We start from the raw sequence: 222,340 nt of genomic DNA, 5'->3' as shown, positions 1-222,340 counted from the left end.
GCGCACAATTCTCGAACACAGCCTCGGCTGTTTCCTCGATCACCCGAGCCTCAGAGGGCTGGTGGTCAGTCTCGCTGTCGATGATCCTTACTGGCCGAACCTGGCATGCGTCAACGATCCGCGTATTCAGCGCGTTGACGGCGGTGCCGAGCGTTCCGGTTCGGTGCTCAATGCCTTGCTGCATCTGCACGCGCAAGGTGCGGACGATGAGGACTGGGTGCTGGTGCACGATGCGGCACGGCCCAATCTGAGTCGCGATGATCTCGACAAATTACTCGATGCGCTGGCGGATGACCCTGTGGGTGGTTTGCTGGCGGTTCCTGCGCGCGACACCCTGAAGCGGATCGACAAGCACGGTCGTGTGGTTGAAACAGTTGACCGCAGTGTGATCTGGCAGGCTTATACGCCGCAGATGTTCCGCCTCGGTGCACTGCATCGCGCGTTGGCGGACAGCCTGGTGGCAGATGCGGTGATTACCGATGAGGCATCGGCGATGGAGTGGGCGGGGCAGGCACCCCGTCTGATCGAAGGGCGTGCGGATAACCTCAAGGTGACCCGACCGGAAGATCTGGAGTGGTTGCGTCAGCGTTGGGCTAACCGCCGCTAAAAGATCGCAGCCTGCGGCACTCCTACAGTGTTTTTTGTCGCGGCAAATCCCCCTGTAGGAGCTGCCGCAGGCTGCGATCTTTTGATCTTAAATCCGATACTCCGGCCGCTCGGCCAACCCCTCTTTAAGAAAGTCCACCAACTTGCGCACCTTCGGCGACAAATGCCGCTGCTGCGGATACAGCGCCCACACCGCGGTATTCGGCGGCTGATGCGCCTCCAGCAACGAAATCAATGCGCCGCTGTGCAAATGCTCCAGCACGTAATAGTCCGGCAACTGACACAACCCGACCCCTTGCAAAGCAGCATCCAGTACCGCTTGCCCACTGTTGCAACGCCAGTTTCCTTGCACTCTCTGGGAAAATTCCCTCCCGTTTTGCTCAAGCTGCCAGATGTCTGTGCTGCCGATCAGGCAATTATGCCGGCTCAGTTCCGACAAGCTGTGTGGGCGGCCGTACCTTTCCACGTAGGAAGGGGACGCGCAAAGATACATACGCCGTGGCGCCAGGCGCGTCGCGACCAGTCGTGAGTCTTGCAAGCGTCCCAGTCGAATCGCCAGATCCAGCCCCTCATGCACCAGATCGAGTTGCCGATTGCTCAGCTCTATATCGATGCGCAGTTGCGGGTAGAGCCCCATGAACCGTGTCACCAGCGGCACGATAAATCGCTCGCCATAGGCAACAGCGCACGTCATGCGCAGCATGCCTTTGGGTTCGCTGGTCAGATCGCCCACCGCGCGCAGGGCTTCTTCGCGTCCGTCCTGCAAGCGCTGGCAGTGTTGCAGGAATGTCTGCCCGGCTTCGGTCAGCGTCACCCTGCGGGTACTGCGATAGAGCAGGCGTGTTTGCAAACGCTCTTCCAGTCGTACGATTTGTCGACTGATATGCGAGGAAGAAACCCCAAGACGTTCGGCTGCAGCGGTGAATTGGCTGCATTCGGCTACGGCGACAAACTCGTCGATGCCTTCCCAGCGGTTTTCGGACATCAGGATTATCCCTGTATGGCAATAATGTTTTGCTTTTGGCCTGATTATTCATCGTCAGGCCATGTATTACACTCCTTATCTGCTTTTTTTATTTAATGGATTCACTGGAGAGTCAGCATGATCAAGTCGCGCGCAGCCGTTGCCTTCGAGGCCAAGAAGCCGCTGGAAATCGTAGAAGTTGATGTCGCCATGCCCAAGGCCGGTGAAGTGCTGTTGCGCGTAGTCGCTTCCGGTGTTTGCCATACCGACGCCTACACCTTGTCCGGCGCTGACCCGGAAGGGATTTTCCCTTCGATCCTCGGCCACGAAGGCGGCGCCATCGTTGAGGCGATCGGCGAAGGCGTGACTTCGGTTGCTGTAGGCGATCATGTCATCCCGCTCTACACCCCGGAGTGTGGCCAGTGCAAATTCTGTAAGTCGGGCAAGACCAACCTTTGTCAGGCCATTCGTGCGACCCAGGGCAAAGGCTTGATGCCGGATGGCACTTCGCGTTTTTCCTACAAGGGCGAAACGATTTTCCACTACATGGGTACTTCGACCTTCTCGGAATACACCGTGTTGCCGGAAATCTCCGTGGCCAAAATCGCTAAAGACGCACCGCTGGAAAAGGTCTGCCTGCTCGGTTGCGGCGTCACCACCGGTATCGGTGCAGTGCTCAACACCGCCAAGGTCAAACCGGGCGACACGGTGGCCATTTTTGGTTTGGGCGGCATCGGTCTGTCGGCAGTCATCGGTGCAGTGAAGGCCAAGGCCGCGCGCATCATCGCCATCGACATCAACCCGGCCAAGTTCGAAATCGCCAAGCAGCTGGGTGCGACTGATTGCGTAAACCCTAAAGACTTCGACCGTCCGATTCAGGAAGTCATCGTCGACATGACCGATGGCGGCGTCGACTTTTCCTTCGAGTGCATCGGCAACGTGCAACTGATGCGCGCCGCCCTCGAGTGCTGCCACAAAGGCTGGGGCGAGTCGGTCATCATCGGCGTTGCCGGTGCCGGTCAGGAAATCGCTACCCGCCCGTTCCAGTTGGTCACCGGTCGCGTCTGGCGTGGTTCGGCATTCGGCGGCGTACGTGGCCGCAGCGAATTGCCAAGCTACGTCGACATGGCCCAGAGCGGTGAAATCCCGCTGGATACTTTCATCACCCACACCATGGGTCTGGAAGATATCAACAAGGCGTTCGACCTGATGCACGAAGGCAAGAGCATTCGTACCGTCATCCATTTCTGATCAATCGTGATGTCATGGCTACGAGTCTTGAAGGCTTGTGGCTGTGACCGCGTAGGAGTTTTTACATGAGCCTGGAAAACATCTCCTGTCAGAAGAGTTTTGGCGGTTGGCACAAGCGCTATCGTCACCGTTCCGACGTGCTGGGCTGCGACATGGTGTTTGCCGTGTACCTGCCGCCGCAGGCGGAGCAGGGCGGCAAGCTGCCGGTGTTGTACTGGCTGTCGGGGCTGACCTGTACCGACGAGAACTTCATGCACAAGGCCGGCGCGTTGCGCATGGCGGCTGAACTCGGTCTGATCATCGTCGCGCCGGACACCAGCCCGCGCGGCCCCGATGTGCCGGGCGATCCGGATGGCGCGTGGGACTTTGGTCTCGGTGCCGGGTTTTATCTGAATGCCACGCAGGAACCTTGGTCGCGGCACTATCGGATGCATGACTATGTCGTGCAGGAATTGCCTTCACTGGTTGAAGCGCATTTCCCTGCGTCCGATAAGCGCAGCATCAGCGGCCACTCCATGGGTGGCCACGGTGCGTTGGTGTGCGCCTTGCGCAATCCGGGGCGTTATCAATCGGTGTCGGCCTTTTCTCCGATCAACAACCCGATGGATTGCCCGTGGGGGCAGAAGGCATTCTCGCGTTATCTGGGTGAAGACCGTTCGAAGTGGAAAGAGTGGGATGCCTGCGCGCTGATCGCCGAGGCTGACGAGAAGCTCCCGCTGCTGGTCGATCAAGGTGATCGCGATGATTTCCTCGCGACTCAGCTCAAACCCGAAGCCTTGCAACAAGCGGCAAAACAAGCGGGTCATCCGCTGACGGTGCGCTTGCAACCGGGCTACGACCACAGCTATTTCTTCATCTCAAGCTTTATAGACGACCACTTGCAGCATCACGCACAAGCCCTTCGGGGCTAATGCAGGTAGAATCACGCCCTGACAAAAATCGGGGCGTTTTTTTTATGCGTATTGGCCACGGCTATGATGTGCACCGTTTCGCTGAAGGCGATTTCATTACTCTGGGCGGCGTGCGCATTGCACACAGCTTCGGGCTGCTCGCTCATTCCGACGGTGACGTCCTGCTGCACGCCTTGAGCGATGCCTTGCTCGGCGCGGCTGCGCTGGGTGATATCGGCAAACACTTCCCGGATACCGACCCACAATTCAAGGGCGCCGACAGCCGTGCGTTGTTGCGTCATGTGGTCGGTCTGATCCACGCCAAGGGCTGGAAAGTCGGCAACGTCGATAACACCATCGTTGCCCAGGCGCCGAAAATGGCCCCGCATATCGAATCGATGCGCGCACTGATCGCCGCGGATCTTCAAGTTGAGTTGGATCAAGTGAACGTGAAAGCTACCACCACCGAAAAGCTTGGCTTTGTCGGTCGCGAAGAAGGCATCGCCGTGCACTCCGTTGCCTTGTTGCTGCGCGCATGAATGAACTGCAATTGCTCGGCCCGCGCGCCTACGGCGAACCCCTCGGCACCGCGGTACTGAAAGCCATCGCTGAAGATTTTCAGGTGGATGAAGTGCTGGATATTCCGTTCAGCGGCGACGGCGAACACCTGTGGATCTGGGTGGAAAAACGTGGCCTGAACACCGAAGAAGCCGCACGGCGTATCGCCAAGGCTGCCGGTGTGCCGCTGCGCACTGTCAGCTACGCCGGTCTCAAGGATCGTCAGGCGCTGACCCGCCAGTGGTTCAGCGTGCAACTGCCGGGCAAGGCAGATCCTGATCTGTCGGCGGCGGAAAACGACACGTTGAAAATCCTCAAAACCACTCGCCACAAGCGCAAGCTGCAACGCGGCGCGCATTCGGCGAATGGTTTCACGTTGCGCCTGACGCAATTCGCCGGCGACAAAGCCGCGATTGAAGAGCGCCTGCAACTGATCGTCAAACAAGGTATTCCCAATTATTTCGGCGCCCAGCGTTTCGGCCATGACGGCGGCAACGTCGTCGACGCCCGTTCGTGGGCGGCGCGCAAGGCCCTGCCGGAGCAGCGCAATGTGCGCTCACGCCTGCTGTCGACGGCGCGCAGTTTTCTGTTTAACCAGGTGTTGGCTGCACGTGTGGCGGATGGCACCTGGCAACGTGCGCTGGTTGGCGATCTGCTGGCTTTCACCGATAGCCGTAGCTTCTTCCCGGCCGGTGAAGCTGAATTGAGCGACCCGCGTCTGGCGATTCTCGATCTGCACCCGACCGGCCCGCAGTGGGGTGAAGGTGACTCCCCGGCCGCTGGCGCTGTCCATGATCTGGAGCAGGGGATTGCCGCTCGTGAAGCGGATCTGCGCGATTGGTTGATCAACGCCGGCATGAGTCACGAACGTCGCATCCTGCGGCTGCCCATTGGCGGGTTGACGTGGCATTATCCCCAGCCTGACATTCTGCAACTGGAATTCGTCCTCCCGGCCGGATGCTTCGCCACTGTATTAGTGCGCGAGCTCGTTGATCTGGTGCCGGTGGGGCAGACGGACAGCCCATGCGTATTCTGATTTCTAACGATGATGGGGTAACCGCACCCGGTCTTGCCGCGCTTTATGCTGCGCTGGCGGATTACACCGAGTGCGTGGTTATCGCCCCTGAGCAGGACAAAAGCGGCGCCAGCAGTTCGCTGACGCTCGACCGTCCGTTGCACCCGCAATACCTGGCCAACGGCTTTATCAGCCTCAACGGCACGCCAACCGACTGCGTACATCTGGGCCTGAATGGCTTGCTGGAACGCCAGCCGGACATGGTGGTTTCCGGGATCAACCTCGGCGCCAACCTTGGCGATGACGTGTTGTATTCCGGTACGGTGGCGGCGGCCCTTGAAGGACGTTTCCTCGAGCGACCGTCGTTCGCCTTCTCGCTGGTCTCACGCCAGGTCGATAATCTTCCTACGGCAGCCTACTTTGCGCGCAAACTGGTCGAAGCCCACGCCGGGCTCGATCTGCCGCCGCGCACGGTGCTCAACGTGAACATTCCCAATCTGCCGATCGACCACATTCGCGGCATCCAGCTGACCCGACTGGGGCACCGTGCCCGGGCGGCGGCGCCGATGAAAGTGGTCGACCCGCGTGGCAAGGCCGGTTACTGGATTGCGGCCGCCGGCGATGCCGAAGATGGCGGCCCGGGCACCGACTTTCATGCGGTGATGCAGGGCTATGTTTCGATCACGCCGCTGCAACTCGATCGCACCTTCAACGATGCCTTCAGAAGTCTCGATGGCTGGCTGGAGGGACTGCGCTGATGGCTCGCGAACACGAAGACAGAATGCGTAGCGGCATCGGCATGACGTCCCAGCGCACGCGGGAACGTTTGATCCAGCGTCTGTATGAAGAAGGTCTGTCCAACGCCAAGGTGTTGGAGGTCATCCGACGCACGCCGCGTCACCTGTTCGTCGACGAAGCGTTGGCGCACCGCGCTTATGAAGATACAGCGCTGCCGATCGGCCATAACCAGACCATCTCCCAGCCTTATATGGTGGCGCGCATGAGCGAGCTGCTGTTGGAGGCCGGTCCGTTGGACAAGGTGCTGGAGATCGGCACCGGTTCCGGTTACCAGACTGCCGTGTTGTCGCAACTGGTTGAGCGGGTGTTCTCGGTCGAGCGCATCAAGGTCTTGCAGGATCGGGCCAAGGAACGTCTGGTCGAACTCAATCTGCGCAACGTGGTGTTTCGTTGGGGCGACGGTTGGGAAGGCTGGCCGGCGCTGGCGCCGTACAACGGCATTATTGTCACCGCCGTGGCCACCGATGTGCCGCAAGCGTTGCTTGATCAACTGGCACCGGGCGGGCGCCTGGTGATCCCGGTCGGTTCCGGAGAAGTGCAGCAATTGATGCTGATCGTGCGTGAAGAAAATGGCTTTTCTCGACACGTTTTAGGCGCCGTGCGTTTTGTGCCTTTGCTTAATGGCCCACTGGCCTGAGCATTTATTCAACGGCGCTGAATTCCTTTCGTTGGCCTTGGTCTTACACCGGCAGCGATCGTTTAAACGCAGCAGATTGTCAGCTTGCAAACGTGTGCGTGAAGCGATTTCGCTTCATTAAAGGTAAAGCCGATTCGGCCCGTTATACTTGCGACACCTCATGCCGGAGTTCGGCATTCGAATTTTTCAGCCACCACAAAGGGAGCGGCGGGTGAGTCTCACTGTCATTGCGCAGCGTATGGGTAACACGAGCTTTCAGCGCCTGGTGACTGGCCTTGTCTTGAGCACCTTGCTGGTGGGTTGCTCCAGCACCAAATCGAGCAATGTCCGGGTGGTCGATCGCAACGGCGCGGTCGCACAGCGTCCTACCGTGACGACCGGCCAATATGTAGTCCGTCCGGGCGATACGATGTTTTCCATCGCGTTTCGCTACGGCTGGGACTACAAAGCCCTCGCGGCACGGAACAATATTCCTACGCCGTATACGATCCATCCGGGTCAGACAATTCGCTTCGACGGGCGTACCGGTTCTACGCCGACTGCCGTAGTGAGCAGCGCCAGTTCTTCGCCATCATCGTCCAGCAAAACCACCGTAATCCGGCGCCAGGCAAATGGCACGACGACCACCACAACCCGCGGTTCTACGAGCGCTGTACCGTCCGTCGCCAACAAGCAAACCCCGGCTCCAATGCCTCCAGCCGGTCCGGCCCCGACCGGCTGGGGATGGCCATCTAATGGCATTCTGATTGGTAAATTCTCTTCAAACGGTAGTTTGAATAAAGGAATTGATATCGCCGGAGATTTGGGACAGCCTGTTTTAGCTGCGTCTGATGGGACGGTGGTTTACGCCGGGAGTGGCTTAAGGGGCTACGGCGAATTAGTCATCATCAAACACAGCGAAACCTACGTCAGTGCTTACGGACATAACCGCAGGCTGTTGGTTCGGGAGGGACAGCAGGTCAAAGTCGGACAGACAATTGCCGAAATGGGGTCAACGGGTACAGACCGGGTGAAACTGCATTTTGAGATTCGCCGACAAGGTAAACCAGTAGATCCGCTGCAGTTCCTGCCAAGGCGTTGATTTGCAATCCAGCCTGTTCCGTCGCGTAGAGGGGACAGGCTCCAGCGTTGCCAAGGATAGAGGCGTCGCTTGAGCTTGGGGTCGAACTCACCAAAGGACTATAACAATGGCTCTCAGTAAAGAAGTGCCGGAGTTTGACATCGACGATGAGGTTCTCCTTATGGAGACCGGCATCGATTCGGAATCTTCGATGTCGAATGATGAAGGGGCTGCTCCACCTTCCGTTCGTTCCAAATCCAAACAATCCGCCACACTTAAACAACATAAATACATCGATTACACTCGGGCACTTGATGCCACGCAGCTGTATCTCAACGAAATCGGCTTTTCCCCGTTGCTCTCCCCCGAGGAAGAAGTTCATTTTGCGCGCTTGTCGCAAAGTGGCGATCCGGCGGGGCGCAAGCGCATGATTGAAAGTAACCTGCGGCTGGTGGTGAAAATCGCTCGGCGTTACGTCAATCGGGGGCTGTCGCTGCTGGATCTGATCGAAGAGGGCAACCTTGGCTTGATCCGCGCGGTAGAAAAGTTCGACCCCGAGCGCGGCTTCCGCTTCTCGACCTACGCGACCTGGTGGATTCGTCAAACCATCGAGCGCGCGATCATGAATCAGACCCGGACCATCCGGTTGCCGATCCATGTGGTCAAGGAGCTCAATGTGTACCTGCGGGCTGCACGGGAGCTGACGCAGAAACTCGACCACGAACCTTCACCCGAAGAAATCGCCAACCTGCTGGAAAAACCGGTGGGCGAGGTCAAGCGCATGCTGGGCCTGAACGAGCGTGTTTCTTCGGTCGACGTCTCGCTGGGTCCGGATTCGGATAAAACCCTGCTGGACACACTTACCGATGATCGTCCGACCGATCCGTGCGAACTGCTGCAGGACGATGACCTGTCGCAGAGCATCGATCAGTGGCTGTCGGAGCTGACCGACAAGCAGCGCGAGGTGGTCATCCGCCGCTTCGGCCTGCGCGGCCACGAGAGCAGTACGCTGGAAGATGTAGGCCTGGAGATCGGCCTGACCCGGGAACGGGTAAGACAGATCCAGGTAGAAGGGCTCAAGCGCCTTCGCGAAATCCTTGAAAAGAATGGCCTGTCGAGCGAGTCGCTGTTCCAGTAAGCGCTTCAAACGACCGCCCGCAAAATGCCCCGACTGGTTCGGGGTTTTTTGTTGCCTGAAATCCACGTCGAATCGCGACGTTGTGTGTAGGAGCCTTCGGCAGCTCCTGCAAAAGATATCGGGCGAGATTTGTAGTCTCACTCTGTAAGCCTTTGCTTACTGTTTCGTAAGTGTTCGTTATTTTTACACGGCAGTAGACGTCGATATTTCCAATGGTCTGTTTTTAACTTATTGATTCGTATAATTATTTTCTAATATGAAACGCTTGTGACAGACCGTTTAAGCGTCCAGGACCTGTTGCTCTTACCTAAGAATTCTCTAGTATCCGGGTTGTGTCGACGGACAGACACGCCCTTCAAGGAAGAGGGGAAAGGACATCGCAGGATGCGATTCATCAGGACGATGAAAGGGAACACAGGGAATAGGGAAAAAATGTGGGCGGGTCAAACCGCCCCTTTTTTTGTCTGCAAAAAAGTAAAAACCGCAAAAGCAAAAAGGCCCGCGAGGGGCCTTTTTATCGAGCGCGTGACAGATCAGCGTTCGAGGTCTTTGATCTTACCTTTGACGCCATCCCACTCTTCGGCATCCGGCAGCGATTCTTTCTTCTCGGTGATGTTCGGCCAGATTTCCGCCAACTCAACGTTCAGCTGGATGAATTCCTGCATCTCTTCCGGAACTTCGTCCTCGGAGAAAATGGCTACGGCCGGGCATTCTGGTTCGCACAGGGCACAGTCGATGCACTCATCCGGGTGAATCACCAGGAAGTTCGGGCCTTCGTAAAAGCAGTCCACCGGACAGACTTCTACGCAGTCGGTGTACTTGCACTTGATGCAGTTGTCGGTGACGACGAAGGTCATTTCTAGTTCTCTCCTCAGGCGGCGGCAGCGTTGCCCCTTCACGGTTGGGGTCGCCAGGTTCGGGAGCGATGTCTGCTGGCCAGGCTATTAGCTAGCAGCATCCCAAACCGCGCGAGATTCTAACAGCTTGAAGCCGTTTGCGTTATATCCGCTTCTTCAGTGCTTATATCCGGTTCTTCAGCGCATAGAGCATTTCCAGAGCACGACGAGGAGTCATGTCGTCGATATCCAGTTTAGCCAGCTCATCCAGTACCGGGTGCGGCAGACTGGCGAACATATCGCTCTGCTGCGGCGCTGCGGGTTTTCCCTTGACCGGTTTCGGCGCTTCATGGGGCAGCGCGGTCTCTTCCAGTCGACTGAGATGTTCCCGCGCCCGCACGATGACTTCGCTCGGTACGCCCGCCAGTTGCGCGACCGCCAGGCCGTAGCTCTGACTTGCAGGCCCTGGCAGCACATGGTGCAGGAACACAATGCGCTCGTTATGTTCGGTAGCGTTGAGGTGGACGTTGGCCACCAACGGCTCGGCTTCCGGCAACACGGTCAGTTCGAAATAGTGCGTGGCGAACAGCGTGTAGGCACGCAGATGCGCCAAGCGCTCGGCCGCAGCCCAGGCCAGCGACAGGCCATCGAAGGTGCTCGTGCCGCGTCCGACTTCGTCCATCAGCACCAGACTGCGTTCGGTGGCGTTGTGCAGGATGTTGGCGGTTTCGCTCATTTCCACCATGAAGGTCGAGCGGCCACCGGCCAGGTCATCACTGGAACCGATCCGGGTGAAGATCCGATCAACCAACGACAGTTCGCAACTGGCCGCCGGCACGAAGCTGCCGATGTGTGCGAGCAGCACGATCAAAGCGGTTTGCCGCATGTAGGTGGATTTACCGCCCATGTTCGGGCCGGTGATCACCAGCATTCGCGTGTTGTCATCCAGACTCAGGTCATTGGCCACGAACGGCGTGGTCAGGACTTGCTCGACCACCGGGTGACGACCCTGGGTGATGCGCATGCACGGCTCGCTGACGAAACGCGGGCAGTTCAGATCCAGATTCAGTGCGCGTTCGGCGAGGTTGCTCAGCACGTCCAGTTCAGCCAATGCGCCGGCGGTATCCTGCAATGGCGGCAACTGGCTGATCAGATCTTCCAGCAGCGCCTCATAGAGCATCTTTTCACGAGCAAGGGCGCGGCTCTTGGCCGACAGCGCCTTGTCTTCGAACTCTTTCAGTTCTGGCGTGATAAAACGCTCGGCACCTTTCAAGGTCTGGCGACGGATGTAATCCGCCGGTGCCGATTCGGCTTGCTTGCTCGGCAGCTCGATGAAGTAGCCGTGAATACGGTTGTAGCCGACTTTCAGGTGGGACAGCCCCGTGCGAGCCTTTTCCCGGGCTTCCAGATCGATCAGGAACTGGCCGGCGTTTTCACTCAGCGATTGCAACTCGTCGAGTTCGCTGTCGTAACCGGTCTTCAACACGCCGCCGTCACGGATCACCGCAGGCGGGTTGTCGATAATGGCTTTTTCCAGCAGTGCCGCCAGTTCCGGGTAGGTGCTGGTGGTTGTCGCCAGACTTTGCAGGTGCGGCGCTTCCAGATCGGTCATCGCTACTTGCAGTTCCGGCAGCGCGCCAAGGGCATCGCGCAGGCGCGCAAGGTCACGCGGACGCGCATTGCGCAGGCCGATTCGCGCCAGGATTCGCTCGATGTCGCCGATTTCCTTGAGCTGCGGCTGCAGTTTTTCAAAACGATAGCGGTCGAGCAGGCAAGTGATCGATGTCTGACGCGCCAGCAGCACGGTCAGATCACGCAGCGGGCGGTTCAGCCAACGGGTCAGCAGACGGCTGCCCATGGCGGTCTGGCAGCGATCGACCACCGATTGCAGCGTGTTGTCGCGGCCCCCGGCCAGGTTGGTGTCGAGCTCCAGATTGCGCCGGCTCGCGCCGTCGAGCACAACCGTGTCATCTAGACGTTCGTGGCGCAGGCTGCGCAGGTGGGGCAGGGCGGTGCGCTGGGTTTCCTTGGCGTAGGCCAGCAGGCAACCGGCAGCGCCGATGGCCAGGGTCAGGTTTTCGCAACCGAAGCCCTTCAGGTCCTGGGTGGAAAACTGCTGACAGAGACTTTTCAGCGCCGAATCACGCTCGAAATCCCACGGCGCACGACGCCGCACGCCACGGCGTTTTTCCGCCGGCAGATCCCGCGGCCAGTCATCCGGGATCATCAGTTCCACCGGGTTGACCCGCTCAAGCTCTGCCAGCAGGTTTTCCCAGCCCTTGATTTCCAGCACGGTGAAGTTGCCGCTGGTGATGTCCAGCACCGCCAGACCAAACAGGCGCTCGTCGCCCAGCACGGCGGCGATCAGGTTGTCGCGGCGCTCATCGAGCAGCGCCTCGTCGCTGACAGTGCCCGGTGTGATGATCCGCACCACCTGACGATCAACCGGCCCTTTACTGGTGGCCGGATCGCCGACCTGCTCGCAGATCACCACCGACTCGCCAAGCTTGACCAGTTTCGCCAGGTAACCTTCTGCCGCGTGGTAAGGAATCCCACACATCGGAATCGCCTGTCCCGCCGATTGCCCGCGCGCAGTCAGCGTGATGTCGAGCAGCTTGGCGGCCTTCTTCGCGTCTTCATAGAAGATCTCGTAGAAGTCACCCATGCGGTAGAACATCAGCTGATCCGGGTGCTGATTCTTCAGGCGCCAGTATTGCTGCATCATCGGGGTGTGGGAGGACAGATCGGAGACGGCTTTATTCATCGGATTGTCAGGCAACTCGTTAAAAGATGTAGGGCAAAAGCGGGGACAACGGCCGGGCTTTTCCGCGATGGGCGCAAGGTTACCATGGGGAGTCTGCTCGACGCAGGCATCGCGGGTCGCTGTGCATTTGCTTCGTCGAAAAGACGCTATATGCATCGATTATGCAAATCAGCATTTGTCTTCACGAAAAACTTCAAGCACTATGCGCGTTATGCAAAAACGCAACGTATCCTCCGTCTTAAGAGCACTGCTCGATCAGCACGGGATCTCCCCCACGGAGCTCCACCGTCGCACCGGCGTGCCTCAATCCACTCTCTCGCGGATTCTCAGCGGGAAGATCGTCGATCCTTCGGATAAACATATTTCGAAGATCGCCGAGTACTTCGCCGTGAGCACCGATCAGTTGCGCGGGCGCGCGGATGTCGCGCCGTCGGCGGGTGCCGGGCGCGGTGAAGTACACGCAGAACTCAAGGACATAATGCTGTGGGACGACGACACACCTGTCGATGACGACGAGGTGTCGGTGCCGTTTCTTCGCGAGGTTGAATTGGCAGCAGGATCAGGAAGATTCGTCATCGAAGAGAGCGAGCGCTCTAGCCTGCGCTTCGGCAAGCGCAGCCTGCGCCATAACGGTGTGCAGTTCGACCAGGCCAAATGCGTGACCGTGCGTGGCAACAGCATGTTGCCGGTGTTGCGTGACGGCGCCACCGTGGGTGTCAACGCGGGCAAGTGCGGCATCGGCGACATCATTGATGGTGATCTGTACGCGATCAACCACAACGGCCAGTTGCGGGTGAAGCAGCTCTATCGCTTGCCTACCGGCATTCGCCTGCGCAGCTTCAATCGTGACGAGCATCCGGACGAGGACTACAGCTTCCAGGAAATTCAGGAGGAGCAGATCGTCATCCTTGGTCACGTCTTCTGGTGGGGCATGTACGCCCGGTAATCACACCGCTTTCAGATGAAACCCGCCATTGGCGGGTTTTTTTTCGCCCGTCAAAAGACCTCGGAACCTTGATCTATGCGGCTTTCATGCGTGCGTGCATTTCTTGCGCATAAATAAATGCATCAATGCATTGACTGTATATGCATCCATGCATATTATTGCCACCAAGCCGCTCGACAAAGCGGCTGGAAACGAAAGCTCTTTAGTTCCACAAGAACAGGCAGCGATGAACCGGCCTTAACGGTTCAGAGGGTTGGCAACTGACCCGGGTGTGCAGCGTAAAGCACCACAAGCAGTTATCCGGCGGGCAGGGACCGCGGTCGGAAAAACAATCTGAATGGACTCGTACCGCGCCAGTAGCGCCGAAAAGTCAGCTTCCTTTTTTGAACACAGGATTTAAAGGAAGGCGAAGGAGCGCATTACTGAAAAGCCCGGCCAATGGTCGGGCTTTTTGGAATGCCTGCCTCGTTTAGCGCATTACGCCGTATCACCGGCGTGAAGGCGCCTTCGTTATTGGATGTGATCCCACGGCATTTCCCCTGATACAAAACTCATAATCGAGAGAAAACATATGTTGAAGAAATACCTCGTTCCGCTCCTGTCCTGCGCTGTGCTGCTCGGCACGGGTACAAACATTCTTGCAGCCAACCTGTTGGTCAATGGCAGTTTTGAACAATCGACATGCGGTGGCGGCTGCATTCTGGACACTCCGGCGAAAGCGAATGCCATCACCGGCTGGACAACTTTTTTGTCCGGTGCTGAGTACTTCAATATGCCGAATGCGATTGGCGGCTCTGTGGCTGCGGATGGCGTGATGATCGTTGATCTTGCCAATTATGTTTACGGCAATGGTGGTGGGATTCAGCAGAACTTCGCCACCGCGGTAGGTGCCAAGTATCGACTGACCTTCAGTGCGGGTAACTCCCGGTTTGCCAGCCGCTCCGGCGACGGTGTCGTACAGGTGAAGGTGGCTGGACAAGCAGTCACATTCAACACACCGATGGCTAAGGGCGTTGCAGTTGAGTGGGCCCCCATCACCTACGATTTCACCGCAACTACGTCGCAGACTACAGTGGCGTTTTCCAACGAGCAGAGCCCTAACACCAACTTTGCCTTTATCGACAACGTCATTGTTGAACGTCTGTAACGGCTATAGCCAGAAAGCTGCTGTGTTTACTTCAAGCGTGAAAAGCGCCACCGATCGGGTGTTGCCTGCTCACGCCCCTTTCTTTCATCAATCACCCTCAGGAGGCGTGACATGACAAGCGAGCAACAAGCGTTGGCGGAAATGCCGATCTGGCTGGTCATCCTCCTTGCCGTAGTGGGCGGGGTGTCCGGCGAAATGTGGCGCGCCGACAAAGAGGGCGCCCGTGGCTGGTCACTGCTGCGGCGCCTGGCCCTGCGCTCCGGCGCCTGCATGATCTGCGGCGTGTCGGCGATCATGCTGCTGTATGCCGCAGGGTTGTCGATCTGGGCCGCCGGCGCGTTCGGTTGCCTGACCGCCATGGCCGGCGCCGACGTGGCCATCGGTCTATACGAGCGCTGGGCCGCCAAGCGCATCGGCGTCTGCGAAGTTCCGCCGCGCGACCAGCCTTAACCCTGACTGCTTCTCCGTGCCGCCATTTTGGCGGCAGGGCTGCGCGTGGACGATTGAAAAGGAGGTCATGCATGCCCACACCGATCCAGCAGCCGTCGCAATTGTTTACAGCCATCGCGACGACGCTGCGCAACACCGCCGCGCTCAATATCAATGTCGGCAATCACGACGATTTCACTGCACCCGGCGAACAAGCCTGGGTACTGATCGACATCGAACGTAATGCACCGGGAGAGCGCGCAGCCAACGGGCGTATTGCCCATGTGTTGACGTTGTCACTGCAAGTCATCCCGGCGCTTTCCGCGAGTGCTTTTGCAGCCTGCGATCTGATTGCCGTGTTGAAAAACCTGATCACCGACAACCGCTGGAGCCTGCCCGGCGATCAATGCGATCTGCCGATGAACATCGATGGCTTGCCGTCATTGCTCATCCGCACAGAGCAGCCATACAAAGCCTGGACGTTGTCATTCAACCAGACTCTTTACCTCGGTCCGACCTTGCTCGACGACCCGCTCGGCATCCCGAAATTCGCCCGCACCTGGGAAGTCAGCAACATCGACGACCCCGACCAATACACCACGCTGGAGGCCTGACCGATGTTTGACGCATTACTGCGCATGCAGCTGGGCCCGATCATCGAACGGCTGGCCGAGATGGAAGCGGAGATCGAAGACCTGCACCGACGTGCCGAAAGTTTCTGCCGCATCGGCGTCTGTCAGGAAGTCGACGCCGCGAGCAACACCTGCAAGGTCAGCCACGGTGGATTGCTTACGCCATCGATCAAGTTCTTCAACCCCAGCGCTGGCGCTCAAAGCGAATCGCGGATACCGACGGTGGGTGAGCAGTGCCTGCTGTTCAATTACGGCAGCGGTGAAAGCGGCGCACAGAGCGTGGCTTTGTTCGGCTTGAACAGTGATCGTTTTCCGCCCACCTCGACCATACCGACGCTGACGCGCCGCGTGCATCAGGACGGCAGCGAAAGCGCTTACGACGACGCCACGCACACGCTGAATTGGCTTAACGGCCCGGCGGCTTTCAACGGGTCTCGCGAATCGCTTGAACTGAGCATCGGCCCGGCGCGACTGACGCTGACCCCGCAGGTGATCAACCTGCAACAGGGCGCAGTCGGCCTGACCATTGACGCTTCGGGCGTTCACTTCAGCGGCCCATTGGTGGATCACCAGGGCCGCGTTATCAGCCCCTGATTCGAGAGCCTCCCATGATCGGAATCGATAGAGACAGCGGGGCCACGGTCGACGACTGGCTGCAGTTTGTGCAGCGCGCGACCCGGGCCCTGACCACGCCGCTGGGCACTCGGCAAAAAAGGCCCCTCTATGGCTCGCTGATCCCCACGCTGCTGGGGCAGAACCTCGGTGACGACGTCCTGCTTCTGGCCCAGAGCCACGCGGCGCAGGCGTTCTACAACAAGCAAAACGGCATCGATGATTTTCAGCCGCAAGTGATTGTCGCCAGCCGTCAGGGCGCCGGTCTGTTGCTGCGTTTCGCCGGCACCTGGAAAAACCGTCAACAGACTTTCGAGGTAGTGACATGAGCATGTTGATCCCCGGCCAGAACCAATTGGCCGAACCTTCGCTGATCACCGTCGAAGCCTTCGAAGATTTGCTCGCCGAGTTCAAGACCTTCGTCGTCGAATACGTCGGCGCCCGAGCACCGGACAGCGCAGCGAAACTCAAGAGCAGCCTGGAAAACGAAAGCGAACTGCTGACGCTTGCGCTGGAAGCGTTTTGCGTCCGGCTGCAAACCCACGAACGCAAATACAACGCCCGCATCAAGCAGATGCTGGCGTGGTGGGCGACCGGCAGCAATCTCGATGCACGGCTGGCCGACATGGGCCTGGAGCGGCAGTTGCTCGATCCGGGCGATCCGGCAGCTTTCCCGGCGGTGCCGGCGATTTATGAAAGCGACGACGATGCGCGGCTGCGTTATTACCTCGCGCCCCATGCCCCGGCGGCGGGTTCGCGGATGCAGTATCGCCGTGAGGTGTTCACGCTCGGCGAGCGGCCGACGGTGAAAGTCGAGTCGTCCGATGCCGGCGTGGTGAACGTCACTTACACCTTCAACCCCGACGGCCTCGCCGCGCAGGTCAAGGATGGCAACGGCCGCCGCACAGCGCCCGGCGAAGTGCAGGTCACTGTGCTTTCCCGCGATGGTGACGGCACGCCTTCCGAGGCATTGCTCGATGGCGTTCGCCAACACTTTGCCCGGCCCGATGTTCGCCCGGAAACAGATCGGGTCACGGTCAAGGCTGCCGACATTCAGCGCTACAAAATCCGTGTCGTCGCCAAGATCAACTCTGGCCCCGATTCGGGCCTGACCCAAGTCGCTGCGCAACAACAATTGCAGGCCTACGCCGACAGTTGTCATCGCCTTGAAGGGCGGGTCGATCCGAGCTGGATCGACTACACGTTGCACAGTGCCGGCGCCGTGCAACTGCAAATTCTTGAGCCGGTGGATTCGATCATCACCAGTGCGTTTGAAGCGCCGTACTGCACGGCGGTCGAAGTCGAGGTGCTGACCATATGAGCGATCAAACTCAGCGCCCGACGTTGCTGCCGGCGAACAGTTCGGCACTGGAGCGAGGGCTGGATCTGGGCTTTGGCGCACTGCTTGATCGCATCGCGCCGCCGTTTCCCGAATTGATGAATCCGAGCGAAACGCCTGTCGCGTTTCTGCCGTATCTGGCAGCCGATCGTGGCGTCGCTGAATGGAGCACGACTGCACCGGAAGCGGAAAAGCGCCTGACCGTCGAACTCGCCTGGCCCACCGCGCGCCAGGCCGGCACACGCAAAGCGCTGGAGAACGCCGCCAAGGGTTTGCAACTGCGCCCGGAAATTCGCGCCTGGTACGAACAGACACCGCCCGGCGCGCCGTACAGTTTTTCCGTGCGCGCCTTCAGCGACCAACCCTACAGCGTAGCAATCGACGCTCGTCTCGACCGCCGTCTGGCGGATGCCAAGAGCGAACGGGACATTCTGTCGGTGTCGGTCGGGTTGAGCGCATTCGGCAGCCATTACATCGGCGCCGCGACCTTCTGCGGCGAACTGACCACGGTTTATCCGGTGTTCATCGAAGGGCTCGAAACCTCGGGAGAGGCGTTCATGGCTGCCGGCATGTACACCGTCGAAACATCCACTATTTATCCTCAGGGGGCCTGAATGGCTGACTATTACACCCTGCTCACCAACGCAGGGATTGCCTACGAAACGGCTTGTAAAGCTGCGGGCGTGCCGATCAAGTTGACGCAGATTTCCGTCGGTGACGGCGGCGAGGGCGGGGTCTACAACCCGGCCGCAACCGCCACCGCGCTCAAACGCGAAGTCTGGCGCGGGCCGCTCAATGCGCTGTTCCAGGACGAGAAAAATCCTAGCTGGCTGCTCGCCGAAGTGACCATTCCGCCGGATGTTGGCGGTTGGTATGTGCGGGAAGCGGGGCTGTGGACGGACACTGGCGTTCTCTACGCCATCGTCAAATATCCGGAGTCGTTCAAGCCGATTCTGGCCGACTCGGGGTCGGGTAAAGAGTTCTACATCCGCTCGATTTTCGAGACCAGTAACGCGTCGCTGGTGACATTGTTGATTGATGACACGGTGGTGAAGGCTACGCGTGCGTGGGTCATGAGTTATCTGGCCGAAGAACTCGGCAAACTTGATGGCAAGCAATCGGTGCGCATCGCTGCAACTGGCAACGTGGTGATGAAAGGCGCGCAGCAGATTGACGGTGTGGCGGTAATTGCCGGTGATCGCGTGTTGCTGGCGAACCAGACTTTGGCCAAGGACAACGGCCTATGGATTGCTGCCAACGGTGACTGGGTTCGAGCGAACGATGCCAGCACCAGTGCCAAAGTCACGCCGGGCCTGACGGTGATGGTGGAGGAGGGCACGGCGAACGGTGATTCGCTCTGGCACCTGACTACCAATGCGCCGATCACCTTGGGCACTACTGCACTGACATTCAAGATGCTGGCAGGGCGCACCGGGATTGCTGCCGGTACTTACAAGAGTCTGACCGTTGACGAATACGGCCGGGCGACGGCTGGTGCCAATCCCGAAACGCTGGCCGGGTTCGGTATTAAGGATTCGTACACCAAGGCTGAAGTTGAAGCGCTGATTGCCAAGGCATCGGCATTGCCGGTGGGCTCGATTGTCGCGTTCCCGGTAGATGCTCCGCCGCCGGGGTTTCTGGAACTGGATAACAGCGTCAAGAGCAGCGCTACCTACCCGGACTTGAGCGCCTTTCTGGGCGGCAAGTTCAATAAGGGTGATGAGGGTGTTGGGAATTTCCGCTTGCCTGAGGCGCGTGGGGAGTTTTTGCGCGGTTGGGATCATGGGCGGGGTGTCGACAGTAACCGCGCGGTCGGCAGTTACCAAGTTGACACTTTGCAAAATATAACCGGTGTCTTTGACGGCTATCTTGACATCACGTCGGCAAGTGGTGCGTTTGAAAAAAGTAATCTGAACACTGCGCCGAATCCCGTTAGCCAAAAAAACGCTTATCACGCCGTTACGTTTGATGCCTCCAAGGTAGCGCGTACCTCTTCTGAAACACGTCCACGCAACATTGCTGTCGTTTGGTGCATCAAAGCCTGGAACGCGTCTGTCAATCAGGGAAACATCGACCTGGCTGCGTTGGCTGTAATGGCGCAGCAAGCGACTGAACTGAATCAGGGCACAGCAAAAATCGCCACCCAAGCCCAGGCAGACGCGGGCACTGATGACAAAGCCGTAGTCACTCCCAAAAAAATGCGTTGGGGATTTTCAATTGGCATTTCTGAGAACTTGGGCAGTAGCTACGTTGTATTTCCGACGTGGCTCGGAGGTTTGATCATTCAGTGGGGTATGACGAACGCAATCGCATCCGGCGCAAATTACCTCCAGGCCTTTCCGGTAGCGTTCCCGTTGTTTGTGCCAGCAGTGTTTACGACTTATCCCAATGCTGCAGTGGATGCGCCGACGAGCTCGACCTATATCGGTCAGGTTCGAGCTCAGAGTAAGGCAAACGTGACCATTCGCAACATTGGCCCCACCCCGGCACAATTTTATTTTCTGGCTATCGGCCGTTGAGGCAGAGAACCAGTCGAGGGTTAGCTATGAAGTTCGCAACATTTAGTGAAACCGGTGAGTTGACCGGACGTTATGACTCGGCCCTTCACTCAGTCATTCCTGAACAAGCGGTCGAACTGAGCGATGAAGTTTTTCTCGCCACCAGAACCGATCAAACGGGTGAGTGGAGGCTGTTAGATGGACAGGTCGTAAAAGTACCCTTCGCAATAGCGGAGCCGAATTACCCCGAACTGTTCGCGCAAACGCGGTTCTTGCATGAAACACACGGTATCGCTGTAGAGGGATTGAATATAGAAACAACTCGCGACAGTCAGGCACTTATTGCCAGTACCGGACTGTCAGCGATTCTCGACCCGGAGTACCGATGCAACTTTAAAACGCTGGATGGGTTTGTCCAGCTCGACGCAGCGCAAATTCTGAACATTGCCAGATCTGTCCGGGCTCACGTCCAAGCCTGTTTTGACAGAGAGCTGGACCTGTTGAGTGCATTTGAGTCCGGTACTTACACAGACCAAATGCTCGTGGACGGCTGGCCCGATTCTTCCACGGACACGCCGGTCTCCGCGCATCCATAAACGCCCCGAACCCCGGGGCGTTTTCTTATCCGCCAAAAAAAAACCAACACCCGCCAAAGCCCCTCCCCGAGGGGCTTTCACGTTTATGGAGAAACGAAAAAATGGCAACCCGCCAAACCTACACCGTGCTCGTCCCATTCCCCACCGGCGGTGGGCACTGGTCGAGCGTCGGTCAAGACCTTGATCTGCTCGACGTCGAGGCGAGTGCGTTGCACATCGCTGGTCGACTTGAACTGAAAACACCCTCCACTCAGGCCAAAAAGGCCGCTGCCAAGAAGGCTGACTAAACATGGCTGAGGTTCTGAACTTCGAGCACAACGGCATTACCGTCAATGCCACTGAATCCCCCGAGGCCATGGGTGGCCTGGGTGACAACGTCATCGGTCTAGTCGGCACCGCGCCGAAGGCTGATCCGCTGATTCCGCGTAACGCACCGTTCCGCATCAACAGCTTCACCACCCATGCACTGCTTGATCCGACCGGTTCGGAAGAGGGCACGCTGTATCACGCGGTCTACCAGATCCTCAAAGTGGTCAAGGTGCCGGTGTATGTCGTGATCGTCGAAGCGGGTGCGACCCCGGCCGATACCGTTAACGCAGTGATCGGCGGCGTCGAGCCGGCGACCGGCCGCAAGCTCGGTCTGGCGGCGCTGGGCAGTGTCCCGGAAGACCTGACCATCATCGGCGCGCCGGGCTTCACCGGCACCAAAGCGGTGGCCAGCGAGTTCGCCTCGTTCGGCAAGCGCATCAAGGCCCGTGTGGTGCTGGACGGCAAAGACGCTTCGGTCGCTGACCAGGTTCTGTACAGCCAGGAACTCGGCGGCGCCGACCTCGGTTTCGACCGTTGCCTGGTGGTGCACAACATGCCCGCCGTTTACTCCAAAGCGGCGAAGAAAAACGTCTTCCTGTCGCCTTCCAGCCTGGCGATCGCCGCGCTGGCCAAGGTCAAGCAGTGGGAGAGCCCGGGCAACCAGGTGACCTACGCCGAAGACGTCTCGCGAGTCGTCGAATACAACATCCTCGACACCTCCACCGAAGGCGATCTGCTCAACCGCTACGGCGTCAGCTACTACGCCCGCACCGTGCTCGGCGGCTTCTCGCTGCTGGGTAACCGTTCGATCACCGGCAAGTTCATCAGCTACGTCGGGCTTGAAGATGCAATCAGCCGCAAGTTGGTGAAGGCTGGCCAGAAAGCCATGGCCAAGAACCTGACCAAGTCCTTCATGGATCAAGAGGTCAAGCGCATCAACGACTGGCTGCAAACCCTGGTCGCCGACGAAACCATTCCAGGCGGCAGCGTGTATCTGCACCCGGAACTCAACAGCGTCGAGAAGTACAAGAACGGCACCTGGTACGTGGTCATCGACTACGGCCGCTACGCGCCGAACGAACACATGGTTTATCAACTCAACGCCCGCGATGAAATCATCGAGCAGTTCCTGGAGGACGTTCTCTAATGTTTACCAACCGTAATCGCCAGGCCATCGCGGCCACTCTGCAAGGCCTCCCGCTGTCGGCGACCGTGGAAGAATTTACTCCGCCGAAGATCGAATTCGACGTGGAAGAAATGCGCGGCGGCCGCTTCATTGTTGAAGAAATGGTCAAGGGTGGCAAAGCCCTCAACGCCAAGCTGACCCTGCAAGGCATGGGTACAGAGGTGATGCTGGCGCTGGGTGTGAACCTTGGCGACGACATTCTGCTGAACGTGCGTGAAGCCGGTCAGGATCAGGATGGCAACACCTGGTTCACCTACCACACCGTCGGCGGCAAGCTGAAATCCCTTGAGGAAACTGCGGTGAAAATGGGCGAAAAACCCAAGACCAACCTGGAGTTGTCCTGCCGCACCTACAACCGTCTGGAAAACGGCGTACCGGTGATCGACATCGACGTGCGCACGCAGAAGTTTGTGCTCAACGGCGTCGACATCCTCGGTGATGCGCGGCGTGCGGTGTTGATGCCGTAACCCCCTCCCGATACCGCAAAAACCTGTAGGAGTGAGCCTGCTCGCGATGAGGCCAGCACATGCAATATCGATGTGACTGAAACACCGCTATCGCGAGCAGGCTCACTCCTACAAGGGAATGGTTACACCCCCCAAGAATCACCAAGGAATTCATTCATGTCGTGGATGCCACCCAAGCATGACCTGTTGTCGCCGATTACCGGTGACGACGGCTCGCAGATCGAGACGATCCAGCTCAAGCCGCTGTTCTACGCCGCGCAGAAAGACGCGCTGGAACGTGCCGGCGATGACGAAGACGATCAGTTCTTCGAACTGGCGCTGCTGGCCACCGGGCTCTCGGTCAAGGAACTCGACCAGCTCAAGCGCCCGGACTTTGTGAGCATCGCTCAGTACGTGCACGAAATGTCGACCCGTCCGGCGTCGCACTTTCTCGACCAGGTCGAAGACGCGGAAAAATCCGCCGATCCCGATCAAATCCAACTGCTGCAACCGCTCGCCATCACCGGCCGCACAGTCACTTCGCTGAGCCTGGAAATGCCAGTACTGCGCGCCACCAAAGTGATGAAGAAACTGAAAACGGCCAAGGAACGCGCCGAATTCATCACCGCCCATTGCACCGGCCTGATGATCCCCGATCTGGCCCAGTTGACCGTCCCTGACTGGACTCAGTTGCAGGTGCGCATAGACGATTTTTTAAACCAGCCGGCGGCCTACTTTCGGAACGCGACATCGAAGTAATCCTCGATATCGTCCCGCTCATTTACCCGGTAAGTGAGGCGGAAATTCTGGAATGGGACGCCGAAAAGGCGTTGCGCCGCTACGACATAGCGATCACTCGCCTTGGCGTGAAACAGGAGTAGAGCGGCATGGCAGAGAGCAAATATGCGCTCGTGCTGACCACCATGAATGGCGGTGCAGGGTATAACGCCACGGGCCCGGCAAGTGGGCAGTTGGTAATCGATGCGCTGGCCAGACCTCTGGCGGAACTGAAGTTGGCGGTCTTGACGGCGAGCCAGGATATTCGGCTGCTGATCAAGGAACAGGTCAGACTGCGGGATGTTATGGCCGCGCTGCAATCGCTTGCGAAGTTCAATTTAGCGGCTCCAGCAGCCGTTGCGGCGAGTGAGCCGAAGTCAAAACTCACGGCTGCAATCGAGCAGCGTCCACCCCGCGCATCTATGCAGCCAGCCATGGCACTTCAGACGGCCATGGCCAGACTCAAGCAAGTGCCAGGGATGAGCAGCGACCTCAAGAGCATGGAGAATGCCAACCGTGAACTGGCCAGCGAAAAGTCGATGGCCGGCAGTGGCGCTACCGCTGTAAGCCTGGCCGAGGTTGAGTATGCAGCCGGCAAGTCTGGTGTTGGCGCCAATCTCACAGGCGATGCGAAGGAAAAGGAACTGCTTGATTTCGGTCGCGATGCCGCGACGAATGCGACAGCGTTTGGCATTGAACTCAAGGCTGCAGGGGAAATGCTGGCCGCATGGCGAACCTCGCTCAAACTGGATCGTGCACAAAGTCAGAATCTGGCCGATGCCACCAGTCATCTCGGGAAACACTCGCTGAAAGCAACGGCAGCCGATATCGGCTCAGTGGTGCAGAGTTCCGGCGAAGCGGGCGTTGCAGCGGGTATTGCGCCTGAGCAATTGGCCGCACTGGCAGCCTCTCTGCTCAATGCCGATGTGGACAAGGCAACTGCCAGCGCCTCGGTGAAAAGCATTAGCGCGGCGCTGGCGAAGGGTAGAAAAGGCTCCGCTGAGGAGCGCGCGGCCTGGGCAACACTTGGACTTCAGCCAGACAATCTGACCGATGATGTGCCGCAAACCCTTTTCAGGACTTTGGAGGCGCTGAAGAAACAGCCGGCCAGCCAACAGGCCGCACTGCTCAAAACGCTGTTCAACGGCGATGAAGGCGTAAGCAAACTGCTGGAAAAACCGCAGGACGTCGGCCAGACGTTTGCACTGCTGACGGCTAAAAAACCGCTCGATCCGCAGACCGAGTTGCTGAAGAAGTTATCCGGCGGTAGTGAGGGCTTACATCAGTTGATGGCACTACCATCGGCTGACGGAAAGGCGTTCTCACCGCTTCCCCTCCAAGGACCGACGCAAAGCCTTGAGCCGCAATACAAGGGTGCGGTGCAAAGGTCAGCTGATGCGGCAGGGGGCAGCGTACAACAAAGCCCGGACGCATACGAAGCCAGCAAAATTCGGCTGACGAAAGCCGTGGCCCCGAATGTGCAAATGCCGGATTGGCTCACCGCCAGCATGAACTTGATGGCGGACAAAGCCGAAGCGAATCCGAAAGTAGCGACGGCCCTGGCACTTGCGGCGGCGGGCATTACGTCGATGGTGGGGGCATTGCTGGCCAAGGCGTTTGACAACTTTACGGGAAAGCTTGTGAAGTCCGCGGCGGCCAGATTACCCGCGGGGCTTGGCAAGTGGATCGCCGATGTCGATGTTACCGATATCAAGCCTGACACCTCCCCTGACACATCCAAAGCCCCCAAGGACAAACGTTCAACGGATAAGCCGGGCTCCACAGGGACCTCCGGCAGACGGGGTGGGCTGAGACCTCGCCGGGTCCGCATCAAATCCAGGATTCAAGGCAAGGACGCCAATCGGCCCTTGCTGAGCCCCGGCGATTTTGTTGCTCCCAGACCTGTGATCAGCGCACCCGGACCCTGGCCCGGCAGCATGACGGCATTCGCCGGTTCATCGAGCGCCAGTTCAATGCGCGCAGCACCGTTGTCAGGGTCCTACGCCAAGGCAGGCAGGTTAGTCGCCAAAAAAGCACCACCACTGCGCCTGCTCAGCGCCGGTTATGAAATGGTCACTGGCGTGATGAAAGGGGACACCCGCTCGGTCGTGTCGTCCGGCGCCTCGTTGGCCGGGGCTTCTGCCGGCGCAGCCATCGGAGCGGCGATCGGCACTTTGATTCTGCCGGGTGTGGGCACCATGGTCGGCGGTTGGCTCGGAAGCATGGCCGGCGCTGAGATCGGTGCTTCGCTGGGCGACAGGCTAGGGGCTCAAGTCGATCGGCTTGATTCACCTGCGCAGGTCAGTAAAGAACTGACCGCAGTCGCGGCGACGCCTGCGGCCACCGTCGCGAATCAGCCTGTCACGCTCAACTCGACCATTCACATCAATGGGCAGGATCAGGCCAGCGCTCAGACACTGGCCAATCTGGTGGTGCAAACGACGATGAGCCAGTTGGGCCAGATCATGCCGACCAACCCCCTCGCCACCCGCCGTGACGCAGCCCTGACCGATGGAGTCGCCTGATGAAACAACAAATGGCACTGGGCAGTTTCATCTTCGGCCTGTCGCGAAACTTCGCCTACAGCACGCTGGCGCGAAAATCCGATGGCGGCTGGACGGAACTGCCAATCCTCACCAGTAAACCCAAGTCCAGCCAGACCGGGCAAAAGCCGGAAACCCTGACCATCAGCGGCACCTCGATGTACGCCGTCGCCATGGAGCGCCTTGATGAACTGCGTGCGCTTCAGGCCCTGCGGGTGCCGCTGCCGTTGATTGACGGTATCGGTCGTAACTGGGGCCTGTGGCGGATCAACAGCATCGATGAAAACCAGAGCGAGGTCATCGATGACGGCACCGCGATGGTGGTCAAGTGGACCCTCGGATTATCGGAGTTCAACAATGCGTAAGGTTCGAAGCGTGGCCGGTGATTCGGTGAATCTGCTGCTCTACCGCGAAAACGGTCGCAGCGATGACGCCGCCGAAGAGGCGCTGTGGAAACTCAACCCGACCCTTGCCGAATACGGTCCGATCCTGCCCGCGGGCGTATGGGTCGTACTGCCGGAACTGGAGACGAAAGCGGCCGCGGTCAAAGCGCTTACGGCCTGGGATTAAGGAGGCTGCATGGCACTCGGTTTTACCCCGGCAGTAAAAATCTACGGGGCCAATGCGGCCCTGCTTAATCAACGGCTGATCAGTTGGGAACACATCGATGCGGCCGGTTTCGAGTCCGATCAACTCACGTTGACGATCGATCTTGAAGGCCTCGAAGGGTTACCGAACCTGGGCGGGAAAATCGGCCTGGAGGTCGGTTATCTGGAATCGGGAATGGTTGACAAGGGGCAGTTCAAAGTGACGCGCCTGACACCGACCCTGTTCCCGTTTCGCCTGACCCTGGTGGCCACTGCGGCGCCGTTCAGCAAGGATGATGAAACCGGCTTCAAGCAGCGCCGAACCGCCAGTCACGGGCCAACGACGCTGGGTGGATTGTTTCGCGAACTGGTGTTGCGACACGGCTTTTCACCGCGTGTTGCACCTGAAGTTTCGTTGATCAAAATCGCCCACGTCGACCAGTCGAATGAAACCGACATGGGCTTCCTGACGCGCCTGGCCAAAAAGTACAACGTGATCGCCAAACCCTACGACGATGTGTACGTGCTGGCGCGGCCCGGTCAGACCAAGTCACTGTCGGGCAAAATTTTGCCCAACGTCACCTTGTCAGTCTCCAGCAACAACCGGCCCGGCGATCATGCCTTCATCAGCGCCACGCTGGAGGAATCCGCCCGCGAGCAGGCCAAAGGCTGCAAAACCTGTTTTGTGGATGCGGCTACAGGCGTATTGCGCTGGATCGAAACGGGGCTTGCACCGTTCAAGACTATCCGCCAGAAGCAACCCAATGAAGCGGATGCCATCGCCGTCGGCGAAGGCGAAGTGCGCAAGATGTTGCGGCACAAGTACAAGGTGAAAATCACCTGCCCGGGTGATCCAAGGCTGGCTGCCGAAGGCCTTGTGCTGCTCGACGACACATGGCCGGACTTCATGCGTGGGCGCTGGTCGATCGACAAGGTCACCGCCAGCGGCAATCGCGAGAACAGCTATCGCTGTTTGATTGATGCGACTTGCCTCGATCCCAAAGCAGAAGCGCAAGACTGATTCACCGCGACTTCGCAGCAACACAAATCCTTGTAGGAGTGAGCCTGCTCGCGATAGCGGTGGGTAAATCAACATGAATAGCGACTGACACACCGCTATCGCGAGCAGGCTCACTCCTACATTGGGCCCTGCGGAACTCTCATCAATTCGGAACACCCTCATGAAGATCACCCCGATCCTCACGCAGTTGCGTGCGCAATGCCCCAGCCTGGCCAGTCACATTGCGGTAGGCGTCGATCTGGTATTGCTGCAAGGCAATCCCGACCTGCCGACACCTTCGGCCCACGTGCTGCCACTGGCCGATGTGGCCAGTAGCAGCACCGCACAAAACCTCATCACTCAACCGATCCGCGACCGCTTCGAAATCGTCCTCGTGCTTGATGCCACCGACGCTACAAAAGCGCTGAATCTGTTGCACGACCTGCGCGGCGAACTGTGGCGCGCGCTGGTGGGGTTCAAGCCTGACAACGACTACAACGCCATCGTTTATGACGGCGGCGAAATGGTCTCGATCAACAGCAGCCGCGTGTTTTACCGGTTGCGCTTTTTTGCCGAGTTCCAGCTCGGTCGCAACCTGCCCGGTCAACCTGCGCAGAGCTGGCACGAACGTGAACTGGACGGTTTGTCGTCCTTTACCGGGGCCACCGTGCGAGTCGATGCGATCGACCCCGCCGACCCCAACCTGAAACGCCCGGGCCCCGATGGGCGCGTGGAAATGACTTTCTCTTCTGAGGTAACCCCATGAGCAATCGCATCATCGTGCTGCCGGCCGCTGGCCGCGCCGTACCTGACCCGGAGGCGGGCGATCTGCTGCCCCTCGAAGGCCGTGAAGTGCTGGACAGCGCCTGGTGGCGCCGGCGTCTGGCCGACGGCGATATCACACTCAAAACCGCAAAAGCGGCTAAACCACAGGGAGCCAAATAATGGCGATCGGATTCAGCAACATCCCCGCGGACATTCGTGTACCGCTGTTCTATGCCGAAATGGACAACTCGGCCGCCAATAGCGCGAGCTCGACCATGCGCCGTTTGATCGTCGCTCAGGTCAACGATAACGTCGCCCCGAGCGAGGTCGGCAAACTGGTGCTGGTCTCCAGCATTGCACTGGCGAAAAGCATTGGTGGTCAGGGCTCGATGCTCGCCTCGATGTACGAGACCTTCCGCAAGGCCGACCCGATCGGCGAGATCTGGTGCCTGCCGCTGCACAACGCTGAAGGCGCCGTCGCCAAAGGCGTGCTGACCCTGACCGGCACCGCGACTCAGGCGGGTCTGCTCAATCTGTATGTTGGCGGCGTGCGTGTGCAAGCCACCGTGGTCAACGGTGCAACCGCTGCTCAGGCAGCCACTGCGCTGGCGCAGAAAATCAACGCCAGTGCCGATCTCCCGGTGAGTGCTGCAGCGGCCGAAGGTGTGGTCACCTTGTCTGCCAAATGGACTGGCGACAGCGGCAATGACATCAGCCTGCAATTCAATCGCCTGGGCAAGAGCAACGGCGAAGAAACCCCGGCCGGCCTGACCAGCGCAATCACCGCCATGACCGGTGGCGCCGGCGTGCCCGATCAGATCGCTGCTGTCGCGGCACTGGGCGACGAGCCGTTCGAGTTCATCGCACTGCCGTGGTCGGATCTGGCCACCCTCAACACCTGGCAAGCGGTCATGGATGACAGCACCGGTCGCTGGTCGTGGGCCAAGCAACTGTTCGGTCACGTCTACAGCGCCAAACGCGGCACCGTCGGCACTCTGGTCGCTGCAGGCCAGGCGCGCAACGATCAGCACATGACCATTCAGGCGCTGGAACCGGGCGTTCCGCAACCGGTCTGGGTACAAGCCGCCGCACTGGCTGCACGCACCTCGGTGTTCATCTCCGCCGACGCCAGCCGTCCGACGCAAAGCGGCAGTCTGCCGGGTGTCGATCCGGCGCCGGCGAGCGAGCGCTTCACCCTGACCGAGCGTCAGTCGCTGCTCAACTACGGCATCGCCACCGCGTACTACGAAGGCGGCTACGTGCGCATTCAGCGTTCGATCACCACCTACCAGAAAAACGCTTACGGCCAGGCTGACAACTCCTACCTGGACAGCGAAACCATGCACCAGTCGGCGTTCATCGTGCGTCGTCTGCAAAGCGTGATCACCAGCAAGTACGGCCGGCACAAACTGGCTTCCGACGGCACCCGCTTCGGCGCCGGCCAGCCCATCGTCACCCCGAGCACCATCCGCGGTGAGCTGATCGCCCAGTACGCCAAGCTCGAACTGGAAGGCCACGTGGAGAACGCCGAGCTGTTCGCCGAGCACCTGATCGTCGAGCGCGACGTGCAGGACCCGAGCCGCGTGAACGTGCTGTTCCCGCCGGATTACATCAACGGTCTGCGCGTGTTCGCACTGCTCAACCAATTCCGCCTGCAATACGACGACGCAGCCTGATCGCAGCGTTCGACGTCAAGCATTCAGCCCACCTCGCGTGGGCTTTTTTATTGAAGGGAGTAACACCATGGGTCAACTGATTGCAGGCACCTGCTACGTCAAGGTCGACGGCGCACAACTGACTATCAATGGCGGCTGTGAAGCCCCGTTGATGGTGGTCAAACGCGAAACCGTCGTACCCGGTTTCTACAAGGAAACCGACATCGCACCGTCGTTCAAAGTGACCGCGCTGCACACCGCCGACTTCCCGCTGAAGAAGCTGATCGAAGGCACCGATATCACCGTCACCTGCGAATTCAGCAACGGCAAAGTCTATGTGCTGGCCGGCGCTTACCTGGTCGAAGAGCCAGTCTCCAAAGGCGATGACGCCACCATCGAACTGAAATTCGAAGGCATCAAGGGGACCTGGCAATGAGCGGCGCCGTGAAGCTTCAAGTTGCGATCGAAGCTCACGGCGAGCCCCTGACCGAACTCGTCCTGCGCCGTCCGACGGTGCAGGAAGTGCGAGCGATCAAGGCGTTGCCGTACAAGATCGACAAGAGCGAAGAGGTCAGCCTCGACATGGACGTCGCGGCCAAATACATCGCCGTGTGCGCCGGCATTCCGCCGTCGTCGGTCAACCAGTTGGATCTGGCTGACCTCAATGCGCTGAGCTGGGCTGTTGCGAGTTTTTTCATGAGTGCGGCGTCGGCGCCATCACCGACCTGATCGCAGTCGCCTATGACCTGGCCTGGTTCTGGAAGGTTGACCCCGAACAGATGATGGCCAGGCCACTGGATGTGCTCCGCGAGTCGCTGGAGCACGCGCAACGGATCAATGCGATGCAGCAGGTGCAGTGATGGCAGACGAAGAAAAGAAAGTGAAAACTCCGGTGCTGATCACGGGCATCGATGAACTGTCGCCCAAACTCGGCGCCCTTCGGGCCAATGTCGAGAGCTTCAAGAAAAACCTCGAGCAGACCGGCCTCGGCAAACTGGACATCAGTGGTCTGTTCAAGGGCGGCAGCGTGATTACGCCGTTCGTGGACGGGATCAAGTCGGCGGTGGCGTTTCAGGGAAAGTTGACCGAGGTCAGCGCGACGGCAAAAACCGTCGACCTGCCCGCCGCACCGAAAGTCGCTGCGCAGAACATGAACGTGTTCAGTGCGTCGATGGAAAAGGTCACGGGCGCAATCGATGCCGCGCTGGTGCCCGCTGTCGGTGCATTGGTCGTCGGACTTGAGCCGATGCTCACCCAGGTCAGCGGTATCCTCGCCGACAACCCGCAACTGGTCGAAGGACTGGCGGCGGGGGCTATCGCGTTCTCGGCGATGCAAACCGCTGTGACCGGTGCGACCCAGGTGTTCGACGTGATGAGCATGGTGATGAAGGCTAACCCGATCATGCTGATTGCCGCTGGCATTGCCTTGGCTGCCGGTTTGATCGTGGCCAACTGGAAACCGGTCTCGACGTTTTTCATCGGGCTCTGGCAGAAAATTGCGCCGGTTGTCATTCCGATGGCCGAGTTTTTCAAGACGATGTTCGGTTACACCCCGTTGGGGCAATTGATCAGTAACTGGGGACCGGTCACAGCGTTTTTCGCGGCGTTGTGGGAGGGCGTCAAGGCTGTCGCGGCGCCGGTGATGGAGTTCTTCAAGACCTGGTTCAACTATTCGCCTCATGGGCTGATCGTGAATAACTGGGGGCCATTGGTCGGGCTGTTCTCTTCGATCTGGGATTTGCTCAGAGCGGTCTCGGTGCCTGTGCAGACTTTCCTGCAAGGCTTCTTTGATTGGTCGCCGCTGGAAGTGATCCAGGCAGTCTGGGGCGGGGTGGTCGGTGTGTTCACCGCGATCTGGGATTACATCAAGCTGCCGTTTGTGGCGATGTACGCGGTAATTCGCGAGCAACTGGGCTGGTCACCGCTGGAAAAAATCATCGAGAACTGGGCACCCGTTACCGCCTGGATCGAAAAGTGGGCGCAGAAGTTTCAGGACGCCATCGCACCGATCAAGGCGTTTTTCAACGGCGGTTTCGGCGAGCTGATCGCTGATGCCAAGGCCAGGGTGGATGTTTTCACTCAAGCCCAGTTGAAGACCAACGCTGAAGGTAAAGGCGAACTGGCGCCGGTGTTTTTCAAAGGCACCGTGGAGTCGTCACCGAGCCCGTTGGCGGCACCCGACACTACGCCGGAAAAACCGGCCATGCAGGCCGGCTCACTGTCGCAAACCTCCAACACGCTGATCCAGCAAAGCGCCGCCAACAACCGCACGCAACTCGAGGGCGGCCTCACCGTGCGTTTCGAAAACGCGCCGGCCGGGCTGCGCACCGATCAACCGCAAACCAATCAACCGGGCCTGGCGCTGTCGTCGCGCATCGGCTATCGCTCACTGTCGGCAGGAGGTTCCAATGAACTGGCGTGACCGCTTGTTGCCGGCATCCTTTCGCGGTGTCGGGTTCTGGATCGATCAGGCGAAAACCCCGGTCGGTCGCAAAGGTCAGTTGCACGAGTATCCGCAGCGTGACCTGCCGTTTTTCGAGGACCTCGGCCAGCAGGCCAAGACCCACGATCTGACGGCATTTATCGTCGGTGCCGATTGCCTGGAGCAGCGCGACAAGCTGCTCAAGGCGCTGGAGGCGGGCAGCGGTGAGCTGGTGCATCCATGGCTCGGACGCTTGCAAGTCAAGGTTGGCGAGTGCGACATGACCCACACCCGCCAGGACGGTGGGTTGGTCACGTTCGCGCTGAAGTTCTATCCCGATCAGCCGTTGCCGTTTCCGACGGCAACCGTCAGTACGCAGAAAGTCTTGCTGGCCAAGGCCGACACTTTGCTCGGTTCTGCGGTGGCACGCTTCGAACAGGCGATGACCTTGATCAAGGCTGCGCGGATCGGTATCGCCAATCTGCGCAACAGCCTGACCGGGGTTTATGAGGTAATCAAGGAACAGCTCAAACCGCTGATCGAGCAATACAAACAGATCACCGAACTGGTCAAAGCCGTCAAGGAACTGCCCAAGGAAGTGGCGGCGGAGTTCAAGGGTTTGCTCGGTGATATCAAGGAGCTGAAGGCGTTCGCGAAGGAGGGCTACCGTGGCGTGATTGCCGACGTGTCGCAACAACTCGAAGCCATCCGCAAGGCCGATGCACCGAAGATCACCACCGGCAAGGACACCACCGCGGCGGCGCAAGCCATGGCGGATCTGGTGCAGGACACAATGCTGGTCAAAGTTGCGCAATGGGTGGCATCGATGCCGGTAGCGACCACCCCGGTCAAGCTGCAATCGACGCCATCGGTAGGCCAACAGGCGACGAGCCCGGTGGCCCGGCAGGAAGTCCCGGTCAGTGACGACATGCAGGCTCTGCGTGACGCCGTGGCCGTGGCGATCAATCCAATGCTGGACAAGGCCGACCCCGCGCACTTCCAGGCCATCAGCGATGTGAAAGAGGCGCTGATTGCGCATCTCAAGGCTGTGGCGTCGTCCGGTGTGCGGCAAGTCAACAAATCCTTTCAGGAGAGCTTTCCGGCGGTGGTCGTGGCCTACAAGCAATTTGGCGATGCAACTCGGGTGACCGAAGTGACTCAGCGTAACGGGATATCTCATCCGGGCTTCTCGCCCAACGACGTGAAAGTCTCCGGGGAGTGAACCATGAGCGAGATGGACAACCGCGTTACGTTGATAGTCAACGACATGGAGTACGGCGGCTGGAAAAGCGTGCAAATCACGGCTGATCTGGAGCGCCAGTTTCGCACCTTCAAACTCGACATCACCTGGCAATGGCCGGGGCAGACGGTTGATCAGCGGATCAAGCCCGGCGACCCGTGCGAAGTGAAGATCGGCAAGGATCTGGTCCTCACCGGTTACGTGTTCAAGGCGCCCATTACCTACGACGGTCGGCAGATCAGCCTGAGTGTCGAGGGCAGTTCCAAGACTCAGGACCTGGTCGATTGCGCCGCCACCAATCGGCCCAATCAATGGCAGGAGCAACCGTTGCTGAGCATCGTCCAGGCGTTGGCGATGGAGTATTCGCTGACGGTGGTCAACGAAATTCCCGAGACCTCGCGGCTGGCCAAGCACACGATTGTGCCGGGTGAAACGGTGTTCCAGTCGATCGACCGTTTGCTCTCGTTGTTCCGGGTGTTTTCCACCGATGACGAGCAAGGCCGGCTGGTACTGGCCAAGCCCGGCAGTGGCGGGCGCGCCAGCGATGCACTGGAGCTGGGCAAAAACATCCTGTCGGCCAACGCGGCGATGGATTACAGCCAGGTGTTCTCCGAATACCGGGTAATCGGTCAGCAAAAAGGCTCTGACAAGAAGAGCGGGGCGGCCGTCAGCGAAGTTGAATCGACGGCGGCCGACCTGAGCTTCAAACGTCGACGCACTACGATCATCAACGAAGGCACCGCGCTGACGTTTGAGCTGGCGCAACAACGTGCCCAATGGGAAAGCGCCACCCGCATGGGGCGGGCGCAAACCACCACCTATCAGGTGCAGGGCTGGCGCCAGGCCAACGGTGATCTGTGGCGTCACAACACGCTGGTGAAGGTCAAGGATCCGGTGCTCGGGTTCGATGGCGACATGCTGATCTCCAAAGTGACGTACGCGTTGTCGGCACAGGGCTCGGTGACAACCCTGCAGGTTGCGCCGCCGCATACCTTTGATCCTGATCCTTCGCCCCCCAAAAAGACCTCATAGCCCCTCAAAAGATCGCAGCCTTCGGCAGCTCCTACAGGGGCTCAATTTACAGCTGTAGGAGCTGCCGAAGGCTGCGATCTTTTGGCGTCGGCCCCGTTCTCACAGGAACCCAAAATGAGCCTACTGACACGCCTTCTGGCGCGCGGCACTGTCGTGCTCGCCAATTCGGCATCCAAGCTGCAATCGCTGCAAATGCGCCTCACCGCCGGCGAAGTCAACGATGACCTCGAGCACTTCGAACCTTACGGCTTCACCAGCAACCCGCTGGCGGGCGCCGAAGGTGTCGTCACATTTCTGGGCGGTGACCGTTCCCACGCTATCGCCCTGGTGGTCGCCGATCGCCGCTATCGCTTGCAATCGCTGGCCAGCGGCGAGGTGGCGATCTACACCGACGAGGGCGACAAAATCCATTTCAAGCGTGGGCGGATCATCGACATCGAAACCGCCACGCTGAACATCCGCGCCAGTACCGCTGTGAACTTCGATACGCCGGTGATCAACCAGACCGGCAAGATCGTGTCCACCGGCGATCAGCTTGCCGGCGGCATCAGCCAGATCAAACACGTGCACGTAGGCGTGCAGGCCGGCAACGGCCAGACCGGCGCACCGGCAGGAGGCCAGTGATGTTTATCAGCCAGAACCTCCACGCCGCGCTGACCCGCGCCGTGCTCATCAGCCTGTTTAGCTGGCGCCGCGCCGCCGATGACGACGCCCTCGACGACGAAGAGCGCTACGGCTGGTGGGGCGACACTTTTCCTACCGTTGCCGACGATCGCATCGGCTCACGCCTGTGGCAGTTGCGCCGGGTCAAATTGACCCGACAGACCCAGATGGACGCCGAGTTTTATGCCCGCGAAGCCTTGCAATGGCTTATCGACGACGGCCATTGCAGCGCCATCGACATCATCAGCGAACGCCTCGACGCCCAGCGCCTGAACCTGCGCACGGTCCTGACCCTGGCCGACGGTGAGCGTCTGGACATCAACCCCGATAACAGTTGGCAGGTGATCTATGCCGTTTGAAACCCCTTCGCTGCCGGTGCTGATCAAGCGCACCCAAAGCGACCTGGCCGGCGATTCGCTGCGCCAGTCCGATGCGCAAGTGCTGGCCCGCACTTTGGGCGGTGCCGCTTATGGCCTGTACGGTTATCTAGACTGGATCGCCGAGCAGATCCTTCCGGACAAGGCCGACGAGTCGACCCTGGAACGCATCGCCGCCCTGCGTCTGAACCAGCCGCGCAAACCCGCGCAAGTGGCCAGCGGCAGCGTCAGTTTTACAGCAACGGCCGGCGCAGTGCTGGACGTGGACACGCTGCTGCAAACGAACGACGGTCGCACGTACAAAGTGACCACGGCGCGCACCACTGCCAACGGCATCAACACCACGACCATTGCCGCGCTGGATGCCGGCAGTTTGGGTAACGCCGATGCCGGTCTGGCATTGACCCCGGTGCAGCCGATTGCCGGCATCGTTGGCAACAGTTTTGTGGTGTTGGCGCCGGGACTCAGCGGTGGCGTGGCGCGCGAAAGTCTGGAGTCGCTGCGCTCGCGGGTGATCCGTTCCTATCGCGTCATCCCGCACGGCGGCTCGGCCAATGACTACGAGACCTGGGCGCTGGAAGTGCCCGGCGTAACCCGCGCCTGGTGCCGTGGCGGTTTGCTCGGCCCGGGCACAGTGACGGTGTTCATCATGCGTGACGACGATCCGCAACCAGTGCCCAACGACGAGCAACTGGCAGAGGTTCAGGACTACATCGAACCGCTGCGCCCGGTCACCGCCGAAGTCCATGTGCAGCGACCGATTCAGGTGCCGGTGGTCTATCGCTTCAAAAGCGTCAATCCGGACACCACGGCTGTACGCGCCGCCGTCGAAGCGCAGTTGCGCGACTTGCACAACCGTGAAGCCGATCTCGGCGTGCCGTTGCTGATCAGCCACATCCGCGAAGCGATCAGCAGTGCTGGCGGCGAATACGATCACACGCTCACCGCACCGGTCGTCGATGTGCCCGCAGGCCAGAGTGAACTGCTGACGTTTGGAGGTTGCGTATGGGGGGCATAAGAACCGCAGCGCAATACCAGGCGCAACTTCGCGCACTGCTGCCTTCGGGCCCCGCGTGGGACCCGGAACGGGTTCCGGAGCTTGAAGAAGTACTCCAAGGCGTCGCCGTCGAACTGGCGCGCCTTGACGCCCGCGCCGCCGATCTGCTCAACGAAATGGACCCGGCCGGCGTCAGTGAATTGGTGCCGGACTGGGAGCGGGTGATGAACCTGCCCGACCCCTGCCTGGGCGCCGAACCACTGTTCGACGACCGCCGTCTCGCCGTGCGCCGGCGCTTGCTCGCGGTTGGCAGTCAGGCCGTCGGTTACTACCTCGTAATCGCCAAAAGCCAGGGCTACCCCAACGCCAGCATCACCGAACACGAAGCACCACGCATGGGCCGTGCGCGTTTCGGTTCGGCACATTTCGGCACGTGGGAAGCGCAGTTCATGTGGACGCTCAACACCGGCGGCCGCCTGCTGCTGGGTCGACGTTTCGGGGCGAGTTACTGGGGCGAACGCTTCGGCGTAAACCCGGGCTCGGCACTGGAATGCCTGATCCACCGCAGTGCGCCGGCGCATACCAAAGTGCACATCAACTATGACTAGGGAGTGATGCAATGGATTATCCGAAAAGTGTGCCCAGCGCCGGGTTGGTGAATGGGAAGTTTGTCGATGAGAACCCGCTGATGGGGACGCCGGGGTCGTTGATTCCGGCGGAGTGGGGCAACAGTGTCACGCAGGAAATCATTAACGTGATCAGGGCCGGGGATCTGGCGCCGGATGAAAACAAATACGATCAGTTGTTGCAGGCGATTCAGTCCGTAACATCCAAGGGCTGGAATCAGGATCTGGCTTTGCCTTTAATGGCATTGCCGCTGCCGACGGTCGCCACCTCCGATGGTCGTTTGCCAGTCAGTCCGGCTGCGGCATCCACCAGCGGTGGCAGAGTTTCGATTTCTGCCGGTACGTTTATCAGCCTTGGCCAGGAAGTGGTGAGCGGCCAATTGGGGCGTTCACGCACTTTCGTGACTTCGTCCTGGAGCAGTGCGGATCTTCTGCCCAGCAGCCATTACTTTCTGCGTGCGCAGGTCATCGGTGGTGTGCTGACGTTCTACATGCAAAGGGGTGGCATCCACGACGTGGTGCCGGAGTCACTGAAAGGGGCACTCAACGGTGCTACCGGTGGCGGATTCCAATCCACGGCGCTGGACATGTGCCTGGCGTGGGTGGTGACCGGTGCGCCGGGTTCCGTGCCTACGGTGCGCACCATTTACAACAGGGCACGCTTGACCTGGACACAGACCGTCAACGGCACTGGGGCAATATTCCTTCCGCTTGATCCTCATGCACGTTCTGCTCGTATGGTTGCTGGTAACCCGACTCCGTCGTCGACGGCAGTGACAACGGTTGCCTTTCCGTCAACTGGTTGGGCCGGAGGCAACTATTGCTTTCTGTCGCCCATTATCGCCGGCAGCTCCAATAACCCGGGTGGCTGGAACCCGGCCACGGTTGCACCGTGCGTGTTGTTCAGTAACAACATCGTCAATGACGTTACGGTTTCCAGTCTGACTGCGAGTTTCGATCACGCCAATTTGCGCTCGCTCTGGCAGTGCTATCAGGCTGAGCACAACCTTGGACAATCGGTTGCCGACAGTGACGAATTATTGCTGAGCATGGGCATCAAGAGCCATCCAGTCACCGACTACAGCGTTGGTATCGCGATCAACTTTTCTGACGCCGTGAACGTCCAGCTTTCGTGGGAGCTTATTCGATGATCGTTATTCAAGAACTTCACCAGTTCGATGGCGAGTTACGTGTTCCCCAGCCTTCAACTGCCCACGACTGGGATGGCGAACAGTGGGTACTGAGCGCTGATAAAAAACGTGTTTTGGACGAGCAGGAAACTGAACACCTGTGCACCAAAGTCGATGCAGCCGCCGACAACGCTCGCACGGCACTGGCCGGCGACCCGCTCAAAGCCATGGAATACGCCCAGGCTGCCGCCGACGCCCAGGCTTATCAGGACTCTGGTTACCCGAAAAAAGAAGTACCGCTGTCGATCGCTGCGTGGGTAGTCAAAGGTCGCACGGCGAAACAGGCTGCGGAGCAGATCCTCGGTAAAGCCGAGCAACTTACCGATCACCTGCTGGCTCTGCGCACCTTGCGCCTGAAGGCCAAAACGCAGATCCGCGCGCAAGCGACCAAGGGCAACATCGATCTGGCGCGCAGCGCCGCCGATGAAGCGATTGCGTCGATCCGCGAACTGGTCAGCGCACAGGCCACCTGAGACACCAATCTGCCTCACGCAAGCCCACTTCACCGTGGGCTTTTTGTTTTCAGTAAAAGACCGCGGACGAGGTTGCAGCGGCAGCGCTCGGGACGCGGCTCATTTGTTATTTCAGAGGAACGAACAGTTATGGATTACCCAAAAAGCATCCCCAGCGTCGGCCTTGTCGATGGCCGCTTCGTCGATGAAAACCCGGTGGCGGGAACGCCGGGTTCGTTGATTCCGGCGGTGTGGGGCAACAGCGTGACTCAGGAGATCCTGAGTGTGATCAGCGGCAGTGGGTTGGTGGCTTCGGAAGCGGATAACAGCCAGTTGTTCAAGGCGATTCAGTTGATAGTCGGTAATGCCAGCCCGATGCGTTCGGTCATCACTCGACTTGCTGTTTCCAAAACGCTGACCGAGCAAGAACTCGGTCTCGTGCTGATCGACGCGAGCCCGACTCCGCTGACCGTGCTGTTGCCGCCGGCTGACGTCTCACTCGGTGTGCGCGATGTGATTGTTCGTCGTGTGGACAACAGCGGTAATCGCTTGGTGATCCAGGCATCCGGCACTGACCGCGTCCGTTTTCACACACATCTTTCACCGAGTGGCTATCCATTTTTCGCACTGATGGGCGGTGGTGACTGGTGGCATTTACGCAGTGATGGTGCGGGAGGCTGGTGGCCGGTCGGTCGCTTTGACAGCACTGCCTTGGGGAGGCCGTTTTTTGAAACCACCACGGTGCTTAACCCCGGAGGTTATGGCGTTCCCAATGGCGATCTGTTCAAACGTGCTGAGTGGCCTTGGCTGTGGGATTTTGCCCAGTCATCCGGTGCGTTGACCACTGAGGCCGGGAGAACGGGAAGGGAAGGAGGTTGGACCAGTGGAGATGGTTCCTCGAACTTTCGAATTCCCGAAATTCGCGGCGAGTTTTTGCGGGTACTGAGTGAAACCAGAAACGTTGATGCCGGGCGGTTGGCCGGCAGTCTGCAAACACATGCCTTGCAAAGTCATAACCACTATCTACCGACTGGCACAGGCGCTTCTTTCAAGCCTGCCCCGGCGATTCCGGATCCCGTGTGGGACGTTGGCACCAACGTCAACTTTTCACCGACTACCACGACAGTCGCAACTACCTATCCTAACCCTGCATTCGACTCGGACACCTACATTGGCAATATCGGCAATTTCGCGGGTGAAACCCGCCCGCGAAATATTGCCTACCCCGCTCGTATCAAACTGATTTGAGGTAAATATGTTCAATTATTTGATAGACGACAGCGGCGCACTGACCGGGCCTGTCGAGTTCCCCCTTGTGCCGGGTATCGGTGTGCAATTGCCGAGTAACGCTGTGACATTGAGTATCGAACTGTCGCCGGCCCCGAGCGGATATGCGTGGGCATATGACAACGGGTCTCTGCAACAAAAGCTCGATTTACGCGGTGACGTTTATCGCACCAATACGGGCATTCGAGAAGTCTGGACAGCGTTGGGCGATATACCCGAAGGCTTCACCAAGCTGCCATGGCCGGGCGGATTTCATGCGTGGGTCGATAATGCGTGGCAGATCGATCAAGCCGCGCAATTGGCCGATCTCAAACGTGTCGTTCTCGTCAAGCGCGACACGCTGCTACGCGAAGCAGTCCTGCGCATCGCGCCTCTGCAATACGCCGAAGACATTGGCGACGCCAGTCATGACGAACAGCTGCTCCTGCTCGAGTGGAAGCTCTACAGCGTCGAGCTCAATCGCATCGAAAAGCAGCCCGGTTTTCCGCAAGAAGTGAGTTGGCCGGTGATCCCCGGCGCCTCCGTCGTCAACTGATTAGTACATAAGGAAATGTACAGTGGACTATCCAAAAAGTATCCCCGGCGTTGGCCTGGTCAACGGCGGTTTTGTCGATGAAAATCCCGTGACTGGAACACCGGGGTCATTAATTCCGGCAACTTGGGGTAATAGCGTCACGCAGGAAATTCTTGAAGTCATCAAAAGCTCGGGGGCGGTCGCGGACGAAGCTGATAACACTCAGCTAAGAGCAGCAATCAATACGCTAATCTCGAAAAAATACAGTGACAGCCTGGCTGGACAGGAGGACGCGGAGTCTGGTGCCAGTGCTACCAAATTGATGACCCCGTTGCGCGTATTCTAATCCATTGCGAAAAAGATCCAGCAGGCAACAGAGTCCATCGTTGGCACAGCAAAAGTCGCCTCTCAGGCAGAGGTTAATGCTGGCGTAAGTGACACGACTATTGTGACGCCGAAAAAACTCAGACTTGGCTTCATGGTGAGGCTGGGGATTTCAGGCTACATCGTTTTTCCTTCCTGGATGGGTGGATTGATCATCCAGTGGATTAACGGCAGTGCCAGTCAGTCGGGCAACAACAATTGTGGCGATCTGAATATGTGGCCGCTGGCATTTCCCAATGCGTTGTTTCTTGCAGTTGCCACACATGAAGGTACATCAACAGCAACGTTTTTGACGTGGAACGGTGTTTCAACGGTGAATCCGCGCGTGGGCATCAACGTACGCTGTCCTGATTATCCGGGTGTCTCCATTTCCGCGCGCACCATCGGGATAGGGTATTGACTATGTATTATTTTTCTCCCGCAACTTCTGGCTTCTACCACTCGGATTTACATGGGCCGAATATCCCGGCCGATGCGTTTCAGCTAAGTGAAGGTGAGTACTGCGCGCTGGTGTCGAACGCCCCTAAAGGCACGGTTCTTTCTCTGAACATTGACGGCCGCCCGGAAAGGGTTTTACTCGCCGTACAAACCGACGATGGTTTAGAACGCGCCTGGCGAAACAAGGCGCTGGAGTCGACTCAATGGCTGGTACTTCGCGACGTTGAAGAAATGGAAGCCGGCGAGGGTACGACACTGCGCACGGAGGAGTTCAAAGAACTTCTCGCTTACCGGCAGGCACTGCGCGATTGGCCAAACGATCCTGAATTTCCGGATACACGCTCTCGGCCGGTCGAACCCGACTGGCTGGAAGTGTTGCTGCGTACAAATGGCTGAGCAGTCTGCCCTTTGGCAGCGCAGACGCAGCCCGAACTAAAAAGGAAAATTAACGTGGATTATCCAAGAAGTGTGCCCAGCTCCGGCTTGGTCGACGGCAAATTTGTTGATGAAGATGCGATAGCCGGAACACCGGGATCGCTGATTCCGGCGATCTGGGGCAACAGTGTTACTCAGGAAATACTCAGCGCGATTACCGCGGCGGGTTTGAAGCCAGACGAGCAGCAGACTGATCAGTTGGCTCAGGCGATTCGGCAATTGTCCAAGCCCGACCCGCTGCAACAGTTTCCGGTTCAGGTGTATCGCAGAAATCTGTTGATCAATGGCGGGTTCGATATCTGGCAGCGCGGTGCAATCAACCAAGGGCCAAACATTGGCGGCTATGTGGCCGATCGTTTTCGTTGCGATTGGAATGGCAATGCCGCCGTGACCATCTCTCGCCAGGACTTCGCGCCGGGCCAGCCAGAAGTGTCCGGTGAGCCGAGTTATTTTTTACGCTGGCAACAAACCACCGCTGGCGTCGGTGCAACCGAGCACAAGGTTTCCCAGAGCATTGAATCGGTCCGGACACTGGCCGGGAAAACGGCCACCCTAACCTTCTGGGCGCGATCTGATGCTGCTCGACCGTTAAAAGTGGCGATAGGTCAGTACTTTGGGACCGGTGGTTCGGAGGCGGTCGTAAAAGTCGTCGATATTTTTCAATTAAGCACTGCTTGGGCCAAGTACAGCGCAACATTCCAGGTCCCGGCTATTGCGGGAAAGATGCTCGGTGCCAATGATTACCTGCGGCTGGCTTTCGATCTTCCGCTCAATGTTTTACAGACGGTCGACTTCGCAAGAGTCCAGTTGGAGGAGGGACCGATCTCCACGCCATTCGAATATCGTCCAGCCGCTGAAGAGATGATGCTTTGTCAGCGTTACTTCGAGAAGTCTTTTGCCAACCGTTTAGCGATTCGTGCAAACAATGGCGTCGGTACATGCATTGTCACGTTTACTCAGGCAGCGGCTGCAAATAACGGTCAATACGGAATGGTCGTAGACATGCAGGTGCAGAAGAGAGTGCAGCCTACTGTTGTCCTGTATTGCCCCGGAAATGAAAGTAATCAGGTTTGGAATTACTCGGCGGGAGTGGCCTGCACGGGAACAACTGTACAAAGTGTGACACAGCGCAGTTTTGCGATCGGCACTGTGACGCCTGTAAACAGCCAGCCAGGTAACGGATTGCAGATTGAATGGACAGCAGACGCTGAAATCTAGGAGTGAACCCATGACCTATCAAATGACAACTTATGGAGTGCTGCGCATTGAGGATTCAGCATTTATCCCGCAGGACCTGACCAACCGGGACTGGCTTGAGTATCAAGAGTGGTTGCTGTCTGGTGGCCTGGTTTTGCCATTGAATGAAACACTCGAAAAGACTGCCTCGGATAGCTCCGTGAAAACTCTGGCAAAAAAATGGCTGGCAGGTATCAGTCGCCAACCATGATTCAATCCCGGCATCCAGGGAGGATTACGCATTATGCAAATCACTGAAAAAAACCTTTTAAACATCATGCCAAACGCCCGCAGCCAAGCGGGCGTTTTTGTTTCTGCGCTCAATAGCGCCATGGCTAACCGTCGCATCGAAACGCCCAAGCGTATTGCTGCATTCCTCGCGCAAATCGGTCATGAATCGGGGCAGTTGCAATACGTGCGGGAACTGGGCAACAACCAGTATCTGAGCAAATACGACACAGGCACTCTGGCGTTACGTCTGGGCAACACGCCCGAGGCCGATGGCGACGGGCAGAAGTACCGCGGTCGCGGGCTGATCCAGATCACCGGCCGTAGCAACTATCGTCAATGCAGCGTCGGGCTGTTCGGCGATGAGCGTCTGCTGTCCTTGCCGGAACTGTTGGAGCAGCCGCAATGGGCCGCTGAATCCGCCGCGTGGTTCTGGGAAAAGAATGGCTTGAACGAGCTCGCCGATCGCGATCAGTTCAACACCATCACCCGGCGTATCAACGGCGGGTTGAACGGCTTGCAGGATCGACTCGAAATCTGGGCGCGGGCGAGGGCGGTGTTATGCCAATTACCTGGCGAGTGATCGGCATCTTGTTGCTGGCCGCTGGTGCGTTTGCCGCGGCTTGGCAGTTTCAGGAGTGGCGCTACGAACGGCAACTGGCCGAACAGGCTCGGTTAAACGCAGAAGTGCTCAATCAACTGACCCTGACCGCAGCCACCGCGCAACAAGCCGAGCAGGATAAACGTCTGGCACTGGAGCAACGGCTCGCGGCCAGTGAACGAACCCACTATCGAGCGCTGAGCGATGCCCAACGTGATCAGGATCGCCTGCGCGATCGTCTTGCCACTGCTGATGTGCGCCTGTCAGTCCTCCTCGACGCAGGCGACGTTGCCGCAGGATGTGCAGTGCCAGCCGCCACCGGCACCGGCGGCGTGGATCATGCAACCGTACGCGCCCGACTTGACCCGGCGCATGCTCAACGAATTGTCGCCATCACCGGCGAAGGCGATCGCGGACTGATTGCCTTGCAGGCTTGTCAGGCCTATGTCAGAGCGTTGGCGCCCGAACATTTTGAATAAGCTTGTGTATTGAAAGCGCAACCGGCTCGTGTACGGTGGACGCATTCCACACGATCCGGAGAGCACCGTGAAAGAGATCACTCAACTGGCAGCCGAGCTTGGCCGACGTCTGCAAGTGCTCAATGCCCACGTCACCACCGCCGAGTCCTGCACCGGCGGCGGGATTGCCGAAGCCATCACGCGGATTCCGGGCAGCTCGGCGTGGTTCGAGGCCGGTTACGTGACGTACTCCAACCGGCAGAAAACCCAGCAACTGAATGTGCCGGCCGAGTTGTTCGACTCGCTGGGCGCAGTCAGTCGCGAGGTGGTCGAGGCGATGGTGCGGGGTGCGCAGGCACAGAGCCTGGCGCGGTTCGCCGTAGCGGTCAGCGGTGTGGCCGGGCCCGACGGTGGCACGCCAAACAAACCGGTGGGCACCGTGTGGCTGGCTTGGGGCGTTGGCGATGCGGTTTCCAGTGAAGTGCAGCACTTCGCGGGCAATCGCGATGAAGTCCGCCGACAAACGGTGAAGGCCGCGCTAGAAGGGCTCATGCGACTAGCGGCACGAGAAATCGAAAATCAGGGGTAGGCGATCCGCGAACGCTGTGGAATAATACTGGCTACTTATACAGGTGTTGGCCGTCAGGCCTTATTGATTACGTGAGGACTTTAATGGACGACAACAAGAAGAAAGCCTTGGCTGCGGCCCTGGGTCAGATCGAACGTCAATTCGGCAAGGGTGCCGTGATGCGTATGGGCGATCAGGACCGTCAGGCGATCCCGGCTATCTCCACTGGCTCTCTGGGTCTGGACATTGCACTCGGCATTGGCGGCCTGCCAAAAGGCCGTATCGTTGAAATCTACGGTCCAGAATCTTCCGGTAAAACCACACTGACACTGTCCGTGATCGCCCAGGCTCAAAAAGCTGGCGCGACCTGCGCATTCGTCGACGCCGAACACGCCCTCGACCCTGAGTACGCCGGCAAACTGGGCGTCAACGTCGATGACCTGCTGGTTTCCCAGCCGGACACCGGTGAACAGGCTCTGGAAATCACCGACATGCTGGTGCGCTCCAACGCCGTTGACGTGATCATCGTCGACTCCGTGGCTGCACTGGTGCCGAAGGCTGAAATCGAAGGCGAAATGGGTGACATGCACGTGGGCCTGCAAGCCCGTCTGATGTCCCAGGCGCTGCGTAAAATCACCGGTAACATCAAGAACGCCAACTGCCTGGTTATCTTCATCAATCAGATTCGTATGAAGATCGGCGTGATGTTCGGGAGCCCGGAAACCACCACCGGTGGTAACGCGCTGAAGTTCTATGCCTCGGTTCGTCTCGACATCCGCCGTACTGGCGCGGTGAAAGAAGGCGACGAAGTGGTCGGCAGCGAAACCCGCGTCAAGGTTGTGAAGAACAAGGTCGCTTCGCCGTTCCGTCAGGCCGAGTTCCAGATTCTTTACGGCAAAGGCATCTACCTCAACGGTGAGATGATTGATCTGGGCGTGCTGCACGGTTTCGTCGAGAAGTCCGGCGCCTGGTACGCCTATGAAGGCACCAAGATCGGTCAGGGCAAGGCCAACTCGGCCAAGTTCCTGGCAGACAATCCGGAAATCGCCAAGAAGCTCGAGAAGCAACTGCGTGACAAGCTGCTGGCCCCGGCAGCAGACGTCAAGGCTTCGCTGGCCAAGGACAAAGTCGACGATATGGCTGAGGCCGATGCCGACGTTTGAAGTCTTTGAATGACACTTGTACTCGATACCCTCGTCGCGGTGCGGCGAACCGCCATGGACCTGCTCGCACGTCGCGAGCACGGTCGAGTCGAGCTGACGCGTAAACTGCGTCAGCGCGGCGCTGAGGCGGAAATGATCGAAACAGCCCTCGACCGTTTGACGGAAGAAGGGCTGCTTTCCGAAACCCGTTATCTTGAAAGCTTTGTTTCCTACCGAGCCCGTTCCGGTTATGGCCCTCTGCGAATTCGCGAGGAGCTGAGCCAGCGTGGTTTGCAACGTGCCGATATCGAACTCGCCCTGCGCGAAAGCGGTATCAGTTGGCAGGAGCAACTTCAGGAAACCTGGCAACGGAAATTCTCCGGGCATTTGCCGATTGATGCCAGGGAACGGGCCAAACAAGGCCGGTTCCTGGCGTATCGGGGCTTCTCGATGGAGATGATCAACCGCTTGTTCAGCGGTAGAGGGATGGACGATTAGAACGGTTGCAACGAAACGGCCCGCTATGAAAATAGCGGGCCGTTTTTTTTTGCCTTCAAATTACCTTCGAGGGTTCTCTGCTGCGTTGCGCGGCTTGCGGTTGGGAGTGGGCCCAGTTTTCCGGCAAGTTGATGTAGTCGACCAGTTCCCTCAAGCGCCCTTGATTGCGGGCGGTGAAGGCAAAAGCCAATCGCGCCAGATGGCTGAACTGGGCGTCGTCGTGTTCTTCGCCGCTGTAAACATGCTGATGGAAATGGCCGCTCAAACACAGATCGGCAAAGGCTTCCTGCATATGCTCCAACGCCTGATCGCTGAGCTTGTGATTCATGCGAATCACGAATTGCCCCTTGAGCCAGCGACTGGAGTGGAAGTTGCTGTAAAACTGGGTGATCTGTTCCACCGCTTCCTCGACGGTGTAGACCAATCGCATCAGCTTCATGTCGGTTGGCAGGATGTAGCGGTTTTCCTCCAGTTGCTGGCGGATGAAATCCATCGCGCCTTGCCAGAACGTACCGCCCGGTGAGTCGAGCAATACCACCGGAACCAGTGGGCTTTTGCCGGTCTGGATCAGGGTCAGCACTTCCAGTGCTTCATCCAGCGTGCCGAAGCCGCCCGGGCACAGCACCAATGCGTCGGCCTCCTTGACGAAGAACAGCTTGCGGGTGAAGAAGAAGTGGAACGGAAGCAGGTTGCCGGTACCGTCCACGGTCGGATTGGCATGCTGTTCGAAGGGCAGGGTAATGTTGAACCCGAGGCTGTGATCACGCCCTGCGCCTTCGTGGGCGGCGGCCATGATGCCGCCACCGGCACCGGTGATGACCATCATGTCCGAACTCGCCAGTTTCGCGCCGAGCTCCCGGGCCAGTGCATACAGCGGGTGCTCAACCGGCGTGCGCGCCGAGCCGAACACGGTGACCTTGCGCCGGCCCTTGAATTTTTCCAGAACCCGAAACGCCTGCTCCAGCTCGCGCAGGGCTTGCAACGTGATCTTGGCGTTCCAGCGGTTGTGGTCTTCCTGGGCCATGCGCAGCACCGTCAGGATCATGTCTCGGTAGATGGGAATATTTGGGCTGTTGGGAGAAACACGGCTGAGTTGTTCTTCGACCTGGCTGATGAGGTCGGGGCCGCTTTCCTGAAAATGACGGTTTAGGAGGTCATTCGGTTGGTAAGGCATTCAACGTCTCCTTCTGCACGGAGCGGGCCGCCCTGACGTGCGGCGTCAGGGCTGCGCTGCGAAAACACACAATCGACAGTTGCTTTTCCTGCCGCTGAAAATTGATTGTGAATACTCTGAATCTAGACCCTTGCGGGTGATTTCGCTGATTTGATCATTGCGCTGCAGCGTTGCGGATGGCAATCGCTTGTTGATTGTTCGGTCGATGGCTTCACCGCTCGTCCGAACGTGCGCCGAACGACGAACCCTCTGATTAACTAACCTACAGGCACCTTGCTACAACTTGGCATTACTGACCGTACGCAAGGAGCACGCTATTAAGGATTTGTGGGTAGCAAGGAGGCGGGATACTTGGCCAGAGTGGTTCTGGAAATCGATACGCAGCTGTATCGGATGTTGAAGGCAGCAGCCGAGACTAACCAAGTGAGTCTCGAAGAGGAGTGCTGCCGAAGGTTGGCAGGCGGGGAGCGGCGTTCTCGTTATTTACAGGCCCTGGTGGCCGAGTTGCGCGCCGAGGATGAACAGCGGCGCGCCAATTCGCGATGATTACTTCTTTTTCGCCGGAGCGGCTTTTGGGCAATCCGAATCCTGGTAGCTGGCAGCGCCAACAGCCTTGTTGGTTTTCACTTCGGTGAATTCGTAACGCATGATCGCGCCTTTGGCCATCAGCTTGCGGAACGATGGGTTGTTGCAAACCGAAGCACCCAACTGGAAATACACGGCTTTGGGGTCTGCGCGCATTTTGTCGGCGTGGCTCTTTTGTACGCTCAGGTGATTGATCAACTGAGTGCCTTCAACGGTGTAGCCCTGATCAAGAATGTCTTCGTTGATTGCCCGTGGCGTGCCGACGCTGCTTTGGGCGGCGACATTGCGCAGCTCTCTGTTCAGATTCTGCTCACTCAAGGATGCAGCTTGAGCGGTGAAGGACGACGCCAGCAGAATGGCAGCGGTGGGAACGATAAGGCGCAGCATGAAACTCTCCTGGTTCAGTGACTGGTGTTTCGACCAGCCACGTGACTGTGCGTTCAGTGGCGGCGAATTATAGGGGAGCCAGTCTGGACGGTACAGGTTTGTCCCTGTCGCTCTGGTAAACTTGCGGTCTTTACTGCCCTGCCGAGTGTTGTTCGTGTCGAGTTTCCCTGCTGTGTGGCGCCGCCCGTGATCAATCATGCCCCTAACGCCGTAGCCCGCCTGCGCGATCAACGCGAGGACGAGGGCATCAAGCCGATTCAGGCCCGAGGCTTTCGCTCCGAGCGCTGCCGCGACTGTCGGGTGATCATCAGCCATTGCCTGTGCGCCTGGCGGCCAAGCGTCGACTCCCGCTCGGGTGTGTGCCTGATCATGACCGGCAAGGAAGTATTCAAACCGAGCAACACCGGTTGGCTGATTGCTGATGTGGTACGGGATAACCACGCATTCATCTGGTCACGTACCGAGCCTGACCCGCAGATGCTGGCGCTGCTCAATGACCCACAGTGGCAGCCGTACCTGGTGTTTCCCGGGGAATATGTCGAGCCGTCGCGGGTGACAAACACCGTCGAACTCGACAGCAGCAAGCGCCCGCTGTTTATTCTGCTGGACGCGACCTGGACCGAGGCGCGCAAGATTTTCCGCAAGAGCCCGTACTTCGAGCGCTTGCCGATTCTCAGCCTGCTGCCCGACAAACTGTCGCGCTACCGTTTGCGCCGCTCGACCCGCAGCGAGCACCTGTGCACCGCCGAAGTCGCAGCACTGTGTCTGGAACTGGCAGGTGACAGCGACGCTGCATCGGCACTGGATGCTTATTTCGATGTGTTCAGTCAGCATTATCTGGGCGCCAAACAGCAATTGGATATGAATGAATCGACGCCGGCCCATGCCGAGTTGCAACCCTTTATACGAAAGCCGCAGGCGGACTTGGCCCAATAGTGGCCCATACTGCACATTGCGGCGGCCGTGTTGCTTGACCACCCTGTCTTCGCTGGGCATGCTTGGCGCCGATTAGGGTGCGGCCAAGGTTTGAAACGCCGTGTTTGCTGGTTATTGGCGTTGAACGTGCCCCTATGGATGCCGCTGCAAGCAGCATCTTGAGTTGCTTTGGCCAGAGCCGAATAGACCGGCTCTGCCATCAAAAAACAGGATCATTTGAAAAATGGCCACATACGACATCCTGATTGCCGATGATCACCCCCTGTTTCGTAGCGCCCTGCATCAAGCGGTGACGCTGGGCCTTGGCCCGGATGTACGGCTGGTGGAAGTGGCGAGCATCGCCGAACTGGAAACGCGTCTGACAGAAAAGGCTGACTGGGATCTGGTCCTGCTGGATCTGAACATGCCCGGCGCTTTCGGGTTTTCCGGGTTGGTGATGTTGCGCGGCCAATACCCGCAAATTCCGGTGGTGATGGTTTCGGCGCAGGAAGAAGCCTCGGTGATGGTCAAATCCCGCGAGTTCGGCGCCAGTGGCTTTATTCCCAAGTCCAGCGACCTCAGCGTGATTCAGGAAGCCGTGCGCAAAGTGCTCGATGGCGATGTGTTCTGGCCACCGCAAGCTTTTGAAGCGGTCAGCGTTTCTGCCGAAGCCAAAGCCGCCAGCGATGGCCTGGCCAGCCTGACACCTCAGCAGTTCCGCGTCTTGACCATGGTCTGCGAAGGCCTGTTGAACAAGCAGATTGCCTATGAATTGAGCGTGTCGGAAGCGACCATCAAGGCTCATGTCACGGCGATCTTTCGCAAGCTGAATGTGCGTACACGAACGCAGGCGGCATTGCTTCTGCAACAACTTGAGTCAATTGCGAGCCAGTAATGGCTGGCGCGTTCACGCTTTTTTGACTTTGGTTGATCTAGCTTTCCCACTCCTTTTTGGTTGGTTTCTACTTTATGTCACCTTTCAAGGGCCAGACCGGCCTGAAACGCATCCTCAACGCCTCCGGTTACTCGCTGGACGGTCTGCGCGCAGCCTTTACCGGCGAAGCGGCATTCCGCCAACTGGTGCTGCTTAATGTGGTGCTGGTACCACTGACGTTCTTTCTGAATGTCAGCCGTGTTGAACAGGCGCTGTTGATCGCCGTGTGTCTGCTGGCGCTGATCGTCGAACTGCTGAACTCGGCAGTGGAAGCGGCCATCGACCGCATCTCGCTGGAGCTGCACCCACTGTCCAAGAACGCCAAGGACATGGGCAGCGCCGCGCAATTTGTCGCGCTGAGCATGATCGCGCTGGTGTGGGCCGTGATTCTGCTTTAAGCGATAGTCGGCAGAACGATCTCGTCGCTGCGCTGAACCCCGGCGGTGAAAGCGCGGCACAGTTCGAGAAACTCGCGCATGGCCGAGGTCTGGTACTTCTGTTTGTGCCAGATGAAGTAGAACTGCCGCGCCAGATCCATATCTGGCGTCTCCACCGCCACCAGGCTGCCGCGCCGGAATGCATCACGCAGCGCCAGCCGTGAGATGCAGCCAATCCCCAGCCCCGATTCCACCGCGCGTTTGATCGCTTCGGTGTGTTCCAGCTCAAGTCGGATATTCAGCGCGCTGCGATGGTGACGCATGGCCTGATCAAACGTCAGGCGCGTGCCGGAGCCTTGTTCGCGCAGAATCCACGCCTCGTGCGTCAACTCTTCCATGCTCGCGCTGCCGCGTTTGGCCAGTGGATGCTGCGGCGCGCAGAACACCACCAGTTCATCCTCGACCCAGCTCTGCACTTCGATGTCCGGATGGCTGCAATCGCCTTCGATTAGACCCAGATCAATTTCATAGTGAGCGACCTGTTGCACGATGTTAGCGGTGTTCTGAACGTGCAGCTTCACCTGGCTTTCCGGATGGCGCTGCATGAAGCTGCCGATCAGCAGGGTCGCCAAGTAATTGCCGATGGTCAGCGTCGCGCCGACGGCCAGCGAGCCGAAACCGGACTTGCCGTTGAGCAGGTCTTCGATCTCCTTGGCTTGATCGAGCAGGGCCACCGCTTGCGGCAACAGCTGTTTGCCGAGGGCGTTGAGGCTCAGCCGTTTACCGGCGCGGTCGAACAGCTGGCAGCTGGACTGGCGCTCCAGTTCGGTGATCGAGGTGCTCGCCGCCGATTGTGAAAGGTTGAGCAGACCCGCAGCACGGGACACGCTTTCCTGCTGGGCGACGGCGACGAAGACTTGCAGTTGACGGAGAGTAAATCGCATATCGATATAACCGATAACCCTTATCTTAATAATCCAGTTAACAGATATTGTCGTCGCTATTAGAATGCGATGCAATTGCGCACCGTCGGCCTGCCATCATTGGCTTCAAGAGACGCGCAGACCCAATATCCAGGAGTCAAACGTACATGAGCAACATGAACCACGAGCGTGTCCTCAGTGTTCATCACTGGAACGATACCCTGTTCAGCTTCAAGTGCACCCGCGACCCGGGCCTGCGCTTCGAGAACGGGCAGTTCGTGATGATCGGCCTGCAACAACCAAATGGCCGCCCGCTTATGCGCGCTTACTCGATCGCCAGCCCGAACTGGGAAGAGCATCTGGAGTTCTTCAGCATCAAGGTGCCTGATGGCCCGCTGACTTCGCAGTTGCAGCACCTGAAGGAAGGCGACGAGATCATCATCAGCAAAAAGCCTACGGGCACGCTGGTACTGGATGACCTGAAACCTGGCAAACACCTTTACCTGCTCAGCACCGGCACCGGTCTGGCGCCGTTCATGAGCGTGATCCAGGACCCTGAAACCTACGAGCGTTTCGAAAAAGTGATCCTGTGCCACGGCGTTCGCTATGTGAATGAAGTCGCCTACCGCGAATTCATCACCGAGCACCTGCCGCAGAACGAGTTCTTCGGCGAAGCGCTGCGCGACAAGCTGATCTACTACCCAACCGTGACCCGCGAACCGTTCGAGAACGAAGGCCGCCTGACCGACCTGATGCGCAGCGGCAAGCTGTTCAGCGACATCGGCCTGCCGCCGATCAACCCGCAGGACGACCGCGCCATGCTGTGCGGTAGCCCGAGCATGCTCGACGAGACCAGTGAAGTGTTGAACAGCTTCGGCCTTAAAGTCTCGCCGCGCATGCGCGAGCCGGGTGATTACCTGATCGAGCGTGCGTTCGTCGAGAAGTAAGCACCACTGAAAAGCCCCCATTGCCTGCACAGGTAATGGGGGCTTTTTCATGCCTGAAACATTTCCTTGTAGGAGCTGCCGAAGGCTGCGATCTGTTGATCTTGATCCATTAAAAACAAGATCAAAAGATTGCAGCCTTCGGCAGCTCCTACACAAAGCAAAAGCCCGCGTTGCCCGAAAAGGCAGCGCGGGCTTTTTGGTTTTCGGGGCTTACGCGTTGGCGGGGATGACTTCGAGGACGCGAATCTGCTCCGGCACCGGGTAATGCCAGCGCACGTCCAGATCCCAGAATTGTGCGCCGTATTCACGTTCCGGCGCTGGCGTCTGATACGCCGGGCGCGGATCCTGCGCCAGACACTGCTCGATCAACTCAACCAACGGCTCGGCCAGGCGCTGTGCGTGTGTGTGCGCTTGTTGCAGCGCGGTGTCCGTCCACTGCACGTCAATCAGTTGCGGCGCAGCGCTGGCGATGCTGTTGGAGGCGTCGGGGATGATGTCGGCGTAAGGCACGTAAGGTTTGATGTCGAGAACCGGCGTGCCGTCGAGCAGATCGATACCGGAGATGAACAGGCGATTGGCTTCGACCTTGTCCAGTTTCACCACGGATTGGCCAATGCCATTCGGACGATGGGTGGCGCGAGTGGCGAACACGCCCATGGATTTGTTGCCGCCGAGCCGGGGAGGGCGCACTTTCAAGCGCGGTTTTTCTTCCAGAGCCTGATGGAACAGGAACAGCAGCCAGACGTGACTGACCTGTTCCAGACCCTGCACGGCGTCACCCTGATCGAACGGCGGCACCAGTTCCAGCACGCCACGGGCGGCGGGCGCCAATTGCGGTTGGCGCGGGATGGCGAACTTCTCCTTGAAGCAGGAGCGGACAAAGCCGATGGGGGAGACGCTGTAAGTCATGGTTTGAGGTCGAGACGGGGTAGGGTGGGAATGATGCCCTAAAGATCAAAAGATCGCAGCCTTCGGCAGCTCCTACAGGATGTTCGCCGATCCTGTGTAGGAGCTGCCGAAGGCTGCGATCTTTTCCAATCGGCTACGCCGATTTCAGAGGCTGAACCCACCATCCAGCGGAATGATATTCCCGGTCATGTACGCCCCGGCCGTGCTCGCCAGACTGATCGCCAGCGCTGCCATTTCTTCTTCGCGCCCCCAACGTTTCATCGGAATCAGCGCCGTGTCTTCGGCCAATGCTTGCTGATCATTGCCAATATGCTGGGTCATCTTGCTCGGGAATCGGCCCGGTGCGATCACGTTGACGTTGATGTGCTGGCTCACCAGTTCGCGGGCCAGAATCCGTGACAACTGATGCAAGGCAGCCTTGCTTGGCCCATAGGCATAGGCCTGCTCGCCGAAGGAAGAAATCCCCGCCACCGATCCGATATTGATGATCCGCGCCGGATTCGCCGCTGAGCCGGCCTGGCGCAATAGCGGCAGAAACTGCTGGATGCAACTGAACACCGACGTCACGTTGAGCTGCATGACTTTCTCCCAGCCCTTGACCGGGTAGCTCTCCAGCGGCGCGCCCCAGGTGGTGCCGGCGTTGTTCACCAGAATATCCAGGTGAGTGATCTGCTCGGCCAATCGAGCGGCCAGTTCCTGAACGCCTTCTTCAGTCGCCAGATTCGCTGCCACGCCGTGGCATGTGCCCAACGCGCCGAGTTCTTCGGCCGTTTGATGACAGGCCTCGGCATCCCGGGCGCAGACGAAAACCCGGGCGCCGGCCTCGACAAAGGCCTTGGCGATCATTTTGCCGATACCACGAGTGCCGCCGGTCACCAGAGCGGTGCGGCCTTGCAGGGAAAAGTATGGGTGCATGGCGAATCCTGAGTGCTAGGGATCAATACACCCTAGTCGTCAGCCACGAAAAGCGGAGCCACTATTTTTGCGAGGAATGAGGATTCATACAGCCGAGCCTCAAGCCGCCTCCCGGGCGGCTCAAGGCTGGCGGGGCTTACTGCGGGCGAACGCGCAGGGTCAGGCCCTTGAGGAAGTTGCGCAGCAGTTGATCGCCACATGGGCGGTAGTTGGTGTGGCCAACCTTGCGGAACAGTGCGCTCAGCTCAGGCTTGGACACCGGGAACTCGGCAGCCTTGAGGATTGCGTGCATGTCGTCTTCTTTCAGTTCGAAGGCCACGCGCAGCTTTTTCAGAATGATGTTGTTGGTCACCGGCACTTCGATCGGCTGTGGCGGACGGCTTTCGTCCTTGCCACGTTTGAAGATCACCAGACCGTCGAGGAAGTGCGCGATGACTTCGTCCGGGCAGCGCACGAAGCCTTCTTCGTCTTCTTCTTTCTTGTCGAGGTATTTCACCAGGTCTTCGAGGGCGATTTCCATGCCGCCGGTCTTGGTGATTTCAATGACTTTCTTGTCGCTGATGTCGAGCATGTAGCGCACGCTGCGCAATACGTCGTTATGAATCATGTGGGCAATCCTGATCTCTCGCTGTGGGCATCGCGCGGGGCGCTGCCGAAAATGTGGGGCGGCAAAACAGAGTCGTCAGAACTTCTCTTTGCCGGACATGTAGCGCCATTGGCCGACTGGCACCTTGCCGATGGACACACCGCCAATACGGATGCGGCGCACGCTGATGACTTTCAAGCCAACGGCCTGGCAGAGCTGGGCAATGATCCCCGGCTGCGGGTTTTTCATGGCGAAGCGCAGGCGGTTTTCGTTCTGCCAACTGGCTTTGACCGCCGGCAACTCCTTGCCCTTGTGGGTGAGGCCGTGGGTCAGGCGGTTGAGGCCGTGAGCGACCATATCGCCCTCTACTTCAACCACGTATTCCTGCTCGATCTTGGCGGAGTCGGCGGTGAGCTTGCGCAGGATTTTCCAGTCCTGGGTGAATACCAGCAGACCGCTGGCATTGGCCTGCAGGTCGGCGCTGGTGCTCAGGCGCAGGAAGTGCCCGCGCAACGGGCGTTTGCCGTAGCGGTGTTCTTCGCTCAGGGTTTCGGCGCTGATCAGCTGCATTGCACTGTCGGTATCCATGCCGGCCGGGACGTTGAGCAGAATAGTGACTGGCTCAGGCGCGGTGGCCTTGGCGTCTTTGTCGAGCTCGACCTTTTGGCCTTCGACCTTGAATTGCGGCTCGTCGATGACTTCGCCGTCCACGGTGACCCAGCCGCCCTCAATGAACAGCTCGGCCTCCCGGCGGGAGCAACCGACCAGTTCGATGAGGCGTTTGGAGAGGCGAATCGGGTCAGTCATGACAGGGCCGTAACAAAAAAGGGGTGGGCATTGTACCTGTGTGGCGCCGGTTAAGCCCGGTTCCATTTCGGTGCGTTCGCATTACTTGTGGGAGCTGGCTTGCCAGCGATAGCATCACCTCGATGTATTTGCCAGACCGCGGCGTCTGCATCGCTGGCAAGCCAGCTCCCACAAGGATCTATATTGTGTCAGCCGTTACCTGAGCGTTGCTCGGTCTGGCGCAAGCGCATATGCAGCAACGGATACGGCTGGCCCATGCCATCGACCTCCGAACGTCCGATCACTTCGAAACCCTGCTTGAAGTAAAACCCCAGCGCCTGCGGGTTCTGTTCGTTGACGTCCAGTTCATCGGCGTTCAGGTGCTCCATGGCGTAACGCAATAATCGCTTGCCCAGGCCTTGACCGCGATGCGCGGGGTCAATAAACAGCATTTCTATCTTGCCCGCTGCAACGCCGGCGAACCCGGTGATGCGCTGGTGGCTGTCCTTGGTGCAGATAAGCATTACCGCGTCGAGGTAGCGAGTGAGCACAAGATTGCGCAGCAGCTCTATATAGCTGTCCGGCAGAAAATCATGGGTCGCGCGGACCGAGGCCTCCCAGACCCGGGTCAGTTCCTGATAATCGCTGAGTTTCGGCGTGTGGATGACCGAATGGTGACGCATGCGCGTTTGCCTCTTGTCCGTTTCAAGGGAGTCCGTCCCCCGGTAAACGATAGCCGTAAAAAAGCCCCGCATCTTCAAGAAAAGAGCGGGGCTTTCTGACGCGGCGAAAAAATCCTGTAGGAGCTGCCGAAGGCTGCGATCTTTTGATTTTAAAAAACAAGATCAATAGATCGCAGCCTGCGGCAGCTCCTACAGTGGTGTGCGGGGTTAGATCTGCTCAGCCCACAAGTCGTATTCGTCAGCGTCAGTCACTTTGCACCAGACCTTGTCGCCCGGCTTGAGGTTGCTGCCGTTATCGATAAACACGTTGCCATCGATTTCCGGGGCATCGAAGAAGCAGCGGCCAACCGCGCCTTGCTCGTCGACTTCGTCCACCAGCACTTCGATTTCGCGGCCAATGCGCAGTTGCAGGCGCGCCGAGCTGATGGCTTGTTGGTGCGCCATGAAGCGATCCCAGCGATCCTGCTTGACGTCGTCCGGCACGATGTCCAGATCGAGGTCGTTGGCCGGTGCGCCTTCAACCGGCGAGTACTGGAAGCAGCCGACGCGATCGAGCTGGGCTTCGGTCAGCCAGTTCAGCAGGTACTGGAAGTCTTCTTCGGTTTCGCCCGGGAAGCCAACAATGAAGGTCGAACGGATGATCAGGTCCGGGCAGATTTCGCGCCAGTTCTTGATCCGCGCCAGGGTCTTGTCTTCGAACGCCGGGCGTTTCATCGACTTCAACACTTTCGGGCTGGCGTGCTGGAACGGGATGTCCAGGTACGGCAGGATCTTGCCGGCGGCCATCAACGGGATCAGCTCGTCGACGTGCGGGTATGGGTAAACGTAGTGCAGACGCACCCAGACGCCCAGCGTGCTCAGCGCTTCGCAGAGTTCGGTCATGCGGGTTTTCACCGGCGCGCCGTTCCAGAAGCCGGTGCGGTATTTCACGTCGACACCATAAGCGCTGGTGTCCTGCGAGATCACCAGCAGCTCTTTGACGCCGGATTTGACCAGACGCTGGGCTTCGTCGAGCACGTCACCTACTGGACGGCTGACCAGTTTGCCGCGCATCGACGGGATGATGCAGAAGCTGCAGCTGTGGTTGCAGCCTTCGGAGATCTTCAGGTAGGCGTAGTGGCGCGGGGTCAGTTTGATGCCTTGCGGTGGCACCAGATCGATCAGCGGGTTGTGGTCTTTGCGCGGCGGCACGACGTCGTGCACAGCGTTGACTACCTGCTCGTACTGCTGCGGACCGGTCACGGCCAGCACGCTCGGGTGCACGTTGCGGATGTTGCCTTCTTCCACGCCCATGCAGCCGGTGACGATGACCTTGCCGTTCTCCTTGATCGCTTCGCCGATCACTTCCAGAGATTCAGCCTTGGCCGAGTCGATAAAGCCGCAAGTGTTGACCACCACGACGTCGGCGTCCTGGTAAGTGGACACCACGTCATAGCCTTCCATGCGCAGCTGGGTCAGGATCCGTTCGGAGTCGACCAGAGCTTTCGGGCACCCTAACGATATCATTCCTACACGCGGGGCTTTTACTGTCATCATAGGATGATCCTCATCAGGGTCTTTTTTCTAATGGCTAAAAACGGTGCGCGAGTATACAGCTATTTGCGCTTCTCAGACCCTCGACAGTCCACCGGTGGTAGCGCCGATCGTCAGTTGCAGTACGCCCAGAAGTGGGCCGCTGAAAAAGGCCTGGTGCTCGACGAATCGCTATCCATGCGTGACGAAGGTCTATCCGCATATCACCAACGCCACGTTACCCAGGGAGCCCTCGGGGTTTTCCTGGTGGCGATCGAGGAAGGCCGAATCGCGTCCGGCTCAGTCCTGGTCGTGGAAGGGCTGGATCGTTTGAGCCGTGCTGAGCCGATCCAGGCTCAAGCCCAACTTGCGCAAATTATCAATGCCGGCATTACCGTAGTGACCGCCAGTGATGGCCGGGAGTACAACCGCGCCGGGTTGAAGGCCCAGCCGATGGACCTTGTTTACTCGCTCCTGGTCATGATCCGCGCTCACGAAGAGTCGGACACTAAGAGCAAGCGAGTGAAGGCCTCGATCCGGCGACTATGCGAGGCTTGGCAAGCTGGCACCTATCGGGGCCAGATCCGCAACGGCAAAGATCCTCAGTGGCTCAAGTGGACTGGTACCGAATGGGAATTTATTCCTGAGCGAGTTGCTACCGTACGTCGAGCTCTGCAACTGTATCTGGAGGGGATGGGGGCGGCTCGCGCAGTTCGTATCTTGCACGACGAGGGGCTTAGTTACAGCGACGTTGGAATTACCACTCTGCAGATCTACCGGATGATCAAGCTCAAGGCACTGCGAGGAGCTAAGAGCCTGACAGTTGAGGGTGAGGAGTTTGTCCTTGAGGACTACTACCCACGGCTATTGTCGGAAACGGAATGGGCCGAGTTGCAGCACATGGGTGGCCAAAGATTACGGCGCAGGATGAAAGGCGAGATTCCAGGGATTATCACTGGCATCGGCCTGACTTACTGCGGCTATTGCGGTACCGCCGTCATCGGACAGAACTATATGAGCCGCGCCCGTGCTGACGGCACGCTCGCAGACGGCCATCGCCGCCTGCATTGTGTGTCATACAGCCGAAACGACGGCTGCGGCTCCGGTGGTTCGTGCAGCGTGGTCCCGATTGAGAAAGCATTGCTGAACTTCTGCTCTGACCGACTCAACTTGCAGCGATTGATGCAACTTGGTGACGATGGTCAAGGCCTTCGCCATCAACTGGTGGGTGCGCGGGCTGCGGTACAAAAAATTTCGAACCAACTCGAAAAAGTCACCGCAGCTCTGCTTGCAGATGATGACGGCCCCGCGCCGGTTTCTTTCGTTCGTAAAGCTCGCGAGCTGGAGGCGCAGCAGCTTGATGCAGAAAGGAATGTGGCGAGCATTGAATACGAACTAGCGGTAGCGGCGGGTTCTGGTAAGCCAGCGCAGCATGAGCAATGGACAGAACTGGCTGCCCTGGTAGCTGTGGGTGACTACGCAGCCAGGGAAAAGGTGCGCCAGTTGGTGATGGATACCTTCCAGCGGATCGTGGTTTATATGAGAGGGATGGGCGACGAGGATCGCAAGAGCAAGTTTATTGATGTGCAGCTGCTTTCCCGTACCGGTCAGCACAGGCTCTTGCAGATTAGCCGGAAGACGGGTGAGTGGGTGGCCAGCGAAGACTGGGACTGATGTTGTAGGCTGGCGAGGAGCTATCATATACTGGTTGTACGTACAGTATAGGCAAGGAGCGTTTAATGTCCAACAGCGTCAATCCCGGTGGTCTTGAGCTATCGCATACCCCATTCGAACAGCTTTCCCGCCGCATTCATCGGCAGGTCAATAGCTCGGCGGCGCAGACGCGAAGACGGACGATCATTGCGAAACTAGCAAGTGAAAAGCTGGATGACTGGGAGTGCTTGCTTGATCAACTGGACGTTGAGGACTGCGTGCGGGTTACACGTTTGGAATGTGGTGCTGTTGGTCTGACGTGGACGAATCAGCATTTGGGCTGATCGGAAACGCATACCTCAGGTTTTATATACCTGAGGTATTGATTTAAAAAGATACCTGCGGTTAATCTATGTCCGTCAACTCAGGAACCCAAAGGGGTGTCCTGATTTCAACGGAGGTCAACCGCATGATTCGCCCTACATTTAGCCTTTCTCTTGATGCCAGAGCGCAGCTGGCAGAGCACGTCAAACAGAACGGCGTATTCCCCCTTCCTCTCGTCTGCAACTACGCACCGAGTTTTCTCCTAGCCAATTTGACGATCGAGCAATGTGGTTCCGACGTTGCTGTGCAGGTCCGGTTGGGTGAGACGGTAAACACGCTTACCGTTGGCCTTCAGGGCGATACGGCTCATAGGGTCGAGCAGTTCGTAGAAGAGCTGGCCAACGTACATTACGAGCGTATGGCCCAGCCTATCCTCGATCGAGATCTGGAGTTCTTGTTGCGCAATGCTGCAACAAGCCGCCGTGGACTCTATCTGTTGCCGCAGTCGGGAATGCATGACCTCAGGTTGCTACTGACAGCAGCCGCTGAGAATCCAGAACAGACGTATTTCAGATTTTTATTAGGTGGTGCCGGTATTTCTGCTCCGGCGCTGATGCCCGCAGATCCTGATAAAGCCTACGACCTGCTCTCCAATTTCGTCCGCGAAATCAAGGAGTGGCAATGACCAACTCTCAGCTCCTATTGATATTGGCGAGCTTGTCTGTTTGCCAGGTGATTGCCATGGCTCTGCCTTACTGGATGGGCTGGAGGTCTGGTCAAACAATTGCCGCCGCATCACTCCAAAACGAAAACCAACGATTGCGTGCGGAGTTATCTTCGGCCCTTGCCCAGATACGGCAAATCAAACAGGGGGTGAGCTATGCCTAAGCATCTCATCTGCCAGCGTGTTCGATGGCTGTTGCTGGCCATCGCTGTGGCCCTTTCCAGCGTCACTGCTCTCTCTGTTGGCATGGCCATGTCAACGCTGATTGCTGACCCGATGCTGGCTGCTGTATTCGCCGCGGCGGCGGTACTGCTGGATCTATACAAGTACCTAGCCTGGCCGATTGCTTTGGGAATGCTGGCAGCCGGCAAGCGTGCCTATGCCGTCCTGATGATCACCTCGGCTCTGTTGTTGGCAGCAGTATCAGCGTGGGCTACCTACGATCGCCTACTGACATCCATCGTTTCGGGCCAGGCGCGGCACGCAGCTGTAACCGAACAACGCATGGTTGACCTGCAGGCGGTCAGGTCTGATGGGCTGCGGCAGCTCGAATTCCTGGACAAAGACGCTCGCTCGATCGGAGATCAGGCACGGCAACTGCGCGAGCGCGGCATTGTAAGCAAGGCGCAAGAGTTGGAAGCGTCTGCCCTGGGACGAATCGATGAGCAGCGTGAGCAGGTGCTGCAGCGGCTAGATCGTGCCTCGGTCGAACTCACAGAGCTGCGCGCCAGGCCGATGGCATCCGTGGGGCTGCCGGAGCTGTTGGCGATATTGCTGTGTGCCGGGTTTGCGATTGCCTTGGAGGCGGTGCCCGCGTTGATTGGATCTGCACTGCGAGTTGGCAGTCTGTCCGAGCCCTCGTTGCAAGAGACGATGGCCTCGACAACACCGGCAACGGTCACGGCAACAGTGACAACAGTCCCAGAACATCCAGCATCTGGCGAGCAGCAGGATCTATTCGGATCACCGGACGGAGCCTTGATGAAGACATTGCTCGACATCACGCGAACAGTTGCGCCAGGCACGCCGATATCGCTTCGTGACTTCACTGCTGCAGCTCGTGTCGGGAACCGACGAGCTATGAAGCTATTTCGTGCAGCGCTCGACTTGGGCGAACTACGAAAAACCACCGCCGGCTACGTGACCGCTTGAGGAGGCATGACTATGACTTTCGAATTTTCAGAGCAAGACAGGCAGATCCTCTCGCATAGCGTGTCGGGTTGGAGGAGCGCGAACTTGGATATCGATTCCGCTATCGAGTCCGAGAATTGGCCGGCTATCGACAGTGCCCAGATTGATCGGGCATCGCACGCAAACACCATCGCGTTGATCGTAAATAAGTACACAGATCAAATTGAACAAGGAGCACGGCCATGATCGGCATCCCAGAGACAGGAACCCTGGAAAATGGCCGTATCGCTGCCAACGTCACCAGCGGCTACAAGTTCACCACAGCGGATGGCCGACCTGCGCGTCTGGCGATCATCGATGACCAGGGCAACGTGGTTGAATCTGGCGAAGCAGTGGCGCGTGAGGCGTGGAACGTGTGCATCGCGGTGATTAAAAATTTCAAGATCGGGCAGGGTCATATCGTCGTTCACAGTGCGCCACCGGGCGTGGCTCAGGCCGATGCGAAGAAGAATGTAAAGGGATGCCGTAAATGAATGGAGCCAGCATGTTTACCCACAAGGAACAACTGCTGCACCAGCTGGAAGGGGCAATCAGTGATCTTGCCCGTCAGAACACCAACGAATACCGCGCTCGCTATTATGGCGAGGCGCACGCCTTGCTCAAGTCGCTGGTGATCCTGGAGTCGATTGAGGCTACGGAGGCCCAGCAGTGGCGCGCTGATATTCACGCAACCCACCAGCAGGCTGTTGCGCAATGCCAGGCGGCAGGGGAGTTCGTTGACCTCCAGGTGATCGAGCAGTCCGCGTTTCGCCTGATGCACCTTGCCAAGGATGGCATTTATCCCCGCCGGGAGGTGTTGGCGCCAGTGGCCGGTGTCGGGCGATCAGCACTATATGGAGTATCGCAGGGCTGAACGTCGCCCTGCCGACTCAGCCATTACATTCCGGTGATTTTGGCGTCGATCGCCCGGCCGATGATTTCCCAGTTGCCGTCCAGCACAACCGGTTGATAGCTGGGATTGAGTGGCACCAGGTAACCGACACCCGCGTCCATCGTGTACTGCTTGAATGTCGTCTCTCCACTGACAGTGTTTCGAGCAACATAAAATTTCCCGTTGATGACATCAAAGCCCTCAGGACGGATCAGGATGGGTGTGCCTTCTGGAAAGGTGGGGTGGCTGTCACAGGTCATGGACTTGCCCTTGACCCTCAACCAGTAGCCCTTTGGACCAGCATTCTCCGTAGAGCTAAGCCACTCGTCAGAGATGCCCGACGGGTAACTGGCTAATGACTCGATCCCTTGGCCAGCGTCTACCCAAGTTATTAACGGGTATTCCCTGGCGTCTCTATATGGCTGCAGCATTGGGCTGACATTGGCATGCCCAGTGGTTGCCGCAAGCCCCGATATTTCCGCAGCGAGACGCGGGCTGAACTTCTCAACTGGCTCGCCCAAAAGCTTTGCTAAGGCGGACGCAAACTTGATGTTCAGTGCGTTGATGCCGTTCAGGTAGTGAGCCACTGCAGCAGGACTCACGCCTATTTCATCGGCAATCTTTCGCTTGTTTAAGTTGAGTTCTTTTTTCTTCGAGAGGTATAGCTCGTTGGCAGCTTTGCACTCATCGAAAAGCTCGGGGGGAAGGGGTGGCTTCTTATTCATGGGGGCAATGATAAACCGGAGGTAAATTAAAATAATTTACCTGCGGCATCGTTAATGGCCGTTCTTGAAATACCCAAGGTTTCTTATTAAAGAGATCGTAAGAATACCGTAGGTATCTTTTTTGTTGCGGCTGACGATACCTCAGGTTAATATTGTGGCGTCTACCCAGAGATGCCCTGTTATGAATCAAATCTCATTGTCTGAATTAGCCGCCAAAATTGGTCAGGCAGCGGTTGCGGAAGCCTTCGGGGTCACTCCCGCTGCCGTACATAAGGCAATCAGGTTGGGTCGGAAAATCATCGTGTCTGTGCATGATGATGGCTCCTACACAGCTGAAGAACTGCGCCCATTTCCATCAAACAAAGTTCTTCCTGCCCCCCAGTTAGGGGGCGGGACCGCTGGTGGTGACTCGCAGGTTATTGGGCAGAAGCTCGTATGAACACGTCCAATCTAGGACAGATGTCCACGTCCCGTGATCAGGTGCTGGTGGCCCATGCCGTTGAAATGATCGCGCGCACCGGTTTCAGCCAGGACGACTTTGCCCAGTTACTGAGCAGCAGCCTGCATCGCATCGTTCCAGACAAGGCTGCTAGCAAGGACGTGCCCGATTTCGACGAGCTGGCCAAGGGCAACGACGCGTCGGCGTTTCTGAGAGCATCAGGGGCCTGGCTGCGTCGTGTTGGCCGCTGGCTCAACGGTGAGGTAGATTTGCCGTGCTGGCTTGAAGAGGCTTGGGTAGAAGCTCTTGACGGCGAATTCAAAGACGATTGCATCAATGAACTTGCTAGTCGTCACGGTCTGACTGGCGCACGCGAGCAGGAAGGTGACGGTAATCCGCTGTGTGCGTTCGGCCTGCTCGTGGCCAGACTGGGCGATACAGTTGCCTTGGGCAGCGAGATCCTTGCAGACGGTCATATCGACCTCCAAGACATCGACAAGCTACCTAGCTTTGTCGATAGGCTCCGGTCAGTCGAAGCGCGGTGCGGTGAGCTTCGCTCGCGTGCCGAAGACGTGCTGCTCGAGCAGCACCAGAAACCTATCCTGCAACAGGTGAACACCCGCCTGTGACTCCGCCGGATAAGGACATCAAATCGCGAACGAGCGACCGCAAGGCCGGCCCCAGAAAGGGCCGACCTACTGCTGTGCATCGCGACAAGAAAGATCCCCACGCGGCTCTGCGAGCGCCTGCTCGCGCACCCCGGTATTCCGCTCCCCGCCGGTTGACTGGCCAGCAGCTCAAAAACCCCCTTCTGCGGATGGCGTTCAAGCGCCTGAGCCAAATCGGCGACCTGCGCGGTATGTACCTACGCGATCTGGACACCATTCATGGTGGCCGCCGTACACGCTCTGAGAAATTCGATGCGCTGGCTAAGGTTGCCGAGCAGATGCTTCTACGCCTGGATCTGGCGACAGGCGTTATGGGATGGCTCGACGTCGAGCGGGGGCAGTTTTTCCTCAACACCCAGTGCGGTGTCGCAGAGGATAGCGGCGTCTCTGCTGCGTCCTTCAATCGCCTGCTGCACAGCATGGAACTGGCCGACTATGTTTACCGGCGCGTCGAGAAAATTCGCTTGGATGAAAAGGACGAAGCTGGACTTAACCTGGTGCGAACTCGTGTCCTGGTGCGATTCACTGAAAAGTTCTTTGCTGACCTCGGTGTACGGTACCTCTGGCACCGGGCGAAAAAGGCCGCACTGAAGAAGCGTGAAAAGGAGCTGCGTGACATCAGCGGGCTTCGCCTAGCGCGTCAGGAGAAGGCGTCTCTGGAAGCCTTACGGCGCGAGAAGTCACGTACCAACTGGGAACGTAGTGAGGCACGCAAGGTGGCTCACAGCCAGGGGGAGATGCCAGAGCAGGTCAATTCACCCGGTCGTGTTAGGGCTTCCCAGGCACCCGACAGTAGGTCAGGTGGCGTGGACGAATCTCTGGCGCGTCTGATGCGCAGCATCCAGGTCAAGACAGACACCTAGCCCCCCGAAACGATCGCATCCCCTGCGAGGCCAGGCTACGTCTGGCAGTCGATAAAACACCTTATCTCTGCACCCAACCTTCCGCCGTGCATCGCCATGGCGGCAATCGGCCATGCGTGCGTCTCCTTTACAGCGCAATTTAGCCGCGCCGCCGGCGCGCAAACGGGGCAACCAGAAAGCCTTTGAATTAAATGGAATTTTATACCCCCCTCAGCACCCCCGTTGGGTATAAAAAGAGGCTTTCGAGGTGTCCACAGGGTCAGTGTGTTGGGTACAAGATGATGCCTTCGCCCAAGGGCTCAGTTCGCTGCGCTCAGCTTTTTATGAGGATCGCGGGCTGCGCGCCCGCCCAGCGGCAGGGCAGTGCCCTGCACCCGGTGCTGGATACCCGGCACTCAGTGCCGTGGATCCAGCGGGCGTCAAAAGCGGTAATTGGGCGCGCCGAGGTGCAATCGAAATTTGCGAGCGGCGGTCGCGGGCACGATCGGGCGGCGCGGCTGAAATTTTTGGGGCGAAATTGTCAGACCACCGGCCGCTACGCGGGTTCCGCCGCGCCAGAATTGTGGGTATCAGCTCAGATCGTGTAGGCGGCTTATATGCCTGCGATGCAGGCATTACGGTGTAGATGTTGAGAGATGTGCAGTGGGGCCACGAGAACGGGGAGGCTGGGTCGCGTCGGGGAGGTTGCGAACAGGGTACTTGGGTCAGCCTGGTTGCGAAGAGCCGACCTGCAGGAATAGTTCTTGCTGCTGATCCGGCGGCAAACTTCTGATTCTCTCTAGAAGAAGTGTGTCGAGGTGTTGGGCTGGAAGTCTCAAGGAATGCTTGAATGTAAGTTCGGATACCCAAGTGTGCCCGCACTTCGCGTCCAGGCATTGGCAGTAGAGCTTCACATAGCCACGAGTAATTTCCTCCCGTGAACTGATACGTCCTTTGTAGTCGCAGGCAGTGCAGTAAATTCGCATGGTTCCCTCCCCAGGGTTTCAGAGCCATCATTATGCCGTCACCTATAGTGATAATCACCTACTACTGTCTATTTATTCAGTGGTTTTTGCTTCTTGATTTGGCGTTCTCCAGCTGATTCTCCTGTCTTCGCGCAACGTGTCATTCAACTGGTCGAACAGCTGGCAGATCGGGCGGATCTCATTGCTGGTGTACACACGATCAATCTTCTCGATGTCGCCGAAGCCACCACTGTTTTCCGGAATGATGCCCGCCAGGGCTGGGTTCATCCGCCACGCGGCGATCACGTCGTTACGCGTGATGTTCTTGACCTTCTCCAGCTCGTCTTTGGCTTGGAAGTCGCCAACCGGGATGATTTGGATCGCCTTCTCGCTGCCGCCCGGGATGTTTACGAACATCGAGCGGAAGTTACCCACACCCTTGCTCGCACTGATCTGGTCGCGCAGAGACTCTTCGTCCTCCTCGGTCAGGTTCGGATCGTTGGTGTAGAAGATGTAACCGGCGTGCGCGCCGTTGCTGTAGTAGCGGCGGCGGAAGAGGGTAGCGGCCTCATTGAGCAGCAGCGCCTGCATGCCGCCCAGGTAGTCGGGCACGCCATAGACGTTCTGTTCCACGTCGTAATTCATGACGTGCTCGACTTCAACTTCCTCGAACTCCACTTGCTTGCCGTCCGGCAGCAGCATTACAAATCCGCCACCCACCTTGACCCGCATGTTGATCGTCGGCAGATGCTCCATTTGCAGCACCTGGCCAAAGGCATTGCGGTTGCGCAGAAAGTACGCCTCGCCGAACACCATGAAATCCAAGCCCGCACGGCTCATGGTTTGAACCGAACAACCCTCAGACGCGATGAACTCGCGCAGAAGCAGGTTGCGCTTGAACCCGGGAATGGCGCCGTGATGAGCGTTGGCGCGCAGCAGCTTGGCCAGGCCTTGGCGGGACACCGGCGGCGTGTAGGTCTTTCCGTCGTGGCTGGCGAACACGCCAAGGTAATGGCCGATGTTCTCGGTCAGAACCTGCTCCGGTGCACCGAATGAAAACGCCCGCATCGGACCTGGTGCTGGTTTTTGCGGCTGGTTTTTTACTGGTTTGCCCATTGGTGCTTGATCCGCTGAGTGTGTAGCGGCTGCGCCGCTGCTTGTTGGTGTTGAGGGGTTCATGGGCCAGGGCATGCATGATTGCCCAAGCAATGTCGGCGTGGCCGGATGCGTCGGTACGCGATGCGCTGTACGTCACTTGCCCGCCGCCGGTGGTGCCGCGCTTAATCGTCAGGAACGCCTGAGCGATGTCATTCCAGCCAGCGTCCCACTCGATGCGGCTGCCCTGAATCGTGTCCTGTGCCTTCAGCACCAGAGTGTTTTTCGTCTCAAGGCTGTAGTGAATTGAAGTCGCACGTGGATAGAAGTCGCGCACCAGGTCGAACACGCCGTAGCCGATGCCGGTGGTATCGATACCGATGTGCTGGACGTTGAAGCGCTCGGTGAGTTTTTTGACCTGCTCGGCCTGGTACTTGAACGACTGGCCACGCCAGCTGTGCTTTTCCAGAATCCGGAACTTGGCGCCGTCCTCGAGCGGCGGGGCGATGACCACACAGCTGGCATCGTCGCGGGTGCGGCTTGGGTCGTAGCCAATCCACACGGGGCTGTTGCCGAACGGTCGCGGATCGTCGGGGTCGTAGTCGGCCCACAACGACAGATCGGAATAGCAGCGCTCCAGGTCGACCAAGGAAAAGGCGCTCTGCGTGCTGTCGATGAACTTGCACATGAACAGCTGCTGAAATTTGTCTTCGTCGTACTCCAGCTGCAGCTGCTCGAGGTCGAACAGATCACAGCCGCCGGCGATGGCGTCGAGGATGGTGATGACCTTGCGCCACTGCCCGTCCGGACACAGCGAGCCAGCTGCGGCTTGTGCTTCGCTGGGCCACGGATCCTTGGCGTTCTTGCGTTTGCTGTTGCGGAATTTCTCGCCGGTCCAGAACGGGTAGGCCTGATGCGACACTGCGCTGGGCGTGGAAAAGTAAGTCTTACGCCATTTCTTGTGGGTGGCCATGGCACTGGCGACGGTGTTCAGTTTTTCGAAGTCGCGAATCCAGAAATATTCGTCGACGTACACATGGCCATGGTGACCCTGGGCGGTACTGCTGTTGGTGCTCAGAAAGCGCAGCTCGGCCCACGGCTTGCCGTCTTTGCTCAACACAATCGGGTTGCCGGTCAGTTCCAGGCCGAACCACTCCTGGGCAAACGACACGATGTAACTGCGGAAAATCTCGGACTGGGCGCGACTGGCCGACAGGAAAATCTGGTTGTCACCGGTGAGCACAGCGTCCATGAACGCTTCGCCGGCGAAGTAGTAGGTCAGACCCACCTGGCGGCTTTTGAGGATGTTCCGGATCCGGCTCGTCAGCGGGTTCTGCTTCGCCGCGAACAGTTCTTTCTGATAGCCGTACATCTTGCTGATGAACTTGTCGAGGAAGTCCACTTCCGTTAGATCGCCGACTTCGTTCTTGGCTTTCTTCTCGCGCTTTTTCCCGCCTTTGTCGCTGCGATCGCCGCGCTCTCGACGGTCACTGCGTTGATTTTCTCGACGCTGGCCATCATCCGCCGGCGGATCTCCAACCGAAACCGGCGCCGGTTTTGTCGTCTGCTTTAACAGTCGTTCGCGGACGGTGGTTAGACGGTCGAGTTCGTCCAGATCGCCTTTGGACAGCGATGTGGATTTGTCCAGGAGGAGGGTGATTCGCCGGCCAACGGCTGTCAGCGGCTCTTCATCCGACAACATATCGTCCCACTCACCCTGGCGGATCCAGTAGTAAACGATCCGGATGTTGGGCAGGGACAATTGCGCCTGAATTTCACGCGGCTTACAGCGGCGTAAATAGAGACGTTTGGCAGCTTCTTTAAGTTCGGGGGCGTATGGCATGGCCGCAGTCTATGCGGCGAAAACGCTTGAAACGCGAGGTTAAATTCCGCCATCCACCTATATCGGCGATATAGGACCAAAGCAAAAGTTAACCGTTTGTTTGGTGGTCTGTCGGTGAATATCGTGGCGGCTCAAATCACCGATTGAGCGCAGTTATCGCCCATGCCCCGTTCCCTTGTTTCGTTCTGGAAACGTGTCGCCACCAGCGGCCCGACCGTAGATGGCCGCGAGATCCTTCCCCAGGAACTGCGTGATATCGCTGAGACCTACAAGCCGTCTTTGTACACGGCTGTGATCTGGTGCGACCACGAACGGTGGCCGGGCTCCCATGGCACTGTCTTCGCGGTGCGCCTGGTGGAAGAAGGCGACGATCTGGCCCCGGGGCAAATTGCCCTCGAGGCGCAGTTGAAGCCTAACAACAAATTGCTGTGGCTCAACGACCAGGGCGAGAAGCTGTTCACCAGCATCGAAATCACGCCCAACTTCGCGAACACCGGTAAAGCCTATCTGACTGGCCTGGGTGTCACCGATGAGCCGGCCAGCCTGGGCACTCAAGAACTCTACTTTTCGAACAAGACCAGCAAGGCCGCGTACTTCGCCGCCTCTCACGAGCTTGGTCCCCTACGCGACGATCCACCGCAAGGCGAACTGAACAAGTTTGTCGCGTTGTTCGCGGGGCTGCTCAAGCGCTTCGGCGTCGAAGAAACCCCCGCATCCCCGCAAACCCCAACCGAGAGCAAACCCCCAATGGATGAAGCTACAGCCAAGGCGCTGAAGGCACTGCTGGAGCAACTGTTGCTTGTTGCTGCAGGCATTCAGACCGTGATCGAACCCGTCACAGAAGACGTCGTAGATCCTATCGTTGACGAAGTCGACGATGTTGAATCCGCTGTTAAGGACATCGTCGACCAGGCCGCAACCGACCGTGAGTTCGCCCGTAAAGGCGGCGATACCGACAAGCGCCTGGCCAGCATCGAGAAGCTGCTGAACAAGGCGTTCAACACCGTCAGCCCTCGCACCGTTCCTCGCGTCACCGGCCCTGCCGACAAATCTAAAGCGCGGGTGCTCTGACATGGCCCAGTCTCTTAGCACTTATGGCGCGAAAATGTTCGCGCAGATGCAGCTCGATATCGCCGAGAACTACGGCGTTGAGCTGGCGAGCAAAATGTTCAGCGTTGAACCGACAGTCGCTCAAGAGCTGAACGAGGCGATCACTGCCAAATCGGACTTCCTGCAGCGCATCAACGTCATTGGCGTGAGCGAGATCAAAGGTCAGAAAGTGTTCCTGGGCGTTTCCGGTCCTGTGACCGGACGCACCAACACCAAGACCACCGATCGTGAAGCCAAGGACGGCTCGGCGCTCGACGAAAACACTTACGAGCTGTTTTCCACCGAGTCCGACGTCAGCTTGCCATACGCGAAAATCGACGCCTGGGCGAAATTCCCGGACTTCCATCAGAAGTACTCTGCTGCTGTGCAGAAACAGATCGCGCTCGATCGCATCATGATCGGCTTCCACGGCACCAGCGCTGCTGCGCAGACCGATATCGTCGCCCACCCGATGCTGCAGGACGTCAACAAAGGCTGGCTGCAGATCGCTCGCGAGCAGATCCCGCAGCAGGTCATGTCCCAAGGTCTTACTGCCGGCAAAGTCACGCTGGGCGAGGGCGGTGATTACCCAAACCTTGACGCCCTCGTGCACGACACCAAGCAGATGGTCGACGAGCGTCTGCGTGACGGCGGTGATCTGATCGCCATCATCGGTAGCGATCTGCTGGCCGCCGACAAGGCGAAGCTTTACGCCAAGCAAGGCGATGTTCCGACCGAAAAAGAACGCATCGAAGACGCTCAGGTCATCGCGACCTATGGCGGTCTGCCGAGCTTTAGCGTGCCTTTCTTCCCGGTCAACGGCGTCATGGTCACCAGCTTCGACAACCTGTCGATCTACTTCCAGGACTCCAGCTGGCGCAAGCAAACCATCGACAACCCCAAACGCTCTCGCGTCGAGGATTACAACAGCCGTAACGAAGGCTATGTGATCGAGCAGCTTGAAAAGTTCGCGATGACTGAAAACGTGGAGCTGGTCTGATGAGTCTGGCACTGGCGCACAAGCGCCGAACTCTGGCCGAAGGTCCAGTCGCTGCGCGCGCCGGTGCCGAAGCAGTGGCGTATTCATCCGCCACCGCGCTGTCCAGCCCAGCCAACGCGAAGAAACACCTGAGGCTGATGGAAGACGCATTGGCGCAGGACCTGGAACGCGTCAGCGCGATTAACAGCCGCGAACTGCGACAGCAGCTCAAGCGTGACGAGCTGCTGCCCAAGTACCAGGACTACGTGCAGCGCTACCGCGATTCCGGATTGAGTTTCCCGAACTCGGTAGTGATGCAGGTCCTGGTCTGGCTGTTCGACACGGTGCAATTCGAGGCGGGTCTTGATCTGGCGAACTTCGCGATGGAGCAAAACCAGCCGATGCCTGAGCGCTTCAGTCGTGACGTGCAGACGTTTGTCGCGGATGCGGTGCTCGAGTGGGCCGAGGCCGAGCAGAAAGCCGGGCGCAGTCCAGAGCCGTATGTGTCCGACCTGTTGCCGCGTGTCGATGGCGAATGGCAACTGACCGAGCAGATTCCGGCGAAGTACCACAAGTTGCTTGGGATCCGCGCCTTGGCCGCCAGGGAATGGACGAAGGCCATCACCCACTTCGAACGCGCCACCGAGTTGCACGCCGCTGTTGGTGTGGGCACCCGCCTTGAGGGCGCACGCAAGGCCCTGGCAAAAGAACTGGCTAACAAAGCCTCCGAATAACCCGACTACCCCCCCCGGCGAGAAACTGTGGATGTGAGCCAACCATTTATGGCCCTGACCCACTGAAACAGTTTTCCCGCCCCTATTCGAGTGCCCAGCAATGAGCTTTTCCGGGAAACCCACGACCCTTGTGGAACAGGTGATCGAGAACGACGGCTTTTGGCCGAACCTCTCCGTGACCGAGTTCCAGAAGGGTTACCGCCTGCCGGCGGAGTACCTGGTGGACATGCTGGTCACTGATTTGACTACAGCAATGTGCGAGGTCAATAGCGACTTGGCCAAGCGCAAAGGCCAATGGCAGAAAATGGGCATCGCCTGCGTGGAATGTGCTGACCCTATGGTGCTGCCAAAGCACACATTTCACACAGCGACATACAAGCGCGCCGTGTACTGCCGGGCCAAGGCCAGTTTGCTGACCCAGTTCGCCACCGTAAATCGTCGCGAAAGCGCGGAAAACATTGGCAAAGAATTGCCCGAGCGCGGCGAAACTTTTCTGGAGTTCAGCCAGCAAGCCGTCCGATCACTGCAGGGCCGAGGGCGCATCACGGCGGTGCTGCTGTGATCAAGCTGAAGGCATTGACCCAGTACCTGCTGGAGCGCCAGTTGGTCGCCTCGGAACAGCTCGACAGCTGGACCGACCAGGTACAAGTCGAACTGGTATGGAAGCCCGATACCCAGGGTATGCACATGGGTGACATGAACTACGGCGCGACAATTTCCATCGAGCGCTTCGCGGATCACCCGGCCCGCTTGTTTGCCTTGGTGGGCAGTTGGCTGGAAACCCACGACCAGGACCGTGACGGTCTGCCCAATGTCGTCTTCGACGTGGTCATGCTCGACAACGACCTGGCCGACGTCGACATCAAACTTCAATTCACCGAAGCCCAGTACCTGGCCGAGGATCTGGAAGGCGAGATCGAGGCCTTCGGTAAGACCTGGTCATTCGTGCCATTCGAACTGTGGGTTGCGGAAACCGGCGAGGTGACCGGCCATGGCCTTTGATCTGGACATTCGCGGCATGCTCGAAGCCCAGGATCTGCTGGCTTTGATGGAGTTGCCGACGCCCAAGCGCAAGCGCCTGCTGAACAACGTGGCCAAGCGCGTGCGCAGCCTCAGTCGCCAGCGCATCCGCAACCAGCAGAACCTGGACGGCACACCGTTTGTAGCCCGCAAGGACACGTCAAAGGGCAAGAAAAAGATGGAGGCGGGACTGGGCAAGCTGCTCGATGTCACCCGCCTGAGCGGAAACGAGGCCGAACTGGGCTGGCGTAACACCCTGACCCGCTGGGTTGCCTCGCAGCAACACAACGGCGTGTCCGAACGGCGCACCGCCGCGCAGATGCGAGAGTGGAACAAGGTCCCTCCGGGTACCGCTGCCACTGAAAAGCAGGCCAAGAGCCTGCGCCGGTTGGGCTTTAAAACCCGCCAGACCGGCAAAAAGACCCTGACACGCCCATCCGTGGCGTGGATTCAGCAACACCTGAACTACGCCCGGGCGGGATTGTTGATCCGCGTCCTGGACGACCAACGAGCCGAATCTGCCGGCGCGCAAAGCTGGGACATCCGGCTACCTGCACGTCAGTTCCTCGGTGCCAGCGACAGTGAAACCAGCCAACTGGTGAATCTGGTGCTGCAACAAATCCTTAATTCTCCCCGCTAACGAGGCACCGCTTTATGGCACTCGGCAAAGTCAGCGTTAACAATCTCAACCTCGGCCAGGGTGCCGTGACCGAGATCGAACGCTATTTCCTGTTCATCGGTCCCGCCGCCAAGAATGTCGGCAAGCTGGTCCCCCTCGATACCCAGAGCGATCTGGATGTCCAGTTGGGCGTTCCGGACAGCGACCTGAAAACCCAAATCTTGGCGGCGCGCAGCAACGGCGGCGATCGCTGGGCTTGCGTGGCCGCTCCGATCGCAGATGACATCACGTGGCAACAGGCGCTGGAGAGCGCGACCAGCACCTATTCCTTTGAAGCGGTGGTGGTGGTCAAGCCGTCGACCACCCAAGCCGAGCTGTCAGCGATGCACGTTGCGGCCACTGACCTGAGCAACAAGCTGGGCCGCCGCATCTTTGTGATGGCCGCCACTGCTGGCATCGCACCGCAGCTGACCTGGAGCGCCTACGTCGTCGAACAGAAAGCCATCGTCGACGGCCTGGCTGCGCCTCGGGTCCTGCCGGTACCTCAACTGCACGGCAACAACCTGGGCGTTCTTGCCGGTCGTCTGGCCAACGCTTCCGTGAGCGTGGCAGACACGCCGATGCGCGTTGCGACCGGCGCAGTAGTGGGCCTGGGCGCTGAGCCGAAGGATCTGGACGGCGTAGCACTGACGTCGGCCGTACTGACACAACTGGACGCAGCGCGCCTGTCGGTGCCACAGACCTACCCGGACTATCCCGGCACCTACTGGGGTGACGGCAATCTGCTGGATGCCCCGGGCAGTGACTTTCAGGTGATCGAAAACCTGCGTGTCGTCGACAAGGCTGCCCGCCGCGTCCGAATCCTGCTGATTCGCTATGTGGGCGATCGGAGCCTGAACAGTTCGGCCAACAGCATGGCGACCACCACTTCCAAGCTCATGGCCCCACTGCGTGCGATGGCCAAGTCCACCAAGTTCGCCGGTCAGGTGTTCCCTGGCGAGATCGAGCAGCCCAAGGACGGCGACATCGTGCTGACCTGGACAAGCAAAACCTCTGTCGTGGCCTACCTAAAGCTGCGCCCCCTCAACTGCCCGAAAGACCTGACCGCCAACATCGCGCTCGATCTTTCCGTAACGGATTCGGAGTAATACATGGCCGCAAAAATTGGCGGTAAGAACTTCGACGTGAACTTGGGCGATCTGCTCGTTCACGTTGAGGCCGGCACCCTGGACATCACGGACAACAGCACCGTGGCCCAGACCAAGGGCGTGCCAAACGGCCACGTTGATGGCGATGTCGCTGCAGCGGGCGAACTGGAGCTGGACACCACCAACTTCAATCTGTTGGTCGAGCAGGCGAAAACATCCGGAAGTTTCCGTGAGCTGGAACCGTTCGACATCGTGTTCTTCGCCAAGGCCGGCGAAGAGGAACTGCGCATCGAGGCGTTCGGTTGCAAGGTTCGCGTATCCAGCCTGCTGAGCATCGATCCCAAGGGCGGCGCGAAGAACACCCACAAGGTGCCTTTCGACGTCACCAGTCCGGACTTCATCAAGATCAACGGTGTGCCGTACCTGGCTGCTGCTGAAATCGAAGGCCTGACGTAATGGTCTGCCCGTTCGATCGTGCGCAGGCTCTGGAGCAGCGACAACGCGACCAAGCCATTGCGGCCCAGTTGGCCAAATCGCGAGCGAGCGGGCCAAGCCTCACCCATTGCGAGGATTGCGATAAGGAGATCCCGCCAGCGCGCCAGGCACTGGGCGGCATGACTCGTTGCGTCCCTTGCCAAACCCTCACCGAAAAAGGACTTCGCCGATGAGTACGAATCAGGCTGCTCAGGACACCGCCATTGCCCTGGTAAAAGCTTCGCCCGCCATCGGCGTCGCCGCCACTGGTGTGACAGGTGCTGTCGACTGGTCGGCAGTGGCTTACATGCTGACCGCTTTCTACATGGTGCTGCAGATCCTGCTGCTGGTCCCCAAGTACCGCCAAATGCTGCGTGACTGGAAGGTGAAGGGATGAGCCTGCGCAACAAGATATTCGCCGGCGTTCTGGTGCTCTGCAGCGGCACGTTGACCGCGTTCCTGGGCGACTGGGAAGGCAACGGCCAGAACGTCGTCTATGCCGACAAGCTGGCCGGTGGATTGCCGACTGTCTGCAAAGGCATCACCCGCCATACCAGCCCGGAACCGGTCGTAGTCGGTGACTACTGGTCCGATGCGCGCTGCGCCGAAGTTGAAGGCCTGGTCATCGCGAAGGGGCAACTGAGCCTGGCGGACTGCCTGACCAATCAGGCGATTGGGCAGAACACTTTTGACGCCTTGAGCAGCCATGGCCACAACTTCGGCATGCCCACGACGTGCGCGAGCCGCGCCGTCGGCCTGATTAACGCGGGACGTATTGCCGAGGGCTGCAAAGCACTGGCCTGGGCCTCTGACGGCACGACGCCGGTGTGGGCATATGTGACCGGTGCCGATGGTCGCAAGACCTTTATCCGTGGCCTGCACAACCGCCGGCTGGCCGAGATGGAGCTTTGCCTGAAATGACTCTTTCGCCGTTCCGACTCGCCCTCATCGTGATGCTGATCACCGCATTGGTGCCGTTGTATTGGTTCATGCGCGTGGTGGACCAGCGCGATGACGCGCTGAAAGACCTGGGCAGCGTGCAATCGGAAGTGAAAGGCCTGCGCGAAGCGGCGCGCCTCAGTGGCGAAATGCTCGCCGAGCGAGACGCGATCGATCAACGAAACACCACGGAATTGAGCAATGCACTCACTGAAAACGACCGCCTGCGCCGCTCTGTTGGCGATGGTACTGGCCGGCTGCGGATCCGCGCCACCTGTCCTGCCTCCGGATCTGTGTCCGCCACCGCCGAAGCCTCCGGCCTGGCTGATGCAGGCAGCGCCGAACTCGCAGCAGACGCTCGATCGGATTATTTCACCCTCCGCGATCAACTCGCCTTAAGCCGGCAAATGATCCTCGGCCTGCAGGATTACATCCGCCAGGTCGTGCAACGCACGCCGGCACAACCCTGACCCTTTGCAACTCAACCTTACGGAAATACAGACATGAGCGAAGTAAACCGCAACATCACTTTGGAACGTGGCGACAAGGAATTCACGTTCTCCCTGACCCCTCAGGTCATCACCAAATACTTCAACGCCACCACCCAGGCCAACAAGGTCGCCCCGGCCCATAACCTGCTGATGGGCACGGTGAAGGATGAAGACAAGGCTGCACTGAAAGTGCTGCTGGAAAACCCGATCACCACCATGACCCTCGCAGGTGCGTTGCTGGAAGAGTATTCGCCGGACGTTGAAGTGATCGTAAAAAAGCCCTCGGCCATGCCGAAGGCCTGACCGAAGACGGGCTTGGCCAACTGTTGGCCCTGACCCAACGCTGGCTACCTGGCGCTGAACCCACGATCGAGAGCATGGGCACCGCCAAGTGGCTAGAAGATGAACATTGGAGACGCATGGAAATTGCCGTCGCCAACGGTATTTCTACTGCCTTTAACGGATAACCCTGATGGCTGACCGATCCGCCCGCCTGGCTTTCATCCTCAATCTGACCGACAAAGTCAGCGCCCCACTGGGCAAGGTGAAAACCAGCTTTAGCGACCTTGCCGCCCAGAGTCAGCAGAACATCATTCAGATGGGTGCAGGCTTGGCCGGCATGGTGGGCGCAGGTGTGGCCATTACCGAATCCCTCGAGCCGGCGCTGGAAGTCAATCGGGCACTGGGCGACATGCGCGCCCTCGGTACTGCTGAGGACGCGCTGTCGTCCCTGAACCGGACCGCCCTGGAATTCTCGATCGACTACGCGGCTAGCGCCGCCGAATTTGTGGCCTCGTCACGCGTCATCGATGGGGCCATCAAGGGGCTGGTCGGCGGTCAGTTGGCCGCTATCACCAGCTCCAGCAACCTGCTGGCCAAGGTCACAAAGGCCGACGCGGAAACCACCGGCGCCTACCTGGGCACCATGTACAACTTGTTCAAGACCGAAGCCGACAAGATGGGCAAAGTCGAGTGGGTCGAGCAGTTGACCGGGCAAACTGCGCTTGCGGTGAAGCTCTTCCGCACTGACGGGGCCCAGCTCAAGGACGCGTTCAAGGAAGTAGGCGCGATTGCCACTCAGGCCGGTGTGAGCGTGGCCGAGCAGATGGCAGTGATCGGTACGCTGTCCAGCACCATGGAAGGCGGAGACGCCGGCGGGCGCTACAAGGCGTTCTTCGAAAATATGGGCGCTGCCGCTGAGAAAACCGGCCTCACGTTCACCGATGCCGCTGGCAATGCGCTGCCGATGATCCAGATCCTGGACAAGCTGACCGCCAAGTATGGCGACCTGACCACTGCTGCCGCCGGTACCAAGCTGACGGAAGTGTTCGGCGGTGAAGGTGCCCAGGTGATCGGTGCGCTTGCCAAGGACACCGACCGGCTGCGCAACGGTATCAGCGAGCTGGGCAAGGTCCGAGGTTTGGAGAACGCCGAAAAGATGGCCAAGGCGATGGTCGATCCGTGGCAGCAGTTCGGCAAAGCCGTCGAAGCGCTACGCATCGCGTTCGGCCAATCCCTGATTCCGACCCTGACCCCGTTGATGGAGCGCCTGGTGGGCATCGCCAGTACCTTGACCCGCTGGACGCAGCTATTCCCGAACATCACGCGGATCATCGGCATCACGACGCTGATCGTCTTTGGATTCATCGCCGCAATGTCGTTGCTGACCCTTGTTGTCGGGGCCAGCAAGATGGTCTGGCTGGGCATGCTCACGGTGTGGAAGCTGCTCAACTGGCAGGGCTTCAAGTCCATCGCCATGTTCCTGTTCCACACCGTTCTGGTCGCGGCCTTCGCTGCCGGTCTGGTGGTGCTTTACACCTGGATGGGTCTGGTGCGGGTCGGCATGTTGCTCTGGCAGGGCGCGATCTGGCTGGTCAACGCCGCCATGCTGGCCAACCCTGTGCTGCTGATCGTGGCCGGTATCGTTCTGCTGGCCGCCGCCGTGGTCGCGGCTGTCGTGTACTGGGATGAGCTTTGCGCGGCGGTGATGAACACCGCTGCGTTTCAGTGGATCAGCGAACAGCTGACCTCCCTGTCTGACTGGTTCGGTTCTATGGGCGGCTGGTCCGGCATGGCCAAGGCCGCGTGGGACGGCATCATCAACATCTTTAAACAGGCCATCAATGGCTTGATTGAAATGCTGAACAAGATTCCAGGTGTGCAGATCGACGCGGCCTTTGGTGACATGCCGGTGGCGCCGGAACTGCCCTCTATCACGGCTCCGCTGGTCGATGCGCCGCTGCTGCCGCAATTGGTGAGTTCGCCCCAGTCGCCGATTCAGGCGCCGCCGCTGGTGATGGCTGCGGTACCGCAGGCATCGGCGCCGGTCACGCCAATGCTGAACGCCATGGCGCCCCAGGCGCAGCTGCCGCAAACCAACGTGTTGCCCTTCAAGCCGTTGCAGATGCCAGCCCCTCAGATCAACCAGGCCGAGCCGATCTTGCTGCCGCCGGCATCCGCTGACCTGGCGTCTTCAATGCAGCCCAAAAGTGTACTGCCGGCGCGCGTCGAAAAGGTCATCGAGCTGCCCGCCAAGTCGGACAAAGGCATCGAAGCCCGCAAGGCGATCAACGCCAATACGTCCATCAGCCCCACTAAACCCGAGGCCGTCCCGAGAGGAGGACTGATGCAAAGCTTCCAGAACCAGAGCAACGCCATGAACCCTAACCAGCGCCCTGGCACCCACGTCGAGACATTGAATATCAATACCTCCAAGCCTATGACCCCGCTGGAGCTGGAAAACATGATGGCCATGGCGGTGGGCGGCTGATGAGCGAGTACATCGATCTGCTGATCATCAACAACGACCTGGTGCTCGATCCAGCCCACCAGCCACTGCTGGTAACTGACCGCGCCTCGATCGCCCAGGACATCGCGCATCTGATCCGTGAAAGCGGTTTGCTGATCACGTTGGTGGCCGAGCGTGACCGGCTACGTCAGCGCGACTGCATTCAGCAAATGGAGCTGCTGGTGGAAGCGGACGAACGTCTGGTACCGGGCACGGCGCAGATCGTTCAGAGCAGTCCCGGCGTGTACCTGGTCACCGCCACCACCGTGAAATTCGGCCTGCTGGAGATCACCCTGTGACCGTCGACTTCAAAAAGGCACTCAGTGATTCAGGCGTGCCAACCACTGAGGCGCAGCTCAAGCAGGCTTGGGAAAAGCTGGCCGTCGAGCACGGCAGCACGCTGAGCAACACCAGCGCTTACAGCCCGTTCTGGCGGATCATCACGGCTCTGGTCACCAAGCCGGTGTTGTGGCTGCTGGAGTTCGTCAGCGGCACGGTGCTGCCGAACTTCTTCGTCAAGACTGCCGGCAAACAGTGGCTCGACATGCTTGCCTGGGCGGTGAATATCGAACGCAAGGCCGCCACGGTGGCCACGGGTGAACTGCTCTTTACCCGTGCCAACACCGGTGGCGAACTGGAAGTCCCGATCGGCACGGTCGTCCAGTCACCGACCCTCAACGGTCATATCTACCAGTTGATCACAACCGAACCGCGCAGCTTTGAAGAGGGCCAGAGCCAACTGGTGGTGCCGGTCAAGGCCGTCGGCGCCGGCAGCGGCTACAACCTGGCACCAGGTTATTACGCAGTGTTGCCCCAGTCAGTACCGGGCATCGTCCAGGTGGTGAACAACACCGACTGGCTGCAGACGCCCGGTGCGGATTCCGAGCATGACGATCAGTTGCGCCTGCGTGTGCGCAACCAGTTCTCCGCGGTGAACCAATGGCATACCGATGCCGTTTACCGGGCAATCATCACCGGGTTTCCGGGAGTTGCAGCGGACGGCGTGTACTTTGAACACGGCGCGCCGCGTGGGCCAGGCAGTGCCAATGCTTTCGTGCTGTTCGATGCCGGCGTGCCAGCCGATACGTTTCTGGAGCAGATCAACACGCACATACGTGACGGCGGAAACCACGGCCACGGCGACGATCTGCTGGCGATGGCCATGCCCGAGACGCAGCACGCAATCAGCCTCATGGTCTGGCCGGAATCCAACCTGACCGTGCTGCAGCTGCAGACGCTGCAGGCTGAGATCGGGCTGTTCATCCGCGCTGCGTTCCGGGAAAGCACACAGAGTGACTACGCACCGACTCGCACGTTTCCTCAGTCGCGTTTCAGTTTCAGCCGGCTGACCGAAGAACTGCACGCCCAGTTTCCGAATATCAGCTCGTTGCGGTTCGCCAATAGCGACATCGTGTCGGGCTTGGACATTCCTCGGATCAGCTCCCTGGCGGTGGCCCTGCAATGATCAGGCTCAAGCTACCGTTCTGGCTCGAAGGACTGGAGCTGACCAAGCTGGCGACCACCGCCCAGCTCTGGTGGGAGCAGGCCACCGAGTGGCTGCGCTGGCCCTACCTGCAGTTCGACGCCGACACCTGCCATCTGTCCATTCTGGAACTGTGGGCCTGGCAGCGAGACGTCACGCGCTTCAACGGCGAGCCCGAGAGCTTATTTCGCCTGCGGGTGAAACACGCCTTTATCAACTCGGTGGACGCAGGCAGCACCGCCGGCCTGAGACGCATCCTGATGCGTCTGGGCGTTGGCTATATCGAGATCAGCGAGCGCATGCCCGATCGGGACTGGGACGTCGTCCTGTTGACCCTCAGTGACTCGCAGCTCTCCGAAAACCCTGACCTGTTGCGCGTGCTGATCCGTCAGTACGGCCGCACCTGCAGACGTTACGACTTCGTCACCATCACCCCAGTGCAACTACGTGTCGCCCTGGTCGATTTCAACGACGACCAGCAAACGCTGGTTGCCAGCCTGTAGGAGCATTCATGGCTGCAAGTATCACACTGGCCGGCGAAAGCCTTATTGCCCAAAAGCAGGCAGCAAGCCAACCGCTGAAGATCGCCAATTTTGTGTTGGCCAACGTCCCCGGCCTGAACCCGAACGGGCCAGTCGATCGTGCAGCAGGCAAACCGACCGCTGCTCAAGTCAAGTACACGTGGCCGGTCACCCAGAGCGGGTTCGTCAACCCGAATCAGGTGGTTTACAGCCTGATGATGGGGACCGACGTCGGCGATTTCGATTGGAACTGGATCGGCCTAGAGAGCAGCGAAGGTGTGCTGTTGTCGGTGGCTTACGTGCCGGTCCAGCAGAAGCGCAAAAACATCCTGCCCGAGCAGATCGGCAACAACGTCACCCGCAACTTTTTGGTGGTGTTCGATGGGGCGCAACAGCTGACGGGTATCACCGTCGATGCCAGCACTTGGCAGCATGACTTCACCGCTCGCCTGAAAGGCATCGACGAGCGTCAACGCCTGAGCAACCGCGACCTATTCGGGCGCGCCTGTTTCTTCAGTAGCGGCCTGGCACTGGAAAAGGTCGGCAGCAACTATCAGCTCAAACCCGGGATCGCCTACGTCGAGGGCATTCGCCTCGAGCGCAAGACCGCGCAGCCTGTGACGGTGCCGTCCGTGCCGAACAAGGCATGGCTCGATGTCGTGCTGCAGCGCGAACTGAGCGACGTGGTGGGTACGTTCGAAGTTGTGTTCGGTACCGGAAAGGTGGATTACACCGACGGCGCCGGTGCGCGCCATTACCTGGTACCGCTGGCGGATCTGCCGGCGACGACAGTCATCACGGATTTGCGCCCGATCGAGCCCGTCACCGGTGAGCTAATCAAGCATTGGGCCGCGCAGAACGGCGACTACCAAAACCTGCGTGCTCGTGCGACCACGAAGGCAGACGTCGAACTCGACCAGATTCCCAACGCGATCAGTGACAGCGAGGCGAGCGACAGCAGCTCGGTATTGGCCACGACCAAAATGGTCACCGCCGTGCGTGCGCTGTTGTGGAGCTCGATCTACGCACTGATGCAAGGCACCGCGATAGCGGGTAAAGCCGCGCGTTTAGCGACTGCGCGTACTTTCAGGTTCAAAGGCGCGGCCACCGGCAGCGCCTCCTTTGACGGTTCTGCCGACGCGGATATCACCCTGACCCTGGCAGACAGCGGCGCCGCTGCCGGCACCTACACAAAAGTCAGCATCAACCAAAAAGGCATCGTCACGGGCGGCGACAACCCGACAACGCTAGCGGGCTACGGCATCACCGATGGTTATACAAAGCCTGCCGCGAACGCCGCTTTTGTTAAGCAAGGTGGTGGTGCCAATCAGCTCACCAACAGTGTCCACCTCGGTTGGTCGAATCGAGGCCTTCTTGCCACTGTCGACTCTACGGATCTTGGCCTGATCTGGTGTGAGCAAAATTTCAATCCCGGCAGCAAAGCGAATTGGGCAAGCAGCCTTGCGGGCTACGGCATTACTGACGCTTTCACAAAAGCCGAAGCGAACGTTGCGTTTATCAAACAAGGCGGAGCGCCGAATCAAGGAGGCAACCGGATAAACATCGGCTGGTCTGGTACCGCCGTAAGGGTGGCGGTTGATGGCAATGACCTCGGCGTGATCTGGACCCAGAACAACTTTGATCCAAACGGCAAAGCCAACAAGGCCAGCACCATTGCCGGCTATGGCATTGGTGACTGTTACAACATGGCTCAAGTGAACAGTCTTCTGGACGCTCGCGTGATGGGTGACTCGTTGACGCACGCGGGATTTGCCAGTGACGACCCTGAGTACCCGTACTTCCGACGCAGGACTGACAGCGGGATTTACTACCTACAGCGTCGACTGGGCTTCACCCCGGTGCAGCAGGGTGGCGGTGATAGACAAGGCGGCAGCACTATTCGGCTCGGTTGGTCTACAGATGGCGCTGGGGTCCGCGCTCAGGTTGATTCCACTGATATGGGCGTGCTGTGGAGCGAAAGCACCTTTTATCGCCCCGACTCCAACAATTTTCTGGCTGTAAGCATGACTGGTACCTCTGTCCAGCTTCCGGCTGGCGGCACCTGGTGCTATTCGCTGATGCACTACTTTGCTGGGGGAAACGGTGCTGTCGGTAAAAGTGGGCAGGCAGCAGGTGGCACCGTGATCACCTTCGGTGGCGGGGCAACTATTTACGGTTTTGCGTGGAGATATGCACCTTGAACGAACTAACAGAAATGCCAGTAGCAGCCATTCCTGAGCATGAAGACGAGTCAATGGTTGAGGGGTCGTCTGCTTTCCTCACCCCATTCAGTGATGTGGCCGTCAAAACCGACGGTTCCTACGTCGTGACCGTGGCGGGCAATCGTTGTCACGTAACGCAAGATTACAACTCCGCGCTTTTCCATGCGATCGGCGAATACCTGCGCGACGGTGGCGATTTTCTCGAATATGCAGAAGACATCTTTGTCGAATCAGACCCGGCGCTTGTGGCAAGAGTGTGGATCGATACCACGTTAAAGGCATCCGAGAACGTCGTTTCGGAATATCGGGATGCCCGCGACCTCGACGAGTCCCCGCCAATCACATCGGAACAGTTCACCGAGTTGCTGAAGTGGCGCCGAGCCGTGCGCGAGTGGCCGCAAGTCGAGGGGTATCCATTGGAATCGACCCGGCCTGAAATGCCGGCCTGGATTGACGCGGTGCTTTCTGATGAATGACTGGGCACCAATTAAACTGCGCTGGCCAGCGCAAGCCACGCAGTGGATGGATCAGATGGGCGCGGCGCGAGATCTGATCCAGGGCGAAATGCTCAGCACTGGGGAGCGCGTCGCGAAGCTTGCCGATATCGCCACCACCAGCCCGGGGCCGATCGGCGGCGCCGCACAAGCGGCAATCAGCGCCGGCCGCAACGCGTTAGCCGACCAGTTCCAGAATGTGCCGGCGTGCATCGTCGTGACGCCGTTCCAGCACGGGGTTGGCCAAGGCAGCGGCGGCAATCAGCGTTTTCTGTCGGCACCGAACCTGCTGCAGCTGCTGGCTGACAAACTGACCGACACCACCGACGCTGTCCGCCCTCAAGGTCAGCAAAGCGCCTTGGTACTGATCTTCCTCGCCACGCGTCTGGATCAGCTCGCAGCGACGTTGGGTCGGTTTAACGTTGTATTGCCTATGCCGGACCTGGTACGCGCCGAACGCCGAGCGGAACACTTGGCCAAGCTTGAGGTGGAAAAGTGGATCATGCCGATCGCGGGCCAAATGCCGCTATGGAGTCAGTTGCCGTTGCAACGCTGCCCGATCACCAAGCTGGCCAGTCAATCGATGGCGGGGCAACTGGCGGTACTTGAGGGCTATGCCGCTGACAGTTCGCCGATGGCGGACCTTGCAGATCTGCAGGCGCGAAAGAAGGCCCAAGCTCAGGAACGCGATCGACAGCTGGCCGATCTGAAGGCCCAGTTCACCAACAGTGCAGACGACGCATCGATACAGTCCCGAATGTTGGGACCGGGTGACGCAGGACAACTGCGTCGCGAGCTGCTCGAAGGCGAAGCGCCGGGTCACGAATGGCCTCTGTGTGCCGGCGCACTGCTGGTCGGATCGGCAAAAAGCTTGAGCTTTGTCCGGGAGTTGGTGGGCCTATGACATTGCTACTAAATGGCGAGCAGGTTATCGGTCATCGCATGAAGCTGACGGCCAACCTCAAGATCGAGGCCGACGATATGGGTGGCCAGACTTCGGGCACCGACAAATCACACAAGGGATTTAAGCCCAAGACGCTGACCGTAGCGCTAACCATTCCGTACAAGGCGCTCGACAACCTGCGCACCATCATGCGTCTGGCCGAGGCGACTGCAGGCGGTGGCCAGCTCCAGACCTACCGTATCGTCAACGACACGGCCAAGGCCTTTGGCATCCGCCAAGTGACGTTCTCTGATGGCGTCAGCGCCCGGGAAGACGACACTCTGGCCCAGTGGATCGTCCAGTTCACCTTGAGCGAAAAGCTGTCCAATCCGGAGAAGGTCGAGAACCGCCGCGCTGGCAATGGGGTGACGACTCAGTCAGCGCCTGGTGATGGCGTGGCCGGTAACGGATCAGCGGGATCGACGGGGGCGCCTGAAGAGTTGACCGGCTTTGAAGCGGTGCTCAAGAAGGTGGACACCTACCTGGGCGGGACGTCATGAGCATGAAGCTGCACAAGGTGCTGACCATCGGCGGCGTGAACATGCCGCTGGTCAATGACGATGTCCGCCTCGACCTTAAAAGTCCGGGCCGCGCCACGTTCACGGTCAAGGCCGGAGTTACTGTCAAAGGTTTGGTCACGTTCGATATCGGCTACAACGAAGCGGTGCTACAGCGTCACTTCATCGGTTACGTGGAGCGTTGCACCGCCACCAACGGCATCGAGCAAGTGGTGCTGTGTCGTGAGTTAGCCGCGGTGCTGGCCAACCCGCTGCCCATGAACCTGCGTCATGTGGACCTGCGCGCCGTGCTGGCCGACATCAGCAGCAAGACCGGCCTTCGCTTTCGGGTTCCGGATCAGGCTTATACCCGTGTCAAGACGCCGTTTTTCTACAACCTGGCCGCTGGTTACCAGGCGCTGGACAGCGTGGCGCGGGTGTTCGGCATCAAAGATTTTATCTGGCAGCAACAGGGTGACGGCGAGATCTATGTCGGTGCCTGGGCTGACAGCTTCTTCGGCGCTCGATCGCCGCTACAACTGCCAGTCAACCTCTTCGACGGTTACCAGGGTAGCCAGAGCGCAATGATCGCCGCCTTGCCAGGCCTGCGACCAGGCGTATCAATCAACCAGGGCGAGCGGATCACGAACGTGACGTTGGCCGGCACACAGATGGCCATCAAATGGACGACGCAATAAAGCGCAGTGTAGAACGCCAATTTCCTGAACTCACCGGCGGCTATCACTTGCCGCGCTTCGCCAAGGTGATGGCCGTGGCCGACGCACCAGCCAATGCTGGGTTGTGTGACGACTTCCGACCGCGCTTCTCAGTTGACCTGCAGGTGATGGGGCCGGACGGCGAGATCGATACGACACTCCCGGTGTTGTCTGGCGTTCCGCTACCCATGCCGGTGGGTGGTGATGAAATGGGTTTCTTTGCGTTTCCGGAGGAAGGCACCAGCGTGGTGGTGTGTTTCGCTTATGGCTTACCGCACAAGCCATATATCCAGACCATCTTGCCGCACGGATTGACGTTGCCGAAGGTGCCGAAAGGTGACCAGGTATGGCAGCACAGTGACGCCGTGCAACAACGCGTCGACGCGGCCGGCAATTGGTTGCGTAAGACTGACGGCAAGATCCAGGATCAGGCGATCGAGCGCGAAGTGGAAGCAATGGACAACCGCGAGCAGTTTCAGAGCCACACCCAGACGATCGATGACCACTCAACCGAGACAGTGGGTGGTGTGAAAAAGATCGAGGCGCTGGGCGCGCTCAAGTTGCTGTCGGGCGGATCGGCAAGCCTGGCGGCGGTTGATGATCTGCACCAGGCAACTGGCCGGGATTTGAACCTGGTGGTGGGGCAGAAGCACAACGCCACGGTGGGTGGCGATATGCAGGAGAAGATTCAAGGACTGCGCAAAAGCGTGGCTGGGATCAGCCAGCATATGCAGGCACCCAAGACCTGGTTAGGGTCGCAATCGGTGAACGTGCTCCAGGTGCTATGCGATCTGATCGATCTGGTGGATCAAATGAACATTCAGGTCGCCAGTCACGTCCACGCGTCGAGCCCGCCGCCGAACAATGCTGCGGCATTCACGGCAGGATCCGCCGGCGCCAAACAGCAAGCTTTGAAACTGAAACCCATCACCCTTTGATTGTTCAAATGAAAAGCCCGCCTGAATAGGCGGGCTTTTTTGCGTGTAGGTGAACTGCCCGGGTTATTCGTGGGCTTTGTTGACCAGTTTTTTACCCCGGCCCACGCGCAGGACCTTCGACACTGTGTTGCGCAGTTGATTGTCCACGATGCCCAGCAAGCGCCGTCCAGGTTCTTCAGGCCGCCCGCTGAATGACGTCACATGAAAGTAATCATGATCGTCTGGGGACGTTGCCGAAAAGTAGTAGTTGGATACGCAGCAGCGCGGTGTTTCAGCGCGAACACCGCTCACCGAATGCCACGAGTATTTGTTCGTATCCATCACCACCAGCCGGTTGAATTGGGAAACGATGGTTTTCTGTTTCTTGACCTTCGAATCCCACAACTCAAAATTCCCGCCGTTTTCAAGTGGCCAGTTCGGCGACACGTAGTAGAGCAGGTTCAGGCGGCGATACAGATTGCGTGCACCGTCGTGGCTATTGTCGATATGCGGGTTTAGGAAGTCGTCTTTAAACATCATCGACAGGCCACCAGCGTAAAGGCTCGGGTCTGGCACGATGTCTTCCATTCCAACCAGCTGCGCTACCTTGGCCACGACCGATTCGTGCTGCATCGCATAAGTGATGGCGCTGAGGATCTGCGGATAGTCGGCCAGATCCGTGAGTGTTTTTTTCTTCTCACGGAACGATTGCCGGTCGAAGAACCCGTCTGCATTGCGTGGAAACGCATCGTAAATGTTCTGGGCCATCTCTGCTGTGAGTAGGCCGTCTACGACGAAGTGGCGTGTGTGGGTGCCCTCGGGGTTATTCCATTGTTGTTGAATATCGGCGCCGAGCTCGTCAAGTCGGTTGACAATCAGCGCTGCTATTTGGGTGACTTCCATTTGAGATCCTTGGCCTGATGGCATTTCGCGACCAGCATTCTCCCCGAATCGAATCGTTGTATCAAAGTCGAATCATTTACTTACTCTTCACGGCACCACCAAGATTGCGCGTAGGCGCAGCCATCGATGTACTCGATTCCACTCAGGACAAAACCTGTTACCGCCATCCCTGCAAGTGTGGCATCGAGCAAAGGCGGCAAAGGATCGGGATCGAGCGGCATACCTACTTCAACGCGAGCCATGTTGGTGGCCCGGCCCAGTTGGGCGCAAACGGTTGAATTCACCATCACATTGCCGCGAATAGCCGGGTAACGACGCCGCTCTTTGGCATCGAGCGCAACACCGCGCAACCGCATGGGTGTGACAAGTACGTGCATGCGTGGCCCCTTATTCGTCGGTCTTGATGTCGAGCATTGATTCCACAGCGAAGGCCAGCGCTGCATCCGCGAATTCCAGCAAGTCGCTGAGACCATCGGAATCAATCACCTGATCCAGGTGCAGCGCGTGGGCTTGTCTGAGCAGCGCTTTGTGGTGCGCTCCTGGCATAGCCAGCAATGCAACTTCATCGCGCAGCATTGTTTGCCAACGCATCAACGCCGAAGACTTCGCCGCTTCCATTCCAACGTAACTGCTGTTCATGCGTCACCCCAGCAAGATCAAAATAACTGTATGCATAAACAGTATATCGATTCGGTTTATGGTCCGCACCGGAAGGCCGACTGATGGCAAGAACGCAAGCGATTTGAAAAATCCCATCGCCAATAAAAAAACTCAGGAAAAAGCACTTATCCCCCTCCCGCCGACGGGCTTTGTGTCCTTTTTTTGTGCAAATCCGGATGTAGTGCAAACGAACCTGCAGCCCAGGCGGGCCGTGGGGCTTTGCAGGCGATCGCCAATTGCACAGAGTGCGAACTTTTGAGGGGAAATGCAGTGAGGCTGCACAGCGGTGCACGAGCTAGCCGTGGAGGAGGTATCGCTGAAGTGCCCGGTTTCATTGAGGTGAAAAATACAAAACAGTGATTTAAGCGTGTTTTCAAATTTGAGCATGGTCAAATTTCAGCGTGTTATTCGACGAGCGTTGGCGGGGCATTGTTATGCCTGAGGTCTTATAGGTCGCGGCCTGGAGCCATTTTTACCGCCTCCGAAACTTTGCACTAAGGCGCATCGCCATTATTGGAAAAGAGGTATCATTGATACTGTTTATTCATACAGTGTTAGGGTCTATTTTTTATGTCTTCTCCAATCATTCCATGGATGGGCGGTAAGCGGCGGTTGGCCGATCGCCTCATACCGCTGTTCCCGCCTCATGAGTGCTACGTCGAAGTGTTCGCAGGTGGGGCAGCCTTGTATTTCCTCCGGCCGCAGGGTGCGCCCGTTGAGGTTCTCAACGACATCAACGGCGACCTGGTTACTCTTTATCGCGTAGTCCAAAACCATCTTGAAGAGTTCGTGCGGCAGTTCAAATGGGCTCTGAGTTCACGCCAGATATTCGAGTGGCAGAAGATGACCCGAACGGAAACCCTTACCGATATCCAGCGTGCTGCACGATTTTTCTACCTGCAGCACCATGCCTTTGCAGGCAAGGTAAGCGGGCAGAGCTTCGGTACCGCTACAACTGCCCCAGCAATCAACTTGCTTCGCATTGAAGAGAATCTATCAGCCGCATGGCAGCGGCTGTCAGGCACCTATGTCGAGAATCTCCCTTGGCTCGACTGCGCTGAGCGCTACGACCGTGCACACACATTCCATTACATGGATCCACCATATTGGGAGACCGCAGGCTATGGCGTGGATTTTCCGTTTGAGAATTACGAGCGCATGGCCGAATTCATGCGACGGTGCAAAGGTAAGGTGATGGTAAGCATCAACGACCACCCGGACATAAGGGAGGTGTTTAAGGGGTTTCATTTCGAGGAGGTGAACATTCGTTACAGCGTAGGTAATCCGCGAGGAGGAGCGGCAGAGGCGAGTGGTGAGCTGGTGATAACGAGCTGGGAGCCGGCGTCCCTGGGGCAGTTGTTCTGACTTAGATCGCGAGTGAAAAGCTTTGTATATTTTGGGTATCGTTAGGGCAACCCAGGGATACGAAGCCAACCTTGGGATTGGCTGGCGCAGGAGTGGTGGACATGTCTAACCTCGGTATTTTGTGACATCGATTGCCTGACGCGGGAATCGACGGATGGGCGCTTAGGGCGCGCCTCTGATCAAAAAGTGCGCAATTCTATCGACGAGCAGCTCTCTTGACCAGCTTTATGCAGGGAAATACGACGAGTGCTGCGCTATGCTTCGCGCCGTTGCGCTTTACTGAATTTTTACAGTCAAGAAAACGTCTGTTACAAGGCGTAAAAATGCGCATGCTGCACCACAAAGCATAGTGCTTCATTCGAAGAAGCCGGTCTGGAATCAGGAGTTGTTGGATGGGTCAGGCAAGTAGTCACGCGGCAGGCGCCGAGGGTTCGGCCTCTAAACCGCTGAGCATGCTGGTCGCGGCGGTCGGGGTGGTTTATGGCGACATCGGCACGAGCCCGTTGTACACCCTGAAAGAAGTGTTTTCCGGCGGTTACGGTGTGCCCGTCAATCACGACGGGGTGCTGGGCATTTTGTCGTTGATCTTCTGGTCGCTGATCTGGGTCGTGTCGATCAAATACATGATGTTCGTGCTGCGCGCCGACAACCAGGGCGAGGGCGGGATCATGGCGCTCACCGCGCTGGCGCGGCGAGCGGCGGGGGAGCGCAAGAAGCTGCGTTCGCTGTTGGTGGTCTGCGGATTGATCGGTGCGGCGCTGTTTTACGGCGACAGCATGATCACCCCGGCGATTTCCGTCCTGTCGGCGATTGAAGGTTTGGGCCTGGCGTTCGATGGCATTGATCACTGGGTGGTGCCGCTGTCACTGGTGGTGCTGGTCGCGTTGTTTCTGATTCAGAAGCACGGTACGGCTCGCATCGGCATCCTCTTCGGGCCGATCATGGTTACCTGGTTTGTGGTGCTTGCCGCCCTGGGGGTCTATGGCATCAGCCATTCGCCTGAAGTGCTACATGCGTTGAACCCGATGTGGGCAGTGAACTTCTTCGTCGTTCATCCGGGCATGGGTGTGGCGATTCTCGGCGCCGTGGTGCTGGCGCTGACCGGTGCTGAAGCGCTGTATGCCGACATGGGCCACTTCGGCCGCAAGCCGATTGCCCGCGCCTGGTTCATTCTGGTGTTGCCGGCGTTGGTGCTCAATTATTTCGGGCAGGGTGCGTTGCTGCTGGAAAACCCGGAAGCGGCGCGTAACCCGTTCTATCTGCTGGCGCCGAGCTGGGCGTTGATTCCGCTGGTCGGGCTGTCGACGCTGGCCACAGTGATTGCTTCGCAAGCGGTGATTTCCGGCGCGTTCTCCCTGACCCGTCAGGCGATTCAGCTCGGTTACATCCCGCGCATGTACATCCAGCACACCTCCAGTGACGAGCAGGGCCAGATCTACATCGGCGCGGTGAACTGGGCGTTGATGGTTGGCGTGGTGCTGCTGGTGCTGGGCTTCGAGTCCTCTGGCGCGCTGGCCTCGGCTTATGGCGTGGCAGTGACCGGCACCATGCTGATGACCACCATTCTGGTGTCGGCAGTCATGCTGCTGCTGTGGAAATGGCCTCCGATCCTCGCGGTGCCGGTGTTGCTCGGCTTCCTGCTGGTGGACGGTCTGTACTTCGCCGCCAACGTGCCGAAGATCGTGCAGGGCGGTGCGTTCCCGGTGATCGCCGGTATCGCGCTGTTCGTGCTGATGACCACCTGGAAACGTGGCAAGCAACTGCTGGTCGAGCGTCTGGACGAAGGCGCGCTGCCGCTGCCGATCTTCATCAGCAGCATTCGCGTGCAACCGCCGCACCGCGTGCAGGGCACCGCGGTGTTCCTCACTGCGCGTTCCGACGCCGTGCCACATGCTTTGTTGCACAACCTGTTGCATAACCAGGTATTGCACGAGCAAGTGGTGCTGTTGACGGTGGTTTATGAAGACATCCCGCGCGTACCACCCTCACGGCGTTTCGAGGTTGATGCCTTCGGTGATGGCTTCTTCCGGGTCATCCTGCACTTCGGCTTCACCGACGAGCCGGACGTGCCGCAGGCGCTGAAGTTGTGCCATCTGGATGATCTGGACTTCAGCCCGATGCGCACGACGTACTTCCTCAGCCGCGAAACGGTGATTGCCTCGAAACTCGAAGGCATGGCGCGCTGGCGCGAGGCGTTGTTCGCGTTCATGTTGAAGAATGCCAACGGCAACCTGAGGTTCTTCAATCTGCCGCTGAACCGGGTGATTGAGTTGGGGACGCAGGTGGAGATGTAATCCCGTCCCATTGAAAAGCCCCCGTTGGCCTAGTGGCTGGCGGGGGCTTTTTTGTTTCTGGCTTAATCCACAAATCCAGATCAAAAGATCGCAGCCTTCGGCAGCTCCTACAGGTTTCGCATTCCATGTAGGAGCTGCCGAAGGCTGCGATCTTTTGATCTTTTTGCCGCTACAGGCTTTCAGGCATCTCTGCTTCAGACTCGGTCTTCGTGCGTGCTGGTCGTGGCAGCAGCGCCTGTATCACGTCGTCAATCAGAGTTGTAGAGGAAGGGGGGTGAAGCCGATGGTTTTAAGATCAGATTGATTACTCATGTTCAATTCCCTTGATTTCGAGAGCTGCCGCATTCGATCCCTACAAGGTCTGTCGGCGTCATCCGATATTGCGAGACTGGAAGTAAACGAAACTACACGCCATTGGTGATTTACGGGGTTGACGATTCAATGTGACTTGCCGTTTTTGGCTTCATCGAGAGTCAAGATATTTACGAGTGCATGTATAAGGTTTCTGAATCCAGCGCAATTCCATTGTAGGGGTGAGCCTGCTCGCGATAGCGGTGTATCAGTTGGCAAATAGGTGGCTGACACTCCGCTATCGCGAGCAGGCTCACTCCTGCAGGGGAATGGGGGCATCGCCCGAGATGTAAAAAGCCCCCGAAACTGCGAAGTTGCGGGGGCTTTTTGTGGGTGTGGCTCTGATCACTCTTCAGCGACCGAGTCCTTGCTCTGACGCTTCTGGATCAAGTCCACCAGACGCTTGGCCAGCGCCGGGTAGTTCTCATCGAAGTGATGACCACCCGGCAGTTTCACCGCTTCACCCACAGCAGTCTTGTCCGTGCAGCCACTCTCATCCGTCTCTTCTTCACCATAGATGCACACAACCTTGGCCGGTGGCAGCTTGGCCATTTCCGGGCCGGTGGCGGCTTCTTTGCCGGCGTTGCCGAGCCAGCCTTCGACTTCGATTTCGAAGCTGCCGGTGCGGGCGAAGGCCAGCAGGATGATTGCGTCGACGCGTTGCTGTTCGGTGTCCGGCAGACGGTTGTAGATCGCTGGCAGAACGTCAGCACCGAACGAGTATCCGGTGAGGATGAAGCGCTTGGTGCCCCATTTCTGCCGGTAGTGCTGCATCAGTTCGGTCAGGTCCAGTGCGCTTTGTTCAGGGCTTTTGTGCTGCCAGTAGTAGCGCAGGGTGTCGATGCCGACGACTGGGTAGCCGATCTTGGCCATCTCGCCCGCCACGTCGCGGTCGAGGTCACGCCAGCCGCCGTCGCCGGAGAGGAACAGGGTCACGGTGTCCTTGGCCTGACCGGCCGGCACTTCAACCACCGGGATCGCCAGACCACCGTTGGCCTTGTCGCCACCGACGAGGATCTTGCGCAGTTCGTTGTTCAGCACTTGCGGCAGGTTGATGTCGTAGTCACTGATGCTCGTTTCAGCGTTCGGTTGATCGCGCACGAAACCCGCGCTGGCGTCGTCCGGGTTGTCGTTCCATGCCACCAGCCAGTGGCCGTGGGCGGCGGCTTTTGGCAGCAGGTGAGTGCAGCCGGGTTTTTCCAGCGCGAGGTCGACGGAGATGGCCTGAGCCTTGTCGTCCTTTTGCTCGGACAACCAGCGCCAGGCCAGCACGGCGCCTGGGCCGATGCCGCTAACGAGTGTCGCCGGGCCGTTCAGTTCGCGCAGACCGGTTTGCAGGGCGCGGCTTTGCAGCAGGCAGTCCTTGGGCAGAATCACCTGAACGATCTGCGCCGAGGCGCTGCGGCTCAGGGTGCTCAGCTGTTTGTCGCTGAGTTTCTGCTCTTCGGTGACGGCCACCAGCACCTGCGCCTTGGGTTGGGTGCCAGGGATGACGCGGGTGATGGCAGTGCCATCGGCCGGTTTCAGCTGTTCGAGGGTCGGTTCCGGTGCCGGGCGTTTGAGGTACCAGAAACCGCCGCCGGCAATCACGGCCAGCACGATCAGTGCAGCCAGGATGTACTTCAGGGAGCGTTGAATCATCAGCGTTTCACCAATCCAGTCAAGCCGCCCGCGATCAGGGCAGCAGTGTCGGCCAGCGCCACTAGCGGATCGAGTCCGGCGGGCACGGCCATATAACGGGGTTCCCAGTCAGGCTGGAACTTGTCTTTGAAGCGGCGCAAGCCTTGGAAGTTGTACAGCTGCTCACCACGGCGGAAAACCATCGAGCCCAGACGCTGGGTCAGCGGTGCACCACGCCGGGGTTGCAACCCCGACAACGGCACCATGCCCAGGCTGAAGCGCGCGTATCCGTGACTCTTATAGTGTTGAATCAGGCCGACCATCATGAATTCCATGGTCAGTTTTGGCGCGTCCGGGTGCGCGCGCATCAGGTCGAGACTGGCCAGGTCATGGCTGTAGGTCTCGAGCAGGTTGGCGAACGCCACCGGGCGACCTTCGAAGCGAATCACCGCGATGCGGAAATGCTTCAGGTAATCGTCGCTGAAACGGCCGAGGGAGAAGCCTTTCTCGCGCACGTTCTTGCCGGTCAGCCAGGCATCGGAAATCACCTTGAGCTCATCCATCGGCGCCTGACCCGGTTCATGGATTTCCAGCGACAGACCGTCGCGGGTGCCACGGTTCCAGGTGTAACGCAGATCCTTCATCTCCTTGCCCTTGGCTTCGAGGTCAAAGCGGATGAGGTCGACCCGCGCTTCTTCGCCAAGCTTGATCGCAGTCAGGCCGATGTCCATGTAGTACGGCAGGTTTTCTGCGCGCACTTGATAGAACACAGGGCGGGCGTGATGGATGTCGCAGAGGTCGCGAAATTGCCAGATCATCTCGGCCCGCTGCTGGCCGGGGCCGATCGGGTCGTACAGCGCCACCAGGCTGCGGCCACGGCGGGCGTACATCAGGAACGCTTCGTCGTTAGGGTGGAACAGCAGCGCCTTGTCACCGGTCAGCGCGAGGCCGCCATCGGGTTGCGCCGAGGCCATCAGAATTTTCGAGGCGCGTTCCAGTTCGTCGGGGGTCGGCAAATGGATCACCGGGCGCGCAGTGCGCAGCAGCCAGGTCAGGGCGATCACGATCAGCAACACCGCAGCGCCGAGCAGAGAACGCAGACCACGCGGGGCATCAGCGTCGAGGGTGAACTGCCACCACAATTGATGGCTGTACGGCACGTCTTGATAGGCGAACAGCAGCAACCACGCTGAAGCACCCAGCACACACAGGCTGGCTACCAGATACAGCGGCGAGAACGGCAGTTCGGTCAAGCGGCTCGGGCGATAGAACGAGCGGCGGAACACCGCCAGCAGACTTGCCGTCAGGGTCATCAACAAGGCTTCTTCCCAGTCGAAACCCTTGAGCAGCGAGAGCAGGGCGCCGACCAGCAACAGAATGGTGGTCAGCATCCACGCCGCCGACAACCGGCGTCGCAAGCCTTGGGCCAGCAACAGACAGAGCACGCCGATCAGGCTGGCGCCGAAGTGCGAAGCGTCGACCAGTCGATGCGGGATCAGAAAACCGATGTGTTCCAGGCGCGTATCGATCTCTGGAGTGGCGCCGGAGAACAGCAGCACCACGCCGGACAGAAATACCAGCACCGCCAGAATCGGCGCAGCCAGACCGGATGCGGCGCGCATGGTCTGGGTCTGAAACAGCCGTTGGCCTTCGTTGATCAGCAGCAATACGCAAGCCACCAGCAGCGGCGCCACCACGTAGATCAGGCGGTACAGCAGCAATGCAGCAGCAAGTGGCGCGGCACCGAGTTGGTTGGCGAAGGCGGCCAGCAGAATCGCCTCGAACACACCGACGCCGCCCGGCACATGGCTGAGTACGCCAGCGGCCAGGGCCAACAGATACACCAGCAGAAACGCGCCAAACGGCGGGGCTTCCGGCAGCAACAGATAAAGCACGGTGGCGGCAGCGGCAACGTCGAGGGCGGTGATCACCAGTTGCAGGAACGTCAGGCGTCGACCCGGCAGGCGCAAGGTGCGGCGGCCGGCCTTGACCAGCAGATTGTGCGCGAATGGCTGTTCCGGCAGGCGCCGACGATAGATGCCGATCGCCAGAATCGCACCCAGCAGGAGTACGGCGCCAGCAACAGTGCCGAGCAATCCTTCAGATAACCCCAAGGCCTGGGATGCGCCGGGCAGATCGCTGAGGGTCGCGAGTGCGGCCAGTGGTGGCAAAGCGCAGCCCAGCGACAGGCTGGCGAACAAGGTCATGTGCGCAACTTCCGATGCGCTCACACCAAGCCGTGCATATAAACGGTAGCGCACCGAACCGCCGGACAGCAGCGACAGGCCGATCGCATTGCCAATCGCAAACGCGGTGAAGCCGCCGAGGGCCAGCGTGCGCGGTGGCAATGTCACGCCAGCGTAGCGGGCGGCCGACCATTCATAGCCCAGCAGAATAATGAAGCCGACCACGGTCGCACCGAAAGCGCCGAGCAGGGCGGGTTTCGGCACGTCGAGAATCGAGTCGTGCAAGGCATCGAGATCGAGTTCGGCGAGCAGATGGCGACAGGCAATCAGCGCAATGGCAAACAACAGCAGAGTGACCGCCAGACCGATGGGTTGACGGTATTTGCTTAACCGATCCAGCAAGCGCAAACGCTCGGGTTTGATCGGGTGTTCCGCTGTGACATTGCCTTGTGGATCAGACGAGTTGGCGCGCATCAATCACCTCTTGGATTGTGCGCGACAGGATGGAGGTATCCAGCCAAGTTACCAATCCCTGTAGAAAAAAATAATCACAAAATATTACGCCTCTCACCGAGGATCGGCGAGGGCAGTCATGGATTGCAGGCGTCTGCGCCGCGACTCAAGCATAGTCGCAACTCGACGCGTCTGATGATCCTGGACGGTTCACTGCACGATGACAGCTCATTGTTGCGAAAGGACTTTTTCAACAGATACAAAAAAGGCCACTCTTTCGAGTAGCCTTTTTTGATGTTTGGTTGCGGGAGCCGGATTTGAACCGACGACCTTCGGGTTATGAGCCCGACGAGCTACCAGACTGCTCCATCCCGCGTCTGTGTGGCGGCATTCTACAGGCGAACGGCGGAGTGTCAACCGCTAATCCTGAAAAGGGTCAAATAAGCGTGATATCGCGTCAAACGGTCGCAGGTGATGGGTAACCATTGGAAATGCAACGAATTCCCGTCTGGGGGAGGGCGCTGCTTACAGTCTTGTTTTGTGCAAAACAAGCGCGCACAAAAAAGGCCACTCTTTCGAGTAGCCTTTTTTGATGTTTGGTTGCGGGAGCCGGATTTGAACCGACGACCTTCGGGTTATGAGCCCGACGAGCTACCAGACTGCTCCATCCCGCGTCTGTGTGTCGGCATTCTACAGAGGATCGCTGGGGTGTCAACCTTCAATCTGGATAAAATTCGTTGAGGTTCAATCGGTTAGCGCTTTTATTGAACGCTTGAACAGGCCGCAGGGCAGGTGGAGCAAGGCTTTCAGCTCTATTGGCGGTCGTTCTTTGATTGAGAAAATAAATTCACTGGAGCTTTCCTACAGAAGGAAAAGAACATTCTGACCACTGGTGCTATATACAGTTGTGAGTGAGATACTGCCGATCCGGTTCGCCACGTTTCCTTTTCTGACATGACTCAGCGAAAAATCATCCACGTCGACTGTGACTGTTTCTACGCCGCCATCGAGATGCGCGATGACCCGCGTCTGGCCGGCAAGCCGTTGGCTGTGGGCGGGTCGGCGGATCGGCGTGGGGTGATTGCCACCTGTAATTACGAGGCGCGGGCGTATGGCGTGCGCTCGGCCATGTCCTCCGGCCACGCTCTAAAGCTGTGCCCCGACCTGACCATCGTCAAGCCGCGCATGGATGCTTACCGTGAAGCGTCAAAGGAAATTCACACGATCTTTGCCGATTACACTGACTTGATCGAGCCTTTGTCGCTGGATGAAGCCTACCTCGACGTGTCGGACAGCGCGCATTTCGGCGGCAGTGCCACGCGCATTGCCCAGGATATCCGCCGCCGTGTTTCCAATCAGTTGCATATCACTGTCTCCGCAGGCGTGGCGCCGAACAAGTTTCTGGCGAAGATTGCCAGCGACTGGAAGAAGCCCAACGGTTTGTTCGTGATAACCCCGGATCAGGTCGAAGACTTTGTCAGCGGCCTGCCCGTCAGCAAGCTGCACGGTGTGGGCAAAGTCACCGCTGACAAACTGGGCCGACTCGGCATCGTCGACTGTCAACACCTGCGCGAATGGGACAAGCTGGCGCTGGTGCGCGAATTCGGCAGTTTCGGTGAACGAATGTGGAGTCTGGCCCGTGGGATCGATGACAGGCTGGTGCACAACGACAGTCGTCGTCAGTCGATCAGCGTGGAAAATACCTACGACACGGATCTGCCGGATCTGCGCAGTTGCCTGGACAAGTTGCCCGAGCTGCTCGAAACCCTGAAAACCCGCATGGCCCGTATCGATAGCAGTTATCGACCCGGCAAGCCGTTCGTCAAAGTAAAGTTTCACGACTTCACCCAAACGACACTGGAGCAGGCCGGGGCAGGGCGGGATCTGGGCAGTTATCAGTTAATGCTGACGCAGGCGTTCAATCGCGGAGGCAAACCGGTGCGGTTGCTTGGGGTCGGGGTGAGGCTGGAGGACTTGCGGGGCGGGTTTGAGCAGATGGAATTGTTTGAGCGTTGACCTGTAAAAGCAAAAGATCGCAGCCTTCGGCAGCTCCTACGTTGGAATGCATTTTCCTGTAGGAGCTGCCGAAGGCTGCGATCTTTTAATAGCGCTTAATTCGGTCCCGGATCCGCAACCAGTCGCCCGGCATCCTTGGTCAGCGACTTGAGAAACTCAGCCTGCAACTCAGGATCGTTACGCGTCAACTCGATCAGGCTCTGTTCCAGTTCGCTGGCTTCTTCTTCCAGCCCCAGTTCCGAGAGGCGTTTGACCCGATGGACCCACTCGCTGACCTCGTCATCTTCCAGATCGTCGTAGATCAGCCCGTGCGCCTCCAGCAATTTTCCGCGCAGGTGGCTGCTGATCATCAGGGATGAGTCAGAGTGCACGTCATCCTTGGAATCCTCGACGCTGATCTGCAATTTGCCGACATGATTGAGATCATTCTCGGCAAACGGACTGTCGAGCAGGTTCAGACGCAACACGCCGTTACGGTCGGTGGTCATCTCGAAGGTCTGCTTGCCAGCCTTGACCTGCACGGGACGCTCGCTCCACGGCAGGCTCGAATACTCCGTGCGCTTGTCGCGCTGGATTTCATCGATGCCGGCCAGGTTCTGTTGCGCACGACCGTTGGATTGCACGTTCATGAACGGATTGAGCCCGGCAAAACCGTAGCTGAGCCAGTCCCGGGTCACGCTGTCCGGCAGGTTGCCGAGCGCGAAGACGTTGACCACGTTCGCGCCGACGCCACCGACCACCGCCACCGCACCCAGCGGAATCTCGTAGACCTCGCGCCAGGGTTGGTAAGGCGTGTAACGATCATAGCGGCGGGTGACTTCGAACTCGGTGACTTCGAAAGTCTTCTGCTCGTTGATCTTCACGCGTCGCTGCGGCAGCTCAAGCACCTTGGGCTCACCGACATCAATCTGCAGGCGGTGATCGAGCAGTTTTCGCTCGACCCGCTCTTCGTGCTCGCTGCGTTGTGACATGTGATTGGCACAGCCGCTGACCAGCAGGGCACCGCACAAGGCGGTGCCTCCGAGGCCCAAGGTGTTTCGCTTGAACATGACGTCTCTATCTGGTTTCAGCGGCGGATACGGGCCTGAAGGAAGGACAATACGTCAGCCACCGGCAGCGCTTGCGCCTCGCCTTCGGTACGGCTCTTGTATTCCAGGTTACCTTCGGCGAGGCCGCGGTCACTGACCACGATCCGGTGTGGAATGCCGATCAGTTCCATGTCTGCGAACTTGATGCCCGGGCTGGTTTTCTTGTCGCGATCATCCAGCAGCACTTCGAAACCGGCCGCAGTCAGTTCTGCGTACAGCTTGTCGGTGGCTTCGCGCACCTGCTCGGTTTCATAGCGCAGCGGTACCAGAGCGATCTGGAACGGTGCCAGTGTGTCGCTCCAGATGATGCCGTTGGCGTCGTTGTTCTGCTCGATGGCCGCAGCCACCACGCGGGACACGCCAATACCGTAGCAACCCATTTCCAGGGTGACAGGCTTGCCGTTCTCGCCCAGCACTTCGCACTTCATCGCTTTGCTGTACTTGTTGCCCAGCTGGAAGATGTGCCCGACTTCGATGCCGCGCGCGATTGCCAGGGTGCCTTTGCCGTCCGGGCTTGGGTCGCCTGCAACCACGTTGCGCAGGTCGGCAACGGTTGGAACCGGCAGATCGCGCTCCCAGTTCACGCCGAAGTAGTGCTTGTCGTCGATATTGGCACCGATACCGAAGTCGCTCATCAGTTCGACCGAGCGGTCGATGATGATCGGCAGTGGCAGGTTCAGCGGACCGAGCGAACCGGCGCCGGCGCCAATCGCGTCACGCAGTTCGGCGTCGGTGGCCATGACCAGCGGGCTGGCAACGCCAGGTTGCTGGGCAGCCTTGATCTCGTTGAGTTCGTGGTCGCCACGAATCACCAGAGCGATCAGCTTGCCTTCTTCTTCGGCGCGCACGATCAGCGTCTTGATGGTCTTCTCAATCGGCAGATTGAATTTTTCCACCAGCGCGGCAATGGTCTTGGTGTCTGGCGTATCGACCAGGCGCAGCTCTTCGCTCGCAGCCGGGCGCGAAGTTTCGCGTGGCACTGCCTCGGCCTTCTCGATGTTCGCCGCGTAGTCGGAACCGTTACTGAAAGCGATATCGTCTTCGCCGGACTCGGCCAGTACGTGGAACTCGTGGGAACCGGCGCCACCGATCGAGCCGTTGTCGGCCTCAACCGGGCGGAATTTCAGGCCCAGGCGAGTGAAGATGTTGCAATACGCCTGGTGCATGCGGTCATAAGTGACCTGCAGCGACGGCTGATCGGCGTGGAAGGAATACGCGTCCTTCATGATGAATTCACGGCCGCGCATCAAACCGAAGCGTGGGCGGATTTCGTCACGGAATTTGGTCTGGATCTGGTACAGGTTGATTGGCAGCTGCTTATAGCTGCTCAACTCGTTGCGCATCAGATCGGTGATCACTTCTTCGTGGGTCGGGCCCGCGCAGAAGTCACGACCGTGGCGGTCTTTGAAGCGCAGCAACTCAGGGCCGTATTCTTCCCAGCGCCCCGATTCCTGCCACAGCTCGGCCGGTTGGGTGCTCGGCATCAACACTTCCAGAGAGCCGGCGGCGTTCATTTCTTCGCGAACGATGGCTTCAACCTTGCGCATTACCCGCAAGCCCATGGGCAGCCAGGTGTACAGGCCCGAGGCGAGTTTGCGGATCATGCCGGCACGCAGCATCAGCTGGTGGCTGATGACGACCGCATCGGAAGGCGTTTCTTTCTGTGTGGCGAGCAAAAATTGACTGGTGCGCATGGTTGGCCGTTGTCGGTTGCTATGACTGGAAATGACGGAGCAGTGTACCGGCGAGTTTTGCTGACGTACAGAAGTGCGGCCGGCAGTGAGGTTCAACGGCGGGATTCCTCCCGCCGTTGGCGAAACGTCTTACGATTCTTCCGCAAGCGGCGTCGGCGCAGGTTCGGGCGTTGGCGTCGGGCCTTCGCGGCGGCTTTCCTGGAACCAGTGCACCGCGATCAGCACCAGGGTCGGCACGCCGAGCAGTGCAGTGATCAGGAAGAAGTTGTGGTAACCGAATTTCTCGACCATTACCCCGGAATAGCCGCCGATCAGGCGCGGCAGCAGGAGCATGATCGAACTGAGCAGCGCGTATTGCGTCGCGGAGAACTTCAGGTTGGTCAGGCTCGACAGATAAGCGACAAATGCAGACGTCGCCAAGCCGGAGCTGAAGTTGTCCAGGGAAATGGTCACCATCAGCATCTGCAGGTTCGGGCCCATGTCGGCGAGCATCAGGAACAGCAGGTTGGTGCCCGCCGACGCTGCGCCGCCGATGAGCAGGATCGGCAGAATGCCGAAACGCACAATCAGCAATCCGCCCATGCCGGCGCCGACGAGGGTCATGATCAAGCCGAATATCTTGCTGACACTGGCAATCTGATCCTTGGTGAAGCCCTGGTCGATATAGAACACGTTGGCCATCACGCCCATCACCGTGTCCGACATCCGATAGGTGGCAATCAATCCGAGCAGCAGCAGCGCTTGCCAGCGGTAGCGCAAAATGAAGTCGTTGACCGGCGTCAGCACCGGTGCCAGCCCGCGACGGCCCATGGCCGACAGGCACAATGCGGTGAGCAGCGTATAGAGGATGGCGCGCAGGAAGGCACGGTCTTCCAGCAGCAGGTCAAGCAGGCTGGCGCCTTCGAACAGCACGCTGGCGAAATCGGTGTTGTAGAGCTGGGTGAACATCGCTGGCACGGACACCAGCAAGACGATCAACACGAACACGGACATCAGTTGATGCATGAAGGTGTAACGCCCGGCCTGCAACTGCGTGCGCAACGGTACAGGCGGTTCGCGCATGAACAGCGTTGTCAGCAGGGCAGGGACCATTAGCGCGCCAAACAGCAAGTAGGTGCCGGCCCAGGCCGAGTGCTGATAGTTGAAGCCGGTTGAGCCAAAACCTTCAGCGAAAAACAGCGCGCCGGCAGTCGCCAGCAGCGCTGCTATGCGATAGCCGGACATATAACTGGCAGCGAGTGCGGCTTGCCGGCTGTCATCGGCAATTTCCAGGCGATAGGCGTCGACCGCAATGTCTTGGGTAGCGGAAGCGAAGGCAACGATCACCGCAATCGCGATCAGCCAGGACAGATGCTTCTGCGGATCGCAGAAACCCATGCCGATCAGGCCCAGGATCACCAGTGACTGCGAAAGCACCAGCCACGAACGTCGACGGCCAAGCTTGCCCAGCAACGGCAAACGCCATTGGTCGAGCAGCGGTGACCAGACCCATTTGAATGCGTAGGCCAGACCGATCAGGCTGGCATAGCCGATGGTTTCACGGGCCACGCCGGCTTCACGCAGCCAGACCGACAGCGTTGAGAACACCAGCATGTACGGCAGGCCGGCGGCGAAACCCAGCAACAACAGCACGAGCGTCGAAGGACTGGCATAGGCGGCGAGCGCGGCGCGCCAGGTTTTACGGGGCATGGGCTGAAGTCTGCCTCAAGATTGCGGGAACAAAGCGCGCACTCTAACCGCTGTGCTCTACCGGACGCCAGCCATGGCGTTGAATATCCACACGATTGTTCAGGACGGTGATGCCCTCCATGCGCAATCGCGCGCGTTGTTCATCGCCCGATGGACTGCCCACCGGCAGGCTGATCCGACCGCCGGCACCGAGAACGCGGTGCCAGGGCAGTTTGGTATCGCCAGGCAATTGGCTGAGCGTGCGGCCGACCCAGCGGGCGGCGCGCCCCAACCCGGCGAGGTCAGCCAATTGACCATAGCTGACGACTTTGCCGGCGGGCACTTGCGCAAGGGTCGAGTAGAGCGCCGTGCGTCGGATTTGCGCCTCGCTGTCGCCTTCGTGGATCGGGTCTGTCACGTACGCAGTTCCTGAACAGGATCGAATTAATGCATGAAGCGTAAACCCTGATCGGCCAGTTGAGAAATGAACTCAATGGAAATAGTCCGGTCAGTCCTTGTCAGGGTCTTATTCCTCCGGATAATGCCGATCCTTTTACGCAAACTTGAGCCCTCGATTCGCTTATGTTTTCCAGAACCTTGCTGTGCCTTGCTGTTTGTAGCGCATCCACGCCCCTGCGTGCCGACACCGTCTGGATGAAGAACGGTGACAAGCTGACCGGCACTATCACTGTGTTCGACGGCGGCAAGCTGTTGATCCAGACCAAATATGCCGGGGCGGTCACGATTGACTGGAAAGAGGTCAAGACCCTGGACAGTGATCAGCATCTGCTGGTCAAGCAGGACGCCTACACGGGTGAAGTCTCGAAATCGCTGACCGCGGCTGAAGACGGCAAGGTCACTCTGGCCAATGGCGAAGCACCCAAAACCGTGGAACTGGCGAGCATTCAGCAGATTCTCAAGCCGAAACCGGTGGTCGAGGATCTGGTGTGGAAGGGTAATGTTGATCTGGCGCTGGACTATCAGCGTGCGGAAAAGGACACCGACGATTACGACGTCGGCTTCAAGACCTCGGCGCGTCATGGTCGCTGGCGGCACATCGCCGAAGGCGAATACAACCGTGAAGTGCAGGATGACGTGACCACCACTGACAACTGGCGCGCCGAGTACTCCCTCGACCGCTTCCTGACCGATCAGTGGTTCTGGCAGGGGCGTCTGAACTATAAGCGCGATCACATAGAAGAGCTGGCGCGCCAGCGTGTTGTCGGTACCGGTCCGGGCTACCAGTTCTGGGATGATGAGTTGGGTGCGTTCTCGCTGGGCTCGCTGCTTAACCGCACTGATTACGAATACAAGGATGGCAGCAAGGACAACTTCTATTCCGTTGCCATGAAATGGGACTACAACCGCTACCTGATCGGCAAGAAGGTCGAGTTCTTCACCAACGGCGAAGTTGGCAAGCCGTTGTCCAACGTGGCCAATTATGCGCTGGATGCCGAGATGGGCTTGCGCTACAAGGTCACCGAGTGGGCCTCGCTGAACCTGAAGGCCGAGCGTGACATCATCAGCGGCACCAATGATGCAGATTTGAACAAGACCCGTTATACCGCTGGGTTTGGCGTGGCCTGGTAACGTAAAGCAAAAGATCGCAGTCTTCGGCAACTCCTGAAGCAGGAGGAGTTGCTGAAGGCTGCGATCTTTTTTTGCGCCTGCAAAACAGACGCCCACAAAAAAGCCCCGCTTTTAAGGGCGGGGCTCTTTTCTAAAAAAGCTACAAGTTAGATAACTTGTACTTCCTCAGCTTGCATGCCTTTCTGACCGCGGGTAGCGATGAAAGAAACCTGTTGGCCTTCTTTCAGGCTTTTGAAGCCGTCGGATTGGATAGCTTTGAAGTGAACGAACAGGTCGTCACCGGATTGTGGAGTGATGAAGCCGAAGCCTTTTTCATCGTTGAACCACTTAACGGTACCGGTTTGGCGATTAGACATGGTGTAACTCCTTGAACAAAGATAACTGCGACGCAGGAATTGCCCTGGCCGAGACTGAGTGCAAAGAGCAGGAAAAATTCTTGTAGATGGTTGGATCGAAATTCAACATATCGTGTAGAGATTCTCAGTGACACAAGCAACACAGTGACGCCACCTTAACCGGTTTTTCGGAACGTGCCAATGTTTCTTGCAAAGGTTTCTGTGATTTCAGGATCAGCGGTTCTGCGGATCGTCGCCACGCCCCGTATTTCCGGGGAGTTCGGCGAGAATTGCTCGACGGACTTTGAACGCGGCGGCGCGCCCGGTAAGATGCCGGACAGAATTTTTCCACCTCGCTATTCAGGACACCCGCCATGAGCATCAAATCGGACAAGTGGATTCGCCGCATGGCGCAGGAACACGGCATGATCGAACCGTTCGTCGAGCGCCAGGTGCGCGGCAACGATGACAACCGTGTGATTTCCTACGGTGTGTCGAGCTACGGTTACGACGTGCGTTGCACCAACCACTTCAAGGTGTTCACCAACATCAACTCGGCCATCGTCGATCCGAAAAACTTCGACGCCGGCAGCTTCGTCGACATCCACAGTGACGTTTGCATCATTCCGCCGAACTCCTTCGCCTTGGCCAGCACCGTCGAATACTTCCGTATTCCACGCAATGTACTGACCATCTGCCTGGGTAAAAGCACCTACGCGCGTTGCGGCATTATCGTCAACGTCACCCCGCTCGAGCCTGAGTGGGAAGGCCACGTGACTCTGGAATTCTCCAACACCACCAATCTGCCGGCAAAAATCTACGCCAACGAAGGCGTGGCGCAGATGCTCTTTCTTGAGTCCGACGAGGAATGTGAAGTTTCCTACAAGGATCGCGGCGGCAAGTATCAGGGCCAGCGTGGCGTGACTCTGCCGCGGACCTGATTCGTCCATCCGGCGGATGTCGGGAATTCTTTGGCGGGCAGACACTCTATGGGGTGTACTGCCCGTTTTTGTTTCTGGCAAAACGGGCCTTCGCCGAGGAGTGCCCCATGAAGATCGATCCGCATATCAGTGCCGAACTGGCAAGGCTTGAGCCCAATCAGATTGGCGTTTTGGCCTGGTCCTTGTTGGCACATCCGCCCATCAGCATGGCCGGCGGGATTCCTGGTCAGCCTGATCCTGATACCCCCAACGAACAACCGACCGAGCCGGGCGAACCGACCCTTCCGGATGAGCCGCCACCCGCACCTGTCGCCTGATTTGCATTAAAAAACGCGCTAAATGACGCGCTGAATGAATGGTCAGTCAGTAGGGGTCTATCAAGACTTCAACTGACTGGCCATATTTCGTTGTCACCAATGACAAAGATCCTGCAGCTCTCGTCGCGTTCGACCCGATAACCACCGGTAAACGCACCGAACGCTGGCATCAGGCTGATGCGTTCGCCCAGTTTGAAACAGGCCAGGCGCAAGCTCTGCCGGCCTTTGCCGTGTAGCCGATAGACCGGGTGCACGTGTCCGGCCAGCACATGTCTTTCGGCGTGGGGATCGGGTTCGTGTTGTAAGGCGAACGGGCCGAGCAACAGTGGCTCCGGCACGACGCGAATGTTCAACGATGCGGGCGGGTCACCTGCGCGTTTGTCGTGATTGCCACGAATCAGCGTCATCGGCAGATCAGCGTGGCGCGCCCGCCAATCGGCCAGCGCAGCTAAAGTGCCCACCGCGTGAGAGCCGGGCCCATGCAAAAAATCGCCAAGAAAGATCAGTTGTCGGCAGGGCAGTTTCGCCAACAGTCGATCAATCACGGCGATGTTGCTCGCCGTCGTGCCCTGCGGGACCGGCTGGCCAAGGCTGCGATAGGCGGCAGCCTTGCCGAAATGCACGTCGGCGATCAACAGCGCTTGTTGCTCCGGCCAATACAGAGCCTTTTCCGGTAACAACCAGAGTTCCTCACCAGCCAGACGAACCGGGTAGGGCGCATTCATCAGGCCTTGCCCTTGTCGGCTGATTGCTCCAGATCACCGACCATCCGTCTGATTCGGTCAGCGAGTTTTTCCGAACTCATGCTCTCGCGCATGCGCTCCACCAGCAGCGGAAACCCCAAGGGTGTAGGACGTTTGATCAGGTGTACGTCGAGTTTCATGCGATTGATGTGCTCCAGCGTCTGTTCAAGCCTGTGAATATCCAGTTCCTCTCGTAGGACTTCTTCCCCGGCCTGCGCCAGCAGCAGGTTGTCGGCGTCATATTGTTTGAAGACCTCGAAAAACAAACCGCTGGAGGCCTGCACCTGGCGAGTACTTTTTGGCGCGCCGGGGTAGCCGGCGAACACCAGCCCGGCAATTCGGGCGATTTCGCGAAAGCGCCGCAGAGCCAATTCGCCGGCGTTGAGGCTGGCCAGAACATCGCGCAGCAGATGTTCGGGGCTGAACAGTTCGGCATCGAGTTGCTGCGACCAATCAACCGGTGTGGCGCTGAGCAACTCCAGACCGTAATCGTTGACCGCAATCGAAAACGTCACCGGCTGGCGCTGACTGGCACGCCACGCGAGCAGGCTGGCAAGCCCCAAATGCACTTGGCGACCGGCAAACGGATAGAGGAAAAGGTGCCAGCCTTCGCGGGATTTCAGCACCTCGACCAGTAAGTTGTTCGTCGTGGGCAGGCCAGACCAGCGCGCCTGGGTTTCCAGCAAAGGGCGCAGGGCCTGCATTTCCGGCCCGACAAAATCACCCTGTGCAGCGGCGGTGAAGCGTGTCACTACTGCCTCGGCCAATTCATTGGAAAGCGGCATGCGCCCGCCATTCCAGCGTGGTACAGCGGCTTTTTTCGCGGTGCTGCGTTTGACGTAAGCGGTCATGTTCTCCACGCGTACCAGCTCCAGCAAACGTCCGGCAAACAGAAAGCCATCGCCTGGCTTGAGCCGCGCAATAAAACCTTCTTCGACGCTGCCCAACTGCTTGCCACCGCCACCCTTGCTCCAGAACTTCAGCTGAATGCTCGCGTCGCTGACGATGGTGCCAATGCTCATGCGGTGCCGCCGCGCCAGCCGCGCATCTGGCACGCGCCAGACGCCGTGCTCATCCGGTTCGACTCGTCGGTAATCCGGATACGCCGTCAGAGACATTCCGCCATGGCGTACGAAAGCCAGCGCCCACGCCCAATCCGCTAGTGTCAGGTCGCGATAAGCCCAGGCGCCGCGGACTTCTTCGTACAGCGCCTCGGGTATAAATCCGCCCCCCAGCGCCATGCTGACCAAATGTTGTACCAGCACATCCAGTGGTTTGTGCGGTGAGCGTCGCGGTTCGATACGCCGTTGCGCCACGGCATCGCGGGCAGCGACGGCTTCGATCAGCTCAAGGCTGTGGGTCGGCACCAGCGTCACCCGCGAGGTGCGTCCCGGTGCATGGCCGGAGCGCCCGGCGCGCTGCATCAGGCGGGCGACTCCCTTGGCCGAACCGATTTGCAGCACGCGCTCCACCGGCAAAAAATCCACGCCCAGGTCCAGACTGGACGTGCAGACCACTGCCTTCAAATGGCCGTCCTTCAACGCCTGTTCCACCCAGTCGCGGGTGTCGCGGGACAGCGAGCTGTGATGCAAGGCGATCAACCCGGCCCAGTCCGGCCGCGCTTCAAGCAGCGCCTGGTACCAGATTTCCGACTGCGCCCGGGTGTTGGTGAACACCAGGCTGCTGGCGCAGGCGTCGAGTTCGGCGACTACTTGCGGCAGCATCTTCAGACCGATGTGTCCGGCCCAGGGAAAACGCTCGATGGTCGGTGGGAGGAGGGTGTCGACCTTGAGGGATTTATCACTCTGGCCCTGAATGCTGACGCCACCGCCCTGTGGGATCAGCACCTGCTCGGCGTGGGATTGATTACCGAGCGTGGCGGAGACGCCCCAGACGATCAGGTCTGGCTGCCAGTAACGCAGGCGGGCGAGGGCCAGTTGCAGTTGCACGCCGCGTTTATTGCCGAGCAATTCGTGCCATTCGTCCACGACGATCATGCGCAGGGTCGACAGTGCGCTTTGTGCGTCGGCGCGGGCGAGCAGCAGCGTCAGGCTTTCCGGAGTGGTAATCAGCGCGGTCGGCAGACGTCGGCTCTGGCGCGCACGTTCGCTGCTGCTGGTATCGCCGGTGCGCAGGCCGATGCTCCACGGGATCTGCAGATCGGTCACCGGCGTTTGCAAAGCGCGGGCGGTGTCGGCAGCGAGGGCGCGCATCGGCGTAATCCACAGCACGGTCAGCGGTTCGGCAACGGGTTTGCGTTTGCGCACAATTTCAACAATAGGCGCGGATCGAGCAAAACGGTTGAGCGCGGCAAACCACACCGCATAGGTTTTACCGGCGCCGGTGCTGGCGTGGAGCAGTCCGGATTGGCCGTTTTTTACCGCGGCCCAGACCTGTTTCTGAAAGACGAAGGGCTTCCAGGCGCGGTTGCTGAACCAGATTTTTGCAAGGTCGGGGGATTTCGCCATGCCGGCTGCGCGCGCTCTGGAGGTGTTCTTCCAGTGACCGCGCGGACATGGCAAAGGTTTAATAACAGCGCAAATCCCCTGTAGGAGCTGCCGAAGGCTGCGATCTTTTGATGTTGATATTTAAAAACAAGATCAAAAGATCGCAGCCTTCGGCAGCTCCTACGGGGGGGATACCGTAGGTACGGGGGTTATTTGAGGTTGCCGCTAAGAAATTGCTTCAGGCGTTCGCTTTTTGGATTGCCGAGTACGTCTTCCGGGGCGCCTTCCTCTTCCACCAATCCCTGATGCAGAAACAACACCTGGCTGGACACCTTGCGGGCAAAACTCATCTCGTGCGTCACCATGATCATCGTCCGGCCTTCTTCTGCCAGGCCCTGAATCACCTTGAGTACTTCACCCACCAACTCCGGATCGAGCGCCGAGGTCGGTTCGTCGAACAGCATGACTTCCGGCTCCATCGCCAACGCTCGGGCAATTGCCACGCGCTGTTGCTGGCCACCGGAAAGAAACGCCGGGTACTGATCCGCCACGCGCGCCGGCAAGCCGACCTTGTCCAGATAGCGCCGCGCGCGATCCTCGGCTTCCTGTTTGCTGCAACCCAGCACCCGGCGCGGGGCCATGGTGATGTTTTCCAGCACGGTCATGTGGCTCCACAGATTGAAGTGCTGAAACACCATCGCCAGTCGCGTGCGCAGGCGTTGCAGCTCATTTGCGTCAGCGACGTGCATGCCGTGATGGTCGGTGACCATGCGGATGGCCTGGTCATCAAGGCTCATGGCGCCGGCGTTGGGTTGTTCGAGAAAGTTGATGCAACGTAAAAACGTGCTTTTGCCCGAGCCGCTGGCGCCGATCAGGCTGATCACGTCGCCGGTCCTGGCCTTGAGCGAGACGCCTTTGAGCACCTGATGGTCGCCATAGCTTTTGTGCAGGCCTTCAACGGTCAGTTTGTACATGGGACAGACATCCTCAAGGCGAAAGTAGGTAGCCGCTGCGATAGGCTTCGGCGCCCGCGACGTGGGCGATCACCATGCCGGCCGTGGCCATGCGCCGTAGCGAACGGGCGTACATCAGGCCGGCAGTGGTGCAATGAACGGGGGTGATGCGATCGTGGATCGGGTCGATGATTTCGGCAATCTGTTGGCCCGCCTCCAGGTATTGCCCCGCCGTGGCGGTGTACACCAGCAGGCCGCCGACCGGCGTGGTCACTGGTTCCACCCCGGCCAGTGGCGTGGCGGGGTACGGCAATGGTGGCTGCGGTTTTGTCTCACCGACGATGGCATCGGACTGGATCAGGTAATCGATCAGTGCCTGACAGTCGCGGCTGGCCATGGGGTGATTGACATCGCCCTGGCCGCGCAACTCGACGGTCACTGAAAAACTGCCCAGCGGAATCTCGAACTGTTCGCCGAAACGTTCCCGCAGTTGCCACCACAGCAGGGTGAAACACTCATCGAACGACTGTCCGCCGGAGTCAGTGGCCAACAGACTGGCCTGCGACCCCATGTAACGCGCCAGCGGCTCGACCTGCGGCCACGCTTCAGGCGTGGTGTAGAGGTGAACCACCGATTCGAAATCGCAGTGCAAGTCCAGCACCATGTCGGCATCGCAGGCCAGCCTTTGCAGGGTCAGGCGCTGTGATTGCAGTTGTGTGCTGGCGGTCTGGCGGGCGAGGGCGTGGCGCAGGCTGGTGCGGATCAGTTCGAGGTTGCGTTGCGGGTCATCGCCCAGCTTGCCCTCGATGGCGTTGCCGATTTCTTCGCTGAGGTCGACGAACCAGCGATTGAAGTTCTGCCCGCTCTCCAGTTCGTAGCGGCCCAGTGGCACGTCCATCAGCACTTGTTCGAGGCCGATCGGGTTGGCCACCGGTACCAGCACGATCTCGCTGCGCAGACGGCCGGCCGCCTCCAGTTCCGCCAGGCGCTGCTTGAGATGCCAGGCCACGAGCATGCCGGGCAATTCATCGGCATGCAGCGAGGACTGGATGTAGACCTTGCCTCTGGCCTGTTCCGGGCCAAAGTGGAAACTGTGAATCTGTCGTGCGGTCCCCGGCAGCGGGGCCAGCAGGTCATGTATCTGGTGTCGCATGTTCTTTCTCTTTAATCCTGAAAGCGGGGCTTAGTGAGTCGGCCCGAGGAAGGCCAGCCATCGGCGTTCGGCGAGGCGAAACAGGCCGACCAGCGCAAAGGTAATGGTCAGGTAAATCAACGCGGCGATGCCGAACGATTGAAAAGTCAGGAAGGTCGCCGAGTTGGCGTCCCGGGCGACTTTCAGGATGTCGGGGATGGTCGCGGTGAAGGCCACGGTGGTCGAGTGCAGCATCAGGATCACTTCGTTGCTGTAGTAAGGCAACGAACGGCGTAGGGCCGAGGGCATGATCACGTAGGCATACAGCTTCCACCCGGTCAGACCGTAGGCCTTGGCCGCTTCGACTTCGCCGTGGTTCATGCTGCGGATCGACCCGGCGAAAATCTCCGTGGTGTAGGCGCAGGTGTTCAGGGCAAACGCGAGGATCGTGCAGTTCATCGCATCGCGAAAGAAGCTGTCGAGAATCGGCTGTTCGCGTACGGCGGCGAGGCTGTAGATGCCGGTGTAGCAAATCAGCAGTTGAATGTAGAGCGGCGTGCCACGAAACAGGTAGGTGTAGAACTGCACTGGCCAGCGGATATAGAAGTGCGGGGAAACCCGAGCGATCGACAGCGGAATCGACACAATGAAACCGATGAAGATCGACGCACTGAGCAGCCACATCGTCATCGCCAGCCCGGTGATGTTCTGGCCGTCGGTATAAAGGAAGGCTTTCCAGTATTCCTGCAGGAGTTCGATCATCGTACGGCCTCCCGGGAACCGGCGGCATAACGGCGTTCGAGCCAGCGCAGGATGAAATTCGAGGCACTGGTGATCAGCAGATAGATCAACGCGGCGAGGACCAGGAAGTAGAACAGTTGATAGGTGCTTTTACCGGCGTCCTGCGCGGCTTTGACCAGATCGGCCAGACCGATGATCGACACCAGCGCCGTGGCCTTGAGCATCACCATCCAGTTGTTGCCGATGCCCGGCAGGGCAAAACGCATCATTTGCGGGAACACCACGAAGCGAAAGCGCTGGCCGCGTTTGAGGCCATACGCCGTGGCGGCTTCAACCTGCCCGCGCGGTACGGCGAGGATCGCACCACGAAAGGTCTCGGTGAAATACGCGCCATAAATGAAGCCCAGGGTCAGCACGCCGGCGCTGAACGGGTCGATCTCGATGTATTCCCATTCCATGTAATCGGTCAGCGACGTCAGCCAGGTTTGCAGGCTGTAGAAGATCAGCAGCATCAGCACCAGGTCCGGCACCCCGCGGATCAGCGTGGTGTAGAGCTGGGCGGGCAGACGCACCAGTTTGACTTTTGACAGCTTGGCACTGGCGCCGAGCAGGCCGAGCAACACGGCCACCAGCAGCGACATCGCCGATAATTTGATGGTCATCCAGGTGCCTTGCAACAGCAACGGGCCGAAACCCTGAAGGCTGAACGCGGAGAGCCCCAGATTTTGTAAGAGGTTTTCGAACATAAATCAGCAACCTGAGCGGATGGAAAAGGCGCCCATCGAGGATGGGCGCCGGGGCATTATTTGCCGCTGTACAGATTCAGATCGCCAAAGTGTTTCTTTTGAATCTCGGCGTATTTGCCGTCGTCGTGTAACGCTTTGATACCTTTATCCAAAAGCGCTTTCAGCTCAGTGTTACCTTTCTTAATACCGACAGCAGTTTTGGCTGGCAGCAATTCGCTGTCGACTGGCTTGCTGACTTCGTAGCCTTCACCTTTTGGCGACTTCAGGAAGCCCAGTTCGGCTTGCAGCATGTCCTGAATCGCGGCATCGAGACGACCGGAAGTCAGGTCGGAGTAAACCTGGTCCTGGTTCTGATAGGCCTGAGTCTTCACGCCAGCCTTGTCCAGCACGGCTTTGGCGTAGGCTTCCTGAATGGTGCCTTGCTCGTAGCCGACGGTTTTGCCCTTGAGGGACGCAACGTCTTCGCTCAGGCCGGAACCTTTCTTGAATACGTAAGCGGTCGGGCCGGAGAACAGTTCGCTGGAGAAATCGATGACTTTTTCGCGGGCCGGGGTCACGGTCATCGACGAGATCACACCGTCGAATTTGTTGGCCTTGAGGCCCGGAATCATGCCGTCGAAGTCACTTTCGACCCACTTGCACTTGACCTTCAGTTCGGCACAGATCGCGTTGCCCAGATCAATGTCGAAGCCCACCAGGCTGCCGTCGGCCGCTTTCGACTCAAACGGTGCGTACGAAGGGTCAACGCCAAAGCGCAGCTCTTTGTATTCCTTGGCCAGCGCGGAGCCAGCGGCCATGCACAACGCCAGTGCAGAAAGGGTCAGCAATGCTTTTTTCATTATTCAATCCCTAAGAACCAATATGAGCGCTTGTGGCGCAGAATTATTGTTACTGGAACGCGTACGACCTATAGAAAGTAGCAATTTCCGAACCAGAGTCCCGAACAAGTGTTTTAAAAGGTTGGGATTGATCGAAGAGGCGGGGATTGGTGCACGGAAATGGGCGGCGTAAAAACCCTGCACCATTTCAGTTCGTGACTAGAGATTGAGGGCACTTGTGGTGAGGGGATTTATCCCCGATGGGCAGCGAAGCTGCCCCAGCATTCCCTCAAGCGGACCGCATACTCGGATTTTGCGACTGCTGCGCAGCCGATCGGGGATAAATCCCCTCGCCACAAATGGCTGTCACTCCAGATAAAGCAATGGATAGTAGGCTTTAACTGTCGTTGAATATGGGGTCAGGCCAGCAGATCCTGCAACGTCGCCAGGCTATCCGCCTCGTCCACAGTCTTGTCCTGCCGCCAGCGCAGCATCCGTGGGAAGCGCACGGCGATTCCGCTCTTGTGCCGGCGCGAGAGGGCGATGCCTTCGAACCCCAGCTCAAATACCAGGCTCGGTTTCACACTGCTGACCGGGCCGAATTTTTCCACAGTGGTCTTGCGCACGATGCTGTCGACCTGACGCATTTCCGCATCCGTCAGCCCTGAATAGGCCTTGGCGAACGGCACCAATGCGCGCTGACTGGACTCGGGCGGGCCGTCCCACACGGCGAATGTGTAATCGCTGTACAGGCTGGCACGGCGGCCATGACCGCGTTGTGCATAAATCAAAACCGCGTCGACGCTGAAGGGGTCGACCTTCCATTTCCACCACACACCCATGTCCTTGGTGCGACCGACGCCGTACATCGCATCGCGCGCCTTCAGCATCATGCCTTCGACGCCCAGGCGCCGGGAGGCTTCGCGCTGACGGGCGAGGTCGAACCAGTCCGTGCCGGTCAGTACCGGTGAGGGCAGCAGCACCGGGCTGTTGCAACGGGCGATGACATCTTCCAGTTGCGCGCGGCGCCGGGCTTGCGGCTGATTGCGCCAGTCTTCGCCTTGCCATTCCAGCAAGTCGTAAGCGAGCACCACCACCGGTATGTCTTCGAGGATTTTCTTGTCGAGGGTCTTGCGCCCGATTCGCTGTTGCAGCTGGGCGAACGGTTGCACCGCGGGCGGCTCGGTCGATTGCGGATCAAAGGCATCTTCGGTGTGCGGGCGGGTGCTTTTCCACACCACGATTTCGCCGTCGATCACCGTGCCATCGGGCAAACCGTGCACCAGCACATCCAGTTCGGGGAAGCGCTCGGTCACCAATTCTTCGCCGCGCGACCATACCCACAAGCGGCCGTCACGCTTGACCACTTGCGCGCGAATGCCATCCCACTTCCATTCCACCTGCCAGTTGCTCGCCGGGCCGATCAGCGCTTCGAACTCCTCAACGGGTTGCGCCAAGGCATGCGCGAGGAAAAACGGGTACGGCTGGCCGCCGCGCTGGGAATGCTCGTCGGCAGATTCCGCGGCGATCAATTTGAGATAACTGGCGGCGTTCGGCCGATTGGACAGATCGGTGTAACCCACCAGACGCTGCGCCACGCGTTTGCTGTCGAGCCCGGCCATCGACGCCAGTGCGCGGGTCACCAACAGTTTCGACACGCCAACGCGGAAACTGCCGGTGATCAGTTTTATGCACAGCATCAGGCTCGCCCGATCCAGTTGCGCCCACAGCGCAGGCAACTGCCGGGACAGGAACTCCGGGGTTTCACCGCGCAGGGGTAATAATTTGTCCTCGATCCATTCGGCGAGGCCGGCGTCGGAGCTGTGCGGGTTTTCCGGCAGCACCAGCGAAATGGTTTCCGCAAGGTCACCGACCGATTGATAGCTCTCCTCGAACAGCCATGGCGTCAGCCCGGAGACCGCGACCGCCAGCTCGCGCAGGATCCGCACCGGCACCAATTGCCGCGGCCGGCCGCCGGACAAGAAGTACACCGCCCACGCCGCATCCTGCGGTTCGGCCTGGGCGAAATAGGCCTGCATGGCTGCCAGTTTGGCGTTGCTGGACGTGGTGGCGTCGAGTTCTGCGTACAACTCGGCGAAGGCTTTCATGCGGGTATCTCGGCAATGGTCGGTGTGGCAGCGCTTTCTTCTTCGTCATCGCCGTATTCGGTGTTGAAGCCTTGGGCATCGAGACCTTGCTCGCGCAGATGGCGCACGAGTACGCCAATCGAGCCGTGGGTGACCATCACCCGTTCGGCGCCGGTCTGGTTGATCGCCCACAGCAGGCCGGGCCAGTCGGCGTGGTCGGACAGCACGAAACCGCGGTCGACCCCGCGCCGCCGCCGCGTGCCGCGCAGGCGCATCCAGCCACTGGCGAACGCGTCGCTGAAGTCACCGAAGCGCCTCATCCAGGTGCTGCCACCGGCTGAAGGCGGGGCGATGACCAGGGCCTGGCGCATGATCGGGTCGCTTTTTTTCACATCACCGGCGTAGATCGTCGGCGGCAGGTACACGCCGGCGTCGCGGTAAACCCGGTTCAACGGTTCGACGGCGCCGTGGCTGAGTATCGGCCCGAGGCTTTCGTCGATGCCATGGAGGATTCGCTGGGCTTTGCCGAAGGAATAGCAGAACAACACGCTGGCCTTGCCGGCGGCGATGTTGGCTTTCCACCATTCGTTTATTTCGCCGAACACCTGCGCCTGCGGCTGCCAGCGATAGATCGGCAAACCGAAGGTCGATTCGGTGATGAAGGTGTGGCAGCGCACCGGTTCGAACGGCGTGCAGGTGCCGTCCGGCTCGATCTTGTAATCCCCTGAGGCGACCCAGACTTCACCGCCGTATTCCAGACGCACTTGCGCCGAGCCGAGCACGTGACCGGCCGGGTGAAAGCTCAAGGTGACGCCGTGGTGTGTCAGGCGTTGGCCGTACGCGAGGGTTTGCAGGTTGATGTCCTGTCCCAGGCGCGCGCGCAGAATCCCTTCGCTGGCGCTGCTGGCTAGATAATGCTGGTTGCCGGTGCGGGCGTGATCGCCGTGGGCATGGGTGATCACCGAACGCTCGACAGGGCGCCAGGGGTCGATATAGAAATCCCCGGCGGGACAGTACAAACCTTCCGGGCGCGCGATAACAAGGTCCATGTCGTTACCAGAATGGGGGGCTTGTTAGCTATGAGGTTGGTGCGAGGGTGGAAGTTCTATTGGATTTTCAGGGGTGAAAATCAAAAGATCGCAGCCTTCGGCAGCTCCTACATTTGTCTGTGCAGGAGCTGCCGAAGGCTGCGATCTCTTGATCTTTCCGTTACTTGCCCGGGGTCAGGGTCAGACGCGCCTTCCCATAAACCCGATCAAAGTTCTGCGGCTGCATCGGCAATCCGATGTACTGCCCCTTCAACCACTGATCGATGCCATTGAGGTAGTTCGGGCTAAGCGGATTCCCCGACTGCCCGGTGCCGTTCTGCCCCATCAATGGTTCGGCCTGACCGAAGTCGACGATGAAGCGCATCGAAGGCGCTCGTGTGGTAGCAAAGTCTTGGCCCCACGCAAATGCCGAAGTATTCAAAGTCGTGTGATCACCACCCGCGGCCAGCGGCCCGCGAACGGTCTGGCCATTGGCGTTCTTCCACGCATAGCTGTGCAATTTGCCCCACTGCCAGGCTTTGTGATCGCCGCCCAACTGACTGTCGCCAGCGTTGATCGCCGCCGCGAAGCTGCGGGCGAGTATCACGGCTTTGTCTTCTTTTTGCGGCGTGCGCAGGTCATCCCAGAACGGACTGTCCTCGCGCTCCAGCAAATGATCGGCCTGCGCCGCATAGGACAAGTCACCGTTGGCGATAAACGCTTTCCACGCCGGGCTCGACTCGGGGCCGAGTTCGTCGAGGAAGATCTGTTTCATGCTTTCTTGCAGGAACAGTTCATAGATCGCCGCATCGGCCGATGTCGGGCTGAGTTTGCCGTCGAACGCCATCAATCGCGTAAACGCCTCACGCGCCTTGCTGCGATCGGCTTCCGGCAGGGCATCAATCGCCTGTTTCAGCGGCTGCTTCATGCCTGGCGCTTCGAAGACTTTCTTCAGTTTGGCGGCGAATGTTGTGCTCTGGTCGTATTGCATGGCGATCACGCTGCGACTGTCGTGCTTGCCGCTGCCGGCCAGTTCTGCCAGACGTTCGCCGCGTTCCGGCGCAGCCCAGGAGTTGGACAACTGCATGCCGTAACCATGCGGGATCACGCGCTGGTTGGCGGTGCCGAGCCAGCCTTGCGCCGGGTCCTGATCGTAGGGGTGCAGCATCGGGTCGGCGTAACCGTCCCAGTCGTAGCGACCTTCCCAACCCGGCGATGGCAGCAGGCCTTCGCCTTCACGGCGATTGGGGAAACGCCCGGTGACTTGCCAGCCGATGTTGCTCGCATCGGCAAACACCAGATTCAACGCGATAGCGCGGATTTCCCGGCTGGCGTCCGAGGCGCGTTCAACGTTCTGCGCACGGCTCAGATCAAAAAAAGCATCCAGCGATTTGTCGTCAGTGAAACTTGGTGTCTGCAAGGCCAGGCCGTAGCCGTTGCCTTGCGCCGCAGCCTGGGCACTGTTGAGCAGTGCGCCGTGACGGGTTTCGTACACCGCTTCACGAATCGGCCGCTGGCCTTTGACGAAGTAGGTTTCGTTGCGCACGCCCAGTGGCTGCCATTTGCCATTGACCTCGTAGGTCAGGCTGCTGCCCTGGCGACGGATTTTTTCCAGGAACAGATCCTGGTTGTCGCCGAGCACGCTGCTCATGCTCCACGCCACTTTGCCGTTGAAACCACCGAGCACCATCGGCAGACCGGCTACGGTCACGCCGGCAGCCTGATATTTCGGCGCGCGGATCTGCACGAAACTCCACAGCGACGGCGCGGCCAATGGGCCATGACTGTCGCTGGCCAAAAGACTTTTGCCGCTACGGCTGCGTTGCGGCGCGATGGCCCAGTTGTTCGAAGACGTGGCGCCCAGCAGGTTCAACGTCGACAGCTGCTGGCTGGCGCTGCTCAATTCGCTCAGGCCGGGGATCTGCCCGTTGAGCTTGAGGCCTTGCAACTTGTCGGCTTCGCCCAGCGGCAGGTTTTCGTCGGGCGCCGAAGGGGTCAGCCACGCGAGTTTGTCGGTGGTGACGGTCTGTGCCAGCACCAGCGAAGCGATTTCTTCCGGCAGGTTGGCCGACTGGCTGAAGTTCAGCAGGGCGAAAATCAGCGCTGAATCTTCCGGTTTCCAGTATTCAGGCTTGTAGCCGCTGGAGGCGAGGTCGCCCGGCAGCTTGTCGGCATAGCGGAACAGGTAGGCGTTGACGCCCCGCGCATAAACTTCGAAGAAGCGCTTGAACCGCGGTGACGAGGCTTTGTACAGCTCACCGGCGCTCTTCTTCAGATTGACCGCGCGCATGTAGCGGTCGGCGTCGAGCATCGACGCGCCGGACATCTCCGCGAGACGGCCCTGAGCCAACAGACGCAGAGTGACCATCTGATTGATGCGGTCGCTGGCGTGGACATAGCCGAGGGCGAACAGCGCGTCGTGGAAGCTGTTGCTTTCGATCAACGGCATGCCCATGGCATTGCGGCGCACTGAAACGTTCTGCGCCAGACCCTTGAGCGGTTGCACGCCGGAGGTGGGCGGGAGGGTGTCCTGAGCGTTCCAGGTCTGACAACCGGTCAGGCTCAAAACACCGGCCACTGCTGCGGCAACGCCGAACCGGGGAAGAAAATGTGTGAGGGCTGGCGAGGCCATGGCAAAGCTCCTGCGGGGGGTAGCGTCAGTAAAGGCGCTACGTTAGTGAGCAGGAGGATGCCGCGCAAGCGGGGCGAGTGGTTATTTCTTGCCGCTGATCGATGATCGTTTCATGGCTTGCCTGGTTGAAGGCTGGGATGTTGAAGTACGGGAACTCAAATGACGCTTATGAGAAGACCACCATGGAACTTCAGGCCAACGCGGCACTGATCATCATCGACCAGCAAAAAGGCATCCTGCATCCGCGTCTGGGGCGGCGCAATAATCCGCAGGCCGAAGAGCGCATTCTTGATCTGCTTGGGTTCTGGCGGGATAGCGCAAGGCCGGTGATTCATGTGCAACACCTGTCGCGCTCGCCGGATTCAGTGTTCTGGCCCGAGCAGGAAGGGGTGGAGTTTCAGCAAAGTTTTTTGCCCGGTGACGGCGAATGGCTGATTCAAAAGCGAGTGCCGGACGCCTTTTGCGCCACTGGACTGCAAGCGCGGTTGCGTGAGGCGGGGATCGGGCAGTTGATCATCGTGGGCGTCGCGACCAACAACTCGGTGGAATCCACGGCGCGCACGGCGGGAAACCTGGGGTTTGAGGCGTGGGTGGCGGAGGATGCGTGCTTCACCTTCGACAAGGCCGATTATTTCGGCACACCGCGTTCAGCTGAAGAGGTGCATGGGATGTCGCTGGGGAATTTGCATGGGGAGTATGCGACGGTGATTAGCGTTGCGCAGATTCTGGCGGCCGGCTGACGCCGTTATCGCGAGCAGGCTGCTGCGGTTTACTCGACACGCAGCCCTGTAGGAGCATTCGAGTGCAACGAGGCTGCGATCTTTTGATCCGGTTTTTTTACCATCAAGGTCAAAAGATCGCAGCGTGCCGCAGCTCCTACAGTTGATCGCATGCCATCTGGATAAATTCGATCAACTGTGGGAGCTAGCCTGCTAGCGATGGCGGTTGATCAGGCGAAGAAGCTCTTCGCCCAGATCATCACGCCCCGTGGCACTTCTTGAATTTCTTGCCGTTGCCGCATGGGCAAGGGTCGTTGCGGCCGACGTCTTTCAGGGCGTTGCGCACCGGTTCCTGGTGGGCGTGGCCGCAGTTCGGACCGTGGACATGGCCGTGATCGTGATCGTGGTGATGGTCATGATCATGATCGTGGTTGCAATCAGGGCCATGGACATGAGGTTGTTGGGTCATCGGTGTTGCTCCGGAATTAAATCGGCGGGGATTATTACGCCATTGCGCTCAAGGTGCACGTAGTGAGCGATGAATAAACCGGTTTCCATTTCCCCCTGCAATCGATAGGGAATCTGCTGCTTCGAGTTTTTCAGCATTTTCACCACGTCCTTTACCTTCGGCCACAGGTTGGTTCGGATCGGCACTTTGAAGTACGCGCTGTGTTTGGGGCCGACGGTAAACCAGTGCTCGTGCTCGCCTTCAGTCAGCAACATGTCAGCCAGATGAATACGGTATTCCAGACCGCGCACGGTCAGGTCGCTGTCGTTGGGATTGTCGACGCGAAAGTGCAGGATGAACTTTTGCTCGAGAAGTTTGGCGCGTACCACTTCTACTTTCACCAGATGCACGGCAGGGTCGCGGGTATCGTCGGCGAACCATGAGACGCAGCCGCCGAGCCCGAGAAACAGGAAAAAGGCGAGGGATTGCAACGCGCGTCGTTGAGCAAACATGGAGTAGCTCCTTTTGTTGCTCAGTCTAGCCCTAAAAGATCGCAGCCTGCGGCAGCTCCTACATGGGATTGCATTTCACCCTGTAGGAGCTGCCGCAGGCTGCGATCTTTTGATCTTTCAAATCAAGCGCCAAAATACCCCGCACAGCATTTCTTGAACTTCTGCCCGCTGGCGCACGGGCAACTGTCGTTGCGCCCCAGTTTCAACTGCACCGTGGGGTCGATGAAATACCAACGCCCGGCATTTTGCACAAATGAAGAGCGTTCGCGGTGGCTGTGTTCGCCCTGGCTGTCGTGCCAGCGCGCGGTGAAGGTGACAAAAGCATGTTCCGGCTGGCCGCCGAAGACTTCCGAGCTTTCGACGTCAAGGCCCAACCAGGTGCTTTGCGCGCTCCAGGCGCTGATCGATTGTCGATCCAGCCCCGCCTGCTGGGCGGGAAGGGTGGTGGCCACCAGATAGTCGATCAGCCCCAGCACGTAGGCGCTGTAGCGCGAGCGCATCAAGGCTTCGGCGCACGGGGCCGGGAGGCCTTCGTGATAATGACCGCAGCAGGCATCCAGCAGGTTGCCGCTGCCGCAAGGGCAAATGGCTGTACTCATCGCATTACCACCAGTATTTCCCGAAGTTTTCCGGATTGGCCCAGAACCGTGAGTTGAGCCAGTCGGGGACTTGTTTGTAGTCAAGCAGGTCATAGGTGAACAGGGTCAGAACCTGCTCATCGCGGGCAAAACGTTCGCTGGCTTGCAGCGCCAGCGAATAGAAATCAGTTTCCTGCCAGCCACTGGCCGACAGATCCGCCAGCACCGCAATGCGACTGGCGTTGAGATTACGAATGCCACCCAACAGATTCAGGCCGTCGCGCTTGGGCAAATGTTCCAGACAATCAACGACAAGGGCCAGATCGAAACGCCGCGCCGCCAGTTCAGCAGGCAAGGCGCCGGGGGCGGCATGGGCCACGCAGGTGTCCGGATGGGCTGCTTTAAAAGCGGCCAATGCCGGGAACTCACTGGCGCCGATCAGCAGCAGACGCGCCGGGGCATAGCGATCCAGCAAAGCGGCTAACGCCTGTTGGGGCGTGCGGGAAGAAATGACGGCGTTCATCGAAGCTCCTCAATCAGACCGCCAAGACTAGCCTGCCTGACTGCGGCGGCAAAGAGCCCTGTCTCGCAAGGTTTCCAGCAAAAGCGCCAAAGTCCTGTGAACACTATCGCAAACAGCAGTGGCCTATCGCTGGCGGAGATTAAAACTCCGGTCTTTACTCCCTGAATCGGTTTTAAGCCGATCCCTCAGGAGAAAACTAGATGAGCATAGTTCGGACAGCATTACCCTTGGTTCTGCTAACCAGTGTGTTGACTGGTTGCGCAGGTTTGCAGAAAACCGACTGGCCGACCTGTGCGGGGGTCGGAGGTGTCATCGGTGCCGGCCTCGGCGCGACCGAGAGTTCGGCGTGGGCGGGCTACGGCGCGCTGATTGTTGGTGGTACGGCGGCGGCGTATTGCTGGGTTCATGGAGATGGCGACGAAGATGGCGATGGCGTGCCAGACAGCCGCGACAAGTGCCCGGGCACCCCGAAAGGCGTGCAGGTCGATGCTAACGGTTGCCCTCCACCCGTCCCTGAGCCGGTGGTTGAAGAAGCGGTAGTGGTCAAGGAAGAAACCATCGTCATCCGCGATGTTCACTTCCAGTTCGACAAAGCCACGCTGACCGGCGCTGACAAAATGGTGCTCGACAAGGTCGCCACGCGCCTGAAACAGGAATCCTCGACAGCTCAGCTGACCGTCACCGGTCACACCGACAGCGTGGGCAGCGATGCCTATAACCAGAAACTGTCGGACCGTCGCGCGCATTCAGTGGTCAAGTACCTGGTCGAGAGCGGCATACCGCAAGGCAGCTTCGTTTCGGTGACCGGTGCCGGTGAAAGCCAGCCAGTTGCGGATAACAAAACCGCTGACGGTCGTGCACAGAACCGTCGTACTGAAATCAAAATCAACCGCTAGTCCTCTTGCATCCGCGGCTTGTGCAGTCGCGGATGCGGGTCTTTACTCCTGTGTAACCGGTATGGGCCGGTGACACAGGAGCTTTCACAATGACTGTTTTCTCAAGGTCCGTCTTGCCGGTGCTGCTGCTTGGCAGTTTGCTCACCGGTTGCGCCACGCACAGCGATGGCACTGCACCCCTCAATCAACGTACGTGGCCGATCTGCAGCCTTATTGGCGGGCTGGTCGGTGGCGGACTCGGCGCTATTGAAAGCGCTGGCTGGGCCGGTGGCGGCGCAGCACTGGGGATTTTAACCGGCGGACTGATCTGTTATGCCCAGGACGGCGATGAAGACGAAGACGGCGTATTCGACCGTCGTGACCGTTGCCCTGATACCCCGGCCAACACACCGGTCGATCACCGTGGTTGCCCGCTGCCGCAATATCCGGTCGTTGAAAAACCGGTCGAACCGGCGCCGCAAACCGAAGTCGTCACCTTGAGCGATGCCGGCGACGTGTTGTTTGCATTCGACAAGTCCGACCTGACGCCGGCAGCGACAGCCCAGCTCGATACGCTGATGGACAAACTGCGCAACGCCGACGTGGTGAGCATCAAGGTGATCGGACATACCGACAGTAAAGGCTCCGATGCCTATAACCAGGCATTGTCGGAACGGCGCGCCAGCAGTGTGGCGGCTTACCTGCTGAGTCAGGGGCTTTCACCGAACAAACTCACCAGTGAAGGGCGTGGCGAGGGTGAGCCAGTGGCTGACAATGCAACGGACGAAGGGCGCGCGCAAAACCGTCGCGTGGAGTTACATATCAATCGTTAGGATGGGTCTGTAGTCCGCAAGCTAGAGCTGCCGGACGGCGATCAGCGTCGATCCGGCAGCCATTTGGCGGCTGCGTAATGATTTTTCATTTTTGCCTCTGGCTTATCCCCCGCAGAAGCCGTTACTGTGCGCCCAAAGAATAATTCGCAACACGGGGGAGCGTATGAAAGTGTTCTGGGGGCTGGGGCGATTATTGACCCTGCTGTTCTGCTGCGTGGTACTGGCCAATCAGTTGGTGCCGTTCGTACATCCGCTGCACCTGTTGGTCAATCTGGCCGGCGGTCTGCTGTTGCTGATCCATGTGCTCGAAATGCTGCTGTGCAATCGCAGTCTCAAGGGGCGCCCGCACCCTTGGCGTGATCGTGGCCGCATCCTGTTGTTCGGCGTATTCCACCTGCAAACCATCCCGGCCCCGGCCGCTCCGGAGGCTTCTTCCCATGCGTAAACTTTGTCTGCTCGCTGCATTTATCAGCCCCTTGGCCTGTGCCCAGGTGGTCAGTGTCGAAACCAATTCCCTGATGCGCCTGCCCAACACCGCCGGCACCTTGCAACTGGAAAAACTGGAAGTGGCCGATTACGGCACCTTGCTGATTCCCGCCAATGTGACTGAACTGAGTGTCGGTGAGTTGCGCCTCGGCCATGAAGCGCGGATCGCTATCGTGCCGGGTGAGCAGGCGCTGGATATGAAAGTCAATCGCGCAGAACTGAGCGAAGGCAGCCGGATCACCGCTCGCGGTGCCCCGGGCACTTATGAAAAAGCCGCCCGCGCAGGGCGCAATCTGAACCTGCAATTCAAGGCATTGAACGCACCGCAGCTGCAAGTCGATGCGCGCGGTGGCACGGGCGCGCCGGGGTTTGTCGGGCTCGATGGCGGCAATGGTGAAGATCCGGGCTGCACCTATGGCTCGGCCGGGCACGGTGCCGATGGCAGTGACGGCAGCGACGGTCAGCCAGGTGCACCGGGTGCGCTGGTGCGTCTTGAAGTGCCGCGCGAGTTTCCGGTCGAGCTGATCAAGGTCAATGTGGCTGGCGGCGCCGGTGGCCCGGCGGGTGTTGGCGGCAAGGCGGGGAAGGGTGGCAAGTCCAAGGGCTGTGTCGTGTACCGCGCCGATGGCGGCAAGAGCGGCAAGGCTGGGGCTGATGGTCAGCCGGGGCCTGTGGGGGCGGCGGGTGCTGTGACTGTGCAACGCCTCTAAAGAACACCGAGATTCAATTTGTGGTGAGGGGATTTATCCCCGATGGGCCGCGAAGCGGCCCCTGCTTTTCAATCTAAAAGCGGGACTGCTGCGCAGTCCATCGGGGATAAATCCCCTCGCCACAACAGTGTTCACAGTGCAAAAAAGTGTGGAGCAGGTCACATCATCGGCCGAGCCGCCGCAATCGCCACCAGCACCAATCCGACAATCAGATTAAGTCCCACCACCCGCCGAATCCGCCCCAGCACCGCCGCACCCGCCGGCCAGTCCTTCGCCTCGACCGCTTTACGCAACTCGGGCAGCATCAACCCCTGAATGCGGATAAACAGCGCGGTCATCACCACGTACAACCCGATCATCACCTGCACGTATTTAGGCGCGGTCTCAAACCCGGTTTGCTGCAGATGCAGCATACCCACGCCGCTGATCGGCAGAACGATCACCGCAACCCAGACCCAGCGGAAAAAACCTTGAAACACTTCCACCCACAGGGTCAGTCGGTTGGGTCCGTCCAGAGCCTTCACAGCCGCGGGGCGCAAGACCATCCAGGCGAAAAACATGCCGCCGACCCAGACTAAAGCGGCCAGTACATGCAGGGGATAAACGAGGCTAAAAGGTGTCATTGGGGCACTCCGTTCTGCGCGGGATTAATTAGCGGGGTATGATAGCCGCCATCCGAAACCACTGAAAATTTATCCAGCGTTTTTTGCGCCCGACAATTCATGATCAGCACTGAACTCAAAACCACGATCCAGGGCGCCTACTCGCGTTTTCTAGAGGCCAAGAGCCTCAAGCCGCGTTACGGCCAGCGCCTGATGATCGCTGAAATCGCCAAAGTCCTCGGGGATATCGACACCGACGACGAAGGCCGGCGCAGTGGCGACCCCGCGATTGTCGCGGTGGAAGCCGGCACCGGTACCGGCAAAACCGTGGCCTACAGCCTGGCGGCGATTCCGACGGCGAAAGCTGCCGGCAAACGCCTGGTGATCGCCACCGCGACCGTGGCCCTGCAAGAGCAGATCGTCTACAAGGACTTGCCTGACCTGATGCGCAACAGCGGGCTGAATTTCAGCTTCGCGCTGGCCAAGGGCCGGGGCCGCTATATGTGCCTGTCCAAACTCGACATGCTGTTGCAGGAAGGCCACGCGCAAACTGCCACCGCGCAGCTGTTCGAAGAGGAAGGTTTCAAGATCGAGGTCGATGAGGCCAGTCAGAAGCTGTTCACCAGCATGATCGAGAAACTCGCCGGCAATAAATGGGACGGCGACCGCGACAGCTGGTCGACCGCCCTCGAAGACGCCGATTGGGCGCGACTGACCACCGATCACAGCCAATGCACCAACCGCCATTGCCCGAATTTCGGCCAGTGCGCCTTTTACAAGGCGCGCGAAGGTATGGGCAAAGTCGATGTCATCGTCACCAACCACGACATGGTCCTTGCTGACCTGGCATTGGGCGGCGGCGCCGTGCTGCCGGACCCCCGCGACACCATCTACGTATTCGACGAAGGCCATCACCTGCCGGACAAGGCTATCGGCCATTTCGCCCATTACACGCGCCTGCGTTCCACCGCCGACTGGCTGGAAACCACCGCCAAGAACCTCACCAAACTGTTGGCCCAACACCCACTGCCGGGCGATCTTGGCAAGCTGATCGAGCAAGTGCCGGAGCTGGCGCGTGAGATCAAGGCCCAGCAGCAGTTCATGTTCAGCGCCTGCGAGCAAGTTGCCGATTTCAAACCCGGCGAAGACGTCGAAGGCCGTGAGCGGCCGCGCCATCGCTTTGTCGCCGGGGTCATTCCCGAGCACATGCGTGAAATGGGCATCGAGCTGAAAAAAGGCTTCTCCCGTCTCAATGACCTGTTCACGCGCCTGACCGACCTGCTCAAGGAAGGCATGGATGGCGAGGTCAACATCGGCATCGCCAGCAATCAGGCCGAAGAATGGTATCCACTGTTCGGCAGCCTGTTGTCGCGGGCGTCCGGCAATTGGGAACTGTGGACCGCGTTCACCGCCGAAGACCCGGAAGACAGCCCGCCCATGGCGCGTTGGCTGACCTTGGCCGAAAGCGGTTCGCTGTTTGATATCGAGGTCAACGCCAGCCCGATTCTCGCCGCTGAAACCTTGCGCCGCAGTCTGTGGAATGTCGCCTATGGTTGCCTGGTCACCTCGGCAACCCTGACCGCACTCGGCACGTTCGACCGCTTCCGCATGCGCGCCGGTCTGCCGAAGAAAGCCGTCACCGCCGTGGTGCCGAGCCCGTTCCATCACGCCGATGCCGGCGTATTGCGCGTGCCGGACCTGAAGGCCGATCCACGCGACGCTCCCGCCCACACAGCGGCGATCATCCGTGATTTGCCGGACCTGGTCGAAGGCTCACGGGGCACGCTGGTGCTGTTTTCTTCGCGCAAACAGATGCAGGACGTGTTCGACGGTCTCGACCGTGACTGGCGCAAGCAAGTGTTCATTCAAGGCAACCTGTCGAAACAGGAAACCCTGAACAAGCACAAGGCGCGGGTCGATGGCGGCGATTCCAGCGTGCTGTTCGGTCTGGCCAGTTTTGCCGAGGGCGTCGACTTGCCCGGTGCCTATTGCGAGCACGTGGTGATCGCCAAGATCCCGTTCTCGGTGCCGGACGATCCGGTCGAGGCGGCACTGGCGGAGTGGATCGAAGCCCGGGGCGGCAATCCGTTCATGGAAATCTCGGTGCCCGATGCCTCGCTGAAACTGGTTCAGGCCTGCGGTCGTCTGCTGCGTACCGAAGAAGACCGCGGCACCATCACCTTGCTCGATCGGCGGCTGGTCACCCAGCGCTACGGCAAGGCGATCCTCAATGCGTTGCCTCCTTTCCGTCGTGAAATATCCTGAGACATCGGTGGGCAGTTTTGCCCGCCGCGTTGTCTATCTCTCTGCCATCGCTTTTCCATTGGCCATTTGGTCGTTAGGGAGAACTTCGTTCTTATGATCCGCCGTTCGTTGCCTGCCGTATTTGCCTTGATCTTTGCTGCTCCGTTGCTGGCGGCGCCTGCTGGCCAGCAGACGTTGTTCAACTTTGTCCGTCCCGCCGACGTGGTGAAGATCGCCACGGAAAACGCCGACCTGCCGCAAGCCAACGCCGAGCAAACCGCTGAAGGTGAAGTGCTGCGCCGGGTGACGTTCAACGCCGCGGCGCGTCCGACGTTGCGTCTGACCCCGCAAACCGGCGCCTGGGACTGGTCGCAGTCCGGGATGATGAGCCTGCGCATTCAGAGCGCGATGAACTGGGCCGTGACGGTCTACGTGCAGATTCAAAGCAACAACGGCCAGACGCTGACCAGTCGCGTCGATCTGCCGGCGGGCCCGGCGCAAACCTTGCTGGTGCCGTTGGTGGCAAGTTCGCCACTGAGCCAGGGCATGAAGGCCGGCCCACCGATGCCGACGACCATAGATGGCCAGCGCATTCTGCTGGCCAGCAGCAGCGGTGAGATTGATCGCAGCCAAGTGGTATCGGTGAGCCTGTCGATGGATCAGCCGAAAGTTGCCCAGAGCCTGCTGCTCGAGCGCTTTGGCGTGCAGGACGGCGAGGGGATCACGCAAGCGGTGTACGGCAATCTGGTCGACGCTTACGGTCAATCGACCCGCAGCAAATGGCCAGAAAAAGTCACCAGCGACGAACAACTCAAATCCGCCGCCGCCAAGGAACAGCAACAGCTGAAAACCTGGCTCGCCGAGCGTGAAAAGTCCTCACTGGACAAGTTCGGTGGCTGGAGCAAAGGTCCTGCGTTCAAGGCCAGCGGTTTCTTCCGCACCGAAAAACGTGACGGCCGCTGGTACCTGGTGACGCCTGAAGGGCATCCGTTCTACTCCCTCGGCGTCAACACCGTCAGCCCCGAGGTCAATCAGACCTACGTGGCCGGTCGCGAGTGGATGTTCGAATCCCTGCCCAAACCCGGCGAACCCCTCGCCATCCATTTCGGCGAAGGCGATAACCGTGGCGGCAACGGCGCCGATCAGGGCCGAGGTTATGGCAGCGGGCGCTGGTACGATTTCTACGGCGCCAACCTGCAACGCTTGAATGGCGAACCGTGCAAACCCGACAGCGACGCCAAGGCCGGTGTGGCCGAAGCGGCCAAGGCTGGCGCGGTTGAGGAAACCGCCGTCAATGCCGCAGAGCCGATTGCCACGTCTGAGCAACCCAAGGCTGGCGTCGCTGAGGCGGCCAAAGCGGAATCGGTTGCGCCAACTGCCCAACCGCCCGCTAACGCGCCGTGCACTGCCACGATCGACGAGCAGAAGTGGGCCAGTCATACCCTCGATCGTCTGCAAGCCTGGGGTTTCAACACCCTCGGCAACTGGAGTGCAGATGCTGTGGTCGATGCCGAGCGCGTGCCGTACACATTGCCGCTGTCGATTGTCGGCGATTACACCAGCATCAGCACTGGCAACGACTGGTGGGGCGCGATGCCCGATCCGTTCGACCCGCGTTTTGCCATGGCGACCGAGCGTGCCGTGGCCATCGCTGCCCGCGATCATCGCGACGATCCGTGGCTGATCGGCTACTTCGCCGACAACGAACTGGCGTGGGCCGGTCCCGGCGACGATGCGCAATCGCGTTACGCGCTGGCTTACGGCACGTTGAAAATGACCACCGACGTACCGGCCAAACGCGCGTTCCTCAAGCAGTTGCGCGACAAGTACCGCAATCAGGCAGGGCTGTCGAAGGCATGGGGCATCGATCTGCCGGCGTGGGAATTGATGGAAGATCCGGGTTTCGTGCCGCCCGTGCCGAACCCTGAGCATCCGGAAATCGAAGCCGATTTCAAATACTTCCAGAAAGTCTTCGCTGACACTTATTTCAAGACCATCTCCGACTCGCTGAAATGGCACGCCCCGAATCAATTGCTGCTCGGCGGCCGTTTCGCAGTCACTACCCCGGAAGCAGTGGCGTCGTGCGCGCAGTATTGCGATGTGTTGAGTTTCAACATGTACACCCTCAAGCCGCAGGACGGTTATGACTTTGCCGCGCTGGGCGCTTTGGACAAGCCGGTATTGATCACCGAGTTCAACTTTGGCTCGACCGATCGCGGCCCGTTCTGGGGCGGCGTGACGCAACTGGCCAAGGAAGAGGATCGCGGCGCGGCGTACGCCAATTTCCTCAAACAAGCGCTGAACGAGCCGTCGATTGTCGGCGTTCACTGGTTCCAGTTTCTCGATCAACCAGTGACCGGGCGTTTGCTGGACGGCGAGAACGGGCATTTCGGTCTGGTCGGTGTGACGGATCTGCCGTATCAGGGATTTGTCGACGCGGTGCGCAAGGGCAATTTGCAGGCTGTCGATCAGATGGGCAAAGAGGCCGGGAAACCGGCGGCTGCGGCGGTTCATGAGGCTGAAGGCGGTCGCAAGGGTGAGGCGGGTAAAGGGCCGGGGGCTGGACACTCGGGCGGGCATTCTGGGAATGGCCACTGAGTTTTAGATAGCGAGGATCGCAGCTGCATGGGATTACGTTCCCTGTAGGAGCTGCCGCAGGCTGCGATCTTTTGATCTCGCCTGGAAATGACCACCCAGCCCACAGCTGTTCCCAAATCCCTCAAGGGCTGGAACAATGCGGGCCACTTTGTAGAGCGTTTTCGCGGGGGAGTTGCGGGTGCAGATTCAGGGACATTACGAGCTTCAATTCGAAGCGGTGCGCGAGGCTTTCGCCGCACTGTTCGACGATCCCCAGGAACGCGGCGCAGCCTTGTGTATTCAGGTCGGCGGAGAAACCGTCGTCGATCTCTGGTCCGGTACGTCCGATAAGGATGGCGCCGAGGCCTGGCACAGCGACACCATCGCCAACCTGTTCTCCTGCACCAAAACCTTCACTGCCGTCACCGCGTTGCAACTGGTTGCCGAAGGCAAACTGCAACTGGATGTGCCGGTTGCGCGCTACTGGCCGGAATTCGCCGCCGCCGGCAAAGAGTCCGTCACGCTGCGCCAATTGCTTTGTCATCAGGCGGGCCTGCCGGCCCTGCGCGAACTGCTCGCGCCCGAAGCGCTTTATGAATGGCAAACCATGGTTGACGCCCTTGCGGCTGAAGCGCCGTGGTGGACGCCGGGCACCGGTCACGGTTACGCCGCGATCACGTACGGTTGGCTGGTCGGCGAATTGCTCCGCAGCGCCGACGGTCGTGGGCCGGGTGAATCGATCGTCGCTCGTGTCGCCAAGCCATTGGGTCTGGATTTCCATGTCGGTCTGGCGGATGAAGAGTTTTATCGTGTGGCGCATATCGCTCGCGGTAAGGGTAACGCTGGCGACGCCGCTGCTCAGCGTCTGCTGCAAACGACGATGCGTGAACCCACCGCGATGACCACTCGCGCTTTCACCAATCCGCCGTCGGTACTCACCAGCACCAACAAACCGGAATGGCGCCGGATGCAGCAACCGGCGGCTAATGGCCACGGCAATGCGCGCAGTCTGGCCGGGTTCTACGCGGGGCTGCTTGATGGCAGCCTGCTCGAAAGTGACATGCTGCAAGAGCTGACCCGCGAACACAGCCTGGGCGAAGACAAGACGCTGTTGACCCGCACCCGTTTTGGTCTGGGCTGTATGCTCGATCAACCGGACGTGCCCAACGCCACCTACGGCCTCGGCCCACGGGCGTTTGGTCATCCCGGGGCGGGCGGTTCGATCGGCTTTGCTGACCCGGAGCACGATGTCGCGTTTGGTTTTGTGACAAATACTCTTGGACCGTACGTCTTGATGGATCCGCGTGCGCAGAAGCTCGCGCGGGTGCTTGCCACTTGTCTGTAAAGTATCACCCGGGGTTCCAGGGCCGGAACCTCGAAAGGTTTTTCGATTCAAAGCGTCTGTTTATCCGGGCGAAAGTGCTCTGATTTTTCATTACTTCATTTTGTGGATTTTCAATGTCAGCTAAAACGACTCTCGCCCTGGCCCTGTGTGTTGCGATCACCGGTTGTGCACAGACTCCTAAAAACGACGCGGACGGCGGCACCTGGTGGCCGTTCGGTTCTTCCGACAAAGTGGCGGCCAATGAGCCTGCTCCGACTCCAGCCGCAGCTCCGGCGCCGCTGAAACCTGCCGCCACCGCGCCGGTTGCCAAGGCTGAAAGCAGCAATCCCTGGTACTGGCCGTTCGGCTCTGATGATGCAGCTGTCAAAGCTGACATGAAGGCGGAAGTAGCACCTGAAGCCAAGAAACCGGTCACCGTAGCCAAGGCTGAAGCTGACGCAGGTGGAAAATGGTGGTGGCCGTTCGGCGGCAAGGATCAGCCTGTGACCAAAGCGGTGCCGATGCCGGATCCGAAAGTCACCCAGGCCTGGCTCGACGACTACGAGCCGCGTCTGCGCACCGCCATCAAGGACAGCAATCTGCAACTCGAGCGCCGTGAAAACGTGCTGGTGGTCACCGCGCCGGTCGAAGGTTCGTTCAACCCGGATCGCCCGGCAATGTTGCTGCCAGTCACCCTTGGCCCGTTCACCCGTGTGGCGAAAATCCTCGAAGCCGACCCGAAAACTGCCGTGCTTGTACTGGGCCACAGCGACACCAGCGGTGCTGCTCCAGCCAACGTCAAACTGAGTCAGGAACGTGCCCAGGCCATTGCGGCGATTTTCCGCCTCAGCGGCTTGCAGCGTGATCGCCTGATGCTGCGCGGCATGGGCTCTGAGGCGCCACGTGCCGCCAACGACAGCGTTGAAGGCCGTGCCTTGAACCGTCGTGTTGAACTGCTGGTCACCCCGCAAAACACCATGGTTGCGTTGCTCAGCAAATACAACATGCCGGCGCCGAAGCCAGTGACTATGGTTGCTGCGCAAGAGGTCAAGCCAGTAGCCAAACCAGTAACACCAGCCCCGGCCGCGAAGAAAGCTGCTGTACCAGCCGCCAAAAAGGCCCCAGCCAAGAAAGCTGCCGCCAAGGCACCGGCGAAAAAGGCTCCAGCCAAAGCTCCAGCGAAGAAGACCGCGCCAGCCAAAGCCGCCGCGACCGACAAGAAAGTCGCCGCCACCGATGCCGCCAAGAAGTGATCCGCTAACGAAAAGGAATGCGCCATGACCCAGGCTCTGGCAGATATGCGTCGTGATTACACCCGTGATGGCCTGACCGAGGCGCAAGCTCCGGACGAGCCGTTTGCGCTGTTTCACCAGTGGTTTGCCGATGCGGTGAAAACCGAGCAGGCGCCGGTGGAAGCCAACGCCATGACCGTGGCCACAGTAGATGCGGACGGGCGTCCGCATTGCCGCATTCTGTTGCTCAAGGGCCTGGACGAGCAGGGTTTCACCTTCTTCACCAACTACGAAAGTGCCAAGGGTCAGCATCTGGCGGCGAATCCGTTTGCGGCCATGACCTTCTTCTGGCCGACCCTTGAGCGCCAGGTGCGTATCGAAGGTCGGGTGGTGAAGGTCACGCCTGCAGAGTCCGATGCGTATTATCAAGTGCGTCCATTGGGCAGCCGTCTCGGTGCCTGGGCGTCGCCGCAGAGCCGGGTGATCGGCGGGCGAGGGGAGCTGGAAGATTTGCTCAAGGCCACCGAGCAGCGCTTCAGCGATACCCAGCCGGATTGCCCGGAACACTGGGGCGGTTATCGCTTGCTGCCCGAGCGCATCGAGTTCTGGCAGGGCCGTCCGAGCCGACTGCACGATCGCCTCAACTACCGTTTGCAAGGCGCCGACTGGATTCTTGAACGTCTGGCACCTTAAGCAGTCTACCGAGCGAGATAGCCTGCCGCTGCGGCCTCCAGCCACATCGGCAGGTCTCTACGTTTGATCTTCAGCGCTTGAGCGCGGGCCAACTGATCGAGCATGAAGGCACGTTTGCCTTCATCTTTGCCTGCCAGTGACAGCGCCAGGTCGCGGTCCATCCAGCGTTTGATCCGCAAGTACAACCACCCGTGGAAGTACAGACCGGCAACGGTGGTAACGACGATGATGAAGTAATCCATGAAAATCCTCGGGGCGGTGGCGCAGGATCGGCCATTTGGCGCTAAGGTAGGGCTTCTGACAGAAGCGCACAGGCGTCTGTACCTCGCCTGAATGAAAGCCAATTTATCCGCACTGCGTCGTGACAGACGTCAAGCTGCAGAGTTTAATGAATAGATGTTCTTTTGGAGTTGATGCTATGCGTAAGTCTGTTCTGCTGATTGCTTCCTTTTCCACGATGGCGATGTTGCTTACCGGCTGCCAATCGAGCCTGACCGGCGACTCCTACTCCCGTGACGAAGCGCGTCGCGTGCAGACGATTCGCATGGGCACCATCGAATCCCTGCGTCCGGTCAAAATCGAAGGCACCAAGACCCCGATCGGCGGCGCAGCAGGCGCTGTGGTCGGCGGTGTTGGTGGCAGCGCTATCGGCGGCGGCAAGGGCAGTATCGTTGCTGCTGTCATCGGTGCGGTGGCGGGTGGTCTGCTCGGTTCCGCAACCGAAGAAGGCCTGACCCGTACTCAAGGCGTGGAAATCACCGTTCGTGAAGACGACGGCAGCATGCGCGCCTACGTGCAGCAGGTTCAGGAGAATGAAGTGTTCCGTGTTGGTGAGCGAGTACGGATTTCGACTGTTGACGGGACTAGCCGCGTTTCGCACTAAGCGGAATTTAGGGTAAAGAAAACCCCGATCAGGTGACTGGTCGGGGTTTTTATATATTTACCGGGTGTTCACGTTACACGTCAGCTGGAAAAAGCACTGATGGTCATGAACTTTTTTGGCGAGTAATTTTTCCAACGCCTCAAGCTGATGCACTTCAAGATCGTAGCCTTCCCAGCCCCATTGTTCTTCCGTCCAACCCATGATGAGTTTTATTTTTTCATCATGTCCGCACGGAAGTTTTTCCTCGAATACGAGAAGGTCAGTCGTTTTGTCGAAGGCCTCAATGATGTAGATCATGTGCAGTACTACCAGTTGTCGCTGTACTCAAAAGCAATTTGATAGTCGTATATGTCCATGGCGATAGGGTGCTGAAAAAAAGGCTGAATAATGTCGACCCAGTGTCCTAGGACATTGAATCCTCCATTGTTGATATTGTTTTCCACTGGGATCCCCAATGCATTTAGTACGGACTCATCGTCGCCTAAATCCTTGGACAATTCCTCGCCTTGCCCAATGGCGGTTCTCTTGTCGTACCACTCCAAAACTATTTTCAGTCCCATCATTACCTCACAAGTATTTTTTTCGGATGCTTCTTTCAGGCTTGGGATCTTCTCGTCGTTCCCCTGTCGCAGGGTCAAACGCTCCCAAATGGGCTCCATCACTTGCACGATATTCTTCCAGTTCACCGTGCATTGAGTCCCATTCGTAAATTCTCTTGCCCTTGGCATCTGTCCATCGTTTTCGAAGTCCTCCACCACCTTGTACCGGATTCATTTTTTTGGCGGTCTTCAGACCGGGGAACGCGGTGATTTCTTCTGTTTTCGGAGGTTGATGATAGCTATGTCCCGCGGTCGCTAAACCTTTACGCGCCTCGTTGATTACGATGTAGAGCGGTTTGACACCCGAACCCACCGGAAACACCAGAATGAAATCCTCGTACTCCGGCGGATAAACCGGATTTACCAGAATCCCATCCGCCGCTTTCGTCGGTGGAAAAACCCAGATATGCGGTGCCTGCGGGGCGGCCTCCAGCGCCGGAATACCGAGGATGTCTGAGCCATCCACGGCCGGGGTCCAGATCAGTTCGACACCTCTATCTTTGTCCAGAACCGCGACGAACTGGCCGTCGCGCACGATGAATTGCACGACATCCACCATTTCCCAATCGCGATTCTTACCGGTATAGAAGGCGTATCCCTTGAGGCGACCGTCGGCCTGCTGTTCGATTCGCAGGCGTACGCGGGTGCGGGCCTGTTTGAGGGCGCGCAGTTGATCGTCGGTGTAGAGAGCGCTGTCGCCAAGGCTTGACGGCATGAATAGCGCGACCAATCCCACCAGGGTGGCCGCTGCGGTACTGGCGGCGACGGCAGGTAACGCTTCGAAGGCAGAGCCGGCCAGAGTAAAACCACCGATCCCCGTTGGGGTGGCGGTCGCGCTGATTTTCTTCAGCGCAACAGCGCCGTTCGCATCAGCCTCACGGGCGCCCAGCAGAATCAGCTCGCCGTAATCCTTCAGGCTATCGGTCGGCACCATCCCGGAAGGGTTGGAGTAATCAATGATCGCGTCTGGCAACTTGCAGGACTTGGCGAATACGCAGCCGGCGCGGATGGGTTCGGGCTTTTTGGCGGCAACTTCAAGGGCTCGCTCAAACGCGTCCTGTCGCGCCAACATGGCGTCATAAGCGTTTTGTCGGGCGTCGCGTTCAGCGAGTTCGCTGGACGTCATATAGCGGTAAGTGACGTGATGGCCGTCACCCGCGGGTGGGTTGGAAACCCGGGGAATGTCCTTGTTGCGAGCCACTGATCGTCCTTGCGTTCATCCATCGACAGTCCCTTGGAAAGGGCTGCACGACGTTAACGAAGCACGGGAGTTGTGGCTGTAGGACGAGTCGCTAATGAGGTGGGGATTGTTCGCTACTTATGTGAAGAGCGCGTAACTTATGGCGAGGGAGCAAGCTCCCTCGCCACAAAAGCCCTTCACAAACGTTTTATGTATTCGGCAAAGCAGTGCTCTTGCGGCTCGCCGCCGCCGTCACTGCATAACCAATCAACGCGGCGAACAGCGAGCCGGTCAGAATGCCCATTCGGTCCATGCCCGCGTACTCACTGGCACCCGGAACGAAGGCTAGCGAACCGACAAACAGGCTCATGGTGAAGCCGATTCCGCAAAGAATCGCGACCCCCAGCACCTGACCCCAATTGGCGCCCTGAGGCAGGGCGGCGATGCCCATCTTCACGGCCAGCCAGGTCAGGCCGAACACACCGACGGTCTTGCCCAGCAACAGGCCCACTGCAATGCCCATGGGTACGTGATGGGTGAAGCTTTCGACGGTGACGCCACTCAGCGACAGGCCAGCGTTGGCGAACGCGAACAGTGGCAAGATGCCGTAGGCGACCCATGGATGCAGCGCGTGTTCGAGGGTCAGCAGCGGCGAAGGCTCGGCGTTTTTCGTGCGCAACGGAATGCAGAAGGCCAGGGTTACGCCGGCCAACGTCGCGTGCACACCGCTCTTGAGTACGCACACCCACAGGATCAGGCCGATGATCATGTACGGGCCAATCTTGACCACGCCGAGGCGGTTCAGCGCCACCAATGCGGCAATGCACGCCGCTGCGAGACCCAGTGACAGGGTTGAGAGATCGCCAGAGTAGAAGATCGCAATGATCACGATGGCGCCGAGGTCATCAATGATCGCCAGCGTCATCAGGAACAGCTTCAACGACACCGGTACGCGTTTGCCAAGCAGGGCCAGCACGCCGAGGGCGAAGGCGATGTCGGTGGCGGTCGGGATCGCCCAGCCGTCGAGGGCAGCAGGGTTGTCGCGGTTGAGGAACCAGTAGATCAGCGCCGGCACCAGCATGCCGCCAATAGCGGCCGCACCGGGCAGGACGAGCTGCGATGGCCTGGACAACTGACCGTCAAGCACCTCGCGCTTCACTTCCAGGCCGATCAGCAGGAAGAACAGCGCCATCAAGCCGTCGTTGATCCACAGCAGCAAGGGTTTAGCGATTTTCAACGCACCGATCTGCGCCACCACCGGGGTGTCGAGCAGGCCCGTGTACAGCCACGACAGCTGTGAGTTGTTGATAATCAAAGCGAGGATGGCCGCAGCGATCAGTAATAGACCGCTGGCAGCTTCCAACTGAAAGAAACGCGTGAAAGTGCTACGCAGAGGCAAGGTCGCTCTCCATCGATAAGTCAAAAAGGTGGAACACCCTAACCCGTACCGTTAGTTGTTAAAACAAAAGTTATATTCTTTTTTGTTATATGTCGTTACAACGCGTCTGCTGCAAAAGCCAAGGTCAGCCTAGCAGTTGCCTGACACATTGAGACTCAGCTGTATCTGTGCGCGATGCAGGAATTTTCCTAAGCTTGCGAGAGAGCCTTCGAGGAGGCTGAACTCCTGCCCGATTCGACCGAGAACCCTGACCATGAGCGACAACCGACAGTGGGCCCGCGAAGCCATCCGCATCATTGAAGCGGATTTCCAGCGCAGCGCCGACACCCACCTGATCCCCTTGCCGCTGCCGGGTTTTGCGGGCATCGAGTTGTATTTCAAGGACGAATCCAGTCATCCGACCGGCAGCCTCAAGCATCGTCTGGCCCGCTCATTGTTCCTCTATGCACTTTGTAACGGCTGGCTCAAGCCCGGTGCGCCGGTGATTGAGGCGTCCAGCGGTTCGACGGCGATTTCCGAAGCGTATTTCGCGCGCATGCTGGGTCTGCCGTTCATTGCAGTGATGCCGGCGACCACGTCCAAAGAGAAAATTGCCCAGATCGCTTTCTACGGTGGGCAAAGCCACCTGGTGAAAGATCCGACGCAGATCTACGCCGAATCCGAACGCCTGGCTCGCGAGCACGGCGGCCACTTCATCGACCAGTTCACCTATGCCGAGCGCGCCACTGACTGGCGGGCGAACAACAATATCGCCGAATCGATCTTTCAGCAGATGCGCTACGAGCAGCATCCCGAGCCGAGCTGGCTGATTTCCAGCCCCGGCACCGGCGGCACCACCGCTACCCTCGGCCGTTACGTACGCTACCGCCAGCACTGCACCCGCGTGTTGTGTGCGGACGCCGAACGGTCGGTGTTCTTCGATTACTATCAGACTGGCGACGCCAGCCTGCGCCTGGATTGCGGTTCGCGGATCGAAGGCATCGGTCGGCCACGGGTGGAGGCGTCCTTCCTGCCCAAGGTGATCGATGCGATGGTCAAGGTACCGGACGCCTTGTCACTGGCGGCCATGCATTATCTGGCGCAGCGGCTGGGACGGCACGTCGGTGGGTCGAGCGGGACCAATCTGATTGGCGCACTGATGGCGGCACAGCAGATGAAAGCGGCGGGGGAGTCGGGTTCGATCGTGGCGATTCTGTGCGATGGCGGCGAGCGTTATGCCGACACCTATTACGATCCGCAATGGCTCGAGGCTCAGGGGTATGAGCTGGACGGGTTGATCAAGGCAGTGGTGGCGAGTGCCGAGCGTGGTGAGGCGCTGCCGACATCAGTGCTGCGCGCCAACATCTGACACACCGAAAACAAATGTAGGAGTGAGCCTGCTCGCGATGGCGTAATAACATTCAACACAGTTGTTGACTGGAATACCGCGATCGCGAGCAGGCTCACTCCTACAGTTTTTTGTGTTAGTCAGTTAAACCTAGAATGTCCCGAGCCACAGCCTCGGCAATCCGAATCCCGTCGACACCCGCCGACAGAATCCCGCCCGCATAACCCGCGCCTTCACCGGCGGGGAACAAGCCCTTCACGTTCATGCTCTGCAGCGTTTCGTTGCGCGTGATGCGCAGTGGCGACGAGGTGCGCGTCTCGATCCCGGTCAACACCGCATCGTGCAGCGAGTAACCGCGAATCTGCTTCTCGAACGCCGGCAAGGCTTCGCGAATCGCTTCAATAGCGAAGTCCGGCAGCGCCAGCGACAGATCACCCAACGCGACTCCCGGCTTGTACGACGGCTCGACTTCCCCCAGTTCGGTCGAAGGAATGTCGTTGATGAAGTCGCCGACCAGTTGCGCCGGCGCCTTGTAATCGCTGCCGCCGAGGATGAACGCGTGGGATTCGAGGCGTTCCTGCAACTCGATCCCGGCCAGCGGGCCGCCCGGATAATCGACTTCCGGGGTGATGCCGACAACGATGCCGGAGTTGGCATTGCGCTCGTTACGCGAGTATTGGCTCATGCCATTGGTGACCACCCGGTTCGGCTCGGAAGTCGCCGCCACCACGGTGCCGCCCGGGCACATGCAGAAGCTGTAGACCGAACGGCCGTTCTTGGCGTGGTGCACCAGTTTGTAGTCGGCGGCTCCCAACTTGGGGTGGCCGGCGTACTTACCCAAACGCGCACGGTCGATCAGCGATTGCGGATGTTCAATACGGAAACCCACCGAGAACGGCTTGGCTTCCATGAACACGCCACGGCTGTGGAGCATGCGGAACGTGTCGCGGGCGCTGTGGCCGAGGGCCAGAACCACATGTCTGGAGTGCAGGGTTTCGCCGCTGGCCAGTTGCACGCCGACCAATTGGCCGTCTTCGATGAGCACGTCGCTGACGCGCTCCTGGAAGCGTACTTCGCCACCCAGTTCGCGGATCTGCTCGCGCATGTTTTCAACCATGCCGGTCAGACGGAACGTACCGATGTGCGGCTTGCTGACGTAGAGGATTTCTTCCGGGGCGCCGGCCTTGACGAACTCGTGCAGAACCTTGCGGCCCAGGAACTTCGGATCCTTGATCTGGCTGTACAGCTTGCCGTCGGAGAATGTGCCCGCGCCGCCTTCGCCGAACTGCACGTTGGACTCAGGGTTAAGCACACTTTTACGCCACAGGCCCCAGGTGTCCTTCGTGCGCTGACGGACTTCGGTGCCGCGTTCCAGAACGATCGGCTTGAAGCCCATTTGCGCCAGCAGCAGGCCGGCAAAGATTCCGCACGGACCGAAACCGACCACGATCGGGCGCTGGTTCAGGTCACTCGGCGCCTGGCCGACGAATTTGTAGCTGACATCCGGCGCCACGTTGACGTTACGGTCGTCGGCGAACTTGCCCAACACCTTGGCCTCGTCGCGCACGTTGAGGTCGATGGTGTAGATGAAGCACAGTTCGGAGGACTTTTTGCGCGCGTCGTAGCTGCGCTTGAACAAGGTGAAATCGAGCAGGTCATCGCTGGCGATGCCCAGACGCTGCACGATGGCAACGCGCAGGTCTTCTTCGGGATGGTCGATTGGCAGCTTGAGTTCAGTGATTCGTAACATGGCGAGGATCCGGGTTCGCGGGGCGCACAACTGCGCCAGGGCGTTTGAAGGCCGGGATTATAAGCCGCAAAGGCCGGATCCGGTGAGGCTAAAACACTCAGTCGTTACGCGATCCGCCGAAATACCCGCAGCCGCGCTGCACCTGGCCATCGATACGCAGCTCGGCGCTCATGTGCTGCACGCTGCCAGTGCTGCTGTCGACGCAGCGCTGCGGTGCGACCCACAATTCGATGCGCTGATTGTTGGCTTCACTGCTCAGATTGAAGCGGCCATCGCCCAGTTGTTCTTCAACATAAGGCACGGCGAGTGGTGGCTGACCGTCGCGGTCGATGACCATGCCTTTGCCGCTGACCTTGACGTTCCATTCCGGGCCATGGCCGGCAGCACGCAGGATCAATAGCTTGAAATTGGGGTCATCGCAGGCTGTGCCGGAGCGCTCGACGCGATACAACTGAGTCAGATCGAGTCGGTCGCCGGCGACCTTGCCGCGCACGTCGGCGAACAGCTTGCCTTGTTCATCAGCGAGGGTAGCGGCCTCTTGCAGGACGCTGGTGCCGCCGATGTCGTTGACCACGTATTGACGTTGATCCTGACACGGCTGGAACACCAGTTTGCCGTCGGCTGCGGTCAGTTGCCCCTGCATCCGCGTCTGCCCCACATGCGAGGCACTTTCACGCTGGCCATCGAACAACTGGCACGCGGCGAATAACGGCAACAGGGCAACAAGGACTAACGAACGGGCAACACGCATCTTCGACTCTCCAGACAAGTGCCGCCACGTTACGCAGCCTGTCAGGCAAATGCAAAAAGCGCCTACAGGGAAACGCATAATCTCCTGTAGGAGCTGCCGAAGGCTGCGATCTTTTGATCTTAACCTACATGAAACGTCTGACCGGTTTGCAGGCCTTCGACACTCTTGGCGTAGGCCAGCGCCACATCTGCCGCAGGAACCGGCTTGTAGCCACGGAAATACGGGGCGTAACTGCCCATCGCTTCCAGCAGAACGGTCGGGCTGATCGAGTTCACGCGCAGACCGCGCGGCAGCTCGATGGCGGCAGCACGGACGAAGCTGTCGAGGGCGCCGTTGACCAGCGCAGCCGAGGCGCCGCTGCGGATCGGATCGTGGCTGAGTACGCCAGTGGTGAAAGTGAACGAGGCGCCGTCGTTGGCGAATTCACGGCCGATCAGTAGCAGGTTAACCTGGCCCATCAGTTTGTCTTTGAGACCCAGTGCAAAGCTGTCCTCACTCATCTCACCTAGCGGGGCGAATGTCACGTTGCCGGCGGCGCAGACCAGTGCATCGAACTTGCCAGTCTGCTCGAAGAGCTTGCGGATCGACGCGCTGTCGCTGATATCGACGTGGAAATCACCGCTGTTGCGGCCGATTCGGATGACTTCGTGACGTTGCGACAGTTCTTTGTCCACGGCCGAACCGATGGTGCCGCCAGCGCCTATCAACAGAATTTTCATCGTGCTGTGCCTCAAGTGATTGAACGAGGTTTCAATCTAGAGTGGTTTTTCCTGCGAATAAACGCGCTAATGGGCAACCTTTGGTTTTCAATTGGAAACAATCCATGAGCGAAATGGATGATCTGGCCGCGTTTGCCGTGTTGATCGAGGCTGGCAGTTTCACCTTGGCAGCGCAGCAACTGGGTTGCAGCAAGGGCCAGTTGTCCAAGCGCATCAGCCAGCTGGAAGCGCGGTTTTCCGTGGTCCTGCTACAGCGTACGACCCGACGTTTGAGCCTGACCGCCGCCGGTGCGGCATTGTTGCCACAGGCGCAGGCACTTGTAGTCCAGGTGGAAAGGGCACGTCAGGCATTGGCGCGGTTGAAGGACGACATGGCCGGGCCGGTGCGTATGACGGTTCCGGTTTCGCTGGGAGAAACCTTCTTCGACGGTCTGCTACTGGATTTTTCGCAGCAATACCCCGAGGTGCAGATCGAGCTGGAACTGAACAACAGCTATCGCGATCTTTCGCGGGATGGTTTTGACCTGGCGATTCGCAGCGAGGTCGCCAATGACGAACGACTGGTGGCCAAACCGCTGCTGGCCTGGCAGGAAATGACGTGTGCCAGTCCTGACTATCTCGAGCGCTTCGGCGAGCCAATGACACCCCAGGCGCTGGCCGAACACCGCTGTTTGCTCAACAGTCACTACAGCGGTCGTGAGGAATGGTTGTACCACCAGCAACACGAATTGCTGCGGGTGCGGGTGTCGGGGCCGTTCGCCAGCAACCATTACAATCTGCTCAAAAAAGCCGCGCTCACCGGCGCCGGCATCGCCCGCTTGCCTTCGTACCTGCTGCAAGCGGAACTGGCTGACGGGCGATTGCGCTGGCTCCTGCGCGACTACCAGACCCGGCGCATGCCGATGTATCTGGTGCATCCGTATCAAGGCGGATTGCCGAAACGCACGCAGGTATTGGCGGACTATTTGATTGGCTGGTTCAAACGTAGCGGCGAGGCGTTGGATCGCCTGTCTCAATAAAATCGACTCCCCCGTGTAGGAGCTGCCGAAGGCTGCGATCTTTTGACTTTTAAGATCAAAAGATCGCAGCCTTCGGCAGCTCCTACAGGGATCTCAGCGATTCGACGATTTTGGCCATTACAGGGGATTCAGCGGTTGTAGTGTCGGGCAATCAGATGATCAATCGACAGCCTGCCCGGGCCACGGGCCATCAGGAACAGCAACACCGCCGCCCAGGTGCCGTGAGTCGGATAGGCATCCGGATATACAAACAACTGAATGGTCAGGGTCATGCCCAGCAGCGCCAACGCCGAAAAGCGTGTAGCGAAACCAATCAGGATCAGAAGAGGGAAGAAGTGCTCAGCAAACGCTGCCATGTGCGCCGCAATCTCGGGGGAAAGCAGCGGCACGTGGTACTCGCTTTCGAACAGCGGAATCGTCGAATCAGCCAGGCGCGGCCAGCCCAACTGAAAGGTGCCGTCGACCAGATCGATGGCCAGGCCTTCGATCTTGGTCTGCCCGGATTTCCAGAACACCGCCGCAATCGAGAAGCGCGCCAGAAAGGCGATCAGGCTGTGGGGGATTTTTTCCAGCAGCGCGATGGCGCGGATGATCAGGTTATTCATGGCTGTTCCTTGAATTTCAGATGAGTGATGGCGTTGTGTGCGATCAGCAGGCCGAGGGTTTGAGCCAGATCGAATGCCGGACTGTTTTCCGCTGCCGCCAGCAGTGGCTGGCCTTCGATCAGATGGCGAATGAATGTGCTGGCGCCGGGTTCAAGCGCAAACACTTCAACCTCCAGACCGTTGCGCAGTACCAGTGCGTGCTGTTCGCAGGTGAGGTCGATGCCGGCAAGTGTTGCCTCCTGCTGATGCGCCGCCCAGATCGCAACCACTGCATGGGCTGAATCCAGCAGGTGCAGGGACGGATGCAGTTCGAAACGCAGGTCGCTCAACACCTGCGGATCGTTCAGTGCCTCTGCGATCTGTTCCGGGCGCACGGGCTCGGCATCGGCGGCGTGGTAGGCGCAGGTGCGCAGGTGTTCCAAGCGCGCGATGTCGGCCAGATAGGGCACGCTGGAGGCCGGCTCAAACGCGACTATGAAATCCGCAAAATCTTCGCCGTAACGGCTCATCAACGGACTTCGCGGCGGCTGGCCCCGGACGAAAATGGCCGCCATGGCACGAAAGAATTCCTCGCCAACCAATTGCATGACCACCGGGTAACTGTCCGCCAGCGCATTGATCAACGAACTCTGCACGTTGTTGCGATACACCGCGAAACGGCCCTCAGGATCGGCGCCGTTGGCACTGCACAAGCCTTCGGGGCAGGGCAATCCAGCGTTGAGCAGCGCGGCGCAGAAGGCGGCGTGAGTGCTCATGACGTACGCCTCGCACGCAGCAACAACTCATCGGCGTGCTGCGCCTCGGCCAGCAACACGTGGAACGGTGGAACCTGATTGTCACGCTCGATCAACGTCGCCACCGGGCCAATGCGTTCCAGCACTTGGCGGTACAAATCCCAGACCGCTTGATCAATGGGCGCGCCGTGATCGTCGATCAGCAAGCGGTCGCCGAGGCTGTCGGAATCTTCGGCAAAGCCGGCCAGATGAATTTCGCCGACCGCGTGCAACGGCAACGCATCGAGATAAGCCAAGGGATCGCGCTGATGATTGACGCACGACACGTAGACATTGTTGACGTCGAGCAGCAAACCGCAGCCGCTGCGACGGATCACTTCAGCAATGAAATCCGCTTCGTCGATGGTCGAGCGTTGGAAGGCCAGATAAGTCGCCGGATTCTCCAGCAGCATGGGGCGTTTGAGGGTGTTCTGCACTTGGTCGATATGCTCGCAAACACGGTTCAGCGTCGGCTCGTCATACGCCAGTGGCAACAGATCATTGAGGAACACCGGGCCATGGCTGGACCACGCCAGATGTTCGGAAAAGGATTGCGGTTGATAGCGCTCGATCAACTCACCGAGACGCTGCAAATGCTGAACATCCAGCGGCCCTTCAGCACCAATGGACAGTCCGACACCGTGCAACGACAACGGATATTGCTCGCGAATCAAACCCAGGAAATGGTGAAACGGGCCGCCAGCGACCATGTAGTTTTCGGCGTGGACTTCGAAAAAACCGATGTCCGGCCGTGAACCGAGCACTTCACGAAAGTGCCCGGTCTTGAGCCCCAACCCGGCGCGGGGCGGGAGCGCTGCGCAGGCTGCCTGAGTGCGGGGGAGGGCATGGTCGTGGGTTGTGAACATGATCGTCACTCAGGCAGGCGGCAAGTCAGGATTTGGCTTTGAAGGCGTCCATCTGACCGAAGCCGGTTGGCGAGGTTTTGCTCTCGGTGGTGGCGCAGGTGCCTTCCGGAACGAGTTTCCAGGCATTGGCCTGGTAATCCATTTTCGAGGTGCCGGCACAGGTGGTGCCAGCGCCCGCCGCGCAATCGTTCTTGCCTTTCAATGCCACGCCGAAGCATTTTTCCATTTTGGTGTCGGCGGCCTGAGCGGTCGAAACGCTAGCGATGCTCAGCGCAGAACCAAGGGCCAGAACCAGGGCGGTGGCGGACAGGGTGCGGGTAGTAGCAGTCATGGTGTTTCTCCAGATTCAGCTTGGGTTGTACAAGCGAAGTGCGCTTGCTTGTCCCTCTAGAGAAACGACACGGCGATGCGTTACAGCCCGTACAAATCTTTTTCAAAAAATACGCTGCCCCTGCGGTAGTTCCTGCATCGACCGAGGCGAGTTGTTGCGCGTGTTCTATAGTCAGTTCAACGGCCATTTCCACAGGCCGATTTACCAGGACGGTATCTCATGACAATGGATCGCTCAGACTCCGGTGTGCTATCGCGTTGGACTCCTTCTTTTGCCCTGGCCTGCACACTGCCTTTATTGTGCACTACGGTTGCCGCCCAGCCGCCGCTTGATCCGCAGGACACGCTCAGGCGAATCAACCACAACTACAACACCCTCAAGCGAGAGTGCCAGGAGCCGGATACCGGTGCCGCGCGTGGTCTCTACTATTGCAGTGGCGTGACCTTGCGCATGGTCAACGACGGGCCCTTCAACCCGTGGGACTACAGCCCTTATGCGGTCAAGATCGGCGCGACGTCCTACTCCTGGATCCGCAAGGATCTGAGCACCCGGATCCTCATTCATCCGGCCGGTTTGATCCTGCGTAACCCGACCGATGCTGCAGCGTTGAATCTGCCGGTCAAGGAGCAGGGCTTCACCTGCATCTACGCGTTCGATGGCGGTACCGGGCCGGAGCGCAAATGGTATGGCTGCGGCTTTTTCGACAGCCGTGAGCCTCCACGTGCGGCCCAAGGCGTGTTGAATAACCGCAATGCCGCTCTGGCCTACGGCACCTGCGCTGAAGCCGGCGTCAGCACCGCCGAGCAGTGGACGCAGAAGTACACCGGGCTGATGAAGGGCCCTATCCAGTACAGCCAGTGTTCCTGGAACGCGGAAAAGCCCAGTGACTGGAACGCCATGATCCGTGTGCACGAATCACGACCGAACACCACCAACAGAGACCCCTTCGCGTTCAGTGGCCAGGTCAACGAGTTCATGTTGAAAAATGCCACGGCGACCAACGACGGCAGCGAAAACATGAAGTACATCGATGCCTTTATCTACAACGTCAACAGCACGCAGAACTTCGCCACCCGTGGTGATCAGGCCGCGCCGAAACCGGAGAACGGTCTGAACAGTGCGCGCAGTTTCCAGAGAAAACTCCAGGCCCAAGGCTACAGCGTGCCGATTCTGCGACTGGACTTCACCAAACCTGCGGAGCAGCGTTTCAGCTATGTCGCGGCTGATCAGGCGATAGACCTGACGGCGGCTGGCGGTGAGCCGTCGACGCCGACGCCGGCTGCGTCTGCACCGAGCTACATCGCTTCGGCCAACTGGATCAAGCGTTACGACCCCGGCACCCGCAAGGATGAATGGAGCTTGAGCGTCGTCCCCACACCAGCAGGGCGCGCGTTGCCAAACGAGCAGCTCGGCGCTTTGTACGACCAGTTACTTGCTCGCAACGGCGCCGACAGCAATTGGCGTGACAATGAAAAATCGGCCGGCAGCATGCGTCAGCAATTGAGCTGTGTTCTGGGTAATTACCGCAACAAAACGCCGTGGAATCTCGAGCCATTCCGACCGGCGTTATCGGACAGCGAAACGCGGGCTGCGGGTTGCAATCCGCTCCAGCGTTGAAGGTGTGTGTTGGCTAATCAAGGAGATGCAAGCCATGAAAAAACGCTTGAACAGAATCGCTCCATTACTCATGTTCCCGCTGTTGGTGCAGGCGACATGGGCCAATGCCGAGTCATGCGACGAGACGCTGAAAAAGGTTGAGTCGTTGTACAACAAAACAGTCGACAGTTGCGGTCAGGATCCCGCCTCGGAGTGTTCGGGATTGCTGGTCAGGGGCACGCACCGCGCCGACCCTGCCAAGGGGCAAAAATGGGACGTCTGGAATCCCAGTCCGAAAGCCGTGGAGATAGGCACTTTTGCCGCCTCGTACATGCGGGCCGACGGCATCAGTTATGAAGACCCGGGGATGAGTACTCAGAATGGTTATCTCATTACGCCAAGGGATCTGATACGCGACCCCGAGACACCAGTGCATGTCTATTGCGCTTTTCCCAACGACGCCTGGACTGACTTTCGCAATGACCGCGGCTGTGGTGACAACAAAAACACCGCGCCAACCGAGGCTGTTTGCCAGTCCATGGCGCCGCCCATCCTGAGTCCGAATGCCTGGCTGGCGCACTTCAGCAAATTCAACAACAACCGCCAGCAAGACCAGTTGCAGTGTGGGTTCAACATGCGCAATCCGATGAGCAGCAAGGAACGGGTCGATGCCTTTCGCAACTTCCTGGGGGCGCGCAAAGTCATCAATAGTCGTGAGTTTCAAACCCAGACTGAATTGCGACTGGGCAATCCAAAGACCGATGAGCTACCCATTCTGGCGTTTTTCTACAGCGATCAACGTGGCTTGAACGACGCCATGGCCAATCAGCGCGATTACAAAGCCAAAACAGGCAAGGATCGCAACATCATCAAGATCGATTTTCCCAGAACGCCAGTCGCCAAGGCCTCTTTCTCATGCATTCAGACCTCGACGCCACCGGCACAGCAATTCTGTGGCAAGTACATCGAATCCAGCACCTGGGTACAACGTCCCGATCCGAAACTCGGGCCGAACACCTGGTCGCTTTCGGTGGTACCGACCGCTTGCGGCCGGGCAATCAAGGATGATCAGACCGATCGCATGTTTGCCGAGTTGTACAACAAGCATAAAGACGATCAGCAATGGCGCGAGTACAGCGTCAATGGCGGCTCCCTGCGTCGGCAGATGGTTTGTCATCTGGCAGCCACCTACGACGGCAAGCCTGTCAGGAACAAGCCTGAGTGGAACCTTGAACCGGCACGGCCTTACGTTGATCAGGCGACGGCGATAGCGCAACACTGCAATCCGTACTGAGGCGGATTATCTGACGGCCCGTTGCCCTGTAGGAGCTGCCGAAGGCTGCGATCTTTTGATTGTAAAAAACAGATCAAAAGATCGCAGCCTTCGGCAGCTCCTACAGGGGAATTTGACATGCATGAAAAAACGGCCCGAAGGCCGTTTTTTTATAGGGCGAAACCATCAACCGCCGAGGTACGCCTCGCGCACTTTCGGGTCGGTCAGCAGGGCTTCACCGGTGCCTTGCATGACCACGCGGCCGTTCTCCAGAACGTACGCGCGGTCGGCGATTTTCAGCGCCTGGTTGGCGTTCTGCTCGACCAGGAACACCGTTACACCGTCCTTGCGCAGCTGTTCGATGATGTCGAAGATCTGCTGGATGATGATCGGTGCCAGACCCAGCGACGGCTCGTCGAGCAGCAGCAGTTTCGGCTTGCTCATCAGCGCACGGCCGATGGCGAGCATTTGCTGTTCGCCGCCGGACATGGTGCCGCCGCGTTGGGCAAAGCGTTCTTTCAGGCGTGGGAAAAGTCCGAGAACCTTGTCCATCTGTTCCTGATAGTCGCCCTTGTCGGTGAAGAATCCGCCCATGGCGAGGTTTTCTTCAACGGTCAGACGGGCAAACACCCGACGACCTTCCGGGACCACGGCAATGCTCTTGCGCATGATCTGCGACGAGTCCTGGCCGACCAGTTCCTCACCCATGTAACGGATGCTGCCGCTGTGCGCTTGCGGCGAACCGCACAGCGTCATCAGCAGCGTGGACTTGCCGGCACCGTTGGCGCCGATCAGGGTCACGATCTCGCCCTGACGGACTTCGACGTTGACGCTGTGCAGGGCCTGGATCTTGCCGTAGAAGGTGGAAACGTTTTCGAACTGCAGCATTTACGCTTCCCCCAGGTAGGCTTTGATCACTTCAGGATTGTCGCGGATCTGTTCCGGCGTGCCGTCGGCCAGAGGCGTGCCCTGGTTGATCACAACGATGTGGTCGGAAATGCTCATGACCAGTTTCATGTCGTGCTCGATCAGCAGCACGGTGACGTTGTGCTCTTCACGCAGCATGCTGATCAGCGCTTTGAGGTCTTCGGTTTCCTTCGGGTTCAAGCCCGCGGCTGGTTCGTCGAGCATGAGGATCCGCGGACGGGTCATCATGCAACGGGCGATTTCCAGACGACGTTGCTGACCGTACGCCAGGGTGCCGGCGGTACGGTTGGCGAACTCCTTGAGGTTGACCTTATCCAGCCAGTACTCGGCAAATTCCATCGCCTCGCGCTCGCTTTTGCGGAACGCCGGGGTCTTGAACAGGCCGGACAGGAAGTTGGTGTTCAGGTGACGGTGCTGGGCGATCAACAGGTTCTCGACCGCCGTCATGTCCTTGAACAACCGTACGTTCTGGAAGGTGCGCACCACGCCTTTGAGGGCGATCTTGTGGCCCGGCAGGCCCTGGATCGGCTCGCCGTCGAGCAGGATGCTGCCGCCCGATGGCTGGTAGAAACCGGTCAGGCAGTTGAACACGGTGGTCTTGCCCGCGCCGTTGGGCCCGATCAATGCAACCACCTGTTTTTCCTTCACGGTCAGGGCCACGCCGTTGACCGCCAGCAAGCCGCCGAAGCGCATGCTCAGGTTTTCGACTTTAAGGATCTCGCGGCTCATTTTCGCAACTCCATGTGTGGGCGTTGCATCGGCAGCAGACCTTGTGGACGCCAGATCATCATCAACACCATCAGGGCACCGAACATCAACATGCGGTACTCGCTGAACTCACGCATCATTTCCGGCAACAGGATCATCACCACGGCAGCGAGGATCACGCCCAGCTGCGAGCCCATGCCACCCAACACGACGATGGCGAGAATGATCGCCGACTCGATGAAGGTGAACGACTCAGGTGTCACCAGGCCTTGGCGCGCAGCGAAGAAACTGCCGGCAAAACCGGCGAATGCAGCACCGAGGGTGAACGCGGAAAGCTTGATCACGGTCGGGTTGAGACCCAGCGCGCGGCAAGCGATTTCGTCTTCACGCAGCGCTTCCCACGCACGGCCGATCGGCATGCGCAGCAGGCGGTTGATGACGAACAGTGCCGCCAGCGCCAGCAACAGGGCAACGAGGTAAAGGAAGATCACCTTGTTGATCGAGTTGTACTGCAGGCCGAAATACTCGTGGAAGGTTTGCATCCCTTCTGCGGCTTTGCGTTCGAAGGTCAGACCGAAGAACGTTGGCTTGTCGATGTTGCTGATGCCGTTCGGGCCACCCGTGATGTCGGTCAGGTTACGCAGGAACAGACGGATGATCTCGCCGAAGCCGAGGGTCACGATCGCCAGATAATCACCGCGCAAACGCAATACCGGGAAGCCCAGCAGGAAGCCGAACGTCGCCGCCATCAGGCCGGCAATCGGCAGGCAGATCCAGAAGCTCAGGCCGTAGTAGTGCGACAGCAGCGCGTAGCTGTAGGCGCCGACGGCGTAGAAGCCGACGTAACCAAGGTCGAGCAGACCGGCCAGACCGACGACGATGTTCAGGCCCAGGCCGAGCATCACGTAGATCAGGATCAGCGTGGCAATGTCCACCGCGCCACGGGAGCCGAAGAACGGCCACACCAGCGCCAGCAGGATCAGCGCAATGATGAAATAGCGCTGGGTGGTCGGCAGGGTCAGGAAGTTGCTGGCCTTGGCCGGGATCAGCGGCATGCCCGGCGAGGAACGCCAGGCCTTGCTGATCTGCTGGTTGAACAGCACGCGCAGGAACATCAGCACCGAGCAGATGGCGATGGTCGCCAGCACGGCCGTGCTGGTGTTGTGCACTTCCAGATTGATGCCGACGATGGTCAGTTTCAGACCGAGTACCGGGTAGGCCACGGCCCACACCAGCAAGGCACTGAACAGTGCCTGTTTAAGATTCCTAGTCATACTTTCTCAACCTCCGGACGGCCCAGAATGCCGGTCGGACGGAACAACAGCACCAGAACCAACAAGCCGAAAGCCACGACGTCCTTGTACTGGTCGCCGAAGATATCGGCACCGAAAGCTTCCGCCACCCCAAGCACCAACCCGCCGAGCATGGCGCCGGGGATGCTGCCGATGCCGCCCAATACCGCGGCGGTGAAGGCTTTGAGGCCGACGAGGAAACCGGCGTTCGGGTTGATCACCCCGTATTGCATGCTCAGCAGCACAGCCGCGACGGCCGCCAGCGCAGCACCAATGACGAAGGTCAGGGCGATGATGTTGTTGGTGTTGATGCCGAGCAGGTTGGCCATCTTGATGTCTTCGGCACAGGCGCGGCAGGCGCGGCCCAGACGAGAGCGAGAGATGAACAGTGTCAGGCCGAGCATGGCGATCAACGTGACCACGAACACCACGATCTGCATGTAGGAAATCAGCACTTCTTGTGCGCCACCTGGCCCGAAGACAATGTTGCCCGGAATCAGGTTGGGGATAGCTTTGTCCTTGGAGTCTTGCGCCAGCAGAACGGTGTTCTGCAGGAAGATCGACATACCGATGGCGGAAATCAGCGGGATCAGACGGTTGCTGCCGCGCAGAGGGCGGTAGGCGATCCGTTCGATGCTGTAACCGTAGGAACTGGTCACGACGATGCTGGCGATGAACGCCGCCGTCATCAACAGCGGGACACTGTCGAGTCCCATCATGGTGAGCCCGGCGATGGCGATGAACGCCACGTAGGAGCCAATCATGTACACCTCGCCGTGGGCGAAGTTGATCATTCCAATGATGCCGTAAACCATCGTGTAGCCGATGGCGATCAGGGCATACATGCTGCCAACGTTCAGGCCGTTAACCAGCTGTTGGAAGAAGTGATAGATGTCAGGCATTACAGCGCTCCTAAAAACCTGATACGCATTTCACTGGTGGAGTCATTTTCCCGCCCGGCCCCGTGGATCTTTATCCACTTCGAATCCGGGTTTTGCCAGCGAACCGCTGATGACGGTTTTGAGATTTTCAGGTGGGGAGACTGGCGGATCACGCCAGCGCGGCCCTATACATTCGTAAAACAAAGCCCACGGCACGCCGTGGGCTTTATTGGCAGTCAGTTCGGCAATGCCTTACTGAGGCGAAACCTCGGTTTTAGGTTTGCCGTTGTGCCACTCGTAAACTACGAATTTGAAGTCCTTCAGGTCGCCCTTGGCGTCGTAGCTCAGGTCGCCAGTCGGGGTCTTGAAGGTGCCGGCGTGAATGGCTTCAGCCACTTTGGTCGGGTCTTCGGACTTGGCAGCCTTGATGCCTTCGGCGATCAGGGTCACGGCCGAGTAGGACGGGAACACGAACGGGCCGCTCGGATCCTCTTTCTTCGCCTTGAATGCATCAGCCAGGGCGATGTTGGCAGGGTCCTGGTCGAAGGATTTCGGCAGGGTCACCAGCAGGCCTTCGGCAGCGTCTTTGGCGATCTGGGTGATCGAGTCGTTACCCACGCCTTCCGGACCCATGAACTTGGCTTTCAGGCCTTTTTCCTGAGCCTGGCGCAGGATCAGACCCAGCTCAGGGTGGTAGCCGCCGTAGTAAACGAAATCGACGTTGGCTTGCTTGAGTTTGGCAATGATGGCCGAGAAGTCTTTGTCGCCGGCGTTGACGCCTTCGAACACGGCAACTTTGGTGCCTTTCTTCTCAAGGGTGGATTTGACGGCAGTGGCGATGCCTTCACCGTACTGCTGCTTGTCGTGCAGCACGCCGACGATTTTCGGTTTGACGTGGTCGGCGATGTAGTTACCGGCGGCAGGGCCCTGGGCGCTGTCCAGACCGATAGTACGGAAGATCATTTTGTAACCACGGGCGGTGATGTCCGGGCTGGTGGCAGCCGGGGTGATCATGATCACGCCTTCGTCTTCGTAGATGTCCGAAGCCGGTTGAGTGGAGCTGGAGCACAGGTGACCGACCACGAACTTGACGCCGTCGTTGACGACCTTGTTCGCAACCGCTACCGCTTGTTTTGGATCGCAGGCATCGTCGTATTCAACGGCTTGAAGTTGCTTGCCGTCGACGCCGCCCTTGGCGTTGATCTGTTCGATGGCCATTTTCGCGCCACTGAACTGCATGTCGCCATATTGGGCTACTGGACCGGTCTTGGGACCGGCGATACCGATCTTGATGGTGTCAGCTGCGAACGAATGGCTGGCAACCCCGGCCAGAACCATAGCGGCAAACAGTTTGGAAATCTGCTTAGTAGCCTTAGTCATAGTGCTCCACTCTTACTGTTGTAATTTTTTTTTGAGTTCTGGCGCCGTAGCAGCAGAACCGGGTCAGATATCTTTGCGATACCCTCCGGAAATACCCTCGGCAACTGTACCGGTACAGTGTAGAGCGCCGGTTGTTGGCCTGGGAAGCAGGCGCCGAGGGACAAAACTTGAGGGTGTCGCATTTTTGAATGAAAAAGACAGAATTGCGGCGGGGCGTTCGACGGCATATATCCCAATCAACAGCATTCCTTGGCCTTCCTGCTCTTTTCGTTCGGTTCAGCTTTTTGCAACCGGGTTTTTCTGGCGGACCACCGACGTTATTATTCGCGTCGATTTCTTTTCCGGACAGTTCCCATGAATCAAGAACCTAGCACCCTCTATGCCAAGCTGCTTGGTGAAACCGCATCTATTACCTGGAAAGAGCTGGAGCCGTTCTTCGCCAAGGGTGCCCTATTGTGGGTCGACCCGAGCCTGGATCTGATCGCCGCCGCCGAAGCCGTGGCCTCTGACGAAGGCGAGAAAGTCGCCGCTTGGCTGGCCGAAGACAAGCTCGCCAAGCTGTCTGAATCGCGGGCGCTGGATCTTTTCGAGCGTGATCCTGCGCTGTGGGCCGTGGTGGTCAGTCCGTGGATTTTGATCCAGGAAAGGGCGGGCGAATAATTGGTTGCACCTTGTTGGTGCGCGGCATCAGCCAAAGAAAGTGTGTAGCCGAGTAGCGTGATGGCATGTTGCCGTAGAGATTCGCCACAGGCGGGGGTGGCATAACGGTGACGTAAACGTAACGGGCACAGTTGAGTGAGCAGCCTGACGGCTGCTTAATTGTTTCTGGATGTTGGAAAGGCTGAAGCCTTCAGTGAATTTGAAGGCCTTATCGCGAGCAGGCTCACTCCTACAGGGTACGCATTTCAAATGTAGGAGTGAGCCTGCTCGCGATTGGAGCGACTCGGTCCAGAGTCAGACCGTAAACGACTTCCCGGTATGGTTATTCAGGGAAATAACCTTGGTCTTGCCAATCCGGTGACGGTAGATCTCGCGCAGGTATTTGATCGACTTCTTCACGCAATCACGCGACAGACGAATGTCGTTGATCGAGACGAACTTCTCTTTATCGTTGATCAGTTCGCGGTACTTTTTCTCGTACATCGGTTTGATCGCGTACCAGTTGGTGTCGAGGATTTTCGCCGGGTTTTCGAATTCGTTGAGCAGTTCGTCGATGCGGTTTTCGTCGAATTCTTCATTGATGATGAAGTCGAGGATCGAGTTGTCCAGCGTCTCGTCGAAACGGTACGGGTTCTTCGCGAAGCAGCGCTTGATGAACGCGACGATCAAGGTCAGGAAGTCGTCCGACAGGCACGGGCTCTTGGCGATCAACGTGGTCAGCGACAGGTTGGCCGAGGCGCCGATCACCAGCGCGTAGCGCTTGAGCGTGGTGTTGGGGAACAGGCTGTTGAGGTGCGTCTTCAACCGGTTCAGATCCATGTACGACAGCTTGTAGTCCTTGGGCAGCGAAACGATCGAGACCACCGACGAGCAGTTCTTGAAGAAATGCAGGTCGTGCAGGGCAGCGGCGTCGTAGCCGGAATTCTTGTACTGCTCGAGCGAGGCGCGATAGCGCTTGGATTCGATCGGCAACAGGCTGATGCCTTCGATGGCCTGAGTGACCTTGTTGAAGTGCGGCAGGTCGATCGAACGGAAGAACAAGTCGTCGATGTTCAGACGCTGCGGTTCTTTATCGAACACCTTGAACTTGTCGCTGCTCGGTGGCGGGGTTTCCGGCACCACCGATTCGGCGTAGGCAATCGCCACCGGGCCGGCCAGGCTCATGAACAGGTCGTTGGCGTCGAGGCGAATGGTTTCGCCGATGTCGATGCCGGCGCGACGGAAGTAGTTCTGGTCGTAGTCGGTGGTGACGGCCTGCGCCGTCAGAATGTTGAAGATCTGTTGCGAGATGTATTGGTTGGCGTGCTTCTCCATGGCATTGACATCTATGTTCTGGATGTTGCCGTCATCGCTTTCTTCGGCGTAACGCATGATGTCGTTGGAGATCAGCATCATCGCGTTCCATGGGCGAATACGGCCCATGACGCTGGCTTCGCTGCTGTCTTCATTGTCGAAGTTGTAGGAGAAATCCCATTCTTCCGAAAGGTATTTGCACAGCAGGCGACCGGCGTTGATGTGCAGCGCCTCGGACATTTCGCTGCGGTGATCGGAAATGTTCGGCAGCACGCAGATGCCGCTGGTGAAGATCGGCTCGAACACGAATGAATGACCGCTTTTGCCGTCGTGCTCGTCCATCGGTTTGGTGTCGAACGTCTTGTTCATGTACGAGTGCTGCTGAGCCAGGCCAAACTCCGAAGCCATGCCCGAACCCGTACCGCCACCGGCACTGAAGATCGAGAAATACAGGCGCGACTGGTTGGCCTTGATGCCGCAGCTGTCGATCAGGTACGAGTGGATCATTTTCCAGTCAGGGCTGGAGAAGCGCTGGGTGTCCTTGTTGAGGATGATCTTCGCCAGGTATTGGCCGAGGATCGGCGCGTTACCGGCGCCACCGGCGTGGACTTCGGACAAGTCCATGATCTTCATTTTGCTGTAGTCGCGCAGGAAGCCGCTTTTCTCGCCCTTGCGCGAGAAACGGATGCGCCCGGCAATGTCCTTGTCGAGGTCGCCGAGCATCACCAGCGGTTCCACCAGGAATACCGGTTTGCTGCTTTTGTTGGTGCCGAGTCGCAGGTTGTTCTTGATCCACTGCGCCGGGCTGTAGCCCTTGTCGGCCGAACGCCGGTCGGCTGCACGGTCTTCGTTGTTGAATTCGTTGAGGTAGAACTTGCGCGCGTTGTACACCAGCTCCGCCACATCGAGGGCGATGTTGGAGCCGCAGCGACCGAGGCCGATCAGGCACACCGACGGGAATTCCTGATCGCTGTGCTGCTCGTTGTCGCCTTCCAGGTGCGGCGGGCGCGGGAACACCATGTCGCGCAAACCGTCGAGGTTGTCGAGGATGCGGTCAGTATTGGTTTCGGTGAAGTACAGGTATTGCTGGGTCGACAGCGGGCGCGAGGGAGCCAATGGCTTGGACGATGACGGGCTGTTGGCAGCCTGGCTCAGGGTCAGATCGGCTACCGCAGTGGCGGGATTATTTTTAGAAGTCATTGTGCGCCATGTACCTGGACTGGGTTGGCCCGGTGACTGAATGTCAGCGAACCTCACGGAATAAGATCTCGCGTCTTTTTTGCGCGAATTTGGCCCGGGCTTCAGGGACTTGGCCTGACTGTCGCTCGGGGGAATCCTTTCCTGATCGTTGATGAATCGGCCATTATTCGGCGATCTTTAATCAAAAGGAGGCTAAATGATGTCATCGCTACCTTCGTTGGGATTTGCCGGAATCGGCCTGATGGGCCTGCCGATGTGCCGACGCCTGCTGGCGGCGGGTTATCCGCTGACGGTGTGGAACCGCAATCCGGCCAAGTGCGAGCCACTGGTCGCGGCCGGGGCCCGACTGGTCGCCAGCCCTTCTGAGCTGTGCGAACACGCCGACGTGGTGATGCTGTGCCTGGCGGATACCGCCGTGGTGCGCGAGGTGGTATTTGGCCCGGCCGGTGTCGCCGAGGGCGCGAAGGGTGGCCAGTTGCTGGTGGATTTTTCCAGTCTCGAACCCACGGCCACTCGTGAGATGGCCGCGCAATTATTGAGTCAAACCGGCATGGCCTGGCTCGACTCTCCGGTGTCGGGCGGGGTGGTTGGTGCCGAGGCTGGCAGTTTGGCGATCATGGTCGGTGGTGAGGCGGCAGATCTTGAGCGCGTACGCTCGGTGCTGCTCAATCTTGGTCAGCGCGTCACGCACATGGGCGGCGTGGGGGCCGGTCAAGTGACCAAGGCCTGCAATCAGATGATCGTCGCCTGCAATGCACTGGTGATCGCCGAAGTGGTGGCACTGGCCGAGCAGGCGGGGGTCGATGCGAGCTTGATCGCAGAAGCGTTGGCCGGTGGTTTTGCCGATTCGAAACCGTTGCAGATCCTCGCCCCGCAAATGGCCGAGAGTCGTTTCGAACCGGTGAAGTGGCACGTGCGCACGCTGCTCAAGGATCTCGACACCGCCGTGAAATTCTCCCGCGAGCAAGGTTCGGCCACGCCGATCAGCGGATTGGCCGCACAACTGATGCGCCTGCATGGGGCGCAGGGTTTTTTGGCGAAGGATCCAGCGACACTGGTGCAAATGTACCGCGCGCCAGAATCAACGGATTGACCGTAAGTGAATGTTTGCGCTGATTGATTTCTTCCAGCACCGGGCGCAGCTCGTCCAGCGGCACCGGGCGGCTGAGCAGGTAACCCTGAATGAAATCGCAACCCGAGCGTTCGAGGAATTCGTACTGCTCCAGGCTTTCGACGCCTTCGGTGACCACCTGCAAGTGCAGGGTGTGGGCCATGACGATGATCGCCTGGACGATCTCCATGTCTGCCGTCGCGGTGGGAATGTCGAGAATGAACGAACGGTCAATCTTCAGCGTGTTGAGTGGCAAGCGCTTGAGGTAAGCCAGTGACGAGTAGCCGGTGCCGAAGTCGTCGATCGACAGCGACACGCCGAGGGCGCGGATCTGCCGTAACAGCACCAGGGTATTGGCGATATTGCCCATCAAGGCATTTTCGGTGACTTCCAGTTCCAGTCGTTCCGGAGCGACGCCAGCGGTACGCAGCGCATGTTCGATTTCGTCGGCCAGTTCATCGCGAGCCAGATTCAACGGCGAGCAGTTCCAGGCGATTTTCAGTTCTTCGCAGCCATGTTTCGACAGCTCGCCCAGGTCCTTGCAGGCCCGGCGCAGCACCCAGTTGTCGAGTTCGGCAATGAGGCCGTTGCTTTCCGCGATGCTGATAAAAGCGTCAGGCGTCAGCAGACCACGAGTCGGATGCTGCCAGCGGATCAGCGCTTCGAGCTTGGTCACCCGACCGGTTTTCAGTTCAAAGATCGGTTGGTAATACAGCATCAGGCCGTTTTCTTCGCGCAGTGCGTGGCGCAGTTCTTCTTCGAGTTGCAATTCGAGGGTCGCGCGGTTTTTCAGGCTGGAACTGAAAAAGTGCAGGCCATTGCGCCCGGCGCCCTTGGATTGATACAGCGCCAGATCGGCGTGCTTGAGCAGTTCTTCGCAGGTGCTGCCATCTTCAGGAAACAGACTGATGCCGATGCTGGTGGTCATCACCATGCGGCGTCCGGCCAGTTCTATGGGCTCCTTCATCTTGGTCATGATGCGCTGGGCCATGTTGCGCGCCTCTTCGCGGTCGCGCAGGCTGATCAGGATGCAGAACTCGTCACCGCCGAAACGTGCGACCACGTCTTCGTGGCTGCGCACTGAACCTTTGATGTGACTGGCGATGACCTTGAGCAGGGCATCGCCGGCGTCGTGGCCGAGGCTGTCATTGATGCGTTTGAAGTGGTCGATGTCGAGAAACATCACCGCGAGCATACCGCCTTCGGTGGTTTTCTGGCTGAGCTTCTCGGCAAAGATCTGATTGAAGCCGCGGCGGTTGATCAGGTTGGTCAGGGCGTCGTAGTTGGCCACTTGTTGCAGCGCCATGCGCGCCTGATCAAGTTGGCTGAGCAGGGCGTTGACGCGGCGCAGGTCGTTTTCCTTGTTCTGCAGTTTCTTGTCGGACAGCGCCGCGCTGATCGCGCTGCTCAGAATCAGCAGGATGATCAGCGCGACCGTCAGGCCCAGTTGCAGCTGGCTGGTATCGACCGGCGTCGCGGGCAGGCTGCCCTCGGGCAACACCAGTTGCAGTGCCGCCATCCCGGTGAAATGCATACTGAAAATGCCCGCGCCGAGAATCAGCGCTGCGCTGTATTTGAGCAGTTGATGAGCCATGCCACTGCCTTCGCGCAGGTAACCGGCTACCCACAGCGCGGCGAAACTGGCACCGATGGCGATCGCAATCGACAGCGCAAACAGGGACGGTTCGTAGTACGCAGTGGCGCGCGATTGCATGGCGGCCATACCCACGTAATGCATGCCGGCGATACCGAGGCCGATGAGCAGTGCGGTTTTCAGGTAGAGCATCAGACTTGGCTGCGCATGGCTCAGCGTATACATCGCCAGCCACGAGGCGAGCAGCGCGATCAACAGGGAAAACAGGGTGATCGGCAGGTCGTACTGGATTTCAATCGGCGCCTGAAAGGCGAGCATGCCGATGAAATGCATGGCCCAGATGCCGCCGGCCAGGCAGGTAGCGCCTATCCAGCGCCACAATCGCTGTGAACTCGGGTCGTCGGCGTGGGCAACCCGCTCGGCCATATCGAGGGTGGCAAAACTCGCTGCGCAGGCAACCAGATAGGCCACCAGCACCAGCAAGGGGTTGTGTGTGCAATCAAGAATGACCTGCCCGCTCTCTGGCAGCTCGGTAACAAACTGCAAACCAAGCCACTCCATAGCACGCCCCGTCTCTGAAGTCCTTACCGCGCGGTTAACGCTGGCTGAAGACAAAAGTATAGAGGCGGTTTTCGGAGAGCAAGCGATAGTGGCACATTGGCGCTAATGATTTCGGCATTAGCGTCATAGCGATTGGCGCTAAGGGTCAGGCGCTCTTCTCAAAGGGGATTTCGGCCCAGTCCGGTTGCAAGGGGGGCAGCCCGAAACGGGCGCGCGCCTTGTCGCAATCGACATTCTGCTCGCCGTTTTCCCAAGACGACTCGAATTCACGGCAGGCGCTGGAGCGTTTGTCATAAATCGAACAGCTGACGGTGCTGCCAACGTCACCCTCCAATGCGGTGCATCGCGGCGATTTGCAGTCGGTGCCGTTCATCGCCACCCGGCTGGGAGAGATTTGGGTCACCAGCTCATCGGGTACTGTGCCCCCGGACGAAGCACATTCACCCCAGAAAAAAGACACGCGAAAATGGGAACAGCAGGCACCGCAATTCAGACACGGACTGACTTCGGACATTGGGGAGGGTATCAAAGGGATTGATCGGGAGATCCGGACGGATCCGGCGGCCATTCTAGGCTTCGCAACGGCAATGGGAAGGGGGGCTTGAAACTATTTTTTTGTGGCAAGGTTTTGCCGCAAAAGCCCCGGATTCACGGGGATTTCAGACTTATCAAGGGCTTACGTTTCGTTACAGTGACATTGCCCTATATCAAGCAGACGAATGATCACAGACAGCCGCCACCGCGCTGACTAGATTGCAGGTTCCGGGCTCGGATGCGTTGGCAGTGAAGCCCCATAACAATAAAGAGACGGACCCATGCAGAACTCGACCCAAGCGGCGAATGCCTGGCGCATTCTGTTCCTGCTGTTCCTTGCCAACCTGTTCAACTTCTTCGACCGCACCATCCCGGCGATCATCATCGAACCGATCCGCATGGAATGGCACCTCAGCGACTTTCAGCTGGGCATCGTCGGTACGGCGTTCACCATTGTTTACGCGATTGCCGGGTTGCCGCTTGGGCGCATGGCTGACACGGGTTCACGCAGCAAGCTGATGGGTTGGGGGCTGGCGACGTGGAGTGCGTTGACCGCCGTCAACGGGTTGGTCGGCAGTTTCTGGAGTTTCCTGATCGTGCGCATGGGCATCGGCATTGGTGAAGCCAGCTATGCGCCGGCCGCCAACTCGCTGATCGGCGATCTGTTCCCGGCCCATCGTCGGGCACGGGCCATGGGCATTTTCATGTTGGGGCTGCCATTGGGATTGTTGCTGGCATTCTTCACCATCGGCTGGATGGTCAAGGCGTTCGACAGCTGGCGCGCGCCATTTTTTATCGCCGCCGTGCCGGGCTTGCTGCTGGCGGTATTCATGTTTTTCATCAAGGAGCCTAAGCGCGGCGCGGCGGAAAGCGTGCAGGTGTCGCAGGAGAAAGTCGACAAGCCGATCCGCCGGATCCTCGCTGTGCCGACTTTCCTGTGGCTAGTGATGGCGGGGCTTTGCTTCAACTTTGCCACTTATGCCTGCAACTCGTTTCTGGTGCCGATGCTGCAGCGTTATTTCCTGATGCCGTTGCAGGAAGCGGCGGTGGCGACCGGTGTGATCGTTGGTGTGACTGGCCTGGTCGGCCTGACCCTCGGCGGCTGGATTGCCGACAAGATTCATCAGCGGGTGGCTAACGGTCGTCTGTTGTTTGCCGCATTCAGCCTGATTATCTCGACTGTGTGCACGGCTTGGGCACTGCATGCCGGGCGGATCGAGATTGGTCTGTTTGTTGCGGTGTTCAGCCTGGGTTGGCTGTTTGCCTACAACTTCTACACCTGCGTGTACACGGCGATTCAGGACGTGGTCGAACCGCGCCTGCGGGCCACGGCGATGGCGTTGTTCTTTGCCGGGCTGTATTTGCTGGGCGGGGGCTTGGGGCCAGTGGTGGTGGGTGCGTTGTCGGATCATTTCGCGCATACGGCGATGCTGGCGGCCGGAGCGCAGCAGATGACCGAAGCGTTCAAGGCTGTCGGGTTGCATGACGCGATGTACCTGATTCCGGTGGCGCTGCTGCTGACCATGGTGTTTCTGTTTTTGGCGGCGCGGTGTTTTGTGCGCGATGCGCAGCGGATGAAGGAGGGGTTGGTGGCTGTGGTTGAGCCAGAGGTTGTAGCGGCAACGGCTTAAGATCAAAAGATCGCAGCCTTCGGCAGCTCCTACAGGGTGCACACATTCCAATGTAGGAGCTGCCGAAGGCTGCGATCTTTTGCTTTGCTTTTGAGATAACAAAAGGCCCGCATCGCTGCGGGCCTTTTTGTTTTTTAGCGGTGAAGGAGGGCGGTTTAACCCGCCACCAACACCCGGATCGCTTCCAGGCGCAACGCCGCCTTATCCAGCATCGCCAGGCCCTGCTCACGCTGCTCGCGCAACGCAACCAGTTCGCTGTCACGGACGGTCGGGTTGACCGCCTGCAGCGCGGTCAGGCGCGCCAGTTCTTCGTCGGTGTCGGCCGCCAGACGGCGACGCGCCTCGGCCACGCGCTCGGCGTGACGCGGAGTGATCTTCTCTTCACCGGCATTGATCCGTGGCGTCAGCTGATCGCGCTGGGCCTGGATGAACTTGTTGGCGCTGGCCCGTGGCACGCTTTCGAGCTGATCGTTCAGCGTCTCGAACGAGACGCGTGACGACAAGTCGTTGCCGTTGGCATCCAGCAGGCAGCGCAGGGCGGCCGGCGGCAGGTAACGGCCCAGTTGCAGCGAACGCGGGGCAACCACTTCGCTGACGTAGAGCAGTTCCAGCAACACGGTGCCCGGTTTCAGCGCCTTGTTCTTGATCAGCGCGACGGCGGTGTTGCCCATCGAACCGGACAACACCAGATCCATGCCGCCCTGCACCATCGGGTGTTCCCAGGTGATGAACTGCATGTCTTCGCGCGACAGCGCCTGGTTGCGATCGTAGGTGATGGTCACGCCTTCGTCGTCGCCCAGCGGGAAGCTGGCGTCGAGCATCTTCTCGCTCGGCTTGAGGATCAGGGCGTTTTCCGAATGGTCTTCGCTGTCGATACCAAACGCATCGAACAGGGTTTCCATGTAGATCGGCAGGGCGAACTGATCGTCTTGCTCGAGGATGTCCTCGACCAACTGATCGCCTTCGCCCGAACCGCCGGAGTTGAGTTCCAGCAGACGGTCACGACCGGTGTGCAGCTCCTGTTCCAGACGTTCGCGCTCGGTGCGCGCCTCGTCGATCAGTGCTTGCCACTCGCTGTCGTCGGCTTCTTCGAGCAGCGGCAGCAGGCGCGGGCCGAACTGATGCTGCAAGGCATTGCCGGTCGGGCACGTGTTGAGGAACGCATTCAGCGCTTCGTGATACCACTGGAACAGGCGCTCTTGCGGGCTGGTTTCCAGGTACGGCACGTGCAGTTCGATGATGTGCTTCTGACCGATCCGGTCGAGACGACCGATACGCTGTTCCAGCAAGTCCGGGTGCGCCGGCAGATCGAACAGCACCAAATGGTGTGCGAACTGGAAGTTGCGACCTTCACTGCCGATTTCCGAGCAGATCAGTACCTGCGCGCCAAATTCTTCGTCGGCGAAGTAGGCGGCGGCGCGGTCACGCTCAAGGATGTTCATGCCTTCATGGAACACCGTGGCCGGTATGCCGGAACGCACGCGCAGGGCGTCTTCCAGGTCCATCGCAGTTTCGGCGTGGGCGCAGATCACCAGCACTTTGGTGCGCTTGAGCATTTTCAGCTGATCGATCAGCCACTCGACGCGTGGGTCGAATTTCCACCAGCGCTCTTCTTCGCTCGCGTCCGGCTGCGCCTGGAAACTGACTTCCGGATACAGTTCGGCGTGGTCGCCCAGCGGCAGTTCGAGGTATTCGTCCGGGCACGGCAGTGGGTACGGGTGCAGATTGCGCTGCGGGAAACCCTGCACGGCGGCGCGGGTGTTACGGAACAGCACGCGGCCGGTGCCGTGGCGGTCGAGCAGTTCACGCACGAGACGGGCGCTGGCTTCGGTGTCGCCATCGTTGACCGCGGTCAGCAGGGCTTCGCCTTCGTTGCCGAGGAAACCGTGGATGGTCTTGTGTGCTTCAGGCGACAGGCGCCCTTTGTCCAGCAGCTCCTGAACGGCTTCGGCCACCGGGCGATAGTTTTCGCTCTCGGCGCGGAAAGCGGCCAGGTCATGGAAACGGTTCGGATCAAGCAGGCGCAGACGGGCGAAGTGGCTGTCCTGACCCAGTTGTTCCGGGGTTGCGGTGAGCAGCAACACGCCGGGAATCACTTCGGCAAGTTGCTCGACCAGCGAATACTCGGGGCTGGCCTTTTCTTCGTGCCAGACCAGGTGGTGCGCTTCGTCGACCACCATTAAGTCCCAACCGGCGGCGAACAGTGCGTCCTGGGCTTTCTCGTCTTCGACCAGCCACTCCAGCGCAACCAGCGCCAGTTGGGTGTCTTCGAACGGGTTGGCGGCATCGCTTTCGATGAAGCGCTCTTCGTCGAACAGCGCAACTTGCAGGTTGAAGCGGCGGCGCATCTCCACCAGCCACTGGTGCTGAAGGTTTTCCGGCACCAGGATCAGCACGCGATTGGCACGGCCCGAGAGCAGTTGGCGATGGATCACCAGACCGGCTTCGATGGTTTTACCCAGGCCCACTTCGTCCGCCAGCAATACGCGCGGCGCGATGCGGTCGGCGACTTCACGGGCGATGTGCAACTGGTGCGCGATCGGTTGCGCACGCACGCCGCCCAGGCCCCAGAGCGAGGATTGCAACTGGCGGCTGGTGTGTTCGAGGGTGTTGTAGCGCAGGGAGAACCACGCCAGCGGGTCGATCTGCCCGGCGAACAGACGGTCGCTGGCCAGACGGAACTGAATGAAGTTCGACAGCTGGGTTTCCGGCAGGGTGACGGCTTCGTTCTGCGCGTTGAGGCCGTGATAGACCATCAGGCCATCGACGTCGTCGACTTGCTGGACGGTCATCTTCCAGCCTTCGAAGTGGGTAATGCTGTCACCGGGCGAGAACCGCACGCGGGTGAGGGGCGCATTCCGTAGCGCGTACTGGCGGGTTTCGCCAGTGGCCGGGTAAAGCACGGTCAACAAGCGGCCGTCCTGTGCCAGAACGGTGCCTAAACCAAGCTCTGCTTCGCTGTCACTGATCCAGCGTTGCCCCGGTTGATACTGCTGCGCCATGCTGCCTGACTCCCACCTTGAAAAAGCGGGCTATCTTAACGGAATGCGACCCTGAGGCCAAAGGAATACTGGGGTAGGAGCTGCCGAAGGCTGCGATCTTTTGATCTGGGGGAACACTTGGAATCCGTGTTGTCCCATTAAAAGATCGCAGCCTGCGGCAGCTCTTACAGGTGCCAAGTGCGTCACAGATTTTCGACCAGTGGCTCAAGGCGCCTGCGCCGCAGCCGATAGCCTGCTGACAGGAGACCCCTTATATGTTGCCACCGATGCTCCCCTTGAGCGTTGTGCCAGTCACTTCCCAGCAGGATCCGATCCGTCAGCGACCGGACATCCCTCCTGTAGTGCCGGTGCAGGAAAGCTCAAACGAAAGCACGATCGATCTGCAAAAGCGTGATCCTGAAGAGGACGGTTTGCTGCTGCGCGAAGAACAGCGTCGCCAGCAGGAACGTGATCGCCGTCGCCGCGAAGCCGATGAAGACCCCGAAGAACACCTCGCTGTGCCCGGCAACGAACTCAATGCCGACAACACCGTGCCCGTCGTGCCGCTGATGGAAGATCAGCCGCGTCAGGGTTTGTGGGTCGATATCGAGATCTGAGATTCGTCGTTTACATGAATTGATGTAGAGCGTTGGTGCTGGCGACTGGTCAGCGCTGGCGTCAGGCTGCATTATTGGCGCAGTCCTGCCGTTGTCGCGGCAGTTGTGATTATTTTTAGCGATGTGTGTTGCCATGAGCCAAGACGACAAACTGATCGACCTCAATGCTGAGCGTGCCAAGCGCGTACATGACATCAAAGAAAAGCGCTTGAACGAAGTGCGCAATGCCTTCGAGCAGGCGATGCCGTTGGGAAAAGCCAAGAAAAAGTCGAAAAACAAGCCGAAAAAGCGTTGATCTCCCCCTGCATCCTTTGATGCAGGTCAGTTATTTCCTCTCCTTTAGTTTTTGTGTTGGCCGGAGTTGATCCTGGTCAATGGTTGCGCCTGCGTGTTTGGTTAACTTAGTTCCATCGCAGCAGAGCAGGGCCGGGAGGCCAGTCATGTTTTTCGATAACGTGGTTTTTGCCGGAGTGCTGACCGTTGGCCTCATGGTTCTGTTTTTTGCAGGGTTTGGATTTTTTATCTGGAAGGATGCGAATAAGCGTAAGAAGTAGGTCGCGCTTTCTGGATTGATGAGCACGCAAGGCATTTTGGGCGACTTCGGTTGCCCTTTTTTTTTGCCTTGGCGGCTTGGGGGCCGACCAGGTTGTTGGGGTTTTGGGTTTTTATCCGTTGCTGCGATAACGGCTTCTTAGGGTTCCGCCCTTACGGCGGGTCACTTTGGCAGACGCCCCAAAGTAACCAAAGGTCTGTGCCCTGACGTTCGGCCCACTCGCTGGGGCTCGGGGTTCCTTCGTTCCGCGATTGATCCGGGCGCATCGCCTCCGGTTTGCTTCGCTGCACCTCCTCTCGATGTGTTTGGCTTCGCCAAACGGTCGCTGCGCTCCCACCCCCGGATCAATCCCTCCACTCAGCCTGCCGACGGGCCTGAAGATCAAAAGCTCAGCCGAGCTAACGCTCATCCTGTTGAGTGGTGGGGGAGCATACGGTCGGCTCTTGATTTGCTTTTGCTTTGGCTTTTGATTTGTTGCCCCATCGGCAGGCCGAGCGGAGGTGTTCATCCGGGGGTTAGGCGCGCAGCGCCGTGCGGCGTAGCCGCATACATCGAGAGGAGGTGCAGCGAAGCAAACCGTAGGCGATGCCCCCGGATGGACACCGTAGCGAGGGAACACTGAGCCTCAGCGAAGTGCCGTACGCCGGGGCAAAGCCTTTTGGGTTACCTTTTCGGCGTTTGGAAAAGGTGACTCGCCGTAAGGGCGAAACCGCCAGAGGCAACCCCCGCAGCAACGGATATGCCCCCAACCCCCAACCAACCTCCAGACCAAAAAAAGGCGCGATCCTCTCGAATCGCGCCTTTTTCATTTCCAGCTATCTATCAGCTACCCAGCGCCTTGGACGCCAGCCAGAACAACCCGGCCGACAGTGCCACGGTCGCCGGCAAGGTCAGTACCCACGCCAGAAGAATGGTGCGAACCGTCCCGCCTTGCAGGCCGCTCTTGTTGGCAACCATGGTACCGGCGACGCCCGAGGAGAGGACGTGAGTGGTGGACACCGGCAGGCTGAAGATGTTGGCCATACCGATCAGGGTCGCGGTAGTGATCTGCGCCGACATGCCTTGCGAGTAGGTCATGCCTTGCTTGCCTATCTTCTCGCCGATGGTCAGTACTACGCGTTTCCAGCCGACCATGGTGCCCAGGCCCAGGGCCAGAGCGACCGCCAGAATCACCCAGAACGGGGCGTATTCGGTGGTGGTGGTCAGGTCTTTGCGCAGTTTGTCGAGGTCAGCCTTTTCGCGTGGTTCCAGGCCAGGCAACTTGCCGACTTTCTTCGCAGTGTCGTCCAGGCACAGCAGGTAGCGACGGACTTCAATACGGCTGTCCGAAGACAGCGAGTGATAGTCCGCAACACCTTTAAGGGTGTGCAGCAGGGCAGTGATGGTCGGTTCGGTCTGCTGCGGGTTGCAGCGGAATTTCTCCGGCAGGTCGCCTTCTACGCTCTTGCCCAGGGCCAGGAATTCACCGAGGGATTCGGAATTGCGCTGGTAGAACTGGCTCAGGTGCAGGGTTGCGTCGCGGGTACGTTCGATCTGGTAGGTGGTGCTGTTCAGGTCGAGGACGAACTGCGCAGGTACGATACCGATCAGCACCAGCATGATCAGGCCGATGCCTTTTTGACCATCGTTGGAGCCGTGCACGAAGCTTACGGCCATGGCCGAGATCACCAGAACCAGACGGTTCCAGAACGGTGGGTGCTTCTTGTCGTCGAGTTTGCGGCGCTGTTCCGGCGTCTTGTGCATCTTCGACAGCGGGCGCCACCATTTCAGACCGATCAGCACCAGCGCCGCGATCAGGAAACCGGCCATTGGCGAGAACACCAGCGAGGCGCCGATGTCGATCGCCTTCTGCCAGTTCACACCATCGGCCAACGGAATGTCGTTGATCAGGGCGTTGGCCAGGCCGACACCGAGGATCGAACCGATCAGGGTGTGCGAGCTGGACGCCGGGATACCGAAGTACCAGGTGCCAAGGTTCCAGGCGATTGCAGCGGCGAGCAACGAGAACACCATCGCCAGGCCATGGCCGGTGTTCACATTGATCAGCAGCTCAACCGGCAGCAAATGGACAATGGCATACGCCACGCCAACGCCACCCAGCAGAACGCCGAGGAAGTTGAACACGCCGGAAAAGAATACCGCCAGGTGCGGCGGCATGGCTTTGGTGTAGATAACAGTGGCTACCGCGTTAGCGGTGTCATGAAATCCATTGATGAACTCGAAGGCGAGGACGAATGTCAGGGCGAGCAGGAGGCTCACAAGCACCCAAGCATCCAGTCCGCTGAATAAATCGATCATGAAGGTTTTCTGACCCGGTCGTAAGGGGGCGCGATTATGCCAGAAAAGTCTCGAAATCGATGCCCTACCTGCTCATCAGTAACACTCTTATTCGAATTAATTTGTTGCAGCGCATTAAAACCAAGCAGCGCGCAGGGTCTTTCAAGTTACTGATTTTATTGGGGAAGTCCCATGATGGCAGGGTTTTTTACCCATAAAACAAGGGGTCATACGCTTGTCTGAAATATAAATGAAACCTGTAAGAAGCTTCCTATCACCCTGTAGGACGGGCAATGGCTGCTGCCCGCGGATAGCGGGCGCACAGGGCATCATCGTCACACCGCGCTTGTAAACGGTGCGCACTGACCCTCGGATATCAAAACCGGTTGGCTCATGGCTCTTCGGCTTTGAGTTCCTTTTCGATCTTTTCGATTTCCTGCTTGAAGACCTGATCCTGAACGGTGGGGCGCTTACGCCACGCCTTGCGTTCGGGTTCGGGCTGAGCGGCGTAGGTGGTGACTTCCCCGCCGTAAACTTCCTTGTAACGTTGTTCCTGGCGCTCAAGTTCCGCGCGCAGTTCGTCTTTCGTCACAGTGCTACCTGTATGAGTTGAGTTAAATGTCTGGTGAAACGCACTGCAACGAATCGATTGAGCGAATCTACCGAAGGCCAACACCTGAACAGGCGTTGCTGGGATCGGCAAGACGATCAAGACTTGCGTGTAGCAGGCGGCTACGGCACCAGATTAAAACTGACGCAGCATCAGTTTCCAGTTTCCAGTTTCCAGTTTCCAGTTTCAGCGAGCGTTGGCGTTACATTGACTATAAGTGCCAGGCGCTGGCCGGGGCCGACAGCGATGGACATCGCGTCAGCGGGTGGCGACCTCGGTATTGCAAAACGGGGTCCCACTGAGGTGCATTATAGCGGTCGATTCGGGAATGACTATCTTTGCCAAGTTAAAAACGGTTCTGGATGTGTGATTGTTTTGTTACTCGCAACTTTTATCGGTAGTTGAACTGCGCACAGACCGTTATTTACGAAGTGATCTGTTTTTGGCGTCATTTAGTCGGTCAACTAAGGCGCTGACTCCGTGGTCCGTCGAAGTTCAGTAGACGTCGAGAGGGATAGGGTTATCCGCCGCGTGACCGATTGCGATAATCGGTCGGCGGTTCGATAATCGCCCAATCTTCGCGTCGCCACCCTTGTGCATCCCGCCGCGAGCCGATTGTATAGCCATCGATCCGAGCCGGATAAGGACCTGAAATGAACGATCAAATGCGCAACTCCTTCACTTCCGTGGCACCGCCGATCGTCGCCTCGCCGGCCAAACGCATTCAGGCGCTGACGGGGGATCCGGATTTCATGACCTCGCTGGCCCGAGGCCTGGCGGTGGTTCAGGCATTTCAGGAGCGCAAACGGCACCTGACCATCGCCCAGATCAGCCACCGTACGGAAATTCCCCGCGCTGCCGTGCGGCGTTGCCTACACACCTTGATCAAACTCGGCTACGCCACCACGGACGGTCGCACCTACTCGCTGCTGCCCAAAGTACTGACCCTCGGCCACGCTTATCTGTCGTCGACGCCGCTGGCCGTGTCCGCCCAGCCGTACCTCGACCGCATGAGCGAGCAACTGCACGAAGCCTGCAACATGGCCACGCTGGAGGGCGACGACATTCTTTACATCGCCCGTTCGGCGACCACCCAGCGTTTAATCTCGGTGGATCTGTCGGTGGGCGGGCGCCTGCCGGCGTATTGCACGTCGATGGGGCGGATTCTGCTGGCGGCGCTGGACGACACGTCGTTGGGTGAATATCTCGACCACGCCGAACTCGTTGCCAAGACCAGTCGCACGATTCACACCCCGGACGCCTTGCTCGAATGCTTGCAGCAAGTGCGGCAGCAGGGCTGGTGCATTGTCGATCAGGAACTGGAACAAGGCCTGCGCTCGATTGCCGTACCAGTCTATGACGCCTCGGGCCAAGTGGTGGCAGCGCTCAACGTCAGCACCCACGCCGGTCGCGTCAGCCGCACCGAGCTGGAACAGCGCTTTCTGCCGGGCCTGCTCAGCGCCAGTCGCGACCTCAGCGCACAACTGTTTGCCTGATGAAGCTGTTCGATAAACGCACAGTGTTGCGTTTATCGAATTGACGCTAAAACCCTTGGATCATTAATGTCGCGGCAGCGTCATCCGGCGCCGATGTGAATGAGCCCGCCGGACTGCCGACCCCCATAATAATGACAAGAGGCAACTCACCATGCGCATGCTCCCCGACTGTCTCCGCTCTGATCGCTGTTGCCGGATTCAACGCAACGCCTGATCCCGACCTTCTATTCTTGTGCCTGTGCCGCTCTCTGGCCGGCCGCCGTTCGACTGCGTTTTTTGCGTGGAATAAAAATAATGAACCAGCCTCAGTCCGCTGTGGGTAACTGCCTCGATGTGCAGACCTTCATCAATGCTCAACCAATCTCGCGCTATCAGTGGCGAGTGGTAATCCTGTGTTTCCTGATTGTGTTCCTAGATGGCCTCGACACTGCGGCGATGGGCTTTATTGCCCCGGCGTTGTCGCAGGATTGGGGCATCGACCGCGCCAGCCTCGGCCCGGTGATGAGCGCCGCGTTGATCGGCATGGTCTTCGGCGCACTCGGTTCCGGGCCTTTGGCTGACCGCTTCGGGCGCAAAGTCGTGCTGGTCGGGGCGGTATTTCTGTTCGGCGCGTTTAGCCTGGCCTCGGCTTACGCCACCAACATCGAAGAGCTCCTAGTCCTGCGTTTCCTCACCGGGTTGGGTCTGGGCGCCGGTATGCCCAACGCCACTACGCTGCTCTCGGAGTACACCCCGGAGCGCAAGAAGTCGCTGTTGGTGACCAGCATGTTCTGCGGCTTCAACCTCGGCATGGCCGGTGGCGGCTTCATTTCGGCAAAGCTGATCCCGGCGTTCGGCTGGCACAGCCTGTTGCTGATCGGCGGGATTCTGCCGCTGATTCTCACCGTGGTGCTGGTGTTCTGGCTGCCGGAATCGGCGCGCTATCTGGTGGTGCGCAACCGTGGCACTGACAAAGTGCGCAAGACGCTGGCGCCGATCGATCCAGTTACCGTCGCCCAGGCCTCGAGCTTCAGCGTGCCGGAACAGAAAACCGTCAAGGCACGCAATGTGTTCGCGGTGATTTTCTCCGGCACCTACAGCACCGGCACCTTATTGTTGTGGCTGACCTATTTCATGGGCCTGGTGATCGTCTATCTGCTGACCAGTTGGCTGCCGACGCTGATGCGTGACAGCGGCGCGAGCATGGAGCATGCAGCGTTCATCGGTGCGTTGTTCCAGTTCGGCGGGGTATTGAGCGCGGTCGGCGTAGGCTGGGCGATGGATCGGTTCAATCCGCACAAGGTCATCGGCACTTTCTACCTGCTGGCCGGGGTGTTTGCCTACGCGGTGGGGCAGAGCCTGGGCAACATCACGATACTGGCGACGTTGGTGCTGGTGGCGGGGATGTGCGTCAACGGCGCGCAATCGGCAATGCCGTCACTGGCGGCGCGGTTTTATCCGACCCAGGGTCGGGCGACCGGTGTGTCGTGGATGCTCGGGATCGGCCGTTTTGGCGCGATTCTCGGGGCGTGGATGGGCGCGACGTTGCTGGGTCTGGGCTGGAATTTTGAGCAGGTGTTGACGGCGTTGGTGATTCCGGCGGCGTTGGCGACTGCTGCTGTCGTGATCAAGGGCGTGGTCAGTCATGCGGATGCCACCTGACAGGTTGGTGTGAAGCGAAAAGATCGCAGCTCCTGCATTGGGAATGCGTACCCCTGTAGGAGCTGCCGAAGGCTGCGATCTTTTGCAGGCAACACAGAACGATAGGCTGGCAACAATCTGTTCGATAAACGAACACTCAGTCGATTATCGGATTGTTTGGTGTTTTTCACAGGCTTAATCTTCAGTGACTCCGGCGCTGAACCTCGCGCCTTTTTATCACTGGCGATCCACTACAAAAACGGGAGCCCGCTCCATGGCTGAGATCCTTTCGCTGCACGACGCGGTGAAGCAGTTCGTCAACGACGGCGATACCGTCGCGCTCGAAGGCTTCACTCACCTGATCCCTACGGCGGCGGGTCATGAAATCATTCGTCAGGGCAAGAAAGATCTGACGCTGGTGCGGATGACGCCTGACTTGATCTATGACCAACTGATCGGCGCAGGTTGCGCGCGCAAACTGATTTTCTCCTGGGGCGGTAACCCGGGTGTGGGTTCGCTGCACCGTCTGCGCGACGCGGTCGAGAAGCAATGGCCGCAGCTGCTGGAAATCGAAGAACACAGCCACGCTGACCTGGCCAATGCCTATGTGGCTGGTGCTTCCGGCCTGCCGTTCGCCGTGCTGCGCGCCTACGCAGGTTCTGACCTGCCGAAGGTCAATCCGCTGATCAAGTCCGTCACTTGCCCGTTCACCGGTGAAGTATTGGCGGCGGTGCCATCGGTGCGCCCGGACGTCACGGTGATCCACGCGCAGAAAGCCGACCGCAAAGGCAACGTGCTGCTGTGGGGCATTCTCGGTGTGCAGAAGGAAGCCGCACTGGCCGCCAAGCGCTGCATCGTCACCGTCGAAGAAATTGTCGATGACCTTAATGCCCCGATGAATTCCTGTGTTCTGCCGACCTGGGCCCTGAGTGCGGTTTGCCACGTACCCGGTGGCGCGCATCCGTCCTACGCCCACGGTTACAACGAGCGCGATAACCGTTTCTATCAGGCGTGGGATCCGATCGCCCGCGACCGTGAGACGTTTACTGCGTGGATCAACGAATACATCCATGGCAGCGCTGATTTCAGCGAATTCCAGGCCAAGTTGGCCGCTGCGTCGGAGGCCAAGTAATGACTTACACCACCAATGAAATGATGACCGTCGCCGCGGCCCGTCGCCTGAAGAACGGCTCGGTGTGTTTCGTCGGCATCGGCCTGCCATCCAAAGCCGCCAACCTCGCACGCCTGACCTCGTCGCCAGACGTGGTGCTGATCTACGAATCGGGCCCGATTGGCGCCAAGCCAAGCGTGCTGCCGCTGTCCATCGGTGACGGCGAACTGGCGGAAACCGCTGACACCGTGGTGCCGACCGGTGAGATTTTTCGCTATTGGTTGCAGGGTGGACGCATCGACGTCGGTTTTCTTGGCGCGGCGCAGGTCGACCGTTTCGGCAACATCAACACCACCGTGGTCGGCGACTACCACGCGCCGAAAGTGAGGCTGCCGGGTGCCGGTGGCGCGCCGGAGATTGCCGGTTCGGCGAAGAGCGTACTGATCATCCTCAAACAGTCGGCGCGCTCGTTTGTCGACAAGCTCGATTTCATCACCTCGGTCGGTCATGGCGAGGGCGGTGATTCGCGCAAGCGCTTGGGCCTGCCGGGCGCTGGTCCGGTCGGCATCATCACCGACCTGTGCATCATGGAGCCGGAAGAGGGCACCCATGAGTTCGTGGTCACCGCGCTGCATCCCGGCGTGACCCGCGAGCAAGTGGTCGCCGCCACCGGTTGGGCCATCCGTTTTGCCGACAGCGTCGACACCACCGCCGAACCGAGCGAAGTCGAACTGACCGCGCTGCGCGATCTCGAAGCGCGCACCGCGGCGGCCCACGGTCAGGCACCAGGAGAAGCATGATGCGTGACGTTTATATCTGCGACGCGATTCGCACCCCCATTGGCCGTTTCGGTGGTGGTCTGGCCACCGTGCGCGCCGACGATCTGGCCGCCGTGCCGATCAAGGCGTTGATGGAACGCAATCCATCGGTGGACTGGACCGCAATCGACGAGGTGTTCCTCGGTTGCGCCAACCAGGCCGGCGAAGACAACCGCAACGTCGCGCGCATGGCGTTGCTGCTGGCGGGCCTGCCGGAAACCGTGCCGGGCGTGACCCTCAATCGCCTCTGCGCTTCGGGCATGGATGCAATTGGTACGGCGTTCCGTGCTATCGCCAGCGGCGAGATGGAACTGGCGATTGCCGGCGGCGTCGAGTCGATGTCCCGCGCGCCGTTTGTGATGGGCAAGGCTGACGCGGCGTTTTCGCGCAACATGAAACTGGAAGACACCACCATCGGCTGGCGTTTTATCAACCCGTTGATGAAGGCGCAGTACGGCGTCGATGCGATGCCGCAGACCGCCGACAACGTTGCCGATGACTATGAAATTTCCCGCGAGGATCAGGACGCTTTCGCCCTGCGCAGTCAGCAACGTACTGCGGCCGCGCAGGCTGCCGGCTACTTCGCCGAAGAAATCGTCGAGGTGCGGATTGCGCACAAGAAGGGCGAAACCGTGGTCAGCCAGGATGAACATCCGCGTGCCGACACCACGATTGAAGCCCTGAGCAAACTGAAACCGGTCAACGGGCCGGACAAAACCGTCACCGCCGGCAATGCCTCCGGGGTTAACGACGGCGCGGCCGCGCTGATTCTGGCCTCGGCTGATGCGGTGAAAAAACACGGTTTGACTGCCCGCGCCAAAGTGCTGGGCATGGCCAGTGCCGGGGTAGCGCCACGGGTTATGGGCATCGGCCCGGTTCCGGCGGTGCGCAAACTTATCGAGCGCCTTGGTGTGGCGGTCAGTGATTTTGATGTGATCGAACTCAACGAAGCCTTCGCCAGCCAAGGCCTGGCAGTGCTGCGTGAATTAGGGCTGGCGGACGATGCCGCGCAGGTCAACCCGAACGGCGGCGCGATTGCCTTGGGGCACCCGTTGGGCATGAGCGGTGCACGGCTGGTGCTGACCGCCCTGCATCAGTTGGAAAAGACTGGTGGCAAGAAAGGTCTGGCGACCATGTGCGTCGGAGTCGGCCAAGGTCTGGCCCTGGCCATCGAACGCGTCTGACGCAGCCGTGACGAAGAAGAACAGAGGAAAGCGAAATGTCTGACAAGCCTGGTTACCGTCGCCCGCAGGAAGGCACCCAGCCTGAGTACCTGCACCCGGCGTATCAATCCACCAATCTGCGCTCGCCATCGAAGCCGTTGGTGTTTCTGCCGCATTCGCTGTCGGAAATCACCGGTCCGACCATCGGCGCCGAGCGTGTTGCCGAGAAGGACAACGACCTGACCGCCCAGCACGACGGTGAGCCGCAGGGTGAGCGCATCATCGTTCACGGCCGTGTGCTCGACGAAAACGGTTTGCCGGTGCCGGGGATTCTGGTGGAGATCTGGCAGGCCAACGCCGCCGGCCGCTACAACCACAAGCGCGATCTGCACGACGCGCCGCTGGACCCGAACTTCACCGGCACCGGCCGCACCGTGACCGATGCCGACGGCTGGTACCAGTTCCAGACCATCAAGCCTGGCGCCTACCCGTGGGGCAACCACCACAATGCCTGGCGCCCGGCGCACATCCACTTTTCGCTGTTCGGGCCGAGCATCCTCACCCGGCTGGTGACGCAGATGTATTTTCCCGGCGATCCGCTGCTGGCCTACGACCCGATCTACAACTGCGTGCCAGACACGTCGGCCAAGGAACGCCTGATCGCCAGTTTCGATCTGGAAAAAACCATTCCGTCCTACGCCCTCGGTTATCGCTGGGACATCGTGCTGCGCGGGCGTGAAGCCACGCCGATGGAGAAATAAGATGACGCTGACTGCGACCACGTCCCACACCGTCGGGCCGTATTACCACATCGGCCTGACCTGGCTGAACCGCGAAAACCTCGCCAATGAACAAACCCTCGGCGAGCGCGTGGCGATCACCGGTCAAGTGGTGGACGGCAACGGCGATGTCGTCAACGACGCCATGCTTGAAGTGTGGCAGGCCAACGCCGCTGGCAAGTACGACCACCCGGAAGACGAGCAGGACAAACCCCTCGATCCGCATTTCGAAGGTTTTGGCCGAGTGCCGGTGGATGCCGAAGGGCGTTTCCGTTTCACCACGATCAAACCGGGTACGGTTGAGGGCCTGAAGGGCTCGACCCAGGCGCCGCACTTGGTGGTGTTGGTATTTGCCCGTGGGTTGGTGAAGCACTTGCTGACGCGGATCTACTTTGAGGGTGAGCCGGCCAACGTTGCTGATCCGCTGCTCGAATGCGTGCCGGCCGAACGTCGTGCGACGTTGCTGGCCAAGCCGGATGCGTCGGGAGTTTATCAGTGGAATGTGATTTTGCAGGGCACTGAGGCCGAGACTGTGTTCTTCGATTATTGAGATCAAGAGCAAAAGATCGCAGCCTTCGGCAGCTCCTACATTTGGAACGTGCTTTCTGTAGGAGCTGCCGAAGGCTGCGATCTTTTGATGTTCCAGCTTGTGGAACGGGACTGTTGCAAAGTGTGTCTAGACTCTCACTGTCCCTATTGAGTAAAAAATAATGACAACCCAGACCTCCCATTACACCGGCGAAGAGCGCAGCAAGCGCATTTTCGCGATTGTCGGCGCTTCGTCCGGCAACCTCGTCGAATGGTTCGACTTCTACGTCTACGCCTTCTGCGCGATCTACTTCGCCCCGGCGTTTTTCCCCTCCGACAATCCCACCGTACAACTGGTCAACACCGCGGGTGTGTTCGCCGCAGGCTTCCTGATGCGCCCGATTGGCGGCTGGATTTTTGGCCGGGTGGCGGACAAGCACGGCCGCAAGAACTCGATGCTGATCTCGATTCTGATGATGTGCTTCGGTTCGTTGCTCATCGCCTGCCTGCCGACTTACAAGGACATCGGCGTCTGGGCGCCGGTGCTGTTGCTGTTCGCACGTTTGCTGCAGGGCCTGTCGGTCGGCGGCGAGTACGGCACCACCGCGACCTACATGAGCGAAGTTGCGCTCAAGGGCCAGCGCGGGTTTTTTGCCTCGTTCCAGTACGTGACGCTGATCGGCGGACAATTGCTGGCGGTGTCGTTGGTGGTGGTGCTGCAACAGTTCCTCACTGAAGAAGACCTGCGTGCCTACGGCTGGCGGATTCCGTTTGTGGTCGGTGCGGTGGCGGCGCTGATTTCGCTGTTCCTGCGCCGTTCGCTGAAAGAAACCACCAGCAAGGAAATGCGCGAGAACAAGGACGCCGGCAGCATCCGCGCGTTGTTCCGCGATCACAAAGCCGCGTTCATCACCGTGCTCGGTTACACCGCTGGCGGTTCGCTGATTTTCTACACGTTCACCACGTACATGCAGAAATACCTGGTGAACACCGCCGGCATGCACGCCAAGACCGCGAGCTACATCATGACCGGTGCGCTCTTCCTTTATATGTGCATGCAGCCGCTGTTCGGCATGCTCGCCGACAAGATCGGCCGACGCAGTTCGATGCTCTGGTTCGGCGCCCTCGGTACATTGTTCACCGTGCCGATCCTGCTCAGCCTGAAAAGTGTCAGCAGTCCGTTCCTGGCGTTCCTACTGATAACCGTGGCGCTGGCCATCGTCAGTTTCTACACCTCGATCAGTGGTCTGGTGAAAGCCGAAATGTTCCCGCCGGAAGTCCGCGCCCTCGGCGTCGGCCTGGCGTATGCGGTGGCGAACGCGATCTTCGGTGGTTCGGCGGAATTCGTCGCGCTAAGCCTCAAGGCTGGCGGTATGGAAAACGTCTTCTACTGGTACGTTACGGCGATGATGGCAGTGGCTTTCCTGTTCAGTCTGCGCTTGCCGAAGCAGGCGAAATATTTGCACCACGATCTGTAAACCCATTTGCGCGGGCCGCGATGGCCCGCGCCGGCAAGGACTGTTTATGACTCAGCGACCGGGCAATCAACTGTTCGATGCCTACTTCACCGCCCGCGATATGCGCGAAGTGTTCTGTGATCAGGGCCGTGTGCAGGCGATGCTCGACGTCGAAGCGGCGCTGGCCCGGGCCGAGGCGCGGGTCGGTTTGATTCCGGCAAGCGCTGTGGCGCCCATTGAAAGCGCCTGTCGCGCCGATTTGTATGACTTCGCAGCGCTGGGCGAGGCGATCGCCACGGCGGGCAATTCGGCGATTCCACTGGTCAAGGCGTTGGGCAAGCAGATTGCCGCAACTGACGCCGAGGCCGAGCGTTATGTGCATTTGGGCGCGACCAGTCAGGATGTGATGGATACCGGGCTAGTTCTGCAATTGCGCCAGGCGCTGGATCTGATCGAAAGCGAGCTGGCGCAACTGGCCGATGCGCTTGCTGCGCAGGCTCAACGCCACGCAGCAACGCCGATGGCCGGGCGCACGTGGTTGCAACATGCGACATCGGTGACTCTGGGCATGAAAATCGCCGGATGGCTCGGCGCCGTGACCCGCAGCCGCCAGCGTTTACGCGAGCTGAAGCCCCGTTTGCTGGTGCTGCAATTCGGCGGAGCCTCGGGCACCCTCGCGGCATTGGGCGAGCAGGCATTGCCGATTGCCCAGGCGTTGGCCGAAGAACTGCAACTGACCTTGCCGGAACAGCCGTGGCACACCCAGCGTGATCGCGTGGTGGAGTTCGGCGCGGTACTTGGTTTGATCGCCGGCAGCCTCGGCAAACTTGGCCGCGACATCAGTCTGTTGATGCAGACCGAAGCCGTGGAGGTGTTCGAGCCGTCGGCACCGGGCAAGGGCGGCTCTTCGACCATGCCGCACAAGCGCAATCCGGTCGGCGCCGCCGTGTTGATCGGCGCCGCCACGCGTGTGCCGGGGCTGGTCTCGACGTTGTTTAGCGCCATGCCGCAGGAGCACGAGCGCAGTCTGGGTCTGTGGCACGCCGAATGGGAAACATTGCCGGAAATCTGCTGCCTAGTCTCGGGCTCGCTGCAACAGGCGCGCCTGTTGGCGGATGGCCTGGAGGTAGACGCTGCACGGATGGCGCGCAACCTCGACCTGACCCAAGGGCTGGTGCTGGCCGAAGCGGTGAGCATCGTGCTCGCCCAACGGGTTGGCCGCGACACCGCGCATCACTTGCTCGAACAATGCTGCAAACGTGCCGTGGCCGAACAGCGTCACTTGCGCGCGGTGCTCGGTGACGAGCCGCAAGTCACTGAGCAATTGAGCAGCGCTGAACTGGATCATCTTTTGAACCCCGCTCATTACCTCGGTCAGGCTCAGGTCTGGGTCGAGCGTGCGGTGGCCGAACACAACGCTTTGACTGTCTGAAGGAGAGGGCTGTGGCTTTCGTTCAACTCGCCGATGGCGAACTGCACTATCAAATTGAAGGCCCGGTCGATGCGCCGGTGCTGGTGCTGTCCAACTCGCTGGGTACCGACCTGCACATGTGGGACGTGCAGATGCCGGCATTCACCGAGCACTTTCGCGTGCTGCGTTTCGACACCCGCGGGCACGGCAAGTCGTTGGTGACGCCGGGGCCGTACAGCATCGAGCAACTGGGTCACGACGTGCTCGGCCTGCTGGATGCGCTGCACATCGAGCGTGCGCATTTCTGTGGGTTATCGATGGGCGGGTTGATCGGTCAGTGGCTGGGAATCAATGCCGGGCATCGGCTGCACAAACTGATCGTGTGCAACACGGCAGCGAAGATCGGCGATCCGTCGGTGTGGAATCCGCGCATTGAAACCGTCCTGCGTGACGGTGCGGCAGCAATGGTTGCGTTGCGCGATGCGTCGATTGCCCGTTGGTTTACCCCAGACTTTTCCCAAGCCCATCCGGCGGCGGCCAAGCAGATTACCGACATGCTCGCGGCGACTTCTCCAGAAGGTTATGCGGCCAATTGCGCGGCGGTGCGTGATGCCGATTTCCGGGAACAACTGGCCTCGATCAACCTGCCGTTGCTGGTGATCGCCGGCACTGAAGACGCTGTGACGCCACCGTCCGGTGGCCACTTCATCCAGGAGCATGTGCGCGGAGCCGAGTACGCCGAGTTCTACGCGGCGCACCTTTCAAACGTGCAGGCGGGTGCCGCTTTCAGCGATCGCGTGTTGGCTTTTTTAAAGGCTCAGTGAGGAAGTTTTTGTGGACGAGAAACAACGTTACGACGAAGGCATGCAGGTCCGCCGCGCGGTGTTGGGCGACGCGCATGTCGATCGCAGCCTGACCACCCTGACCGAGTTCAATTCGGAATTTCAGGAGATGATCACCCGCCACGCCTGGGGCGACATCTGGACCCGCCCGGGCTTGCCTCGGCATACCCGCAGCCTGATCACCATCGCCATGCTGATCGGCATGAACCGCGAGGGCGAACTGAAACTGCACCTGCGCGCGGCGGCCAATAACGGCGTGAGCCGGAGCGAGATAAAGGAAGTGATCATGCAGAGCGCGATCTACTGCGGGATTCCGGCGGCGAACGCGACGTTTCATCTGGCCGAAGCGGTGTGGGATGAGCTGGGTGTTGAATCCCGGGAGTAATTGTCGGGTTTGAAAAGATCGCAGCCTTCGGCAGCTCCTACAGGGGATTGCATTGCAGATTGTAGGAGCTGCCGAAGGCTGCGATCTTTTGACTTTCAGACTGTGGCCACAATGAATATTCGCTTGAACGGAAACAACGTGTGCCCATTCCGCTCCTGCGGATAATGCGCATGCACCCGCATCAGGAAGTGGTAAATGAAGCGCGCCTGTTCCGCTGAATCCAGCGCCTGCATCACCGGCCGCAGCGCCGATACTTTTATCCAGTCATACACCGGCGACTTGCCGTCCACCACTTGCAATTGCTCGGTCTCCCAGATGTCCAGCGACGTGGTCAGCGGTGCGAGCAAACGGTAGTAATCCTCAAGTGACAACAACGGCCGCGCTGCCATGCGCTGGCGCAGTTGCGGTGTGCCCAGTGGCGTGTTGCCGGGGCCGGCATCGTCGAGGGTGTCGAGCATCAGTCGATACCACAATGCATCGCGCCAGTCCGGCATGTGCGCCGCCAGGCAACCTCCATAATTGAGCTGACCCAGCAGGTTCGGCAGTAACGTTTCATGGCCGTTGATGAAATGCAGAACCGCTGCTGCGAACAGCAGGTCAGCAGGTTGTTTGGGTCGCCAGTCGAGCAGATCGCAGTGCTGCCACGATGCGTTGATCGGCAAGCAACGCGCCTGTTCGAGCATTTGCGCGGAGCTGTCGACCCCGTGCAATCGGGCTTGCGGCCAACGCTGAGCCAACAACTGCGTGGCAATGCCCGTGCCGCAACCAAGGTCGTAAATATGCTGGGGTTTTGCCAGGTCGATTCGGTCGAGCAGTTCATTGACCGGCCGTTGCCTGAGACGAGAAAACTGCTGGTATGCCTTGGCGTTCCAGTCAGGTGCTGCGTTGAGTCGAGCGATCATGAGGTGGTCCTCCGGTGATCAGCAGTGTCTTCCGTGACAACCTGGCTCAAGTCTTGGGAGGACCAACTACAACAGCAACGGAAGCGGGGAGGGTTGTTTGCCTGAGTCCTTCAGGTTTTTCAACTCTACTCGCCAGCAAAAAAAGCTCCAGCCGGCCTGACGGGTGGCGTCCTGATACGGCCTTTTTTGTAGGAACTGCGGCACGCTGCGATCTTTTGATTCCATTTTTCAAGATCAAAAGATCGCAGTGCCTACAGAGGGGGAGGTTAGAGCAAACTGATCGGATAGCTGACGATCAAGCGGTTCTCATCAAACTCGTTGTTGCTGAAATCCCGGCGCATGGTCGAGTTGCGCCATCTGACGTTCAGATCCTTGAGCGTGCCGCTCTGCACGGTGTAGCCCAGTTCCGATTCGCGGCCCCACTCCTTGCCGTCGGTAATGGTTCCGGTGTGTACGTTATCGCCGCTGATGTAGCGGTTCATCAGCGTCAGACCAGGGACGCCGAGGGCGGCGAAGTTGTAGTCGTGACGTACCTGCCAGGAGCGTTCTTGCGCATTGTCGTAGCTGGCGTTGTAGCTGTCGTTGGCCAGGGTGCCGCCGCTGGTGCCGTTGACGCGCATCCACGCGCTGTCACCGGTGAGTTTCTGCAGGCCGACGTAGAAAGTATTGCCGCCATATTTGGCTGAGAACATCCCGGACCAGGTCTTGTTGTCTAGCTCCCCGGCGCGCGCGCTGCCGTCGTCCTTGCCGTAGAAAAACCCGAGGTTGGCGCCCAGGGCCCAGTCGCCCAGTGGCTGGCTGTGGATCAGATTGATGTATTGCTGGCTGTAGATGTCCTTGAGCTGGGCATTCCACAGACCGATCTGCGTGCGTTTTTCATTGAACGCATATTCACCCCCCTGGAAGTTGAAGCGATCAGAGGTGAACGCCGCTTTGCCGGTCATCGACATGTCGCTCATGCTGCTGTCGTCGCGCGGGCTGTTGGCGCGGAACTGGCCGCCGTAAAGCGTCAGGCCATCGATTTCCTTCGAGGTGATCTGGCCGCCGCGGAAGGTTTGCGGCAGTGAGCGACCGTCGTCCGAACGCAGGATCGGCAGTACCGGCATCCATTCGCCGACCTTCACTTCGGTCTGCGACAGCTTCGCCTTGAACGCGACGTTGGTGCGGCCGAAGTTGTCCGCCGGGCGACCGTCATGATCCAGCGGCAACAGCTGGGTGCCGCCAGTGCCTTTGCCGCCATCAAGCTTCAGCGAATACAGCCCGAGCACGTCCATGCCGAAGCCGACGGTGCCTTGGGTGAAGCCGGATTTGGCGTCGAGGATGAAGCTTTGCGTCCACTCTTCGGCCTTGCCCTGAGCCTTGGTCGGGTCGGTGAAGTTACGGTTGATGTAGAAGTTGCGCAGGTTCAGGTTGACCTTGGCCCCCTCGACAAAACCGGCTTCTTCAGCCGCAACGGGCAAAGCCGCGCAAGCCAGTGCCAGGGCGATCAGGCCGGGGAATGCGTACGGCGCAGTTGGGTAGGTCATTGCAGTTTCTCTTGTTATTTTTTTTGGGTCGAACGAGTTCCGGTGCCGGCGCTCTTCGCGGCGGGCATTGGATTGCAGATTTCGGAATAAGCGGCGGTGATCAGCCGGACAGGGCAGGGCGCGGGGGCATGGTGTCGAACCTGATGTTTTTGATTTTGTGGGACGAATGGTGCGGGGCGCAGAGAGCGGGATTCAATCGGGGAAAGCGGGTTTTGGGCGATTACCGAACAAGATCAAAAGATCGCAGCCTTCGGCAGCTCCTACATTTTGGAATGCGTTCTCCTGTAGGAGCTGCCGAAGGCTGCGATCTTTTGATCTTCAAAAACAAAAAGCCCACCAAAAAGGTGGGCTCTCTGTATTTAGCAGATGATCAGAACAGCTTCATCTTCGGTGCTTCTTCTTTCAGCGGTTCGTTCTGCGCAGTCTGTGCATTCCAGCCACCACCCAATGCCTTGTACAGGTTGACCGCACTGGTCAGCTGCGCGAGGCGGTCGGTGATCAGCGCTTGTTGGGCGCTGAACAGCTGACGCTGGGCATCGAGGAAGGTCAGGTTGCTGTCGACACCGATGCGGTAACGACGCTCGGCCAGGCGGTAGTAATCCTGGTTGGCCTGCACGAAGTCACGCTGCGCCTGCAATTGCTCGGTGTAGGTCTGGCGTGCGGCCAGGCCATCGGCGACTTCCTGGAAGGCCGTTTGAATGGACTTCTCGTAGTTCGCCACGCCAATGTCCTTCTGGATCTTGGCGTAGTCGAGGCTGGCGCGCAGGCTGCCGGCGTTGAAGATCGGCAGGTTGATCTGCGGCTGGAACAGCCACGTCCCCGAACCACCTTTGAACAGACCGGACAGGTCCGGGCTCAGGGTGCCCGCGTTGGCGGTCAGGCTGATGCTCGGGAAGAACGCTGCACGGGCGGCGCCGATGTTGGCGTTGGCGGCCTTCAGGTTGTATTCGGCCTGAAGGATGTCCGGACGACGTTGCAGCAGGTCCGATGGCAGGCCCGGCGGTACGTCGCTGAGCAGGTCATCGGCCAGCGGTTTGGCCGTTTGCAGATTGGCCGGGATGCCGGTGCCGAGCAGCAGGGTCAGGCTGTTTTCGTCCTGAGCCACCTGGCGGGTGTAACGCGCCAATTGCGCACGGGCGTTTTCCACCGAGGTGCGCGACTGCGCCAGATCCAGCGCCGAAGCCACACCGACTTCATTGCTGCGACTGGTCAGCTTGTAGCTTTCTTCAAAGGCACCGAGGGTGTCCTGAGTCAGCTTGAGCAGTTCCTTGTCGGCCTGCCAGGTCAGATAGGCGTTGGCGACGCTGGCGACCAGACTGATCTGGGTGCTGCGACGCGCTTCTTCAGTGGCGAAGTATTGTTGCAACGCTTGTTCACTCAGGCTGCGCACCCGACCGAACAGGTCGAGTTCGTAGGCGCTGATGCCGACGGTGGCGGAGTACGAACTGCTGATCATCGACTCGCCGGTCTGCGACGCACGCGCCGGCAGACGTTGACGGCTGCCGCTGCCATTGGCCGAAACCGCCGGGAACAGGTCGGCACGTTGAATGCGGTATTGAGCCGCATAAGCGTCGATGTTCAGTGCCGCGACGCGCAGGTCGCGGTTGTTTTCCAGCGAGACCTGGATCAGCTGTTGCAGGGCCGGGTCATGGAAAAACTGCTTCCAGCCCTGCTCGGCAGCGGCCTGCGCCGGTGCCTGGGCCGGCGAGTACGCCGGCCCCTGCGGGTACTGGCCTGCGACCGGAGCCTCAGGCTGCTGATAGTCAGGTATCAGCGAGCAACCGCTCAGCACGAAGGCGGCGACTGCGAGGGAGAGTAGCGACTTGCTCATTGGCCAGCCTCTTTAGGAGTTTCAGTAGTCTCATCCTGGTCGGCTTTTTTACGCTGACCGATGGACGACACAGTAACGAAGAACAGTGGGACCCAGAAGATCGCCAGGATCGTGGCCGTCAGCATACCGCCAATTACGCCAGTACCGATTGCATGCTGGCTGCCCGAACCGGCACCGGTCGAGATTGCCAACGGTACAACACCGAGGACGAAGGCCAGCGAAGTCATGATGATCGGTCGCAGACGCATGCGGCAGGCTTCAATCGCCGCTTCGCGCAGACTGCGCCCTTGCTCATGCAGCTCCTTGGCGAACTCGACAATCAGAATGGCGTTTTTCGCTGCCAGACCAATGGTTGTCAACAGACCCACCTGGAAGTACACGTCGTTGGACAGACCGCGCAGGCTGGTGGCCATCAACGCACCGATGATCCCCAGTGGCACCACGAGCATGACCGCGATCGGAATCGACCAGCTTTCATACAGGGCCGCCAGACACAGGAACACCATCAGCAGCGACAAGGCGTACAACGCTGGCGCTTGCGAACCGGACAGACGTTCTTCATAAGACAGACCGGTCCAGGAGATACCGACACCCGACGGAAGTTTCTTGGCAATCGCTTCGACTTCCGCCATGGCCTCACCGGTGGAGTAACCCGGCGCCGGAGCACCCAGCACTTCTACCGCTTCCACACCGTTGTAGCGTGCCAGCTTCGGCGAGCCGTAGATCCACTCGCCTTTGGCGAATGCGGAGAACGGAACCATGGTGCCGGACGCGTTGCGCACATACCACTTCTTCAAGTCTTCCGGGCTCATGCGCGAGTCCGGCTGGCCTTGCACGTACACCTTCTTCACGCGACCGCGGTCGATGAAGTCGTTGACGTAGCTACTACCCAACGCAATCGACAAGGTGTTGTTGATGTCGTTGATGGTAACGCCCAGGGCGCTGGCCTTCTCGTCATCGATTTCCAGCTGGAACTGCGGCTCGTCGTTCAAGCCGTTCGGACGCACCTGGGTCAGGACTTTGCTCTGCGCCGCCATGCCAAGGAACTGGTTGCGTGCTTCCATCAGTTTTTCGTGACCGATACCGGCACGGTCTTGCAGGAACACGTCGAAACCCGTGGCGTTACCCAGCTCCAGTACTGCGGGTGGTGCGAAGGCAAACACCATCGCATCGCGGAAACTGAAGAAGTGCTGTTGAGCGCGGGCGGCCAGTTTGAACACGCTGTTTTCGGCGTCTCGTTCGCCCCATGGCTTGAGCATGATGAACGCCATACCCGAGCTCTGACCACGACCGGCGAAGTTGAAGCCGGTTACGGTGAACACCGAAGCCACCGCGTCAGCCTCACCGCCATCCTTGTTCGGACGCAGCAGGTACTCACGCATTTCATCCACGACCACCTGAGTGCGCTGCGCACTGGAGCCGGCCGGTGTCTGCACCTGGGCGAACAGAACGCCTTGGTCTTCTTCCGGCAGGAACGCGGTCGGAATGCGAGTGAATAGCCAGATCATGCCGACGACGATCAGCAGGTAAGCCAGCAAGTACGGGGCCTTGCGGGTCAGCATGTTGCCGACACCGCGTTCGTAGCTCCGCACGCCGCGGTCGAAGTTGCGGTTGAACCAGCCAAAGAAACCTTTCTTCGGCGTACCGTGCTCGCCTTTCGGAATCGGCTTGAGCATGGTCGCGCAGAGCGCCGGGGTGAAGATCAGCGCAACCAGTACCGACAGGGCCATGGCCGAAACGATTGTGATCGAGAACTGTTTGTAGATCACACCCGTGGAACCGCTGAAGAACGCCATCGGCAGCAGTACCGCCGACAGTACGAGCGCGATACCGACCAGTGCGCCCTGGATCTGGCCCATGGACTTTTTGGTCGCTTCCTTAGGCGACAAGCCTTCCTCGCTCATCACCCGCTCGACGTTTTCCACCACAACGATGGCGTCGTCCACCAGCAAGCCGATGGCCAACACCATGCCGAACATGGTCAGGGTGTTGATGCTGAAACCGGCAGCGGCGAGGATGCCGAATGTACCGAGCAAGACCACTGGCACCGTCATCGTTGTGATGACTGTGGCGCGGAAGTTCTGCAGGAACAGGAACATCACCAGGAACACCAGCACCACTGCTTCGATCAGCGTGTGAACCACACCTTTGATCGACTCGGTGACCACTGGCGTGGTGTCGTAAGGGAACACCACTTCCATGCCTTGCGGGAAGAATGGCTTGAGGCTGTCGATAGTGGTACGCAGGGCCTTGGCCGTGTCGAGGGCGTTGGCGCCGTTGGCCAGTTTTACCGCCAGGCCGGATGCCGGACTGCCGTTGAACTGGGCGCTGATCGCATAGTTCTCACCACCCAGACCCACATTGGCGACGTCTTTGAGGCGGACCTGCGAGCCGTCCTTGTTGACCTTGAGCAAGATCTCCTTGAACTGCTCGGCGGTTTGCAGACGCGTCTTGCCGATGATTGTGGCGTTGAGTTGCTGGCCTTCAACGGCAGGCAAACCGCCGAGCTGACCGGACGAAACCTGAACGTTCTGCGCCGCGATGGCGGTTTTCACGTCGACCGGGGTCAGGTTGAAGTTGTTCAACTTGGCCGGGTCGAGCCAGATGCGCATCGCGTACTGGGCACCGAAGACCTGGAAGTCGCCGACACCCGCAGTACGGGAGATCGGGTCCTGCATGTTCGACACGATGTAGTTGGACAGGTCGTCCTTGCTCATGCTGCCGTCACGCGACACCACGCCGATCACCAGCAGGAAGTTTTTCACTGCCTTGGTCACGCGGATACCTTGTTGCTGCACTTCCTGCGGCAACAGCGGGGTAGCGAGGTTCAGCTTGTTCTGAACCTGCACCTGCGCGGTGTCGGAGTTGGTGCCTTGCTCGAAGGTCGCGGTGATGGTCATGCTGCCGTCGGAGTTACTTTCCGAGGACACATAACGCAAGTTGTCGATACCGTTGAGCTGTTGCTCGATCACCTGGACCACGGTGTCCTGCACGGTTTGCGCCGAGGCGCCCGGGTAGGTCACGGAGATCGCAATGGCCGGTGGCGCAATGCTCGGATACTGGTTGATCGGCAATTTCAGGATCGAAAGTGCCCCGACCAACATGATCACCAGGGCAATTACCCAGGCGAAAATCGGACGGTCGATGAAGAATTTTGACATGGGTTACTCCCCTTTGCCGCCGGCGGCTTTATCAGCTGCCTGTGCGGGGGCCGGGTTCTTTGCGCCGACATTGGTCGCTTCGGTCGGTTTGACCTCGGCACCGGGTTTGACGTATTGCAGGCCTTCGGTGATCAGGCGATCGCCAGCCTTCAGACCGTCTTCGATCAGCCACTGGCTGCCGACGGTGCGGCTGGCCTTGAGCTGACGCAGTTCAACTTTGTTGTCCGGGCCGACGACCAGCGCGGTCGGAGTGCCTTTAAGGTCGCGGGTCACGCCTTGCTGTGGCGCGAGGATCGCGGCGCTGTTCACACCGGCCTGCAACTGAGCGTGGACGAACATGCCAGGCAGCAAAGTGTGATCAGGGTTCGGGAACACGGCACGCAGGGTTACGGAACCGGTAGTCGGGTCGACCGACACTTCGGAGAATTCCAGCTTGCCGTCGAGCTTGTACTGGCTGCCGTCTTCCAGGGTCAGTTTGACCGCTGCCGCGTTGTCACCGGACTTTTGCAGACGACCGCTTTCCAGCTCGCGGCGCAGCTCCAGCAATTCAACCGAAGACTGGGTCACGTCGACGTAGATCGGGTCCAGCTGCTGGATCGTTGCCATCGCGTCGGTCTGGCCGTTGCTGACCAGCGCACCTTCAGTGACCGAAGAGCGACCGATGCGACCGGAAATCGGCGCGTAAACCTTGGTGTAGCGCACGTTGATCTGTGCGGACTGCAAGGACGCTTCCGATTCCATGCGGTTGGCCACGGCAGTGTCGTATTCCTGACGGCTCACGGCTTGCTCATCGACCAATTGCTTGTAGCGGTCGGAGATCGACTTGGTCGAACGCAGGTTGGCTTCGGCGCTTTTCAGGGTCGCTTCATAAACCGACGGATCGATCTGATACAGCTGCTGGCCGGCTTTGACATCGCCGCCTTCCTTGAACAGACGCTTGAGAATGATGCCGTTGACCTGTGGTCGCACTTCAGCAATGCGGAACGCGCTGGTGCGGCCCGGCAGTTCGGAGGTGAGGGTAAACGCTTGTGGTTGCAGGGTGACGACGCCGACCTGAGGAGGCGGAGCGGCCGGTGCCGCTTCTTCCTTTTTACATCCGCTGAGCAGCGATGCCAGGGCGACGGCAGTGACCAGAGCGGTAACAGCTGGCTTGAATTGCATGAAGATCCTCGGGTCAGGCGCGCAAAAAGCGCACAAGAAGTGTGGAAGGGTAAAAAAATGCTATCGAGTGGATAAGTAGCTTGCTAAGTAATATACTTACGTTCATGGTTGTTTGTAAACACCTTGACTGCGTACCCACCCTGTTACAAAAGTCGTTGCAAGGTTTGAAATTGTAGGCTGGGGAGCCGATTCAAGAGAGATCGACCCCCTCTTTGTTCAGCGGATATTCAATCCATCCCTGAAATATCCTGTTTGAGGTTTTACTGCCATGGTCCGTCGTACCAAAGAAGAAGCTCAGGAAACGCGAAGCCAGATTCTCGAAGCGGCAGAGAAAGCGTTCTATGAAAGGGGCGTGGCCCGCACGACTTTGGCGGATATCGCGACAATGGCCGGCGTCACGCGCGGCGCCATTTACTGGCATTTCAGCAACAAGGCCGATCTGGTGCAGGCCATGCTCGACAGCTTGCATGAGCCGCTGGATGAACTGGCCAAAGCCAGTGAAAGCGAAGACGAGCTCGACCCGTTGGGCTGCATGCGCAAATTGCTGATTCATTTGTTTCATCAAGTTGCGCTGGACCCGAAGACCCGTCGCATCAACGAAATTCTGTTTCATAAGTGCGAGTTCACCGATGAAATGTGCGATCTGCGCCAGCAGCGCCGGACGGCCAGTCTCGATTGCAATCTGCGTATCGGGTTGACCCTGCGTAATGCGGTGAATCGCGGCCAGTTGCCGGAAGATCTCGACACTGCCCGTGCGGCCATCAGCATTCATGCCTATATTGATGGCCTCCTCTATGGGTGGCTTTTGGCGCCGGACAGCTTCGAATTGCACGCCGAAGCCGAGCGCTGGGTCGATACAGGGCTGGACATGCTGCGCCTGAGCCCCAGCCTGCGCAAATGAACAATGTGTAATTGGCACAGCTTATGTCAATTGGCCTGCTTTTATATACGTTTGCGGCGCGAAGTTTATACGTAGTGAATTACGGATTTTGTAGGGTTTTTGTGTCGAGCGTGTGAACAAGTGTGAGGCGTTGGCCCTCACCCTAGCCCTCTCCCAAGGGAGAGGGAACTGATCGGGTTGTTGATCCAAACTACGCCGACCTGAATATCCAGCCGATCACAAAATCTGAAGCCCACACCAATCGGCTCCCTCTCCCTCGGGAGAGGGCTGGGGTGAGGGGCCAGGTCTCACGCCGCGCAATCAGTCTCCAGGCGAACACAAAAAAGCCCCCGACTCTCACAAGTCGGGGGCTTTTGCGTTGCTGCGTTAAGGCTTACAGGGTTGGATAGTCGATGTAGCCAACCGGGCCTTTAGCGTAGAAGGTTTCCGGGTGTGGCTCGTTCAGCGGCGCATCAGCTTTCAAGCGCGCTGGCAGATCCGGGTTGGCAATGAACGGTACACCGAACGCCACGGCGTCAGCCTTGCCGCTGGCCAGCCATGCGTTGGCGCTGTCCTTGGTGAAGCGCTCGTTGGCGATGTACGGGCCGCCGAAGGCTTCTTTGAGTTGCGGGCCGAGGCTGTCGGCGCCTTCTTTCTCGCGGGAGCAGATGAACGCGATGCCACGCTTGCCCAGCTCACGAGCCACGTAGGTGAAGGTTTCAGCCAGATTATCGTCGCCCATGTCGTGGGAATCAGCACGTGGTGCCAGGTGCACGCCAACACGACCGGCGCCCCAGACTTCGATTGCCGCGTCAGTCACTTCCAGCAGCAAGCGGGCACGGTTTTCCAGGGAGCCGCCGTAGTTGTCGGTGCGCTGGTTGGTGCTGCTTTGCAGGAATTGGTCGAGCAGGTAGCCGTTGGCGCCGTGGATTTCCACACCATCAAAACCGGCTGCCTTGGCGTTCTCGGCACCGATGCGGTAAGCGTCGACGATCTCGGCGATTTCAGCGGTTTCCAGTGCGCGCGGGGTTGGGTAGTCGGCCATTGGACGCACCAGGCTGACGTGACCTTTGGGCTGGATAGCGCTCGGTGCGACTGGCGCTTCACCGTTCAGATACGAAGGGTGAGAGACCCGACCCACGTGCCACAGTTGCAGGAAGATCTTGCCGCCGGCACCGTGAATGGCTTTGGTCACGTTGGTCCAGCCGCGCACCTGATCGTTGGACCAGATGCCCGGGGTATCCGGGTAGCCGACGCCCATCGGGGTCACCGAAGTGGCTTCGCTGAGAATCAGGCCGGCGGAGGCGCGTTGTACGTAGTACTCGGCCATCAGCGCGTTCGGCACACGGCCTTCGTCAGCGCGGCAACGGGTCAGTGGAGCCATGATGATGCGGTTGGCCAGCTCGATGTCGCCCAGTTTGATCGGATCAAAAATAGTTGCCATGAAATACAACCCTCTTAAGTGAAGTGGTTAATCAGTGAGTCGCGGGGGCCAGCTCGGCATTGCCGTTCTGACGGAAAGTAATCAGGGTCACCAGCAGGGCAAGCACTGCCAGGGCAGCGGCGGCCAGAGGTACGCTGGTCAGGCCGAAACCGTGGGCGATGACGCTGCCGCCGACCCAGGCGCCGAGGGCGTTACCGACGTTGAACGCGCCGATGTTCAGGGTCGAGACCAGGTTCGGTGCAGCTTTGCCGAAGGTCACCACGTTGATTTGCAGTGCCGGTACGGCTGCGAATGAAGCAGTGGCCCAGAGGAACAGGGTGATTTCAGTCGGGATCAGCGCGACGCTGGTCCAGCTCAACACCGTGGAAATCACCGCCATCGCCACGAACACGCCAATCAGGGTGGCAGCGAGGCGTTTGTCTGCGAGCTTGCCGCCGATGATGTTGCCGACGGTCAGGCCAAGACCGATCAACAGCAGCGTCCAGGTCACGCCTTTTGGCGAGACGCCGGTGACATCGCCGAGCAGTGGGGCGACGTAGGTGAAGAGGGTGAACATCGAGGCGGCGAACAGAGCGGTCATGCTCAGCGACAGCCAGATACCGGCGCCTTTGAGGGCGGCGAGTTCGGCGCGCATGTCGAGCTTTTCTTCGTCACGTTTGGCCGGCAGGAAGCGGATCAGGCCGATCAGCGCGATCACACCGATCACGGTTACAGCCCAGAAGGTCGAACGCCAGCCGGCCTCCTGACCCAGCGCGGTGCCCAGCGGCACGCCGAGGACGTTGGCCAGGGTCAAACCGGTAAACATCAGGGCGACGGCCGAAGCGCGTTTGTTCGGCGCCACCAGACCTGCCGCCACCACCGAACCGATACCGAAGAACGCACCGTGGCACAGCGCGGTGACGACACGGGCGAACATCAGCACGTTGTAGTCACTGGCCAGCGCACAGAGCAAGTTGCCGACAATGAAGATGCCCATTAACGCAACCAGTGCAGCCTTGCGCGGCAGTTTGGCGGTGGCCAGTGCCATGAACGGCGCACCGATGGCCACGCCCAGGGCGTAGCCGGTCACCAGCCAGCCGGCGCCGGGGATCGACACACCGAGGTCCGCCGCCACATCGGGCAGCAGGCCCATGATGACGAATTCGGTGGTGCCGATGGCGAAGGCGCTCAAGGCGAGTATGAGTAGCGAGAGGGGCATCGTTGTTTCCTTGTGGGCTGGCTGACGTTAAGGGTCAGAGCTCTTTACTGAGTGTGCTGAGGAACGCCTGAATCACGTCCTCGTTACGTTTGAAAAAATGCCATTGCCCTGCCTTCTGGCTGCTGATCAGTCCGGCGCGTTGCAGGGTTGCCAAATGGGCGGACACGGTTGATTGCGACAGGCCGCAGCGTTGATCGATCTGCCCGGCGCAGATGCCGTACTCGTGGTTGTGCAACTGTTCCGGGAATTCGCCTTTCGGGTCTTTCAGCCAGTTGAGGATGTCTCGCCGTACTGGGTGTGCCAGGGCTTTTATTATTTCGTCGAGGTCAAGGTTCATGGCAGGGTGCTCGGTGTGTAAAACGCTATATCGCGATGAGGCGAACTTTAAATCGCTAGTTCGCGATATACCAATATGATTTTGATCTGACGACCGCACAAATCGGTATATCGGGTTATAACGATACGTTGGGTGTATTGAAACGAGGGCGCGGTGCTAAGCTGCGCCCATGAACTATCTCGCACATTTGCACCTCGGTGGCCAGCGCCCCGATCAACTGCTCGGCAGTCTGTATGGCGATTTCGTCAAAGGCCGGCTGCAAGGACAATTTGCCCCGGAGGTCGAGGCGGGGATTCAACTGCATCGACGGATTGACGTGTTCACTGATCGCCATCCGCTGGTGGACATCGCGCTGGGGCGGTTTTCCGATACCCGTCGGCGTTATGCCGGGATCGTCCTTGATGTCTTTTTCGACCATTGCCTTGCGCGGGACTGGCGGTTGTACGCGGATCAACCACTGGCGCAGTTCACCACTGACGTTTATCGGGTGTTGTCCCGCGAACCGCAATTGCCCGAGCGCCTGGCGAAGATTGCGCCGCACATGGTCGCCCATGACTGGTTGGGCTCGTATCAGGAATTTGAAGTGCTTGATCAGGTGCTGCGCGGGATTTCACGGCGGTTGAGCAGGCCGGAGGAGTTGGCGGGGGCGATGCAGGAATTGCGGCGGTTATATGAGCCGCTGAGTGAAGACTTTGCGTTGTTCTATCCGCAGCTTCAGGACTTTGCGGCGTCGCAGGGATAAGCAAGATCGAAAGATCGCAGCCTGCGGCAGCTCCTACAGGGGATCGGTGTAGGAGCTGCCGCAGGCTGCGATCTTTTGATTTTCAGGCGGCGATCAGCTCGCCTGCACGACGCGGTTCGGCGGGTTTCGCCACCTCGCCAAACAACACCTTCTGCACCGCCTGCTGCGCTTCAAACGCCAGTGCCGCACGCTCCCGTCCCTCGCAGGCGATCGGCTTGAGCAGGTGCACTTCGACATCGCCGCAATCATTGCTGAACAGACGCATCAGGTGCGACAACAAATCATCGTCACCAATGAACGGCGCCAACGTATCGACTTCGCCGTCACGCAGATAACGGATCGCCACCGGTTGCAGCATCACCTCTGAATCAATCGCCGCTGACAGCAAGCGACCGTGAAAGGTACGCAGTGATCGGCCATCGGTGGTGGTGCCTTCCGGGAACATCAGCAGTGAATGATCGGTTTGCAGGTGCCGGGTCATCTGTTTGCGGATCAACTGGCTATCGCCCGAGCCACGACGGATAAACAGGCTGCCAGCCTTGGCCGCGAGCCAACCCGCGACCGGCCAGGTACGCACTTCAGCCTTGGACAGAAACGACAGCGGTGTGAGCATGCCCAGCAGCGGAATATCGGTCCACGACACATGGTTGCTGACCCACAACATCGGCTGCTTTGGCAGTTCACCGTGGACGGTCATGCGAAAGGGCAGGGCATTGCTCAAACGCGCCATGAAAAACCGCGACCAGCGCTGACGACGTTCCATCGAGTGCGCCAGGCCAATCCTTTCAAATACACCGAACAGACTGGCCATGGTCAATCCCAGCGACACCACCAGCAGCACTCGCGCGATCCGCGCGTACACCCGCAACCGGCTCATCACACGGCCGCCTTGAAGTGCTTGGCGTAGCGCGGGCAGAGTTCGTCGCGCTTGAGCAGGATGAACACGTCGGCGACCTGGAAGTCTTCGTCCCAGCATGGCTCGCCGCAGATCTTCGCGCCAAGGCGCATATAAGCCTTGAGCAGCGGCGGCATTTCGGCGATCACGTTAGATGGAATGTCGAGGCTCGGCAGCGGTTTTTTTGGCTCGGCACGCAAGTTTTCGGTGCACAGATAACGTTCGCGCAGACGCTGCATGATCGCGTGGGCCTGCACGCCACCGTCCTGCATCGGGATGCTCGCGCAACCCATCAGATAGCTGTAGCCGCCCTCGTTCAATACTTCGGCCAACTCACCCCACAGCACTGCAATCGTCCCGCCGTTACGGTAGGCCGGGTCGACGCAGGTGCGGCCGATTTCCAGGATCGGGCCTTGCAGATGGGCGAGGCCATGCAGGCTGAATTCTTCCTCGCTGTAGAACTTGCCAAGGCTGCTGGCGGCGGTGTGATCGAGCAACCGCGTGGTCGCCACCAAGCGACCAGTGTTCAGGTCACGCACGCCGATGTGGCTGCAGTGAACATCATAATCATCCATGTCCAGACCCAGTTCAGCGCCTTTCAGCTTGGCGTTGAATTCGCCGCTGAAGACGCTGAATCGCAAGGCCTGGGCTTGCTGCAAAGCTTGCGCGCCGATCAGGCGTTCGGCTTGCAGGCGGCGTTCATTGCCGGTGTCGCTGATGCGGGCGATCTGAGTCATTTGAATCTCCGTACGGGCCTTGAACCCGTCGTGGGTTGCAGCCGATCGACTTTCTTTATGCAGCCGTGTTGTGCAAAGTCAGGCTATGTAGCCCCGGTGTCATCGCCATGAACCTTTGGTGATGCTTATATGACAGCCCACAAGGAGCCTCTTATGCCCTGGCCAGATCTGTTGCAAAGCCGTGAACGATTGCCCGCCGTTGCTGACCTGGCCGAGGGTTTTGCGACGTTGTTGCAGCAGTTGGGCAACGTCACGCCGTTCGAATTGGCGGTGGCGGGCGGGCGGCGGATGGCGACGCCAGGGCTGGCGTTTCTGGTCGGTTATCAAGCGGCATTGCGCATGTTGTGGCCGAGCGCACCGCTGAGCCTCGGCGCGTTGTGTGCGACCGAACAGCGCAGCTTGCGTCCGGCCGACATGCAAACGCGGCTGACGGATTTGCGCTTGAGTGGCGCCAAGGATTTCGTCACGGCCGGCGATGCGGCGGACTGGTTGCTGATCGCCGCACGCAGTGAAGAAGCCGGCGCAACGCCGCGCCTGAGTCTGGCGGTGGTGTATCCCGGCGAGCCCGGTGTGAGGGTGGAAAAACTGCCGGCTCTGCCGTTGATACCCGACATCAGCCATGGTCGGCTGCATCTTGATGGCGCTCTGTGCGAGTTGCTCGCGGGGGATGGCTGGGATGCTTACGTCAAACCGTTTCGCACGCTGGAAGATGTCTACGTGCTTAGCGCGATGACCGCTTGGTTGTACGGCGTCGGGCAGGACAGCGACTGGCCGCAGACGCTGCAACTGCGCTTGCTGGCGCTGCTGGCCGGGTGTGCGGAGATGAGCCGGCAGGCGCCGAACAATCCGGCGGGGCATGTATTGTTGGCTGGGTTGTTTGCGCAGTTTGATGCGCTCAAGACCGAGATTGACCAGGCGTTAAGCGAAGGTGATCCGGAATGGGCGCAGATGTGGCGGCGCGATCAGGCGGTGATGCAGTTGGCCTCCGGTGCCAGAGCAAAGCGCTTGGCCAAGGCTTTGGCGGTGATTTGACTGGCCTCATCGCTGGCAAGCCAGCTCCCACAGGTTTTTGTGATTGCCACAGATTGTCTGTTCACCATTGACCCTGTGGGAGCTGGCTTGCCAGCGATGACGGCCTGATGAACAGTCAAGATCTCCAATTTGTCATGAACCCCGACTAGTCTCAGCAGGTTCTCCCCAAGAGCCCTCACCATGTTCAAAGGCCTGTCGCTGTTTCTGCTGCTGATCAGCTTCACCGTTCAGGCCGAATCATGGCCCGGCGAACAATGGCTGGTTGGTCCGCAGATCACAGCGGTTGAAGATCTTCAGGCTTACGCCTTCCCACCCCGCGACGACACCACCCGCCAGGGCATTCGCACCGATGCCTTGTTGATCATCCGTGACGGCCAGATCATCTACGAGCGCTACGCCGGCCCGACTGACGCGCAAACCCCACACCTGACCTGGTCGATCAGCAAAAGCCTGATGGCTGCGCTGCTTGGCGTTGCCTACGGTGAAGGCCTGTTCAAGCTCGATGATCCAGCCGTGAAGTACTACCCGCCGCTGGAAAAACACCCGGCGATCACCCTTGCCGATCTGCTGCATTGGGCCTCGGGCATCGACTGGCAGGAAGACTATGAATACGCCCCGCTGAAATCCTCGGTGGTGGCGATGCTCTATACCCGTGGCCATCGTGACATGGCCGCGTTCACCGCCAATCACGACACTTACGCGCCGCCGGGACAGGCCTTCCGCTATTCCAGCGGCGACAGCAATCTGCTGGCGGCAGCGTTGACATCCATCGTCGGCCCGCAGCGTTATCCCGACTATCCGTGGACAGCCCTGTTCGAGCCTTTGGGCATTCGCAGCGCGGTGTGGGAGACGGATGCGAGCGGCACGTTTGTCGCTTCGTCTTACGCCTATCTCACTGCGCGGGATCTTGCGCGAATCGGTCTGTTGATGGCTCGCGACGGACGCTGGAATGATCGGCAATTGCTGCCCAAGGACTGGGTCGCGTTCAACCTCAAGCCTTTCGCCGGTTACAAGGCCCATCAGGACGAAGCCGTGCCTGGCGGCCAGTGGTGGCTCAACCGCCCGGCGGATGGCGCGCCATCGCCCTGGCCCGACGCACCGCCCGATACCTTCGCCGCGCTGGGGCATTGGGGCCAGGCGCTGTACGTCATCCCCAGCGAAAAACTGGTGATCGTGCGCTACGCCGATGACCGCGATGGCAGTTACCGCCACAACGAACTGCTCAAGCGTGTGCTTGCGGCGGTGCGACCGTGAAACGGTTCTTGCTGGTGCTGCTTGTCGTGCTGCTTGTCGTGCTGCTCGGCTGGATCGGCTATGAGCGCGAGAACCTCTGGGCCTTCCCGGACATCATCAGCGCCTACACAGCGAAGGAATATTGTTCGTGCCGCTATGTGATGAATAACGACGCCGAATATTGCCGCGGCTATGTGAAGCAGTGGCTGCCGACCAGCGGCTTCAGCGATGACGCCGCCAGCAAAACCATCACCGTCAGCGGCATGGGCCGCAGTAATAGCGCCCAGTGGCAAAACGAACGACAGGGCTGCCGCCTTACCCCCTGAAACACACGATTCGTCTGCAAATAAAGAACCCTGTGGGAGCTGGCTTGCCAGCGATGGCGGTGTGTCATTCAGCAAAAATTTCACCTGTGCCGGCCTAATCGCTGGCAAGCCAGCTCCCACAGGTGAAGCGTCAACAGTGGAACCCCGTAGCTGCCGAAGGCTCGTGCCGCGATCGGACGATCTTTTGATCTTCGATTTGCAATCACGCCCCAGCCAGTTAATGTTCGGCTCAGGTTTATCGCCCCCACGAGTCCGCAATGTTCAACCGCTCCCTCTACAAAACCTTCTCCTGCCTGCTGCTGGCCGCCGCCGCGCTGCCGGCGCAGGCCAATTGGTATCTGGACGGCGAGTCGTCACGGCTGTCGTTCGTCAGTACGAAAAACGCCCATATCTCCGAAGTGCAGCGCTTTCTGGTGCTGCATGGCAAGGTCGACCCCAACGGTCGCGCCGAGGTCGAGGTCGAGATGGATTCGATCAACAGCGGCATCCCGCTGCGTGACGAGCGCATGCGCAAGGAGCTGTTCCAGATCGAGCAGTTTCCCGACGCGACCATCACCACCCAGATCGACCTGCGCCCGATCAACGATCTGGCCCCCGGTGCGCAACTGGAATTGCGTCTGCCGCTGACCGTCAATCTGCATGGCAAGCAACACGAATACCCGGCCGAGCTGCTGGCGACGCGTCTGGATGATCGACGCTTTCAGGTGGTGACACTGGAGCCAGTGGTGATCAATGCCGAGGATTTCGATCTCGCCCCAGGGCTGGAAAGCCTGCGCAAGTTGGCCGATTTGTCGGCCATCAGCCTGTCGGTGCCGGTGGGTGCGGTGCTGATTTTCACGGCGCGCTGACATGCGCGGCGCGATCTTCCCTTGGCGTGACGGCAACCGGTTCGAGCTGTTGATCGACGGCCCGCAATTCTTCCCGCGCATGCTTGAACAAATTGCCAGCGCCCAGGAGCAGATCGAACTTGAGCTGTACCTGGTCGAGGCTGGCGCCTGTGCCGAAACCATCGTGCAAGCGCTGGTGCTGGCCGCCGAACGCGGTGTGCGCGTGCGCTGTCTGTTCGACGACTACGGCAGCCTCGCGTTTACCCTGAACCTGCGTAAACGCTTGACCCACGCCGGGGTTGAGCTGCGCTTTTACAATCGCCTGCACTGGCGGCGTTGGGTCGGCAATTTCTATCGTGACCACCGCAAACTGCTGCTGGTTGATCAGCGGCTGGCGGTGGTCGGCGGCACGGGTGTCACCGATGAGTTCTGGACCCCGGGGCACGACACCAGCGAGTGGCACGAAGTGATGGTCGAAATCAGCGGCCCGCTGGTGCTCGACTGGCAGCTATTGTTCGACCGCCAGTGGATCGCCAACCGCCATCGCCGTGCCTGGAAGCCATCCGCGCATGTCGGCTTGCCGCGTCTGCCCAAGGTGCCGGACATGGGCGAGGGCATGGGCCGCGTGGCTTACGCCGACGCCCGCCAGCATCGCGACATTCTGCAATCACTGTTTCGCGCGCTGAACAGCGGGCAAAAACGTATCTGGATGGCCACCCCGTACTTCCTGCCGACCTGGAACATCCGCCGCTCGCTGCGCAAGGCCGCTGCCCGAGGTGTCGACGTGCGCCTGCTGTTGACCGGGCCGCGCACCGACCACCCGTCCGTGCGCTACGCCGGGCATCGCTACTACCCGCGACTGCTCAAGGCCGGCGTGCAGATCTACGAATACCAGCCGTGCTTCCTGCACCTGAAAATGGTGCTGGTGGACGATTGGGTGAGCATCGGTTCGTGCAACTTCGATCACTGGAATTTGCGCTTCAATCTGGAGGCGAATCTTGAGGCGCTCGATCCGTCGTTGACGGCAGCGGTGGTGGCGAGCTTCGAGAAGGATTTCGGCTTGAGTCAGCGCGTGAGTCTGGAGGAGTGGCAGAGGCGGCCGTTGTGGCGGCGGGTGAAACAGAGGATTTGGGGGTGGGTAGATCGGTTGGTGGTCAACATGCTCGACAGACGCGGCTAGCAGCCACCCCACAAAACCAATGTAGGAGTGAGCCTGCTCGCGATAGCGGTCATTCAGCTAAATCAACGCTGACTGACACACCGCTATCGCGAGCAGGCTCACTCCTACAAGGTATTGCGTTGTTTGTTACAGCAGTTCGAAGCTCTGCTGCTTCACATCCTGAGAATCCAGGCCGATCTGCACGTTGAACTTGCCGGGCTCGGCCGCGTACTTGAGTTGGGCGTTGTAGAACTTCAGCTCCTCCTCGGTGATGGTGAAGTGCACGACTTTCTGTTCGCCAGCCTTGAGCATGATTTTCTGGAAGTTCTTCAGTTCTTTCACCGGGCGAATCATCGAACCGGTGACGTCCTGAATGTACAGCTGCACCACGGTTTCGCCGTCACGTTTGCCGGTGTTCTTCACCATGACACTGGCGTCTAGCTTGCCGGTGGCGTTCAGGGTGGTCGAGGACAGCGCCATGTCGCTCAGGCTGAAATCGGTGTAGCTCAAACCGTAACCGAACGGGAACAGCGGGCCCGTCGTGTCATCGAAATACTGCGAGGTGTAGTTGCCCGGTTTGCCCGGTGTGAACGGCCGGCCAATGCTCAGGTGGTTGTAGTAGGTCGGAATCTGCCCAACGGAACGCGGGAAGGTCACCGGCAGTTTGCCCGACGGGTTGTAGTCGCCGAACAGCACGTCGGCGATGGCGTTGCCACCCTCGGTGCCGCTGAACCAGGTTTCCAGAATTGCGTCGGCCGACTGGTTCTCTTCGAGAATGGTCAGTGGGCGGCCGTTCATCAAGACCAGCACCAGCGGTTTGCCGGTGGCTTTCAGCGCGCGGATCAACTCGCGCTGTGTTTGCGGGATGTTCAGGTCGGTGCGGCTGGACGATTCGTGGGACATGCCACGGGATTCGCCTACCGCTGCGACGATCACGTCAGCATCCTTGGCGGCTTTCACCGCTTCGTCGATCAGCACGTTGGCCGGGCGCGGATCATCAACCACTTCCGGCGCATCGAAGTTGAGGAAGTTCAGGTAATCGAGCACCTTTTTGTCGCTGGTGATGTTCGCGCCACGGGCGTAGATCAGGTTCGCCTTGTCGCCGATAAGGGCGTTCATGCCGTCGAACAGGGTCACCGATTGCGTCGGACGACCGGCGGCAGCCCAACTGCCCATCATGTCGATCGGCGCCTTGGCCAGCGGGCCGACCAGGGCGATTTTTGCAGTCTTCTTCAGTGGCAGGGTTTCGTTCTGGTTCTTCAGCAGCACCAGGCTGCGACGCGCAACGTCGCGGGCCTCGGCGCGGTGCAGGCGGCTCTCGGCGTAAGTGTCGGCCGGATCATCTTCTGCCTTGCCGATGCGCAGGTACGGGTCCTTGAACAGGCCCATGTCGTACTTGGCCGCAAGGACTTCACGCACAGCGTTGTCGATGTGTTTCTGTTCGATCTCGCCGGATTTGAGCAGCCCTGGCAGCTCTTTGCCGTACAGGGTGTCGTTCATGCTCATGTCGATGCCGGCCTTGATCGCCAGTTTCGCCGCTTCACGACCGTCGCGCGCCACACCGTGCTTGATCAGTTCAAAGATCGCGCCATGGTCACTGACCGCCAGGCCCTTGAAGCCCCAATCCCTGCGCAACAGATCGTTCATCAGCCAGGTGTCGGCGGTGGCCGGAATGCCGTTGATCGAGTTCAACGCCACCATCACACCACCGGCGCCGGCATCGATCGCGGCGCGGTACGGCGGCAGGTAATCCTGGTACATCTTCACCGGGCTCATGTCGACGGTGTTGTAGTCGCGACCGCCCTCGACCGCGCCGTACAAGGCAAAGTGCTTGACGCTGGCCATGATGCTGTCGGCCGTGTTCGGGGCATCGCCCTGATAGGCCTTGACCATGACTTTGGCGATGCGCGAAGTGAGGTAGGTGTCTTCACCGAAACCTTCGGAGCTACGACCCCAGCGCGGGTCGCGGGAGATGTCGACCATCGGCGCGAAGGTGAGGTCGAGGCTGTCAGCAGCGGCCTCTTTGGCGGCAACGCGCCCGGAGCGACCGATGGCGTCCATGTCCCAGCTCGAAGCCAGGGCCAGCGGAATCGGGAAAATCGTACGGTGACCGTGGATCACGTCGTACGCGAAAAACATCGGAATCTTCAGGCGACTGCGCATGGCAGCGTCCTGCATCGGACGGTTTTCCGCGCGGGTGATCGAGTTGAACGTGCCGCCGATGTTGCCGGTGGCGATCTCCTTGCGGATCAGCTCGCGGGGCATTTCCGGGCCAATGCTGATCAGGCGCAACTGGCCGATCTTTTCGTCGAGGGTCATTTGCTTCATCAGGTTGCTGATGAAGGCGTCCTTGTTTTCCAGAGGTACCGAGGTCTCAGCGGCCAATACTTGATGACTGGCCAGACTGACGAACAGGCCCAGCAAACACAGCTTCTTCATGAATGTTTTTCTCAAGGGCACAAACGGCAATGCAATGCCGGCCAGCCAAAATTTAGGGAGCGACTATTGTTGTTCGGGTGCGGGCGCAAAAACGCCAAGCCAAAAAAACACCGTTGACCGCAGGCAGTTCGACCGCGCAGGCACTTTTTAGCCCATTGACCGGTCGCAATCCAGTGGCGCGGCCGATTATGCCCCAACCGCTGGCTGAGAAGGTTTCGCGCTCGGCTTTTTAATGAAATGTGTCAGGGAGCATCACTGCAATGAATGTAAGTCCAACCTATCGCTCGCGTTTGCAGGTCGCCACATTGTTGATGCTGGCGACGTTGCTGACCGCGTGTGGCATCAACAACATCCCGACCCTCGACGAACAGGCCAAGGCCGCGTGGGGGCAGGTGCAGAACCAGTACCAGCGTCGCGCCGACCTGATCCCCAATCTGGTGGAAACGGTGAAGGGCTATGCCGCCCACGAAAAGGAAACCCTGACCGCGGTGATCGAAGCCCGGGCGAAAGCCACGTCGATTCAGGTTGATGCCAGTACCCTCGACAATCCCGAGAAGCTCAAGCAGTACCAGCAGGCGCAGGATCAGTTGAGCGGCGCGTTGAGCCGTTTGATGGTGGTGTCCGAGCGTTATCCGGATCTGAAGGCCAATCAGAACTTCCTCGCCCTGCAATCGCAGCTCGAAGGCACGGAAAACCGCATCGCCGTGGCGCGACGCGATTTCATTCTGGCGGTGCAGAAGTACAACACCGAGATCCGCACTTTTCCCGGTCGGCTCTGGCATAGCGTGATGTACAGCGACCTGCCGATGCGCGAAACCTTCGAAGCCACCACGCCCGGTGCGGAAAAGGCTCCGGAAGTGAAGTTCTAAACAATCCTGTGTAGGAGCCGCCGCAGGCTGCGATCTTTTGATCTTGTTTTTAAAGATCAGGATCAAAGGATCGCAGCCTGCGGCAGCTCCTACAGGGAGATCGTTGGGGGGTATGCATGCGTGTGTTGAAAATAGGCCTGGTGCTGATGCTGTGGCTGTTCGCCGTCAGCGCCCGGGCCGAGTTGACGTTCCCGGCGCTGAGCGGGCGAGTGGTGGACCAGGCGCAGATGATCGAGCCATCGGTGCGCGCGCAATTGAGCCAACAGTTGCAGGCCCACGAACAGGCAACCGGCGAGCAATTGGTCGTGGTCACGTTGCCCGATCTGCAAGGCACCACCATCGAGGATTATGGCGTCCAGCTCGGTCGCCACTGGGGCATCGGGCAAAAGGACAAGAACAACGGCGCGCTGCTGATCGTCGCCCGTGACGAGCGCAAATTGCGCATCGAAGTCGGTTATGGCCTGGAAGACCGGCTGACCGATGCGCAAACCTCGGTGATCATCCATCAAGTCATCACGCCCGCGTTCAAGACCGGTAATTTCAGCAAAGGCATCAGCGATGGTGTGGCGGCGATGCTGGTTGTGCTGGGCGGCAATCCGCTGGACGAACCGTCGACGGTGTATGAGTCCAGCGGGGACCCGCAGAGCGATTTCATCTCGCGGCATCCGACGTTGTTCGTTTTTCTGGTGATGTTGTTCATCCTGACGGTGTTTGTCTGCCAGATGCTCGGTATCCTGCCCACCGGCCGTGGCGGCTCCGGTGGCGGGGGAGGTTTTGGCGGTGGCGGCGGATTTGGTGGCGGCGGTGGCGGTGGGGGCTTCAGCGGCGGCGGGGGCAGTTTCGGCGGCGGTGGTTCGTCCGGCGGCTGGTGACATTAAAAGAATAATGAGCAGGCACTTTTTGACATGGCATTACTGACTGAACACGAACAACGCAAAGTCGCCGAGGCGATTGCACGGGTCGAGCGCGACACCGATGCCGAACTGGTGACAGTGCTGGCGGCTCGCGCCGATGACTACGCGTACATCCCGCTGTTGTGGGCCAGCCTGCTGGCGCTGGTGGTGCCGGGCGTCGTGCATTACCTGACCGGCTGGCTGACCCTGCGCAGCCTGCTGCTGGTGCAGTGGGGCCTGTTCATTGTGCTGTGCCTGCTGTTTCGCCTGCCGAAGATCACCACACATCTGGTGCCACGCCGGGTGCGCCACTGGCGCGCATCGAACCTGGCGCGGCGACAGTTTCTCGAACAGAACCTGCATCACACCGTGGGCAGCACCGGCATGCTTATTTTCGTCTGCGAGGCCGAGCGCTACGTGGAGATTCTGGTGGATGAGGGGATTTCGAAGCGGTTGGGCAATGAAAGCTGGGATGTGATTGTCGCGGCGTTTACCGAGCAGGTACGGCAGGGGCGCACGCTAGAGGGGTTTGTCACTTGTATCGAGGCATGTGGGGAGTTGTTGAAGGTGCATGTGCCGGTGACGCAGGTACGCAATGAATTGCCCAATCGGTTGGTCGTCCTAGGCTGATTTTCCCGGACTCAGCAACTCCTTGTGGCGAGGGGATTTATCCCCGTTGGGCTGCGAAGCGGCCCCATGCGGTCTATCAGTGAAACCCAGTATTCAGGTGTGGCGACTGCTCCGCAGCCGAACGGGGATAAATCCCCTCGCCACAGGGTTCGGTGTCATGGATTGTGCCGTTCGGTAAATAAGAGCGTGTCCCCAACCCCCATCCCCCCTAAAATACCCGCCATTCCCGATTCGCCCCGCCCGAGGCCGCTTGTTCATGTCCGTTACCGCCCCTTCCGCGCCATCTGCCAAACCCGCGCCGGACCACCACGCCCAGTTCATCGAGTTGCTGCAAACCAGCCTCGAGCAGAACGGTTTCATCAAACTGGTGCTGGCCAAATACGTCGGTGAAGAAGCGGACTTGCAGCGCGTCATCATCAAACCGGTGTCCGTCAAGGCTCAGCCCTGCCTGTCGTTCGTGTATCGCTACAAAACCCGCGACATTACTAAGAACCTGCCGCTCGAAGACGGCGTGCAGGCGGTCGCAGCGCTGCTGCCGGCCTCGTTCAAAAATGCGCATTTGCTGGCGCTGACTGACGAAGCTCAGCTGGAATACAGCAAAAAGGGCAAGAGTTCGCTGTTCAAGAGCAAACCTCAGCAATTGCGTGAAGCGCCGTCGGCCGAGCACAACCGCGAGAAAAACCGGTTTCTGGACCTGAACCGGCCGTTTCTCAAGGATCTGGGCGTGACCAACGCGCAGCACGAGCTGATCCCGGCGATGTCACGCAAGTGGAAGCAGATCAACAAGTTCATCGAAGTCTTCAGCCATGCCCTGACATCGTCACCGCTGGCGCTGGACAAACCGGTGCGGGTCGCGGATTTCGGTTCGGGCAAGGGCTACCTGACGTTCGCCATTCATGACTACCTGCGCAATACCTTGAAGGCCGAGGGCGAAGTCACGGGCGTCGAGTTGCGTGAAGAAATGGTCAGCCTGTGCAACGCCGCGGCGGCAAAACTGGATCATCCGGGCCTGGTGTTCAAATGCGGTGACGTGCGAAGCGTGGCGCCGAGCGAACTGGACGTGATGATCGCCCTGCATGCCTGCGACATCGCTACTGACTACGCGATCCACACCGGCATCCGTTCGGGCGCGTCGATCATCATGTGCTCGCCGTGCTGCCACAAACAGATCCGCCTGCAGATCCAGAGCCCGGCGCTGCTCAAGCCGATGCTGCAATACGGTTTGCACCTCGGTCAGCAGGCGGAAATGGTCACTGACAGCCTGCGCGCGCTGTTCCTTGAAGCCTGTGGTTACGAGACCAAAGTGTTCGAGTTCATCTCGCTGGATCACACCAACAAGAACAAGATGATTCTGGCAGTGAAACGCGCCGAGCCGGTGGACCCGGCTCAGCTGTTAGTGAAAATCCAGGAGTTGAAGGCGTTCTACAACATCAGCGAGCACTGCCTGGAAACCTTGCTGCGCGCTGACGGCTTTCTCTCCTGACCCACGACTGAACGCCTGTATCGACCTGCATCCCTGTAGGAGCTGCGGCACGCTGCGATCTTTTGATCTTGTTTTTAAAAGACAAAGTCAAAAGATCGCAGCCTTCGGCAGCTCCTACAGGTGTCCGTGTACGAGTGCCTGGCGCGTCAGGCGTAGTAGCCGGTTGTTACCCGCCCCGACAGATAAGGTCTACCTTCAATACTCCCAAGCATTTCCCAGAGGAGTCCTCCCCATGGCCGCAAAAAAAATCCTGATGCTGGTCGGCGATTACGTCGAAGACTACGAAGTGATGGTGCCGTTCCAGGCCCTGCAAATGGTCGGGCACACCGTCCACGCGGTCTGCCCGGATAAAGCCGCTGGCCAGACCGTGCGCACCGCGATCCATGACTTCGAAGGCGACCAGACCTACAGCGAAAAACCCGGTCACCTGTTCGCGCTGAATTTCGATTTCGCCAAGGCCAGCGAGGCCGATTACGACGCGCTGGTGATCCCCGGCGGTCGGGCTCCGGAGTACCTGCGTCTGAACGAAAAAGTCCTCGATCTGGTGCGTGCCTTCGACAAGTCCGGCAAACCGATTGCAGCGGTCTGCCATGGCGCGCAGTTGCTGGCAGCGGCGGGCATTCTTGAGGGGCGCGAGTGCAGCGCCTATCCGGCTTGCGCGCCTGAGGTCCGACTGGCGGGCGGTACGTACATCGACCTCCCGGTGACGGACGGCCACGTGCAAGGCAATCTGGCGACTGCTCCGGCGTGGCCGGCGCATCCGAACTGGCTGGCCGGTTTCCTCGGTTTGCTGGGCACCCAAATCACCCTGTAACGAGGTTTCGTCCATGTGCGAGCTCTACGTCAAGGCTGACCCGATCCTCTATGAATCGCGCTCTCGCTCGCTGCGTATTTGCGGGGTGGTGACGACGTTGCGCCTGGAAAATCAGTTTTGGGACATCCTCGGCGAAATCGCCGAGATCGACGGCATGACCACCAATCAACTGATCGCCAAGCTGTATGAAGAGGTGATGGATTACCGCGGCGAGGTGGTCAATTTTGCTTCGTTCTTGCGGGTGAGTTGTACGCGGTATCTGAGTCAGCGGCGGGTGGCGGTTCCGGAATTGTCGGTGGTGCGGGCGGTGGTGAAATAACTCATACCGAGTCGCTGCCATCGCTGGCAAGCCAGCTCCCACAGGTTCTGTGTGCTGTACAAAGGTTTTGTGAACGACCCGGACTCTGTGGGAGCTGGCTTGCCAGCGATGGCGTCAGTACAGGCGACAGAAGTCTGAGGTTGGTCTTTACTCTGAAGCGCGAAACCTCTCATCCGCCAAGGAGAAACGAGCATGTCCGGATGGTACGAAGTGAGTAAAAGCAGCAACGGCCAGTTCAGGTTTGTGCTGAAAGCAGCCAACGCCGAAACCATTCTCACCAGCGAGCTCTACACCACCCGCGCGGCAGCCGACAGCGGCATTGCGTCAGTGCAGACCAACAGCCCGCTGGATGAGCGCTATGAGAAAAAGTCCACCAAGGATGGTCATCCGTACTTCAATCTCAAAGCCGCCAATCATCAGGTGATCGGCAGCAGCGAGGCCTACTCCTCGGATGCGGCGTGTGACAAAGGCATCGCCAGCGTCAAGGCCAACGGCCCGACGAAAACCATCAAGGACAAGACCCTGCCAGTCCTCTGAACAGCGTTGGTTTCAGTCGTCAAAGCAATGGCGACTGATTTCTGGCAATGTGCCACTATCTCGTTTATTCTCCGTGACCCATCCATGGAGGGCGGCGTTACTGACTCTTTCGTGGACTTCTGAATTTTTACGCGAGAGTTTGTTCTTCGATGATCCGTTTACTCGCTGTCTTGACAGCGCTGCTCTGCCTGAGCGGCTGCTACAGCATGTCCCCGACCCATATTGACGATGAACTGAGCCCGACCGCCGATTCCGGCGTGGCCTATGTAGTGGGCGTGGTCGGCATCTGGCCTGAGGCGAAATACGGCGCTCATGAACAAATGCTGATGATCCGCAAGCGCGGCAGCGATGACTTCGCCACCGCGCGCCTTCACAACGAGTTTTACGCTCGTACCGCGCGGGACGTGCGCGAGACCGGTCACGGCATCGGCACGTTGTTTGTCATGCCGCTCAAACCCGGGCGCTACGAGATTTACAACGTGCGCTTCGATCAGGGCCAGTCGGTGAGCTGGAGCCGTGAAGACTTCACCGTCGGTCTGCAACTGGAGGCTGGCAAGGCTTATTACATCGGCGACTTTCGCGCCGGCTGCCTGATCGGCCGAAGTGCGTCGTGCCTGTTCCTGCACAGCGATCATCTGGAGCGCGACGCGGCGCTTGTTCGCGCCAAGTACCCGCAAGTGCCGGGTCTGCAACGTCTGGATATGCCTAATCTGTACACGGCCACGCCGTTCATTCGCGAAGAGCACGGCACCAGTGCCTCGGTCTATAAAGCAATGCTGTCAGGGAAACTCTAATGCGCATCAAGCTTCTGTTTCTGGGATTGCTCCTGTTGCTCGGCGGCTGCCAGGTAACCCATAGCCTCAAGACTCCCGAAGTTGACTACAACCAGCAACTGCCGGGAATCAACGTCGAAGTCGTAGGCATGCCGAGCTGGATGTTGCGCGACGATCTGCGTCGGCGCGGCACCTTTGACGAGGTCAAGGCCGGTCGCAGCGTGGATGGCTACAACCTGCTGGTGATCGCCAATAGTGATGTCGGCGGGATGCAGCCGCAGATGTTGCTGAGTGCCTTTACGATGTTTCTGGTTCCGGTGCCGGTGAGCTGGGACAGCACGGTGGTTTTCAGTCTCAGCCACGGCAAGGAAATTCTGGGTGTGTACACCGTGCACAACCACAGTGAATCCTGGCGCGGTGTCTTCAATGCCTCGGGCGGGCAGTTCGAACACCTGCAATTGGTCACTGACACGTTTATCGCGCAGATCCTCAAGGATCAGCCCTTCCAGCGCGAAGCGATGAAAAACGCCGCCAGTTTGTAACCCGCGACCATGAAAAATCCCGCCCGGAGTGATCCTGGCGGGATTTTTATTTAGCGCAAAACGTGGAGCAAGCCGTTGAGTTGAGTTCTTGCGGTGTCACTCAGTGGAAATACCGGCAAGCGCGGATCGCCCACCTCAAGCCCGGTATCGCGCAGCCCAGCCTTGATCGTCGCCGGCAAACCACCCTTGAGGATGAAATCCAGCAGCGGCAACTGGCGATAGAACAGCGCCCGCGCCTTTTCCAGATCACCCGCCAGTGCAGCCGCGTACAAGTCCAGGTTCAACTGCGGAATCAGGTTCGGCGCCGCCGTGCACCAGCCTTTCGCCCCGGCGGCGAAGGCTTCCAGCGCCAGCGGGTTGCAGCCGTTGTAGAACGGTACCTGACCTTCGCCAAGCAGTTGCAGCTTATGCATGCGCTGGATGTCGCCGGTGCTCTCCTTGACCATGGTCACGTTTTCCACGGCATTGACGATGCGCAGAATCAAGTCGACCGACATGTCGGTGCCGCTGGTGGCCGGGTTGTTGTAGAGCATGATCGGCACGCCGATGCTGTCGCCAATGGCGCGGTAGTGCGCGAGGATTTCCGCTTCAGTGAGCTTCCAGTACGACGTCGGCAGCACCATCACCACATCGGCGCCGTGAGCCTCGGCAAAACGCGCCCGACGCACAGCTTTGGCGGTGGTCAGGTCGGACACGCTGACGATGGTCGGCACGCGTTTGGCCACGTGTTTGATGCTGAACTCGGCAACCTGATCCCACTCGGCATCGCTCAGGTAAGCGCCTTCGCCGGTGCTGCCCAGCGGGGCGATGGCGTGGACGCCACTGTCGATCAAGCGATCGATCGATTGACCCAGCGCCGGCAAATCCAGCCCTTCGCCGTTGGCGCCGAACGGGGTGATGGTGTAGCCGATGATGCCGTGAATATTGGACATGGGGGTGTCTCCGTAAAAAGGTTTCAGTTCAGGCAATCGGCGTGTTGGCGCAGGTTCTGCCGGGCGTAATAGTTGAAAGCGGCGGCGTGGCGCTTGGGTTTCGACACCCAGTCATGCGCCTCGCGACCCAGCGCCGGAGTGATCGGTTTGATCGTCCCGGCCGCCATCGCCAGCAGTTGCAGCTTTGCCGCGCGTTCGATCAGTTGCGCGATGACACACGCTTCTTCAATCGTGCTGCCGCTCGACAGCTGACCATGGTGCGAAAGCAGGATCGCGCGTTTGTCGCCCAGTGCGCCGGCAATCAGTTCGCCTTCTTCATTGCCCACCGGCACACCTGGCCAGCCTTCAAGAAACGCGCAGTCGTCGTACAGCGGGCACAGGTCCATGTGCGAAATCTCAAGCGGTACTTCCAGCATCGACAGCGCGGCAACGTGCGTCGGGTGGGTGTGGATGATGCAGTTCACATCGGGCCGGGCGCGATAAACCCAGCTGTGAAAACGGTTGGCCGGGTTGGCCATGCCGTGGCCTTCAAGGACTTCCAGGTCTTCGTTGACCAGCAGCAGGTTGCTCGCGGTGATTTCGTCGAAACCCAGGCCCAGTTGTTGAGTGTAATAGGTGCCCGGCTGCGGGCCACGGGCGGTGATTTGCCCGGCCAGGCCGGAGTCGTGACCGCTTTCGAACAGGATCCGGCAGGTCAGGGCCAGCTTTTGCCGGTCTGTCCACGTATTATCCGCCAGGGTGTTTTGCATCTGGGTCAGCGCATGCTTGACCAATTGCTCTTTGGGTAGTGCTAATGTCTTGGCCATGTCTGTGTCCTTTGGGTGATTGCAAATGACACGAAAGAGGCTATATGACACAAAGTGTCATTGGCAAGCACAAATCGTCGCTTCCTTGATGGAATAACCGCAGCGCATGTCTATCCGTTTGAAATTATTGAGAAAAAAACTTGGCGTAACCCTTGAGGCGCTGGCCGAAAAATCCGGCATGACCAAGAGTTATCTGTCGAAAGTCGAGCGCGGGCTGAACACCCCGTCGATTGCTGCCGCGTTGAAACTGGCCAAGGCGCTGAATGTGAAAGTCGAGGAATTGTTCTCTGAAGACAACGTCAGCCTCGACAGCTACAGCCTGGTGCGCAGCCACGAGCGCCAGTCACTGGCGGCCAATGATCAGAGCCCGGGTTATGCGGTGCTGGCGCATCAGGTCAGCGAGCGCAACCTGCTGCCGTTCATCATCTACCCGCCGAGCGAGTTCACCGACAAGACCTTCAAAGAGCATTTGGGCGAAGAGTTTCTGTTCGTCCACGAAGGGCAGGTTGAAGTGGATTTCATGAACGAGCGAGTGCTGCTGGAACGCGGGGATGCGTTGCACTTCAATGCGCAGAAACCGCATCGGATTCGCTCGGTGGGCGAGGTGCAGGCGCAGTTGCTGGTGGTGGTGCACAGCTCAGAAGAATGAACCGAAAATCAAAAGATCGCAGCCTGCGGCAGCTCCTAAACAGATCAATGTAGGAGCTGCCGCAGGCTGCGATCTTTTGATCTTGCTTCAAACCTCGACCGGCACCGACAACTTCGGACTGCCCAACGCATGCGTCTTCGCATCGAAAAACCGCAACTGCGCCCCCGTTCCCTCAAACACCTTCGCGTAGTGGCGCTTCTGATGCTGAATGAACGCCGCGCTGCGCGGATAAATCGAGATCGCCACAACCGCCGGCTTCGCCAGGCGCAATGCCCGCACGATGTGGTTGTCCTGCTCGCCCAAGGCATGGCCGAAGATGCACAGGCTGTCGCCATGGCCCAATAACTGCTCGTAGCAGAACGACAGATAATCCGAGCTGCGAATGGTCTTGAGCTTGTCGGCGCTCGGTCCTTCGGTGACGAACAGCGGCACGTCATCCAGCGTCTTGATCGTGTTGTTGATCGCAAAGCTGCCGAGCAGGGTGCCCTCGGTCGAGGTCAGTTTGCGCGCGGTGCCATCCTGATTGCGTACCAGATGCAGACCGCCGTGCAGGTACAGCACACGCGGTTTGGACGTAGCGGTTTCGCTGATATCGAAACTCGCGTTGGCGCCATTGAACAGATCGTCGATGGCCTCGCTGCGATGCTGGATCGCCCAATAGTTGAGCAAGTCGTAATTGGTGGTGAACACCGTGCGATAGCGCGCCAGTTCTTCATTCAGCGTGGTCAGCGTTGAGGCCTGAACCAGCCGCCACGGAATGTGAATGGCGTGCACGGTGTTGATCAGCGCTTCCTTGATCGCGTAGTAGCGGTTACGCGGTGCGGCCGAGCTGACGGCCAGCGCCTTGTTCACCCGGCTGGTGGTTTTCAGTGCGCTGAGGACCTGCTCGAAGCTGTGCGTCTGCATGGCGTCGAACACCGCCAGCTCCGACGCGCTCAGTGGCTTTTCTTCAACGGTGCGGGCATTTTCGAACAGCGAGTCGTAACCGAAGTCGTCCCAAACGGCCCGGCTGGCGCCGTTACCCACCAGCAAACCGTTGAAGTCGGTTGCGGCGCGCAGGGTATTCCAGTCTTCGAGGGTGGCGTCGACATCCAGAAAATCGCTCATTACTTGGCACATCTCAAAACATAGGGGCTGATGGACGGCGACTTTATCACGAGCGGACATTGAGCCAGATCAACATACGCCGTGACCGATGGGTCGATCCTGTGTGTATCCGTCGGATCGCAGCTGTCGATTCGGCCCAGTCAGGAGAAACACGATGAGCAGCACCTTCTTCATTCCGGCGGTCAATATCATGGGCAATGGATGCCTCGACGAAGCCATGGTCGCGATCCGCAACTACGGTTTTCGCAAGGCGCTGATCGTCACCGATGTGGGGCTGGCCAAGGCCGGCGTGGCGGCCATGGTGGCCGAGAAGCTGGCGATGCAGGACATCGACTCGGTGATTTTCGACGGTGCCAAACCGAACCCGAGCATCGCCAATGTCGAGTGCGGTCTGGGCCTGCTCAAGGAAAGTCACTGTGATTTCGTGGTGTCGCTGGGCGGCGGGTCGCCCCACGACTGCGCCAAGGGTATCGCGCTGTGTGCGACCAATGGCGGGCAGATTCGCGATTACGAAGGCGTTGATCAATCGAGCAAGCCGCAACTGCCGCTGATCGCCATCAACACCACCGCCGGCACCGCCAGCGAGATGACCCGTTTCTGCATCATCACCGACGAATCGCGTCACGTGAAAATGGCCATCGTCGACCGCAACGTCACGCCGCTGCTGTCGGTCAACGATCCGGCGCTGATGGTCGCGATGCCGAAAAGCCTGACCGCCGCCACCGGCATGGATGCCCTGACCCACGCGATCGAAGCCTACGTCTCGACCGCCGCCAACCCGATCACTGATACCTGCGCGCTGAAGGCCATGACCCTGATCAGCAACAACCTGCGCCTGGCCGTGCGCGACGGCAGCGATCTCGCCGCACGGGAGAACATGGCCTACGCGCAGTTCCTCGCCGGCATGGCGTTCAACAATGCCTCGCTGGGCTACGTGCACGCGATGGCGCACCAGTTGGGCGGTTACTACGACTTGCCTCATGGTGTCTGCAACGCTGTGCTGCTTCCGCATGTGCAGACGTTCAATGCGCTGGTGTGTGCCGACCGGCTCACCGATGTCGCCCACGCCATGGGTGCCGATGTTCACGGTTTGAGCCCGGAAGAGGGCGCGCAGGCGGCGATTACTGCGATCCGTTGCCTGGCCAGAGATGTGGAAATTCCGGGCGGCTTGCGGGATCTGGGCGCAAAGCTCTCGGACATTCCGATTCTCGCCACCAACGCCCTGAAAGACGCTTGCGGGCTGACCAATCCACGCGCGGCGGATCAGCGGCAGATCGAGGAGATTTTCCGCAACGCGTTTTGAGTTCGGGCGAAGATCAACAGATCGCAGCCTTCGGCAGCTCCTACACCGGTCCCATGTAGGAGCTGCCGAAGGCTGCGATCTTTTGCTTTACTGCGGTGACAAAACCCTCACTGTCGAATCCCCCAACTGAATCAAAACCACCCCCGCAATCAGCAACACCGCGCCAAATACTCGCGTCAATGTCAGCTGTTTTTCCACCAACCCAAACAGCCCGAAGTGATCCAGCACCATCGAGGCAATGACCTGTCCGGCCAACGCCAGCGCGACAAATCCCGACGCGCCGAGTCTGGGTAAAAGCATCACCGCCAGCGCCACAAAGCACACGCCGAACGCGCCACCCGCCCATATCCACAACGGCGCCTTGCTGATGAACGCCACTGACGGCAACGGCAAGCGCAACGCCAGAATCACCGGCAACAGCACCAACACACTCACCAGCAGCGAGGCCAATGTTGCCCACAACGGATGTCCCAGCCCTCGCGCCAGATTGCTATTGATCGCACTTTGAAACGGCACCACTGCGCCGGCGAAAGCGGCCAAGGCGAGCAAACCGGCCCACTGCAACGTACTCATGATCATCCTCCAACAGGTTTTGCTGGACTCTAGGCTATTCGCCGCGCAGATTTAAATTACGTTTTGTCATCAAGAACATGCACCAGATGAATGATCTGCGCCGTATCGACCTCAATCTGTTGGTGATCCTCGACGCATTGCTCAGCGAGCAACACGTCACCCGCGCCGCCGAGCGCCTGCACCTCAGCCAACCGGCGGTCAGCCATGCGCTGGCGCGATTGCGTGACTTGCTTGGTGATCCATTGCTGGTGCGCGCAGGTTCTGGCCTTGTACCCACAGCGCGGGCCCTGGAACTGATCGCGCCATTGGCCGAAGCGCTGGCCCAGGTGCAGTCGCTGCTGGCTCCCAATACCTTTGATCCGGCGAGTGCGCGCCGCACCTTTCGCGTGGCGATGTCCGACTACGGCGCGGCGATCATCCTGCCCACGCTGATCCGCACCCTGCGCCGCGAAGCGCCGGGCATCGACTTGCAAATCAGCCACGCCAGTCGCGAAGGCATGCTGGAAGGGGTACTCAACGGCGATATCGACGTGGCCGCCGGCGTGTTCCCGGAAATGCCCAACGAATTGCGCAGCACGCTGCTGTTTGAAGAGCGCTACGTGTGCCTGCTGGATCGCGCCAGCTTGCCTGCCGACGGCGTTCTGGACCTGCCGACCTACCTGTCCCGCCCGCATGTATTGCTGGAAATGCGTGGCAGCGGCACGCCGGAAATCGAACGCGCGTTAACGTCACTGCGTGAACGCCGTCGCGTAGCCATCAGCCTGCCGCACTGGAACGTCGCGCCACAGTTCATCAGCGGCACGGATCTGATTCTCACGGTGTCGTCGCGGGGGCTGCGGGATATTGATCCGCGCGAACTTGTCGTCGTGCCGCCGCCATTCGAGATTCCGCCGTTCACGTTTGTGCTGGCGTGGCATAAGCGCCGAGGCGGCGATCAGGCGTTGAATTGGTTGAATCGCAGGATTGAGGAGGGGATAGTGCGCGGCTGAAACGATATCAAGGAGCGGGAAGTGACAGTGAAGTCTGGATTGATCGGGTGTGTGGTGTTGGGCGGGTGGTTGATGGCGGGGCAGGTGTTTGCGGCTTGCACGCCGCCAGCGGTTGCGGGGGAGGATGTCTCTGCCTGCAAGGATTGGCCGGCCTACCCGGGGCTGACCATCAGCGCCTCGACGCGGTTTGAGCCCGGCACTACCGAAGCGCTAGGTACCCACGATCTGGAAGTGTCCGTGTTGCAGGATGGCCAACCGACTCCGGTGGCGACTTATCACCAGGCCGCCGCTTTCGTAATGGATGGCGTCCACTTGAAGGATCTGACGCTCGACACGGCGCGCTACAAACTCGCTCCCGAACTTCGAGCCTTTGGTGTCCGCGCAAAGCTCGCTAACGGCTCTCGTCTCAATCCCGTGGAGGAACATCAACTGTCGCTCTACGTGAAGGAGGGCGAGACGTTGCGTCCTGTCCTGCGTCAGTTGGTGGTTTATGAGTATGGTGGCGAGTGGGATGACAACTGCGCTGGACAGCGTTTTGAAATTTCAAGAACCTTAGATATCGCTAAAACGAGCTCCAACGGCTATGCAGATTTAATCGTCAAAACCCAGGAAAAAAGCACGACAAGTATGGTTGAAGGCGACGCTTGTGAAGACGAGACGACTGTACGCAAACCGGTTTTGACAACATTGCATTACGACGGAAAGACTTACGTCCTGCCACCAGGTTTCAAGGGTCTTTGACTGACCTGCCACACACGACTCTTATCAAGGAAGAACCATGCTCACCCCCACCAGACTCCTTATCGCCCTCGGTATTCTGGCCATCACCGCCCAAGCCCAGGCCGCCTGCACCACCAAGGCCTTCGACGGTCAATCGATGTCACGCTGCATCGTCTGGCCAGCCTTTCCGACGCAGGCGATCGCGGTCAAGTCCACGTACCTGGCTGACGCTGGCGGCGACGATGCCGGGGTGTTCGATCTGGACCTGTCGATCGTCAACGCCAGCAATGCAAACCCCATCGCCACCTACCGCAAACCAGGCGCTTACAACTCCGATGCCGTGCGCTTCGATGACCTGCGCATTGACACCGGTCGCTACCGACTGGCGCCGAATGTTCGCGCGTTTGGTCTGCGCTCGAAGTTCGTGCACAGCTCCCATGCCATTCCCTACGAAAAAACCGATCTGGCGTTGTACGTCCGCGAAGGCAACAACCTGCGCCCGGTTCTGGAAGGCTTGGTGGTCTACAAAAACAACGGCGAATTCATGAGCGATTGCGAGGGCTATACCAATCAGGTCCGCAGGACTGTCGAGATCGGTCCATCGAGTCACCACGGTTTCGCCGATTTGATCATCACCACCAGCGCCAGCAAAATGAACGACGCCAAGTCGGGCAACGAGTGCGTTTCCAAAACCACTCACCTGAAGAAACCCCAAATCACGTTGACCTACGACGGCCAGCAATACGGCGTCCCTGAAGATCTCAGAGGTTACTGAGCGGCGTGTCGGCAAAAACCGTACGCTGGCATGCGTTTTTACGACGCGCCGTGAACAGACTGTTTTCGCTGATATAGACTGGCCGCCACGTATTCTCGCGTTTGCAGGTTACCCATGACTCCATCGTTGCTAATGGCCGTGCTGGCCTCGGGTTTCATTTACGGCATCACGCCCGGGCCGGGCGTGCTGGCGGTGTTCGGCATTGGCGCGGCGCATGGGCGGCGTGCCGGTGCAGGATTTCTTTGCGGGCATTTGCTGGGCGATGTGGTGTGGTGCAGCACCGCACTGATCGCGATTGTCGGTGCCCGGGAAATCGGCAGCACCGCGTTTGATGTGCTTGGCGTACTGAGTGGCTTGTACCTGTTCTGGCTCGGTTGGCGTGCAGTGCGTGCGCAACGGCGCAGTGATGATCAACCGCAGGGCGCGGCGCGCAATCCCTTCTGGCACGGCATTTTGTTCGGCCTGACCAATCCCAAGGCCTATCCAGTAGCAGTGGCGACGTTTACCGCGCTGCTGTCGAGCCGCGCCGAGCTGCTCAACTGGTCGATGTTGCCAGCGCTGATCGCCCTGAGTTTCCTTGGTGGACTGCTCGCCTACGCGATTCTGATTGGCGTGGTTGGCGCGCAGCGAGTGCGTACGGTGTACCAGCGTCACGAACTGCTCATCACTCGGTTGTGCGGCGTGATGTTCATCGGTTTCGCCATCAATGCCCTGCTGCATGCATTGCCGGGATTGATGCCGAACAAGGCTTGATCTATGCAGCGCGGGGTTCACCGTTCGTCGCAGCGATGGCAATTTTTCTAAACCTTTGTCGGTAAGAAAATTCTCAATCTAGGCGGGCACCTGCTCGCTACGATCAATACCAAGAGGTAGAGAATCATGCCTAATTCAAGAAACTCGAACTCGGGAAACTTCACCAACGATCGAACGAAGGCTTCTGAAGCTGGTCGCAAAGGTGGGAAAACCACCACAACGACGGTCGATAAAGAGCCTGCGAAAACAGAAACGGGCCGCAAGCCTGCTCAGAAATCGAAGTAGTCGGTGAAGGTAGTTTTGATTGAGAGGCGGGGGCGCAAGCTCCCGCTTGAATTCAGCAAGAAGGAGGGCGCGACCATGAGCCGGATGGCCACCCAGTTACGACGTTTAAGTTTTTTCACACTGTTGGGATTGTTCACCAGCAGTGCTTTTGCCCAGTCGCCTGCCGAATTCATCAACGATGCTTCCGCCAAAGGCATGGCCGACATCGAAGCCAGCCGTCTGGCGCATCAGAAGACCGAATCCAAAGAGGTCAAGGATTTCACCATCGTCGTCATCAACGACCGCACCACGGCCAATCAACATCTGGCGAAGATTGCGAAAAAACTCGACCTGCCCGTCGCGCCGCGTGAAGAAATGGCCGACAAGGCCAAAGAATTGATTCCTGAAGTGAAAGATGGCGCAACCTTTGATCAGGCGTACGCCGCCAGTCAGGTGAAAGCCACTGAAGAGGCAATCCAGCAGCTTCAGCAGGAGGCGCAAACCACCACCGTGCCTGAGATCAAGGCCTTCGCCGATGAGACCTTGCCTAAGTTGCAGAATCATCTGCAGATGGCTCGGTCGCTGCAGGCTAGCCGCTGACCTGAACAAAAGATCAAAAGATCAAAAGATCAAAAGATCAAAAGATCAAAAGATCAAAAGATTAAAAGATCGCAGCCTGCGGCAGCTCCTACAGAGGATTTGTGTAGGAGCTGCCGCAGGCTGCGATCTTTAGATTTTTGCATCAGCACTCATTCAAATCCTGCTTCGTCTTACCCTTGTCGCCCAACCCCTCAAGATTGAAAACCTCTCCCTCACCCAAACTGCGGTAGTGCTTGCGGAGCGCTTCCAACTGCTTCAGATCCAGCGCTTCGAGCCCCAACATCGCGTTTTGTGCTTCCTTGTTTACCCGCAGCAACTCATCAAGTTTCAAATGCAGAATGTCGGTGTCGCGGTTCTGGGTGTTCTGGATCAGGAACACCATCAGGAACGTGATGATCGTCGTCGAGGTATTGATGATCAGTTGCCAGGTGTCGTTGTAACCGAAAATCGGCCCACTCATTCCCCACAACCCAATCAGGATCAACGCCCCCATGAACGTCTTGGGACTGCCGGCCCACAGGGCAAGCTTCTGGGAAATCTTCGCGAATTTCATAGCCGTAATCCTTGTTGTTGGGTGCCTGAAATTCAGACACTGACGGCTTGATGAAAATTCTACTTACAAATCCAGGAAACCTGCGCGACGTTGGTAGGGGAGCCAGTTTTAGCTGGTAACGGTATCGTGGCAGCACTCGCTTTTCGCCATGACAGGAGAACGCAATGAGTTGGTCCGCCAAACAGTACGTCGCTTTCGAAGATGAACGCACCCGCCCGGCACGCGATCTGCTGGCGGCGATTCCTACGGCTGAAGCGCGAGCGGTGGTCGATATCGGTTGCGGTCCGGGTAACTCGACCGAGTTGCTGGTGCAGCGTTTTGCTGGGGCGACAGTCAGCGGGCTGGACAGCTCGGCGGACATGATCGCTGCCGCACGCAAGCGCTTGCCGCAGTTGCAGTTCGATGTCGCCGAGATTGATCGATGGGCCGATGAAGGCCCTTTCGACGTGATCTTTGCCAATGCGGTATTGCAATGGGTACCCGATCACGCGGCGTTGCTGCCGGCGCTTGCGGGCAAGCTTGCGCAGGGTGGCAGTCTGGCGATTCAGATGCCGGACAATCTTAATGAACCCTCCCACCGCTTGATGCGTGAAGTCGCGGCGAATGGCCCGTGGGCAAGCAAACTCGCTGACGCTGCCGGACAGCGTACGGACATGGCGAGCGCCAGCGAGTACTTTTCGATGCTGCGACCGCACTGCGCGCGGGTCGATGTGTGGCGCACCACGTATCACCATCAGTTGTTGGATGGCGCTGCGGGGGTAGTCGAGTGGTTCAAGGGCAGTGGGCTGATTCCGTTTCTGAGTCCGTTGACTGAAAGCGAGCGGACGCAGTATCTGGAGCGGTATCTGGCTGAGGTTGAGAAGGCTTATCCGGCGTTGGCGGATGGCTCGGTGCTGTTGCCGTTTCCGCGGTTGTTTATGGTGGCGACGCGCTGAGGGCAGATACGATTTGTGGTGAGGGGATAAATCCCCTCGCCACAATTATTCCGTTTGCGCAGTCCTAGCGCTGCACCGCCACCAGCATCATCATCGGCCGCTCCCGCTCTTCCGCCAGCGCCGGTTGCGCCGCTACTTCTTCATCGCTCGGGCCCCATTCGTTAACGTGGCGAATGGTGAAACCGGCATCGATCAGCGAGTTGAGCAATGTGCCGAC

Annotated in this window: 236 protein-coding genes, 2 tRNA genes and 1 pseudogene (2 of these 239 running past the window's edge); 155 read left to right on the top strand and 84 right to left on the bottom strand. The window is 59.2% G+C overall.

The window, feature by feature from the left end; genetic code table 11:
- Positions 1 to 607 carry the 3' portion of a 2-C-methyl-D-erythritol 4-phosphate cytidylyltransferase gene (gene ispD, locus ICA16_RS16620; RefSeq protein ID WP_210701067.1) on the top strand. 101 nt of this gene lie to the left of the window's left edge, so the window shows 607 of its 708 coding nt (coding positions 102-708); its start codon lies off the left edge, out of view; its stop codon occupies positions 605 to 607.
- Between the two features lie 87 nt (positions 608 to 694).
- Here ispD and ICA16_RS16615 read toward each other — a convergent pair whose 3' ends face one another.
- The gene (locus tag ICA16_RS16615; protein WP_150604701.1) at positions 695 to 1,591 is read right to left on the bottom strand and encodes a LysR family transcriptional regulator; all 897 of its coding nucleotides are present in this window, start codon (positions 1,589 to 1,591) and stop codon (positions 695 to 697) included.
- Between the two features lie 117 nt (positions 1,592 to 1,708).
- On the opposite strand from ICA16_RS16615, the gene ICA16_RS16610 reads away from it, so the two are divergent.
- From ICA16_RS16610 to rpoS, 8 genes are all read left to right on the top strand, one after another.
- Positions 1,709 to 2,821: an S-(hydroxymethyl)glutathione dehydrogenase/class III alcohol dehydrogenase gene (locus tag ICA16_RS16610; protein ID WP_042557895.1), complete on the top strand. Its 1,113-nt coding sequence runs from the start codon at positions 1,709 to 1,711 to the stop codon at positions 2,819 to 2,821.
- Positions 2,822 to 2,886: 65 nt separating this feature from the next.
- On the top strand, positions 2,887 to 3,732 hold the full coding sequence (fghA, locus tag ICA16_RS16605) for an S-formylglutathione hydrolase (protein ID WP_210701066.1): 846 nt from the start codon (positions 2,887 to 2,889) through the stop codon (positions 3,730 to 3,732).
- Between the two features lie 44 nt (positions 3,733 to 3,776).
- Positions 3,777 to 4,250, top strand: coding sequence for a 2-C-methyl-D-erythritol 2,4-cyclodiphosphate synthase (gene ispF / locus ICA16_RS16600; protein WP_042557897.1), 474 nt, complete (start codon positions 3,777 to 3,779; stop codon positions 4,248 to 4,250).
- A complete protein-coding gene (gene truD / locus ICA16_RS16595; RefSeq protein ID WP_200613680.1) occupies positions 4,247 to 5,305 on the top strand; it encodes a tRNA pseudouridine(13) synthase TruD in 1,059 nt (352 codons plus the stop codon). Before ispF ends, truD begins: the two co-directional genes overlap by 4 nt.
- Entirely contained in the window at positions 5,293 to 6,042 is a 750-nt protein-coding gene (surE, locus tag ICA16_RS16590) for a 5'/3'-nucleotidase SurE (protein ID WP_008081730.1), read from the top strand. Before truD ends, surE begins: the two co-directional genes overlap by 13 nt.
- 41 nt (positions 6,043 to 6,083) lie before the next feature.
- Complete coding sequence (locus ICA16_RS16585) at positions 6,084 to 6,719, top strand: protein-L-isoaspartate(D-aspartate) O-methyltransferase (RefSeq protein ID WP_170947254.1); 636 nt, start codon at positions 6,084 to 6,086, stop codon at positions 6,717 to 6,719.
- Between the two features lie 211 nt (positions 6,720 to 6,930).
- The gene (locus ICA16_RS16580) at positions 6,931 to 7,800 is read left to right on the top strand and encodes a peptidoglycan DD-metalloendopeptidase family protein (protein ID WP_210553881.1); all 870 of its coding nucleotides are present in this window, start codon (positions 6,931 to 6,933) and stop codon (positions 7,798 to 7,800) included.
- A 106-nt stretch (positions 7,801 to 7,906) separates the two neighbouring features.
- Positions 7,907 to 8,917 carry an RNA polymerase sigma factor RpoS gene (gene rpoS / locus ICA16_RS16575; RefSeq protein WP_150597634.1) on the top strand — a complete coding sequence of 337 codons (1,011 nt, stop codon included), beginning with the start codon at positions 7,907 to 7,909 and terminating at the stop codon, positions 8,915 to 8,917.
- A gap of 533 nt (positions 8,918 to 9,450) precedes the next feature.
- On the opposite strand, the gene fdxA is transcribed toward rpoS, so the two are convergent.
- Positions 9,451 to 9,774 carry a ferredoxin FdxA gene (gene fdxA, locus ICA16_RS16570; protein WP_007908827.1) on the bottom strand — a complete coding sequence of 108 codons (324 nt, stop codon included), beginning with the start codon at positions 9,772 to 9,774 and terminating at the stop codon, positions 9,451 to 9,453.
- 163 nt (positions 9,775 to 9,937) lie between these two features.
- Entirely contained in the window at positions 9,938 to 12,517 is a 2,580-nt protein-coding gene (gene mutS, locus ICA16_RS16565) for a DNA mismatch repair protein MutS (protein ID WP_047299922.1), read from the bottom strand.
- Between the two features lie 202 nt (positions 12,518 to 12,719).
- Between mutS and ICA16_RS16560 the strand changes: the two genes are divergently transcribed.
- The 44 genes from ICA16_RS16560 (at position 12,720) to recX (ending at position 46,772) form a co-directional block, all read left to right on the top strand.
- Positions 12,720 to 13,463, top strand: a complete 744-nt coding sequence (locus ICA16_RS16560; protein ID WP_150604695.1) for a LexA family transcriptional regulator — start codon at positions 12,720 to 12,722, stop codon at positions 13,461 to 13,463.
- A 571-nt stretch (positions 13,464 to 14,034) separates the two neighbouring features.
- The gene (locus ICA16_RS16555) at positions 14,035 to 14,610 is read left to right on the top strand and encodes a DUF642 domain-containing protein (RefSeq protein WP_210701065.1); all 576 of its coding nucleotides are present in this window, start codon (positions 14,035 to 14,037) and stop codon (positions 14,608 to 14,610) included.
- Between the two features lie 111 nt (positions 14,611 to 14,721).
- Positions 14,722 to 15,060, top strand: a complete 339-nt coding sequence (locus tag ICA16_RS16550; protein WP_047299923.1) for a phage holin family protein — start codon at positions 14,722 to 14,724, stop codon at positions 15,058 to 15,060.
- Positions 15,061 to 15,131: 71 nt separating this feature from the next.
- Positions 15,132 to 15,653 carry a hypothetical protein gene (locus ICA16_RS16545; RefSeq protein WP_210701064.1) on the top strand — a complete coding sequence of 174 codons (522 nt, stop codon included), beginning with the start codon at positions 15,132 to 15,134 and terminating at the stop codon, positions 15,651 to 15,653.
- 3 nt (positions 15,654 to 15,656) lie between these two features.
- Complete coding sequence (locus ICA16_RS16540) at positions 15,657 to 16,265, top strand: phage baseplate assembly protein V (protein WP_210701063.1); 609 nt, start codon at positions 15,657 to 15,659, stop codon at positions 16,263 to 16,265.
- 14 nt (positions 16,266 to 16,279) lie between these two features.
- Positions 16,280 to 16,612, top strand: a complete 333-nt coding sequence (locus tag ICA16_RS16535) for a phage baseplate protein (RefSeq protein ID WP_016985063.1) — start codon at positions 16,280 to 16,282, stop codon at positions 16,610 to 16,612.
- Positions 16,609 to 17,604, top strand: a complete 996-nt coding sequence (locus ICA16_RS16530; protein ID WP_150618093.1) for a baseplate J/gp47 family protein — start codon at positions 16,609 to 16,611, stop codon at positions 17,602 to 17,604. The genes ICA16_RS16535 and ICA16_RS16530 overlap by 4 nt, the downstream gene beginning before the upstream one ends.
- A complete protein-coding gene (locus tag ICA16_RS16525) occupies positions 17,601 to 18,236 on the top strand; it encodes a phage tail protein I (RefSeq protein ID WP_210701062.1) in 636 nt (211 codons plus the stop codon). The genes ICA16_RS16530 and ICA16_RS16525 overlap by 4 nt, the downstream gene beginning before the upstream one ends.
- Complete coding sequence (locus tag ICA16_RS16520; protein ID WP_210701061.1) at positions 18,237 to 20,141, top strand: phage tail-collar fiber domain-containing protein; 1,905 nt, start codon at positions 18,237 to 18,239, stop codon at positions 20,139 to 20,141.
- 26 nt (positions 20,142 to 20,167) lie between these two features.
- Complete coding sequence (locus ICA16_RS16515; protein WP_210553875.1) at positions 20,168 to 20,716, top strand: DUF4376 domain-containing protein; 549 nt, start codon at positions 20,168 to 20,170, stop codon at positions 20,714 to 20,716.
- A gap of 101 nt (positions 20,717 to 20,817) precedes the next feature.
- Positions 20,818 to 21,003, top strand: a complete 186-nt coding sequence (locus ICA16_RS16510) for a hypothetical protein (RefSeq protein ID WP_047299930.1) — start codon at positions 20,818 to 20,820, stop codon at positions 21,001 to 21,003.
- Positions 21,004 to 21,005: 2 nt separating this feature from the next.
- Complete coding sequence (locus ICA16_RS16505; protein WP_150604687.1) at positions 21,006 to 22,172, top strand: phage tail sheath protein; 1,167 nt, start codon at positions 21,006 to 21,008, stop codon at positions 22,170 to 22,172.
- Positions 22,172 to 22,678, top strand: a complete 507-nt coding sequence (locus ICA16_RS16500; protein ID WP_047299932.1) for a phage major tail tube protein — start codon at positions 22,172 to 22,174, stop codon at positions 22,676 to 22,678. The genes ICA16_RS16505 and ICA16_RS16500 overlap by 1 nt, the downstream gene beginning before the upstream one ends.
- 156 nt (positions 22,679 to 22,834) lie before the next feature.
- Entirely contained in the window at positions 22,835 to 23,416 is a 582-nt protein-coding gene (locus ICA16_RS16495; RefSeq protein ID WP_210701060.1) for a phage tail assembly protein, read from the top strand.
- Between the two features lie 128 nt (positions 23,417 to 23,544).
- Positions 23,545 to 25,959 (top strand): phage tail tape measure protein, encoded by a 2,415-nt coding sequence (locus ICA16_RS16490; RefSeq protein ID WP_210701059.1) that lies wholly within the window; start codon positions 23,545 to 23,547, stop codon positions 25,957 to 25,959.
- Complete coding sequence (locus tag ICA16_RS16485) at positions 25,959 to 26,342, top strand: phage tail protein (RefSeq protein WP_210701058.1); 384 nt, start codon at positions 25,959 to 25,961, stop codon at positions 26,340 to 26,342. The genes ICA16_RS16490 and ICA16_RS16485 overlap by 1 nt, the downstream gene beginning before the upstream one ends.
- A complete protein-coding gene (locus ICA16_RS16480) occupies positions 26,335 to 26,547 on the top strand; it encodes a tail protein X (RefSeq protein WP_210701057.1) in 213 nt (70 codons plus the stop codon). Before ICA16_RS16485 ends, ICA16_RS16480 begins: the two co-directional genes overlap by 8 nt.
- A 9-nt stretch (positions 26,548 to 26,556) precedes the next feature.
- Positions 26,557 to 27,585 (top strand): phage late control D family protein, encoded by a 1,029-nt coding sequence (locus tag ICA16_RS16475; protein ID WP_210701056.1) that lies wholly within the window; start codon positions 26,557 to 26,559, stop codon positions 27,583 to 27,585.
- Positions 27,586 to 27,745: 160 nt separating this feature from the next.
- Positions 27,746 to 28,330 (top strand): phage tail terminator protein, encoded by a 585-nt coding sequence (locus ICA16_RS16470; protein ID WP_210701055.1) that lies wholly within the window; start codon positions 27,746 to 27,748, stop codon positions 28,328 to 28,330.
- Entirely contained in the window at positions 28,327 to 28,509 is a 183-nt protein-coding gene (locus ICA16_RS16465; protein ID WP_210553867.1) for a DUF2635 domain-containing protein, read from the top strand. The genes ICA16_RS16470 and ICA16_RS16465 overlap by 4 nt, the downstream gene beginning before the upstream one ends.
- Entirely contained in the window at positions 28,509 to 30,005 is a 1,497-nt protein-coding gene (locus tag ICA16_RS16460) for a phage tail sheath subtilisin-like domain-containing protein (protein WP_150618083.1), read from the top strand. Before ICA16_RS16465 ends, ICA16_RS16460 begins: the two co-directional genes overlap by 1 nt.
- Positions 30,006 to 30,072: 67 nt before the next feature.
- A complete protein-coding gene (locus ICA16_RS16455) occupies positions 30,073 to 30,420 on the top strand; it encodes a phage tail tube protein (protein ID WP_210701054.1) in 348 nt (115 codons plus the stop codon).
- Positions 30,417 to 30,713, top strand: coding sequence for a phage tail assembly protein (locus ICA16_RS16450; protein WP_007908778.1), 297 nt, complete (start codon positions 30,417 to 30,419; stop codon positions 30,711 to 30,713). The genes ICA16_RS16455 and ICA16_RS16450 overlap by 4 nt, the downstream gene beginning before the upstream one ends.
- A gap of 130 nt (positions 30,714 to 30,843) precedes the next feature.
- A complete protein-coding gene (locus ICA16_RS16445) occupies positions 30,844 to 32,406 on the top strand; it encodes a phage tail tape measure protein (protein WP_210701053.1) in 1,563 nt (520 codons plus the stop codon).
- Positions 32,393 to 33,628: a DNA circularization protein gene (locus tag ICA16_RS16440; RefSeq protein ID WP_210701052.1), complete on the top strand. Its 1,236-nt coding sequence runs from the start codon at positions 32,393 to 32,395 to the stop codon at positions 33,626 to 33,628. Before ICA16_RS16445 ends, ICA16_RS16440 begins: the two co-directional genes overlap by 14 nt.
- 3 nt (positions 33,629 to 33,631) lie before the next feature.
- Positions 33,632 to 34,678, top strand: a complete 1,047-nt coding sequence (locus ICA16_RS16435; protein WP_210701051.1) for a phage baseplate assembly protein — start codon at positions 33,632 to 33,634, stop codon at positions 34,676 to 34,678.
- Positions 34,679 to 34,792: 114 nt separating this feature from the next.
- A complete protein-coding gene (locus ICA16_RS16430; RefSeq protein WP_150605435.1) occupies positions 34,793 to 35,302 on the top strand; it encodes a phage baseplate assembly protein V in 510 nt (169 codons plus the stop codon).
- The gene (locus ICA16_RS16425; protein WP_150618079.1) at positions 35,302 to 35,700 is read left to right on the top strand and encodes a phage GP46 family protein; all 399 of its coding nucleotides are present in this window, start codon (positions 35,302 to 35,304) and stop codon (positions 35,698 to 35,700) included. Before ICA16_RS16430 ends, ICA16_RS16425 begins: the two co-directional genes overlap by 1 nt.
- Entirely contained in the window at positions 35,690 to 36,736 is a 1,047-nt protein-coding gene (locus tag ICA16_RS16420) for a baseplate J/gp47 family protein (protein WP_210701050.1), read from the top strand. Before ICA16_RS16425 ends, ICA16_RS16420 begins: the two co-directional genes overlap by 11 nt.
- Positions 36,724 to 37,323 carry a YmfQ family protein gene (locus ICA16_RS16415; RefSeq protein WP_210701049.1) on the top strand — a complete coding sequence of 200 codons (600 nt, stop codon included), beginning with the start codon at positions 36,724 to 36,726 and terminating at the stop codon, positions 37,321 to 37,323. The genes ICA16_RS16420 and ICA16_RS16415 overlap by 13 nt, the downstream gene beginning before the upstream one ends.
- An 11-nt stretch (positions 37,324 to 37,334) precedes the next feature.
- The gene (locus tag ICA16_RS16410) at positions 37,335 to 38,492 is read left to right on the top strand and encodes a phage tail protein (RefSeq protein ID WP_210701048.1); all 1,158 of its coding nucleotides are present in this window, start codon (positions 37,335 to 37,337) and stop codon (positions 38,490 to 38,492) included.
- On the top strand, positions 38,489 to 39,004 hold the full coding sequence (locus ICA16_RS16405) for a phage tail protein (protein WP_210701047.1): 516 nt from the start codon (positions 38,489 to 38,491) through the stop codon (positions 39,002 to 39,004). The genes ICA16_RS16410 and ICA16_RS16405 overlap by 4 nt, the downstream gene beginning before the upstream one ends.
- A gap of 129 nt (positions 39,005 to 39,133) precedes the next feature.
- Positions 39,134 to 40,231, top strand: a complete 1,098-nt coding sequence (locus tag ICA16_RS16400) for a phage tail protein (protein ID WP_210553858.1) — start codon at positions 39,134 to 39,136, stop codon at positions 40,229 to 40,231.
- Positions 40,232 to 40,238: 7 nt separating this feature from the next.
- Complete coding sequence (locus tag ICA16_RS16395) at positions 40,239 to 40,805, top strand: tail fiber assembly protein (RefSeq protein ID WP_210553857.1); 567 nt, start codon at positions 40,239 to 40,241, stop codon at positions 40,803 to 40,805.
- Between the two features lie 22 nt (positions 40,806 to 40,827).
- On the top strand, positions 40,828 to 41,130 hold the full coding sequence (locus tag ICA16_RS28470) for a hypothetical protein (RefSeq protein WP_414704746.1): 303 nt from the start codon (positions 40,828 to 40,830) through the stop codon (positions 41,128 to 41,130).
- 102 nt (positions 41,131 to 41,232) lie between these two features.
- Positions 41,233 to 41,568 carry a gp53-like domain-containing protein gene (locus ICA16_RS28340; RefSeq protein WP_338049940.1) on the top strand — a complete coding sequence of 112 codons (336 nt, stop codon included), beginning with the start codon at positions 41,233 to 41,235 and terminating at the stop codon, positions 41,566 to 41,568.
- 2 nt (positions 41,569 to 41,570) lie between these two features.
- Positions 41,571 to 42,002, top strand: coding sequence for a phage tail assembly chaperone (locus ICA16_RS16385; protein ID WP_150618072.1), 432 nt, complete (start codon positions 41,571 to 41,573; stop codon positions 42,000 to 42,002).
- A gap of 54 nt (positions 42,003 to 42,056) precedes the next feature.
- Entirely contained in the window at positions 42,057 to 43,259 is a 1,203-nt protein-coding gene (locus ICA16_RS16380; RefSeq protein WP_210553855.1) for a carbohydrate binding domain-containing protein, read from the top strand.
- Between the two features lie 10 nt (positions 43,260 to 43,269).
- Positions 43,270 to 43,488: a hypothetical protein gene (locus ICA16_RS16375; RefSeq protein ID WP_210622066.1), complete on the top strand. Its 219-nt coding sequence runs from the start codon at positions 43,270 to 43,272 to the stop codon at positions 43,486 to 43,488.
- A gap of 33 nt (positions 43,489 to 43,521) precedes the next feature.
- Positions 43,522 to 44,088, top strand: a complete 567-nt coding sequence (locus tag ICA16_RS16370; protein ID WP_210701046.1) for a glycoside hydrolase family 19 protein — start codon at positions 43,522 to 43,524, stop codon at positions 44,086 to 44,088.
- Positions 44,067 to 44,585, top strand: coding sequence for a lysis system i-spanin subunit Rz (locus tag ICA16_RS16365; RefSeq protein ID WP_210701045.1), 519 nt, complete (start codon positions 44,067 to 44,069; stop codon positions 44,583 to 44,585). Before ICA16_RS16370 ends, ICA16_RS16365 begins: the two co-directional genes overlap by 22 nt.
- A 67-nt stretch (positions 44,586 to 44,652) precedes the next feature.
- The gene (locus tag ICA16_RS16360) at positions 44,653 to 45,153 is read left to right on the top strand and encodes a CinA family protein (protein ID WP_210701044.1); all 501 of its coding nucleotides are present in this window, start codon (positions 44,653 to 44,655) and stop codon (positions 45,151 to 45,153) included.
- Between the two features lie 83 nt (positions 45,154 to 45,236).
- Complete coding sequence (gene recA, locus ICA16_RS16355) at positions 45,237 to 46,295, top strand: recombinase RecA (RefSeq protein WP_210701043.1); 1,059 nt, start codon at positions 45,237 to 45,239, stop codon at positions 46,293 to 46,295.
- A gap of 9 nt (positions 46,296 to 46,304) precedes the next feature.
- Complete coding sequence (recX, locus tag ICA16_RS16350) at positions 46,305 to 46,772, top strand: recombination regulator RecX (protein ID WP_210701042.1); 468 nt, start codon at positions 46,305 to 46,307, stop codon at positions 46,770 to 46,772.
- A gap of 55 nt (positions 46,773 to 46,827) precedes the next feature.
- Here recX and ICA16_RS16345 read toward each other — a convergent pair whose 3' ends face one another.
- Entirely contained in the window at positions 46,828 to 47,946 is a 1,119-nt protein-coding gene (locus ICA16_RS16345) for an LOG family protein (RefSeq protein WP_150605445.1), read from the bottom strand.
- 351 nt (positions 47,947 to 48,297) lie between these two features.
- Between ICA16_RS16345 and ICA16_RS16340 the strand changes: the two genes are divergently transcribed.
- Complete coding sequence (locus tag ICA16_RS16340) at positions 48,298 to 48,492, top strand: hypothetical protein (RefSeq protein ID WP_150605446.1); 195 nt, start codon at positions 48,298 to 48,300, stop codon at positions 48,490 to 48,492.
- Here the strand turns inward: ICA16_RS16340 and ICA16_RS16335 are convergent, their stop codons facing one another.
- On the bottom strand, positions 48,493 to 48,918 hold the full coding sequence (locus ICA16_RS16335) for a PA3611 family quorum-sensing-regulated virulence factor (RefSeq protein ID WP_042557929.1): 426 nt from the start codon (positions 48,916 to 48,918) through the stop codon (positions 48,493 to 48,495).
- Positions 48,919 to 49,107: 189 nt separating this feature from the next.
- Between ICA16_RS16335 and ICA16_RS16330 the strand changes: the two genes are divergently transcribed.
- The 3 genes from ICA16_RS16330 to ICA16_RS16320 all read left to right on the top strand — a co-directional run bounded on the left by ICA16_RS16330 (position 49,108) and on the right by ICA16_RS16320 (position 51,165).
- The gene (locus tag ICA16_RS16330; RefSeq protein ID WP_210701092.1) at positions 49,108 to 49,854 is read left to right on the top strand and encodes a tRNA-uridine aminocarboxypropyltransferase; all 747 of its coding nucleotides are present in this window, start codon (positions 49,108 to 49,110) and stop codon (positions 49,852 to 49,854) included.
- Between the two features lie 223 nt (positions 49,855 to 50,077).
- Positions 50,078 to 50,728: a response regulator transcription factor ErdR gene (erdR, locus tag ICA16_RS16325; RefSeq protein ID WP_150618065.1), complete on the top strand. Its 651-nt coding sequence runs from the start codon at positions 50,078 to 50,080 to the stop codon at positions 50,726 to 50,728.
- A 74-nt stretch (positions 50,729 to 50,802) separates the two neighbouring features.
- Complete coding sequence (locus ICA16_RS16320) at positions 50,803 to 51,165, top strand: diacylglycerol kinase (protein ID WP_042557932.1); 363 nt, start codon at positions 50,803 to 50,805, stop codon at positions 51,163 to 51,165.
- Here the strand turns inward: ICA16_RS16320 and ICA16_RS16315 are convergent.
- Positions 51,162 to 52,088, bottom strand: a complete 927-nt coding sequence (locus ICA16_RS16315; protein WP_042557933.1) for a LysR family transcriptional regulator — start codon at positions 52,086 to 52,088, stop codon at positions 51,162 to 51,164. The two genes, ICA16_RS16320 and ICA16_RS16315, sit on opposite strands and share 4 nt — an antisense overlap.
- Positions 52,089 to 52,234: 146 nt before the next feature.
- On the opposite strand from ICA16_RS16315, the gene fpr reads away from it, so the two are divergent.
- Complete coding sequence (fpr, locus tag ICA16_RS16310) at positions 52,235 to 53,014, top strand: ferredoxin-NADP reductase (RefSeq protein WP_003443014.1); 780 nt, start codon at positions 52,235 to 52,237, stop codon at positions 53,012 to 53,014.
- Positions 53,015 to 53,224: 210 nt separating this feature from the next.
- On the opposite strand, the gene tsaA is transcribed toward fpr, so the two are convergent.
- The 6 genes from tsaA to rimO all read right to left on the bottom strand — a co-directional run bounded on the left by tsaA (position 53,225) and on the right by rimO (position 58,426).
- Positions 53,225 to 53,923 (bottom strand): tRNA (N6-threonylcarbamoyladenosine(37)-N6)-methyltransferase TrmO, encoded by a 699-nt coding sequence (tsaA, locus tag ICA16_RS16305; RefSeq protein ID WP_210701041.1) that lies wholly within the window; start codon positions 53,921 to 53,923, stop codon positions 53,225 to 53,227.
- Between the two features lie 144 nt (positions 53,924 to 54,067).
- Positions 54,068 to 54,838: an SDR family oxidoreductase gene (locus ICA16_RS16300; RefSeq protein WP_150605450.1), complete on the bottom strand. Its 771-nt coding sequence runs from the start codon at positions 54,836 to 54,838 to the stop codon at positions 54,068 to 54,070.
- 136 nt (positions 54,839 to 54,974) lie between these two features.
- Positions 54,975 to 55,445 (bottom strand): YehS family protein, encoded by a 471-nt coding sequence (locus ICA16_RS16295; RefSeq protein WP_150594482.1) that lies wholly within the window; start codon positions 55,443 to 55,445, stop codon positions 54,975 to 54,977.
- A 75-nt stretch (positions 55,446 to 55,520) separates the two neighbouring features.
- Positions 55,521 to 56,231 carry an rRNA pseudouridine synthase gene (locus tag ICA16_RS16290; RefSeq protein ID WP_150618062.1) on the bottom strand — a complete coding sequence of 237 codons (711 nt, stop codon included), beginning with the start codon at positions 56,229 to 56,231 and terminating at the stop codon, positions 55,521 to 55,523.
- Between the two features lie 188 nt (positions 56,232 to 56,419).
- Positions 56,420 to 56,893 carry a GNAT family N-acetyltransferase gene (locus ICA16_RS16285; protein WP_150605452.1) on the bottom strand — a complete coding sequence of 158 codons (474 nt, stop codon included), beginning with the start codon at positions 56,891 to 56,893 and terminating at the stop codon, positions 56,420 to 56,422.
- A gap of 207 nt (positions 56,894 to 57,100) precedes the next feature.
- Positions 57,101 to 58,426: a 30S ribosomal protein S12 methylthiotransferase RimO gene (gene rimO / locus ICA16_RS16280; RefSeq protein WP_210701091.1), complete on the bottom strand. Its 1,326-nt coding sequence runs from the start codon at positions 58,424 to 58,426 to the stop codon at positions 57,101 to 57,103.
- A gap of 33 nt (positions 58,427 to 58,459) precedes the next feature.
- Here rimO and ICA16_RS16275 point away from each other — a divergent pair, with 33 nt between their 5' ends.
- From ICA16_RS16275 to ICA16_RS16245, 7 genes are all read left to right on the top strand, one after another.
- Positions 58,460 to 60,079: a recombinase family protein gene (locus ICA16_RS16275; protein ID WP_210701040.1), complete on the top strand. Its 1,620-nt coding sequence runs from the start codon at positions 58,460 to 58,462 to the stop codon at positions 60,077 to 60,079.
- 65 nt (positions 60,080 to 60,144) lie between these two features.
- Positions 60,145 to 60,402: a DUF1654 domain-containing protein gene (locus ICA16_RS16270; RefSeq protein WP_210701039.1), complete on the top strand. Its 258-nt coding sequence runs from the start codon at positions 60,145 to 60,147 to the stop codon at positions 60,400 to 60,402.
- Positions 60,403 to 60,527: 125 nt separating this feature from the next.
- Complete coding sequence (locus ICA16_RS16265) at positions 60,528 to 61,067, top strand: hypothetical protein (protein ID WP_210701038.1); 540 nt, start codon at positions 60,528 to 60,530, stop codon at positions 61,065 to 61,067.
- Entirely contained in the window at positions 61,064 to 61,270 is a 207-nt protein-coding gene (locus ICA16_RS16260; protein ID WP_210701037.1) for a hypothetical protein, read from the top strand. The genes ICA16_RS16265 and ICA16_RS16260 overlap by 4 nt, the downstream gene beginning before the upstream one ends.
- Entirely contained in the window at positions 61,263 to 62,258 is a 996-nt protein-coding gene (locus ICA16_RS16255) for a TolC family protein (RefSeq protein ID WP_210701036.1), read from the top strand. Before ICA16_RS16260 ends, ICA16_RS16255 begins: the two co-directional genes overlap by 8 nt.
- Positions 62,259 to 62,479: 221 nt before the next feature.
- Positions 62,480 to 62,770 (top strand): hypothetical protein, encoded by a 291-nt coding sequence (locus ICA16_RS16250; protein WP_210701035.1) that lies wholly within the window; start codon positions 62,480 to 62,482, stop codon positions 62,768 to 62,770.
- 11 nt (positions 62,771 to 62,781) lie between these two features.
- Positions 62,782 to 63,150, top strand: a complete 369-nt coding sequence (locus ICA16_RS16245) for a hypothetical protein (protein ID WP_210701034.1) — start codon at positions 62,782 to 62,784, stop codon at positions 63,148 to 63,150.
- Positions 63,151 to 63,173: 23 nt separating this feature from the next.
- Here ICA16_RS16245 and ICA16_RS16240 read toward each other — a convergent pair whose 3' ends face one another.
- Complete coding sequence (locus ICA16_RS16240; protein ID WP_210701033.1) at positions 63,174 to 63,893, bottom strand: S24 family peptidase; 720 nt, start codon at positions 63,891 to 63,893, stop codon at positions 63,174 to 63,176.
- A 181-nt stretch (positions 63,894 to 64,074) separates the two neighbouring features.
- On the opposite strand from ICA16_RS16240, the gene ICA16_RS16235 reads away from it, so the two are divergent.
- The 3 genes from ICA16_RS16235 to ICA16_RS16225 all read left to right on the top strand — a co-directional run bounded on the left by ICA16_RS16235 (position 64,075) and on the right by ICA16_RS16225 (position 65,863).
- Entirely contained in the window at positions 64,075 to 64,332 is a 258-nt protein-coding gene (locus tag ICA16_RS16235) for a Cro/CI family transcriptional regulator (RefSeq protein WP_210701032.1), read from the top strand.
- The gene (locus ICA16_RS16230) at positions 64,329 to 64,961 is read left to right on the top strand and encodes a hypothetical protein (RefSeq protein WP_210701031.1); all 633 of its coding nucleotides are present in this window, start codon (positions 64,329 to 64,331) and stop codon (positions 64,959 to 64,961) included. The genes ICA16_RS16235 and ICA16_RS16230 overlap by 4 nt, the downstream gene beginning before the upstream one ends.
- A 188-nt stretch (positions 64,962 to 65,149) precedes the next feature.
- Positions 65,150 to 65,863: a hypothetical protein gene (locus ICA16_RS16225; RefSeq protein ID WP_210701030.1), complete on the top strand. Its 714-nt coding sequence runs from the start codon at positions 65,150 to 65,152 to the stop codon at positions 65,861 to 65,863.
- Between the two features lie 704 nt (positions 65,864 to 66,567).
- Here the strand turns inward: ICA16_RS16225 and ICA16_RS16220 are convergent.
- From ICA16_RS16220 to ICA16_RS16210, 3 genes are all read right to left on the bottom strand, one after another.
- Positions 66,568 to 66,828 carry an ogr/Delta-like zinc finger family protein gene (locus tag ICA16_RS16220; protein ID WP_210701029.1) on the bottom strand — a complete coding sequence of 87 codons (261 nt, stop codon included), beginning with the start codon at positions 66,826 to 66,828 and terminating at the stop codon, positions 66,568 to 66,570.
- Positions 66,829 to 66,900: 72 nt separating this feature from the next.
- Entirely contained in the window at positions 66,901 to 67,770 is an 870-nt protein-coding gene (locus ICA16_RS16215) for a phage portal protein (RefSeq protein ID WP_210701028.1), read from the bottom strand.
- Entirely contained in the window at positions 67,667 to 69,745 is a 2,079-nt protein-coding gene (locus tag ICA16_RS16210) for a terminase large subunit domain-containing protein (protein ID WP_210701027.1), read from the bottom strand. Before ICA16_RS16210 ends, ICA16_RS16215 begins: the two co-directional genes overlap by 104 nt.
- A gap of 162 nt (positions 69,746 to 69,907) precedes the next feature.
- Here ICA16_RS16210 and ICA16_RS16205 point away from each other — a divergent pair, with 162 nt between their 5' ends.
- The 24 genes from ICA16_RS16205 to ICA16_RS16095 all read left to right on the top strand — a co-directional run bounded on the left by ICA16_RS16205 (position 69,908) and on the right by ICA16_RS16095 (position 87,840).
- Entirely contained in the window at positions 69,908 to 70,816 is a 909-nt protein-coding gene (locus tag ICA16_RS16205; protein WP_210701026.1) for a GPO family capsid scaffolding protein, read from the top strand.
- A 1-nt stretch (position 70,817) separates the two neighbouring features.
- A complete protein-coding gene (locus ICA16_RS16200) occupies positions 70,818 to 71,834 on the top strand; it encodes a phage major capsid protein, P2 family (RefSeq protein WP_210701025.1) in 1,017 nt (338 codons plus the stop codon).
- Positions 71,834 to 72,547: a phage terminase small subunit gene (gpM, locus tag ICA16_RS16195; RefSeq protein ID WP_210701024.1), complete on the top strand. Its 714-nt coding sequence runs from the start codon at positions 71,834 to 71,836 to the stop codon at positions 72,545 to 72,547. The genes ICA16_RS16200 and gpM overlap by 1 nt, the downstream gene beginning before the upstream one ends.
- A gap of 100 nt (positions 72,548 to 72,647) precedes the next feature.
- A complete protein-coding gene (locus ICA16_RS16190) occupies positions 72,648 to 73,109 on the top strand; it encodes a head completion/stabilization protein (protein WP_210701023.1) in 462 nt (153 codons plus the stop codon).
- On the top strand, positions 73,106 to 73,549 hold the full coding sequence (locus ICA16_RS16185) for a phage tail protein (RefSeq protein ID WP_210701022.1): 444 nt from the start codon (positions 73,106 to 73,108) through the stop codon (positions 73,547 to 73,549). The genes ICA16_RS16190 and ICA16_RS16185 overlap by 4 nt, the downstream gene beginning before the upstream one ends.
- Positions 73,539 to 74,207 carry a phage virion morphogenesis family protein gene (locus ICA16_RS16180; protein WP_210701021.1) on the top strand — a complete coding sequence of 223 codons (669 nt, stop codon included), beginning with the start codon at positions 73,539 to 73,541 and terminating at the stop codon, positions 74,205 to 74,207. The genes ICA16_RS16185 and ICA16_RS16180 overlap by 11 nt, the downstream gene beginning before the upstream one ends.
- Positions 74,208 to 74,221: 14 nt before the next feature.
- Positions 74,222 to 75,334 carry a DUF2586 domain-containing protein gene (locus tag ICA16_RS16175; protein WP_210701020.1) on the top strand — a complete coding sequence of 371 codons (1,113 nt, stop codon included), beginning with the start codon at positions 74,222 to 74,224 and terminating at the stop codon, positions 75,332 to 75,334.
- Positions 75,335 to 75,337: 3 nt separating this feature from the next.
- On the top strand, positions 75,338 to 75,790 hold the full coding sequence (locus ICA16_RS16170) for a phage protein (protein WP_210701019.1): 453 nt from the start codon (positions 75,338 to 75,340) through the stop codon (positions 75,788 to 75,790).
- Complete coding sequence (locus ICA16_RS16165; RefSeq protein ID WP_210701018.1) at positions 75,790 to 76,002, top strand: TraR/DksA family transcriptional regulator; 213 nt, start codon at positions 75,790 to 75,792, stop codon at positions 76,000 to 76,002. Before ICA16_RS16170 ends, ICA16_RS16165 begins: the two co-directional genes overlap by 1 nt.
- Positions 75,999 to 76,205: a hypothetical protein gene (locus tag ICA16_RS16160; protein WP_210701017.1), complete on the top strand. Its 207-nt coding sequence runs from the start codon at positions 75,999 to 76,001 to the stop codon at positions 76,203 to 76,205. The genes ICA16_RS16165 and ICA16_RS16160 overlap by 4 nt, the downstream gene beginning before the upstream one ends.
- Positions 76,202 to 76,729, top strand: coding sequence for a lysozyme (locus tag ICA16_RS16155; protein WP_210701016.1), 528 nt, complete (start codon positions 76,202 to 76,204; stop codon positions 76,727 to 76,729). Before ICA16_RS16160 ends, ICA16_RS16155 begins: the two co-directional genes overlap by 4 nt.
- Positions 76,726 to 77,217: a lysis protein gene (locus tag ICA16_RS16150; RefSeq protein ID WP_210701015.1), complete on the top strand. Its 492-nt coding sequence runs from the start codon at positions 76,726 to 76,728 to the stop codon at positions 77,215 to 77,217. Before ICA16_RS16155 ends, ICA16_RS16150 begins: the two co-directional genes overlap by 4 nt.
- 33 nt (positions 77,218 to 77,250) lie before the next feature.
- Entirely contained in the window at positions 77,251 to 77,541 is a 291-nt protein-coding gene (locus tag ICA16_RS16145; RefSeq protein WP_210701014.1) for a putative phage tail assembly chaperone, read from the top strand.
- Positions 77,542 to 77,561: 20 nt separating this feature from the next.
- The gene (locus ICA16_RS28465; RefSeq protein WP_003342293.1) at positions 77,562 to 77,705 is read left to right on the top strand and encodes a DUF6890 family protein; all 144 of its coding nucleotides are present in this window, start codon (positions 77,562 to 77,564) and stop codon (positions 77,703 to 77,705) included.
- A gap of 5 nt (positions 77,706 to 77,710) precedes the next feature.
- Positions 77,711 to 80,008 (top strand): phage tail tape measure protein, encoded by a 2,298-nt coding sequence (locus ICA16_RS16140; protein ID WP_210701013.1) that lies wholly within the window; start codon positions 77,711 to 77,713, stop codon positions 80,006 to 80,008.
- Complete coding sequence (locus tag ICA16_RS16135) at positions 80,008 to 80,325, top strand: DUF2590 family protein (protein WP_210701012.1); 318 nt, start codon at positions 80,008 to 80,010, stop codon at positions 80,323 to 80,325. The genes ICA16_RS16140 and ICA16_RS16135 overlap by 1 nt, the downstream gene beginning before the upstream one ends.
- On the top strand, positions 80,322 to 81,491 hold the full coding sequence (locus tag ICA16_RS16130) for a baseplate J/gp47 family protein (RefSeq protein ID WP_210701011.1): 1,170 nt from the start codon (positions 80,322 to 80,324) through the stop codon (positions 81,489 to 81,491). The genes ICA16_RS16135 and ICA16_RS16130 overlap by 4 nt, the downstream gene beginning before the upstream one ends.
- On the top strand, positions 81,488 to 82,012 hold the full coding sequence (locus ICA16_RS16125) for a phage tail protein (protein WP_210701010.1): 525 nt from the start codon (positions 81,488 to 81,490) through the stop codon (positions 82,010 to 82,012). Before ICA16_RS16130 ends, ICA16_RS16125 begins: the two co-directional genes overlap by 4 nt.
- 8 nt (positions 82,013 to 82,020) lie before the next feature.
- A complete protein-coding gene (locus ICA16_RS16120) occupies positions 82,021 to 84,231 on the top strand; it encodes a phage tail protein (protein WP_210701009.1) in 2,211 nt (736 codons plus the stop codon).
- Positions 84,228 to 84,728, top strand: coding sequence for a hypothetical protein (locus tag ICA16_RS16115; protein ID WP_224450851.1), 501 nt, complete (start codon positions 84,228 to 84,230; stop codon positions 84,726 to 84,728). The genes ICA16_RS16120 and ICA16_RS16115 overlap by 4 nt, the downstream gene beginning before the upstream one ends.
- Positions 84,721 to 85,650, top strand: coding sequence for a hypothetical protein (locus ICA16_RS16110; protein WP_210701008.1), 930 nt, complete (start codon positions 84,721 to 84,723; stop codon positions 85,648 to 85,650). The genes ICA16_RS16115 and ICA16_RS16110 overlap by 8 nt, the downstream gene beginning before the upstream one ends.
- Positions 85,647 to 86,189, top strand: a complete 543-nt coding sequence (locus tag ICA16_RS16105) for a baseplate complex protein (RefSeq protein WP_210701007.1) — start codon at positions 85,647 to 85,649, stop codon at positions 86,187 to 86,189. The genes ICA16_RS16110 and ICA16_RS16105 overlap by 4 nt, the downstream gene beginning before the upstream one ends.
- On the top strand, positions 86,186 to 86,884 hold the full coding sequence (locus ICA16_RS16100) for a hypothetical protein (protein ID WP_210701006.1): 699 nt from the start codon (positions 86,186 to 86,188) through the stop codon (positions 86,882 to 86,884). The genes ICA16_RS16105 and ICA16_RS16100 overlap by 4 nt, the downstream gene beginning before the upstream one ends.
- A complete protein-coding gene (locus ICA16_RS16095; RefSeq protein WP_210701005.1) occupies positions 86,869 to 87,840 on the top strand; it encodes a hypothetical protein in 972 nt (323 codons plus the stop codon). Before ICA16_RS16100 ends, ICA16_RS16095 begins: the two co-directional genes overlap by 16 nt.
- Positions 87,841 to 87,903: 63 nt before the next feature.
- On the opposite strand, the gene ICA16_RS16090 is transcribed toward ICA16_RS16095, so the two are convergent.
- The 3 genes from ICA16_RS16090 to ICA16_RS16080 all read right to left on the bottom strand — a co-directional run bounded on the left by ICA16_RS16090 (position 87,904) and on the right by ICA16_RS16080 (position 89,361).
- A complete protein-coding gene (locus tag ICA16_RS16090; protein ID WP_210701004.1) occupies positions 87,904 to 88,722 on the bottom strand; it encodes a 2OG-Fe(II) oxygenase in 819 nt (272 codons plus the stop codon).
- 80 nt (positions 88,723 to 88,802) lie between these two features.
- Positions 88,803 to 89,099, bottom strand: a complete 297-nt coding sequence (locus tag ICA16_RS16085) for a hypothetical protein (protein ID WP_210701003.1) — start codon at positions 89,097 to 89,099, stop codon at positions 88,803 to 88,805.
- A 10-nt stretch (positions 89,100 to 89,109) separates the two neighbouring features.
- On the bottom strand, positions 89,110 to 89,361 hold the full coding sequence (locus tag ICA16_RS16080; protein WP_224450850.1) for a hypothetical protein: 252 nt from the start codon (positions 89,359 to 89,361) through the stop codon (positions 89,110 to 89,112).
- A gap of 591 nt (positions 89,362 to 89,952) precedes the next feature.
- Between ICA16_RS16080 and ICA16_RS16075 the strand changes: the two genes are divergently transcribed.
- Together ICA16_RS16075 and ICA16_RS16070 are read left to right on the top strand one after the other, a co-directional pair.
- Positions 89,953 to 90,747, top strand: a complete 795-nt coding sequence (locus tag ICA16_RS16075) for a DNA adenine methylase (protein ID WP_210701002.1) — start codon at positions 89,953 to 89,955, stop codon at positions 90,745 to 90,747.
- 452 nt (positions 90,748 to 91,199) lie between these two features.
- Positions 91,200 to 93,041, top strand: coding sequence for a potassium transporter Kup (locus ICA16_RS16070; protein ID WP_414704747.1), 1,842 nt, complete (start codon positions 91,200 to 91,202; stop codon positions 93,039 to 93,041).
- Positions 93,042 to 93,210: 169 nt separating this feature from the next.
- Here the strand turns inward: ICA16_RS16070 and ICA16_RS28595 are convergent.
- The 5 genes and pseudogenes from ICA16_RS28595 to ICA16_RS16050 all read right to left on the bottom strand — a co-directional run.
- Positions 93,211 to 93,297 (bottom strand): annotated as a pseudogene (locus ICA16_RS28595) (DUF3077 domain-containing protein); the annotation flags it as partial.
- 440 nt (positions 93,298 to 93,737) lie between these two features.
- Complete coding sequence (locus ICA16_RS16065; RefSeq protein ID WP_150605454.1) at positions 93,738 to 95,033, bottom strand: virulence factor family protein; 1,296 nt, start codon at positions 95,031 to 95,033, stop codon at positions 93,738 to 93,740.
- Positions 95,033 to 97,672, bottom strand: coding sequence for a bifunctional lysylphosphatidylglycerol flippase/synthetase MprF (gene mprF, locus ICA16_RS16060; RefSeq protein ID WP_150605455.1), 2,640 nt, complete (start codon positions 97,670 to 97,672; stop codon positions 95,033 to 95,035). The genes ICA16_RS16065 and mprF overlap by 1 nt, the downstream gene beginning before the upstream one ends.
- Before the next feature lie 278 nt (positions 97,673 to 97,950).
- Positions 97,951 to 98,027 (bottom strand) — tRNA-Met (locus ICA16_RS16055).
- Positions 98,028 to 98,248: 221 nt separating this feature from the next.
- Positions 98,249 to 98,325: transfer RNA gene (locus ICA16_RS16050), tRNA-Met, on the bottom strand.
- A gap of 280 nt (positions 98,326 to 98,605) precedes the next feature.
- Between ICA16_RS16050 and dinB the strand changes: the two genes are divergently transcribed.
- Positions 98,606 to 99,667 (top strand): DNA polymerase IV, encoded by a 1,062-nt coding sequence (gene dinB / locus ICA16_RS16045; protein ID WP_150594478.1) that lies wholly within the window; start codon positions 98,606 to 98,608, stop codon positions 99,665 to 99,667.
- A 95-nt stretch (positions 99,668 to 99,762) separates the two neighbouring features.
- Here dinB and ICA16_RS16040 read toward each other — a convergent pair whose 3' ends face one another.
- From ICA16_RS16040 to ICA16_RS16025, 4 genes are all read right to left on the bottom strand, one after another.
- Positions 99,763 to 100,716, bottom strand: coding sequence for a hypothetical protein (locus tag ICA16_RS16040; RefSeq protein WP_210701000.1), 954 nt, complete (start codon positions 100,714 to 100,716; stop codon positions 99,763 to 99,765).
- 17 nt (positions 100,717 to 100,733) lie between these two features.
- Positions 100,734 to 102,449, bottom strand: coding sequence for a proline--tRNA ligase (locus tag ICA16_RS16035; RefSeq protein ID WP_150618056.1), 1,716 nt, complete (start codon positions 102,447 to 102,449; stop codon positions 100,734 to 100,736).
- Between the two features lie 129 nt (positions 102,450 to 102,578).
- Positions 102,579 to 104,138 carry an AmpG family muropeptide MFS transporter gene (locus ICA16_RS16030; RefSeq protein WP_210553844.1) on the bottom strand — a complete coding sequence of 520 codons (1,560 nt, stop codon included), beginning with the start codon at positions 104,136 to 104,138 and terminating at the stop codon, positions 102,579 to 102,581.
- 43 nt (positions 104,139 to 104,181) lie between these two features.
- Positions 104,182 to 104,535 (bottom strand): MGMT family protein, encoded by a 354-nt coding sequence (locus ICA16_RS16025; RefSeq protein ID WP_210553843.1) that lies wholly within the window; start codon positions 104,533 to 104,535, stop codon positions 104,182 to 104,184.
- Between the two features lie 164 nt (positions 104,536 to 104,699).
- Between ICA16_RS16025 and ICA16_RS16020 the strand changes: the two genes are divergently transcribed.
- Positions 104,700 to 105,707 carry a DUF481 domain-containing protein gene (locus ICA16_RS16020; RefSeq protein ID WP_210700999.1) on the top strand — a complete coding sequence of 336 codons (1,008 nt, stop codon included), beginning with the start codon at positions 104,700 to 104,702 and terminating at the stop codon, positions 105,705 to 105,707.
- A 146-nt stretch (positions 105,708 to 105,853) separates the two neighbouring features.
- Here the strand turns inward: ICA16_RS16020 and ICA16_RS16015 are convergent, their stop codons facing one another.
- Entirely contained in the window at positions 105,854 to 106,063 is a 210-nt protein-coding gene (locus ICA16_RS16015; protein ID WP_002554837.1) for a cold-shock protein, read from the bottom strand.
- A gap of 353 nt (positions 106,064 to 106,416) precedes the next feature.
- Here ICA16_RS16015 and dcd point away from each other — a divergent pair, with 353 nt between their 5' ends.
- A complete protein-coding gene (dcd, locus tag ICA16_RS16010) occupies positions 106,417 to 106,983 on the top strand; it encodes a dCTP deaminase (RefSeq protein WP_150604965.1) in 567 nt (188 codons plus the stop codon).
- Between the two features lie 107 nt (positions 106,984 to 107,090).
- Entirely contained in the window at positions 107,091 to 107,300 is a 210-nt protein-coding gene (locus tag ICA16_RS16005) for a hypothetical protein (RefSeq protein WP_042557949.1), read from the top strand.
- Between the two features lie 68 nt (positions 107,301 to 107,368).
- On the opposite strand, the gene pdeM is transcribed toward ICA16_RS16005, so the two are convergent.
- From pdeM to ICA16_RS15955, 10 genes are all read right to left on the bottom strand, one after another.
- Positions 107,369 to 108,025, bottom strand: coding sequence for a ligase-associated DNA damage response endonuclease PdeM (gene pdeM / locus ICA16_RS16000; protein WP_150604964.1), 657 nt, complete (start codon positions 108,023 to 108,025; stop codon positions 107,369 to 107,371).
- Entirely contained in the window at positions 108,025 to 110,511 is a 2,487-nt protein-coding gene (locus tag ICA16_RS15995; RefSeq protein WP_210700998.1) for a ligase-associated DNA damage response DEXH box helicase, read from the bottom strand. Before ICA16_RS15995 ends, pdeM begins: the two co-directional genes overlap by 1 nt.
- Positions 110,512 to 110,699: 188 nt before the next feature.
- Complete coding sequence (locus ICA16_RS15990) at positions 110,700 to 111,464, bottom strand: ABC transporter ATP-binding protein (protein WP_150604961.1); 765 nt, start codon at positions 111,462 to 111,464, stop codon at positions 110,700 to 110,702.
- A 13-nt stretch (positions 111,465 to 111,477) separates the two neighbouring features.
- Positions 111,478 to 112,596, bottom strand: a complete 1,119-nt coding sequence (locus tag ICA16_RS15985; RefSeq protein WP_210553841.1) for a succinylglutamate desuccinylase/aspartoacylase family protein — start codon at positions 112,594 to 112,596, stop codon at positions 111,478 to 111,480.
- A 30-nt stretch (positions 112,597 to 112,626) separates the two neighbouring features.
- Entirely contained in the window at positions 112,627 to 113,337 is a 711-nt protein-coding gene (locus tag ICA16_RS15980; RefSeq protein ID WP_047300003.1) for an ABC transporter permease, read from the bottom strand.
- The gene (locus ICA16_RS15975; RefSeq protein ID WP_150604959.1) at positions 113,334 to 114,062 is read right to left on the bottom strand and encodes an ABC transporter permease; all 729 of its coding nucleotides are present in this window, start codon (positions 114,060 to 114,062) and stop codon (positions 113,334 to 113,336) included. Before ICA16_RS15975 ends, ICA16_RS15980 begins: the two co-directional genes overlap by 4 nt.
- Before the next feature lie 56 nt (positions 114,063 to 114,118).
- Positions 114,119 to 114,901, bottom strand: coding sequence for a transporter substrate-binding domain-containing protein (locus ICA16_RS15970; protein ID WP_042557957.1), 783 nt, complete (start codon positions 114,899 to 114,901; stop codon positions 114,119 to 114,121).
- A gap of 398 nt (positions 114,902 to 115,299) precedes the next feature.
- Positions 115,300 to 116,988 (bottom strand): ATP-dependent DNA ligase, encoded by a 1,689-nt coding sequence (locus ICA16_RS15965; protein ID WP_210553840.1) that lies wholly within the window; start codon positions 116,986 to 116,988, stop codon positions 115,300 to 115,302.
- Entirely contained in the window at positions 116,985 to 118,016 is a 1,032-nt protein-coding gene (locus ICA16_RS15960) for a ligase-associated DNA damage response exonuclease (RefSeq protein ID WP_150618048.1), read from the bottom strand. The genes ICA16_RS15965 and ICA16_RS15960 overlap by 4 nt, the downstream gene beginning before the upstream one ends.
- Before the next feature lie 160 nt (positions 118,017 to 118,176).
- A complete protein-coding gene (locus ICA16_RS15955) occupies positions 118,177 to 120,627 on the bottom strand; it encodes a penicillin acylase family protein (protein ID WP_210700997.1) in 2,451 nt (816 codons plus the stop codon).
- Positions 120,628 to 120,809: 182 nt separating this feature from the next.
- Between ICA16_RS15955 and ICA16_RS15950 the strand changes: the two genes are divergently transcribed.
- Positions 120,810 to 121,367: a cysteine hydrolase family protein gene (locus ICA16_RS15950; protein ID WP_210700996.1), complete on the top strand. Its 558-nt coding sequence runs from the start codon at positions 120,810 to 120,812 to the stop codon at positions 121,365 to 121,367.
- A gap of 238 nt (positions 121,368 to 121,605) precedes the next feature.
- Here the strand turns inward: ICA16_RS15950 and ICA16_RS15945 are convergent, their stop codons facing one another.
- The 4 genes from ICA16_RS15945 to ICA16_RS15930 form a co-directional block, all read right to left on the bottom strand.
- Positions 121,606 to 121,815: an SEC-C metal-binding domain-containing protein gene (locus ICA16_RS15945; protein ID WP_008083915.1), complete on the bottom strand. Its 210-nt coding sequence runs from the start codon at positions 121,813 to 121,815 to the stop codon at positions 121,606 to 121,608.
- Positions 121,812 to 122,306, bottom strand: coding sequence for an LEA/WHy family protein (locus ICA16_RS15940; RefSeq protein ID WP_150618046.1), 495 nt, complete (start codon positions 122,304 to 122,306; stop codon positions 121,812 to 121,814). The genes ICA16_RS15945 and ICA16_RS15940 overlap by 4 nt, the downstream gene beginning before the upstream one ends.
- Positions 122,307 to 122,428: 122 nt before the next feature.
- On the bottom strand, positions 122,429 to 122,905 hold the full coding sequence (locus tag ICA16_RS15935; protein ID WP_210700995.1) for a YchJ family protein: 477 nt from the start codon (positions 122,903 to 122,905) through the stop codon (positions 122,429 to 122,431).
- Between the two features lie 4 nt (positions 122,906 to 122,909).
- On the bottom strand, positions 122,910 to 123,407 hold the full coding sequence (locus ICA16_RS15930; protein ID WP_150597365.1) for a DUF6231 family protein: 498 nt from the start codon (positions 123,405 to 123,407) through the stop codon (positions 122,910 to 122,912).
- 200 nt (positions 123,408 to 123,607) lie between these two features.
- On the opposite strand from ICA16_RS15930, the gene ICA16_RS15925 reads away from it, so the two are divergent.
- The 4 genes from ICA16_RS15925 to ICA16_RS15910 all read left to right on the top strand — a co-directional run bounded on the left by ICA16_RS15925 (position 123,608) and on the right by ICA16_RS15910 (position 126,311).
- Positions 123,608 to 124,303 (top strand): PA1041 family peptidoglycan-binding anchor lipoprotein, encoded by a 696-nt coding sequence (locus tag ICA16_RS15925; RefSeq protein ID WP_150618044.1) that lies wholly within the window; start codon positions 123,608 to 123,610, stop codon positions 124,301 to 124,303.
- Positions 124,304 to 124,392: 89 nt separating this feature from the next.
- Complete coding sequence (locus ICA16_RS15920; RefSeq protein WP_150618043.1) at positions 124,393 to 125,115, top strand: PA1041 family peptidoglycan-binding anchor lipoprotein; 723 nt, start codon at positions 124,393 to 124,395, stop codon at positions 125,113 to 125,115.
- A gap of 163 nt (positions 125,116 to 125,278) precedes the next feature.
- Positions 125,279 to 125,560 carry a DUF1145 domain-containing protein gene (locus tag ICA16_RS15915; protein ID WP_150618042.1) on the top strand — a complete coding sequence of 94 codons (282 nt, stop codon included), beginning with the start codon at positions 125,279 to 125,281 and terminating at the stop codon, positions 125,558 to 125,560.
- Positions 125,553 to 126,311, top strand: a complete 759-nt coding sequence (locus tag ICA16_RS15910) for a collagen-like protein (protein WP_210553827.1) — start codon at positions 125,553 to 125,555, stop codon at positions 126,309 to 126,311. The genes ICA16_RS15915 and ICA16_RS15910 overlap by 8 nt, the downstream gene beginning before the upstream one ends.
- Positions 126,312 to 126,469: 158 nt before the next feature.
- Here ICA16_RS15910 and ICA16_RS15905 read toward each other — a convergent pair whose 3' ends face one another.
- Positions 126,470 to 126,934, bottom strand: coding sequence for a CopD family protein (locus ICA16_RS15905; protein WP_210700994.1), 465 nt, complete (start codon positions 126,932 to 126,934; stop codon positions 126,470 to 126,472).
- A gap of 99 nt (positions 126,935 to 127,033) precedes the next feature.
- On the opposite strand from ICA16_RS15905, the gene dinG reads away from it, so the two are divergent.
- From dinG to pdxH, 5 genes are all read left to right on the top strand, one after another.
- Complete coding sequence (gene dinG, locus ICA16_RS15900) at positions 127,034 to 129,178, top strand: ATP-dependent DNA helicase DinG (RefSeq protein WP_042557969.1); 2,145 nt, start codon at positions 127,034 to 127,036, stop codon at positions 129,176 to 129,178.
- Between the two features lie 93 nt (positions 129,179 to 129,271).
- Positions 129,272 to 131,755 carry a beta-galactosidase gene (locus ICA16_RS15895; protein ID WP_210700993.1) on the top strand — a complete coding sequence of 828 codons (2,484 nt, stop codon included), beginning with the start codon at positions 129,272 to 129,274 and terminating at the stop codon, positions 131,753 to 131,755.
- Between the two features lie 178 nt (positions 131,756 to 131,933).
- Complete coding sequence (locus ICA16_RS15890) at positions 131,934 to 133,079, top strand: serine hydrolase domain-containing protein (protein WP_210700992.1); 1,146 nt, start codon at positions 131,934 to 131,936, stop codon at positions 133,077 to 133,079.
- A 113-nt stretch (positions 133,080 to 133,192) separates the two neighbouring features.
- Positions 133,193 to 134,311: an OmpA family protein gene (locus ICA16_RS15885; protein WP_150604947.1), complete on the top strand. Its 1,119-nt coding sequence runs from the start codon at positions 133,193 to 133,195 to the stop codon at positions 134,309 to 134,311.
- A gap of 24 nt (positions 134,312 to 134,335) precedes the next feature.
- Positions 134,336 to 134,983, top strand: coding sequence for a pyridoxamine 5'-phosphate oxidase (pdxH, locus tag ICA16_RS15880; protein WP_210700991.1), 648 nt, complete (start codon positions 134,336 to 134,338; stop codon positions 134,981 to 134,983).
- A gap of 5 nt (positions 134,984 to 134,988) precedes the next feature.
- Here the strand turns inward: pdxH and ICA16_RS15875 are convergent, their stop codons facing one another.
- Positions 134,989 to 135,225, bottom strand: coding sequence for a hypothetical protein (locus tag ICA16_RS15875; protein WP_047300016.1), 237 nt, complete (start codon positions 135,223 to 135,225; stop codon positions 134,989 to 134,991).
- A 176-nt stretch (positions 135,226 to 135,401) separates the two neighbouring features.
- Between ICA16_RS15875 and ICA16_RS15870 the strand changes: the two genes are divergently transcribed.
- Positions 135,402 to 135,866 (top strand): outer membrane lipoprotein, encoded by a 465-nt coding sequence (locus ICA16_RS15870; RefSeq protein WP_150604944.1) that lies wholly within the window; start codon positions 135,402 to 135,404, stop codon positions 135,864 to 135,866.
- Positions 135,867 to 135,923: 57 nt separating this feature from the next.
- Here the strand turns inward: ICA16_RS15870 and ICA16_RS15865 are convergent, their stop codons facing one another.
- The 4 genes from ICA16_RS15865 to nhaA form a co-directional block, all read right to left on the bottom strand.
- Entirely contained in the window at positions 135,924 to 136,163 is a 240-nt protein-coding gene (locus tag ICA16_RS15865) for a DUF7683 domain-containing protein (protein WP_210553822.1), read from the bottom strand.
- Positions 136,164 to 136,171: 8 nt separating this feature from the next.
- Positions 136,172 to 136,429 carry a colicin E3-like toxin immunity protein gene (locus ICA16_RS15860; RefSeq protein WP_395602003.1) on the bottom strand — a complete coding sequence of 86 codons (258 nt, stop codon included), beginning with the start codon at positions 136,427 to 136,429 and terminating at the stop codon, positions 136,172 to 136,174.
- A 4-nt stretch (positions 136,430 to 136,433) separates the two neighbouring features.
- A complete protein-coding gene (locus ICA16_RS15855) occupies positions 136,434 to 137,666 on the bottom strand; it encodes a colicin E3/pyocin S6 family cytotoxin (protein WP_210553821.1) in 1,233 nt (410 codons plus the stop codon).
- A gap of 187 nt (positions 137,667 to 137,853) precedes the next feature.
- Entirely contained in the window at positions 137,854 to 139,044 is a 1,191-nt protein-coding gene (nhaA, locus tag ICA16_RS15850; protein ID WP_210553820.1) for a Na+/H+ antiporter NhaA, read from the bottom strand.
- A gap of 253 nt (positions 139,045 to 139,297) precedes the next feature.
- Here nhaA and ICA16_RS15845 point away from each other — a divergent pair, with 253 nt between their 5' ends.
- The gene (locus ICA16_RS15845; RefSeq protein WP_414704744.1) at positions 139,298 to 140,392 is read left to right on the top strand and encodes a PLP-dependent cysteine synthase family protein; all 1,095 of its coding nucleotides are present in this window, start codon (positions 139,298 to 139,300) and stop codon (positions 140,390 to 140,392) included.
- A 115-nt stretch (positions 140,393 to 140,507) separates the two neighbouring features.
- Here ICA16_RS15845 and ICA16_RS15840 read toward each other — a convergent pair whose 3' ends face one another.
- The 3 genes from ICA16_RS15840 to ICA16_RS15830 all read right to left on the bottom strand — a co-directional run bounded on the left by ICA16_RS15840 (position 140,508) and on the right by ICA16_RS15830 (position 143,591).
- Entirely contained in the window at positions 140,508 to 142,121 is a 1,614-nt protein-coding gene (locus ICA16_RS15840) for an NAD(P)/FAD-dependent oxidoreductase (protein WP_150604936.1), read from the bottom strand.
- Between the two features lie 97 nt (positions 142,122 to 142,218).
- On the bottom strand, positions 142,219 to 142,872 hold the full coding sequence (locus ICA16_RS15835) for a COG3650 family protein (RefSeq protein ID WP_042557980.1): 654 nt from the start codon (positions 142,870 to 142,872) through the stop codon (positions 142,219 to 142,221).
- Between the two features lie 119 nt (positions 142,873 to 142,991).
- Positions 142,992 to 143,591: a short chain dehydrogenase gene (locus tag ICA16_RS15830; RefSeq protein WP_150604934.1), complete on the bottom strand. Its 600-nt coding sequence runs from the start codon at positions 143,589 to 143,591 to the stop codon at positions 142,992 to 142,994.
- Between the two features lie 104 nt (positions 143,592 to 143,695).
- On the opposite strand from ICA16_RS15830, the gene ICA16_RS15825 reads away from it, so the two are divergent.
- Entirely contained in the window at positions 143,696 to 144,610 is a 915-nt protein-coding gene (locus ICA16_RS15825) for a LysR family transcriptional regulator (protein ID WP_150618030.1), read from the top strand.
- A 128-nt stretch (positions 144,611 to 144,738) separates the two neighbouring features.
- Here the strand turns inward: ICA16_RS15825 and ICA16_RS15820 are convergent, their stop codons facing one another.
- The 4 genes from ICA16_RS15820 to ICA16_RS15805 are packed head-to-tail and all read right to left on the bottom strand — an operon-like array spanning position 144,739 to position 147,185.
- Entirely contained in the window at positions 144,739 to 145,215 is a 477-nt protein-coding gene (locus ICA16_RS15820; protein WP_210700990.1) for a DoxX family protein, read from the bottom strand.
- Positions 145,212 to 145,970, bottom strand: coding sequence for an HvfC/BufC N-terminal domain-containing protein (locus tag ICA16_RS15815; protein ID WP_210700989.1), 759 nt, complete (start codon positions 145,968 to 145,970; stop codon positions 145,212 to 145,214). Before ICA16_RS15815 ends, ICA16_RS15820 begins: the two co-directional genes overlap by 4 nt.
- Complete coding sequence (bufB, locus tag ICA16_RS15810; RefSeq protein WP_210700988.1) at positions 145,967 to 146,854, bottom strand: MNIO family bufferin maturase; 888 nt, start codon at positions 146,852 to 146,854, stop codon at positions 145,967 to 145,969. Before bufB ends, ICA16_RS15815 begins: the two co-directional genes overlap by 4 nt.
- A 25-nt stretch (positions 146,855 to 146,879) precedes the next feature.
- Positions 146,880 to 147,185, bottom strand: a complete 306-nt coding sequence (locus ICA16_RS15805; protein WP_150604929.1) for a BufA1 family periplasmic bufferin-type metallophore — start codon at positions 147,183 to 147,185, stop codon at positions 146,880 to 146,882.
- A 219-nt stretch (positions 147,186 to 147,404) separates the two neighbouring features.
- Between ICA16_RS15805 and ICA16_RS15800 the strand changes: the two genes are divergently transcribed.
- Entirely contained in the window at positions 147,405 to 148,802 is a 1,398-nt protein-coding gene (locus tag ICA16_RS15800) for a DUF2599 domain-containing protein (protein WP_210700987.1), read from the top strand.
- A 34-nt stretch (positions 148,803 to 148,836) separates the two neighbouring features.
- Positions 148,837 to 150,075 carry a DUF2599 domain-containing protein gene (locus ICA16_RS15795; RefSeq protein ID WP_210700986.1) on the top strand — a complete coding sequence of 413 codons (1,239 nt, stop codon included), beginning with the start codon at positions 148,837 to 148,839 and terminating at the stop codon, positions 150,073 to 150,075.
- A gap of 165 nt (positions 150,076 to 150,240) precedes the next feature.
- On the opposite strand, the gene ICA16_RS15790 is transcribed toward ICA16_RS15795, so the two are convergent.
- From ICA16_RS15790 to ICA16_RS15770, 5 genes are all read right to left on the bottom strand, one after another.
- On the bottom strand, positions 150,241 to 150,942 hold the full coding sequence (locus tag ICA16_RS15790) for an ABC transporter ATP-binding protein (protein ID WP_019580929.1): 702 nt from the start codon (positions 150,940 to 150,942) through the stop codon (positions 150,241 to 150,243).
- Complete coding sequence (gene livG / locus ICA16_RS15785; RefSeq protein ID WP_042557989.1) at positions 150,943 to 151,710, bottom strand: high-affinity branched-chain amino acid ABC transporter ATP-binding protein LivG; 768 nt, start codon at positions 151,708 to 151,710, stop codon at positions 150,943 to 150,945. It lies immediately after the preceding gene.
- Complete coding sequence (locus ICA16_RS15780) at positions 151,707 to 152,963, bottom strand: high-affinity branched-chain amino acid ABC transporter permease LivM (RefSeq protein WP_042557990.1); 1,257 nt, start codon at positions 152,961 to 152,963, stop codon at positions 151,707 to 151,709. Before ICA16_RS15780 ends, livG begins: the two co-directional genes overlap by 4 nt.
- Positions 152,960 to 153,883: a high-affinity branched-chain amino acid ABC transporter permease LivH gene (gene livH, locus ICA16_RS15775; protein WP_042557991.1), complete on the bottom strand. Its 924-nt coding sequence runs from the start codon at positions 153,881 to 153,883 to the stop codon at positions 152,960 to 152,962. The genes ICA16_RS15780 and livH overlap by 4 nt, the downstream gene beginning before the upstream one ends.
- A gap of 231 nt (positions 153,884 to 154,114) precedes the next feature.
- Positions 154,115 to 155,242: a branched-chain amino acid ABC transporter substrate-binding protein gene (locus ICA16_RS15770; protein WP_150604927.1), complete on the bottom strand. Its 1,128-nt coding sequence runs from the start codon at positions 155,240 to 155,242 to the stop codon at positions 154,115 to 154,117.
- A gap of 354 nt (positions 155,243 to 155,596) precedes the next feature.
- Here ICA16_RS15770 and ICA16_RS15765 point away from each other — a divergent pair, with 354 nt between their 5' ends.
- Positions 155,597 to 155,902, top strand: coding sequence for a DUF2288 domain-containing protein (locus tag ICA16_RS15765; RefSeq protein WP_150618025.1), 306 nt, complete (start codon positions 155,597 to 155,599; stop codon positions 155,900 to 155,902).
- Positions 155,903 to 156,196: 294 nt separating this feature from the next.
- Here ICA16_RS15765 and ICA16_RS15760 read toward each other — a convergent pair whose 3' ends face one another.
- Entirely contained in the window at positions 156,197 to 158,395 is a 2,199-nt protein-coding gene (locus ICA16_RS15760; protein ID WP_210700985.1) for a hypothetical protein, read from the bottom strand.
- A gap of 196 nt (positions 158,396 to 158,591) precedes the next feature.
- Between ICA16_RS15760 and ICA16_RS15755 the strand changes: the two genes are divergently transcribed.
- The gene (locus ICA16_RS15755) at positions 158,592 to 159,488 is read left to right on the top strand and encodes an NAD(P)-dependent oxidoreductase (protein WP_210700984.1); all 897 of its coding nucleotides are present in this window, start codon (positions 158,592 to 158,594) and stop codon (positions 159,486 to 159,488) included.
- Here ICA16_RS15755 and ICA16_RS15750 read toward each other — a convergent pair.
- On the bottom strand, positions 159,379 to 161,661 hold the full coding sequence (locus ICA16_RS15750) for a putative bifunctional diguanylate cyclase/phosphodiesterase (protein ID WP_210700983.1): 2,283 nt from the start codon (positions 161,659 to 161,661) through the stop codon (positions 159,379 to 159,381). The two genes, ICA16_RS15755 and ICA16_RS15750, sit on opposite strands and share 110 nt — an antisense overlap.
- 145 nt (positions 161,662 to 161,806) lie before the next feature.
- A complete protein-coding gene (locus ICA16_RS15745) occupies positions 161,807 to 162,175 on the bottom strand; it encodes a YkgJ family cysteine cluster protein (protein ID WP_150604922.1) in 369 nt (122 codons plus the stop codon).
- A 301-nt stretch (positions 162,176 to 162,476) separates the two neighbouring features.
- On the opposite strand from ICA16_RS15745, the gene ICA16_RS15740 reads away from it, so the two are divergent.
- Complete coding sequence (locus ICA16_RS15740; RefSeq protein ID WP_210553808.1) at positions 162,477 to 163,826, top strand: spinster family MFS transporter; 1,350 nt, start codon at positions 162,477 to 162,479, stop codon at positions 163,824 to 163,826.
- Positions 163,827 to 163,981: 155 nt separating this feature from the next.
- Here ICA16_RS15740 and rapA read toward each other — a convergent pair whose 3' ends face one another.
- The gene (gene rapA / locus ICA16_RS15735; RefSeq protein WP_210700982.1) at positions 163,982 to 166,828 is read right to left on the bottom strand and encodes an RNA polymerase-associated protein RapA; all 2,847 of its coding nucleotides are present in this window, start codon (positions 166,826 to 166,828) and stop codon (positions 163,982 to 163,984) included.
- Positions 166,829 to 167,082: 254 nt separating this feature from the next.
- On the opposite strand from rapA, the gene ICA16_RS15730 reads away from it, so the two are divergent.
- From ICA16_RS15730 to ccoM, 3 genes are all read left to right on the top strand, one after another.
- The gene (locus tag ICA16_RS15730; protein WP_150604919.1) at positions 167,083 to 167,424 is read left to right on the top strand and encodes an aspartate-semialdehyde dehydrogenase; all 342 of its coding nucleotides are present in this window, start codon (positions 167,083 to 167,085) and stop codon (positions 167,422 to 167,424) included.
- A gap of 133 nt (positions 167,425 to 167,557) precedes the next feature.
- Positions 167,558 to 167,719, top strand: coding sequence for a hypothetical protein (locus ICA16_RS15725; protein WP_191626498.1), 162 nt, complete (start codon positions 167,558 to 167,560; stop codon positions 167,717 to 167,719).
- Positions 167,720 to 167,864: 145 nt separating this feature from the next.
- Positions 167,865 to 167,978 (top strand): cytochrome c oxidase subunit CcoM, encoded by a 114-nt coding sequence (gene ccoM, locus ICA16_RS28335; protein ID WP_003222396.1) that lies wholly within the window; start codon positions 167,865 to 167,867, stop codon positions 167,976 to 167,978.
- 821 nt (positions 167,979 to 168,799) lie between these two features.
- On the opposite strand, the gene ICA16_RS15720 is transcribed toward ccoM, so the two are convergent.
- Entirely contained in the window at positions 168,800 to 170,275 is a 1,476-nt protein-coding gene (locus ICA16_RS15720; protein ID WP_150604918.1) for an inorganic phosphate transporter, read from the bottom strand.
- Positions 170,276 to 170,645: 370 nt separating this feature from the next.
- Positions 170,646 to 170,846, bottom strand: coding sequence for a hypothetical protein (locus ICA16_RS15715; RefSeq protein WP_008080067.1), 201 nt, complete (start codon positions 170,844 to 170,846; stop codon positions 170,646 to 170,648).
- A 671-nt stretch (positions 170,847 to 171,517) separates the two neighbouring features.
- On the opposite strand from ICA16_RS15715, the gene pcaR reads away from it, so the two are divergent.
- The 11 genes from pcaR to pcaC all read left to right on the top strand — a co-directional run bounded on the left by pcaR (position 171,518) and on the right by pcaC (position 182,474).
- Positions 171,518 to 172,360, top strand: coding sequence for a pca regulon transcriptional regulator PcaR (gene pcaR, locus ICA16_RS15710; protein WP_042558002.1), 843 nt, complete (start codon positions 171,518 to 171,520; stop codon positions 172,358 to 172,360).
- 294 nt (positions 172,361 to 172,654) lie between these two features.
- Positions 172,655 to 174,001: a 4-hydroxybenzoate transporter PcaK gene (pcaK, locus tag ICA16_RS15705; RefSeq protein ID WP_210700981.1), complete on the top strand. Its 1,347-nt coding sequence runs from the start codon at positions 172,655 to 172,657 to the stop codon at positions 173,999 to 174,001.
- Positions 174,002 to 174,254: 253 nt separating this feature from the next.
- On the top strand, positions 174,255 to 175,112 hold the full coding sequence (locus ICA16_RS15700; RefSeq protein WP_210700980.1) for a CoA transferase subunit A: 858 nt from the start codon (positions 174,255 to 174,257) through the stop codon (positions 175,110 to 175,112).
- On the top strand, positions 175,112 to 175,891 hold the full coding sequence (locus ICA16_RS15695; protein WP_150617612.1) for a CoA-transferase subunit beta: 780 nt from the start codon (positions 175,112 to 175,114) through the stop codon (positions 175,889 to 175,891). The genes ICA16_RS15700 and ICA16_RS15695 overlap by 1 nt, the downstream gene beginning before the upstream one ends.
- A complete protein-coding gene (gene pcaF / locus ICA16_RS15690) occupies positions 175,888 to 177,093 on the top strand; it encodes a 3-oxoadipyl-CoA thiolase (protein WP_191627713.1) in 1,206 nt (401 codons plus the stop codon). Before ICA16_RS15695 ends, pcaF begins: the two co-directional genes overlap by 4 nt.
- A gap of 35 nt (positions 177,094 to 177,128) precedes the next feature.
- Complete coding sequence (gene pcaH / locus ICA16_RS15685) at positions 177,129 to 177,833, top strand: protocatechuate 3,4-dioxygenase subunit beta (protein WP_210700979.1); 705 nt, start codon at positions 177,129 to 177,131, stop codon at positions 177,831 to 177,833.
- Between the two features lies 1 nt (position 177,834).
- Positions 177,835 to 178,401, top strand: coding sequence for a protocatechuate 3,4-dioxygenase subunit alpha (pcaG, locus tag ICA16_RS15680; protein WP_150617614.1), 567 nt, complete (start codon positions 177,835 to 177,837; stop codon positions 178,399 to 178,401).
- A 160-nt stretch (positions 178,402 to 178,561) separates the two neighbouring features.
- The gene (locus ICA16_RS15675) at positions 178,562 to 179,857 is read left to right on the top strand and encodes an MFS family transporter (protein ID WP_150617615.1); all 1,296 of its coding nucleotides are present in this window, start codon (positions 178,562 to 178,564) and stop codon (positions 179,855 to 179,857) included.
- A gap of 46 nt (positions 179,858 to 179,903) precedes the next feature.
- A complete protein-coding gene (locus ICA16_RS15670) occupies positions 179,904 to 181,268 on the top strand; it encodes a 3-carboxy-cis,cis-muconate cycloisomerase (protein ID WP_210700978.1) in 1,365 nt (454 codons plus the stop codon).
- 11 nt (positions 181,269 to 181,279) lie between these two features.
- The gene (gene pcaD, locus ICA16_RS15665) at positions 181,280 to 182,071 is read left to right on the top strand and encodes a 3-oxoadipate enol-lactonase (RefSeq protein ID WP_210700977.1); all 792 of its coding nucleotides are present in this window, start codon (positions 181,280 to 181,282) and stop codon (positions 182,069 to 182,071) included.
- Between the two features lie 10 nt (positions 182,072 to 182,081).
- On the top strand, positions 182,082 to 182,474 hold the full coding sequence (gene pcaC, locus ICA16_RS15660) for a 4-carboxymuconolactone decarboxylase (protein WP_210553802.1): 393 nt from the start codon (positions 182,082 to 182,084) through the stop codon (positions 182,472 to 182,474).
- Positions 182,475 to 182,569: 95 nt separating this feature from the next.
- Here pcaC and ICA16_RS15655 read toward each other — a convergent pair whose 3' ends face one another.
- From ICA16_RS15655 to emhA, 5 genes are all read right to left on the bottom strand, one after another.
- Positions 182,570 to 183,376 carry a methyltransferase domain-containing protein gene (locus ICA16_RS15655; protein ID WP_210700976.1) on the bottom strand — a complete coding sequence of 269 codons (807 nt, stop codon included), beginning with the start codon at positions 183,374 to 183,376 and terminating at the stop codon, positions 182,570 to 182,572.
- 266 nt (positions 183,377 to 183,642) lie between these two features.
- A complete protein-coding gene (locus ICA16_RS15650) occupies positions 183,643 to 184,902 on the bottom strand; it encodes an OprD family porin (protein WP_210700975.1) in 1,260 nt (419 codons plus the stop codon).
- A gap of 370 nt (positions 184,903 to 185,272) precedes the next feature.
- Positions 185,273 to 186,733, bottom strand: coding sequence for an efflux RND transporter outer membrane subunit EmhC (emhC, locus tag ICA16_RS15645; protein ID WP_150617621.1), 1,461 nt, complete (start codon positions 186,731 to 186,733; stop codon positions 185,273 to 185,275).
- Positions 186,730 to 189,894 carry an efflux RND transporter permease subunit gene (gene emhB / locus ICA16_RS15640; protein ID WP_210700974.1) on the bottom strand — a complete coding sequence of 1,055 codons (3,165 nt, stop codon included), beginning with the start codon at positions 189,892 to 189,894 and terminating at the stop codon, positions 186,730 to 186,732. The genes emhC and emhB overlap by 4 nt, the downstream gene beginning before the upstream one ends.
- 3 nt (positions 189,895 to 189,897) lie before the next feature.
- Positions 189,898 to 191,055 carry an efflux RND transporter periplasmic adaptor subunit gene (gene emhA / locus ICA16_RS15635; protein ID WP_210700973.1) on the bottom strand — a complete coding sequence of 386 codons (1,158 nt, stop codon included), beginning with the start codon at positions 191,053 to 191,055 and terminating at the stop codon, positions 189,898 to 189,900.
- A 268-nt stretch (positions 191,056 to 191,323) separates the two neighbouring features.
- Here emhA and emhR point away from each other — a divergent pair, with 268 nt between their 5' ends.
- Positions 191,324 to 191,956: an efflux system transcriptional repressor EmhR gene (gene emhR / locus ICA16_RS15630; RefSeq protein ID WP_008080104.1), complete on the top strand. Its 633-nt coding sequence runs from the start codon at positions 191,324 to 191,326 to the stop codon at positions 191,954 to 191,956.
- A gap of 373 nt (positions 191,957 to 192,329) precedes the next feature.
- Here emhR and ICA16_RS15625 read toward each other — a convergent pair whose 3' ends face one another.
- Genes ICA16_RS15625 through ICA16_RS15615 form a run of 3 tightly spaced genes read right to left on the bottom strand, consistent with a single transcriptional unit; the run spans position 192,330 to position 194,914 of the window.
- Positions 192,330 to 193,379, bottom strand: coding sequence for an alkene reductase (locus tag ICA16_RS15625; RefSeq protein ID WP_150604902.1), 1,050 nt, complete (start codon positions 193,377 to 193,379; stop codon positions 192,330 to 192,332).
- Positions 193,380 to 193,410: 31 nt separating this feature from the next.
- Complete coding sequence (locus ICA16_RS15620) at positions 193,411 to 194,577, bottom strand: MFS transporter (RefSeq protein WP_210553798.1); 1,167 nt, start codon at positions 194,575 to 194,577, stop codon at positions 193,411 to 193,413.
- Between the two features lie 34 nt (positions 194,578 to 194,611).
- Positions 194,612 to 194,914: an ArsR/SmtB family transcription factor gene (locus ICA16_RS15615; RefSeq protein ID WP_016771327.1), complete on the bottom strand. Its 303-nt coding sequence runs from the start codon at positions 194,912 to 194,914 to the stop codon at positions 194,612 to 194,614.
- Between the two features lie 169 nt (positions 194,915 to 195,083).
- Here ICA16_RS15615 and ICA16_RS15610 point away from each other — a divergent pair, with 169 nt between their 5' ends.
- Positions 195,084 to 195,656 carry an acyl carrier protein phosphodiesterase gene (locus tag ICA16_RS15610; RefSeq protein WP_210700972.1) on the top strand — a complete coding sequence of 191 codons (573 nt, stop codon included), beginning with the start codon at positions 195,084 to 195,086 and terminating at the stop codon, positions 195,654 to 195,656.
- A gap of 82 nt (positions 195,657 to 195,738) precedes the next feature.
- Here the strand turns inward: ICA16_RS15610 and ICA16_RS15605 are convergent, their stop codons facing one another.
- Positions 195,739 to 196,533, bottom strand: a complete 795-nt coding sequence (locus tag ICA16_RS15605; RefSeq protein WP_150604899.1) for a lysophospholipid acyltransferase family protein — start codon at positions 196,531 to 196,533, stop codon at positions 195,739 to 195,741.
- Positions 196,533 to 197,288 (bottom strand): L-ornithine N(alpha)-acyltransferase, encoded by a 756-nt coding sequence (olsB, locus tag ICA16_RS15600; protein WP_210553796.1) that lies wholly within the window; start codon positions 197,286 to 197,288, stop codon positions 196,533 to 196,535. Before olsB ends, ICA16_RS15605 begins: the two co-directional genes overlap by 1 nt.
- A gap of 153 nt (positions 197,289 to 197,441) precedes the next feature.
- Here olsB and ICA16_RS15595 point away from each other — a divergent pair, with 153 nt between their 5' ends.
- From ICA16_RS15595 to ICA16_RS15575, 5 genes are all read left to right on the top strand, one after another.
- Entirely contained in the window at positions 197,442 to 198,320 is an 879-nt protein-coding gene (locus ICA16_RS15595; protein ID WP_210700971.1) for an acyl-CoA dehydrogenase middle domain-containing protein, read from the top strand.
- A gap of 180 nt (positions 198,321 to 198,500) precedes the next feature.
- On the top strand, positions 198,501 to 199,574 hold the full coding sequence (locus ICA16_RS15590) for a serine hydrolase domain-containing protein (protein ID WP_210700970.1): 1,074 nt from the start codon (positions 198,501 to 198,503) through the stop codon (positions 199,572 to 199,574).
- Positions 199,571 to 199,879, top strand: coding sequence for an amidase (locus ICA16_RS15585; protein ID WP_210700969.1), 309 nt, complete (start codon positions 199,571 to 199,573; stop codon positions 199,877 to 199,879). The genes ICA16_RS15590 and ICA16_RS15585 overlap by 4 nt, the downstream gene beginning before the upstream one ends.
- Before the next feature lie 257 nt (positions 199,880 to 200,136).
- Positions 200,137 to 200,727, top strand: a complete 591-nt coding sequence (locus tag ICA16_RS15580; protein ID WP_210700968.1) for a YceI family protein — start codon at positions 200,137 to 200,139, stop codon at positions 200,725 to 200,727.
- A 1-nt stretch (position 200,728) separates the two neighbouring features.
- On the top strand, positions 200,729 to 201,886 hold the full coding sequence (locus ICA16_RS15575; protein WP_150604893.1) for a phospholipase D-like domain-containing protein: 1,158 nt from the start codon (positions 200,729 to 200,731) through the stop codon (positions 201,884 to 201,886).
- 126 nt (positions 201,887 to 202,012) lie between these two features.
- On the opposite strand, the gene bglX is transcribed toward ICA16_RS15575, so the two are convergent.
- Entirely contained in the window at positions 202,013 to 204,304 is a 2,292-nt protein-coding gene (gene bglX, locus ICA16_RS15570; RefSeq protein ID WP_210700967.1) for a beta-glucosidase BglX, read from the bottom strand.
- A gap of 260 nt (positions 204,305 to 204,564) precedes the next feature.
- Between bglX and ICA16_RS15565 the strand changes: the two genes are divergently transcribed.
- From ICA16_RS15565 to ICA16_RS15525, 9 genes are all read left to right on the top strand, one after another.
- Positions 204,565 to 205,173 (top strand): LemA family protein, encoded by a 609-nt coding sequence (locus ICA16_RS15565; protein ID WP_115147656.1) that lies wholly within the window; start codon positions 204,565 to 204,567, stop codon positions 205,171 to 205,173.
- 116 nt (positions 205,174 to 205,289) lie between these two features.
- Positions 205,290 to 206,045 carry a TPM domain-containing protein gene (locus ICA16_RS15560; RefSeq protein ID WP_210553790.1) on the top strand — a complete coding sequence of 252 codons (756 nt, stop codon included), beginning with the start codon at positions 205,290 to 205,292 and terminating at the stop codon, positions 206,043 to 206,045.
- 33 nt (positions 206,046 to 206,078) lie between these two features.
- Positions 206,079 to 206,696 carry a TPM domain-containing protein gene (locus tag ICA16_RS15555; RefSeq protein ID WP_210553789.1) on the top strand — a complete coding sequence of 206 codons (618 nt, stop codon included), beginning with the start codon at positions 206,079 to 206,081 and terminating at the stop codon, positions 206,694 to 206,696.
- 256 nt (positions 206,697 to 206,952) lie between these two features.
- The gene (locus tag ICA16_RS15550) at positions 206,953 to 208,179 is read left to right on the top strand and encodes a class I SAM-dependent methyltransferase (RefSeq protein WP_210700966.1); all 1,227 of its coding nucleotides are present in this window, start codon (positions 206,953 to 206,955) and stop codon (positions 208,177 to 208,179) included.
- Positions 208,180 to 208,411: 232 nt separating this feature from the next.
- Positions 208,412 to 208,993, top strand: coding sequence for a DJ-1/PfpI family protein (locus tag ICA16_RS15545; RefSeq protein WP_210700965.1), 582 nt, complete (start codon positions 208,412 to 208,414; stop codon positions 208,991 to 208,993).
- Between the two features lie 13 nt (positions 208,994 to 209,006).
- Complete coding sequence (locus tag ICA16_RS15540) at positions 209,007 to 209,312, top strand: ribbon-helix-helix domain-containing protein (RefSeq protein ID WP_210700964.1); 306 nt, start codon at positions 209,007 to 209,009, stop codon at positions 209,310 to 209,312.
- A gap of 192 nt (positions 209,313 to 209,504) precedes the next feature.
- The gene (locus tag ICA16_RS15535) at positions 209,505 to 209,849 is read left to right on the top strand and encodes a YegP family protein (RefSeq protein WP_150603086.1); all 345 of its coding nucleotides are present in this window, start codon (positions 209,505 to 209,507) and stop codon (positions 209,847 to 209,849) included.
- A gap of 149 nt (positions 209,850 to 209,998) precedes the next feature.
- Positions 209,999 to 210,643: a hypothetical protein gene (locus ICA16_RS15530; protein ID WP_210700963.1), complete on the top strand. Its 645-nt coding sequence runs from the start codon at positions 209,999 to 210,001 to the stop codon at positions 210,641 to 210,643.
- Positions 210,643 to 211,164: a hypothetical protein gene (locus tag ICA16_RS15525; protein WP_210700962.1), complete on the top strand. Its 522-nt coding sequence runs from the start codon at positions 210,643 to 210,645 to the stop codon at positions 211,162 to 211,164. Before ICA16_RS15530 ends, ICA16_RS15525 begins: the two co-directional genes overlap by 1 nt.
- A gap of 50 nt (positions 211,165 to 211,214) precedes the next feature.
- On the opposite strand, the gene ICA16_RS15520 is transcribed toward ICA16_RS15525, so the two are convergent.
- Positions 211,215 to 212,096 (bottom strand): dihydrodipicolinate synthase family protein, encoded by an 882-nt coding sequence (locus tag ICA16_RS15520; protein WP_210700961.1) that lies wholly within the window; start codon positions 212,094 to 212,096, stop codon positions 211,215 to 211,217.
- A 23-nt stretch (positions 212,097 to 212,119) separates the two neighbouring features.
- On the bottom strand, positions 212,120 to 212,902 hold the full coding sequence (locus ICA16_RS15515) for an aldolase (protein ID WP_210700960.1): 783 nt from the start codon (positions 212,900 to 212,902) through the stop codon (positions 212,120 to 212,122).
- A gap of 106 nt (positions 212,903 to 213,008) precedes the next feature.
- Between ICA16_RS15515 and ICA16_RS15510 the strand changes: the two genes are divergently transcribed.
- Positions 213,009 to 213,551, top strand: a complete 543-nt coding sequence (locus tag ICA16_RS15510; RefSeq protein WP_003222480.1) for a helix-turn-helix domain-containing protein — start codon at positions 213,009 to 213,011, stop codon at positions 213,549 to 213,551.
- 87 nt (positions 213,552 to 213,638) lie between these two features.
- On the opposite strand, the gene ICA16_RS15505 is transcribed toward ICA16_RS15510, so the two are convergent.
- Positions 213,639 to 214,658: a DUF4917 family protein gene (locus ICA16_RS15505; RefSeq protein ID WP_210700959.1), complete on the bottom strand. Its 1,020-nt coding sequence runs from the start codon at positions 214,656 to 214,658 to the stop codon at positions 213,639 to 213,641.
- Between the two features lie 154 nt (positions 214,659 to 214,812).
- On the opposite strand from ICA16_RS15505, the gene yiaY reads away from it, so the two are divergent.
- Positions 214,813 to 215,961, top strand: coding sequence for an L-threonine dehydrogenase (gene yiaY / locus ICA16_RS15500; RefSeq protein ID WP_210553783.1), 1,149 nt, complete (start codon positions 214,813 to 214,815; stop codon positions 215,959 to 215,961).
- Positions 215,962 to 216,048: 87 nt separating this feature from the next.
- On the opposite strand, the gene ICA16_RS15495 is transcribed toward yiaY, so the two are convergent.
- Positions 216,049 to 216,534 carry a DMT family transporter gene (locus ICA16_RS15495; RefSeq protein WP_210700958.1) on the bottom strand — a complete coding sequence of 162 codons (486 nt, stop codon included), beginning with the start codon at positions 216,532 to 216,534 and terminating at the stop codon, positions 216,049 to 216,051.
- Positions 216,535 to 216,611: 77 nt separating this feature from the next.
- Here ICA16_RS15495 and ICA16_RS15490 point away from each other — a divergent pair, with 77 nt between their 5' ends.
- From ICA16_RS15490 to ICA16_RS15465, 6 genes are all read left to right on the top strand, one after another.
- A complete protein-coding gene (locus tag ICA16_RS15490) occupies positions 216,612 to 217,523 on the top strand; it encodes a LysR substrate-binding domain-containing protein (RefSeq protein WP_210700957.1) in 912 nt (303 codons plus the stop codon).
- A 21-nt stretch (positions 217,524 to 217,544) separates the two neighbouring features.
- The gene (locus ICA16_RS15485; RefSeq protein WP_210700956.1) at positions 217,545 to 218,264 is read left to right on the top strand and encodes a PA3715 family protein; all 720 of its coding nucleotides are present in this window, start codon (positions 217,545 to 217,547) and stop codon (positions 218,262 to 218,264) included.
- A 37-nt stretch (positions 218,265 to 218,301) separates the two neighbouring features.
- Positions 218,302 to 219,018: a PA3715 family protein gene (locus ICA16_RS15480; RefSeq protein WP_210700955.1), complete on the top strand. Its 717-nt coding sequence runs from the start codon at positions 218,302 to 218,304 to the stop codon at positions 219,016 to 219,018.
- 114 nt (positions 219,019 to 219,132) lie between these two features.
- Positions 219,133 to 219,771 (top strand): LysE family translocator, encoded by a 639-nt coding sequence (locus tag ICA16_RS15475; RefSeq protein WP_047300057.1) that lies wholly within the window; start codon positions 219,133 to 219,135, stop codon positions 219,769 to 219,771.
- A 126-nt stretch (positions 219,772 to 219,897) separates the two neighbouring features.
- Positions 219,898 to 220,056, top strand: a complete 159-nt coding sequence (locus ICA16_RS15470) for a KGG domain-containing protein (protein ID WP_210700954.1) — start codon at positions 219,898 to 219,900, stop codon at positions 220,054 to 220,056.
- Between the two features lie 75 nt (positions 220,057 to 220,131).
- The gene (locus ICA16_RS15465; RefSeq protein WP_210700953.1) at positions 220,132 to 220,635 is read left to right on the top strand and encodes a DUF4142 domain-containing protein; all 504 of its coding nucleotides are present in this window, start codon (positions 220,132 to 220,134) and stop codon (positions 220,633 to 220,635) included.
- Between the two features lie 142 nt (positions 220,636 to 220,777).
- Here the strand turns inward: ICA16_RS15465 and ICA16_RS15460 are convergent, their stop codons facing one another.
- On the bottom strand, positions 220,778 to 221,188 hold the full coding sequence (locus ICA16_RS15460) for a low affinity iron permease family protein (protein WP_150617642.1): 411 nt from the start codon (positions 221,186 to 221,188) through the stop codon (positions 220,778 to 220,780).
- A gap of 164 nt (positions 221,189 to 221,352) precedes the next feature.
- Here ICA16_RS15460 and tam point away from each other — a divergent pair, with 164 nt between their 5' ends.
- Positions 221,353 to 222,123, top strand: a complete 771-nt coding sequence (gene tam / locus ICA16_RS15455; RefSeq protein WP_210700952.1) for a trans-aconitate 2-methyltransferase — start codon at positions 221,353 to 221,355, stop codon at positions 222,121 to 222,123.
- Positions 222,124 to 222,187: 64 nt separating this feature from the next.
- Here tam and ICA16_RS15450 read toward each other — a convergent pair whose 3' ends face one another.
- Positions 222,188 to 222,340: the final stretch of a class I SAM-dependent methyltransferase gene (locus tag ICA16_RS15450; RefSeq protein WP_210700951.1), read on the bottom strand. It continues 576 nt past the right edge of the window; 153 of the gene's 729 nt are visible here — the last part of the coding sequence; its start codon lies off the right edge, out of view; the stop codon is at positions 222,188 to 222,190.

This window comes from Pseudomonas anatoliensis, from assembly GCF_017976235.1.
Classification (GTDB): domain Bacteria; phylum Pseudomonadota; class Gammaproteobacteria; order Pseudomonadales; family Pseudomonadaceae; genus Aquipseudomonas; species Aquipseudomonas anatoliensis.
The sequence above is the reverse complement of the archived record's forward strand: the minus strand, read 5'-3'. Positions and strand labels throughout refer to the sequence as shown.

Excerpts from the sequence above, each read along its gene's own strand:
- ICA16_RS15545 (WP_210700965.1), top strand. The coding sequence starts at position 208,412 with ATGGCCGCAAAAAAAATCCTGATGCTGGTCGGCGATTACGTCGAAGAC.
- pcaG (WP_150617614.1), top strand. The coding sequence starts at position 177,835 with ATGACGCTGACTGCGACCACGTCCCACACCGTCGGGCCGTATTACCAC.
- ICA16_RS15535 (WP_150603086.1), top strand. The coding sequence starts at position 209,505 with ATGTCCGGATGGTACGAAGTGAGTAAAAGCAGCAACGGCCAGTTCAGG.
- ICA16_RS16460 (WP_150618083.1), top strand. The coding sequence starts at position 28,509 with ATGGCGATCGGATTCAGCAACATCCCCGCGGACATTCGTGTACCGCTG.
- ICA16_RS16120 (WP_210701009.1), top strand. The coding sequence starts at position 82,021 with ATGGCTGCAAGTATCACACTGGCCGGCGAAAGCCTTATTGCCCAAAAG.
- ICA16_RS15730 (WP_150604919.1), top strand. The coding sequence starts at position 167,083 with ATGTTGCCACCGATGCTCCCCTTGAGCGTTGTGCCAGTCACTTCCCAG.
- ICA16_RS15800 (WP_210700987.1), top strand. The coding sequence starts at position 147,405 with ATGACAATGGATCGCTCAGACTCCGGTGTGCTATCGCGTTGGACTCCT.
- ICA16_RS16420 (WP_210701050.1), top strand. The coding sequence starts at position 35,690 with ATGCCGTTTGAAACCCCTTCGCTGCCGGTGCTGATCAAGCGCACCCAA.
- ICA16_RS15970 (WP_042557957.1), bottom strand. The coding sequence starts at position 114,901 with ATGAAAAAAGCATTGCTGACCCTTTCTGCACTGGCGTTGTGCATGGCC.
- ICA16_RS15985 (WP_210553841.1), bottom strand. The coding sequence starts at position 112,596 with ATGCGACACCAGATACATGACCTGCTGGCCCCGCTGCCGGGGACCGCA.
- surE (WP_008081730.1), top strand. The coding sequence starts at position 5,293 with ATGCGTATTCTGATTTCTAACGATGATGGGGTAACCGCACCCGGTCTT.
- recA (WP_210701043.1), top strand. The coding sequence starts at position 45,237 with ATGGACGACAACAAGAAGAAAGCCTTGGCTGCGGCCCTGGGTCAGATC.
- ICA16_RS15760 (WP_210700985.1), bottom strand. The coding sequence starts at position 158,395 with ATGACTTCTAAAAATAATCCCGCCACTGCGGTAGCCGATCTGACCCTG.
- ICA16_RS15815 (WP_210700989.1), bottom strand. The coding sequence starts at position 145,970 with ATGAGCACTCACGCCGCCTTCTGCGCCGCGCTGCTCAACGCTGGATTG.
- ICA16_RS16445 (WP_210701053.1), top strand. The coding sequence starts at position 30,844 with ATGGCAGACGAAGAAAAGAAAGTGAAAACTCCGGTGCTGATCACGGGC.
- ICA16_RS16220 (WP_210701029.1), bottom strand. The coding sequence starts at position 66,828 with ATGCGAATTTACTGCACTGCCTGCGACTACAAAGGACGTATCAGTTCA.
- ICA16_RS15740 (WP_210553808.1), top strand. The coding sequence starts at position 162,477 with ATGCAGAACTCGACCCAAGCGGCGAATGCCTGGCGCATTCTGTTCCTG.
- emhR (WP_008080104.1), top strand. The coding sequence starts at position 191,324 with ATGGTCCGTCGTACCAAAGAAGAAGCTCAGGAAACGCGAAGCCAGATT.
- ICA16_RS16200 (WP_210701025.1), top strand. The coding sequence starts at position 70,818 with ATGGCCCAGTCTCTTAGCACTTATGGCGCGAAAATGTTCGCGCAGATG.
- ICA16_RS16210 (WP_210701027.1), bottom strand. The coding sequence starts at position 69,745 with ATGCCATACGCCCCCGAACTTAAAGAAGCTGCCAAACGTCTCTATTTA.
- ICA16_RS15885 (WP_150604947.1), top strand. The coding sequence starts at position 133,193 with ATGTCAGCTAAAACGACTCTCGCCCTGGCCCTGTGTGTTGCGATCACC.
- gpM (WP_210701024.1), top strand. The coding sequence starts at position 71,834 with ATGAGTCTGGCACTGGCGCACAAGCGCCGAACTCTGGCCGAAGGTCCA.
- ICA16_RS16465 (WP_210553867.1), top strand. The coding sequence starts at position 28,327 with ATGAGCAATCGCATCATCGTGCTGCCGGCCGCTGGCCGCGCCGTACCT.
- ICA16_RS16540 (WP_210701063.1), top strand. The coding sequence starts at position 15,657 with ATGTTTGACGCATTACTGCGCATGCAGCTGGGCCCGATCATCGAACGG.
- ccoM (WP_003222396.1), top strand. The coding sequence starts at position 167,865 with ATGTTTTTCGATAACGTGGTTTTTGCCGGAGTGCTGACCGTTGGCCTC.
- ICA16_RS16315 (WP_042557933.1), bottom strand. The coding sequence starts at position 52,088 with ATGCGATTTACTCTCCGTCAACTGCAAGTCTTCGTCGCCGTCGCCCAG.
- ICA16_RS15805 (WP_150604929.1), bottom strand. The coding sequence starts at position 147,185 with ATGACTGCTACTACCCGCACCCTGTCCGCCACCGCCCTGGTTCTGGCC.
- ICA16_RS16345 (WP_150605445.1), bottom strand. The coding sequence starts at position 47,946 with ATGCCTTACCAACCGAATGACCTCCTAAACCGTCATTTTCAGGAAAGC.
- ICA16_RS16135 (WP_210701012.1), top strand. The coding sequence starts at position 80,008 with ATGAGCGAGTACATCGATCTGCTGATCATCAACAACGACCTGGTGCTC.
- ICA16_RS16165 (WP_210701018.1), top strand. The coding sequence starts at position 75,790 with ATGGTCTGCCCGTTCGATCGTGCGCAGGCTCTGGAGCAGCGACAACGC.
- ICA16_RS15530 (WP_210700963.1), top strand. The coding sequence starts at position 209,999 with ATGATCCGTTTACTCGCTGTCTTGACAGCGCTGCTCTGCCTGAGCGGC.
- ICA16_RS16035 (WP_150618056.1), bottom strand. The coding sequence starts at position 102,449 with ATGCGCACCAGTCAATTTTTGCTCGCCACACAGAAAGAAACGCCTTCC.
- fghA (WP_210701066.1), top strand. The coding sequence starts at position 2,887 with ATGAGCCTGGAAAACATCTCCTGTCAGAAGAGTTTTGGCGGTTGGCAC.
- ICA16_RS16245 (WP_210701034.1), top strand. The coding sequence starts at position 62,782 with ATGTTTACCCACAAGGAACAACTGCTGCACCAGCTGGAAGGGGCAATC.
- ICA16_RS16110 (WP_210701008.1), top strand. The coding sequence starts at position 84,721 with ATGAATGACTGGGCACCAATTAAACTGCGCTGGCCAGCGCAAGCCACG.
- ICA16_RS15925 (WP_150618044.1), top strand. The coding sequence starts at position 123,608 with ATGAGCATAGTTCGGACAGCATTACCCTTGGTTCTGCTAACCAGTGTG.
- ICA16_RS16275 (WP_210701040.1), top strand. The coding sequence starts at position 58,460 with ATGGCTAAAAACGGTGCGCGAGTATACAGCTATTTGCGCTTCTCAGAC.
- rimO (WP_210701091.1), bottom strand. The coding sequence starts at position 58,426 with ATGACAGTAAAAGCCCCGCGTGTAGGAATGATATCGTTAGGGTGCCCG.
- ICA16_RS15580 (WP_210700968.1), top strand. The coding sequence starts at position 200,137 with ATGTTCAACCGCTCCCTCTACAAAACCTTCTCCTGCCTGCTGCTGGCC.
- pcaK (WP_210700981.1), top strand. The coding sequence starts at position 172,655 with ATGAACCAGCCTCAGTCCGCTGTGGGTAACTGCCTCGATGTGCAGACC.
- ICA16_RS16430 (WP_150605435.1), top strand. The coding sequence starts at position 34,793 with ATGAGCCTACTGACACGCCTTCTGGCGCGCGGCACTGTCGTGCTCGCC.
- ICA16_RS15610 (WP_210700972.1), top strand. The coding sequence starts at position 195,084 with ATGAACTATCTCGCACATTTGCACCTCGGTGGCCAGCGCCCCGATCAA.
- rpoS (WP_150597634.1), top strand. The coding sequence starts at position 7,907 with ATGGCTCTCAGTAAAGAAGTGCCGGAGTTTGACATCGACGATGAGGTT.
- ICA16_RS16610 (WP_042557895.1), top strand. The coding sequence starts at position 1,709 with ATGATCAAGTCGCGCGCAGCCGTTGCCTTCGAGGCCAAGAAGCCGCTG.
- ICA16_RS15655 (WP_210700976.1), bottom strand. The coding sequence starts at position 183,376 with ATGATCGCTCGACTCAACGCAGCACCTGACTGGAACGCCAAGGCATAC.
- ICA16_RS15780 (WP_042557990.1), bottom strand. The coding sequence starts at position 152,963 with ATGACTAGGAATCTTAAACAGGCACTGTTCAGTGCCTTGCTGGTGTGG.
- mutS (WP_047299922.1), bottom strand. The coding sequence starts at position 12,517 with ATGAATAAAGCCGTCTCCGATCTGTCCTCCCACACCCCGATGATGCAG.
- ICA16_RS16075 (WP_210701002.1), top strand. The coding sequence starts at position 89,953 with ATGTCTTCTCCAATCATTCCATGGATGGGCGGTAAGCGGCGGTTGGCC.
- ICA16_RS15840 (WP_150604936.1), bottom strand. The coding sequence starts at position 142,121 with ATGTTACGAATCACTGAACTCAAGCTGCCAATCGACCATCCCGAAGAA.
- ICA16_RS15830 (WP_150604934.1), bottom strand. The coding sequence starts at position 143,591 with ATGAAAATTCTGTTGATAGGCGCTGGCGGCACCATCGGTTCGGCCGTG.
- ICA16_RS15605 (WP_150604899.1), bottom strand. The coding sequence starts at position 196,533 with ATGAGCCGGTTGCGGGTGTACGCGCGGATCGCGCGAGTGCTGCTGGTG.
- ICA16_RS16320 (WP_042557932.1), top strand. The coding sequence starts at position 50,803 with ATGTCACCTTTCAAGGGCCAGACCGGCCTGAAACGCATCCTCAACGCC.
- pdeM (WP_150604964.1), bottom strand. The coding sequence starts at position 108,025 with ATGAATGCGCCCTACCCGGTTCGTCTGGCTGGTGAGGAACTCTGGTTG.
- rapA (WP_210700982.1), bottom strand. The coding sequence starts at position 166,828 with ATGGCGCAGCAGTATCAACCGGGGCAACGCTGGATCAGTGACAGCGAA.
- ICA16_RS16140 (WP_210701013.1), top strand. The coding sequence starts at position 77,711 with ATGGCTGACCGATCCGCCCGCCTGGCTTTCATCCTCAATCTGACCGAC.
- ICA16_RS16030 (WP_210553844.1), bottom strand. The coding sequence starts at position 104,138 with ATGCCCCGTAAAACCTGGCGCGCCGCGCTCGCCGCCTATGCCAGTCCT.
- ICA16_RS16615 (WP_150604701.1), bottom strand. The coding sequence starts at position 1,591 with ATGTCCGAAAACCGCTGGGAAGGCATCGACGAGTTTGTCGCCGTAGCC.
- dcd (WP_150604965.1), top strand. The coding sequence starts at position 106,417 with ATGAGCATCAAATCGGACAAGTGGATTCGCCGCATGGCGCAGGAACAC.
- ICA16_RS16435 (WP_210701051.1), top strand. The coding sequence starts at position 33,632 with ATGAGCGAGATGGACAACCGCGTTACGTTGATAGTCAACGACATGGAG.
- ICA16_RS15475 (WP_047300057.1), top strand. The coding sequence starts at position 219,133 with ATGACTCCATCGTTGCTAATGGCCGTGCTGGCCTCGGGTTTCATTTAC.
- ICA16_RS16505 (WP_150604687.1), top strand. The coding sequence starts at position 21,006 with ATGGCTGAGGTTCTGAACTTCGAGCACAACGGCATTACCGTCAATGCC.
- truD (WP_200613680.1), top strand. The coding sequence starts at position 4,247 with ATGAATGAACTGCAATTGCTCGGCCCGCGCGCCTACGGCGAACCCCTC.
- ICA16_RS15820 (WP_210700990.1), bottom strand. The coding sequence starts at position 145,215 with ATGAATAACCTGATCATCCGCGCCATCGCGCTGCTGGAAAAAATCCCC.
- ICA16_RS16020 (WP_210700999.1), top strand. The coding sequence starts at position 104,700 with ATGTTTTCCAGAACCTTGCTGTGCCTTGCTGTTTGTAGCGCATCCACG.
- emhB (WP_210700974.1), bottom strand. The coding sequence starts at position 189,894 with ATGTCAAAATTCTTCATCGACCGTCCGATTTTCGCCTGGGTAATTGCC.
- ICA16_RS15965 (WP_210553840.1), bottom strand. The coding sequence starts at position 116,988 with ATGAAAGCCTTCGCCGAGTTGTACGCAGAACTCGACGCCACCACGTCC.
- ispF (WP_042557897.1), top strand. The coding sequence starts at position 3,777 with ATGCGTATTGGCCACGGCTATGATGTGCACCGTTTCGCTGAAGGCGAT.
- ICA16_RS15540 (WP_210700964.1), top strand. The coding sequence starts at position 209,007 with ATGTGCGAGCTCTACGTCAAGGCTGACCCGATCCTCTATGAATCGCGC.
- ICA16_RS16250 (WP_210701035.1), top strand. The coding sequence starts at position 62,480 with ATGATCGGCATCCCAGAGACAGGAACCCTGGAAAATGGCCGTATCGCT.
- ICA16_RS15955 (WP_210700997.1), bottom strand. The coding sequence starts at position 120,627 with ATGGCCTCGCCAGCCCTCACACATTTTCTTCCCCGGTTCGGCGTTGCC.
- ICA16_RS16480 (WP_210701057.1), top strand. The coding sequence starts at position 26,335 with ATGCGTAAGGTTCGAAGCGTGGCCGGTGATTCGGTGAATCTGCTGCTC.
- ICA16_RS16080 (WP_224450850.1), bottom strand. The coding sequence starts at position 89,361 with ATGAACAGCAGTTACGTTGGAATGGAAGCGGCGAAGTCTTCGGCGTTG.
- ICA16_RS16410 (WP_210701048.1), top strand. The coding sequence starts at position 37,335 with ATGGATTATCCGAAAAGTGTGCCCAGCGCCGGGTTGGTGAATGGGAAG.
- ICA16_RS15960 (WP_150618048.1), bottom strand. The coding sequence starts at position 118,016 with ATGGACCTTGTTATCGCGCGCCCGGAAGGTTTGTACTGTCCCGCCGGG.
- ICA16_RS15480 (WP_210700955.1), top strand. The coding sequence starts at position 218,302 with ATGCTCACCCCCACCAGACTCCTTATCGCCCTCGGTATTCTGGCCATC.
- ICA16_RS15790 (WP_019580929.1), bottom strand. The coding sequence starts at position 150,942 with ATGCTGCAGTTCGAAAACGTTTCCACCTTCTACGGCAAGATCCAGGCC.
- ICA16_RS16530 (WP_150618093.1), top strand. The coding sequence starts at position 16,609 with ATGAGCATGTTGATCCCCGGCCAGAACCAATTGGCCGAACCTTCGCTG.
- ICA16_RS15470 (WP_210700954.1), top strand. The coding sequence starts at position 219,898 with ATGCCTAATTCAAGAAACTCGAACTCGGGAAACTTCACCAACGATCGA.
- ICA16_RS16105 (WP_210701007.1), top strand. The coding sequence starts at position 85,647 with ATGACATTGCTACTAAATGGCGAGCAGGTTATCGGTCATCGCATGAAG.
- ICA16_RS16225 (WP_210701030.1), top strand. The coding sequence starts at position 65,150 with ATGGCGTTCAAGCGCCTGAGCCAAATCGGCGACCTGCGCGGTATGTAC.
- ICA16_RS15595 (WP_210700971.1), top strand. The coding sequence starts at position 197,442 with ATGCCCTGGCCAGATCTGTTGCAAAGCCGTGAACGATTGCCCGCCGTT.
- ICA16_RS15975 (WP_150604959.1), bottom strand. The coding sequence starts at position 114,062 with ATGTTCGAAAACCTCTTACAAAATCTGGGGCTCTCCGCGTTCAGCCTT.
- ICA16_RS15720 (WP_150604918.1), bottom strand. The coding sequence starts at position 170,275 with ATGATCGATTTATTCAGCGGACTGGATGCTTGGGTGCTTGTGAGCCTC.
- ICA16_RS16560 (WP_150604695.1), top strand. The coding sequence starts at position 12,720 with ATGCGCGTTATGCAAAAACGCAACGTATCCTCCGTCTTAAGAGCACTG.
- ICA16_RS16155 (WP_210701016.1), top strand. The coding sequence starts at position 76,202 with ATGAGCCTGCGCAACAAGATATTCGCCGGCGTTCTGGTGCTCTGCAGC.
- ICA16_RS16370 (WP_210701046.1), top strand. The coding sequence starts at position 43,522 with ATGCAAATCACTGAAAAAAACCTTTTAAACATCATGCCAAACGCCCGC.
- pcaR (WP_042558002.1), top strand. The coding sequence starts at position 171,518 with ATGAACGATCAAATGCGCAACTCCTTCACTTCCGTGGCACCGCCGATC.
- ICA16_RS15505 (WP_210700959.1), bottom strand. The coding sequence starts at position 214,658 with ATGAGCGATTTTCTGGATGTCGACGCCACCCTCGAAGACTGGAATACC.
- ICA16_RS16205 (WP_210701026.1), top strand. The coding sequence starts at position 69,908 with ATGCCCCGTTCCCTTGTTTCGTTCTGGAAACGTGTCGCCACCAGCGGC.
- livG (WP_042557989.1), bottom strand. The coding sequence starts at position 151,710 with ATGAGCCGCGAGATCCTTAAAGTCGAAAACCTGAGCATGCGCTTCGGC.
- fdxA (WP_007908827.1), bottom strand. The coding sequence starts at position 9,774 with ATGACCTTCGTCGTCACCGACAACTGCATCAAGTGCAAGTACACCGAC.
- ICA16_RS16175 (WP_210701020.1), top strand. The coding sequence starts at position 74,222 with ATGGCACTCGGCAAAGTCAGCGTTAACAATCTCAACCTCGGCCAGGGT.
- ICA16_RS15980 (WP_047300003.1), bottom strand. The coding sequence starts at position 113,337 with ATGATCGAACTCCTGCAGGAATACTGGAAAGCCTTCCTTTATACCGAC.
- ICA16_RS16095 (WP_210701005.1), top strand. The coding sequence starts at position 86,869 with ATGGACGACGCAATAAAGCGCAGTGTAGAACGCCAATTTCCTGAACTC.
- erdR (WP_150618065.1), top strand. The coding sequence starts at position 50,078 with ATGGCCACATACGACATCCTGATTGCCGATGATCACCCCCTGTTTCGT.
- ICA16_RS16160 (WP_210701017.1), top strand. The coding sequence starts at position 75,999 with ATGAGTACGAATCAGGCTGCTCAGGACACCGCCATTGCCCTGGTAAAA.
- pcaF (WP_191627713.1), top strand. The coding sequence starts at position 175,888 with ATGATGCGTGACGTTTATATCTGCGACGCGATTCGCACCCCCATTGGC.
- ICA16_RS16585 (WP_170947254.1), top strand. The coding sequence starts at position 6,084 with ATGACGTCCCAGCGCACGCGGGAACGTTTGATCCAGCGTCTGTATGAA.
- ICA16_RS15510 (WP_003222480.1), top strand. The coding sequence starts at position 213,009 with ATGTCTATCCGTTTGAAATTATTGAGAAAAAAACTTGGCGTAACCCTT.
- ICA16_RS15945 (WP_008083915.1), bottom strand. The coding sequence starts at position 121,815 with ATGACCCAACAACCTCATGTCCATGGCCCTGATTGCAACCACGATCAT.
- ICA16_RS15995 (WP_210700998.1), bottom strand. The coding sequence starts at position 110,511 with ATGGCGAAATCCCCCGACCTTGCAAAAATCTGGTTCAGCAACCGCGCC.
- ICA16_RS15755 (WP_210700984.1), top strand. The coding sequence starts at position 158,592 with ATGATGTCATCGCTACCTTCGTTGGGATTTGCCGGAATCGGCCTGATG.
- ICA16_RS15860 (WP_395602003.1), bottom strand. The coding sequence starts at position 136,429 with ATGATGGGACTGAAAATAGTTTTGGAGTGGTACGACAAGAGAACCGCC.
- dinG (WP_042557969.1), top strand. The coding sequence starts at position 127,034 with ATGATCAGCACTGAACTCAAAACCACGATCCAGGGCGCCTACTCGCGT.
- ICA16_RS16255 (WP_210701036.1), top strand. The coding sequence starts at position 61,263 with ATGCCTAAGCATCTCATCTGCCAGCGTGTTCGATGGCTGTTGCTGGCC.
- emhC (WP_150617621.1), bottom strand. The coding sequence starts at position 186,733 with ATGAGCAAGTCGCTACTCTCCCTCGCAGTCGCCGCCTTCGTGCTGAGC.
- ICA16_RS16190 (WP_210701023.1), top strand. The coding sequence starts at position 72,648 with ATGAGCTTTTCCGGGAAACCCACGACCCTTGTGGAACAGGTGATCGAG.
- ICA16_RS16375 (WP_210622066.1), top strand. The coding sequence starts at position 43,270 with ATGACCTATCAAATGACAACTTATGGAGTGCTGCGCATTGAGGATTCA.
- yiaY (WP_210553783.1), top strand. The coding sequence starts at position 214,813 with ATGAGCAGCACCTTCTTCATTCCGGCGGTCAATATCATGGGCAATGGA.
- ICA16_RS15875 (WP_047300016.1), bottom strand. The coding sequence starts at position 135,225 with ATGGATTACTTCATCATCGTCGTTACCACCGTTGCCGGTCTGTACTTC.
- tsaA (WP_210701041.1), bottom strand. The coding sequence starts at position 53,923 with ATGACTTACAGCGTCTCCCCCATCGGCTTTGTCCGCTCCTGCTTCAAG.
- ICA16_RS16100 (WP_210701006.1), top strand. The coding sequence starts at position 86,186 with ATGAGCATGAAGCTGCACAAGGTGCTGACCATCGGCGGCGTGAACATG.
- ICA16_RS15575 (WP_150604893.1), top strand. The coding sequence starts at position 200,729 with ATGCGCGGCGCGATCTTCCCTTGGCGTGACGGCAACCGGTTCGAGCTG.
- dinB (WP_150594478.1), top strand. The coding sequence starts at position 98,606 with ATGACTCAGCGAAAAATCATCCACGTCGACTGTGACTGTTTCTACGCC.
- ICA16_RS16495 (WP_210701060.1), top strand. The coding sequence starts at position 22,835 with ATGTCGTGGATGCCACCCAAGCATGACCTGTTGTCGCCGATTACCGGT.
- ICA16_RS15465 (WP_210700953.1), top strand. The coding sequence starts at position 220,132 with ATGAGCCGGATGGCCACCCAGTTACGACGTTTAAGTTTTTTCACACTG.
- ICA16_RS15895 (WP_210700993.1), top strand. The coding sequence starts at position 129,272 with ATGATCCGCCGTTCGTTGCCTGCCGTATTTGCCTTGATCTTTGCTGCT.
- ICA16_RS15555 (WP_210553789.1), top strand. The coding sequence starts at position 206,079 with ATGGCATTACTGACTGAACACGAACAACGCAAAGTCGCCGAGGCGATT.
- ICA16_RS15560 (WP_210553790.1), top strand. The coding sequence starts at position 205,290 with ATGCGTGTGTTGAAAATAGGCCTGGTGCTGATGCTGTGGCTGTTCGCC.
- ICA16_RS16015 (WP_002554837.1), bottom strand. The coding sequence starts at position 106,063 with ATGTCTAATCGCCAAACCGGTACCGTTAAGTGGTTCAACGATGAAAAA.
- ICA16_RS15920 (WP_150618043.1), top strand. The coding sequence starts at position 124,393 with ATGACTGTTTTCTCAAGGTCCGTCTTGCCGGTGCTGCTGCTTGGCAGT.
- livH (WP_042557991.1), bottom strand. The coding sequence starts at position 153,883 with ATGCCTGACATCTATCACTTCTTCCAACAGCTGGTTAACGGCCTGAAC.
- ICA16_RS16235 (WP_210701032.1), top strand. The coding sequence starts at position 64,075 with ATGAATCAAATCTCATTGTCTGAATTAGCCGCCAAAATTGGTCAGGCA.
- ICA16_RS16270 (WP_210701039.1), top strand. The coding sequence starts at position 60,145 with ATGTCCAACAGCGTCAATCCCGGTGGTCTTGAGCTATCGCATACCCCA.
- ICA16_RS15615 (WP_016771327.1), bottom strand. The coding sequence starts at position 194,914 with ATGAACCTTGACCTCGACGAAATAATAAAAGCCCTGGCACACCCAGTA.
- ICA16_RS16300 (WP_150605450.1), bottom strand. The coding sequence starts at position 54,838 with ATGCACCCATACTTTTCCCTGCAAGGCCGCACCGCTCTGGTGACCGGC.
- ICA16_RS16170 (WP_210701019.1), top strand. The coding sequence starts at position 75,338 with ATGGCCGCAAAAATTGGCGGTAAGAACTTCGACGTGAACTTGGGCGAT.
- ICA16_RS15930 (WP_150597365.1), bottom strand. The coding sequence starts at position 123,407 with ATGAACGCCGTCATTTCTTCCCGCACGCCCCAACAGGCGTTAGCCGCT.
- ICA16_RS15675 (WP_150617615.1), top strand. The coding sequence starts at position 178,562 with ATGACAACCCAGACCTCCCATTACACCGGCGAAGAGCGCAGCAAGCGC.
- ICA16_RS15835 (WP_042557980.1), bottom strand. The coding sequence starts at position 142,872 with ATGCGTGTTGCCCGTTCGTTAGTCCTTGTTGCCCTGTTGCCGTTATTC.
- ICA16_RS15650 (WP_210700975.1), bottom strand. The coding sequence starts at position 184,902 with ATGACCTACCCAACTGCGCCGTACGCATTCCCCGGCCTGATCGCCCTG.
- ICA16_RS16545 (WP_210701064.1), top strand. The coding sequence starts at position 15,132 with ATGCCCACACCGATCCAGCAGCCGTCGCAATTGTTTACAGCCATCGCG.
- ICA16_RS16510 (WP_047299930.1), top strand. The coding sequence starts at position 20,818 with ATGGCAACCCGCCAAACCTACACCGTGCTCGTCCCATTCCCCACCGGC.
- ICA16_RS15700 (WP_210700980.1), top strand. The coding sequence starts at position 174,255 with ATGGCTGAGATCCTTTCGCTGCACGACGCGGTGAAGCAGTTCGTCAAC.
- ICA16_RS16040 (WP_210701000.1), bottom strand. The coding sequence starts at position 100,716 with ATGTTCAAGCGAAACACCTTGGGCCTCGGAGGCACCGCCTTGTGCGGT.
- ICA16_RS15915 (WP_150618042.1), top strand. The coding sequence starts at position 125,279 with ATGAAAGTGTTCTGGGGGCTGGGGCGATTATTGACCCTGCTGTTCTGC.
- ICA16_RS16535 (WP_016985063.1), top strand. The coding sequence starts at position 16,280 with ATGATCGGAATCGATAGAGACAGCGGGGCCACGGTCGACGACTGGCTG.
- ICA16_RS15670 (WP_210700978.1), top strand. The coding sequence starts at position 179,904 with ATGACTCAGCGACCGGGCAATCAACTGTTCGATGCCTACTTCACCGCC.
- ICA16_RS16475 (WP_210701056.1), top strand. The coding sequence starts at position 26,557 with ATGGCACTCGGTTTTACCCCGGCAGTAAAAATCTACGGGGCCAATGCG.
- ICA16_RS15590 (WP_210700970.1), top strand. The coding sequence starts at position 198,501 with ATGTTCAAAGGCCTGTCGCTGTTTCTGCTGCTGATCAGCTTCACCGTT.
- ICA16_RS15770 (WP_150604927.1), bottom strand. The coding sequence starts at position 155,242 with ATGACTAAGGCTACTAAGCAGATTTCCAAACTGTTTGCCGCTATGGTT.
- ICA16_RS15845 (WP_414704744.1), top strand. The coding sequence starts at position 139,298 with ATGAGCGACAACCGACAGTGGGCCCGCGAAGCCATCCGCATCATTGAA.
- ICA16_RS16335 (WP_042557929.1), bottom strand. The coding sequence starts at position 48,918 with ATGCTGCGCCTTATCGTTCCCACCGCTGCCATTCTGCTGGCGTCGTCC.
- ICA16_RS15565 (WP_115147656.1), top strand. The coding sequence starts at position 204,565 with ATGAATGTAAGTCCAACCTATCGCTCGCGTTTGCAGGTCGCCACATTG.
- ICA16_RS16470 (WP_210701055.1), top strand. The coding sequence starts at position 27,746 with ATGAAGATCACCCCGATCCTCACGCAGTTGCGTGCGCAATGCCCCAGC.
- ICA16_RS15620 (WP_210553798.1), bottom strand. The coding sequence starts at position 194,577 with ATGCCCCTCTCGCTACTCATACTCGCCTTGAGCGCCTTCGCCATCGGC.
- emhA (WP_210700973.1), bottom strand. The coding sequence starts at position 191,055 with ATGCAATTCAAGCCAGCTGTTACCGCTCTGGTCACTGCCGTCGCCCTG.
- ICA16_RS16485 (WP_210701058.1), top strand. The coding sequence starts at position 25,959 with ATGAAACAACAAATGGCACTGGGCAGTTTCATCTTCGGCCTGTCGCGA.
- ICA16_RS15765 (WP_150618025.1), top strand. The coding sequence starts at position 155,597 with ATGAATCAAGAACCTAGCACCCTCTATGCCAAGCTGCTTGGTGAAACC.
- ICA16_RS15550 (WP_210700966.1), top strand. The coding sequence starts at position 206,953 with ATGTCCGTTACCGCCCCTTCCGCGCCATCTGCCAAACCCGCGCCGGAC.
- ICA16_RS16520 (WP_210701061.1), top strand. The coding sequence starts at position 18,237 with ATGGCTGACTATTACACCCTGCTCACCAACGCAGGGATTGCCTACGAA.
- bglX (WP_210700967.1), bottom strand. The coding sequence starts at position 204,304 with ATGAAGAAGCTGTGTTTGCTGGGCCTGTTCGTCAGTCTGGCCAGTCAT.
- ICA16_RS16515 (WP_210553875.1), top strand. The coding sequence starts at position 20,168 with ATGAAGTTCGCAACATTTAGTGAAACCGGTGAGTTGACCGGACGTTAT.
- pcaH (WP_210700979.1), top strand. The coding sequence starts at position 177,129 with ATGTCTGACAAGCCTGGTTACCGTCGCCCGCAGGAAGGCACCCAGCCT.
- ICA16_RS16180 (WP_210701021.1), top strand. The coding sequence starts at position 73,539 with ATGGCCTTTGATCTGGACATTCGCGGCATGCTCGAAGCCCAGGATCTG.
- ICA16_RS16070 (WP_414704747.1), top strand. The coding sequence starts at position 91,200 with ATGCTGGTCGCGGCGGTCGGGGTGGTTTATGGCGACATCGGCACGAGC.
- ICA16_RS15795 (WP_210700986.1), top strand. The coding sequence starts at position 148,837 with ATGAAAAAACGCTTGAACAGAATCGCTCCATTACTCATGTTCCCGCTG.
- ICA16_RS16240 (WP_210701033.1), bottom strand. The coding sequence starts at position 63,893 with ATGAATAAGAAGCCACCCCTTCCCCCCGAGCTTTTCGATGAGTGCAAA.
- ICA16_RS15460 (WP_150617642.1), bottom strand. The coding sequence starts at position 221,188 with ATGAAATTCGCGAAGATTTCCCAGAAGCTTGCCCTGTGGGCCGGCAGT.
- ICA16_RS16415 (WP_210701049.1), top strand. The coding sequence starts at position 36,724 with ATGGGGGGCATAAGAACCGCAGCGCAATACCAGGCGCAACTTCGCGCA.
- olsB (WP_210553796.1), bottom strand. The coding sequence starts at position 197,288 with ATGACTCAGATCGCCCGCATCAGCGACACCGGCAATGAACGCCGCCTG.
- ICA16_RS15910 (WP_210553827.1), top strand. The coding sequence starts at position 125,553 with ATGCGTAAACTTTGTCTGCTCGCTGCATTTATCAGCCCCTTGGCCTGT.
- ICA16_RS16450 (WP_007908778.1), top strand. The coding sequence starts at position 30,417 with ATGAGCGGCGCCGTGAAGCTTCAAGTTGCGATCGAAGCTCACGGCGAG.
- ICA16_RS15490 (WP_210700957.1), top strand. The coding sequence starts at position 216,612 with ATGCACCAGATGAATGATCTGCGCCGTATCGACCTCAATCTGTTGGTG.
- ICA16_RS15515 (WP_210700960.1), bottom strand. The coding sequence starts at position 212,902 with ATGGCCAAGACATTAGCACTACCCAAAGAGCAATTGGTCAAGCATGCG.
- ICA16_RS16425 (WP_150618079.1), top strand. The coding sequence starts at position 35,302 with ATGTTTATCAGCCAGAACCTCCACGCCGCGCTGACCCGCGCCGTGCTC.
- ICA16_RS16440 (WP_210701052.1), top strand. The coding sequence starts at position 32,393 with ATGAACTGGCGTGACCGCTTGTTGCCGGCATCCTTTCGCGGTGTCGGG.
- ICA16_RS16145 (WP_210701014.1), top strand. The coding sequence starts at position 77,251 with ATGAGCGAAGTAAACCGCAACATCACTTTGGAACGTGGCGACAAGGAA.
- ICA16_RS16260 (WP_210701037.1), top strand. The coding sequence starts at position 61,064 with ATGACCAACTCTCAGCTCCTATTGATATTGGCGAGCTTGTCTGTTTGC.
- ICA16_RS16385 (WP_150618072.1), top strand. The coding sequence starts at position 41,571 with ATGTATTATTTTTCTCCCGCAACTTCTGGCTTCTACCACTCGGATTTA.
- ICA16_RS16365 (WP_210701045.1), top strand. The coding sequence starts at position 44,067 with ATGCCAATTACCTGGCGAGTGATCGGCATCTTGTTGCTGGCCGCTGGT.
- ICA16_RS16400 (WP_210553858.1), top strand. The coding sequence starts at position 39,134 with ATGGATTACCCAAAAAGCATCCCCAGCGTCGGCCTTGTCGATGGCCGC.
- ICA16_RS16230 (WP_210701031.1), top strand. The coding sequence starts at position 64,329 with ATGAACACGTCCAATCTAGGACAGATGTCCACGTCCCGTGATCAGGTG.
- ICA16_RS16295 (WP_150594482.1), bottom strand. The coding sequence starts at position 55,445 with ATGATTCATAACGACGTATTGCGCAGCGTGCGCTACATGCTCGACATC.
- ICA16_RS15865 (WP_210553822.1), bottom strand. The coding sequence starts at position 136,163 with ATGATCTACATCATTGAGGCCTTCGACAAAACGACTGACCTTCTCGTA.
- ICA16_RS15625 (WP_150604902.1), bottom strand. The coding sequence starts at position 193,379 with ATGGCAACTATTTTTGATCCGATCAAACTGGGCGACATCGAGCTGGCC.
- ICA16_RS15520 (WP_210700961.1), bottom strand. The coding sequence starts at position 212,096 with ATGTCCAATATTCACGGCATCATCGGCTACACCATCACCCCGTTCGGC.
- ICA16_RS16265 (WP_210701038.1), top strand. The coding sequence starts at position 60,528 with ATGATTCGCCCTACATTTAGCCTTTCTCTTGATGCCAGAGCGCAGCTG.
- ICA16_RS16405 (WP_210701047.1), top strand. The coding sequence starts at position 38,489 with ATGATCGTTATTCAAGAACTTCACCAGTTCGATGGCGAGTTACGTGTT.
- ICA16_RS16150 (WP_210701015.1), top strand. The coding sequence starts at position 76,726 with ATGACTCTTTCGCCGTTCCGACTCGCCCTCATCGTGATGCTGATCACC.
- mprF (WP_150605455.1), bottom strand. The coding sequence starts at position 97,672 with ATGCGCGCCAACTCGTCTGATCCACAAGGCAATGTCACAGCGGAACAC.
- ICA16_RS16550 (WP_047299923.1), top strand. The coding sequence starts at position 14,722 with ATGACAAGCGAGCAACAAGCGTTGGCGGAAATGCCGATCTGGCTGGTC.
- ICA16_RS15750 (WP_210700983.1), bottom strand. The coding sequence starts at position 161,661 with ATGGAGTGGCTTGGTTTGCAGTTTGTTACCGAGCTGCCAGAGAGCGGG.
- ICA16_RS15745 (WP_150604922.1), bottom strand. The coding sequence starts at position 162,175 with ATGTCCGAAGTCAGTCCGTGTCTGAATTGCGGTGCCTGCTGTTCCCAT.
- ICA16_RS16500 (WP_047299932.1), top strand. The coding sequence starts at position 22,172 with ATGTTTACCAACCGTAATCGCCAGGCCATCGCGGCCACTCTGCAAGGC.
- bufB (WP_210700988.1), bottom strand. The coding sequence starts at position 146,854 with ATGTTCACAACCCACGACCATGCCCTCCCCCGCACTCAGGCAGCCTGC.
- ICA16_RS15950 (WP_210700996.1), top strand. The coding sequence starts at position 120,810 with ATGGAACTTCAGGCCAACGCGGCACTGATCATCATCGACCAGCAAAAA.
- ICA16_RS15905 (WP_210700994.1), bottom strand. The coding sequence starts at position 126,934 with ATGACACCTTTTAGCCTCGTTTATCCCCTGCATGTACTGGCCGCTTTA.
- ICA16_RS16065 (WP_150605454.1), bottom strand. The coding sequence starts at position 95,033 with ATGATTCAACGCTCCCTGAAGTACATCCTGGCTGCACTGATCGTGCTG.
- ICA16_RS15525 (WP_210700962.1), top strand. The coding sequence starts at position 210,643 with ATGCGCATCAAGCTTCTGTTTCTGGGATTGCTCCTGTTGCTCGGCGGC.
- tam (WP_210700952.1), top strand. The coding sequence starts at position 221,353 with ATGAGTTGGTCCGCCAAACAGTACGTCGCTTTCGAAGATGAACGCACC.
- ICA16_RS15940 (WP_150618046.1), bottom strand. The coding sequence starts at position 122,306 with ATGTTTGCTCAACGACGCGCGTTGCAATCCCTCGCCTTTTTCCTGTTT.
- ICA16_RS16525 (WP_210701062.1), top strand. The coding sequence starts at position 17,601 with ATGAGCGATCAAACTCAGCGCCCGACGTTGCTGCCGGCGAACAGTTCG.
- ICA16_RS16395 (WP_210553857.1), top strand. The coding sequence starts at position 40,239 with ATGTTCAATTATTTGATAGACGACAGCGGCGCACTGACCGGGCCTGTC.
- ICA16_RS15935 (WP_210700995.1), bottom strand. The coding sequence starts at position 122,905 with ATGAGTACAGCCATTTGCCCTTGCGGCAGCGGCAACCTGCTGGATGCC.
- ICA16_RS16490 (WP_210701059.1), top strand. The coding sequence starts at position 23,545 with ATGGCAGAGAGCAAATATGCGCTCGTGCTGACCACCATGAATGGCGGT.
- ICA16_RS16085 (WP_210701003.1), bottom strand. The coding sequence starts at position 89,099 with ATGCACGTACTTGTCACACCCATGCGGTTGCGCGGTGTTGCGCTCGAT.
- ICA16_RS15725 (WP_191626498.1), top strand. The coding sequence starts at position 167,558 with ATGAGCCAAGACGACAAACTGATCGACCTCAATGCTGAGCGTGCCAAG.
- ICA16_RS16125 (WP_210701010.1), top strand. The coding sequence starts at position 81,488 with ATGATCAGGCTCAAGCTACCGTTCTGGCTCGAAGGACTGGAGCTGACC.
- ICA16_RS16455 (WP_210701054.1), top strand. The coding sequence starts at position 30,073 with ATGGGTCAACTGATTGCAGGCACCTGCTACGTCAAGGTCGACGGCGCA.
- ICA16_RS16090 (WP_210701004.1), bottom strand. The coding sequence starts at position 88,722 with ATGGAAGTCACCCAAATAGCAGCGCTGATTGTCAACCGACTTGACGAG.
- ICA16_RS16005 (WP_042557949.1), top strand. The coding sequence starts at position 107,091 with ATGAAGATCGATCCGCATATCAGTGCCGAACTGGCAAGGCTTGAGCCC.
- ICA16_RS16290 (WP_150618062.1), bottom strand. The coding sequence starts at position 56,231 with ATGACTGACCCGATTCGCCTCTCCAAACGCCTCATCGAACTGGTCGGT.
- ICA16_RS15825 (WP_150618030.1), top strand. The coding sequence starts at position 143,696 with ATGAGCGAAATGGATGATCTGGCCGCGTTTGCCGTGTTGATCGAGGCT.
- fpr (WP_003443014.1), top strand. The coding sequence starts at position 52,235 with ATGAGCAACATGAACCACGAGCGTGTCCTCAGTGTTCATCACTGGAAC.
- ICA16_RS15695 (WP_150617612.1), top strand. The coding sequence starts at position 175,112 with ATGACTTACACCACCAATGAAATGATGACCGTCGCCGCGGCCCGTCGC.
- ICA16_RS15990 (WP_150604961.1), bottom strand. The coding sequence starts at position 111,464 with ATGTACAAACTGACCGTTGAAGGCCTGCACAAAAGCTATGGCGACCAT.
- ICA16_RS15495 (WP_210700958.1), bottom strand. The coding sequence starts at position 216,534 with ATGAGTACGTTGCAGTGGGCCGGTTTGCTCGCCTTGGCCGCTTTCGCC.
- ICA16_RS15870 (WP_150604944.1), top strand. The coding sequence starts at position 135,402 with ATGCGTAAGTCTGTTCTGCTGATTGCTTCCTTTTCCACGATGGCGATG.
- recX (WP_210701042.1), top strand. The coding sequence starts at position 46,305 with ATGACACTTGTACTCGATACCCTCGTCGCGGTGCGGCGAACCGCCATG.
- pdxH (WP_210700991.1), top strand. The coding sequence starts at position 134,336 with ATGACCCAGGCTCTGGCAGATATGCGTCGTGATTACACCCGTGATGGC.
- ICA16_RS16285 (WP_150605452.1), bottom strand. The coding sequence starts at position 56,893 with ATGCGTCACCATTCGGTCATCCACACGCCGAAACTCAGCGATTATCAG.
- ICA16_RS16555 (WP_210701065.1), top strand. The coding sequence starts at position 14,035 with ATGTTGAAGAAATACCTCGTTCCGCTCCTGTCCTGCGCTGTGCTGCTC.